Below are 205,431 nucleotides of genomic sequence, written 5' to 3'. Positions count from 1 at the left end.
CCCCCCCTGGGGGGGTGGCGGCCCACTTCTTTAGTATCGGTCGGTTTTATGCGCCTTATACGCCCTGTAGGGCGATGACTGCTGGGAGGGTTAGGATTAGCAGGGAGAAGGCCACTGCCCAGCCCCAGGTGCGGGCCAAGAGACTTAGCCCAAGGCCAAGAAGACCCAGCAGGGGTGCAAGAGCCCAGCTATAGCTGGTGGTAAGCCCTCCATAGGTAAAGGCAAGAGCACCTGCCAGAAATATAAAGGCAGCAAGCAGATTGAATTTTTGCCAGCGCGGGGAAGAGAATGTTCCCCACTGATTACCAGTCACGTAAGATACCATCTCTACCACCTTTTCTAAAAAATCGCATTAGGAGCAAAAACTTGCCTAATAGCAATTGCCTTAGCCTTCACCCAGCCTGAGTACTTATTCATCTGTAAGTCAACTGTAATCAAAGCAACTAGCTGACGGTCACAGGTTTTATTGAAATAACCCTTCTCTGCATAACACAGGTCATGAGTGCGACACCGCGTGTCGAGCAAATCAATCGGAGCGCCAGGGCCACTCACCCCTGGGCCGCACCAATTCCCATGAACTGGAAAGCCAATTTGAGGATCATGCCCAGCAAGAGCAGGAAAAGCTCCCCCTCCAAGACGATTTGATACCCCCTGATTGTACGAAATGGCTGACAGCAAAACAACTTCGCTTACATCGTCTGCCCGGGCTCCATCGACATCGAAGTAGTCAATATTGCCAGCTGAATCAAGGACAGCATACTCTAAAAGCTTCTCTGCCAGAATCTCGCTATTATGCGAGCCTCCAGGGGAAGTAATAGCATTTGCTGGCACCATTAGGCCAAACGAAATAGCAATTACTAGAGATACAAGAAAAACATAAAATCGCTTAAACATCGCGACTCCCTAAATTGAAAATTTTTCATTACAAATTGTGAACCTGTGAGCCGTATTACAAATACTTACATGATGAACATCACTTGTCAAGAATCTGTGAAAAATATTTTGGCAACAGAACCAAACCAGTTCCACCTACTACCAACGCTTGGTTCTACCGTCTAAGACCCAAGCAAGAATCCCCCTGCCTCCTTCAACTGACGACCAAGGCCCCTGCGCCCCAGAGAGCAACTCGTGATACGCAGCGGAGGTCACAGCAGAACAGCACTGCCTACCGTAAAAAGTCCCCCATGTTCCGGCGTCCTGCCACCTGGCCGGCGTCCGGAGCAACAATCACGGTCTGGGTGGCGGCGTACTGGCTGGTTGCGGGGTTGCCGTCGGCGTCCGTATCTCCCCCGTCCACCACGCGCAGGGTGGCGGCGGGGTCAACCGAGCGTTTCAGGACGGCCAGGGCGATAGGCCCAGCCTCGTGGTGCAGGGCCACCGAGGTCACGGTGCCCACCTTCTTCTCGCCGTTCATCACGGCAGAACCGGCAGCGGGCAGGGTGTGCTCGGAGCCGTCCAGGTCGAGGAAGGTCAGGCGGCGGGGCGGGTGCCCCAGATTATGCACGCGGGCCACGGTCTCCTGGCCCTTGTAGCAGCCCTTCTCCAGGTGCACGGCGGTACGGAGCAGGTCGAGCTCGTGGGGGATGGTCTTCTCATCGGAGTCCACGCCCACGCGCGGCCGCCAGGCCTCAATACGCAGGGCCTCAGCCGCCCATACCCCGGCTAGCTGGGCTCCTTCGACCGCATCGAGCAGGCGGTGGGCGGGCACGATGGTCAGGTAGCGGCGGTAGGCGGACGCCGGGTGCTCGTCTTCCCCAGCGGACGCGTAGGTGTAGCCCCCGGGGGCAATGCCGGCGCCCCAGGGGTCAGTCCAGACGATGCCGCCTGCCAGCACGGCATCCGCGCCCTCAGCCTCGCGCGGGTCAAGGGTGGACCCCAGCACCGCGTGGGTTTCGGTGCGGTCGGTAATCTCAACGCGCAGCATGAACTTCATGCGGTTCAAATACTCGGCCAGGGGCACGGCCTGGTCCCGTTCGGTGATCAGCCAGACCGCGCCGTCCTTCTCAACAGCGAAAGCAGAGAACTCGATACGGCCCTGCGGGGTCAGCAGAAGAAGCTCGGTGGAGCTCCCCTCCCCCAGCCCGGCTAGGACCTGGCTTGAGAGGGTGGTCAGCCAGCTCAGGCGGTCCTCGCCCGCAACCGTCACCACGCCCAGGTTGGAGTGGTCAACCAGGGCAAGCCGGGTACGGCGGGCCAGGGCCCGCTGCTCAGCAACCGGGTCGCCGTAGTGGGCAGCGACCCCGGCGTCCGCCCCGGACGCCGCAAAGGCGCCCGGGCGAGACAGCAGGGGGCTACGGTAGGCAGTCACTGCTGGTCACCTGTAAGGTTTTCGCCGCCGAACATGGTGGTGCCCAGATCTTCACCGGTCATGGACGAGGTCTTACGCAGCTCAGCCGAAGCGTGCTTCTCAAGCTTGCGGGTTTCGGGGTTAGCGGTTTCCCAGTCCCACATGAGGTTGCCGTTGACCAGGCCCCAGAGGCGTACGGAACCGGCATAGTCCTTAGTGATGTCGTCCTTGAGCATGTTGCCGGTCTGCATACGCACCACCGGGCCCTTAATCATGCCCACGTAGTTTTCGGTCAGACCGCCGGGGTGGGCGATGGTGGCCAGCAGGTTGAAGCCGCCGTCCTCGTTGCGCAGGGACTCAACGGACTCGGCGTCCTGGTGCACGGGGACCACGTCAGCAGGCACCAGGCCGGGGCCGACGTCGCCGTCCACCTGGGGGCGGTCAATCTGCCAGAAGCCGGTCTCAACGGTGATGGTGCGCAGCTTCTGTCCCTGGTCATCGAGCAGGAAGCTCTCGGCGCGGTATTCAATGAAGGGCAGACCGTCCTGGCTGAAGGTAATAATCTGCCCGAAGGGAGTTGATTCTGCCCCCTCGTACCAGAGGGAGCCGGTACCCTCCCAGGTGCCCAGCAGCCAGGAGAAGGGCACGAGTTCGGGGGTGAGGTTGGTGGGAATTTCAATAGCCATACATACCAGTGTAATCGGCAAACCAGTCCGAGGAGAGGGGCAGGTATAAGCAGCGAGGGGCGCCCCTCTGACGACTAACCTTCTTGCTGGTTCGCTCTGGCTCGCAAGCTCGCCAGATTCGCGCCGAGATTATTTTCCTCGCACGCTCGGAATCTCGACGCTCATCGACTGCAATTCATGCCAGCCCCAGCCAGTCGTCTGCCGGGACGCCCCTGCCGCCCGCTTTCCCTACTCCCCTGTTGGTCAGGCTTTAGGGCATAAAGAAAACCGGCCCTCGCGCAACAGTGCGCAGGGCCGGTGTTGATAAGCCCGTGGGTTGCTTACTTCTGGCCGCGGAAGAGGCCGGTGAGTACGAAACCGATGCAGGTGAAGATAGCCAGACCTGCCAGGCCCAGAAGGACGAGGAAGAAAATTTCAAGTGCAAGAATACTCATACCGCTACCCTACCACGCGAGTGAGGAAAGTCGCACACACATAGGCGATGACGCCGATAAATGCTACGGGTGTTACGCCCAGGGTGACAGCGCCGCGGCGGGGCCCTTCCTTGGGGCCTGCCGAGACAACCCGGATGCCGATAAGCCCCAGCAGCAGGCCGACGGCCAGGCCGATGGTGATGACGGGGTAGGCGGTTTCAACGTCCCTGGCTAGGATGGCTAGCCCCACCCAGCCTGCTACCGATACCGAGGCGAGCACACCCGAGACGCAGCTGATGACCGATTCCAGGCGCCCCACAGCGCCTTCGCCGCGGGCTAGTTCTGCCATGAAGCTTGCGACCACGCCCACCGCTGCGATAGCGGGCAGGAAGGCCAGGGGGGAACTGCCGGGGTTGAGCCAGGAGTAGAGCAAGGAGGCTACGCCCGATATCAGCACGATGACGGAGTGGGAGGTGATGCGGCGGCGTCCACGCAGTTCGGCGATGCCGGTGGCTGCGGGCCAGCCGCCGGCGATGAGAAGGACGGCGCCCAACCCGGCGAGTGCTGCGAGGTCGGGTGAGGTAGCTGCGGTGATGACCAAGGCTATGAGGGTGATGAGGGCTGAGAGTGCCACCAGTGTGTAGCGAGAACGGCGGGTTGCGCCGATACGCCCGATGGGCCCTTCGTAGACGGTTTTCTGCCGGGCTCGGCGGAGCTTGGTGAGCTCGGGGACGAAGGTGCGGATAGCTCGGGTGTGGGTGGGATCTTTAGTAGTCACTCTGGGGTTTCATCTCGGTGTGTGGTGGGCCGGTGGTGTGGGTGCCGGCGTCCTTCTTATCTTCCCGTATTACGAACCTGTTTATCAACGTCTGTTGCGTGCGTTTTATACTGGTGCTTGAGTTGACCTGTTCAAGGGAGTGTATGAGCGTGCTGCATATTGTCGTATTGAGTGATTCTGCGACCGATGGCGCTGATGTCACTCAGTCGCTGGGGTTGTTGGCTCATCAGCTGTCTATTCTGCCGTTGGGGGCTTCTGCTTCGATGGTGCAAGCTGCGGGGCCCGATGTGGTCTTGGTTGATGCCCGTGAGCAGTTGGTTGCGGCCCGTAACTGTGCCCAGTTGTTGAAGGGGTCTGGTTTTACTACGCCGCTGTTGATGGTGCTTACCGAGGGCGGTATGGCTGCGGTGGCGCCGCACTGGATGGTGGACGATATCGTGCTTGAGTCGGTGGGTCCGGCTGAGCTTGAGGCCCGTTTGAGGTTGTTGACGGCGCATGTGGCTGAGGAGGCTGAACCTGAGAGCACGGTCATTCGGGCCGGTGGTATCACGGTCGATGAGGCTTCGTATTCGGCTCGTTTGCAGGGGTCGCCCCTGAACCTGACCTACAAAGAGTTTGAGTTACTGAAGTTTTTGGTGCAGCACCCCGGGCGGGTTTTTACGCGTGCCCAGCTTCTCTCTGAGGTGTGGGGTTATGACTACTACGGTGGTACGCGCACGGTTGATGTGCATATTCGTCGTCTGCGGTCGAAGCTGGGCCCTGACAATGAGCAGTTGATTACGACGGTTCGCAATGTGGGGTATAGCTTTAACTCGGCGCGGTCGGATTCTAGGTAGGCTTAGAGGAGCTGCGATGTGTGTAGGAGGCGCGTGTGGTCTATGAAATTATTTCACCCAAGGTTTCGGGTGTTGTGCTAGCTGATTTTGAGCGGTTGGCTGAGCTGGCCCGGCGGCAGGACGGCGCCTCCCCCTTTTCTGAGCAGACCTTTGTTGAGCTGCGCAAGACAGCTGCGGGGGCGGACGCCGGTGTGCGGCTTTTTGAGGCCCGGCAGGCTGGTGCGCCCCTAGGTTTTGCGGCCCTGGTGAGAGAAGGTGAGCTCTGGGTGTTGGAGGCCGCTGTTGCCCCCGAGGCCCGTGGCCAGGGCCTTGGCTCGGCCCTAATAGGCGCGGCAGTTGAGGCTGCCGGTGATGAGCCGATTCGGGCCTGGGTGCACGGTGGGTCTGATGATTCTAGCCCTGCCCTGCAGTCGGCAACCCACCTGGCCGATAAGCTGGGCTGGCGCCCTACTCGCGAACTCTACAAGCTGGGTCTGACCCTGACCGACGAGGCGCGGGCGGGCGTCCACACCGATGCCCAGGCCCGCCCCCTCCCCGCTGACCTAGCGCTGACCACCTATACCCCCGACCGGGCTGAGGCCTGGGTGCAGGTCAATGCCCAGGCCTTTGCCCACCACCCCGAGCAGGGGCGGCTAACCCTCGATGACCTTGCGGCCCGCACCGACTCTGACTGGTTCCGGGCAGAAGGGTTCTTCCTGGCTGTAGAAAAGGACGGGCAGCTGGCAGGCTTCCATTGGACCAAGATTCCTACCGGCCAGGGCGAGCACCCCGAAGGGGAAGTCTATGCGGTAGGTATTGCCCCCACCTGGCAGGGTAAGGGGCTGGGTAAGGCCCTTACCCTAGCCGGCATGGCTTACCTAACTGATGCTAGCGACGAGTCCGGTGCTCCCCTTGAGCGCATCGTGCTCTACGTCGATGCCGATAACACCGCCGCTGTGGCTCTCTACCGCTCCCTGGGCTTTACCCCCTTGACCATCGACCGCCAATACGCCCCCGCTCACCCCTAAAGCTTTACCCCGCCCACCGCACTGAAAGGCACCCCATGACGACCACCCCGGCAGAGACCCCGGCCCACATCAACGGCGATATCAGCAAGCTCGAACGCGCCGAAACCCGCGTAGACCGCATCGATGTGGGCGAAAAAATCAAACAGCCCAACCTGGACGGTGACTTCGGCACCGACCGCTTTCTCGACCGCGAAATCAGCTGGCTCGACTTCAACACCCGCGTACTCGAACTGGCTGAAGACCCCAACCTCTACCTGCTAGAGCGCCTGAACTTCCTCTCTATCGTCACCAGCAACCTGGACGAATTCTTCATGGTGCGCGTAGCCGGCCTCAAGCGCCGTATCGCCACCGGTATCGCTGTACCTTCGGCTGCTGGGCTCTCCCCCGAAGAGCAGATGGAAGAAATCTCCGAAGCTGCCCACGCCCTGCAGGAGCGCCAGGCTAAAGTCTTCCACGAGCAGGTCTACCCCGAGCTCGAAAAAGAGAACATCCGTATCGTGGGCTGGGCTGACCTCTCAGACGCCGAACAAGACCGACTCTCCCGTTTCTTCCGAGCCGAGCTCTTCCCCGTACTCACTCCCTTGGCTGTTGACCCGGCTCACCCCTTCCCCTACATTTCTGGCCTGTCACTCAACCTGGCCGTCATCGTCCGCAACCCCCAGACCGGCAAGGAGCTCTTCGCCCGCCTCAAGGTGCCCGAAGCCATCGAGCGCATGGTGGCCGTTGACGGCGCCCGCGCGGTCAAGTCCTCCTCGGGCGAGGTCCGCTTCATCCCCCTTGAGGTCATTATCGCCGAGCATCTCGACATGCTCTTCCCCGGCATGGAGGTCGTGGAGCACCACGCCTTCCGCGTGACCCGCAACGAGGATCTTGAAGTTGAAGAAGACGACGCCGAGAACCTGCTCAAGGCCCTAGAAACCGAGCTGCTACGCCGCCGCTTCGGCCCCCCGGTGCGTCTGGAGGTTGAAGACACCATCAACCCCACCATCCTTGACCTGCTCGTTTCAGAGCTGCGCATCGACGAGCACGAGGTCTACAAGCTCCCCGCCCCCCTCGATTTGCGTGGCCTGTCTGATATCGCCAAGACCAACCGCCCGGCCCTGCACTACCCCAAGCACATCGCCCACACCTCCCGCTGGCTCAACGCCAACGAGACCTCCAAGGCAGCCGACGTCTTTACCGCAACCCGCGACCACGATGTGCTCCTGCACCACCCCTACGACTCCTTTGCCACCAGTGTGCAGGCCTTCCTGGAGCAGGCAGCTGCCGACCCCTCCGTCCTGGCTATTAAGCAGACCCTCTACCGCACCTCCGGCGATTCCCCCATCGTGGACGCCCTCATCGAGGCAGCAGAAGCCGGTAAGCAGGTGCTAGCCCTAGTTGAGATTAAGGCCCGTTTCGACGAGGCCGCCAACATCAACTGGGCCCGCAAACTGGAACGTGCGGGCGTGCACGTGGTCTACGGCATCGTGGGCCTCAAGACCCACTGCAAGCTCTCCCTGGTCGTGCGCAAAGAAGCGGACGGGCTGCGCCGCTACTGCCACATCGGCACCGGCAACTACCACCCCTCCACCGCCCGCTTCTACGAGGATCTCGGTCTCATCACCTGCGACCCGCAAATCGGTGAGGACGTCTCCCGTCTCTTCAACCAGCTCTCCGGCTACGCCCCGAAGACCACCTACAAGCAGCTACTGGTTGCCCCCCGCTCCCTGCGCTCGGGCCTGATTGACAACATCAACAAGGAAATCGAGCACAAGCGCGCGGGCCACGCCGCCAAGATTCAGATCAAGTGCAACTCCATGGTTGATGAGGCTATCATCGACTCCCTCTACCGCGCCTCCCAGGCAGGGGTTGAGGTCAACGTGGTCGTTCGCGGTATCTGTGCCCTGCGCCCCGGCGTCCCCGGTCTCTCCGAGAACATCAAGGTGCGTTCAGTCCTGGGCCGCTTCCTCGAGCACTCCCGCGTCTTCACCTTCGAAAACGCCGGGACCCCCAAGGTCTACATCGGTTCAGCAGACATGATGCACCGCAACCTCGATCGCCGTGTTGAAGCCCTGGTGCATGTGAAGGCAGAAGCCCATATCAAGTACCTGCTAGAGATGTTCGACAACTACCTCTCAGAGAAAACCAGCAACTGGCACCTGGGGTCAGATGGCACCTGGGAACGCCACCACCTGGCAGCCGACGGCTCACCCCTGCGCGATGTGCAGGCCTACTACCTGGCTAGCCGTGACCAGAAACGCAACAAGCGAGCCTAAGCCGGGCGCAGACGTCCGCGCCTTGTCCACCGCTCACAGCTAAGAGGCATAGAATGTCCTTGGGTTAACATTCGGTTAACTCAAGGACATTCTCAATGCCCGCCCCACCCCCACGGAGCTTCCCACATGCCGCACACCGAGACCTTCTACGCCGCCCACACCCACGACGGAGCGCTCTCGCTCAGCCGAGGCCCCCACAACCGGGCAGCTGTCAACGCAGCAGGCGCCATCATCTGGCGCTGGCACCACGACCAGGTGCAGGTCCTCATCATCCACCGCCCCCGCTACGATGACTGGTCCTGGCCCAAGGGCAAGCAGGACCCCGGCGAAACCCTGCCCGAAACCGCCATCCGGGAAATCCGCGAAGAGGTCGGGCTCAACGTCACCCTCGGCGCCCCTCTGGCGGTGACCGCCTACGAGGTCAAGGGCAAGCCCAAGGAGGTCTACTACTGGGCAGCCGAAGCACCCGCCGGGCAAAAAGCCGTTGCCGATGAGGGCGAAGTGGACGAGCTGCGCTGGGTCACTCCCAAACAGGCCCGCACCATGCTCACCAACGCCACCGACAAAGAGCCCCTCGACGCCCTGCTGGCCTTGGCTCATGCGCAGAACCTGCGCACCCGCCCGGTGATTATCGTCCGCCATGCCAAGGCCAAACCGCGCGCCAGCTGGGCCGGGGCCGAAGGCGAGCGCTCACTTGCGGCTACCGGCAAGCGCCAGGCCCTGGCGGTAGGACGCCTGCTGGAGGCCTGGCAGCCCGAACGCATCGTTTCCTCTCCCTGGGTGCGCTGCATGCAAACGGTCTACCCCTATTCGAAGGCCTCTGGTATTTCCATCAAGGAGAAGCGGGCTCTGACCGAAGCCCACCATGCCCGGGCGCCCAAGCACGCCCGTAAGGTGGTCGAGTCCCTCTTTGAGAAGCGGGATAAGTCGGTCATACTCTGCACCCACCGCCCGGTGCTGCCCACCGTCCTTGAGGTTCTGGGCGAGCACCTGAATAAGCAGCTACGCCCCCATCTGCCCGTGCATGACCCTTACCTCAAGCCCGGGGAGATGTGGGTCTTGCAGGTGTCTGTGGCCCACCCCAAGACCGTGGTGTCGCTGGAACAAATTAAGCCTTTTGACGATTAAAGAAGATATGACTGTTATTCCTACCCCCTACGAAGACCTGCTGCGCGAGATTATGGCGACCGGCGACGAGAAAGCCGACCGCACCGGCACCGGCACCAGAAGCGTCTTCGGCCGTCAGATGCGCTTTGACTTATCTGAGAGCTTTCCGCTGATCACCACCAAGAAGGTGCACTTCAAGTCGGTGGTTATTGAGCTTCTCTGGTTCCTGCGCGGGGAGTCAAACGTGCGCTGGTTGCAGGAGCGCGGCGTGACGATCTGGGATGAGTGGGCGGACGAGGACGGCGAACTGGGCCCGGTCTACGGGGTGCAGTGGCGCTCCTGGCCGGCCGGTGACGGGCAGACCATCGATCAGATTGCCAAGGTGCTTGACTCGCTCAAGAACAACCCCGATTCCCGCCGCCATATTGTCTCTGCCTGGAACCCGGCTGAGGTTGACGACATGGCGCTGCCGCCCTGCCATGCCCTCTTCCAGTTCTACGTGAAGACCCGGGAGGACGGCCAGAAGGAGCTCTCCTGCCAGCTCTACCAGCGGTCTGCCGATATGTTCCTGGGCGTGCCCTTCAACATTGCCTCCTATGCCCTGCTGACCCAGCTGATTGCTGAAGAGGTGGGTATGGTGCCCGGTGAGTTTGTCTGGACCGGCGGGGATTGCCACATCTACTCTAACCACTACGAGCAGGTTACCGAGCAGCTGTCGCGCGAGCCTTACCCCTACCCGCGCCTGCGCATTAAGAATAAGAAGCCCTCAATTTTTGACTACGAGTTTGAGGACTTTGAGCTGGTAGATTACCGCCACCACCCCCTCATTAAGGCCCCGATTGCGGTCTAGGGTCGAGGAGTTGAGCGTGAACGGTGAGCGGGTAAGCGACTCGGGTACCCTGCCCGAGCTAGCAGCTATCTGGGCGCAGGCGGGCAACGGGGTGATTGGTCGTAACGGCGATATGCCCTGGTATGCGCCCGAGGATCTAGCCCATCTCAAGGCCTTGACCCTGGGCGCCCCGGTCATTATGGGCCGCGTGACCTGGGAGTCCGTCCCTCCCCGCTTCCGCCCCCTGCCGGGGCGGCTCAATCTTGTGATTACGCGTTCTGTCTCGCAGGTTGAAGAGAAGGACGGCGCCGTCTGGGCGCCTTCTCTCGATGCGGCTTTGGGGGCGGCGCAGAGTTTAGCTCCGGACGCCCCCACCTACTGGGTCATTGGCGGCGGCTCCCTCTACGCCGAGGCCCTGAGCCGCACCGACCTACCCGGAGTAGCGGGTGGGCAGGTAACCCGGGTGGAGCGCACCCTCTTTGAGGCTGAGATTCCAGGGGATACCTACGCCCCCAAGCTGGGCGCCGACTGGGCACTAGTTGCTGATGGCGCACCCGTCCGCTCTGAAAAAGGCTATGCGCTGACCGCCACCGGCGAGAAGCTCCCTCTCACCATGCGGTTCCAGACCCTGCGCAAGACAAAGGCAGCAGGTCAGCGCCAATAGTTTGAAATAAAACGGGCAGGGGAAAGCCGCCCCAGACCGTCCACAATTTTGGCGGTTGCATCTTCCAAACCGTGCTCTTTACCTGTTTCCTCAAAAGCCTCTGGCAGGTAGCTAAGAATCTCTTCTACGAGCTCTTGGGCCCGTTGCCTCGGCAAGCCTAAACGCTGTCCCTCAAACACTAAACCTTCGTCAGAAATCTGAGTAAATCTATAGTTTTTCTTAATTCCCATAGGAAAATAAGCCAAGCTTTCATCCCCGATATGTGCAGCAGCAGAAATCAAATCGTACAACGGGGCAAGCTCACTCCCGCTCTCCCGATGCACCAAAGAATAGTTCTTGGCATGAGCATCTGTACCAACTACGCCTACGTTGAACACCAATGCCTTTAAAGAAGTCCTCTTGAAAAGGCCTTTAAGGAACGGTAGCGCTACTTTATTTTTATGCGTCCGGTTTCGTTCAGGCATAGACAGGGAAAGGGGCACCGAACTTTCATATCCTGGGGAATAGGCAAAAGTGATTTGCCCATTTTTCTCCATGAATGTGCCACACAGTTCACCATCTAGGTAGGCATTGAGTTCGCTCATGATGCGGCCTTTACTTGAAGCTCTAGGTTTAGAGCCCAAAAAGCATCTAGTACCTTATAGAGCTCAACCGTTGGCTTACCTTGTTCAAGGTCAATGTACCATTTGCGGGATACACCAATTTTGGCGGCTACTTCTTTTTGAGTAAGACCGAGCTCTTCTCGGCGGAGACGGACGACTTCCCCCACTTCTCCAGTGATGTGCAGGGTTCGTACACCGGTGGCATCTTGCTGTGTCATACCGCAAGTGTAACCGAACGACTACTTTTCCTAAAGTAATCGTACGGTTACTTTAAGTAAAGTCACCGTACGATTACACACCCTCTCACCATGCGGTTCCAGACCCTGCGCCGGGAGCCGGTAAAAGCTAGACTGAAACCATGACTTTTACATCTGGTGATTCCGTAGGCTTTGTTGGTTACCGTGGCATGGTCGGCTCCGTGCTCATGAAGCGCATGCTCGAAGAAGGTGACTTCGAGGGTATCAACCCGGTCTTCTTCTCCACCTCCCAGGCCGGTTCAGCAGCCCCCACCTTCTGCGGGGCGCTGGAAGAGTCCATGCTCAAGGACGCCCACGATATCGACGAGCTCGCCAAGCTGCCCGTCATCGTGACCGCCCAGGGTGGCGACTACACCAAGGCAGTCCACACCCAGCTGCGTGAGCGCGGCTGGAGCGGTCTCTGGATTGACGCCGCCTCAACCCTGCGCATGAACGATGATGCCGTCATCGTGCTTGACCCCATCAACCGCGACGTCATCGACCGCGGCCTGGAGTCAGGGGTTAAGGACTTCATCGGCGGTAACTGCACCGTCTCCTGCCTGCTCATGGGCCTGGGCGGCCTGTGGAAGCAGGGGCTGGTTGAGTGGGGCACCTCCATGACCTACCAGGCAGCCTCCGGTGGCGGCGCCCGCCACATGCGCGAGGTGCTCAAGCAGTTCGGCGATATCAACGGCTACGTAGCAACCGAGCTGGACGACCCCGCGTCCGCCATCCTTGAGATTGACCGCAAGGTGCTGGAACTCCAGCGCTCCGGCGACCTCGATACCACCCAGTTCGGTGTACCCCTGGCCGGTTCGCTGATTCCCTGGATTGATTCTGACCTGGGCAACGGCCAGTCTCGCGAAGAGTGGAAGGCCGAGGCTGAGTCCAACAAGATTCTGGGCCTTAAGGGTGATGACCGCGTGGTTCTTGACGGCCTGTGCGTGCGTATTGCGACCATGCGCTCCCACTCCCAGGCTCTGACCTTGAAGCTCAAGGAAGACCTGACCGTTGAGGAAATCGAGAAGATTATCGATGAGGACAACGAGTGGTCAAAGGTTATCCCCAACACTAAGGATGCCACCGTCGAGGGTCTGACCCCCGTTGCTGCGTCCGGTACCCTGGATATCCCGGTGGGCCGCATCCGCAAGCTCAACATGGGCCCCCAGTACATCTCTGCTTTCACCGTGGGTGACCAGCTGCTGTGGGGCGCCGCAGAACCCGTGCGCCGCATGCTGAAGATTGCGACCGGCACCCTTTAGACTGGTGCTATGACCAAGAACGAGATACCCCCGATTCACGACTCCCACGAGGAGCTGTGCGGGGGCATTCGTGCTTTAAATTTTAGGGTTGATAAGGGCTCGGACGTCCCGCCCTACTCCCAGCTGCGGCGGGCTATTATTGCGGCGCGAGCTTCCGGCACTCTGGCTGCCGGTGACCGGCTACCGCCCATGCGGGCGCTGGCTGCCGAAACAGGTCTGGCAGTAAACACGGTGGCTAAGGCCTACAAGGAGCTGGAAGCGGCCGGTGCCATTGAAACGCACGGCCGGGCCGGGTCCTTTATTACGGCCCTCGACTCAACCGCGCACAAGGCACAGACCCTAACCGAAAAGTACATTACAGCCATGCGTAAACTGGGCTTCGAAGACCAGCAGATCCACGAGACTCTGGATCATATGCTGGGGTTCGAAAGCTAGAACCCATTAGACTCAAGAGTCTCTGCAAACCTCACCAGCCCAATTTTTCTCAACCCCACCAGATACTCCGTGTGAGTTACCTCTGGGTTCTTCATGTCTCGCACGATGTCTTCAGCAATTTGTTTGATTCTCTGCGGATTCAGTGCAAACCGGTCGCACAGAAAATCATCTGGGTGAACGGCCCTCACATCAAATGGAGCTAAAGTCTCTTCAGGGAAGTCTTTCAGATTAAAAGTAACGATAAAGTCAGCACGAGCTCGAACTGCTGCTGCTAAAACATGGCGATCTTTAGGGTCGTTACCCATCTGATGTATCAGCGATTCATACTCACAAACTTCTGCATCTGGGAAGTATTTTTGCATATTTCTCACGCGCTTCTCAGCCTGCCCAGGCGTTCGCATGAACACTGTCTGCAAGTTACGTTCCACTTCCTCTAGAATCCCATGCGACCAGAGGGGCCTGTACTCTTTGGCATCTGCTAGGCGCAGAAGTAAGTCGCACGTTGGCATCGGTAGCAGTACACATGCATCGAGAACAGCAGATAGCCCAGACATTAAGATTTTCCTGACGGAATGCGAGTCTGCGCAAAGCTTGGAGGTAGGTCAAAGTAGCTACCGTCTGCTGATGATTCTTGCGTTTGTTCTTGGAGGAAAGCTTTACGCTCTCTTCGCTCTTTCTCTTCATACTGAATCAAGTCTGCGAGAAGCACACGGCGATGGCGGCCAACAGTAGTAAAGGGAATATCACCAGATTCGAGAATTTTTACGAGTGTTGGACGAGATATTTGGAGATAATCAGCAGCTTGCTGAGTGGTGAGCTTGGTATCGGTAGGGGTAATCGAAACAGCCTTGTTATGGGCTAAGGCATCAACGATGGTTATTAGTGTGTCATATATGGGGAAGGGAATGACCTGTTTTTTACCGTCTGGCGATAGCAGCGCAGGCTGAGCCCCCTCACCCTCAGTAGAAGCGCTGTGCAAAAAAGAAAAAAGTAGTTCTAAGTCTGCTTCATGGAAGGTGGAGGGTTCAAGAGTGGAACGCTGATTATGCTGGGTGACGGTCATACCACCACTATAGCACTATTCGAAATATTCGAAATATTATGATGTTTGCCTGTAGTGGCAGCCCGTTGGGCAGTAGTGGCTGCGGTTGCTGCGGCTAGCCCAGCGGGCGGCGGTGCGACGGCGGTGGGCTCGGTGCCGCTTAGCCTCTACCTGCCGCCAGATGTTCAGCACCTTAGCTTTCGCCCACACGTTCAGGCGGTGGGCCCAGTGGAATTCGGTGCCCCACAGGCTCATGCCCATGAAGATGAAAAGCCAGCCGGGGCCGGGCGTCACCAGCATGATAACACCGGCGACGATGCACAAAAAACCTAGCCCGATGATGAGCAGGCGGTAGAGCAGAAGCAGGGCGGCGTGGCGCCCCATGAAGGCGCGAAAGCGCTCCATACGCCGGTGTAGGCGTCCACCCTGCCCGCTCTCGATTTCTTTCTCTAGGCTCATGGCGCCCCTGCGTTAGAGAGTGAACCCAACGACCACAGGCTCAGGGACCAGGCGCACCCCGAAGCTTTCCTCGACCCCGGCTCGCACAGCGCGGGCGATAGCCGCGATATCGGCGGTCGAGGCGCCACCGCGGTTGGTGATAGCCAGGGTGTGCTTGGTAGAAAGCGACGCTCTGCCGCCGGCAAGCTCCGCGGCCTCGCCCTCAAGGCCGAAGCCCTTATCGAACCCGGCGTGCTGGATCAGCCAGGCGGCAGAGAGCTTGACCATGCCGTCCAGGGGTTCGCCGGCGGGGGTGGTTGCCGGGTAGCGGGGGGCGTCCTCGGGGAGCTGGGCTGCGACGTCCTGCCCCACGATGGGGTTGGTGAAGAAGGAGCCGGTGGAGTAGGTGTCGCGGTCGGTGGCGTCCAGCACCATGCCCTTGCCAGCGCGCAGGCGCAGCACGGTTTCGCGCACCAGGCGGGAGTCGGCGCGCTCCCCCACCTCAACGCCCAGCTGGCGGGCCAGCTCAGCGTAGCGGACGGGGGCGGACTGGGAGCCGTGGGGCAGCTGGAAGTCTACGGTTAGCACCACATAGCGGGGGGAGCCGTTGACGGTGGACTGCTTGAGAATCGAGTCCCGGTAGGCGAACTTGAGGTCGGCGTTAGCGAAGGTCTTGTAGCCGCCGGTTTGTCGGTCCCAGGTGCGCACCGAGGCGATGGTGTGGGCAACTTCAGAGCCGTAGGCTCCCACGTTCTGCACGGGGGTGGCGCCCACGGTGCCGGGAATACCCGAGAGAGCCTCAAGCCCGGAGAGTTCCTGTTCGACAGCGTAGGCTACCAGGTCATCCCAGGTATGACCGGCCTGCACGCGCAAGGTGGTGCCGCCGCAGGCATAGTCGCTGACGGTCTCGATACCGGTTGAAGCGATGTGTACCACTGCCCCGTCAAAGCCCTCATCGGCTACCAGCAGGTTTGAGCCCCCGCCGACTACCAGCAGGTCTTCTCCTGCCTGGTCGGCGGCGCTTACGGCGTCGATAATTTCCTGCTCGCTGGTGGCCTCAACAAAGAGGCGGGCGGGGCCACCCACAGCGGCAGTGGTCAGTTCACTTAAAAGCTTGTCAGTCACGGTGCCCATTCTACCGGCTCTGCCGGGGCGCCGCCTGCGAGCGTGCTCACCGGGCGCTGGGAGCTGGGCGCGGGCGTCCTGGCGGCTAACGCCCCTAGAGCTTTTCGGTGTGGACGGTGCTGCCAGGCTTCTTGGGTTCCAGCTGGCTGGTGAGCAGTAGGGACACAACCACAAAAACCAGCACGGCTAGCAGGCCGTTGCGGATGCCGAAGTGCTCCCCCAACAGGCCCAGCAGGGGCGGGCCGCCCAGGAAGGCCGCATAGCCGATGGTTGAGACAACGGAGACGCGGACGGCGGCCTTGAGCGGGTCGTCCGAGGCAGCTGACATGCCGGTCGGGAAGCCGAGGGAGGCGCCCAGGCCCCAGACCAGCAGGCCGACAAAGCCCAGGGGCACGGTAGGGGCGAAGATGAAGAGGGCCAGGCCGATAATGGCGAGCGAGCAGGTGGTGCGGAGCACCGGCACCCGGCCAAAGCGGTTGAGCAGGGCGGTGCCGCCAAAACGCCCCACCATCATGGCCACTACAAAGGTGAAGTAGCCGAGGGACCCGATGGTGTTGCTGGTGCCGTAGTCGTGGGTGAGGGCGAGCGCAACCCAGTCGTTGGCGGAGCCTTCGGCCAGTGCCATGCCCAGTACGAAGAGGCCGATGAGGATGGTGTGTTTATCGCGCCAGGCGTCGCGCACCCGGTAGGAGCCGACGGCGGCGATGGCCTGGGTGTCGTCCTGGCCGTAGTTTTCGCTGTGGCAGAACTTGAGGGAGATGAGGACGAGGGCAGCAACCGCTAACGCGAAATAGGCCATGTGGACGGCGAAGGGCACGCCCAGGCGGGTGTCGAGTGTGCCGATGGCGGCACCTGCTACGGTGCCGATCGAGAAGAAGCCGTGCATGATGGGGGTGACGTAGCGCCCCAGTGCCCGCTCGTTGGCTACGCCCTGCACGTTGGAGGCCACGTTGGAGACAGCGCTGCCCAAGCCCTGAAGCATGAGGCCGAGCAGGGTCACGGGCACGCTGGCGAGGTGCACGCCCAGGCCGATGAGGAGCATGCCGGTGACGGTGGTGGTGTAGGCTGCCGCGATACAGCGGATAGCGCCGTGGCGGGCGACGAGGGCACCTGAGAAGCTCACGGCGCAGAAGGAGCCAATGGTCATACCCAGCAGCAGCAAGCCCATGGGACCGGAGCTCAGCCCCAGCCCGTTAGCCACATCGGGCAGACGGGTGAGCAGGGCAGACACTACTAAACCGCTGGCAAAGAAAAGCCCCAGTACCGCCCTGTACCAGGTCTTAATCTGCCGGTCGGAAAGCTGGGTGCGGGGGTTATGTGCCATGGTGGGTAAGGTCGATTCTCTCGTAGTAAAGCTAAGAGGGCGCGTCAGTGTGTTTGTGTCCTGCTGTCTATTCTAGTGGTCGTGCACAACAAGGCGCCCGCTCAATCTCTGAACGGGCGCCTTTAGTGCGCAAGGTGGGGGCTATACTAGGCAAGCTTCACGAGTGCCTGGGCCTTCATCAGCACCTTCTGCTCTTTGCCCTCGGTGTCGGGGGCGGTGACGGTCAGGTCGATACGGGCGGTGCGGGCGTCCGTATCCAGGGCCCCGACCTTACCGGCAACCGAGATGACGTTTCCGCCGGTAGCCGGGGAGGCCGCGTCATCAGCATCGGGTACCGGAACCGGTTTGGAGAAGCGGGTCTGGTAGTCCACAATCGCACCGGCGTCGCCTACCCAGTCGGTCACCAGCTGCACGGCAGCGCCCATGGTGAACATGCCGTGGGCGATGACGCCGGGCAGGCCCACGGCGGTTGCAAAGCGCTCGTTCCAGTGGATGGGGTTGAAGTCGCCGGACGCACCCGCGTAGGCCACCAGGTCAGCGCGGGTGACAGGGATTTGACGGGTACCAATCTCGGTACCCTTTTCAAGGGAGTCAAAAGAGATAGCCATGGGTTAGTCCTCCGCCCGAACCAGCAGTGATGAGATGCAGGTGGCGACCTTTTCGCCCTCTACAGTGGTGATTTCTTCGCGGGTGGTCAGCATAGCGCCGGCTCCCATGACGCGCACGCTATCGACGTGCACCTCGGTGAGCAGCTCGTCCCCTGCCACGATTGGGCGGTGGTGGGTGAAGCGCTGGTCAGCGTGGACCACGCGGGAGAAGTCGATACCGGCTTCGGGGTCGCTAATCAGGGCGGCGTCTGCCTTCTGGGCCAGAATGATGGCGAAGGTGGGCGGGGCAATGAGGTCGCTGTAGCCTGCGCTCTGGGCGGCCTGCACGTCAAAGTGCAGGGGGCTGGTGGCCTTGACGGCAGCAGCGAATTCACGGATTTTCTCTCGCCCCACCGAATAGGGCTCTGTGGCCGGGTAAACGCGGCCCACAATCTCTTGGTTAATAGCCATAGAGACCACTCTACAAACAAAAAACCTGCCAAGCTAATGCTTGACAGGTTATCTGAGCCCCGACCGGGAATCGATCCCGGGACCTCCATCTTACCAAGATGGCGCTCTACCACTGAGCTATCGGGGCGTAGCGGTGGACGGGCTCGATCCGTCGACCTCACGATTATGAGTCGTGCGCTCTAACCAGCTGAGCTACACCGCCACGTATGAACTTTTGGGCTCATACAGAGCCCCGACCGGGAATCGATCCCGGGACCTCCATCTTACCAAGATGGCGCTCTACCACTGAGCTATCGGGGCAACAGATACTAGCTTACGGTACAACCTTTGGAAGACGCAAATCTAGAACCTGCTTTTTGGGGTGTTCTAGGGCACAACCCTTAGAACTTCTTGCGGCCCTTCTTCTTGCCGCCGAAGTCCTTCTTGCCGAAACGGTCGTCACGGTCAAACTTCTTCTTGCCACCGAAGCCACGGTCGTCACGGTCAAATTTCTTGCCGTCGAACTTCTTCTTGCCGCCGAAGTCCTTCTTACCGAAGCCGCGGTCGTCGCGGTCGAACTTGCGTCCGCCTCCGCCACCCTTGGGGCCGCGGTCGCGCTTGATGTTGATGAATTCGCCAGCTACCTGGGTGTCGCGCAGGCGGTCGAAGAAATCACCGGGCAGTTCTGCTTCGGGCAGGGAGACGATGGTGAAGTGCTGGCGGATATCGATTGCGCCGACCTGCTTGCCCTTGAGGCCGCCTTCGTTGGTGAGGGCACCGACGATAGCTGCGGGTGAGACGTGGGAGGAGCGGCCTACATTGAGCTTGTAGTCAACCATGCCTTCTTCGGAGTGGCGGCGGCCGCCGCGGGGCTTGTCGTCGCGGTCGAAGTCGCGGTCACGGTCGCGCTTCTTGTTCTTGGGTTCGGGCATTTCTTCGGCCAGGAAGGGGCGGCCCTGCTGGGCGATGACGGCCAGGGCTGCTGCGATTTCTTCGCCTTCGACGTCGTGTTCGTTGGCGTAGGCGTCGATGAGTTCGCGGAAGAAGCTGAGGTCTTCGGTTTCGATGGTGTCGGTGATCTGCTGGGCGAACTTCTGCTTGCGGTTGGCGTTGACGTCTTCGACGGTGGGCATGTGCATCTGTTCGACCTGCTGGCGGGTTGCCTTTTCGATCTGACGCAGCATGTACTTTTCGCGCGGGGTCATGAAGAGGATGGCTTCGCCTGCGCGGCCTGCGCGGCCGGTTCGGCCGATGCGGTGCACGTAGGATTCGGTGTCGTGGGGGATGTCGAAGTTGACGACCAGGGAGATGCGCTCGACGTCGAGGCCGCGGGCGGCGACGTCGGTGGCGACCAGGATGTCGATGCGGCCATCGCGCAGGGCTTCGACGGTGCGTTCGCGCTGGTTCTGGGGGATGTCGCCGTTGATGGCGGCAGCCTGGTAGCCGCGGGCCTTGAGCTTGTCGGCGACTTCTTCGGTTTCCTTCTTCGTGCGGACGAAGGCGATGATGCCGTCGTAGTCTTCAACCTCAAGCACGCGGGTCATGGCCTCGAGCTTGTGGGAGTGCATGACCTGCATATAACGCTGGCGGATGTTGGCGCTGGTGGTGGTCTTTGACTTGACGCGGACCTCTGCGGGGTCGTTGAGGTACTGCTCAGCGATTTTGCGGATGGTCTTGGGCATGGTTGCTGAGAAGAGGGCAACCTGCTTGGAGTCGGGGGTGTCTGCCAGGATCTGTTCTACGTCTTCGGCGAAGCCCATGCGGAGCATTTCGTCAGCTTCGTCCAGTACCAGGTACTGCAGGTTGGAGAGGTCCAGGGAGCCCTTTTTCAGGTGGTCAATGACGCGGCCGGGGGTACCGACGACGACCTGGGCGCCGCGCTTGAGGCCCGCCAGCTGGGGGCCGTAGGGTGAGCCGCCGTAGACGGGCAGCACGGTGAAGTCGGGCATTTCGGTTGCGTAGGACGAGAAGGCTTCGGCAACCTGCAGGGCCAGTTCGCGGGTGGGGGCCAGGACGAGCACCTGGGTATCTTTGGAGACGCCGTTGATGTCGGCCAGTTCTGCCAGGGTTGAGAGCGCGGGTAGGGCGAAGGCTGCGGTCTTGCCGGTGCCGGTCTGGGCTAGGCCGACGACGTCGCGGCCTTCAAGCAGCAGGGGGATGGTTTCAGCCTGGATGGGTGAGGGCTTTTCGTAGCCGACCTTTTCGAGGGCTGCCAGGACGCGGGCATCCAGGCCCAGGTCGGTGAAGCGGGTGCCGCCGTCCTCGTCCTTTTCTACCTGCTGGGTGGGGGCATCTACAACCGGTTCCTGGAAGATGGCGTCGGTTGCGGTTTCTGCGTTAACGGCAGTATTTTCAGTCAATGTTGTCCTCATCGAGTGGGGTTTCAGCACTCTCACTGAGGTGGAGGTGCTGTACGGGGTGTCCCCGTGGAATGCTCGCGAGGGGCCTCAAAGATCAGAGGTCTTCGGTTCGTGGGCGCTGGCTATCAGGGGTGCGCGCTTGGGCGAGCTGATTACACATCAGGTTCTCTAGTCGAAGGTTCAACGGTCTGCTTAGCCTAAGTATGTTCGTTGAACGCGCGTGGCCCTGTGGTTGTGTGCCAGTAGCGGGCGTGGGCGCTGAAGAGAAATGGTCGGGGGTTCCCGAGTCTTACGTTTTCAACTCTACCCTAGTTTGGGCGTTTTGGGCCCGGGTGGTGATAGAGGGTACAGCTAGCGGGTGCGGATGGCGATGTCGATGGTGCCAATGGTGCGGTAGTGAACGTAGGTAGCGGTACCGTAGCGGCCGGTGGCATAGGCGACAGCGCTGGTGGGTGGGTTGCCACCCCAGGCGCTGCCGAGTTTGTCGACGAGCACGTAGTCGGGGCCGGGTTCCCCTGAGTGGCCGATCCAGTAGGCGGTATGGTTGGGCACCAGGTAGGTGAGGACGGAGAGGTCGGCAGCTACGGTGGCACCTTCTGGGATAGCGGCGACAGCTTCGGCCTTCATCTGGTCAGCGGTGGAAAGCTCAGTGGTGGCAAAGTCCGGATCAGCCAGCTGGACCAGGGGCTGGTTGGGCAGGAATCCTAGGCTGACGATAAGGGCGAGCGCGGGCAGGGCTACCGGGGCGCGGTGGCGCAGGGTTGCAAGGATTGTGCGGACGGTGCGCCCGGCGGGTGTTGCCCCGAGCCGGTAGGCGGGGACGTGTGTGCGGGCGGTGGCGCGGGCGAGCACGTCGAGTAGGGCGGTGAAGACGATGGGCATGAGCACGAGGTTGTAGTGCCAGGTGGGTTCCCAGTAGCCCTCTTGGGGGGAGAGGAAGCGCCAGATGAGGGTGGGGGCTGCGATGAGGGCGAGGGGGCTGGCGGTCCAGGCCAGGACGCCGGTGAGTAGGAGCAGCCCGAGCGTGGCGGTTTTTTGCCAGGGGTAGAAGAGCTGGGCGAAGGCGCCAAGCGGGTCGCCGATAGCCGCTGCAATGTCGAGTTTGTCGGAGTAGTCGAAGACTCCCCCGGTGTTGAAGTGGGGCAGGATAAGGCCGATGGCGAGCAGGGGCCAGACTATTCCCCAGAGCATGAGCAGGCTGGCTTCGGCGACCGCGGGGGTATTGCCCCAGGAGCGCAGCAGGGTGCGGTAGCGTTCGCGGCGGGGGCGTACCGGGGCGGACGCCGAGGGAAAAGCAATGCTACTTGCGGTGGAGAACCAGCCGGTGCGGGCCAGGACTACCAGCCCGATGAGGAGAACCGTAATACCGACGTCCTCTTTGACGAAGACCAGGGGCGCTGCCCAATAGATAGAGCGGCGCAGGAGGGGGGCGGGAGCGTCCGTCAGGCGGGTGAGCGCCAGGTAGCCCAGACTCATGACCAGCAGGGGTAGGGCGAAGGCGACCTCATGGAACTGGACAGCAACGGCCTGCTGGATGCCGAAGCTCAGGGCATAGGCAGTTCCAAGAGCCAGGGCTGCCCAGAGTGCCAGGACGCGCTGGGCAAAGCGCACCAGCAGGTAGACCGACAGGGCAACCAGCCCGTTTTGCACGTAGAGCAGGGTGGCGGGGCTCGGCCAGAGCCAGTAGAAGGGGGTTAGGAGCACGGTGACGGGGTGGAAGTGATCCCCCAGCAGGTTGAACCCCTCCCCCTTGATGGGCACGATCGGGGTCTGCCCGGCGGCATAGGCCTTAGCCAGCTGAGAGAAGATACCCAGGTCCCAGGAAGGTATAACGTAGTGCCGCCACTGCAACCAGGAGTAGACGCTGTAGAGGGCGAATACAGCCAGGGCAAGAGCCGCTGCGCTGGTGCGGGCTCTACGGGGGTGGGCTTCTGCGGGCAGTAGGGAGGAGCTCATGCGCCTTCTTTATCAGGGGACGGGGCCTGCCACAGGCTGTGTGGCTCTTGTACGAGTATAGACAAGTGCAGGGCAGTTCTGCGGGGTAGGGTGGGCGGGTATGAGACGATGGGGAGCATGTTGCGAGCGCATTTTGTTCTGGATCCGACCCACCGGGTTCACCTGGGCCAGACCTTCGCCACCCTGCAACGAGGTACTTTTGATCCCCTGTTTCGGCAGGTTCAGGGCCCTGCAGGCCCAGTTTTTTGGGCAACGGCCCGCGAAGCCGGGGTAGGGCTGGCAGTCCGTTTTGCCAGGACGCACCCCGCCGACCTGCATGCCCCGATTGAGGTAACGATTTGGGCAGGTGACAGCTCCCCTAGCGGTACATCATCTGCGTCCGCCTTGGAAGCTTTTGCGGCTCGCGTGCCGGGCTGGGTGGGTGAGCAGGACCGGTGGGCCGGCTTCTACGCCTCAGAGGCCTGGGGGCAGCTGCCAGCTAGGCTGGTGCAGGCCCGGGCCGAGGCGCCGGGGCTGCGGCTATCCTCTATTGGCCTGCTCTCGCAGAACCTGCTACTGGCCATCACCGAACAGCGGGTCACCGGTATCGAGGCTATGGGAGGTATGCGGGCCCTGCTACGCCAGTACGGTGAACCAGCTCCTGCAACCGGGCTCCCCGACCAGCCGCCGGGGCTTGTTATCTTCCCGCAGGCGTCCGCCTTTGCCCAGATTCCTGACTGGGCCTACCACCGCGCTGGCTTTGACCGCTCCCGCTCATCTGCCATGGTGCACTATGCGAACCGGGCTGAGTCCTTCGAGCGGTTTGCCACCCAGCACAGCGTGAGCGAACTCGCTCGGGCACTGAACTCGGTTCCCGGTATTGGCCCCTGGACCATCGCAGAAACCCTGCAACGCTACTGCGGCCACCCCGACGCCGTCAGCGTGGGCGACTACCACCTTGCCCACCACGTCACCTACGCCTTCGATGGTACCCGCGGCGATGACGCCCGCATGGTAGAGCTACTTGCTCCCTATGCCGGGCACCGCCAGCGGGTCGTGGCCCTCATCAAGGCCGCCGGGATCAGCGAACCGCGCCGCGGCCCCAGATACGCCCCGCAGGATATGCGGTCCTTCTAAGACGAAGTCGCCCTCCCCCAATTAGGGGGAGGGCGACTTAATATAAAGAAAGTTAGTGGCTTTAGGCCTGCTCAGCCTGGGCTGCTTCAGCCTCGGCAACCTGCTTGTGTACCTCGGCCATATCCAGACCCTTGACCGCGTCGATAATCTGGTCGAGCTGCTGGGCATTCAGGGCGCCGGGCTGAGAGAAGACGAGAACGCCCTCGCGGAAGCCCATGATGGTGGGGATAGAGGTGATACCTGCTGCGGCGGCCAGCTGCTGCTGGTCTTCGGTGTCGACCTTGCCGAAGGTGATGTCGGCGTGCTTTTCAGATGCAGCTTCAAAGATGGGGCCGAACTGCTTGCAGGGGCCGCACCAATCGGCCCAGAAGTCGAGGAAGAGAATGTCTGAGTTTTCGACGTTCTGGGTCAGGTTTTCCTGGGTAATTTCAATGGTTGCCATGAGAAACACGCTACCGGTTTTATCGGGGCTTGTCTAAAGACTGTGGCCGGTTTCTCTGATAATGAAGCTAGCTCACCAGGGGAATAAAAAATCCCGCCTCGTGTGAGGCGGGATTTTCGCTGTGGCAGATGAGGGATTTGAACCCCCGTAGGCAATGCCAGCTGATTTACAGTCAGCCCCCTTTGGCCGCTCGGGTAATCTGCCGTATTCAATTTCTTGAATGTGTTCGTTTGAGCGAACAGTAGAATACTTTACACACTTTTAGACAGCTTGCCAAACCGAAAGTAGCTTTTGTTGCAAAGACCACTTAAGCGGGCCGACCGGCGCGCTGTGAGAGCGGGCGCCGGTCGGGGTAAGGCTAGTTGGATGCAGAGCTTGCCGCCAGGGCTTCTTGCTCTAGCAGGAGCGATATTTCAAGGTTTTCTAGGTAGGCATAAGCCTGGTCGGGGGTGCACATACCGCCACGAATTTCGCGGGAGAGGTTTTCTTTCACGCCCTCGAATCTAGCGACCAAATCAGCATCGTGCAGGGTTTGACCTAGCCCACGGGTAAAATCTGGGGCCTGTTCGACTTCAGGCGAGCCGCTGCCCGCCGGGGCAGTCGCATCGGCGGCAGTAAAGCCGTCTGCCACTAAATCTGCAAGGAGAGCCTCGTAGGCTCGCTGCATGGTCTCGTCAGTTACAGCTAGTACCTGGTGCGCTGCCGGAGTGGTTCCTGAGCCGGGCTGTATGCCGGCTGCAGCGTGGGCAGCTGTTTTCTTTTCAGCCATAGCTTCATCCTTCCAAACCAAGATGAACTTTAGCTGAGAATGGTGTCACAGTTTCATAACGATTGCGATAACCTGCATACCCTCCGAAAAACAGGGTACCTTTGTAGAGAAGCCCCTCCCCGCACCGTTATGTCAGGGGCATAAGTCACACCGTCTACAAGCAGAAGAGGTAAATACCCGTGGCAAGCGATTCATCATTCGACGTTGTTTCAAAGGTCGACAAGCAGGAAGTTTCTAACGCCCTCAACCAGGCCCAGAAGGAAGTAGCCCAGCGCTACGACTTCCGCGGTGTCGGCGCTGAAATTGATTTCTCCGGCGAAAAGATCCTGATTAAGGCCAACTCCGAGGAGCGCGCCCTGGCCGTGCTCGATGTCTTCCAGTCCAAGCTGGTCAAGCGCGGCATCTCACTCAAGTCCCTGGATTCCGGCGACCCCTACGCTTCTGGCAAGGAATACCGCATTGAGTCCTCTATCAAGGAGGGTATCGCCCAGGACCAGGCCAAGAAAATCTCTAAGCTCATTCGCGAAGAGGGCCCCAAGTCGGTCAAGGCTACCATTCAGGGCGATGAGCTGCGCGTAACCTCCAAGTCCCGCGATGACCTGCAGGACGTCATTGCCCTACTCAAGGGCGCCGACCTTGAGGTTGACCTGCAGTTCGTCAACTACCGCTAGGCACCTGCCCCATAGGGGCGTCCGCACCTAGATATAAGGCTCCCCACCTGCCCGGGCAGGTGGGGAGCTCTTCTTTAACCTGTTCAGATTTGTACGGTCAACTTTCAGTCAGCGTGACCTGAAGTCTAGAGCTGCCCATTCTGACGAGCCATATTTTCGAGGCGGGCGATACGGTCAGCCATGGGCGGGTGGGTGGCCATCAGGTTCTTAACCGAACCACCGCCTCGGAAGGGGTTAGCAATCATCATGGAGGCAGCGCCTGCGGTCTGGCGGTTCTCGGGGTTCATGGGGTAGCGTGACACCCCGTTTTCCAGCTTGTGCAGGGCGGACGCTAGCGCCAGCGGGTCGCCGGTGAGGCGGGCGCCGTCCTCGTCGGCATCATATTCGCGGGTGCGGCTAATAGCCATTTGCATAACGGCTGAGGCCAGGGGTGCGAGGAAGGCGATGAGCAGAGTAAAGACGAGGCCACCGCCGCGGTTCTCTTCGCGGTTACCTCCAAACATGGCGCCGAAGGTAGCAAACTGGGCGATAGTACCGATGACGGAGGCGATAGCGGCAGCAATTGAACCGGTCAGAATATCGCGGTTGTAGACGTGCATGAGCTCATGACCAATCACACCGCGCATCTCGCGCTCGTCGAGCAGCTGCAGAATACCCTCGGTGCAGCAGACCGCGGCGTTCTGGGGGTTACGGCCGGTAGCGAAGGCGTTAGGGGTCATGGTCGGGGCAACGTAGAGTTTGGGCATGGGCTGGTTGGCCTTAGCTGAGAGCTCTTCAACGATGGCGTAGAGGCCGGGAATCTGCTCGCGGGTAACCGGGTAGGCGTTCATGGAGCGGATGGCGAGCTTGTCAGAATTCCAGTAGGTGTAGGCGACGGTGCCGACGCCAATTAGGCCAAATATCAGGATGAAGATTGAGCTTCGGGTGAAGTAGGCCAGCCCCGCGCCGATAAGGAGTAGGAAACCTACCATCGACCCCAAGAGCAGGGCTGTTTTGAGGCCGTTGTTATGGCTGTGCATGAAAGTCCTTTCGTCGGGGTCTTGATTTCTAGGTTAGATGCCCAAGCTGAGATAGTGCCCGGTGTTCCGCTAGAGGCTTTAGAAAAACGCCCACCGAGTCCCCTTGTGCGGGGCCGGTAGGCGTTTCTTACCTAGTAGCAGGTGATGTCTTGAATTCGGCTGATGCCAAAGTAGCTCTCAAGCACGTAGGTGGCATAGGGCGATTCGATGATGATGGGGGGCAGGTAGGTTCCAAATCCTGAGGGGAATTCAGCACCTTCAGAGTCAGTGACCAGGAAGGTGATGATGCACATACGGTTGTCACCAACGGGGTGCCCAATGGTATCCCAGGGAGTATTAGCGATGAACTCGTAGTACTCCGGAGTACCCACCCAGTCCAGGGGCCCCAGAATCTCAGGGATTCCAGTATCGGGATCCACCGGATCGACAGGCTCAACCGGGTCGACAGGCTCAACAGGAACTTCTGGCTCAACAGGGTCTACGGGGACCTCAGGATCGACAGGTTCAACGGGAACTTCCGGGTCAACGGGCTCGACCGGAACTTCCGGGTCAACGGGCTCGACCGGAACTTCCGGATCGACAGGCTCAACGGGAACCTCCGGATCGACAGGCTCAACAGGGTCGACAGGATCAGTAGGATCAACCGGGTCCACGGGAACTTCTGGCTCAACCGGGTCCACGGGAACTTCTGGCTCAACCGGGTCCACGGGAACTTCTGGCTCAACCGGGTCCACGGGAACCTCAGGGTCGACCGGTTCAACGGGAACTTCGGGCTCAACCGGGTCCACAGGCTCGACCGGAACTTCCGGGTCAACGGGCTCAACGGGAACCTCAGGATCCACAGGTTCAACAGGAACTTCCGGGTCAACCGGGTCAACGGGAACTTCCGGATCGACAGGCTCAACAGGAACCTCGGGGTCAACTGGCTCGACCGGAACTTCCGGGTCCACGGGCTCAACAGGAACCTCAGGGTCCACAGGCTGCTCGGGAGCAATCGGGGTCTCAGGTTCTGCCGGAGGGGCTGGCTCAGAGGGAGTGACCGGCTCGGCAGGAGCTTCCGGCTGCGAGGGAACAGCAGGGGCTTCGGGAGCAGCAGGTAGCTCAGGGGTGACCGGGGCAGCCGAAGACTCAGGGGCAGGAGCCAGAGGAACCTGCGCAGAAACAGGCTCAGTCAGAGACGCTGTAGCATTTTCAGAAGTGGCAGGAGCACTCGCACTAGATGCAGCAGACTCAGCGGTCTTGTTCGTTGAAGCAGAGCTACCGTCGGACGAGGCAGCAGCAAGCGGCTGCGCAACAGGAGCTTCCGGCGCCACCGCATTGGCCAGAGAACTTGAAGAGGCAGCACTGCTAGAGCTGCTGCTGCCCTGGCCAGCTGAGGGCCCGTTAACGGCTACGGACGAGCGCAAGGTTTCGGCGGTCATGCCGCTAGAGACGCTCTGGGGCTCGTTCACCAGGCTATCGGTAACGCCTGAAGTATCGTCGCTCGGCTGGGCTTTAGGGGTCTGCAGCTGGGAGTCTGCGCTGATAACCGCTGAACCGGCCGAAGAATTATTGACCAGGGCCATACCACCGGCCACAGCACCGATAGCGGTCACGACCGCAGCGGCACCTGCCAGGGCCTGGCTGCCGGGCGTCCAGCGTCCGCCCCCAAAACCTGAGAAAAGGCCACCCTGGGCGCCGGCACCAGCGGCGGCGCTACCAGCCACACCACCGGCCAGGAAGGGCAGAAGCACCTTGGAACCGTCGGTGATAACGGGCACCAGGCCCGCCAGCACGGGGAAAACCCAAACACGCATGGACTTGTTGATACCGGCCAGGGTCAGGTATTCCGAGGTGCAGTAGGAGCACACCGACAGGTGCAGGCGCAGAGCTTCACTACGCTTCTTGGTCAGGGAGCCACGCACCATAGAGCTCAGGTGGGGTGAGTACTGGGCACACTCGTCGGTCTTCGGCGCGTTCTGGTGGGCCCGCAGGAAGCCTTCGCGCAGGCTCTCACGGGCACGGGTAGCCAGGGCCGAGACGGCGTTGGCAGAAAGATTCATGGTCTGGGCGACTTCGCGGGGCTTCTTATCTTCAACCTCGGTCATCCAGAGCACGGTCTGCCAGCGTTCCGGCAGGCCGGTGAAGGCGCTGATGAGCTCGTCTGATTCGTGTAATTTCAAGACGGTTTCGTCCAGCGAGCCCATGGATTCCAGGTGCTCTTCTTCGCTGGGCACTTCTTTTTGGGCAATCAGGCCATTTTCTGCCGCCAGGTGGGCAATGGTAGTAGCAAGGTAGCCCCCCATAAAGGTTCGGGGGCCCTTACCGTTCTTGAGGGCCTGAAGCACACGCACAAAGGCTTCGGAGACGATGTCTTCTGAGAGGGTGTTGTTAGAGGTGTGCTTATAAGCGATGGCGCGAGCCATCGACACGTAACGTTCATACAGAACGCCGAACGAATCAAGCTTGCCTTCGCGGACGTCCGAGAGCAGCAGCTCGTCGGTGGGGCCGCCAGTAGCTGGTTGCGCGGTGTTGTGTGATTGCATGAAAATCCCTGGGTTTATGCGAGTTACCCCTAGTTAGAGTGGTGGGGCATTCTATTAGTCTATCGGGATTATGCCCTGTGTGCAGTAGTTTGTGGAAAGAACAACAACGGCCCGACCCCTATGCGGTGACAGGGGCCGGGCCGTTGTTGTCCCTAGCGGTAAAGCGGTGCGAGCCTCTCTACCCTCTGTTGGTGGCAGCAGCTCCCCCTTCCCTGGAGGTGCCGCCTGCCGGTGGTGAGTGTGTAGCTTGTGTGCCACCACCCACGAACAGCGTTGGCACTTTGCGTTTCAGTGCCTGCGAAAGCATCTGAAGTGTATTGGGTTGTATGTATTTGCCCTGGCACAGAACCCGCGAACGGCCCTGTGCGGTGGCTATTTTCTGTGTGTGGTGGGCAGAGCCGCTCGATAAGTTCCAGCAGCGGCGGCTCTGCACCTTAACACATCACAGTGTTGGCTCCTTGGGCGCCGGGGTGTTTTCCCCTAGTCCCGGCGAGGTGCCGTTGTGCTCGTCGAATCCCCACGATTGACGGGCACGATTTATTCCCTTGTTCCCCGCCCTGCTTCCCATAGCAGTTTGGGGGTGGTGTGCCACCGAGCCGATCATGAAAACCGGTAGGCACACCCGACAGTTTTGCGCTGTCATAGATAAAGAGCCGTTTGAGCCCGTTTCATGACGCGAAAACGGGAAGTTTTTTAAAAAACTTTTTCAGACCCCCTTAAATGCACATCTGACAAGCATTTTTGCTTCTCAAAGTTTTTTAAAAGTTTGAAGCTCTACGCCGGGCAAAGCCGCCGCATCGCTCGCAACAGGTAGGTGCGGACGTCCGCCCTCCTTTCCACGCAGGGCCAACTGGGTGCTCCTACTGGACTACCTTACCCAAGGTTCAACCCAGGCATTCTTGAGGGGCTACCCAGCCTTACCTTATTGTGAAAGATTCAAAATAAGGATATTATGGTGACATGATGTCAACAATGAGCACCCTCGGAGCCAACGGCTGCAGCCACATCCCCGGCAGCACCGAGCCCCCTGCCAGTGCTTACCAAGAAGCCTGGTCGGCCCAACTCCGAGCCAAGGGACGCCGCGTCACCAAGCAACGCCTCGCCGTGCTTGCCGCTGTGCACGATAACCCCCACTCCACCGCAGACGCCGTTGTTACCGCCGTCCGCCAGGAACTACCGGGCATCACCGTACAGTCGGTGTACGTCGTCCTTGCCGACCTCACCGACATCAACATGCTCCGCAAGTTCGAACCACCGGGGTCAGCAGGGCTCTACGAGACCCGCACCGGCGACAACCACCACCACGCCTACTGCATCCGCTGCGGCAAGGTCGAAGACGTGGACTGCGCCATCGGGGCCGCCCCCTGCCTCACCCCCAGCGATTTTCACGGCATGGCACTTCTCAGCGCCGATGTGCTCTACCGAGGCATCTGCTCCGACTGCCAAAACGCCGACGAAAAAGAAGTGGCCCTCGCCCAGCAGGCAGCTGCCAACCAGGCACTGGCCAGCTAGGGCAGAGCGTCATCACCCTCTGCCTGCCTACTAGAACCGCCCCTAGAGACAAGCAGAAAGCAACCCCACACAGGAAAGTAGGAAAAATGAACAACCCGATTAAGCCCGGTTCATTTACCACCACCACCCAGGGTGCCCCCGTTGCCTCAGACAACGACTCCCTGACCGTAGGTGCCGACGGCCCCATCGTCCTGCACGACGCCTACACCGTCGAAAAGCTCGCCCAGTTCAACCGCGAGCGCGTCCCCGAGCGTGTCGTACACGCTAAGGGCACTGGCGCCTTCGGTGTCTTTGAGACCACCGAAGATGTCTCCAAGTACACCCGCGCAGCTCTCTTCCAGCCCGGTGTATCCACCGAGATGCTGATTCGTTTCTCCACCGTTGCCGGTGAGCAGGGTTCACCCGACACCTGGCGCGACCCCCGCGGTTTTGCGGTCAAGTTCTACACCACCGAGGGTAACTACGACCTGGTCGGTAACAACACCCCCATCTTCTTCATCCGCGACGCCATCAAGTTCCCCGACTTCATCCACTCCCAGAAGCGTCTACCCGGCAACGGCCTGCGCAACAACGACATGCAGTGGGACTTCTGGAGCCTTCGCACCGAGTCAGCCCACCAGGTAACCTGGCTCATGGGTGACCGCGGCATCCCCGCTACCCTGCGCCACATGGACGGCTTCGGTTCACACACCTACCAGTGGATCAACGCCGAAGGTGAGCGTTTCTGGGTCAAGTACCACTTCAAGACCGACCAGGGCAACGACTTCCTGACCGGTGCTGACGCTGAGCGTATCGCTGGCGAAAACGCTGACTACCACCGTCAGGACCTCTACGAGGCTATCGAGCGTGGCGAGTTCCCCTCATGGACTCTCTACGTTCAGGTCATGCCCTACGAGGACGCCAAGACCTACCGCTTCAACCCCTTCGACCTGACCAAGGTCTGGCCCCACGCTGACTACCCCCTGATCAAGGTGGGTAAGATGACCCTGAACAAGAACCCCGAGAACTTCTTCGCTCAGATTGAGCAGGCTACCTTCTCACCCTCCAACTTCGTTCCGGGTATCGCAGCCTCCCCCGACAAGATGCTGCTGGGCCGTATCTTCTCCTACCCCGATGCCCACCGCTACCGTGTGGGCACCAACTTCGCTGACCTGCCCGTCAACTACGCGAAGAACGCTGAAGTGAACAACTACAGCCAGGACGGCGCTATGCGCTACACCTTCAACAGCCCCGATACCCCCGTCTATGCCCCCAACACCTTCGGTGGCCCCCACGCTGACGCTGCCCGCGCCGGTGAGGGTTCTTGGGAAGCTGATGGCGCCCTGGTTCGCGCTGCTGCCACCCTGCACGCTGAAGACGATGACTTCGGCCAGGCCCGCACCCTCTACGCCGATGTCATGGACGATGCCGCTAAGGCTCGCCTGGTCGAGAACATCGCCGGTCACGTTGGTGCTGTTGTCTCTGACGAGATTCGTGAGCGTGCCTTCAAGTACTGGGATTCAGTCCACGAAGAGCTGGGCGCCCGCGTCCGTGAAGCTTACAAGCACAACAACGAGAAGAACGACGAGCCTACTCCCCAGACCACCTAAGGTCTGCGGTAAAGCCTAGCTTTTCGCAAGAAAGCCGCCCCCGGCGTCCTTTTGGGTAAGGACGTCGGGGGCGGCTTTGTGGTGCTGGTGCAAGCTGGCGGGGTTAGGCCTTGCTCTGTACCTTATTCGGCAATGTGTTTGGGGGCGTCTTCTTCGTCGCGTTCCTTCTTCTCGAAGGGCCACCACCAGGCAGCTTCACCCAGCATATACATGGTGGCGGGGATGAAGGTGGTGCGGATGAGGAAGGCATCCATGGCGACGCCCAGGGCTAGGGCAAAGCCGATGGGGCGCACTGCGGTGAGGTGGGAGAAGATGAAGCCGGCGAAAACAGCGACCATGATGACGCCGCAGGCGGTCACAACGGCGCCACCTTGCTTGTAGCCCAGTACAACAGCATCGCCTGCCGAGTGGCCCTTGCGGTGGGCGTCGCGCATGCCCGAGACGATGAAGATTTGGTAGTCGACCGAGAGGCCAAACAGGATGCCGATGAGCAGGATGGGCAGGAAGGCCAGGATAGGCCCGGGCTGGGTAACACCGAAGATGTCAGCTAGCCAGCCCCACTGGTAAACAGCGACGACGGCTCCGAACGATGCCAGGGTAGACAGCAGGAAGCCGATAGTGGCCATGACCGGCACGATGATGGAGCGGAATACAAAGGCCATCAGGACCAGGCAAAGGGCAATCACGACCCCGAGGTAGAGCGGGATAGAACTTGAGATACGTTCTGAAATCTCGATGTTGGCTACGGTGGAGCCGGTCAGGCCGATGGTGGTTGCGGTGGCTTTTTCGGTGGCCTCCAGTTTGTCGTTCATGGAATGAACGGTGGCGAGGGTGCTGTCTGCCGAGGGCCCTTCACTGGGGAAGAAGGCCAAAATGGCGGTGGCGTTGTCGTCACTGGTAGCGACGATGGCGACACTTTCGATTTTATTGTTTTTGAGGCGGTCTGCCACGTCGAGGGCTACGTCGCGCAGGCGGGCTTCGTCACCGGGGACGGTGAGGGTAACACCCGCGATGATAGGCCCGTTGACGCCTTCACCGAACTTTTCGGAGATGGTCTGGTATGCCTGGTAGGAGGTTGAGTCGGTGGCCTGGTAGGAGCCGTCGGGCAGGCCCAGTCGGAGGGAGGTGGTGGGGATAATCGCCAGTACCAGCACAGCTACCGAAACGAGGGTCATAGCAATGGGGTGGCGGGTCACGAAGCCTCCCCAGCCCTTGTAGGCGGCTTCGATTTCGGCGAAGGCTTCACGGCGGTTACGGGGTACCTGGATTTCCTGGGTGCGGGCCAGGTTGAGCTGCTTCAGTTCCTCCCGTTGGGCGCGGGTGAGGACGCGGGTGCCCAGCAGGCTCAGGACGGCCGGTACCAGGGTGAGCGAGGAAGCCACGACGAGGGCTACGGCAAAGGCACCGGCGAAGCCCATGATGGCGAGGAAGGGTAGGCCTGTCAGGCAAAGGGCAGACAGCGCGATGATGTTAGTCATTCCGGCAAAGAGCACGGAGTGACCTGCTGTTGAGTTAGCGGTGCCTACTGCGTCCAGCACGTCTTCTCCGTCGCGTAGTTCTTCGCGGAAGCGGTAGAGAATCAGCAGGGCGTAGTCGATACCGACGCCAAGACCCAGCATGAGGGCGAGAACGGGGTCGGTGGCGGTCATACCGATGAAGGCAGTACTGGTGTACACCAGGGCAACGGCGGTCCCGGCCCCGATGAGGGCGAGCACCAGGGGTAGACCGGCGGCTACGACCGCCCCCAGGGTAATCAGCAGGACGATAAAGGCTACGACCAGGCCAATAATTTCTGAGATACCGAAGACGTCGCTGACGTCCTGGTCGAGCTCGTAGCTGTAGTTGACGGTTAGGCCGGTGTCTTTGAGCGTGTCAAAGGTGCTAAAGACTTCTTCCCGCACCGAGGTGGGCAGGGAGTTAGTGTCCTGGTTGAAGGCGATATTGACGATTGCAGCGGTACCGTCTTCGCTCACCATGTTCGCGTCGGCCGCCGCATCTAGTTCGCGCTGGGCAGCATCGACCTTATCCTGGTTGGATCGCAGGGTGGTGCGGGCTTGCGCCAGGGCGGTTTCTTGAGCCGCCAGGTCGGGGGCTAGTGCCGCAATTTCTTCTGAGCTCAGCCCCTGAGGTAGGGCTGCTTTAGCGGCATCTAGCTGGGCCTGTCCCTCATCAATTTGCGCCTTGGCTTGGGCTAGCTGGGCTTTAGCGTCCTCAAGTTGCACGGATGCCTGGGTCACCGCATCTGCTGCCACGAAGGGGTCAAGGGAACCAGCAACCTCGGGCAGCTGGTCGATCGTAGTAACAGCCTGGGCGATTGCCTGCTTCTGGGTGTCATCGAAACCGTTGTCGGCTTCAAGAACCACGTAGCCGCTAGAGATACCGTTGTCGGGAATCTTGGCTTGAAGGTCTTCCCGCACAGCTTCAAAAGAAGCCCCCGGCATGGTGTAGTTAGCCGTTGCACCGCGTGCTAGGGTCAGTGCCCCAACGGCTGCAAGAATCAGAAGTACCAGCCATATCACGATGGTGGCTCGGGCATGACGAGCCGCGGTGAGGCCGAGCGTGCGCAGGGCGCCTGTCATGGGGGAACTCCTGAAGTAAGGGGGTGGGGGTTTACTGAGATTCTACTACTGAAATGAGCTGGCGCACCTGTTCCATGGGGAGAGTGGCGTGGGGTGCCAGGGCATTGATGCGTACAGCGCTACTTTCACCGGCGGCAAAGAGTTTGAGGGCCTCGAGTGCCGGGGCGCTACGTACCACCAGGGTCGGGTCAAGAGCAGCAACTTCGGCAGCTGTTGTAAAGACTAAGGCGACGTTTTCTTCGCTGTCATCGTCTTTCTTAAGCATGACAGGGTGGCCTACCGGATCATCTGCACGTACACCCAGCAGGAGCACAGATGCAGGGGCTGTGAGAGCCATCAGCAGGTCGTGCATATTTTCTTCAACGAGAGCTCGCTGGGCCGGCATGTTATGCGGGGACCCAATCACCCACTGGATCTGGGCTTTTTCAATAAAGCACTCGTGCTCGCTACCGGGGTCCAGCACCAGCACGTCTATTGTTTCGTCGTGGGCTACCTGCAGGAAAACCTTCATGGCGTGTTCTACCACCAGGCGGGGGTGAGGGGCGTTCAGCACCTGAGCTGAGTAGGTTTTAGCAGGTTCAGTTGCTGAGTAGGCGGTCAGTGCCCTCATGCCGTTAGCAAGGCGCAGCACCTGGTAGTTGAGCTGAGGGGTACCCTCAGGAGTCACCGTGCTCTGGGAGATATCCATGATGAGATTGCCGCCCTGGGCGGTACGGACGACGTTCGCTAAGGACTGCTCGCTCCTGGCGGTTGCGAAGCCCGCCAGGGCCTCAGTCAGATAGCGGTTGACGGGGCCTACAGGCAGGGCACCTTCCCCACCGGTTTCAGCGAAACCTGCGCCCCGGCGTCCTGCCAGACGCACGGCAGCCCAGTCAGGCACGTGCTCGGGGTCGCGGGGGAAAAGTTCAAAGTGGGCGCGGATATCGCGGGCACTCAGGCGGCCCTCGCCGTTCCAGTCCACCGGCTCGTGGGCACGGTCGTAGGACGCCCCAATCTGGTACTGGGGCTCAGGCCAGTTGCTGGCGGTAATCACCACAGATGCGGTGAACCAGGTGCCCTCCCCCTCAACAAAAGAGGCGTGCTGCAGCTGCTCAATAGCGGGAAGCACCGGGCTGTTAGATTTCACCGGCCCCACAGTGCCCACATAGTCCTGCTCATCGCGTGATTCAGTAATGCGCACAAATACAGTTTCAGATAGGGGCTTGATATCGAGTACCAGCTCATTCCAGCCGGGTTCAACCTTAACCGTGCCCAGCATCCAGCTACCAATAGCGTTCAAGGCATCTTGCACCATAGCGGGGCGTTCAATCTCGGTGTAACGGGGCGAAGAAGGCGACATACTGTTCCTGAAGGTTTGGGCGAAGCAAAGCCCTATCGGCGCTACCGGAGGTAAAGCCAAGGGGCGCGAGTTATCTACCCCATTAAACCAAGAAACTACCCGCCTCGGGGCAGAGCACACCCGCCTTCTTCCTGAGTGATTCTCCCCTAGTTTCAAGGAGGGTGCTGAATATGTCAGAAATTCAAGCTCTTACCGCGGCAAAAAGGTGCGGGAGCCCCATAAGAGTTGCTAGCCTTGACCGTATGACTACTACACTGCAGGATCTGATTGACGATTCAATCTTTATCTCCACCGAGTACCAGGCCCGTCTTGCTGAAATCAGCGGCGGCGCAGAATGGACGGTGGATTTCTCTGCACCGTCATTCACCCTCCAGTCTGATGCTTCCGTAAGCCTCACCCCCTACCTGCTGGGTACTGAATCCGAGAACCGCGGTTCCTGGATTTGGTCGTGGCAGGAGCTCGGTCACTTCCCCGACCGCGTCGTTTCGGCAGCAATCCAGGCGCGTGAAGGCGGAGCGAAGCACAGCATCTCTGAGCTCACCACCGATGAGCTCCCCCTCGACTCGGGTCTGGCCCGCAAACTGACCCTGGCCTCCAAGGCGCTGACCGGCGTCTACGCCCACTACCCCGTGACTGCCGGGGCAGGCGTCCGTGCCTGGATTCTGCTCGATGGCAGCCAGCTTGAACTTGAGGCTCCCACCGTCAACCGTATGGGCCAGGTGATGGCGCAGGCCCTGCAGACCGGCACCGCCGTGAACCACCTGCGCGCCGTAGATTCCTACGCCAAGCTGCGCGGTGCCCACATTGCCTGGGACACCGAGGCAACCGCCGTCATCACCGCTTCGGACGGCGCCCTGCGCCTCTGGTTCGATAACGGCAAGATTTCGGGTATCGAGGCTGCTGAGCCCCAGGCTGGGGCCGACGAGCTGGCTCGCCTGGCTCAGAGCGCCCGCGACCTGCGCGAACAGCTTGCTGCTGAGCGTCAGGGCATCGAAGCAGTAGCAGCCCAGGAGGCCGCTGCCCAGGTCGCAGCCCGCGAAGAGGCTAACCGCCTGGCGGCTGAAGAAGCTGCCCGTGAGGACGAGGCTCGCGCCGAAGCCGCTCGCGCAGCCGAGGCTGAAGCTCTGGCCGCTGAACAGGCCGCCATCGAAGCTCGCGAGGCTGAAATTGCTGCCGCTGAAGAGCGCGCTGCAGCTGAAGCAGCTGAGGCCGAGCGTCTCGAGAAGGAACGCGCCGAAGAGGCTGCCCGTGAGGAAGAGGTCGAAGGTACCATCACCACCGACCGGGTTTACCCCAACGCCGAGCAGCCCTACGACCGCGAACCTGCTGAGGACGCCCGCCCCGGCCGTGTCACCACCAGCGCTATCGCCGATGAAGATATCGTGCGCGATGAGCCTGTTCAGGTAGAGGAGCCCCAGACCGGTTCCGTTGCTGCGGAGCAGGTTATCGAAGAAGCTGAGCAGACTGAGCAGGCCCCCGCCGGCTACGAGCAGGTTGATGAACCTGCCCGCCCTGCCTCAGACATCCGTCTGGCTGGCCAGGCACCCGATCTTGAGGCTGAACGCGCAGAAGCTGCGACTAAGCCTAAGCCCAAGGAAGAAAAGAAGGGCTTCTTCAGCCGCTTCTTCGGCCTCTAGGCTTCATCCCGAGCACCTGTCAGTGGCTACCCGGTATGCACCGGGTAGCCACTTTCTCGTAGCGCCGCTGACTCACATTCCCCGTGAGCGATAGAAGTCCCTACCTAACGCAGAACCCACACACCACCGAGAGAAGCACGAGGAACACAACGGTGAGCACAGCCAAAAATGAGCAGGTAGTGGGCGGTCTCTACGCCTTTTTCTGCTACCTGATCTGGGGGCTCTTCCCCCTCTACTTCATGCTGACAGCCCCAGCCACTCCCCTAGAGATCGTGGCGGGCCGCGTGCTGTTTTCGCTGGTCTTCTGTTTAGCCCTGCTCCCGCTCACCCGGCAGGTCAAAAATCTGCTGACGGTGCTGGGCAATCTGCGCCAGGTAGGCCTTCTGCTAGTTGCTAGCCTACTCATTTTCGGCAACTGGCTGCTCTACGTCATTGCCACCACCAGTAACAACGTCATGGAAGCCTCCCTGGGCTACTACATCAACCCCATTGTCTCGGTCGCCCTAGGCGTCGTCTTCCTGGGTGAGCGCCTGCGCCCCCTCCAGTGGGCCGGTATCGGTGTTGCTGCGCTCGCGGTGCTGGTGATGGTGGTCTTTTACGGCTCAATCCCTTGGCTGGGCCTGGGGTTGGCTTTCACTTTCGGCTTCTACGGGCTGGTCAAGAAACGGATTGGGGCGGTGCCGGCCCTGGTATCTCTGACCATGGAGACCCTGCTCCTGACCCCTCTGGCAGCTGTACTGATGTGGTACTTTGCGCACAGCGGTCAGCTTACCCTGCTGACAGAAGGCCCAGCCCATTTCTGGATTCTGGTAGCCAGCGGCGTGCTCACGGCGGTGCCCCTGCTTCTCTTTGCGGGAGCCGCTGCCCGCGTCCCGCTCTCTGTGCTGGGAATGGTGCAGTACGTTGGCCCTACCTTGCAGTTCCTCGTTGCCCTGTTCGTAACCCAGGAACACCTCTCAGCGGGCCGCTGGGCAGGTTTTATGCTGGTGTGGGTAGCTGCGGCCTTCTTCATCACCGACTCCCTGCTCACCCAGCGCAGGGCACGTGCCCAGCAGCCGTCCGCCGAGGTCCCCTCCCCCGATACCAACACAGGTATGCTGCCCCAGATCAAGAACGACTAGGCAAGATCAAAGCCGGCTGAGACAGCCCCACAGAAAAACAAGCACAAAAAAGCAGCCCAGGTCCGCAATCAAGGGGCCTGGGCTGCTTTTATGCTCTGGCAGCGCTGAACCTACCGGGCTGAATCTACTGGGCTAAATCTACTGGGCGGTGGGGTTGAGCACGCGGGAGAGGAAGAGCTGGGTGCGCTCGTGCTGGGGGTTGCCGATGACGGCGTCGGAGGGGCCCTCCTCGACCACCACGCCGCCGTCCATGAAGACCACGCGGTCAGCTACATCGCGGGCGAAAGCCATCTCGTGGGTTACCACAATCATGGTCATACCCTCGGCGGCGAGCTGGCGCATGATAGAGAGCACGTCACCCACGGTCTCGGGGTCAAGAGCGCTGGTGGGCTCGTCAAAGAGCATGAGGGCGGGGTTCATGGAGAGGGCACGGGCGATAGCGACGCGCTGCTGCTGGCCGCCGGAGAGCTGGTCGGGGTGGCGGGCCGCCTTATCGGCCAGGCCTACCTTTTCGAGGTTGGCCAGGGCGATTTCTTTGGCTTCGGCTTTAGAGCGCTTGAGCACCTTGACCTGAGCGACGGTGCAGTTTTCGAGCACGGTCAGGTGGGGAAAGAGGTTGAACTGCTGAAAAACCATACCCACGGAGCGGCGCATGGCGTCGATATCAACATCGGGGTCGGTCACCGAATGACCGGCCACCTCGATACTGCCGGAGTTAGGGGTTTCGAGCAGGTTGACGCAGCGGAGCAGGGTGGACTTACCCGAGCCGGAGGGGCCGATCAGGCAGACGACCTCGCCGGGGGCTACCGACATGTCGATGCCCTTGAGCACTTCGACGTCGCCGTAGGACTTATGCAGGTTGGTGATGGTGACGGACGCTGGTGCGGTCTGAAGAGTCATGGCTGGTTCTTCCTGGGGTAGGTGGGTGCTTTACTTGCGGGAGCGGGCCTTGGCGCGCTTTTCGAAGTGGCGGGCAAGGAAGCCCAGCGGGACGGTGATAATCAGGTAGCAGGCGCCTGCCAGGACGAGCGGGGTGAGGCCCGCACCGGAACCCGAGATGCCTTCACGGCCGAACTTGGTCAGTTCGTACTGGGCTACCGACATACCGAGTAGGTAGACCAGGGAGGAGTCCTTGGTGAGCAGGATAATCTCGTTGGTGAGCGGGGGCAGGACGATGCGGAAGGCCTGGGGGATGATGACGGTGACCATGGCGCGGGTGTGGCTCATGCCCAGGGAGCGGGCTGCCTCGTACTGGCCCTTGGGTACAGCTTCCAGGCCGGCGCGCAGTACCTCACCGATGTAGGCGGCCGACACCATACCCAGAGCCAGCATGACGGTGACGTAGTTGTTCAGGCGCAGGCCGAAGGCCAGGGGGATGCCGTAACCGAAGGCAATAAAGACCAGCAGCGCGGGCAGACCGCGGAAGAGCTCGATGTAGAGCGAGGCTAGCCAGCGGTAGGGGGCAACCGATGAAATCTTCATCAGGGCCAGCAGAACACCGCCAGCCAGGCCCACCACGAAGCCTAGGGCCGTGTAAATCAGGGTGTTCTTGAGGGCAACGGTGATGATGTTGGGGAACTGCTGGGCAATAATCTCGGGGTTGAAGGCCTTATCGCGCAGGGTTCCCCAGTCAGCGACGAGAATAACAACGAGTGCGATGATGGCCAGCAGGGCGTACTGGGCGTAGCGGGCGTAGGTTTGTTTCTGCCGGGTCGACAGTGCCATGGGTGGTCTTTTCCTTTTGTTTCCCCGGTTGCCCGGGCTTGTATCGGCGTAGAAGAAGGGGTATACGGGTGAGGGGTAGGCTGCGCCTGCGCTAGCCTACCCCCGTTGGTGAGCTTGGGTTTATGCTACTACCCGTTATCCGCGATTACTGGGATACGCCCAGGTACTTTTCGCGCAGGTCTGCCATGCGGCCGTCCTCTTCCATCTTCTTGAGGGTGGCGTTAGCAGAGTCAAGCATGGCGGTGTTCTCGGTCGCTACGGCACCGGCAATCTGCTCGCCGGTCTCGATTTCCTGGACTACAGAGAGGGATGAGTCAGAGGTCAGCATTTCAGACAGCACGGTGATGTTACCGACGATGGCATCGACCTGGCCGGTCTGTAGTGCCTGCAGGAGCAGGCCGTTGTCTTCGTACTGGACGGTGTTAGCGCCAGCTTCCTGGGCGTACTTTTCACCGCTGGTAGCCTGCTGCACACCGATGTTGCGGCCGGAGAGGTCAGCGTCGCCCTTGATGTCGGAGCCAGCGGGAACCAGGATCGCCAGGTTGTCGTCGACGTAGGAGTCGGTGAAGTTCATGACGGTCTTGCGCTCATCGGTGATGGTGATGCCAGACAGGGCAATGTCGCACTGCTTGGAAGAAAGGGCTACACCGGACTGGATGCCCTCGAAGCTGGTGGTGAACATTTCGGCTTCGACGCCCAGGTCTGAGGCGATAGCTGCTGCGATATCGGCGTCCAAACCAACGATCTTGCCGTTTTCTTCGTATTCGAAAGGAGCGTAAGGAGGGTTGGTGCAGACGGTCAGCTTGCCCTCTGAAATCAGGGAAACGCCTGACTCGGTGGTGGTGCCGGTGCTAGAGGAGCCACAGGCAGTGAGCATCAGGGCGGCTGCTGCGAGAGCGAAGGGGGCCTTCTTCATGGTGTACCTCGTATCTAAAACTGTGTAGGTGCGATGTGCTTTGAGCTTTATTCTGCCCCGCTATGCGTAAAAATGCAAACCTATGCATGAATATTCATTATGAATTTTTTACATACCTCCAAGGTGAGCTTTAGGCACAAACATGACAAAATAGGCAGGGTGAACCGAGCAGACCTTAACAAAAAGACCACCGACATCTCCTCCATGTTCGATCAGGTAGCCGAGCGCTACGACCTGATGAACGGCATCATGTCGCTGGGCCAGCACATCTACTGGCGCAAGCAGACCGTTGCTGCGGTCGACGCCCACCCCGGCCAGAAGGTCCTTGACGTCGCCGCCGGAACCGGCACCTCGTCCGAGCCCTTCGCCGATGCCGGTGTTAAGGTCATCGCCGCCGACCTCTCCGAGGGCATGCTGGCCGTAGGCCGCCGCCGTCGCCCCGACATCGAGTTCGTGCAGGCGGACGTCACTGCCCTCCCCTTTGCCGACGAAGAGTTTGACGCCGTCACCATGAGCTACGGCCTGCGCAACGTCGCCGACTACCCCCAGGCCCTGCGCGAGCTCTACCGCGTGACCAAGCCCGGCGGACGCATCGTCATCAACGAGTTCTCCACCCCCACCTTCGCGCCCTTCCGCGCCATCTACCGCAACTACATCATGAAGCTGATTCCGCCGGTTGCGCGCAAGGTCTCATCTAACCCCGAAAGCTACGAGTACCTGGCCGAATCCATCCTGGCCTGGCCCGCCCAAGACGAGCTAGCCCGCCACTTCACCGAAGCAGGCTGGCAGAACGTTCAGTACAAGAACCTGACCGGCGGCATTGTAGCCCTGCACCGCGCTTATAAACCCGCGCAGTAAACCCGGTAGACTTACACCAGCAGCTTGCCGCGGCTCTGGGCCGCAGCCACCCACCGAAGAAATGTGAAAGACACCGTGACTGAACCCACCAGCTCCCCTATGAGCGTTGAAGCGCTCATACCCGAAGCTGACTTCAACCTGCCCAAGGGGTTTGAACTCATTGCGCAGGACGCTGAACTCGGCCCCAAGATTCTTGAGGCCCTTTCTGAGGTTGAGCAGCGCCTAGAACGTGCGGTTGCCCAGACCAACCACCTGGCAGATGTGGCATCCCGCCACCTGCTTTCTGCTGGTGGCAAGCGGGTACGCCCCCTGCTTACCCTGCTGGCAGCAGAGGCCGGTGGCGGCATCAACGACCGGGTCATTGACGCGGCTGTTGTCGTTGAGCTGACTCACCTGGCCACCCTCTACCACGACGACGTTATGGACGACGCCCCCAAGCGCCGCGGTGTAGATACCGCCCAGAACATCTGGGGCAACTCGGTCGCTATTCTGACCGGCGACCTCATCTTCTCCCGCGCCTCCCTGATTGTTTCCGAACTGGGTGGCCGCGCTCTAGCCGTTCAGGCCCAGACCTTTGAACGCCTGGTACTCGGTCAGCTCTTCGAGACCACCGGCCCCGAGAAAAACGAAGACATTCTCAGCCACTACATTAAGGTCATCGAGGGCAAGACCGGCTCCCTCATCGCAGCAGCAGGTTCCTACGGCACTATCCTGTCGGACTCCCCCGAGGCAACCGTGCAGATGCTGGCCCGCTACGGCGAATTGGTAGGCGTAGCCTTCCAGCTGGCCGACGACGTCATCGACGTCACCAGCTCGGGGGCGGCGTCCGGCAAGACCCCCGGCACCGACCTGCGCGAGGGCGTCCCCACCCTGCCCACCATCCTGCTCGACCGGGCTGCCGCAACCGGCGACCTTGAAGCCCAGCACGTCCAGCAGCTGATTCAGGGCGATCTCACCAGCGACGAGGCTCTAGCCGAAGCCGTTACAGCGCTCTCAGCCCACCCGGTCACCGCAGAAGCCTGGGAAATTGCCTACCAGTGGGCTGATGACGCTATCGCAGCCATCGAGCCCCTACCCGACTCAGTCGTCAAAGAAGCGCTCAAATCTTTCGCTCACGCCGTCGTCCACCGCGACGCCTAGAGCCAATCCCCGGCGGGAAACCGCCGGGATTTTTTTACCCAATTTTCTATCCACTATTTGAGATTTATTTATCACTTGCTAGTCTGAACCCACATACTACAAAAGATTCATTCACACGTTAGCCCGCGGAGGACTGCTCACATGAGTTCAAACCCCACCTCAGCGCCCAAGAAACGAGAAGGCTTCTCAAGCCGCAAGGTCTTCATCTTTGCAGCTATCGGTTCAGCCGTTGGTCTCGGTAACATCTGGCGCTTCCCCTACGTCGCCTACGATAACGGCGGCGGCGCCTTCATGATCCCCTACCTGGTCGCCCTGCTCACCGCGGGTCTGCCCTTCCTCTTCTTTGACTACGTCATCGGTCACCGCGCCCGCGCATCCTCTCCCCTGGCCTTCCGCCGCCTGAACCGCAAGACCGAGTTCATCGGCTGGTGGCATATGGGCATCAACTTCATCATCGCTATCTACTACGCAGCGATCCTCGCCTGGGCTGCCCGCTACTTCATCTACTCCTTCACCCACGCCTGGGGTGACGACCCGCAGACCTTCTTCTTCGCGGACGTCCTGCAGCTGGCTGACCCCGTAGCCCTCACCTTCGATTTCGTGCCCGGCATCCTCTACCCCCTCATCGGCATCTGGGTACTGCTGGCCCTCATCATGTCCCTGGGTGTACAGAAGGGCGTGGGCCTGGCTAACGTCTTCTTCATCCCCGTGCTGGTCATCATGTTCCTGGTCATGGTCGGCTACTCCCTGACCCTGGACGGCGCAATGACCGGCCTCGACGCCCTCTTCACCCCCGACTGGGCCGCTCTGACCGAGCCCGGCGTCTGGGTTGCAGCCTACGGCCAGATCTTCTTCTCCCTGTCCATCGGCTTCGGCATCATGATCACCTACGCCTCCTACCTGAAGAACAAGACCAACCTGACCGGATCCGGCGCGGTTGTGGGCTTCGCTAACTCCTCCTTCGAGCTGCTGGCCGGTATCGGCGTCTTCGCAGCCCTGGGCTTCATGGCAACCGCCGCTGGCACCCAGGTCTCCGAGGTAGCAACCTCAGGTATTGGCCTGGCCTTCATCGCCTTCCCCACCATCATCTCCCAGGCCCCCGGCGGCACCCTGATCGGTGTGCTCTTCTTCGGCTCCCTGCTCTTTGCAGGCTTCACCTCCATGATCTCCATCGTCGAGGTTATCGTTGCCGGTGTTGAAGACAAGTTCAACCTGGGCCGTGTGCGCTCCACCCTGCTGGTCATCGCCCCCATCGCGGTAATCTCAACCCTGCTCATGGCCACCACCTCCGGCCTCTACGTCCTGGATATCCTGGATAACTTCGTCAACCAGTTCGGCATCCTCGCCGCAGGCCTGGTCTCCATCTTCGTAGTTGCCTACCTGTTGCGTGCCCTGCCGATCTTCCGCGACCACCTCAACGAGCGTTCGTCCTGGAAGATGGGCAAGCTCTGGATGTTCCTGCTGGCAGGCATCACCCCCGTCATCCTGGGCTACTCCCTGATCAACACCTTCATCGACCTGATCAACGAACCCTACGAGGGCTACCCCGACCAGATGCTCAACATCTTCGGCTGGGGCATGGTCATCGCCCTGCTGGTCGTAGCTATCATCATCTCCATGCTGCCCTGGTCTAAGACCTCCCGTGCAGCGCTGACTCCCCCGGCTCCCCCGGTTGCAGGCGGCAAGGTCGTCCACGGCCACGTAGACGCTACCGCCCAGTCGACAGCCCAGTCAGCCACCGAAAAGGAAGGTGCCTAGCATGAGCTCCATCGCCATCGTTATGCTGATTGTCTCCATCGCCCTCATCTGGGGCGGCCTGGGCCTGGCCCTGGTTCACCTCTCCCGCAACCCCGACGAATCGGGTAGCGAGGTAGAGACCGACGAGACCGCAGTTCCCTGGGCCACCGAAACCACCCAGAAGTAACCGGCCCTCCACAGAGAAAAGCCCCTCCACACGCAGGTGTGGAGGGGCTTTTGCGTTAAGATTCAGCGCAGACGGGCGCCCACAGGCTCGTAGCGAAGCTGCTGGCACCGGGGCTGGCGTGAATCGCTTGTGAGCGTCAGCGAACCAGCGAGAGGGTCGGCAGCGAGCATGAGCCTGCGGGCACCCGAGCCACGCCACTGCTAGAAGACCCTACGGCCGCACCACTCTGACGCTGATTCCGTTCTCGCCCCAGGCTGCTGCGAGTTCTTCGAGCTGGGCGGTGTGCGGGGTGGTGAAGAAGCGGCGGACGGCCGGGGCAAATTTCTCGTGCTGGGCTAGGTGGCCGTGCTCCAGGGTGGAGAAGATACCTCCTCCGCGGTCATCGTACACCCATACCTCGACCTGGGGTTTGCGCTCTAGCGGGCCGATGTTGAGAGATCCGGTGTCGTGGAGGAAAGTCAGGTCGCCTAGGAGTACTCGGACTGGGCGGTTGAGGGCCAGGGAGATGCCGGATGCGGTAGCGATGGTTCCGTCGATACCGGCGAGCCCGCGGTTGGCAAAGACCAGGGGGGAAGCTGCCAGGGAGGGGGCGATAAGGTCTAGATCGCGGATGAGATTAGATGACCCTACGACCAGTACCGAGTCATCATCAAGACATTCGTTCCAGGCTCTTTCGGCAAGGGCATAGCCTGCAGTGCGGTCGGCAGATTCAGCCCCGGGGTGATCGCCGGTTGTGTAGGTTCCTGCGTTGTAATCAGCTACTTGCTGGTTCAGGGCATGGGCCAGTTCTTGCCCGGCGTCGTTCCAGGAGCCTGCCCAGTCGTTCCCCTCTCGGGTGGTGGCTCTCTGGCTGGTGCCTGCGAAGTCGGCCAGTTCAACCAGGGTCGCAATCTCCCGCAGGTCAAGGGCCCCGGGCTCATACCAGGGGGCAGGTGAGGGGGCATAGAGGGCGCGTTCTACCGCGGAGTTGGCCAGCAGGGTGGCAACCGGCCGGGAGAGGGTGGGGTGACCGAAGATAACGGCCCGCTCAACCTGCTGCCCCAGGTGCCCTGCCAACACCTGCCGGTAGGCGGGCACGGCCAGGGGTGAGAAGCGTGCGTTCGATGAGGGTTCGGCCAGCAGGGGCAGTCCCTGCTGCTGGGCAAAGGCCTGGGCGATAGGCCCTGCTCCGTCACCGGCCACCACGACGGTACGGCGGGCGGTACCGGCGCCGTCCGTCCGCCAAGCCCCCTCGGTGGTGCCTGCGCGTAGCCAGCTAGCTGCGCTGGGGTCGGCCGGGGGTAGTGGGGTGGCAGGCGCCGGTGGGTTCTCAGCCAGCGAGCGCGCCCAGCGCTCTAGAATCTGCTGGTCAAGGGGGTTGGGGGTGAGCGGGGTGTCAAGGGCCAGGTTGATCTGGACGGGGCCCCGCGGGGTGGTTGAGGGGGCGTCCCAGTTATCTGCTGAACGCCCGGTCAGGGCAGCGAGCGCCGCGTTGAGCTGGGCGCTCTGGGGGTCGGCGGGGTCGGCCGTGTAGTTTTCAAGGGTGCAGGACGCCCGGGTGTGGGCGGGAGCAATCACTTGCTGGTCGGTGGTTTGGTTGGCGCCGGTGCCCTGGAGCCGGGCAGGGCGGTCAGCCGAGAGCAGGGCCAGGGGTGCGCCAGCGTGGTAGGCCTCCATGAGGGCCGGGAGGCACTCGCCCACGGCGGTGCCGCTGGTAGTGACGATACCTACCGGTTGGCCGCTGGCCTTGGCCATTCCCAAAGCTGTGAAGGCGGCGCTGCGCTCGTCGATGCGCACGTGGGCTTCGATGACCCCGGCCTGGTCTAGGGCGGCGAGGGCGTAGGCTAGGGGGGCTGAGCGTGAGCCCGGAGCGATGAGAACATGCCGCATTCCTGCCCGCACGAGGGTGTCGAGCACAGAAATTGCGGTCATAAAGGAGGTTGAGGGTGCATCAGTCACCCCACCAGTTTACTCGCTGCCCTCTTCAACACTCAGCCGGGTTCTGCTGCTGCCCAGCTGCCCCTGTTCAAGTAGGCGGTAGCAGGCTTCGATTCGGCGGTGCCACCAGGCGGTGCGTTCGGGGCTGGTAGCTACCTCTTCAAGCAGCCGGGGCTCGGGGGTGATGTCCCGCAGGGGTAGCTCCCCATCCCGGGCCACAAGCGGGTGGGCTGTGACGTCCCTGGCCATCAGTGATACCGTGCCCAGGCCGCACCCGTAGGGCAGCTGCGGCAGGGCGGCGGCCAGCGCTGCCCCGGTACGGATGCCGACCGAACTTTCAAGGGCAGATGAAACAACCGCAGGCAGACCCGCCTGCTCTACGATGTGCAGGGCCCGCCTTACCCCGCCCAGGGGGGCAGCCTTAATAATGAGCACATCGGCAGCACCCAGACGGGCAACCCGCAGCGGGTCATCAGCCTTACGGACGGCCTCATCAGCGGCAATCAGCAGGGGGTTGCCGTGCGCCCGCAGCTGATCGCGAACCCGCGCCAGCCCCTCAATACCCGGGACCGGCTGCTCAGCGTAGAGCAGGTCGTAGTCAGCTAGCTCATTGAGGGCGCGGACGGCCTGGGCCTCAGTCCAGCCGCCGTTCGCATCAATCTTCAGTCTGGCGTCTGGGCAGGCGTCGCGCACCGCGGCTACCCGGGCTAGGTCTTGGGTTAGAGATTCTTCAAAAGGCAGCCCAGCTTCAGCCACCTTGATTTTGACTTCCCGCACCTGCCCCTCGTAGCGGCCCAGCACCTCCTCAACCTCGCTAGCGGCCACCGCCGGAACCGTAGCGTTAAGGGGAATACTGGTGCGCAGCGGCTGCGGGTAGGGCAGCCAGGCCGCCTCGATAGCGCAGGCCAGCCAGGCGGACGCCTCCACCGGCTCGTATTCGATAAAAGGGGCAAACTCGCCCCACCCTTCCGGCCCCTGAATCAGAGCGGTTTCACGTAGGCTGACGCCGCGGAACTTTACCCGCATGGGCAGAGCCGCTACACGGGTCGCCGACAAGATTTCTTCAAGCGGAGGCAGGGAAATATTAAGGGGCAGGGTGCTAGCTGTCATACCTTCTAATTTACTCTTCTACCGCTTCTGCAGGGCAGCTTAGGGGCGCTCGCGCAACATTAGGGGTTCTCTCAGGAAAGTCCCATGTGAGTTTGCCACAATAGCACTACAGGCTGAGCCTGTTAGCTCTTAGCAGGGTCTAGGGCTGAAATAGCAGGTACAGCTTGGTAGGCTCGTTGAGGTGTCTACACGCAGCAGAAAGGTCTTTGGGGATAACTGTGAGTTTTGAGAAGCGCGATTCTAACGCTGTTTCTGGCACACCCGACGATGCCACCGAGGTGCTAACGCCCCAGACCTATACCGACCGCACGGTTGCCCTGCCGACCAGCCCCGGTGACGACGCCACCGAGGTGCTTCCCGCTTCACGGGCACGGGCTACTTTTACAGATGATGACGCCACCGTGGTACTCCCTGCCGCGCCTTCTGCTCCCCAGGGCGAGGCCATCAAAGCTAAGCTCCAGGCCGGTACCGCCAGTGGCCTGGCGGCAGCTAAAACCGGTTTTGCCGCCGCGCAAGCAGCGGCCCAGGAGGCAGCGCACCGGGTCAAGAAGGAACGTGCCGCACGCGCAGCGAGCAAGGCCCGCACCCAGGCGGCAGCCCCGCGTCCGGACGCAGTCAGCGCCCACCGGGCGCCGCAGGCTAGCTACGGGGCCCCTGCCGCTGCTCCACAAGGACGCCCCCGCCCCGGCCACCCGGCGCAGGGCTACGGCCAGGCACCCTACAGCAGCCAGGCTCACTCAGGGGAATACTCCCCCTCGGGCCGGCTGCATATGCTCACTCCCTCGCATATTCGGCAGACTCGCCCCTCGCTCTGGACGCTGATCCAGCACTTCTTTGCGGCAGGAACCCTCTTCTGCCTTCTGGTGGCAGCCTTTGTTTTCTTTATTACAACGCCAACCGGCCAGGAGCTCGACGAGATTTCCTTCCAGGAGTTCTCCTACCAGTTCATGACCTACACCGAGCAGACCTCTACCCTGCTCGACTTCATTCCCACCGCCGCCGGTATTACCGCGGCTATCGGCATTCTCTTTGTGCTGCTGTGGAAGCACCGCTTTGTGCCAGCCCTGGTCGGTGTGGCCATTGCCGCCGGTGCTAATCTCACCACCCAGCTGCTGAAGAACTACATCATCGTCAAGCCCAACCTGGGTATTCAGGAGGCCCTGGGTAACTCGGCACCGTCCGGCCACACGACCTTCGCAGCCGCTGCGGGCCTGGCCCTCTTCCTGGCCTCCCCCAAGCGCTTCCGCCCCACCGTAGCGCTCATCAGCATGGTCTTTACGGTAGCAGCAGGCTATTCCACCGTGGTCAACGGCTGGCACAGGCCCGCCGATGTGGTCACAGCCATTCTGGTCACCGGTCTTTGGGGCGTATTAGGGCTCGTGATTCTGCGTTTCATGCGCTCAGAGGAACTTGATATGAGCGACACCCAGCGCTCCGGCCTAATCCTGGTACCTCTGCTTTCTATCTCGGGATTCTTCTCGGGCTTCTGCGCTCTGGCCCTCTACTGGGTGACCTACACCAACCCGATTCCCGGTTCTGCCTTTATGGCAGCCATCTGCCTCATCGGGGCGGTAGCGGCGCTGACCACCAGCACCCAGGTGGCCCTCCTGCGCCCCCAAAATAAGAAGCGCAGCGCCTACCGCAGGGTCTGGGCTTACTAGGCCCTCAGGGCTTTAGCCTTGCCCCAGGGTAATGGGGCCGGTCAGGCCAGAGGCGGCGTCCCCCTCAAACGTGACGGTCGAGAGCCCCTGTCCCTCAGCCTCACGGGCTTCAAGCTTCGTGAGGCGGTCAAGCAGTATACGGGTGGATCCACCCGAATAGGGTAGCTGGTACATCGAAGCTGTCGTTGCCCCCTTGACCTTCTTCAGTGCGGAGTCAGCGATTTTCTGTACGGCGTCTTCCATGGTGTCGGCCATACGCTCGATGAAAGAACTCTCCACCGGGGTGCCGTGCCCGGGAACGAAGATGCGGTAGCGGTCGAGCCCTGCCAGGGTGCGTAGGGTGCTGACCCACAGTTCGGGGTAGGAGTCGTCGAAGGCGGGGTCTGAGCCCTGCTCGATGATGTCACCGGCGAACAGGACGTCGTCTACGCCTACCAGCACGTCACCGTCAGTGTGGGCCAGGCCCAGGTACATGAGGGTAACGGCCCGCTGGCCCAGTTCTACCCGGGTAAAGGCCGGACGGGTACCGTCGCCGGGCAAGAACCGGGTGGGTACGACAAGCTGGGTGTTGGGGCCAGCCTGGTGGGCCATCTCGGGTTCTAGCACCTCAACGTAAAGACGCTGGCGGTCGCCGTAGCTTTCGATAGCGCGGGCGGCGCGGGGGTGGGCCCAGATGTCGGTGACTCCGTCGGCTGCGAACACGGCGTTGCCCATGAAGCGGTCGAAGTGCGCGTGGGTGTTGACCGCAACCAGAGGAAGCTCGGTGACCCGTCGCACGGCTCTCAGGATCTCGGCTCCCTGACGGGGCCCGGCGCCGGTGTCAACCACCATAGCCTTCTCTGCGCCCACAATCAGACCGGAGTTAAGACGGTAGTTATCCGTTGAGATCTGATAGATACCATCGGCAATTTCAAGAGTTCTAGCCATACTCTCTAAGGTACTTGAAATAAAAGGTGCCTACCGTGTTTACGAGTGGCTGGGCAGTTATTTCTCACCACACTGCCCTTCTTTAACGGTGTTACGCAGGTTAGGCGCAATCTTATGTCATAAAAAGATGTATCACCTTAGCTAACCAGCTCATCAGGGCTAGCTGCCCTCAGCCCGCTTGCTTCCCCTGGGCACTAGACTAGTGGGGTGATGTCTATCAAAACCGCTCCTGTTCCCGTTCCCTGCGGCCGTTACGCGCCTTCCCCTTCCGGTGACCTGCACCTGGGTAACCTGCGCACCGCCCTACTAGCCTGGATGATGGCCCGTACCGCGGGAGGCCGTTTTGTGATGCGGGTGGAGGATTTAGACCGGGTCAAGAAGGGGGCAGCAGAGCGGCAGCTGGCCGACCTTGCCGCCCTGGGCATCGACTGGGACGGGCCGGTACTCTACCAGTCCACCCGCCTAGATGCCTACGCGGACGCCCTTAACCGCCTGCGCGAGGCCGGGCTAGTTTACGAGTGCTACTGCACCCGCAAAGAAATTCAGGAGGCCTCCAGCGCCCCGCACGGCGCCCCCGGCGCCTACCCCGGCACCTGCCGCAACCTCACCGAGGCAGAAAGGGCTGAGCGCAGGCAGCTGCGGCCGGCGTCCTTGCGCCTGAAAGCCCAGGTGAGCGAATGGACTGTCACCGACCGTTTCGCCGGGGAATACACCGACGCGGTCGACGACTTTGTACTGGTGCGGGCCGACGGGGTCTACGCCTACAACCTGGTGTGCGTGGTTGATGACGATTACCAGGGGGTCACCGAGGTGGTGCGCGGCGACGATCTGCTGCCCTCTGCCCCCCGCCAGGCCTATCTAGCTCACCTGCTGGGGTTGCAGGTGCCCACCTATGCCCATGTCCCCCTAGCCCTCAACACCGAGGGCAAGCGCCTGGCTAAACGGGACGGGGCCGTGACCCTTGCCGAGCTCACCGCCGCCGGGGTTAGCACCGACCACATCATGCGCATGATTGCTGCCTCTATTCCCCTGCCCCCGCTCACCGGGGCGAGCGCGGGTGACAGCGGCCCCCACCTACCCGAAACTGCCGCCGAAATGCTCTCTGTCTTCGCCCCTGAGCGCATCCGCCAGGCCCCATGGACGGTAGTGGACCCGCTCTTAGAGAGTACCTGCGGGCTCTAGGTGGCAGCTATGAATCTCACCGATCGTATACCGGACGAGCACCGGGGCACCGCCGCTCTGCTCCTGATTTTGGCCGGTTCACTGGGTATTCAGATTTCAGCGGCTATCGTTTCGGTACTTTTTGCCAGTGTCGGCCCCACCCAGGTGGCCGCTCTGCGCGCCCTCATTGCCGCTGTGGTGCTCTGGGCCCTGGTGCGCCCCAACCCCTTTGCCCTGCGGCGGCAAGACCTGCCACAGGTGCTGGTGTACGGGCTGGTGCTGACCCTCATGAGCATCTGCTTCTATAACGCGGTCCACCATATCCCCCTGGGTGTGGCAGTGACCTTTGAATACCTGGGTGCCTTTGTTGTGGCCCTACTGGGCGTGCGCCGCTTGCGTGATGGACTCATGGCCTTCTTCGCCCTGGCCGGGGTCGTCATGATCGCTGGGCCTACACTCGCTGGAGACGCCCACCCTATCGGCTTTATCTGGGCCCTAGGCTCGGCGGCCTCGATGGCGGGCTACACCATCTACTCAGCCCGCATGGGCTCAGCCTCACCGGCTACCAGCGGCTTACGCGGCACCACCATGTCGCTGGCTTTTTCAGCCCTCATACAGCTGCCCCTGTCGGTGCCTGCTATGGCGGGGCTGGACGCGGACGCCTGGTTCAAGCTGGCTCTCTCCGCTATCGTGGGCGTGGCCCTGGCCTACTCCGCTGATAACATTGCCGGTCAGCTCACCAGCGCCGCCGTGATTGGAGTGCTCTTCTCCATCGACCCGGTGGTCGGGGCTATCGTGGGCACCTTCATGCTAGGCGAGGTGCTCTCAGCCTGGTCCTATCTGGGCATTGTATTGATTGCCGCCTCGGGTGCCTATATCGTCTGGCGCACCAACAGGTCAGCCATCGCGGTAACCCTGCATACATCAGCCCTACCCGTGATAGATCCGCGCTCGCAGAAGCACCCTTAAGAAAAGCTCACCGGTTTTACACACCGATTCTAAATAGCTTCAGGCGGCGAGATAGTGTCAAGCAGACCCTCAGGGTGTAAGCTAACGCACAGACCAAAACCTGCATGCGGGAAGATGCCTCAAGTAATCTAAACAAGATACTTTAGGGAAACTGCACATAAGGGAAGGTGCGCCGACGCACCCACCCCAGCCCGCACGTCCTCGCCTACAACCCAAGGGGAGCTCATGAGCAACACCACCTACCAGCTGATAGCCCTGGCTATCTACTTCGCCGCCATGGTCGGCATCGGCATCTGGGCCAAGTCCAAGAACAACAACCTCGACGACTACGTGCTCGGCGGGCGCTCCCTCTCCCCCACCGCAGCGGCTCTCTCAGCGGGTGCCTCGGACATGTCGGGCTGGCTCCTCATGGGTCTACCCGGTGCCCTCTACATCACCGGCCTGGCTGAAGCCTGGATTGCCATCGGCCTAACTGCCGGTGCCTGGCTCAACTGGAAGTTCGTGGCCCCCCGCCTGCGCGCCTACACCGAGGTCTCCCGCAACTCGGTCACCGTTCCCTCCTTCTTCCACAACCGCCTGCGCGACCCCCGCGGCATCATCCGCGTCTTCGCCGCCCTAGTCATCCTGATTTTCTTCACCTTCTACGTCTCTTCCGGCATGGTCGCCGGCGGTGTCTTCTTCCAGTCCTCATTCGGCGGTAACTACCACACCGGCATGCTGCTGGTCGCCGGCATCACCGTTGCCTACACCCTCTTCGGCGGCTTCCTGGGTGCAACCTACACGGACGTTGTACAGGGCCTGCTCATGCTCACCGCCCTCATCGTCCTGCCGATCATGGCCCTGGTTTACGTCGGCGGCTTCTCGGGCCTTGAAACCACCATCGAGTCCGTTAACCCCACCGCCCTCTCCTTCTTTGCGGGCACCACCGTGTTGGGCATTCTTTCCTCAGCTGCCTGGGGTCTGGGCTACTTCGGCCAGCCCCACATCATCGTGCGCTTCATGGGCCTGCGTTCTGCCCAGGACGCCACCGCCGGCCGCCGCATCGGCATCACTTGGATGGTTGCCACCCTGGTCGGCGCCATGAGCGCCGGTCTCATCGGCATCGCCTACTTTGCCCGCCACCCCGAAGCGACCCTGACCGACACCACCAATGCTGAGTCAGTCTTCCTGGATATGTCCCAGATTCTGCTCCACCCCCTGCTGGCCGGGTTCGTACTGGCAGCGGTACTGGCAGCTATTATGTCAACCCTTTCCTCCCAGCTGATTGTCTGCTCATCTGCCCTGGCTGAAGACCTCTACAAGCTCACCAGCGGCGGCAAGGAACTCTCAGATGCCAAGGGCCTCTGGCTAGGCCGCGCGGGCGTGCTGATTGTCTCTGTCATCGCAGGTCTGCTGGCCTGGAACCCCGACTCATCCGTGCTCTCCCTGGTCTCCTTCGCCTGGGCTGGCTTCGGTGCCGCATTTGGCCCGATCGTGATTCTCTCCCTCTACTGGCGCAAGCTCACCGCCGCCGGTGCTGTAGCGGGCATGGTTGCGGGTACCATCACTGTCTTTGTCTGGGGCTACAACGAGGTTCTCTCGGGCTACATGTACGAGATCGTGCCCGGCTTCCTGGTCAATCTGCTCTTTGCCTACGTCGTATCCATTGCCACCTACAAGGGTGACTCCGCCGCTACCCGCGAGATCAACGAAGAATTCGACCGCGCTGTGGAGCTCTCCCGCTAAGCCAGCTTCCACTAGAACCACCAGCTAAGGTTCTTCTTTTATCAGGACGCCGCACCCCGCCCCCCTGCCCTTCAGGCAGGAAGCTGGGGGCGGCGTCCGTCCTTTCCCATTCTTCCGCTGAATGGCGGCAAATCTCTGCTGAATGTAACCGAAAGCTTCATGTGCGTGTTCTTTGAACGCGCAGATGAAGCTTTCGGTTACCCACAAGGAGCCAACGGCGGGGACGCCCTGGGTAGACTGGTGGCTATGACTAACGAACTTCCTGCCAAGGTTTCTGACATTTTCGACCCCCACCAGTGGCGCCTGGTTGAGGGCTTTGAAGACCTGACCGACATCACCTATCACCGTCAGGTAGAACGCAACGAGGCCGGTGAGATCCTGCGGGATCTGCCGACCGTCCGCATCGCCTTTGACCGACCCGAGGTACGCAACGCCTTCCGCCCCCACACCGTCGATGAGCTCTACCGGGTGCTGGACCACGCCCGCATGACCTCCAACGTGGGTACCGTACTGCTGACCGGCAACGGCCCCTCAGCTAAGGACGGCGGCTGGGCCTTCTGCTCCGGCGGCGACCAGCGTATTCGCGGCCGCGACGGCTACCGCTACGCCGAGGGTGAGACCCGCGATTCCATCGACCCGGCCCGCGCAGGCCGCCTGCACATCCTGGAGGTTCAGCGCCTGATTCGCACCATGCCCAAGGTGGTTATCGCCCTGGTATCGGGCTGGGCAGCCGGTGGCGGCCACTCCCTGCATGTGGTTGCTGACCTGACTATTGCGTCAGAAGAGTACGGCAAGTTTAAGCAGACTGATGCGACCGTTGGCTCCTTTGACGCCGGCTACGGCTCTGCCCTGCTGGCCCGCCAGGTGGGTCAGAAGTTTGCCCGCGAGATTTTCTTCCTGGCTAAGGAGTACGATGCTCAGCGCATGTACGAGATGGGCGCTGTGAATGACGTGGTGCCCCACGCCGAGCTGGAGGCTAAGGGCCTGGAGTACGCGGCCCACATTGCCCGCCAGTCACCACAGGCGATTCGTATGCTCAAGTTCGCTTTCAACCTTCCGGACGACGGCATGGTCGGCCAGCAGGTCTTTGCCGGTGAGGCCACCCGCATGGCCTACATGACCGACGAAGCCGTCGAAGGCCGCGACGCCTTCCTTGAGAAGCGCGACCCCAACTGGGAGAACTACCCCTACTACTTCTAGCCGCCTACCGGCGTCCGCGCGCCCGAATCAGAGCCGCGCAAGCTAAGCGCCCACCAGACTCTCGCACTGCCCATCTTCTCTGTGGGCAGTACGAGAGTCTGGTGGGCTTTCGCTGTCTGAGCAAAAGAATAAGACGATACCTCCCCTGCTGTGTGCGGTATTCCAAAGGAAAAACCTTAGCTCTTGAAGATACCGCCTCTCAAGCGTACAGTTTTCTGTACAGGAGGTTCTGATGAAAACTATGACCTACACCGAGTCCCGCGCCAACTACGCCCAGGTACTCGATATCGCGGTAGAAGACCTTGAAGAAGTCGTCATCACCAGGGCAGGGCGCGAACCTGCCGTCATTCTTTCACTTGCCGAATACGAATCGCTCAAAGAGACCGCTCACCTCTTACGTTCGCCTGCCAATGCCCGTAAGCTACTCGATGCAATCGACGAACTTGAAGCAGGCGGAGGCTCCAGTCAGGCACTTCTCGAAGATTAGGCAGCAGCGTGGAACTTATCTGGAGCAGTCAGGCCTGGGAAGATTACCTGTGGTGGCAAAAGCAAGATCGCAAGGTTCTCAAAAGAATCAATACCCTACTCAAAGATATTCAGCGTAACGGTAACGAAGGCATTGGCAAGCCAGAGGCCCTGCGCAACAACCTCTCCGGCTACTGGTCCCGCAGAATTACCGAAGAACACCGACTGGTCTACAAAATCGTGGGCAACTCTGTGCGCATTGCTGCGGTGAGGTACCACTACGAGTAGACGCCGCAGCGAGAAGAAAATAACTGAGGGGCCACCAGACTCGCGTACTACCCACCCCGCTCGTGGACAGTGCGCGAGTCTGGTGGGCTTTCGCCGTCTGGGCACAAAAATAGGACGCCCCGCCCCACCTTCTTCGCGGAAGGTGGGGCGGGACGTCCTTGCGTTCAGCGCCCGGGGCTAGACTCCCCAGCTAAGCCTCAGGGTCTGCCATACGGCGGGCAGCCTTGCGCTTGTCGATGGCGCGTTCTTCAAACTCCAGCTCGATAATACGCAGCTTGTTCTTGCGGTGCCAGGTCAGCAGCACGTTAACCAGAAAGACCAGGAAAACCAGCATGAAGACCAGGTAGGCCAGGCCAATCACAGAAAGAACGGCCTCCCCAGTAGTGGGCACCAGCGGATTAGTAGCAAGTACAGTCATGGTTAGGCTCCCTTATCGATGTTACCTGCGGCCTTCTCGCCCAAGCCCAGGCGCTTACGAATCACCCGAATCTCGGTCTTATTTTTCTTATGAAACCCCAGGAGCACTACAAAAAAGAGCACCAGCAGGGCCAGATAAAGTAGCAGAATCGCGATTTCTGCACCGGTTACTTCAAGCATGGGTTGGCTCCTATCTCGACCTTGAGAAGCAGAAGGTGTTACCTACAAGATTACCAAGTAGGCATACTATCTGGCAATAATCACCAGGCGTAGACTAAAAAGAGCCATGACACTAGATTCCCTTACCCCACTCCCCGCGCCTGCCCTGCCCGGGCCGGGCAGCGTCGTCCGCGTCGGAGCAGATCAGCCCACCAGCCCCACCCAGCAGGTCACCGAAGCCCTGTACACCTTCAGCACCTGCTTTACAGAGCTAGAGAGAGGGCAGGACGCCCCCGCCCTGGTGGTCACAACCAGCGGCTCCACCGGTGCCCCCAAACAGACGGTGCTTTCCACCTCAGCTTTACGTGCTTCGGCTCAGGGAACAGAAACAGCTACTGGGACAAGCAGCGCCCAGTGGCTCCTGGCTCTGCCCCTGCAGTACGTTGCCGGGGCACAGGTGGTGGCGAGGTCTGCCCTGGCAGGTACCGTCCCCGTCCTGACCGGCTCAGTCAGCGAGGGCACCCGCTTCACGGCCCAGGATTTTGTCAGCTCCGCCGAAAAGCTCTCAGCCCCGCAACGGCTAGTCTCCCTGGTACCCACCCAGCTACACCGCCTGCTCGAGACTCCGGAGGGCGCCCTCCGCGAAGAAACCCTCGCGGCCCTGCGCTCTTTCTCCGCAATTCTGTTGGGCGGGGCGCCGGCCAGCGCCGACCTCATCGCAAGCGCCCACGATCTGGCACTCCCCGTAGTGCGTACCTACGGGTCGGCCGAAACCGCCGGGGGCTGCGTCTACGAGGGCAAGCCGCTGGCGGGCGTCCGTGTGCAGATAGAAGCCGATACCGCCGACCCACAAGCTCCCGGGCGCATCTGGCTGGGCGGGCCGACCATTGCCAGCGGCTACGCCAATGACCTTCAACGCACCGCCGCCCACTTCTTTGTAGACGGTCAGGGAACCCGCTGGTACCGCACCGACGATCTGGGCACCCAAGACCTGCGCACCGGAGCCCTCACTGTAGCGGGTCGCGCCGACGACGTGCTCATTTCTGGCGGTATCAAAACCAGCGCGGCAGCCGTAGCTACCGCCCTCGAAAGCCATCCGGCCGTGCGCGAAGCCCTGGTGGCCGGGGTTCCGGACGCCCGCTGGGGCACCGCCATCACCGCAGCTATCACCCCGGTAGCCGGCAGAAACATCCAGCCCGGCGAGCTTGCGGACGCCCTCCCCCGCCTGGTAGCAGAAAAGCTGGGGGCAGCGTCCGCACCTAAACTCATTGAGGTGCTACCGGAGTTCCCCACCCTGCCCACGGGCAAGCCCGACCGGCGGGCGGTACAGGCCCTCCTAACAGCGGCCTGGCAGGCCCAGCAGGGCGGCCGGGGCACATCACGCGGCAGCTAGCGGGCACCGACCGCTAAAAAGTGAGAGAATGGTGTGTATTTGTGGCGGCACAACGCCAGGTAAACATTTGGGCTGATAAGGAGCAAGGCAGTGGCAACGGTTGCACAGTGGATTGAGGGGGCGCGCCTGCGCACGCTCCCCCTGGCGGCAGCTCCTATTATTGCGGGGTCTGCGGCGGCCTACGAGGTGCACCAGTTCAAGCCCGTCCGCGCCCTATTGGCTTTCTTGGTGGCCTTCTTCTTGCAGGTGGGTGTCAACTACGCCAACGACTACTCCGACGGCATTAAGGGCACGGATGAGGTGCGCGTAGGGCCCCTGCGTCTGGTCGGCTCGGGCGTCGCCAAGCCCTCCCACGTGAAGATGGCGGCCTTTATCTGCTTTGGTATGGCGGGGGTCAGCGGACTGGCCCTGATTATGCTCTCGCAGCAGTGGTGGTTCCTGGCCATCGGTGCCTCGGCGGTGCTGGCTGCCTGGGGCTATACCGGCGGCAAACACCCCTACGGCTACATGGGCTTGGGCGACATCTTCGTCTTCATCTACTTCGGCCTGGTCGCAACCCTGGGCACCATGTTTACCCAGAGCAACCAGCTGACCCTAGCTTCCTGGGTCTTTGCGGTTGCTCTCGGACTGTTCTCCTGCGCCCTGCTCATGGCTAACAACGTGCGCGATATTCCCACCGATATTGAGGCGGGTAAGAAAACCCTGGCAGTGCGCCTAGGCGACCGGGCATCGCGCATCACCTACGCCGCCGAGATGGGCCTGGGCCTGGCACTGACCGCCCTGCTGGTACCCCATAACCCCTGGTACGCCCTGGCCTTTATTCTGATTGGGCCGGTCGTTCATTCAGCCCTGGTGGTGCTCTCAGGGGCTCTGGGCCGCGACCTCATTCCGGTGCTCAAGCAGGCGGGCATTATTGCGCTGATTTACTCGCTTCTGGTGGCTCTTGCCGTGGTCCTGCACCCGCTCGAAATCTTTGCGGAGCGGGCTACCGTCTTTACCGGCTACTAAAGACCCTGGCTACGTCGGGCCGCTTCGTCCAGCTCGTCTTCAAACGCCTGATTTTCATCTTCAACCCTTGTTTTCTTGGGCTTGTTCTTGCGGCGGATCATGCGGTTAAAGTCGGCTGCTGCGGCATCGTGCAGGCGGGGAAAGGCCAGGTAGCAGATGGCGAAGCCGATGAGCGCGCCGAAGATGATGGCCAGAATGAAGCCCACGCCAAAGTAGTAGGAGGCGAAGAAGGCGGCAGCTGAGAACAGCAGGCGGAGCAGGGAGTACTTCAGAAAATTCACCCCTTCATTCTACCCAACCCGCTGCGGGCAGGGTCTGCGCGGTGGGCGTCTGCTCAGCTGGCACGCTGTGAGCGCACAAAGCGGGGTGGGCGGGCCTGTTCATGGAAAAATGGGGGTATGGGTAGAGCTATTTTGATTATTGGCGGCGCCGCTCTTCTGCTGGGCGTGTGGATTTATTCGATTCTGGATGCCGCCCAGACCGACCGTTTGCGCGTTCGCACCCTGCCCAAGGGGGCCTGGCTTGCTGTGCTGGTGCTCTTTCCGTTGCTGGGGTCGGTGCTGTGGTTCTGGTTGGGGCGGCCGCGTGGGTCGCTCCACGGGTCTTTTGGGGCGCCTGTTGCTAAGCCGCCGGTGGCTCCCGATGATGACCCTGAGTTTTTGAAGTTCCTTGAAGCCCGGGCCCGGCGCGAGCGCCAGGACGCCGAGTGGCAGCAGCGCAAGAACCGTAAGGACGCCGGTGGGCAGGGCCCTGCCCCTGGCAAGCAGGCCAGCGAGCAGGGAGACGAGGCTACCGGCCCCACGGACGATAAGGATCACCCAGCGTCAGAATGAGCTGGCCTGCGCTTTGGCCTGGCGGTAGGCCCGGTAGTGCCTTCTGGTTTCAAGTACACCCCCGATGACAATGACAACTAGGAGTGGCAGGCGCCAGGTCAAGCTAGCGTAGTCATCGGTCGTGTAAAGTCCGTAGCCCCATATACCGAATATTGCGAGCATGAGTAGGGAGTGCAGATAGAGCCGGTAGGGCTTGACCTTCTTTTGTTCTGAGAGGGAACGGGCATAGGCTACCGGGTGGCCAAATTCTTCGAGGTAGCTACTACCGCTTTCATATGCATGCTCTTTGACCCTGGAAACTTCTTCCCGCACGCGGGCATCTGAGATATCGCCGCGCCCCCTCAACTCCTGCTTGAATCGAGCAAGCCAGGTTTCATCACTCTGGTAATCTTCTTCCTCATCTAGGCCTGTAACCTGCGGGGGTGAGGGCAGCAGAAAGCCCGCAGCTGTTCCCAAAACACCCAGCCCCAGGGCAGCCACTAGGTGGGCCCAGTTGGGCAGGCGCTGGGTGAAAACCTCGTAGGAGGCAAATAGACCAAGGCCGATAGCTGCTGAGCCGGCCAGAATAACGAGCGCTGTCAGAAGTACGGCAGCGGTAAAGCCAAATTTTTTACGGCTATGTTGGAAGGTAACGAGCTGAGCAAGAAAAAGCATGCCCAAGGCCCCGGGAAGAAGATAGAAGCCCAGCGGCTGGGAGCTCGGCCTATCGCTGGGTAGTACACTGACCACCCAGAAAAGGATGCTAAAGAATGCCCCGGTGAAGAAACCTGCCACCATTACTTCTTTGAGGGCCCATGGCTCGTCTTTGGAAAATACCTGGGTTCCTTTTTCCCGCCAGGTGGTAATTTTTTCTGCGGCCCATTCATGAGGGCTACCGTAGAGTTCGGTGGCGCTTTCGCCGCTTTCTGCGACCTGTCTAATGACACGGTTGATGGCGCTTTCGCTGGTGACTGCTTTGACACCGTTTGTAGCGAGGGTCGCAAAGGCAGTTTGTACCCAGTCTTTGTCTGCCGGGTTGTCGCTGGCTTCTTCGATTGCGGCGGTCAGGCGTTCGTAGGGGTTGTTTGCCATGTCTCCTCCTTGAGTCATATAGAAACGTCTGGTGGGTTTAGGCTCCAAGGGCGCTAGTGAGCCGGGCCAGGGTAGCTCGTTCGTCGGCGAGCTGGCGGGCGCCTGCGTCCGTCAGCCGGTACTGGCGGCGGGCGGGGCCGCTCTCCCCTTCCGTCCAGCTGGTGGTGACGTACCCGGCTTCTTCGAGTTTGGAGAGGGCCGGGTAGAGGGATCCTCCGCGCAGGCGTCCGTAGCCCATCTCTTCCAGGCAGGTGGCCAGGCCATAGCCGTGCAGGTTTTCTTGAGCCAGGCAGGCCAGGACGGCGGTGGGCAGGGTTGCCCGTACCAGGGCCGGCGGGTAGGTGGTGGGGTTCATGAGCACCTCCTTCTGTACCTAAGTACAACATCTACCTAGATAGGTTTCAAGACTTTTGTCAATTATTACCAAACAGCACCTACGCAGAAGCCCCCGCACACAAGGTGCGGGGGCTTTCTAAACCTGTGGGAGAACGCTTTGTAGAAAGCTGGTTAACCAAAGCAATTAGGCGACCCAGGCTCGCAGCGAAGCTGTTGGCACGGGGCTGGCGTGAATCGCTGGTGATGAGCACCGAGATTCCGAGCGCGCGAGGAAAACAAATCTCGGTGCGAATCTGGCGAGCTTGCGAGCCAGCTCGTGAACCAGCGAGAGGGTCGGCAGCGAGCGCGAGCCTGGGGAGCCGTAATGTGGGATATAAATCCTAGAGACCCGAGTAGGAGTGCAGACCCGAGAAGTAGACGTTGACCACGGTGAAGTTGAAGATGATGCAGAGGTAGCCTGCGATGGAGAGCCAGGCTGAAGGCGGGCCTGACCAGCCGCGGGTGGCGCGGGCATGCAGGTAGGCGGCATAGACCACCCAGATGATGAAGGTCCAGACTTCCTTGGTGTCCCAGCCCCAGTAGCGGCCCCAGGCTTTCTCGGCCCAGATGGCGCCGGCGCCCAGGGTGAAGGTCCACATGGCGAAGCCTACGGTGTTGAGGCGGAAGGAGAAGTTTTCGAGGGCGGTGGATGAGGGGATGAGGCGCATGAAGCCGAGACGGGCCAGGGAGCTGTCATTACCTTCGATGATGTGGCGTTCGCGGGAGGTTTGTACCAGCTGCAGGATTGCCATGGCGAAGGTGATGGTGAAGATGGCTGAAGCGAGTACGGCAATGGATACGTGGATGACCAGCCAGTAGGACTGTAGGGCGGGCACCAGCTGACCTACGGGGGTGGGGTAGGCGATGGTGGCTGCGGTCATCATGGTCAGGGCGAGACCAGAGACCAGGGTGCCTACAAAGCGCAGGTCGCGGAAGATGAGGAAGCCCAGGTAGACCACGACTACGAGCAGGGCGCCGGTGGTGCAGAACTCGTACATGTTGCCCCAGGGCACGCGGTTAGCGGCGAAGGCGCGGGAGAGCACACCGGCCAGGTGAATCAGGCAGCCCAGGGCCAGAATGACCACACCGGCGCGGGCGGCAGGTCGGCGTTCGCCGCTACCGTAGCGCATCTCTGAGTCGGCGACGTGACCGGCGATCTTTGCGGCTGCTGATTTCTTGTAGCCCATGCCGCGTTCGCCGGTGCCCTGCTCGGTGCCGCTAATGCGAGCTGAGCGGGCATTTTTGACGCGGGCACCGGCACCCACGAGTTCCTTTTCAGCTTCGGGGACCGTGGCGGCTTCAAGGCGCTTGGTGGTGCGGGAGTGGGCAGCGACGTCCCAGGCAAAGGCTACGAAGGCCACCATGTAGGTGATCGCCGCAAGGTACATAAAGAGTTCGCTCCAGCGGGCGAGCTCTATATTGACTTCTGACATGGTGTTCTCACTTCACAGGTTGAGGTAGGGCGCGGACGCCGGTGCCCGGCCGGGTTGCCCCGGAGTAGGCGGTGGGTAGGTTAGGCTTCATCAAATTCTAGTCCCCATTGCTCGGCAAAGAGGTCGGTGAGTCTATCGGCTTCGGTTGCGAGCCTGGGGTCTTCGCCGCGGGCCAGTAGGCCGTATTCGACGGTGAGCAGGCGGTTAGCGCCGGTGCCGCTTTCGGTGGCCCGTACCCAGACGCGGCGGCGGGCAACGAAGACCGAGATCAGCAGGCCACCAAAGAGCAGGGTTGCTGAGACCAGGGCGATCGGGCGACCGGGGTCTGACCTGATCTCAATGCCAGCGTAGCGCTTAACACCCAGGAATTCGATAGTTCCGTGACCATCGGGCAGGGTGGCGGTGTTGTTGCTGGCATCGAGCACAATGCCGTTACCGGCGGCCATGGTGTTGAGCGGGGCCAGGCTATCAACGTCGAGTACGTACACGTTTTGGGGCACGCCGTTATCAAGCCCGAGGTCGCCCGCGTAGCTTTGGAGCACCAGCATAGGGTTGAGCAGGTCTGAGTCGATAGAGGTGGGGGCGCTACCGGTGGTGCGTTCGCCGGTGGGCAGGAACATGCCGACGAAGCCCAGCTGGTCGGGGTGGGCGTCCGGAACCTTCAGCACGATAGATGAGAGGTAGCTACGGCCCGAGGGTAGGCCCACCACGGGCCCCTCGTAGGCAACAGAGCCGTCAGTGTTGGTGATACGGACGACCGGTGAGTAGCCGTTACCCAGCAGGTAGATAGAGGTTCCCTCAAAGTAGATGGGTTCATTGACTCTGAGGGTCTGCTCACGCTGTTCACCGTCTGCACTGGTGAGGGTGAAGTCAGCTTCGTAGTTGATATCTGAGCCGTAGGTGGGTGAGCCTTCCTGACGGTCGTACTCGACAGTGAGGTTCTGGAGGGTAGCTGAGTAGGGTGCTAACCAGTCGGGGTTGTAGTTGGTGCCGGGGCTGAAGGAGTCATAGGCGACCAGGGAGTTGACGAAGGTTTCGTCCTCGGTCACCACTCGCTGGCCGCTGTAGCCAAAGAGGGAGCCAAGCGCTACCGCAATCAGCACACCGATCATGGCCAGGTGGAAGAGGATGTTGCCCAGTTCGCGCAGGTAGCCGCGTTCGGCGGCAACGTTTACAACACCCGGGGCTTCTTCGCGCACCTCAATACGGTAGCGGCGCTTTTTCAGCACGGCGGCAGCGTCCTCGATAGCGCGCGCAGCTGTTAGTTCCCCGGCACCGGCGTCCACGGGGATGGTGAGGGTACGGTGCTGGGGTAGGCGGGAGAAGTTCTTGGGGGTGCGGGCGGGCCCTGACCGCATGGCCTGGTAGTGCTTGGTAGCGCGGGGAATGACGCAGCCAATCAGGGACACAAAAAGCAGAATATAGATAGCCGCAAACCAGACCGACGAGAAGACATCAAAGAGCTGGAGCTTATCAGCGATAGGGCCCCAGGTGGGGTGCACCTCGATGTAGTCAGCTACAGCAGCGGGGTCCTGAATACGCTGGGGAAAGACCGAACCGGGCACAGCGGCGACCGCCAGCATAAGCAGCAGGAAGAGGGCGGTGTTCATCTTGGTCAGCTGCGTCCATGCCCAGCGGAGCATTTCCAGCGGGCCTAGGGCCGGGGCGTCCTGATTCTCTGCCATGTTGTCCTTGCTGTTTTCGGTTCGGTGCGTATGTGTTGTGTGGTGTGTTAGATGGGAAGTTCGTAGACCGGCATGGTGGCCTGGAACCAGGACATCATGTGGGTCCAGACGCCGGTGGCCAGTAGCAGCCCGATGATAATCAGCATGATGCCGCCCAGCCGCTGAAGGAGTAGCCTGTGTCGGCGCGCCCAGCCCATGGTGTTCACTCCGCGGGCTACGCCCAGGGCTACCAGCAGGAAGGGAATCCCTAACCCCAAGCAGTAGGCCAGGGTCAGAAGCACCGCTTTGGTGTTATCGGAGCCTCCGGTATAGACCAGGGTCTGCACGGCCGCGAAGGTCGGGCCGATACAGGGGGCCCAGCCCAGGCCAAAGGTAATCCCCAGAATGGGGGCACCCCAGAGACCGGCCGGGGGTTTGGCTTCAATTTTGCGGTCGCGCTGGAAGAAATCAAAGCGACCCATGAAGACCAGACCCATGAGAATTACTAGCAGACCCAGCACCAGGTCTACCCATCCCTGGCCGCGGAGCCAGGGAGCCGCCCCCAGCTGGGCTAAGACCACAGACATGAGCACGAAGATAAAGGAGAAGCCCAGCACGAACAGGCCGATACCGGTGACCATGCGCAGGTTGCGGCGGCGGGGGCTCATCTCTCCCCCCGATAGGCCGGTCACGTAGCCCAGGTAGCCCGGCACCAGCGGTAGCACGCAGGGGGAGGCAAACGAGACCAGGCCCGCCAGTGCCGCAAGGGGCAGGGCGAGCCAGAGGGAGCCATCGAGAACGATATTGCCGAAACTAGGCACTGACCTGGTCTTCGAGTAGGGTGCCCAGCACAGACTTGTCGATTTGCCCCAGAATACGGGCCGCTACGCGCCCTTCAGCGTCGAGGACGACCGTGGTCGGCACCGCCTGGGCAGGCACGTACTTGCTCATGGCAAGCAGCACCTTGCCGGTCACGTCGCGGAAAGAGGGGTAGGGCACGGAGAAGTTCTTCTCAAAAGCCTCAGCGGTACCTTTTTCGTCACGCACGTTGGCCCCGTAGAAGGCAACCTTCTCGCCGTAGGCTTCGTGCAGTTCGTTGAGCCAGGGAGCTTCAACGCGGCAGGGGGCACACCCGGCGTACCAGAAGTTCAGCAGCACGGGCTTACCGCGCAGGTCTGCGGCTGAGACGACGGTACCGTCAAAAAGTTCGCTTTCGAAGTCAACGGGTTCGCCGCGCTCACCAGCGGCGTATTCGGTGACGCTACCATCACCGGCGATGTAGCCCTTGGAGTCTCCGGCATCTGCTTGAGCAGCCAGGGAGTCCTGGCTTGGTGAGCAGGCAGAGAGCAGGCCAACAGTTCCCAGAGCGGCGATGCTCAGGGCCTGCTTACGGCTGACGCGGGCAGGGAAAGAGGTAGACATGAATTACAGGTCTTTCAGGTCAGTGTGGTGTGCGCTTGCAATCGGTGCCATTATGACCCCGGTAACTGAATAACACCTGAATAGAGCTCGGCAGCAGGCTCAACATAGGAGAGTTTTGGCTTGCCAGGGGCAAAAATATTGGGGAAGGTAAAACTTGTAATGGAAGCTAAATTGCACTGGCGGCTGCGCGGATCATGCGGTAGCGCCCCACCCTCCACAGAGGTGCGGGCCATCCAGATAGGTAGCTGGTGCGAGACGATAATTGCCTCAGCGCCATCCCCGCCCTTCTCGTAGGCGGTGCGGGCGGCGTCCTTAATAGCCTCAGCCATGCGGGCCACCTGGTCGCGGTAGGGTTCCCCCCAGGACGGACGCAGGGGGTTGAGCAGGTGCTTCCAGTGACGGGGATTTTTCAGCAGCTCGTCCTTATTCACGTGCAGGCCCTCAAAGTAGTTGCCGGCCTCAATCACGCGCTCATCGGGCTGGGCGCTTAGACCCAGCAGCTCTTCGATGGGAGCAGCAGATTCGCGGGTGCGGGTCAGCGGGGAGCAGACCAGGTGCACAATGTTGGCGCCGGCGTCAGCACGGCGCTTGAACTCTTCAGCTGAAAGGCGCACCATCTTCTGCCCGGTCTCAGACAGGTGGTAGTTGGGCAGACGCCCATAGACGATACGGTCGGGGTTGTGCACCTCGCCGTGGCGCATCAGGTGAACGGTGACAGTTGCCGAAGAAGTGTTCATACCTCTAGTCTCTCAAACCTAGTCAGTAAGCGCTAACCAGCCTACCGTATCTCCTTTATTCGGCTAGTTTCTTCTCAAGAATCTTGGCCAGACGTTTGGCGTTGACCTGCCAGAAGTCCTTGACCTCACCGTCCACCCGCAGCACCGGAATTTCGGTGCGGTGGCGATCCAGCAGGTCAGGGCGCTCTTCAACATTGATCTCTGTGTAGGTCAGCCCGTAGCGGGCAGCGACCTGGCCGGTGGTTTCCCGAGCTGCCTCGCAGAGGTGGCATCCGGGTTTGGTCAGCAATTCAATCAGTGGTGTAGCCATTGCTCCACTCTAACCCGCCGCTCCCCCGCGAGGCGAGCGGACCCGTCCGCCCCGAAAGTCCGGTGATACAGCGCGAGCCCCGCACCGAAACAGGTGCGGGGCTCGCGGTGAAGAATTTACTTCTTGTTGCGGCGCTGGTGGCGAGTCTTGCGAAGAAGCTTACGGTGCTTCTTCTTAGACATACGCTTGCGGCGCTTCTTGATAACTGAACCCATTGGATTCACCTCACTTATTAAATAGTGGTCGATACCCGGCCGACAGCAACCACCCGGGGGCGGTAGGTCGGTAGCTATCCGGGCGCTATACCGGTATAAACGCTCCAAAGCACGCATAAAGGGCATAGCAATACCCTCGGCGTGAAAAAACGCTCTCTCCCAAGCCTACAGGCAAACAGGGCTTTTCGCCGACTGTTCACCGGCAAGTGAGAGCATTTTCTCGTTTTATCTACCCTCTAGCGGTCACTGGTGGCGTATTCGTAGCCCTCGCGCAGGGCCGCTGCGGCATCTTCACCCGAATCTTCTTCCACTGCCCTGGCAGGTTCTGCAGCGTGGGGGTCGCGAACCCTTCCAGCCTCCTGCTGGGCAGGGGCGCTTTTGCGGAAGCCAAAGTAGCCAGCCACGTCAAAACGCTTTTTAGCGGGCTGGTTCCTTGCACTCTGCGGGGCTACAGCTTCACCGGCGTCACTGGCATTTTCTTCCCTTGTACCCTCCAACTGGGGAGCCTCGCTGGCCGCGGGCCCCTCGGGCTTCTTGGGGGCTGCTGCCCCGGGGTCAGCGCTGGCGGTAGCGCTAGCGGCGCGGACGACCGGGCTCACCGTCCCCCGCCTGCGGCGGGTTGCGCTCCCGGTAGGGGGCTGAGCGCTTGCAGGGGCGGCGTCCATAGGCTGGATGCTGGTGAGGGCTTCAAACAGATCAGGCTCAATGGGCCCGCCCCAGGTATCGGGCACCAGCTCCTGGGTCTCAACCTCGATGGGTTCAAGGTTGATGCTGCCCGCTTCCCTAGTCGGGGTCTCAAAATCGACCGGGTGGCCCGCTTCAGCAAAACGCTCCTGCAGGTTAGCCTTGAGCAGGGTCTGGGCTAGCACCGCGTCACCGGAGCGGGCAGCATCGACAATAGCCCGGTACTCCATACGCAGGCGAGACGACGTAGCGCTCCACAGCGGCACCTGGCTGACAAGCTCAAAGCGGGCCTCAATCATGGCATCACGCAGGGTGGCCAAGAGGGCAGAAATCAGGGCATTACCGGAGAGCCTTCCGAGTTGGATGTGGAAATCCGCTTCAAGCTCGTGGAAATCACTCAGGCTAGTAGCATCGTCCTGCATAACCTCAACGATACGGTCAAGCTCTTCAAAGGCGGTCTGGTCGAAGGCAGGCCCGGCCAGCGCATGGCTTTCAAGAAGTAGGCAGGTCGATAGGAGGTCTTGCCGAGGAGAACGAGAGCTCGCCAAATAAAGGCTGACGGCTGGCCCGGCAGAAGCTGCCGGTTCCCGCACCAGCTGGGCGATAATGCTTTTCTTGCGCCCCTCATAGAGCCTCAGCACTCCGATTTCTTCGCAGTGCTTAAGGCTCTCCCGCATATGGTTCTGGCTGATCCCCACTTCGTGGGCCAGTACCCTGTCATCGGGCAAACTATCGCCCAGGTGCAGGGTCTGGTTAATCAGTTCATTCTCGATCCAGTCGAGAAGCTGCTGATGGTGTGCCATACAGTCTTGTGATGTCCTTTGAAACTAGCGGTTGGTGGGCAAGGGCCTAGCGGGAGCTGCGGCGACCCCAGCGGGTGAGCTTGGCCAGCAGGCCACGGTCGTCGCCCTCTTCACCACCGGCCTGCTTGTTGTGGGCCTGCTCGTGGGCCTGTTCATCACTTGCCTTGGCCGCTGCCTCTTGGGCAATGACCTGCTCAGGGGTGGGCACCTTGAAGCTAATGGGCCCCTCATCTTTGGCGCCCAAGCTCAGGCTCTGTGCGAGCTGACGCACCTGGTCGCTGACGGCGTCCTGCTCCATCTCGGCAGGCGTCTGGTTCTCCACAGCCTCTTCGTCCACCCGGTTATCGAGCACAGGGGTAAAGGGGGTCAGGGGGGTGAAGGTAATACCCGCGGTGTTGGGGTGGGGCACGTCGACGGCCGGGGCGGACGCTTCCTCCTGCTCCTCGGGAACAGAGGCGGTTTCAGGCACAGCAGGGTTTGCCTCAGGAGCAGGCTCGGGGCTCTCGTTAGCAACAGGGGCAGGCTCGGCGGCAGGTACCGCTTCGAGGGTGGGGACGGTCTCGGCTGCGGGGGCAGCGAGCAGGCCGTCGACCCAGTCGGTGACGGTAGCTAGAGGCGCGGGGGTAAGGGAGTAGAAACGCTTCTGGCCTACGGCTTCGGTTTCGACCAGACCGGCGGTGCGTAGTACCTTGAGGTGCTTAGATACGGTGGGCTGGCTGACGCCCAGTTCCTCGACCAGTTCGCCAACGGCTAGTCGTTCGACGGCTAGTGCCTGGAGGATGTGTCGCCGCGTGGGGTCGGCGATAACAGCAAATACGTCGTCTTTCATACTGACATCTTTACACATATATACCCACAATTGCATGTTTGACCAGCAGAAATGGGGACACTCTTCGTCTATGCCCAGCTAGCACTCAGGCTGAAAGCCAACGTACAGGGCCATCTGCCGGGCCCGGTGACCCGCCCCTATACCGGCCTAGTCATACCAGGGGTCAAGCCCCCAGAGCGGGAATACTTCCTTGCGAGTAGCCATAATACTGCGATCAACGCTACTGGCCGGGTCGTAGCCCACCTCCCAGGAGTACCACCAGAGGTCGACAGGGTCCCCCATCATGGTGGGCACCTTAGCACCGTACTTTTGGAGCATATAAGTCTGCCATGATTCCGGAGTTGGCATATTTATATCCAGGGGCTGCCCAGCTGCCACGGCAATGAGGTGGCTCCAGGAGCGAGGCACAGCGTTATAGATGGAGTATCCCCCTCCCCCGGTTGCGATCCAACGCCCCTCACACAGTTCGTCCGCCAGTAAGGAAATATGGGCGGCAATCTCCCGTTGCCCGTTAATGCTGATATTTAAGTGCGACATATCATCGGCCAGATGGGAGTCGCAGCCATGCTGACTGACGATAACCTCGGGCTGAAACTGCCGCAGCAGGCTGGGAACCACAGCGTCGAAGGCCCTCAACCAACCAGAATCGGTGGTACTTTCAGGCATGGCGATATTAACCGAGGTTCCAGCCGCCAACCCCTCAGGCCCTACTTCGTTAGCAAAGCCGGTTCCGGGGAAAAGGGTCATGCCGCTCTCGTGCAGGGAAATCGTCATAACCCTGGGGTCATCCCAGAAGATGCTTTGTGTGCCGTCCCCGTGGTGAGCGTCCACGTCAATGTAGACAACCCGCTGCACCCCCGCTTCGAGCAGGCGGGCAATGCCGACGGCGCAGTCGTTATAAATACAAAAGCCGCTGGCGTGATCGCGTGAGGCGTGGTGCATGCCCCCACCGAAGTTAACGGCGTGCTTGACCTTACCGCTCAAGATAGCTTCGGCAGCCTGGTAGGTGCCCCCGGCGAGTCGGGCGGACGCCTCGTGCACCCCCTCAAACCCGGGGGTATCTTCGGTACCCAGCCCACAGCTGGCGATGGTCAGTGTGGGGTCGGCACTGATTTTTTGCACCGCGTCAATATAGGGGTAGTCATGGGCCAGCATGAGCTGGTGCACGGTGGCGATTTCAGGTTCTTCAAGCTCTACCTGCGGGAGGTCAAAAATCCCAAGGTCCCGCGCTAGGGAGGCTGTTGCGTCCAACCGCGAGGGGTGCATGGGGTGGTAGTCGCCAAAATAGTAGTTGGCCATGGCAGGGGTCCAGAGCACACGCACATCGGTGGGCGTCAGGCTGTCGATGATAGCCACCAGCACTACCTCCTTTGGTAAGTTGAGTCACACTTACCATTAAACACATAAAAACTCTGCGGGCACCACACCCCGCTTGTATGACACGCAGACTACGCTAGAGACGGCAGAAGAAAGCGAGGTGAAGAACATGGGCAAAATTGTGCGCAAGGTCCAGGAGCGCAAGCGAGTTCTGGACGCCATGGAACAGGGGCAGCTGGAATACCAGCAGCTCCTTCAAATTGTTAAGTTTTCGGCAACCTTCCAGGCCCGCATGGCCCACCTGCGCGACCTGGTAGACCGCCTCTTTGGATCGTCATCCTCGCGTATTGCTATTGCGGCCTTCTTGCTGGTCATTATTTTCTTCTCGCTTATGCTCTATACCCCCTGGGCCTCACGCGATGGCCAGCAGGTGGAGTTTCACCACGCTGTTTTTACGGCGACTAGCGCCGTGACTGTCACCGGTCTCACCACGGTTTCCACCGCCGAACAGTGGACTTTCTTTGGCCAGCTCATGATTCTCTTAGGTTCGCAGATTGGTGGCCTCGGCACGCTCACCCTCACCTCCATCCTGGCGCTGGCGGTGGGGCGCAAGCTGGGGTTGCGCTCCAAAATTATCGCCCAGGAATCCCTCAATATCGGACGCCTGGGTGAGGTTGGCTCAGTGCTCCGCACCGTGGCCTTCACCTCCATCGCCATTGAGGCCCTGATCGCCTTCACGCTTATCCCCCGCTTCCTGGTGCTGGGGGAGCCCCTCTGGCAGGCAGTCTGGCACGGCGTCTTCTATGCGGTCTCATCCTTCAACAACGCGGGCTTCACCCCCCACTCAGACGGCATTGTGCCCTACGGCCACGACCTCTGGATTCTCTTCCCCATCGCCCTGGGCGTCATGGTGGGCTCGCTCGGCTTCCCCGTCATTCTGGTGCTGCGCAACAACCTGCGCTTTAGCAAGTGGAACCTCAACGCCAAGCTCACCATCATCGGCACGCTGGTACTCTTCTTCCTGGGCTCCTTTGCCTGGGGCGCCCTAGAGTGGGGCAACGACCGCACCATCGGCACCATGGGCGCAGACGATAAAATCCTCAACGCCGCCTTTGCCTCGATTATGACGCGCTCGGGCGGCTTCAACCTGGTCGATATGGCAGATATTCACCCGGTCACCATGCTGCTGACCGACGTGCTCATGTTCATCGGCGGCGGCTCGGCGTCCACCGCAGGCGGTATCAAAATCACCACCATCACTGTGGTCTTCCTGGCGATTCTGGCAGAAGCACGCGGCGACCAGTTCGTCGTGGCTTTCAACCGCACCATTCCCGATGCTGTACTCCGTATCGCTATCTCCGTGATTATGATGAGCTTCGTATTTGTACTGGCAGGCACCACCGCTATTATGCTCATCAGCCAGGTCGGCCTCGACAGGGCTCTCTTTGAAGTCATCTCGGCCTATGCCACCTGCGGCCTGTCTACCGGGCTCTCGGCCGAGCTGCCACCGTCCGGAACCTATATTCTCTCCACCCTCATGCTGATCGGCCGTATCGGCACCATTACCATAGCTACCGGCCTGGCCATGCGCTCCCGCCGCCGCCTCTACAAGTTCCCCGAAGAAAGGCCCATCATTGGCTAGAAAAGACTTCCGCCCAGCCCACAGCGCCCCCGTGCTGGTGATTGGCCTAGGACGCTTTGGGTCGGCTACCGCTGCCCAGCTCGTCCGCCAGAATAAAGAGGTTCTTGCTGTTGAGAAAGACCCCGTCCTGGTGCAGAAATGGTCGGACGATCTCACCTACGTGGTGGAGGCCGACGCCACCGATATGAATGCCCTGCGTCAGCTGGGGGCCCAGGACTTTACCGCCGCCGTAGTGGGTGTGGGCACCTCTGTGGAGGCCTCGGTGCTGATTACCGCCAACCTGGTGGACCTGGGCATTGAGCGCATTTGGGCTAAAGCTATCACCCCTTCTCATGGCAAGATTCTCTCCCGTATTGGAGCACACCGGGTTGTTTACCCGGAGTCGGACGCCGGGGTACGAGCAGCCCACCTGGTCTCCGGGCGCCTACTGGACTTTATCGAGTTCGATGACGATTTCGCCATCGTCAAGATGTACCCGCCCAAGGAGACCCACGGCTTCACCCTGGCAGAGTCTGATGTGCGGTCTAAATACGGGGTGACCATTGTGGGGGTAAAATCACCGGGTGAAGAAATTACCTACGCAACCCCCGACACCCGGGTTTCTTCACGCGATTTATTAATCGTTTCAGGCCAGGTAGACCTTATTGAAAGGTTTGCTGCCCGACCCTAACAGGTTTATACCTACAAGAAACGCTTGACTATACCCTATACCGACCTGAGCATAGAAACCACCCAGGTGTCTTCCGAAATAATTCGGCTTTTTTCAGATTTCAGGGTGCATAAACTCAAAAATTGGCATATAGTTATAACTACCTCTAAAGGTGCGAGTGATTACTGAACGGTCCGCGAACCCGTTCAAGTAGCTCAAGACCTGAAGATTCCTCAGATGGTTCCCCCTAATCCCATCTGCTTCAGGTGGCGAGCATTCTCTTGAAACCGGATCCCTACCGGCGAAAGAGAAAGCTAAAGGCCAGTCCGATTCCCTACGGACTGGCCTTTAGTGTATCTAGACTACTTTCACAGACAAAAGACAGCAGGCTGCCCTACCTCGCTCCATAAGGAGTTTTGGTAGCACAGCCTGCTGTCATAGGGCCTTTTTGCTTAGGCTATCTCTATACTATTTTTCGGAGCTGAACTCCTCGGTCATCTCGTCATTCCGAGCGACACAGGCCCGCATAGCAGTCTCGGTCAGCTCGAAAAGACCACCATCAATGTAGGCGGTAATCGCCTTATCTGTGGTTCCCTTGGGGCTGGTAACAGCCTTGCGGAGATTCTGGGGGTTGGGGTCAGCATCCAACAGGTAGCCCGCACCGGCTACCGTAGCGGCTGCTAGCTCGGTAGCAGTTTTTTCATCAAGACCCAGTTTTACACCCGCAGCAGCCATGGTTTCTGCAAGCAAGAAGGCGTAGGCAGGGCCCGAACCAGATACGGCGGTCACCGCCCCCATCTGCTCTTCCTCAACCTCAATCACCCGGCCTGCTGCCCCCAGAACCGAAGCAGCAGCGTCCTTCAGATCCTCGGTCACGGTCTGCCCCACCGAGATAGCAAGCACGCCCTTGCCCACCCGCGAAGGAGTATTGGGCATGCAGCGGATTGCAGGCTGCCCATCGGGCAGAGCCCGCTGCAGGGCTTCCAGGGTGATACCGGCAGCAACCGACACCACTACAGTATTCTCGCCCAGAGCCGGTGAAATTTCGCGGGCAAGATCAAGGATCGCGTAGGGCTTGACGCCTAGAAGCACCACGTCGGCCCCTTCAGCGGCTTTGAGGTTAGCCTGCGCATCGTCCTCACCGGCAAGGATGGTTACGCCCTGAGCCCCCTCCCCCAGCTTTTCACGCAGGGTAGAGATGCTAGCGTGGGAGCCAACGGTCGCGCGCACAGAGGTAGGGTCGGTACCCGCAGCAAGCAGGCCAGAGGCGATCGCTCCGTTCATGGAGCCGGTTCCGATAAAAGCAACGGTAGTCATGATGTTCTCCTTCGAATATGACGTATATCTGAAGGCGCTGTCGGACTCGCAGCGAAGCTGCTGGCTCGGGGCTGGCGTGAATCACATGTGAGCGCTAGCGAACCTGTGAGAGGGTCGGCAGCGAGCGCGAGTCCGAAGCGCATTTTTGGTGAAGATTTTTCACCTAGATAGGTGGGTGCGAGCGAACTGCAGGGTCTCGTAGAGCATGTCGTCGCGGGCCCCTGCGCCCTTTGCCTTACGGGTTGACACTTCAGCGCAGACAACGCCGTCGAAATCGCTGGCTGCGATGTACTGTAGGGTCTCGGCGACGGGCTGGGTGCCGTGGCCGGGTACTAGGTGTTCGTCCATGACCTTATCACCGGATCCGTCGGTTAGGTGCACGTGCCCCAGGCGGGAACCGATGCGTTTGACAGCCTCGAGGGAGTCGTCCCCGGCTGCGGCTGCGTGGGAGAAGTCCCAGGTCATCCAGTCGTAGTCGAAGCGGGAGGGGTCCCAGTGGGGGGCGTACATCTCTACCGCGTGGCCTTTGATGGACCAGGGGTACATGTTTTCCACGGCGATTTTGACGTTTTCGAGCTCTGATATTTCGCGCACGCCCGCAACGAAGTTCTTGGCATAGAGCTTCTGCCAGCGGAAGGGTGGGTGGGCGACGATGACGTCCGCCCCTACCGCCTTGGTCATTTTGGCTGCCATCTGCATTTTGTTCCAGGCCCGGCCCCAGACCTGCTGGGTTAGGAGCAGGGTGGGGGCGTGAATGGCGGAGATGGGAATCTGGTATTTCTGGATCAGGTCGAGCAGGTCGTGGGGCTCTTGGGAGAGGGCCGAGTGGGTGATCATGACTTCCACGCTGTCGTAGCCCAGGTCTACGGCGGTTGAGAAGGTTTCGGGTACGCCGAGCGGGAAGAGGCAGGAGGTAGAAAGTGCCACTGGCACGGGTTTGCGGGTGGACGGGCTCTTGGGTGCGTCGGTGCTCATGGCTAGTCCTGCACGAATTCGGCGAGGGAGCGGGGGTCAATCATGGCTTCGGGCCCCTGCTGGGAGAGGTAGTTCATACGTCGTAGTACCAGGCCCTCGCGCAGGGCCCAGGGGGAAACGCGCATGCGGTCTACGCCGAAGACGGCCATGGCGGTTTCTGCCGCGATAGCCCCGGCTAGCATCTGTTCGGCACGGACGTCTGAGACTCCGGGCAGGCCGGCACGTTCTTCGGGGGGCATAGCTTCCAGGCGGCGGGTCCAGAGTTTGAGGTCTTCGAGTGACATTTCGCGCTTGACGAAGGGGCCTGCCGAGTAGGGGGCTGCCCCGCAGATACGGGCGAGGGAGCGGAAGGTTTTGGAGGTGCCCACGACCATGTGGGGCTGCCCGTAGGCCAGCAGGGTCTCGGCAACGGGTTCTAGGGTTTCGCGCACGTACTTGCGGAGTTTTTTGATTTCCTTGGGGGACGGCACGGGGGCGCTGAACCAGTCGCCGGTCAGACGGGTGGCACCCAGCGGCACGGAGATTGCGTCGTCGGGGTAGGCGTCCATGCCGGTGGAGAACTCGAAGGAGCCGCCGCCGATATCGAAGTTGAGAATGCGGCCGGCGCCCCAGCCCTGCCAGTGGCGCACGGCGTGGTAGGTGATGGCGGCTTCCTGGTCGCCGGTGATTTCGGTGAGGTTGACACCGGTCTGATTCTGCACGTGCTGCAATACCTCGGGGCCGTTCTTGGATTCGCGAATGGCGCTGGTGGCAAAGGCCAAGAGGTCTTCCGCCCCGTGCTCAATCGCGTAGAGTACCGCGGACTTCACGAAGGCGGTGAGGCGGTCACGCCCCTCGTCGGTGATGTTGCCGTCTGTGTCGATGTAGCGGACCAGCTGTAGGGGCTCCTTGTGGGCTGCGGTGTAGGCTTCGGGGCGGGAGCCTAGCTGCCCCTCAATCAGAAGCAGGTGGCCGGTATTTGAGCCAATATCGAGCACGCCTAGACGCATGGGTCCCCCTTGAGTGGTGACAAAAAGTTTTCCTGCCTACCAGTGTACAAGGACGGGACCCATGCGATAACCGACTACTCGCCCGCTTTCTGAGCGGTGCTCTTCTTGGTCGCGGTCTTCTTGGCTGTGGTTTTTTTAGCCGTGGTTTTTTTAGCCGTGGTTTTCTTGGCCGCCGGCTTCTTGGCGGCGGTCTTGCGCTTGACCGGGCCCTTAGCTCGTTTCTCAGCGAGCAGCTCAACCGCGCGGGTGTGGGTCAGGGACTCGATGGTTTCGCTGCGGGGCACCGTAATGTTGGTGACGCCGTCGGTGATGTAGGGGCCGAAACGGCCGTCCTTCACCACGATTTTCTTTTCAGAGACCGGGTCTACGCCGAGCTCAGCCAGCGGGGGCTTGGCGGCGCCGCGTCCGCGCTGCTTGGGCTGGGAGTAAATCTCCAGGGCCTGCTCCAGGGTGATAGAGAAAATCTGGTCCTCGGTCTCCAGGGAGCGGGAGTCGGTGCCCTTCTTCAGGTAGGGGCCGAAACGACCGTTCTGGGCGGTAATTTCGGTGCCCTCGGCATCGGTACCGACCACGCGGGGCAGGGCCATAATCTTGAGGGCGTCATCCAGGGTAACGGTTGCCAGGTCCATGGACTTGAAGAGGGAGCCGGTGCGGGGTTTTTCAGCCTTGGGCTTCTTCTTGGGCTTGGGCTTGCCGTTCTTGTAGTACTCGGTGGGCTGGGCGTCCATCCAGGCGGCGATTTCTTCCTCGGTCATCTCGGGGATAACCTCGGTGACGTAGGGGCCAAAACGTCCGTCACGGGCCACAATGGTGCGGCCGGTGGCCGGGTCAACGCCGAGTTCACGGCCGTCGTTCTTACCGGCTTCCAGCAGTTCAGCGACCTTTTCTTCGGTCAGCTCATCGGGTGCCAGGTCTGCCGGTACATTGGCGCGGATGGGGTCCTTGATTTCGCCGGTTTCGGTGTCGATCTCGCCGCCGGTCTCAAGGTAGGGGCCGAACTTGCCCACGCGCAGGTTGACCCCGGGGGCGACCTCTACAGAGTTGATCGCGCGGGCGTCGATGTCGCCCAGGTTGTCAACGATGGGCTTGAGGCCTCGCTTGTCTCCCCCACCGAAGTAGAAGTGAGACAGCCACTCGGGGCGGGCCTCTTCACCGCGGGCAATGCGGTCGAGGTCTTCTTCCATTTCGGCGGTGAACTCGTAGTCCACGTACTTGGCGAAGTGCTCTTCGAGCAGGCGGACGACCGAGAAAGCGGTCCAGGAGGGCACCAGGGAGCCGGAGCGATTGTTGACGTAGCCGCGGTCCATGATGGTGGAGATGACGGCTGCGTAGGTGGAGGGGCGGCCGATGCCGAGTTCGTCCATGGCCTTGACCAGGGAGGCTTCGGTGTAGCGGGGCGGGGGTGAGGTTTCGTGGCGGGCAGCTTCGATATCGCTACCGCGCAGGGAATCGCCTTCTGCCAGGTTGGGTAGGCGCTTGTCGTCCTTACCGTCCTTGGCCTCGCCCTTGCCCTCTTCGCCGCGCAGGACGTCCTTGCCTTCTTCGTAGGCTGCGAGGAAGCCGCGGAAGGTAATGACAGTGCCAGACGCTGCGAACTCGGCATCCCGGCCGTCGGCGGCGGTTGCCCCCAGGCGGACAGAGGCGGTGGAACCCTTGGCGTCAGCCATCTGGGAGGCGACGGTGCGCTTCCAAATCAGCTCGTAGAGGCGGAATTCATCGATGCTCAGCGCATTCTTGACCTCGGCGGGGGTACGGAAGGAATCCCCCGCAGGGCGGATTGCTTCGTGAGCCTCCTGGGCGTTCTTTGACTTGGAGGTATAGACGCGAGGGGAGGCTGGTACGTAGTCGGCGCCGTAGAGCTCGGAGGCCTGCTTGCGGGCTGCCTGGGTTGCCTGGTCAGACAGGGCAACCGAGTCGGTTCGCATGTAGGTGATGTAGCCGTTCTCGTAGAGGCGCTGGGCTACCTGCATGGTGGAGCGGGATGAGAAGCGGAGCTTGCGGGCGGCCTCCTGCTGCAGGGTGGAGGTGGTGAAGGGAGCCGCAGGGCGGCGGGTGTAGGGCTTGGTGTCGACCGAGCGGACGGCGAACTCGGCGGACGCCAGCGCGCTCGCCAGGGAGCTGGCGGCGGCTTCGTCCAGGTGGGCAACCTTGCCGCGGGCGCTGGTCTTGAGGGTGCCGTCGTCGGCAAAGTCCTTGCCGGTGGCCACGCGGGCACCGTCAACGGCAGAAAGCTTGGCGGTGAAAGATTCGGAGGCGGAGGTGGTGAAGGTACCGGTGAGGTCCCAGTAGGTGGCTGAGCGGAAGGCCATGCGTTCGCGCTCACGCTCTACGACCAGGCGGGTGGCAACGGACTGGACGCGACCGGCTGACAGGCCGCGGGAGACCTTGCGCCAGAGGACCGGTGAGAGCTCGTAACCGTAGATACGGTCGAGCACACGGCGGGTTTCCTGGGCATCCACCAGGTTGTTATCGATATCGCGCAGTTCATTGAAGCCGCGCTGGATCGCTTCTTTGGTGATTTCGGGGAAGGTCAGACGGTAGACGGGCACCTTGGGCTTGAGCACCTGCAGCAGGTGCCAGGCAATGGCTTCACCTTCGCGGTCACCATCGGTTGCCAGGTAGAGGGCATCGGACTCTTTGAGCAGGCGCTTGAGCTCGGTGACCTTCTTTTTCTTATCGGGGTTGACCACGTAGTAGGGCTCGAAGCCTTCTTCTACGTTGACCGCGAACTTGCCGACGGGGCTCTTTTTGAGCTCATCGGGCAGCTCGGAGGGCTGGGGAAGGTCGCGGATATGCCCCATGGAGGATTCAACGATGAAGGCATCGCCCAGGTACCCGCTGATGGTTTTTACCTTCGAGGGGGATTCCACGATCAGCAGTGACTTGCCGTGCTCGGTGGTTGCCTTAGTGGGCACTGAGGGCTCCTTGGGGTCGGTTTTTCGCGTGTATGCACAACAATAGCCGACTTACGGGGCTTCGTGTCTACTTAGACCGATGTGACCTTAGAGCGCGGGCGTGCGGGGGCCAGTACCGGTGCTGGCCCCCCTTAGCCCCTTAAAGCTCGTCGGCAGGTTCTGCCCCGATTTCGAACTCGCGCCCGCTGACGCTCACCGGCTCTACCTCAACCCAGTTGGTCTTGTAGGTCGGTGAGTAGGTGCGCAGGCCCAGGGCTTCAACCGCGTCGAGGTCGGCTTCGCTGGTGAGCCAGTGGGCGTTGCCGTGCACGACAACGGAGCGGGCAGTACCGTCGATGACCTCGTCAATTTCGAAGGCGGCCTTGCGGCTGATGACGACTTCTGAGAGCTTCTGGCCGGCTGCGGTGCGGAAGTAGATTTTCTTCTCGTGCACCACAAAGTTGACGGGGTAGATATCTACCTCCCCGCCAACAGCCAGGGCCAGGCGGCCGAACTCGTGGGCAGCTAGCAGCTCCCAGCAGCGGTCTTCAGACAGGGTTTTAATAGGATTCTCTACCATGGCCCCAGTCTAGTCGCCCTGGTCAATCCGCAAAAAGCCCTTTTCGAGCAGTTCGCGCATGTTACTGATTAATACTTGTCTGGGTTCTTCGGTCTCCCAGCCCAGCAGGGCAGCTAGGGCACCGACGATTTGGCCGGCGGTCAGTTCCCCGTCGCAGGCGGAGACGAAGCCGGAGGTCTCTGTGGTTTCTAGGATGGTGCGGCGCAGCCCGGCACCTGCACGCAGCAGAATCACGGAGGGGTGCTCGGAGCCGGGGGTAGCGTGGCGTTCTTCGGTCACGTCCCCGGCAACAACCAGGTGCTTCTCTAGCAGCTCGGCATCGCTCAAGGCGGTGACCTGATCAAAGTGCTCCACCGCCTCGGTGATGAAGGGGGCAATGGGCTGCTGGATGGGGTAGGTGATTTCTTCGAAGCGGTGTAGGCGTTCCCCTGCGGACGCCGGGTTCGGCTTACGCAGCCAAATCATGCCAAACCCGATGGAGCCAACGCCACGGGAGGCGAAGTCGCGCAGGTAGGCGGTGTAGGCGGCTTCAAAGTGGGCGGGGTCGCGGTTTTCGCTGGCATCGCGTAGCCAGGTTTCGGCGTACTGTTCGGGTTCAAGAACCTCGCGCTGGATGAACCAGGCTTCGGTCTCCTCCCCCACCCAGGCGCGGGGGCGGTCTGCCCAGTCGATGGGGCCGTCCTGGCCGTCCACGGGGATTTCCCAGTTACCCAGCATCTGGGCGCGCCCGCCGGGGGCGAGCACGGTGGGTAGCTGCTGCACCAGGGTTGAGACGATACCGTCCCCTGCCATGCCGCCATCGCGGTAGGTGAACTGGTCTTCGGGGCTCTCGTGGTCGCTGCGCGGGGTGATAACAAAGGGCGGGTTAGAGACCACCAGGTCGAAGGTTTCACCGGCGACCGGTTCGAGCAGGGAACCTAAGCGCAGGCTCACGCGCTCTTCGAGGTTGGTCGCATCAAGGTTCAGGGCGGACGCGTTGAGCAGCAGGTTAAAGCGGGTAAAGGCCAGGGCACGCTCGGAAATGTCGGTAGCGGTCACGTGGCGGGTGTGGGCCAGCAGGTGGAAGACCTGGATGCCGCATCCGGTGCCCAGATCGAGGGCCCGGTCTACGGGGGTTCGCTCGGTGAGCTGGGCCAGGGTAAGGGAGGCATGGCCGATACCCAGCACGTGGTCCTTACGCAGGACGCCGGGGCGCTGGTGGGCGCCCAAGTCGCTGGCCACAAAGAGTTCGGTTCCGTCGTCTGCGGCGTGCGGCCGCAGGTCTACGGCAGCCTGTACCAGGCCGTCCTCGGTGGGCTCCGCCAGCCCCAGATCCAGCAGCAGGTCCAGGCTACCTGCCCCCAGTGCGTCCTCAAGGTCCCCACCGGGCAGAGCGGTGCCAAAGAGGAAGAAGCGCACCAGCTGGGCCAGATTCCGCTGGGCGGTGGTAAAGGTTTCTGATGTCGCCTCCTGCCCCAGAATCTGGCTCACCCGGTAGAGACCGGGCACCACCTGGTCGCGGGTCATCGCCTCAAAAGCGCGAGACCCCAGCAACTCCTCGATACCGTCGTAGGTGTAGTTGAGCTCGGTCAGGGCAGCGTGCAGACGGGTGAGGGCGGCAGTATCGGCGCTAACGGGGGCACCGGGAACACGAGAAAAATCAGAAGTCATCACGCTCTCTATTTAACCGTATGAGCGGTACGGTAGAGACATGTTATTTGCATTCTCTGTAGCCCCCACTGGCGGCGGCGACCCGTCCGGGTCCGTGCACGACGCCGTTGCAGAAGCCGTCCAGATTGTCCGCGATTCGGGCCTGCCCCACCGCACCGACGCCATGTTTACCACCATCGAAGGTGACTGGGATGAGTGCATGGCCGTCATCAAAGCCGCCACCGAAGCCGTTGGAAAGTACGGCAACAGGGTCTCCCTCGTGCTCAAAGCCGACATTCGCCCAGGTCACGACTCAGGAGAACTCACCGGCAAACTCGACCGCCTCGAAGAAGCCATCGCCCGCAGAGCTGAGGGCTAGTGCGCATCTGGTCTGTTCATCCCTCCCTGCTCGACGCTAAGGGGCTAGTGGCCTGCTGGCGTGAGACCCTGCTTGCCCAGAAAGTGCTCCAGGGGCTCACCCAGGGCTACACCAACCACCCCCAGCTGAACCGTTTCAAAGCCTCTAGTGACCCCCTGGCCTACATCTGCACCTACCTGCACGGGCTGGCTGATGAGGCTGATAGACGGGGCTATAACTTCAACCGCAGTTTGCTGGTGCTCCCTGCTCAACCTGAGTTGTCACCGCTACCGGTTACCGACGGCCAGCTAGACTACGAAATCTCATTTTTGGCAGAAAAAGTAAAAGCCCGCTCCCCACAGTGGTATGACCAGTATTTTTCCACGTCACCCACTAAAGTCACCCACCCGCTCTTCACCGTCGTACCCGGCCCCATCGAAAACTGGGAAAAGGTCAAATAGTAATCAAGGTGATTTTTTCTAGAGGTCTGGGTTATATTTACCTTATGGCAAATGCAGAAAAAATTGCCGAACTGGAAAAGTCCATCGCTGACTGGAAGGAAAAGGCCGCTAACGGTGGCCCCGCCTTCATCGCAGAGATTATCGAGAAGCTTGAGGCCGAACTGGCCGTAGAGCAGAACTCCTAAAGATTTTTCCCTTCGGTATTACCACACCAGTTCAACCGTTATCCAGGGGCGCGCAAGCGCACATACTTTAGAGAGAAATACCTCCCGCATATCGCACTGCGGGAGGTATTTTATTGTTTCTTTACGCGGCCTGCGGGCTCGTTACAGCCTGCCAGAGATACATACGGTAGTTCTCGTCGGTGATTTCGCCGGGCCCGTACACTTCTAGGCAGACGCCGGTAGGCTCCAGCCCCTTCGAGGGGATAAAGGTGCTGGCCAGGTGGTTGAAGCCCGCCTTGATATGGGCAGGGGGGACGCCCGGGGTAATGGCCCCCTGCACCAGGACGGTAGCGTACATAGCAGCCGGTACCATCACGCCGGTCAGCCCAAGGGCCGCAACGTCCTTAATACCGCCGGGCACAATGAAACCCGCCGTGTAGGTAAAACCGGTATCGTCGGCGTCCGGCATTACGACGCCCACCTTCTGCAGCTTTTCTACCGCAGCCAGACGCTGGGCGGCCAGGTCGCCCCCGCCCGACTCAAGCGTGCTGTAGAGGCGCTCCCACCAGGATCCAAAGTCGCTCTCTTCTGTCGCCGGGTCGGTGACACCGGCGACCATAAAGGTACCGTATTCAATCAGAGTTGTCTCGTAAGCCGGGGTTTTCTGCTCACTCATGCTGACGCTGCCGCAGCCTCGCGCTCGGCCTCTGCTTTAGCCTGGCAGTCGGGGCACAGGAGCACTAGGTCGCGCACGCCGTCGACATCTAGGTTGACGAAGGTATTTGCCTTAGCACCGCAGTGTTCGCACTCGCCGATTGTGACGGTGTCGGGTGAGAAGTTCATGTGCTGGCGTTTGTCGAAGATGTAGAGTGAACCCTCCCAGAGGCCGGAGTCGCCGTACTTTTCGCCGTAGCGCACGATGCCGCCGTCAATCTGGTAAATCTCTTTGAAGCCGCGGTTCCTCATCAGTGCCGAAAGAATTTCGCAGCGGATACCGCCGGTACAGTAGGTGATGACGGGCTTGTCTTTGAGGTCATCGTACTTGCCCGATTCGATTTCTTGAATGAAATCGTGGGTGGTGCGCACATCGGGCACAATAGCGTTCTTGAACTTGCCGATTTTTGCTTCGAAGGCATTGCGGCCGTCGAAGAAGACGACCTCGTCGCCGCGCTCTTCAACCAGCTTGTTGACTTCTTCGGGCTTCAGGTGCACGCCGCCGCCCACCACACCGTTTTCATCGACGATGAGTTCATCGGGGGTACCGAAGGCGACAATCTCGTCGCGGGCCTTTACCGAGAGGCGGGGGAAGTCGCTAGCGCTGCCGTCAGACCACTTGAGTTCGAGCTTTTCGAAGCCCGGGTACTGGCGGGTAGTTTTGCCGTACTGTTTCAGGGCGTTGATGTCGCCGCCCAGGGTACCGTTGATGCCGTGCTTAGAGATCAGGATGCGGCCGGTCAGGCCCAGCTTCTCGCAGAGAGCACGCTGCCACAGCATCACAGCCTTGGGGTCGGTCACAGGGGCAAAGCAGTAGTAGAGGATAATTTTTTCTTGAGACACACCCCTATTTTAGACCTTATGCCCCTCGGTGGGGCGGCGACTGGCGTTCCTAGCCCAGGCGGAAGCGGCGCCCGGTCATTTTCTGCGGGGTCAGCTCCACAAACTCCAGCTTCTCGGTATCGAGCCAGGGCTCAAGGTTGAGCTTGCCAACGTAGTCAATGTCGCGGGTTTCGGTCAGCAGGCGGGCTGTGGCAAAGACATTGACCGAGTAGGCGTGACTGCCCTCTGCCCGGTCGAACTGCACGGTTACTTTCTCGTTCATCAAAAGCTGGGTAAGTTTGCTGCCGGAGGCGGTGCGGAAGAAGATGCGAACCCCGTCGGTCACAATGTTGAGCGGGGTGATGTGCACGTAGCCGTCCTCGCCTACCGTGCCCAGACGGGCAAACCGGGTGCCCTCAATCAGCTCCCAAATCTGCTCTTCGGTGAGGACCGTGACCACAGGCTCCTGCTCGGTGGCCTTCTTACCCTGAATGTTCATTGGAATACTCATACAGCCCATTATCCCACCCCTTATAGTGCAGGTCACAGATAACAGGATAGAAAGAGCAAATATTTACGCGCGCTCTCGCGGTGCCATAATAGACGGGTGCCTACCGATGCCCTTCCCTCGTGCTCACACCCAGCCGGAGCCCCGTCCACTCGCGCTCCCCAGCCCGGTGAGCTGGCCGTGGTGCTCGACCAGTTGGGGCTGGCGTCCTTACCTGAGCAGGTCACCCATGTGCGTACCCTGCCTGCCCGGCGCGCTGAAACTGCCCCCTGGCCGTCCTGGGCCCACCCGCGGGTGGTTGAGGCCTACCAGAACCTAGGGGTCGCCGAGCCCTATCTACACCAGGTGCAGGCGGCAACGGCCGCGCACGACTCCCCCGGCAACCGGCACGTCATTCTGGCAACGGGAACCGCCTCGGGTAAGTCCCTGGCCTACCAGCTACCCGCCCTTGACGCTATCTACCGGGGCGAATTCGAGGCCCAGGCTAGCGGCTTTGATTCTGGGCGGGCAACGGCCCTCTATCTCTCCCCCACCAAGGCCCTGGCGGCAGACCAGCTGGCCTCCCTGCGCAACTTAGGACTACCCGGGCTCGTGGCCGAAAGCTACGACGGCGATACCCCGCAGGCCGACCGCCGCTTTATTCGCGAGCGCGCCAACTTCATTCTGGCCAACCCGGATATGCTGCACCACGCTATCTTGCCCAACCATGCCCGGTGGGCTGGTTTTTTGCGCAAGCTCAAGTATGTGATTGTGGATGAGGCCCACGGCTACCGGGGCGTCTTTGGGGCCCATGTTTCTCTGCTGATGAGGCGCTTGCGACGGGTATGCCGCTACTACGGTGCTACCCCGGTGTTTATCGGGGCATCTGCTACCAGCGCGGAGCCTGCTGAGTCTTTTGCCCGGCTGATTGGGTCGCGGCCCACCGCGGTTACCGCGGTAACTGAGAGTACCGCCCCGCGCGGTGCTACCCATGTACTGCTGTGGGAGCCGGAGTTTACCGATGCGGCTGCGGTCAATGACAAGCTTTCTGCCCACGCCAACGGGGTGAGCGTCCGCCCCGGTGCCCAGGGCAGTGGTGCGGGTGAGAACGGGGCGCCGGTGCGTAAGTCGGTCATTACCCAGAGCGCTGAGCTGCTCACTGACCTGGTGGTGAACCGTACCCGCACGATTTCCTTTATCAAGTCCCGTCGCGGGGCTGAGGCTATCGCGCAGACCGCTGGCCGCTATCTCGATGAGGTTGAGCCCGGCCTTTCTGCCCGTATCGCAGCCTACCGGGCGGGCTACCTGCCCGAGGAGCGGCGGGCCCTTGAGGCCAGCCTGCGCCGGGGTGAGATTCTGGGCGTAGCCTCGACCAACGCCCTGGAGCTGGGTATTGATATTGCGGGGCTGGATGCCGTGCTGGTGGGCGGATGGCCTGGCACGCGGGCGTCCTTCTACCAGCAGATAGGACGAGCGGGCAGGGCAGGGCAGGACGCTTTTGCCGTCCTGATTGCCAGCGAAGACCCCCTCGATACCTACCTGGTGCACCACCCCGAAGATATTTTTGACCGGCCGGTTGAAAAAACCGTTTTCGACCCTGAGAACCCCTATGTGCTTAGCCCGCATCTGTGTGCTGCGGCAGCTGAGATTCCCCTGCGCCGGGAGGAGCTCATGGTCTTTGGACGCACCACCGAGGCGCTGTTGAGCCGCCTGGTGGAGCAGGGCTACCTGCGGCAGCGGGCCACCGGCTGGTTCTGGACCCACCCCGAGTCTGCCAGTGACTTTGTGAACCTGCGCGGGGGTGGTTCTCCCCTGCAGATTATTGACTGTGAAACGGGTGCCGTGATTGGCAGTATGGACGACGGCCACGCCCACTCCCAGGGGCACCCCGGCGCTATTTACACTCACCAGGGCAAGACCTATGTGGTGGAAGACCTTGATGAGGACAACAAGGTTATTGCGGTCTCTGCGGTGAGCCCCGATTATTACACCCAGTCCCGTGATATCACCGAAGTGACCGTGCTGGGTGCTGAAGAAACGCAGCAGCAGGGGCAGGTGTCGTTGAACTACGGCAGGGTGCGGGTTCGTTCCCAGGTGGTGGGCTACCAGCGGAAGTCCCTGGTGGGCCAGCAGGTTCTGGGTGATGAGCCGCTTGACCTTGCCCCGCAAGAGCTTCAGACCAGGGCTATCTGGTGGGCTATGCCCGCTACCCTGTTGCACGCTGCTGGGATTCATGAGCGGGATATCCCCGGGGCCCTGCATGCCGCTGAGCACGCCGCTATCGGTCTGCTCCCCCTGGTAGCCACCTGCGACCGGTGGGATATCGGTGGTTTATCGACCGCCTTTCATATCGATACCGAACAGCCCACGATTTTCGTCTACGACGGCCACCCTGGCGGGGCTGGCTTTGCCGAACGGGGCTTTGAGCAGGTGGGTCACTGGCTGCGGGCCACTCTCGATACGATTTTGGCCTGCGAGTGCGAGCTGGGCTGCCCCTCGTGTGTGCAGTCCCCCAAGTGCGGTAACCGGAACGAGCCCCTGCATAAGGCGGGCGCCGCACGGCTTTTAGCTGCCCTGCTCGTTGAGGCCGATGAACTCACCGATGAAGAGCGCAGAAAACTGCTCAAGCCTTTAGGCCCGGCGGCTGAAAGCTCGGTAGCTGGGGAAACAGGAGCTGAGAGTTACACGGTGGGGCACCGGGTGGAGGTAGAAGCCGCCCCGGTGGATGTAGCTGAGTCTTTGACCGGCTTCGCCGCTGCCGACGACCCCTTCTAGCCTTGATATAGCGAGCGGGGCTAGCCTCGGTTATCAGGAAACAGGCGGCCCAGCCCGGGATAGGCCCTCAGCGGGGCCAAGGAAAGCGAAGGGACCGGTAATATCGACGAGGGTGCGGACGTCCACCGTCCCGCCCAACCCGGCGGGCTGGCCGCAGCCACCCAACCGAGCCCCGTTAGAGTGGGCAACGTGCTCGGCGACCGCGCAGGGCTCCCCGGGAGCAAGGCCACGGGCTGCGTCCGCTGCGGCAAGGGCGGCTAGATCTGCTGCTGCCGCTGCCCGGTGCTGCGCGGTGATGACCCCAATGAGTCCGGCGCAGGTAGCCCCGAGAATAAGAAGAGCGCAGACCAGGCCCACCGTGGCAACGGTGCCGCTTCCTCGTTCCCGCTCGACTTCGCGATTCATGGGTCAGCGCTCCCGGTGGTAGCGCTGTATTCGGTGAGGGCCCGGGCATCGGCGGTAAGCGTCCAGCCGCTGACCTTTCCCACAACTCCCGGAGCCTGCCTGCTCACCGTTACGACCGTCATGTCGTCATCATGAACCAGGGTGACGGTAGCTGCGGGGTCTATCTCCTGCACGATGCGGGTTACGGTCTCGGCTGTTTCCCCGCGGGCTGCTGCCCGGGCTCCCAGGCGAGCGCCCTCTTCCAGCTTGAGCTGCACGATACCGGTTGCAGCAGCTCCCAGCACCAGGGCCAGAACAAACACAAGAGCTGGGAGTATCACCGCAAACTCGGCAGTGCTTGACCCTCTCTCATCTTCTGGTGCAGCTAGGGTCTGCACGGTATCACCACCTTAATCTTGGGCTGAGGGTTCCAGGGTTTTCAGGTATCGATTACGGATTTTCTTGTCTCTGTGCCCGGGCGGTTTAGCCCGGGTACAGAGACAGAAGGCGGTCTACGCACCGGTTGAGAGAGCTGTTTGCACCAGCCCCAGCAACATCTGGCGGACTTCTTCAGATTTGAGAATGACCACGAGCAGACCCGCAAAGCCTACGGCCGCCAGCATGACGATTCCGTATTCGGCGGTCGTAGCGCCCGCTTCGGGATCGTCGAGACCGGCCTGAAAGACCTGGCCTTCTACAGGTGATGTGGGGTGAGTGTTCGACACGGTTTCCTCCTTGATGTGGTGCTCCTCGGCGGCCTTGCCGAGGCGCTGTGTTCTTTCGGGTTTTCTCGGGCGAAGACGGGGTAAGGGGCGGGTTGAGGTGGTGAGAAAGACGCCGGGGCCTTCACCCGAGGTACCTGTAGCTTTCCAGTTGCCCGAGATAGCGTAAAGAGTAGTGTTACCTGTGGATAAGGGCAGCGGGCCTGCTCTCCTGTCTTTTCAGGGAGCAAAGCTCCCAACACCTTCTACAGCAGTGCAGCCGTGACGCCTTTATGACGCCCCTGCGCCCTCCACCGGAGGCCTGTGGATAACCTGTCCGTACCGCCTGCCCGCTTCTAAAAAAGCGCCGGAAACAGGGCGATGAGAACGGGCACCACCCCGAGGCAGATAAAGGACGGTAGCGAGCAGGCCCCCAGAGGCACCACCAGTTTGACGCTCAGCCGGGCAGCTGCCTTCTCGTAGGCCCGTTGCCGGTGGCGGCGCTGCCGCTGGGCCAGTACCCTCACCAGCTGGGCACTCGGTGCACCCGTGCTCAGCGTCAGCCCCAGCGCCTCATACAGGCCTACGAGCCCCGGGGCAACCGGCTGCTCCCAGGCGTCCGCCCAGCTCTGCCCCTGATAGAGGCGCTCCACCACAGCGGTCAGTTCCGCCTCGTACCTTCCCTCTTCAAGCTGACCCAGCTGGTGCAGCACCGCAGGGATCGAAAGCCCTGCCGCGAGCATGGTCGCCGCCATATCCAGGTAGAAGGCAGCATCTAGTTCAGGAGCGGACGCCCGAGGCTGCTTCCCCGCTCTCGGTAAAGCCAGCATCACTGCCCCTCTTCCGCGCGACGAATCAGGCGGGCCGTCCAGCGGTTGCCGCACCAGGCCAGCGCCAGCCCCAGGCACCCAACAAGAGCCCCGGGAACTGACCCTAGAAGCACCCCTAAGGGATCCGTACCCATCAGGATTCCCAGCCCCAACCCCACAAAAGGCAGCCAGGAAAGGATTCGACCGGTAGCCCGCGGCCCGCTCAAAGCCGTCTCCCGCTGCTGGCGCAGGTCAATTTCCGTCTCCAGGTAGCGGGCTAGGCGCTCAAACACCTGGGCTAGTGAGGCGCCCGTCCGCTCCCCCACCTGCCAGCAGGCTGCCACCCTGGCAGCTCCCTGCCTCACGCTCTCGCGCAGCTCAGCCTGCCCGGCAGCCTGCAGATACACACCGGCTAGGGGCAGCCCCTTCTGGGCTTGGGCGCTCGCGGTCTCAAAAAGCTGGGCCATCTGGGCCCGGGCACCTTCGAGGCCCTGCTGCTGGCGCGTGGACGGCCGCAGCTTTCCCACAACTGCGAGCAGGCCGGATTTCTGTTCGGTGCGCCCCTCGTGTTCTAGGTCCACCAGATAGGCCGCCACGTGGGTGCATGCCTGTGCCGGTGAGCACCCCGCGCGTAGCAGGGCGGCAAGACGCCAGATGGCATCGGGCCATAGCTCCAGCTCTTCTAAGCCCGCAGAATCGCTGCGAACCCCAAGACTTTTCAGACCATTGACCGGCATCAGGCACCCACCCCCGTGCTCTGAGGTAGCCCGGCTGCCTGCTGGAGCTCTTCACCACCGGGGTGCCAGCGCAGGTAGGTGCCGCGACGGCGCGGCTCCACGGTGCAGACCGGCTCAACGGCAAGGTTGTGCCCGCCTACCAGCCGGTAAACCCCGCGTACTATACGGTGCTTACCCTCGCGTTCAAGGTGCACAATATAATCCAGCGCCGTCGCAGCCTGCAGGGCCACAGCCTGGCTACTCACCCCCGCGAGAGCCCCCATGGCATAGAGCCGGGCTGGCACAGACCCTGCGGAGTTAGCGTGCACCGTGGTGCCGCTCCCGGAGTGGCCGGTGTTCATGGCCGTCAGCATATCCATGACCTCAGCTCCGCGGCACTCCCCCACCACCAGCCGACTCGGTCTCATACGAAGGGCCTGCCGAATCAACTCGGCCAGCCCCACCTCGCCCTGCCCCTCGGCGTTAGCAGCCCGGGCCTGCAGGCTCACGGTGTGCGGGTGGTCTAGCTGCAGTTCAGAGGTATCTTCTACCAGCAGTAGCCGCTCACCGGCGTCCGCCTCCTGCAACAGGGCACCCAGCAGGGTGGTCTTGCCGGTCCCAGTTCCCCCGCTGACCAGCAGATTAGCCCGCGAGCGCACCAGCTGCCGCAGCACCTGTTCCAGGTCGCGCCCCATCATGCCGCGCTCTTGTAGTTGCCGTAAGGACGGGCGCTGGGCCGGTTGAAGGCGCAGGGACAGCAGGGTGCCGGAGCGGCTCAGGGGTGGGAGCAGGGCGTGGATACGGATTCCCTGCTGGGTTTGGACGTCGGCAGCCGGGTAGGCGTCGTCCAGACGGCCACCTGCCGATAGGATCAGCCGGGTGGCAAGTGCCCGGACGGCTTCATCGTCGGGGAAGGTAATAGCAGCCCGGTGCAGGGTACCTGCGGCCTCGTACCAGACATCCTGGGGGCCGTTGACGAAAATATCGGTCAGCCCTTCTCGGCTCACCAGGGGTGTGAGCGGGCCCAGGTCGGTCTCGGCAGGTTCTACCGCTAAGAGCGGCACATCATCGGGTAGGTCTGTGGGGGTCGGCTCAAAGAAACGGCGCCGCGATCGGCGCACACGCATCTCAGTATCGGGCATGGCTACCTTTCAGGGTAGGCCCCTGCCCCGGCATCTTTCTCTTGTCTCTCTTTATGCCACAGAAGAAGTGCCGTGTCTAGCCCTGTGAACAGCGCAAACGGCATAATAGAAAGATGTACATCGTGCTTGGCCCAGCAACCTCCCCCGGCGATACGCCCCTGTGGGAGGCTATTACGCTGAACGACACCGGCTCAGGCACCCACCGCACTTTCCCTTTCGCTAAGCTCCCCGACTTTGTGCGCGCGGTAGAGGCCCAAAACCCGCACCGGGTGATCCGCTGGGCCTGGGCGGACGCCCGCGAGCTCATGCCCGCCCTGCTGGCAGCTGGCGTCTCACCGGCGTCCTGCCACGATCTGCGCCTTGCCCAGCGAATCCTGCTCACCGCCGCCACCCGCGCCCAAAACCGGCTGCCCTACACGCCCACCATCGACCTCACCCCCGAAGCCGCGCCCCCGGCAGGAGTGCTACCGGCCAGACGACAAATCGAGGGGCAAACCGCCCTCTTTGACGACCTTGGCCCAGCCTCCCCCGAACAGCACGAGGCAGCCGGGCCAACCGCGTCCGCCCTGCTCACCGAACTCCGCACCCAGCTAGAGGCCGTCGCCGCCTGCCCAGCCCCAGCCCGGCTCTCCCTCCTACTCGCCGCAGAATCCCAGGGCGCCCTCATCGCAGCCGAAATGAAGCACCACGGCATGCCCTGGAACCGCGCCATCCACGAAAAAATCCTCGAACATGCCCTCGGCCCCCGCCCCGCAGGCTACGACCGGCCCTATAAGATGGAGCGCCTCGCCGCCCGCATCCGCGAAGAACTCGGCGCCCCCAACCTCAACCCCGACTCACCCCAAGAAGTCCTCAAAGCCCTCCAGGCAGCCGGCCATTCGGTCACCTCCACCCGCAAGTGGGAACTCACCGAATGGGCCAACGCCGTCCCCCACCTTCGCGAAGAACGCTGGCAACTCGTCCGCCCCCTGCTCGACTACAAACACCTCGCCCGCCTCTACACCGCCAACGGCTGGAACTGGCTCGACACCTGGGTAACCAACAACCGCTTCCACCCCACCTACGAAGTCGGCTCCGCCGCCACCGGCCGCTGGGGCGGGCACGGCGGCGGCGCCATGCAAATCCCCAAGGACGTCCGCCCCGCCATCCGCGCCGAAGAAGGCATGATGCTCACCGTCGCAGACGCCGCCCAAATCGAACCCCGCATCCTCGCCGTCATGAGCGGCGACCGTGCCCTCGCCGTCGCCGGACGCGGCACCGACCTCTACCTCGGCATCGCCCACGTCGGCGAACGCACCGGCAGCGTGCTCAACGACCGCTCCCACGCCAAAATCGCCCTACTGGCTGCCATGTACGGAGCCACCACCGGCGAAGGCGGGCAGCTCATGCCCCACCTCAAAAAAATGTTCCCAGCCGCCATCGGCCTCACCGAACACGCCGCCGACGTAGGCCTCCGCGGCGGGCAGGTCACCACCTACCTGGGGCGCACCTCCCCAGCACCCTCCCACGCCTGGTTCCAAGCCCAACGCAACCAGGTCACCGCAGCCGACGAACGCGCCGCCCGCTCAGCCGCCCGCACCCACAGCCGCTTCACCCGCAACTTCGTCATCCAGGGAACAGCCGCCGAATGGGCCATCATCTGGATGGCCCAAATCCGCAAACGCCTCCGCACCGAACGCCGCTTCGGCAAACGTATGCAAACCCGCCTGGTCTACTTCCTCCACGACGAAATCATGCTCTACGGGCCCATCGGCGAATCAGCCCGCGCCGCCGAAATTGTGCGCGAATCAGCGCAAGCCGCCGCCGAACTCATCTTCGGCCCCACCGACGTCGAATTCCCCGTCACCGTGGTCACTACCGACGACTACTCGCAGGCTAAGTAGGCTAAGTCCCAGCTTCCCGGGTGCGCTTCTTATCCCAGGGTTCTTCCCAGCCCAGCTCTTCAAAGACTCGGGAAAGCAGGTTGCCGGTAAATCCCCAGATGGTAAAGGGGGCGAAGTCACCGGTCACCTCAAAAGCCGGGGACTTATGCCTGGTCCGGCCGCGAGTCACCGTCACGGTCAGCCGGTTAGCCGGGTTCAGCAGGTCTGCCACCGGTACGCGCACCACCAGGGTTGACTCGTTCCGGTCTACTGCCTCCACCGGGGTCGGTAGGTCCCACCAGCCCAGTACGGGAGTCACCCGGTAGTTACTCACCGGCAAATCGACCGCCGGGAGCTGACCCAGCAGTCGCACCCCCTCAGCCTGCAGGCCGGTCTCTTCTACAGCCTCCCGCAGGGCAGCTACCTGCTGGACGGTTCGGCCGGTACGGGCTGCCTCGTCGTAGTCCTCAGGGTCAATCCGTCCGCCGGGCAGGGCAGGCTGACCAGCGTGATGGCGCAGGGCATCCGACCGAACCAACACCAAGAGGTCAAGGTCCGAAGCAACCGTGCCGCACCCGGTATTCTGCGCCGGAGCCTCATCAAGCACCCCCATCAGCACCAGCACAGCGGCCTCTTTAACGGTGTCCGGGTCCATCTGCCCAATCGGCCACGAATCCTCGGGGCGCACAACACTCGGGGCCCGCTCCGCCAACTCCTGCAGGGCCGCTAGGGCAGGGTGCTGCCCCGCTATCTCTTCCCCTGGCATCTCTTTGCTAAGCACTGAGCGTCCACCCCTCTTCCCGCAGCTGGCGACGGGTAGCACCCTGCACAAAACGCAGGTGCAGGCGCTCACGCCCCGGAGCCATCTCGTACTTGAGCAGTTTCTCTGCCGCCACCGGGTCGGTTTCACCGGCACCGTAAGCCGGGCAAAGATCGGCAATGGGGCAAGCCCCGCAGGCCGGTTTTTGGGCGTGACAGATGCGGCGGCCGTGGTAGACCAGGCGGTGGGAAAGCTGCGTCCAGTCCTTAGGTTCAAAAAGCTCAGCGACGTCGCGTTCGACCTTAACGGGGTCCTCTTCAGTGGTAAAGCCAAAGCGGCGGGCGAGTCGGCCGAAGTGGGTATCGACGGTAATGCCCGGCTTGCCAAAGGCGTTACCCAGCACCACGAAAGCGGTTTTTCGCCCCACGCCGGGGAGCTTCACCAGTTCCTCAAGCCTGCCCGGTACCTGCCCACGGTGATCTGCCACCAGCTGGGCAGCCAGATTCACGATTGCTTTGGCCTTGGAGCGGTAGAAGCCCAGGGGCCGCACAATGTCTTCCACGTCTTCGATTCGGGCGGACGCCAACGCCGCCGCATCGGGGTAGCGGGCAAAAAGTTCGGGGGTGGTGGCATTCACGCGCACATCGGTGGTTTGGGCTGAGAGCACGGTAGCTACCAGGAGCTCAAAGGGGTTATCAAAATCGAGTTCGGCAACCGCATAGGGGTAGGTCTCCCCCAAAATACGGTTGATTTTGCGGGCACGACGGGTGAGCGCTAGGGGGCTTTCGGCCTCACCGCGAGCTGCCGCGCGGGCGTGCTTTCGGGCGGACGCTCGCGCCTTGGGCTCGGGTACAGAGCGGGTTTCAAGCTGGGCGAGCTCGTCAGGGCTAAGAGGTACATCGGCATGTAGGGGCATATACCCAAGCCTACCGCCGCCCGTCCTTGCGGTACCCGGGTTAGCTGCCACCGGCGTCCTGATTTCGCGTAACACGAACGCACAAATTTGTGACTAGCGCTACATGGTGCGCTAAGGTGAGAAAAAGTCCGTTTGTGGCGCACATCAATGACGCGCCCCACAGAACAGGAAGGCACACCATGACCGACACCCAGGACGTCTTCGCCCCCAGCGCCGAATTCTCAGCCCAGGCCAACGCTCAGCCCGGCATCTACGAAGAAGCCAAAGAAAAAGGCACCGAATTTTGGGCAGAACAGGCCCGCAACCTGCTCACCTGGTACAAGCCCTTCACCGAAACCCTCGACTGGTCCAACCCGCCCTTCGCCAAGTGGTTCGCAGACGGTGAGCTCAACGCCTGCTACAACGCCGTAGACCGCCATGTTGAAGCAGGTAACGGCGACCGCACCGCCATCCTTTTTGAGGGCGAGCCCGGCGATACCAAGTCCTACACCTACGCAGAACTCAAGGACGAGGTCTCCCGCGTAGCCAACGGCATCGAATCCCTGGGTGTTTCTAAGGGCGACCGCGTTGCTATCTACATGCCCATGATTGCCGAAGCTGTTATCGCCATGCTGGCTTGCGCCCGCATCGGCGCTGTGCACTCCGTCGTCTTCGGCGGCTTCTCAGCCGATGCCCTGCTCTCCCGCATCGAGGACGGCGAGGCCAAGCTGGTTATCACCGCCGACGGCTCCTTCCGCCGTGGCAAGCCCTCCATGCTCAAGCCCGCCGTCGACACTGCCCTGGCCAAGGGTGGCTCTTCGGTCGAAAAGGTTCTGGTCGTCAAGCGCAACGGCGAAGATATCAACTGGGTTGAGGGCCGCGACGTCTGGTGGCACGAGCTGGTTGCCGAGCAGTCCACCGAGCACGAGCCCTCCCATCAGAACGCCGAAGACCCCCTCTTCATCCTCTACACCTCCGGCACCACCGGTAAGCCCAAGGGTATTCTGCACACCACCGGCGGCTACCTCACCCAGGGCGCTTTCACCCACAAGAACATCTTCGACCTCAAGCCCGAAACCGACATCTACTGGTGCACCGCAGACGTCGGCTGGGTCACCGGCCACTCCTACGTCGCCTACGGCCCCCTGGTCAACGGCTCCACCCAGGTCATCTACGAAGGCACCCCCGATGCCCCGCACCGCGGCCGCTTCTGGGAAATCGTGCAGAAGTACGGGGTGACCATCATGTACACCTCCCCCACCGCTATCCGCACCATGATGAAGTGGGGCGAGGACATCCCCGCCCAGTACGACCTGTCCACCCTGCGCGTGCTCGGCACCGTGGGCGAAGCCATCAACCCCGAAGCCTGGCGCTGGTTCCACCGCGTCATCGGCGGCGGCAAGTGCCCCATCGTCGATACCTGGTGGCAGACCGAGACCGGCGCGATCATGGTCTCCCAGCTGCCCGGCATCACCGCAGCCAAGCCCGGCAGCGCCCAGCAGCCCATCCCCGGCATCACCATCGACGTGGTGGACGACCTGGGCGAGTCCCTGCCCAACGAGCAGTCCGGCTTCCTGACCATCCGCGAGCCCTGGCCCTCCATGCTCCGCACCATCTGGGGCGACGACGACCGCTTCGTCGACACCTACTGGTCCCGCTTCGAAAACATGTACTTCGCCGGTGACGGCGCCAAGCGCGACGCCGACGGCGACCTCTGGGTCCTGGGCCGCGTGGACGACGTCATGAATGTCTCCGGCCACCGTCTCTCCACCCCCGAAATCGAATCCGCCCTGGTCTCCCACCCCGCCGTCGCCGAGGCAGCGGTTGTCGGTGCAGCGGACGAAACCACCGGCCAGGCCGTCATGGCCTTCGTCATCCTCAACGACGAAGCCAAGGCAGCAGGGCACGACGAGACCGAGCTGGCAGAGCAGATTCGTGCTCACGTGGGCGTCGAAATCTCCCCGATTGCTAAGCCCAAGCGTGTGCTCATTGTTGATGATCTACCCAAGACCCGCTCCGGTAAGATCATGCGCCGCCTACTCAAGGATGTGGCCGAAGACCGCCCGGTCGGTGACACAACCACCCTGGCAGACCCCACCGTCATGGAAGCTATCGAGGCTAACTTCAAGAAGGGTTAGAACGCACGGCATAACAGGATGTGGGGCATGCGTGCCCGCCGACTAACCTTCTTGCTGGCTCGCAAGCTCGCAAGCAATTCATGCCAGCCCCAGCCAGTCGGCTTTAGCACGCATGCCCCACATCAGTCGAAGCTCGTGTTTTTGACTAAACGCCCGCCCCATTCTGCTCCATCTATGGCAGCAAGCTGGAGGCGGGCGTTTTCGTGTGAAAAACTAGGAACTATGGCAACACCACAGACTGCACCCCGACGTATCTCCGTGATTAACGGCCCCAACCTCAACCTGCTCGGCGTACGCAAACCCGAGATTTACGGGCGTACCACCCTGGCCGATATCGAAGCCACCCTCCGCGCCCAGGCCGCCGAGCTGGGCTATGAGATTACCTTCATGCAGTCCAACCACGAGGGCGATCTTATCGATGCCATCCAGGCCGCCCGTACCGCGTCCGCCGGTATCATCATCAACCCGGCAGCCTACACCCACACCTCTGTGGCCCTGCACGACGCCCTCGAAGCGGCCGAATTGCCGGTTGTCGAAGTGCACCTCTCTAACGTGCACAGGCGGGAGCCCTTCCGCCACCACTCCTACGTCTCGCCCCAGGCGACCGCCGTCATTGCAGGTGCCGGTGCCCAGGGCTACGAACTAGCCCTAGCCTTCCTAGCCCGTCACCTAGGCTAACCCGGTACGATGGCCACCCAACCTCAGGCGAAGCTCTCCCTGACCGACGCCGTCTATATCGGTGCCGGATCCATGATTGGGGCAGGCCTCTTTGCCGCTTTCGCTCCGGCAACAGCGGCAGCGGGCAACTGGCTACTGCTCTCTCTTGCTCTGGCTGCTTTTCTCGCTTTCGCCAATGCCACCTCTTCGGCCCAGCTGGCCGCCCAGCACCCCGAATCAGGCGGTACCTACATCTACGGCAGCCGCCAGCTCGGCCATGCCTGGGGCTTTGCAGCGGGGTGGTGCTTCGTCATCGGTAAAACGGCCAGCTGCGCCGCTATGGCTATGACCTTTGCCGCTTATCTGGCACCGGGCTATGAAAAGCTCCTGGCTATCGCCGCAGTTGCTGCCCTCACCGCCGTCAACTACAGGGGTATCACCCGTACCGCAGCCCTCACTAAAATCCTGGTCACTGTGGTGCTCCTAGCCTTGGCCGTCTTTTTCGGTGCGGTTCTCCTCGGGGTAGCTCCGGACCCCGCAGCGATTGCTGCCAGCGCAGGCAGCGGGGCGGGAGCGTCCGCCGCGCCCACTAGCCCGGCGGCAACTATCTACGGGGTGATGCAGGGCGCTGGCCTGCTCTTCTTTGCATTCGCCGGCTACGCCCGTATTGCCACCATGGGGTCAGAGGTCAAAGACCCCGCCCGCACCATTCCGCGGGCTATCATCATTGCCCTGACGCTGGTGGGCACCCTGTACCTGCTAGTTGCCCTCGCGCTCATCCACCAGCTGGGTTATGCGGGCTTGGCGAGAACGTCCGCCCCGCTGGCTGCGGCGGTAGGGTCGTCCGCACCCCTGAGCGCCCTCCTGGGTGTCGCGGCTTCCATCGGTGCGCTCGGGGCATTGCTGGCCCTCATCACCGGCATCGGCCGCACAGGTCACGCCATGGCTATCCACCGCGACCTGCCCGCCTACTTTGCGCACCTGCACCCGGTCTACGGGGTGCCCTACCGGCTAGAAATCGCCGTAGCGGTGGCCGTGACCGCCCTGATTCTGTTCTTTGATGTGCGCGGCGCTATCGGCTTTTCGTCCTTCGGCGTGTTGCTCTACTACTGCGTGGCGAACCTGGCAGCCTTCACGCAAACCGTCCCCTACCGCCGCTACCCGCGCGCCCTGCAGGTTGCCGGGGCAGCGGGCTGTTGCTTGGTGGTGGGGACGTTGCCGCCCGCCTCTATAGCAGGCGGGCTACTTCTGCTGGGGATGGGGCTAGCGGTTTATCTTCTGTATGCCCGCCCCACCCAGGCCGCGAAGCCCTAGTTAGGTACGCACTGGCCGGTGGCAACCGCTGAGGACGAGGCGTTTACCTGGGTTAGAACCTCAATAATCTGCGAGGCCGGAACAGCGTAGCCGGTCTGGCTCTGGGTCGACTTGGCAAAGACCATAGCCATGACCTGCCCGTCCTCGGTGAGCACGGGGCCGCCCGAGTTGCCCTGCTGGACCTGGGCAGCTAGCTGGTAGACCAGGCGGGAGGGGTTGGTTTCCCCGGTCTGCGCGTTGATGGTTTGGGTGTAGCCGAGCCCCTGGACGATCGCTGCCCGACTGGCGAAGGGGCCGCCGCCCGGGTAGCCCATAAAGGCAACTTCAGTGTCTGAAGCGACCTCGGCTTCGTTCAGGGTCAGGGGGGCTAGGGCTAGGTCGGGAGCACTGATAATCGCGATATCGCGTTCAGTATCGTAGTAGACCACATCGCCCGTTGCAGCCTGACCGTCGCGGCTCAGCAGGGTAGGGGTGCTCACGCCCGCAACCACGTGCGCGTTGGTGACGACCAGGCCGCCGTCCACCACGAAACCCGAACCCTCAGATGTGTAATTACAAGCCTGGGCTGCACCCACAACCTGCACCACCGACCAGCCAGCTTCTTCCAGCGCAGCTGTTTCAAGGGTGCCGAGCGGAGCGGACTGCTCGGGGTAAAGCAGCTGAGAAATCTCGGGCAGACCGGTGGCCTGCACAATCTGGCCCCGAACCTCGGTTACTTTTTCCTGCACGGACGCCGGGGTCACCTGCATCATCCAGGTCACCACCTTAGATTCCGCGGTGAGGGCAGTAACCGCTGGGATACCCAGGGGGCGGACGACCAGCACCACGGTCACGATGACCAGCGAGGCCAGCACCATATTGAGCAGGCCACCGGCAAGGCGCTCTAGACCGCGCAGGGGCGTACGATCGCTTGCCCTGCGGATTGCACTGCCCAGGGTCATACCCAGGGTCTGCCCTAGCACCAGGCAGGCGAGCACTGTACCCAGTCCGGCAAGAAGGTACCACCGAGAACTGACCTGGTTAATCACCCAGGGGGTTGCGTAGATAGCTGCAACTGCACCCAGCACAAACCCAACAAAGGTACCCAGGGTGACAAAGAGCCCCTGCCGTACACCGGCCAAGAAGTAGAGGGCAATGATAGCAATAATGACCCAGTCAAGAACGGTCATGACTCTCCATTCAACGGGGAAGGCTGAGCAGGCCGGGTTCCGGTACCTATCGCTACAGCAAGACACACCGCAGCAGATAGTGCAGCCCCTGTCGACGTTCAGCCCTCACAGGAATACCACAGCCTACACTCCCAACCTGAAAAAATAGGCGGAAACTAGGGAAAAATTCTCGGTGAAGCGCCCTATCCCTGCGGTCTTTGGGTATCGAAAGCACCAAATATCCTGTAGGCTCGTAATAGTTGAATAAGTCACAGATAAAAGTGCTGTGTGATGAACTAGGCAAAGACTATGCTTAGAAGTCTGCCCGCCCTGTACGTACAGGGCACCGCACTCGAATCGCCCTTTAGATCCATTATCAGGAGTAAAAGAGAACCATGGATATTGAAGTACTACGCCGTGCTCCGCTGTTCGCTTCACTCGACGACGAAGCCTTTGCAGCACTGACCGAAGACATCACCGAAGTTGACCTTTCACGCGGTGCTACCCTCTTCTACGAAGGCGACCAGGGCGACCAGCTCTACTTTGTTATCTCAGGCAAGATGAAGCTGGGCCGCACCGCTTCCGACGGCCGTGAGAACCTGGTAGCTATCATGGGCCCCGGCGAAATCTTCGGCGAGATGGCCCTGTTTGACCCCTCACCCCGTTCAACCAGCGCAACCGCTGTTTCTGAGACCCGCCTGGCCGGTGTGAAGCACGAGTCCCTGCGCAAGGCTATGGAGAAGTCCCCCAATATCTCCGCTCAGGTTCTGCAGGCTCTGGCCCGCCGTCTGCGCCGCACCAACGAGAACCTAGCCGACCTGGTCTTCTCAGACGTACCCGGTCGCGTTGCCAAGGCTCTGCTTGACCTGGCTGACCGCTTCGGCCGTCCTGCTACCGACGGTGTGCTGGTTGCCCACGAACTGACCCAGGAAGAGCTGGCCCAGCTGGTCGGCGCTTCCCGTGAGACCGTCAACAAGGCTCTGGCCGAGTTCGTTTCCCGCGGCTGGATCCGTCTGGAAGCTCGCGCTGTGGTCATCCTCGACCTGCAGCGTCTGCGCCAGCGCTCCCGCTAAGGTGGGGCGGGCGTCCGGCCTGCTCTCAACACTCTAAAACCGGGTGGTCAGCTAGAGCTGACCACCCGGTTTTTTGCACCTGCCGAAGAGGCAGGGGGCGGACGCCGGTGGTTAGCGGGTCTGCCAGGTGAGGCCGTCGAGTGAGGTGATGAGGGTGGTGCTGCTTGAGGGAACCCAGGCCGGGTAGCCAACTTCGAGGGTGTAGGTGCCTTTGTCGTAGCGAGCCTCTAGCAGGTAGGAAGCTGCCGGGTCTAGATCGTGGGTAGTCCAGGTGAGCCCGTTATCTGCGCTGGTCAGCAGTGTGGCTCCTTCGGCACGGGCTTGGCAGTAGACCAGGACTGTCTCGCTGAGGCGCTGGTGGCCGCAAAGCTCTAGGGATTTGGCTCCAACCGTAGAGATTTTTCCGCCCATGAGCCAGTGGCCCTGGTCTGGGCTGTAGGTTGCGGCGTAGATGTCGTTACTGTTGGCCAGAACCAGGCCGAAGGTTCCGCTCTCGTCGATGTCGGTGACGTTTTCAGCCTCAACCGGGGTAAGCGGAGCGGGAGTGTAGGGCTGGCCGATGGACTCGGGGGCAGACGTGGGGGCCTCCGCGGGCACCTGGACGTCGCCCAGGTTGCCCGGTGGGGTTGAGGTACCCCCGGGGTCGTGGCTTTTGGGCCAGCAGTCAGAGGTTCCCCCAAGGTCACGAGCAAAGATGAGGTTGACCTGTTGCGCCTCCCTGCAATAGTCACGGTCTAGCCCTACGGGGAACTGGTAGTAGGTTTTCCCCTCATCTTCATAGCGAATCCAACCGGTACTGAAGACCAGAACGATGAAGAAAAGAAAAGTCATCATCAGGGCAAAAGCGCTTACCAGCAAGAGCAGAAGTCCTTGGGCGAACCAGGTGGTTAGCAAGACCAGGGTGCTGCTTCTGGCCCCGTCTGGCTGGGGGATTTTTCCCAGGCTCTTGAGGATATAGGCGGTTCCACACACCAGTAAAGTAAGGGCCGCCAGGTAAGAGAGCCCCAGGCAGACCAAGCCTAGCCCTGGGATAAGTTGTAGCCCCAAGGCGCCCAGCCCCAAGCGTCCACCGATAATAGTAACCAGTAGCAGACAAGCCCCCAGGGCTGCCCATCTGATAAGTCTCTGTGTGAACGAGATGGGTACTGGGCTGGGGGCCTGATGCTTGAGGGGCACGACTAGACCTTTTTCTCCTGCACCGCCAGGTAGCAGGTGCCAGCGGCGTCCTGCTTAACCTCGGGCAGGTAGAGGGAAACCTGGCGTCGCTTGGCCAGGAAGGCAACCGCCCCGGAGGCGGCAGCGAGCTGTTCCAGCAGGTACATGACGCCGGGGGTCACCAGCTCCTGGAAGGGCACCCCAACGGTGTCGTCCTGCCCGATTTCGTTACCGAGTTCCATACTCATGGGGTGGGCAACCAGCTCACGCACGCTGACCCAGCGCCCCCAAATTCCCTTCCCGGCGAGCAGGGAGGGGTTCTGCCCCACCGGCACCGCGCAGGTGAAATAGTGAATGTCGTAGCGCTTGTGGAAGAAGCCCGGGGACTGCCAGCGGGCTAGGGGCTTGAGCAGGTCGGCGCGGATTTTGAGGTCGCGGCGTTCCAGGTAGTCAGCAAAGGTTTTATCCTGCTGGGCTACGGCCAGGCGGGAGGCCATGCACTCGTGCCCGCTGGTGAGCTCGATGGTCGAGAGCTCGCCGCTGCCAGCTAAGAGCACGCCGGTCTCTTCAAAGAGCTCACGCACCGCAGTGACCACGGCAGCGTTAGCTGCTCCCAGGTCGTCCTCGCTGAAGGCCTTGGCCCAGTAGTCGCCGCTGGGGCCCACCCAGCCGATGGGGGCGGCGTCCTCGGGCACGCCCAGGCCGCCGGGGAAGGCAACCCGGCCCATAGGGGATTTCACCCGGTAGGTCATAAAGGTTTCAGGACCCGAAGCGCCGTCGCGCACAAAAACGACCGCGGCGGCAGGCTTAGCCGCGCACGGTGTACAGTCCCCCTCATTGAGCCAGGTACGGGCGGATTCCTGCTGGCTTGACGGGATGGGGTGGGTTTTGGGGGCCGGAGCCGCCGCCGAGACATAGGGGGCGGACGCCGGCGGCGGCACCCGCTTGAGGGCGCCGGTATACATGGGTTGGCTAGGCATATTCCACGATGATTTCAACTTCTACCGGGGAGTCCAGCGGTAGTACCGGCACGCCAACGGCTGAGCGGGCGTGCACGCCTGCCTCGCCAAAGACCTCGCCCAGAAGCAGGGAGGCTCCGTTGATGACGGCGGGCTGGCCGGTGAAGGAGGGATCTGATGAAACGAAGCCGACCACCTTGACCACGCGGGTAACGCGGTCAAGATCGCCGATAACGGACTTGACGGCAGCCAGGGCGTTCAGAGCTGAGAGGCTAGCCAGCTTCTGGGCGGTCTCGGGGTCTACAAAGCCTTCGGCACCGGAGTCTGATACCTTACCGGTGGCGGGCAGCTCGCCCTTAACGAAAGGCAGCTGGCCCGAGGTGTAGACGTAGTTACCGCTGGTGACGGCAGGAACATAGGCGGCTACCGGGGCTGCCAGATCGGGCAGGTCGTAGCCAAGTTCTTTGAGGCGGTCTTCAATCTTTGACACGGTATACCTTCTTGAAAAGCAATGTTTTAGGGGCAAAAACCGGGCTCAAGGCCTAAGCCTGAACCCGGTTCTGGTCTGATTATTTAGTTGCTAGCCTTCTTGCGCTTGAAGTAGGCGATTGGATTGCCCTGAGTGGGAGCAACCATGTTCCCAGCGGGGGTAGCACCGCTGGGAGCGGGGGCACCGGGGAGCACGGTAACGAGCTCCCAGCCGTCTTCACCCCAGTTATCGAGGATCTGCTTGGTTGCGTGAATCATCAGGGGCACTGTTGCGTATTCCCATTTTTCCATAGCACCAAGCCTAGACCACCGGGGCTAAAAAGACGACTCCCACACCGCTCACAGGTTTTTCATGGGCTGCTGTGACATGCGCGCCGGTGCATTTTCCGCCCTGAGCCGATAAACTGATGCAATGGCTTCTTCAAAGAATGTGCGAAAGAGGCGCCGCAGCCCCGGCGACCTTGTTCAGTTTATTGCGCTGAGCATCATTGCCGGTTTTATTGCGGCGCTGATTATGGTGCCGCCCGCTACAGCTCTCAGTGCATCTATCAATGCATCAATGAACTGGTTTAAGAGTCTGCCCGCCTCCCTGAGTGACGGACCGCTCTCTCAGCCGTCCGTCATCTACGCAAATGACGGAAAAACTGAGCTGGCATCCTACTACGCTCAGAACCGCACCGATGTGGCGCTGGATGACATCTCCCAGCACATGAAAGACGCAATTCTTTCGTCCGAAGACCGCAACTTCTACGACCACGGCGCGGTTTCCCCCATGGGTATTGCCCGCGCCTTGGTCAACAATGTCATTAACCCCGAAGCTCGTCAGGGTGCTTCTACTCTGACCCAGCAGTACGTCAATAACCTTCTGATTGATGCCGCTGAGCAGGCAGGCACCGAGGCAAGTACCCTGGGTGCTAATAAGGACTACCTTGATAAGATCAAGGAAATTAAGCTGGCCATCTCGATGGAGCAGAATCTCTCTAAAGACCAGATTCTTGAGGGCTACCTCAACATCATCAACCTGGGCGGTTCCAACTACGGTGTAGAGGCCGCAGCCTACTACTACTGGGGCATTTCAGCATCAGAGCTCAGCATCTCCCAATCGGCGATTCTGGCAGGCATGGTGGTTTCACCTAACGTCTACCGCCCCGATGTTAACCCCGAACTGTCCAAGGAACGTCGCGATGTAGTTCTGGGCACCATGCTCCGCGACGGTAAGATTACCGAAGATGAATACTCTGATGCTCTAAATGAGGAAATTACTCTCGATATTCACACCACCCCCATGGGCTGCTCCACCGCCGGTGACTTTGCACATTTCTGCTACTACGCTGTTACGGACTTCCTGAACGACGAAACCTACGGCGCAACCGAGGACGATCGCACCAACGCCCTCTACCGCGGCGGCTACAAGATCATTACCACCATTGACCCTGACGCCCAGAAGGACGCCAAGACCCAGGTTGAAGCCACTCAGCCTTCCACCAACAACCCCGATCGCGTCAGCGCCGCTCTCGTTTCTGTTGCCCCCGGTAGTGGCAAGATCATTGCCATGGCCCAGAACTCTGGCTACGGAAACTCTGAAGAAACCGACTTCGCCGATAACTTCTACAACTACAACGTGGGTGTGTCCCACGGTGGTACAGCAGGCTTCCAGCCGGGTTCTACCTTCAAGGCCGTGATTCTGGCCCAGTGGATTAAGGACGGTAAGGGTGTCAACCCTACTATTGACGGCACCTCACTGAGCTATCCCAAGGACTTCCGCTGGCCCGCTACCTGTGAAAAAAACGGCTACGTTACCTCTGAGGATGAGGAAGGGTACGTCTTTACCAATTTTGATGGCGGTAACCAGAGCTGGGGCACTGTAGCCTACGGTCTGAAGAACTCCATTAACTCCTACGCCGTTAAGATGGCTTCGGTTACTGATGCCTGTGCCATCAACGATTTGCGAGCCAAGCTCCGCATCACCGACGGCACCGGTTCAGACCCCTACACTATTACCCGCCCCGCCTATCTTCTGGGTGGTTGGGAACGCGGTACCACTCCGCTGATTATGGCTTCGGCTTATGCAGCCTTTGCCAGTGGTGGCACCTACTGCGAGCCCATGTCGCTGGAAAAGGTCAGCAAGGGCGATACCGAGGTCAAGACCTATGAGTCCACCTGCGAACGCGTACTTGAAGAGGACGTTGCCAACGGTGTGACCTACGTGCTCAAGCAGGTTCTGGTGGACGGTTCAGGTTACCAGCGCGGTATTGGCCTGACCGATGCGTCCGCTGCTAAAACCGGTACCACCGATAACTCTACCCAGACCTGGACCGTTGGGTACACGCGCGGCCTTTCCACCGCGTCATGGGTGGGCAGCATAGAAAACACCTCTCGCCCCCTCAACGGCCTTTCCATCAACGGTAGGGTTCTGAGCTACGTGGACGGTGCCACCTACGCAGGTGCCCAGTGGCAGAAGTTCATGCAGGCCCAGGCTAAGAACTACAACACCGATGCCTTCGACCTCCCCTCGAACTCGGTTCTTGGTACTAACCAGTAAGGACTCCCTTGAATTCTCAGAATTCTCGTGGCGTGGCGGCTTCAGCTGGCACCCTGGCTCAGACCCTTTCAGGGGTTCTGGCAGCGGGTGCTGTAGCTGGGGCCGCCACGGCCGCTTATGCCCACTTTATTGAGCTCAATAACTTCCAGGTACGTAGGGAAACCCTGCCGATTCTGCCGGCAAGTAGCCCCGATTTTAAGATTCTGCATATCTCGGATATGCATATGATTCCGGGGCAGGCTCGGAAAACCGCCTTTATGCATTCTCTGGCCGAGCTAGAGCCTGACCTGGTCATCAATACCGGCGATAACCTCTCCCATCTGGACGGTCTTCCCGCCCTGCTAGAGGCCTTGGATCCCCTGCTGGATTTCCCGGGCGTCTATGTGCCGGGTTCCAACTGCTACTTTGCCCCAGTACCCAAGAACCCGGCCCGCTACCTCTGGAAGAAGAACACCGGGGACGAGGCCAACGACCAAACCCGCGCGGTACTCCCCACCCAGGTGATGCACGATGCCTTCGATGCCCGCGGCTGGATAGGGCTGATCAACCGCTACGAGACGCTCACCCTTGGAGGGCTGCGCCTAGAGTTTTCTGGGGTGGACGACCCTCACCTGGAGTACGACCGCCACCCCGGCTTCTCCCCCACCGCTTTCGATGCGGAGCCGGGGCCGAGCGTCCGCCTGGGTGTCTGCCATGCCCCCTACCTGCGCACCCTGGACCGCTTCGCGGACGACGGCGCCCAGGCTATCTTCGCGGGCCACACCCACGGTGGGCAGGTATGCCTCCCGGGTGGGCGGGCCCTGGTGTCCAACTGCGACCTACCCCCGGCCCGGGCCAAGGGGCTCTCCTACCAGGGGGACGTGCCCGTGCAGGTAACGGCTGGCCTGGGCACCTCACGCTATGCCCAGGTGCGCCTCTTCTGCCCGCCCGAGGCTGTGCTGGTGACGCTGACGGCCCGGTAACCTATCTGGTTTTTGCAGGAATGCAAATGTAAGATAGATTACTATGGCTTCTCGACTACTGCGCGTCTCCCCCATACCCACGCCTCCCCCTGTGCCCTACGGTGCCCGCACAGAGCAGGACATCACCCTCTGGCAGTACTCCCGTCCTATTCGCGCGCGCTGGGTCTGCGGGCTTTTCGTAGCACTCACCGCAGCCATTATCGCTATCTCCATCCCCCAGGTGCTGGGCTGGATTGTCGATGCCATGCTGACCGACCAGCCCACCGTAGGAGCGGTCTGGGCAGGCGGCGCCCTGGTCTTTGCGCTGGGTCTAGCCCAATCTGCCCTTTTCTTCCTGCGTAGGCAGCTGGTTATTGAACCCGCCAGCACGGTAGAAAACACCATGCGCATCGACCTCTTCGACCGTCTACTGCGCTCCCCCGTGGCCTTCCACGACCGCTGGCCCTCGGGCCAACTCCTGACCCGTGCCATGAGTGATTTGGGCACTATCCGCCGCTGGACCGCCTTCGGCCTGATCCAAATCATTACCGTAGCCGTCCAGGTAACCGTCGGTAGTTTCTACATGTTTACCGGCTCCTGGCAGCTGGGGCTGGTCTTCCTGGCCAGCATGCCGCTGACCCTCTTCTGCGTCTGGCGGTTTGTACTGACCTTCCGCACCCTGACCCGCAAGGCCCAAGAACGTACCGGTGACCTGGCAACAACCGTCGAAGAATCGGTGCAGGGCTTACGCGTGCTCAAGGCGCTAGGGCGAGGCCCGCATGCCCTGGCCGGGTTCCGCCAAGAAGCCCAAGAACTACTAGACCTTGAAGTTGCGCGAGGCCGGGCCATGGGGCGGGTCCGTATGCAGACCACCCTCATTAGCGGAGCCTCCCTCTGCCTGGCTCTGCTCTGGGGGCTGCACCTGGTCAGTACGGACGTCATGACCGTCGGTGCCCTCACCAGCTATTTCGCAACCGCCACCATCCTGTTTACCCAGGTGGAGCGCTCGGGCATGCTGATTTCCATGTATCTGGCATCGAGTGTTTCGATGGACCGCCACCGCCAGGTCATGGTGGGCGAGGCCGGTGAAGATATCGACATTCTGCCTGCCCACCGCGAGCGCCCCAACGCAGCTGCTGCCCGCCTCGATTTTAAGGACGTCACCTTCAGCTACGGGGAGCAGGAGCAGCAGGTGCTCACCGGCTTTACTCTGCAGGTGCGCCCGGGAGAGATTATTGCCCTGGTCGGTTCGACCGGGTCGGGTAAATCTACCGTCCTTCAGCTGGTACAGAGGCTCTATGAGCCGACTGCGGGCAGCATCAGCCTGAACGGTCGCGATATCGCCTCCCTTCCCCTACCTGATCTCCGTTCCCAGGTGGCAATTGCCTTTGAAGACCCCCTGCTGTTTTCGGCGAGCGTGCGGGAGAACGTCCTGCTGGGGGTTGACCGCAGCGAGCTCAGCCTGGCTGAGGAAGAAGCCATTCTGACCCGCGCCCTGACCGTGGCTGCCGCTGACTATGTGTACCAGCTCCCTGATGGAATCGATACCGTCATCGGCGAAGAAGGCATGAGCCTATCAGGCGGCCAGCGCCAGCGTCTCTCGCTAGCGCGCGCTATCGCTGCAAGCCCGGCTGTCCTCTTGCTCGATGATCCGCTCTCTGCCCTCGATGTGACGACAGAAGAAAAGGTGGTGGGTCTGCTCAAGCAGGAGCTGACCGAGACCACCACTCTGCTCACGGCCCACCGGCCCTCTACAGTGGCCCTGGCAGACCGGGTCGTACTTCTACACCGGGGGCAGGTAGCTGCGGTAGGTACCCACACCGAGCTGCTCGGCAACCCCGTCTACCGCGACCTCATGAGCACCGACACCCAGCTCACCCCCACAAGGCCGGCGGACGCCGGTGAGGTTGAGAGCGAGATACAGGAGGGCGGACGATGAGCCAGAGAATTACCGATTCAGAAGATAAGATTCAGCTCTCTAAGAGCGAGGCTAAGGCTGTTCGCCGCCGGTCGGTAGCCCTCTTATTCGATGTGCTGCGCCCGGTGCGGGGCCACCTGCTCTTCACCCTTTTCCTGGTGATCCTGGCAACGGCCCTGACCACAGCGATGCCCTGGCTCATTTCTACGGCCATCAACGACGCCCTAGAACCCCTGCTGGCGGGAGACAGCAGTTACGCGCTTACCTTGGCAGCCCTCTATGTAGGGGCAGCGGTCGTGGCCGGTTTAGCGACCTACACCAACATTCTGCTCACCTACAAAATTTCCCAGAAGGTGCTCTTTGACCTGCGCCAGCGCATGTTTGAGCACGCCCAAAAACTCTCGGTAGGCTTCCACGACACCTACACCTCGGGCCGCGTAATCTCCCGCCTCACCAGTGACCTCGATACGATTCGGCAGTTCCTCGACTCGGGGCTTTCTGAGCTTGCAGCCATGCTGCTCTCCATCTCCTTTACCATCGTGGCCCTCTGCCTCATGGACTGGCGGGCTGGCCTCGCCCTGCTGGTGATGATGCTGCCCGTCGCCTGGCTGACCGCCTGGTTCCGCCGCGAATCTGAACTGGCCTACCGGGCCCAGCGGGTGGCGTCCGCCCGCATCATCTCCCGCTTTGCCGAAACCTTCACCGGCCTGGCCGCCGTCAAGGCCTTCCGTGCCGAGGCAAGCTCGCGCGCAGCCTACGCGGACGCCGCCGAGGACTACCGAGTGCGCGTCATGCAGTCCATCAAGGTGCACGGCACCTACATGCCAGCCCTACAGGCCCTGGGTAACACCTTCGTGGCCATTGTGCTGGTCATTGGCGGTTACTCCATTCTGGGCGGCTCCATGCAGGCCGGAACCCTGTTAGCCCTGGTCATCTACGCCAACCGGGTCTTTGAACCCATCTTCATGCTCTCGGACTACTACAACATGTTCCAGTCAGCGGTCTCTGCCCTCGAAAAAGTCTCAGGCTTTCTCGCTGAAGAGCCCGAGGTTGCCGAGCCCGAGCGTCCGGCCCAGCGCAAGACCCCAGCAACGGGGCACCTGGTCTTTGATGAGGTTGAGTTCGAGTACGTCAGTGGCCGCCCCGCCCTGCACCGCCTGAATCTCGATATTCCTGCGGGTCAGCGCCTAGCCCTAGTGGGTGAAACAGGTGCTGGTAAGTCAACCATTGCCAAGCTCATCGCCCGCTTCTACGACGTCACCCACGGCCAACTGACCCTCGACGGGGTAGACCTGCGGGACCTCTCCGATGAGCAACTGCGCCGGGAGGTCGTCATGGTCACCCAGGAGGCCTATCTCTTCAAGGGCACCGTGGCCGACAACATCCGCCTGGGCAACCCCGCCGCCAGCGACGAAGAGGTCTTTGAGGCAGCCCGAAAGGTCGGGGCTTACGACTTCATCATGAGCCTACCCCAGGGCTTTGACACCAACCTGTCAAAGCGCGGCGGGCGGGTTTCTGCCGGGCAGCGTCAGCTCATCTCTTTTGCCCGTGCTTTCCTGGCCGACCCGGCCGTCCTTATTCTCGATGAAGCTACCGCTTCTCTCGATATTCCCACCGAAAAACTGGTTCAGCGGGGTCTGGAGTCCCTGCTGGCCGGGCGCACCTCCGTGGTGATTGCCCACCGCCTCTCGACGGTGCTTACCGCCGACCGGGTGCTGGTGGTGTCGGACGGGCGCGTGGTAGAGGACGGCTCCCCCGCGGCTCTGGTGGAGGCCGGCGGACGCTTTGCCGCCATGGCCCGGGCCTGGGAAGAGAACAACAGCACCGAGGGCTAGAAGCCCGGTGATTTGGCAGGCTTAAGACCGCCGCGCTATACTTGAGAGGTTGTTATACGCAACAATCGGGATGTGGCGCAGCTTGGTAGCGCGCGTCGTTCGGGACGACGAGGCCGCAGGTTCAAATCCTGTCATCCCGACCATGCACAACCGCCCCTGACTCTAGTCGGGGGCGGTTTTTCATATCTCTCTTGTCTTCTGCACGTCACACCGCGTCACAAATACTTGCATTGTAAAGTTTATAGGGTGTAGTCTAAAGAAAAATGCAAATGTGAAAGGAAAACCAGTGTCACAGAAAGTTCTCGTTATCTCAGGCTCTGACCGCGACGGCTCCTTCAACACCCAGCTGGCAGAGCAGCTCGTTGAAGCCCTTGAAAACGAAGGGCAGAGCGCCGAGGTCTACGACTTCTCAGCCATCCCCCTACTCAGCCAGAACTCCGAGTTCCCCGCCCCCGCTTCCGTCGAGAAGCTGCGCGCCGACATCGCTAACGCGGCCGGCCTGATTCTGGTCTCCCCCGAGTACAACGGCTCCTACCCCGCCCGTCTCAAGAACCTGATTGACTGGGCCTCACGCGCCGTCATCGCGGGTGACAACACCACCCCCACCGTTCTCAACGGCAAGAAGGTCGGTGTAGCTTCGGTTGCTAACTCAACCTACGGCAAGTTTGTGCGCGAGAACCTGCGCAACCTGGTTCCCTACGTCCGCGCTGACCTGATGGAGGGCGAGGGCCTGGGCATCCGTATCCCCGGTGAAGCCTGGGGCACCGGCAAGCTGGAGCTAGAAGAAGAGCAGCAGAAGAACGTTGATCAGTTCGTGGCTGACTACCTCAAGTTCCTGGCCGCCTAAGCCAGCTCAACTCAAGACATTGGGGCCTCCCTGTAGAACAGGGAGGCCCCTTCTATATGGGTCTGGCAGATGGCGTCACCCGGCCAGATAGGCTCTGTGCTAAGGCCTTAGCGGGAGAGCCGTGAAGGCCACCAGATTTTCTTGCCGATATCTTCAACGAGTGCCGGTATGAGCAGAGCTCGCACTACAGTGGCATCGAGTAGTACGCCGAAGGCAACGATGAAGGCAAGCTGGGCGAGGAAAATCAGCGGGATAACGCCCAGGGCTGCGAAGGTTGCAGCCAGTACGATACCGGCTGAGGTAATTACACCACCGGTTGCTACTAGAGCTGTGCGCAGGCCACTCTTGGTTCCCTGATGCAGGGCTTCTTCTCTCACGCGGGTCATCAGGAAGATGGTGTAGTCAATACCCAGAGCGACGAGGAAGACGAACCCGTAGAGGGGCACGGTGGGGTCGGCTCCTGGGAAATTGAAAACGTGGTTGAAGACCAGGGCTGAGACGCCAAGGGCGGTGAGATAAGACAGCACCGTGGCAGCCACCAGAATCAGCGGTGCCAGAATTGAGCGCAGCAGAACCATCAGAATCAGGGTGATAACGACCAGCACTACCGGGATAATCAGGGCCCGGTCGCGCTGGGCGCTGTCGATGGTATCGAGGTCAGACGCGGTGGTTCCGCCCACCAGGGATCTGGGAGCTGCGTTGGCCAGGCTCTCACGCATCTGGCGCACGGTTTCTTCTGCCTGCGGTGAGTCGGCGGGGTCGGCCAGGGTCACCTGGAGCATGATTCGCCCCTCAACTTCAGTGGGGGCAATACCGGCAAAAATCGGCGGAACTGACTCAGCGGACGCTCCCACCGGCACGGTGCCAGCAGGCGAGTCTTGGGCAACCGCGGCAATGGAGCTCACCCCGTCGAGCCCGTCGAGGGCAGCCACCGCAGCGTCTTGCTCGGCAGCAGGCACAATCACGTTTGCCGGGGAGCCTGAGCCACCGGGGAAGTGTTCAGCTAGCACATTCTGGCCGTCCCGTGCCTGGGACTGCCCCAGCACCAGGTCAGATTGGCGCACCCCGTTGGCCTGGAAAGTCGCAGAAAAGCCGGCGAAGATAGCCAGCACCAGAGCCGTGACCAGCCAGACTGCGCGGGGCTTGCCCGACACGAAAGCCGCAATTTTTGCCCAGAAGCCGGCTGAGGCGTCCTTAACCTCAGCGGAATAGCGGGGGCGGGCAGGCCAGAAGGCTACCCTGCCCAGCAGAGCTAGGACGGCGGGCAGGAAGGTCAGCGAGGCCAGCATGGATAGCACAATGCCGGTAGCCGCCACAGGCCCCAGGGCCTTGTTCGACGACAGCTCAGAGAGTAGCAGGCACAGCAGACCCGCAATCACCGTGCCGCCGGAGGCCAGAATCGGTTCGAGGGACCCGCGCCAGGCAACCCGGGTTGCCTCCCAGCGCGAGAGGTGCTGGGTCAGGGCCTCACGGTAGCGGGCTACGTAGAGCAGGGAGTAGTCCGTTGCAGCACCGACTACCAGAATCAGCAGGATTCCCTGCACCTGGCCATTGATCATCATCCAGCCGGTATTCGCCATGTGCCAAATGACGAAGATAGCGCCAGAGAGAGCAACCATGGAGCTCAACAGCACGATGATGGGCAGCAGGGGTGAGCGGTAGACCACCAGCAGAATCACAAAGACCACAATGAGGGCCACCGCTAGCAGGATGCCATCGATGCCACCAAAGGCTTCGACCAGGTCAGCAGAGAAACCAGCCGGACCGGTCACGTAGCCGGTCAGACCGTCGGGGGCCTGGGCTATCTCTGCCCGGATAGCGTCAACGACCTCTCGGGTTTCGAGCTCAGTGGAGATAGGGAGAATGAGTTCGGCCGCCCGGCCGTCCTCAGAGTAAATCACGGGTGAGCTTTCACCGGTGAAGGTTCCGGACGCCGCCAGCTGGTCGGTCAGGCCCTCCAGGTAGGTCTGGTGGGAGTCAGTGAGGGATCCGTCGGCTTCAAAGACGAGAATGGCGGGCACCGCGTCGGTACCCAGGAAATCGCCCTGTTGCTCTACCACCTGGGTAGATTCGGCGGAAGCGGGCAAAAAGTCAGTCTGGGAATTGGTCGAGACCTCGGAGATTTTGCCGAAGTAGGGCCCGCCGATACCTGCCACGGCGAGCCAGGCCAGGGTCAGCAGGGCAGCCAGAACTACCCGAACCCAGGTGTGGGAAGAGGAGCCGGCCCTGGTGGAGCCGGCTTCCGAAGAAAAAGTATGTATGCTGAGAGTCTAGCCTCTTCCGGAGATCCAAGCTAGCGGAGTTTCCAGCGGGCCACGCCGCAGGAAGGTCTGGCCCAGCAGCCGCTGCCAGACCCAGGCAAAGAGCAGGGCACCCAGAATCAGCCCGAACATCATAGGATAAGAATCATCGGCTACTGGTAAGCCATAGTGTGGTGCGTAGTGTGCATATATCGCCAACACGCCTATATGTAGCGTATAGAGGGTTAAAGTCATTCGCCCGGCGTAAATGAGCGGAGCCAGAATCACTTCTCGGGTAGCAAAAAGTCGAGCTACCAAGCAACAAAAACCTAGAACCGCTAGAGCAGACACTAGGCTGAAGCCGATTTCTAGCGGGGTTGAGGTATTGGGCAAAAACTCATCAACAGCGCTGCGTGAATACCAAAACAAACCCGCAGTGGCTACCGCTGAAACAACAAAGAGACCTACATCGCCCCATACACCCCAGCGGTCAAGCAAGGCACCGACCACGACTCCCGCGCATGCAGCGGGGAGGAGAGCCACCACAGGATAATTAGTACCCGTAAAAACCCATTGGTAGAAGTAAGCTAAGTAGCTCTCTTCCATAACAGCCTGAATATAGTGAGGTGAGAAGTACTCTTGAGCCGGTAGCGCAGCCCAGGTAGCTGCCACCCCTATTGTTAGCACTAGCCACCATGGGATAAACACTATTAACGGCAGAACGAAGTTCAAAACTCCTAGATACTGGAAAACAATGTCTACTTGGGCTCCCCAACTAGTGAGGTACATACCCAGAACAATCAAAAATATTCCTCGCACCACGCAACTAGCGAATAGGGTAGAGAAATTCATTGATCGTGCTGAAAGCATCGTTGAGGTGCCTACCAGCAGCGCGAAGAGAGCACCTGTATAAAATTCGCTGAAATTGAAGATACCTGCAGGACCTCTACTCGGTGCTGTATGAGCTACAAACATACCGGCAAGGGCAGCAAACCGTGCCACGTCAACACCAATAATTCGCCCGTTTGGTTTCACCTCAATCAGTGCCTTCCATTTATTTTAATTACCTGCTTTAGCCTAACACTGCCCAGCTGCCTGCACGGGGTGCCTAAGACATGGCACACTAGAGGGGTTGCTTCCCACCTGACGAAAGCTACTATGAGCACCTCCCCTACCGACGTCGTCCTTCTGGCCGCCGGTTCATCGGCGACCAGCGAGTATATTTCTATCTTCTGGATTACCGCTGCGGCGCTTTTAGCACCCCTGGCATCAGCCCTGGTGAAGAAGAAAATCCCTGATGTTGTCTTCCTGATTATCTTCGGCGTTCTGATCGGGCCGCAGGTTCTAGGGCTTGCCAGCACCGACGGTGGGGTGGCCCTGGTCAAAGACCTGGGTCTGGGGTTGCTCTTTTTGCTGGCTGGTTACGAAATTAACGCCGGAGCCCTGCGCGGACGCCAGGGGGCTTTCGCTGCGGGGTCCTGGCTGGTGAGCTTCACCCTCGGCCTGGTTCTGGCCATGAGCCTCTCCCAGTTTTCGGGGTCTTTCTCTACCTACGCGGTCGTCGGCATTGCCCTGAGTTCTACCGCCCTGGGCACCCTGCTGCCCCTGCTCAAAAGCCACGGTAAGGCGGGCACGAAAGTCGGCGACGGGGTGATGGTGCACGGGGCTATCGGCGAGGTGCTCCCTATCTTTGCAATGTCCCTGCTGCTCTCATCGCATGCCCCCTGGGTTGCGGTGCTGATTCTGCTGGCCTTTATGGTCATCGCGGTTATTTCAGCGGTTGTGCCCCACCGCCTCTTCGAGCATATTCCTGGCCTGCGCCGCACCATGGCAGCTGAGGCTAACACCACCAGCCAGACCATGCTCCGCCTGGCCATGTTCCTTCTGGCTACCCTCATGATGGTCGCCGCGGTCTTTGAGCTCGATGTGGTGCTCGGCGCTTTTGCCGCCGGCATTATCCTGCGCTCCCTTACCCCCGAGGGCGCCTTTGAGCCCTTCTCCAAGCGTCTTGAGGCCCTGGGCTTTTCCTTCCTCATTCCCCTCTTCTTCGTGAGCTCGGGTATGGGCATTAAGGTGTCTGTCATCTGGGAGCAGCCGCTGCTTCTTGCCGGTATTGTGCTCGGTATTCTTGTGGTGCGCGGCCTGCCAGTTTTTGCCGCTGAAAAGTTCTTCGATACCGGTTCGGGGCTCACCACCGTGCAGGAAAAGCTCCAGCTGGGGCTCTACTCTGCTGCGGGCCTGCCCATCATTGTTGCTGTCACCGAGGTGGCACTGGCCAACGACCTGCTTAGCGAACAAAACGCTTCCCTGTTGGTGGCAGGTGGGGCACTGACCGTCCTTCTCTTCCCCCTGTGGGCCTCGGCCATCGGGGCGGTGGGGCGTAAGGACGCCGATTCCCACCCGGGTGCCTCTGGCCGCTCAAGCTCACGGCAGCGCCGTAGCGCTAAGAAACTAGAGCGGGCCGCCGCGGTGCGGGCGGCAACGGGCGCTCTTCCCGTCATCAAGCGTCCGAATTCCTAGCTCCCCCTTGGAGTACCCAGCAAAAGGGCCCCCTTGCCTGAGCAAGGGGGCCCTTTCTATCACAGAGCGGGTGCCAGCCTACTTGAGGATGATGACGTCCAGGGTACGGGGACCGTGCACGCCTTCAACGCGGATCAGCTCGATATCTGAGGTCGCTGAGGGGCCTGAGATCCAGGTGATGGGCTTGTCGAAGTTCAGACGGGCCACGGTCTCGGGGATCAGCTCAACGATGGTATCGACGGGAACCACGCAGATGTGGTGGTCGGGTACCAGGGTGATGGCGCGGCGGCCTTCGGTCTCGGTGCTGTTCAGGGCGATGGTGCCGGTCTCAGCGCAGGAGACGGTTGAAGAGGTGACAACCGCGTCGATGGCGTCAAGTTCGCGCACGGAGAGGGCTCCGGGCTTGTTGGCGTTGCCGGAGTCAACCACGCGGGAGCGGGCTGCGGTGTCTTCGGGCAGCCACTCGGTCTTGAGACCGGTGGGCACCACGTAGCGGGAGGACTTGCCGAGCAGCTCGCCCACGCGGGCGGCGATGGTCTCTTCGGTCTCGTGGTAGACGTTAGCCTTGTAGTCGATCAGGCGGTCGACCAGCATCTCGATGATTTCCTCGGCGCCCTTGTCGCTTTCGCGGCGGTAGGAGCGGACGGGCTCAGCCGGCTGGGGGTTGCCCCAGAGGGAGGCGCGGATGCGGCCCAGGATTTCTGCTTTTGCATCAGACATTAGTTGGCCTCCTTGGGGGCGATGGGGTTAGCGGTCTCAGCGTTGGCGTGGGCCTCGGCAATCTTGGCCTGGTTAGCGGCAATGATGGCCTGCAGGTCAACGCGTTCGCCGCCTACACGCTTGGGGGCAGAGCCGCGCTCCTTCTTCCACTCGTTGCGGAAGGAGGTCTTGGGGGGTGCCGGGATATCGCGGTATTCGGTCCAGCCGCCGACGATACCGGGCAGCTTGGTGATCTTCCCCTTCTTGCCGGTAATCAGCTTGGAGGCGGGCAGGCCCTTGGTGGCCAGGGCCATGAGGGCACCTGAGCTGAAGAGCTTCTTGGCGCCGAACATCATGGCGTCCATCTGCACGTGGCGTTCCTTCTTGCCACCTTCGAACTCGCCCTGGGCCTTTTCGTGGTCAACGGCCTTGCCGCGCAGGTGAACCAGCACGTCGGGGATGTTGATCTTGACGGGGCAGGCCTCGTAGCAGGCGCCGCAGAGGGAGGATGCGTAGGGCAGGGTGGAGTTGTACTGGTTCTCGATACCGCCCAGCTGGGGGGAGAGAATTGCGCCGATGGGGCCGGGGTAGGTGGAGCCGTAGGCGTGGCCACCTGCGCGTTCGTAGACGGGGCAGACGTTCATGCAGGCTGAACAGCGGATGCAGTGCAGGGCCTGGCGACCAACCTGGTCGGCCAGGGCTGCGGTGCGGCCGTTATCCATCAGGATGACGTGCAGGTTCTGGGGGCCGTCGCCGGGGGTCACACCGGTCCACATGGAGGTGTAGGGGTTCATGCGCTCACCGGTGGACGAGCGGGGCAGCAGCTGGGTGAAGACCTCGAGGTCCTGCAGGGTCGGCAGCAGCTTTTCGATGCCCATGAAGGTAATCAGGGTATCGGGCAGGGTCAGGCACATACGGCCGTTACCCTCAGATTCAACGATGGTCATGGTGCCGGTTTCGGCGATGCCGAAGTTGACGCCTGAGATGGCGACCTTGTTGGTCAGGAACTTCTCACGCAGGCGGAAGCGGGAGGCTTCTGCCAGCTCTGCCGGGTCGTTGGTGAGGTTGGGGTTGACGCCCTCAATCTTCTTAAGGAAGATGTCGCGGATCTCGGTACGGTTGCGGTGAATTGCGGGCACCAGGATGTGGGAGGGGCGGTCGTTGTCGCCCAGCTGGACGATTTCTTCTGCCAGGTCGGTTTCAATAGCGTGGATACCGTGCTCTTCAAGGAACTCGTTGAGGCCGGTTTCGGCGGTGGCCATTGACTTAATCTTGTTGACCTCGGTGACGCCTTCAGCCTGAATCAGCTTGAGGGCGATTTCGTTGGCCTCGTGGGCGTCGCGGGCCCAGTGTACGTGGCCGCCGCGGGCGGTGAAGTTCTTTTCGAACTCTTCGAGGTAGGTGTCAAGGTTGGCCATGACCTTCTGCTTGATCATGGAACCTGCGGTGCGCAGATCCTGCCAGTCGGGCAGTTCTGAGATAACGGCGGCGCGCTTGTTACGAATCTTGTGGGTAGCAAAGCCCAGGTTGGCGCGCAACTGCTCGTTCTGGAGTTCCTTCTCTGCGTATTCGGGGAAGGGCTCGAATTCGAAGATATTGCCGACGCCGTGGCGGACCTTGGGCATGCCGAGTGCGGTGGTTGACATGGCTTTACTTACCTCCTGCGGTAACGGCTACGGGGCCGGTGACCTTGAGCGGGTTTTCCTTAGTGGATGCAAGAATCTCGGCGAAGTGTACGGTCTGTACGGGTGAGTTCTTGCGGGAGAGAGCGCCGCCGATGTTCATCAGGCAGGATGAGTCGCCGCCGGTGCAGACCGATGCACCGGTTGCTTCAATGTTCTCTACCTTGTCGGCAACCATGGCGCCGGAGGTGTCTGCGTTCTTAAAGGAGAAGGTTCCACCGAAGCCGCAGCACTGGTCAAGGCCGTCAATCTGGGTGTATTCCAGACCCTCAACGGTGCGGATCAGGTCTTCCTGGCGGGTGCCCAGACCCAGCAGGCGCATACCGTGGCAGGATGAGTGGTAGGTGACCTTCTCGGGGAAGTAGGAGCCCAGCTGTTCTGCTGCGTTGGTGATGCCGCAGACGTCGATGAGGAACTGGGAGAGCTCGAAGGAGCGGGCAGCCAGTGAGGCGGCAGCGCGGGCAGTGGCGTCGTCGCCTGCTCGCTCTGCAATCATGGGCTGCTGGTGACCGAGGGAGGCGACGCAGGAGCCTGAGGGCGCAACGATTGCGTCGAAGTCCCATTCTTCAAAGGCCTGTACGTGGGTTTTGACGATGGGGTAGGCGTCGTCGAAGTAGCCCGAGTTGACGTGCATCTGGGAGCAGCAGGTCTGGCCCTGCGGGAAGACGACCTCGTGGCCGAGACGCTCCAGGATGTCAACGGTAGCCTTAGCTACCTTGGGGTACATTGCGTCGACGATGCACGTTGAAAACAGTGCGACACGCATGTTGGTTCTCTCTTCTTCTGTGCGGCATGGGTAGCCCGCGTTTTCCTCACCGGTTCAGGGGCGCGGACGCCGGTGGCCGGGTGGGAGAGGAAGGGCGGGCGGGGTGCCTGTTAGATTCTTTTCCTACTCCCTCATTTAACACGATGGGGTCGGCATTTCGATACTTTAAATAGGGCATATTTTCTTATGCAAATAACCTAACGGTCTGACCACACAAAGAAAGCTGAAAGAACCCCGCTCCCCCACCGCGGGCGTCCGCACACCCCAAGAACCACACAAGCAGGCGCATGCCAACACAAGAGCGCACCCAAAAACCCCGAAAAACCCACAAAACCACAGGGGCGAAAAAAATACCGCAAATAGATGCGGCCACAGCTTGGCGAAAGTGAACTGCCTCATGTAACGTAGACCTCGAAAAGCAATGGTCTGACCACAGGAGGTTAGGCCTCATATTTTTTGGCTCAGCGCCCCACAGATGTGACGCCCAGCCATACCACACATCACTAAGGAGAATACGGTGGAAAATACCTATACCGCTGTAACCGACGCCGTAGGAGGAAGCCTCGCGCTCAGCGCCCTGGTCTCCACCCTGCCGCTGTTGGCATTCTTTATCATGCTGCTCGGCTTCAAAGCCCGCGCACACGTCGCCGGTCTCGTATCGCTGATCGTTGCAATCCTCGTCGCCATCTTCGGCTTCGGCATGCCCTGGGACCTCGCCGGCATGTCAGCCTTCCGCGGCGGCATCTACGGCCTCTTCCCCATCGTCTGGGTCATCCTCATGGCCATCTGGTTCTACGAAGTCACCGTCCTCTCAGGCCGCTTCGAAGACCTGCGCCGCACCTTCGACCTCATCGGCGGCGGTGACCTGCGCATCCAGGCCATCCTCATCGCCTTCTGCTTCGGCGGTCTGCTCGAAGCCCTGGCAGGTTTCGGTGCCCCCGTTGCTATTACCGCAACCATGATCCTGGCCCTCGGCGTCAAGCCCCTCAAGGCTGCCACCACCGTCCTCATCGCCAACACCGCACCCGTTGCCTTCGGCGCTGTCGCTATCCCCATCACCACCGCCGGTGAAGTGGGCGGCAAGGACGCCACCGTCATCGCAGCCCTCGTTGGTCACCAGGCCCCCTTCATCGCCTTCTTCGTGCCCTTCATCCTGCTCTGGATCCTCGACGGCGTCAAGGGCCTCAAGGACGCCTGGATGCACGCAGCCGTCATCGGTGCCTCCTTCTCTATCGCCCAGTGGTGGGCCTCTGCGCACTTCGTCTACCAGCTCACCGACGTCGTAGCCTGCATCGTCTCCATCGCAGCAGCCGTTGTCTTCATGCGCTTCGTCAAGCCCCGCGGTGTTGAAGGCGTCCGCGAACGCTACGGCATCACCGCCCCCCTCGAAGTTGAGCACCTGCCCGGCCGCCGCATCTGGATGGCCCTTATGCCCTACCTGGTCGTTGTCATCATCTTCGGTGTCGCAAACCTCTATACCCCGCTCGTCAACTGGCTCAAGACCACCGTCGCCGAGTTCGATATGCCTCTGCTCTCTGAACGTCTGCTCAAGGCGGACGGCACCGCAGTAGACACCGTCTACAAGTGGGCATGGCTCGGCAACCCCGGCACCTACCTGCTGATCTCCGGCATCCTGGTCGCCATCCTCTACGCCATCTTCAACGAAAACGGCAAGTACAAGCTCTCCATGGTCGACGCCTTCAAGGAAATCGGTGCCGTAGCCTACAAGATGCGCTGGTCAGCTGTCACCATCGCCCTGGTTCTGGCCCTGGCCTTCGTCATGAACTACTCCGGCCAGACCGTTGCCATCGGTGAATACGTCGCCTCCCTCGGCGTAGCCTACGCCTTCCTGGCACCCGTCCTCGGCTGGGTCGGCACCGCCGTCACCGGCTCCGACACCTCAGCCAACGCCCTCTTCTCCAAGCTCCAGGTCACCGCCGCTGAGCACCTGCAGGAAGGCGGCATGACCGGTGCCCACCCCGAACTCATGCTGGCAGCTAACACCACCGGTGGTGTGGTCGGCAAGATGATTTCACCCCAGTCCCTCGCCATCGCGGCCACCTCGGTCAACATGGAAGGCAAGGAGTCCGAAATCTTCAAGGCAGTTCTCGGCTGGTCCTTCATCCTGCTGCTGGCCGTCTGTGCCTTGGTCTTCCTCCAGGCCACCGTCCTCTCCGGCCTGCTGGTTGAGCCCTACCTCACCGGCCACTAATCACAGGTTCACACCTATGAGCTAGGCACACAAAGGGCGGTGCAGTCCCACGTAACATACGTTGGAACTGCACCGCCCTTACCTATACCTTGTCTATGTACCTACCCCATCTGAAAGACAGCGCGTGAAAGAAAAAGAGCCCACCTACACCGCCCTGCTCGAGTCCATCGAACACCGGTTGCGCCACGGCCAGCTGCGCATCGGCGACCGCCTGCCCGGTGAGCGCTCCCTGGCAGAGGAATACGGCATCTCACGGGCCTCGGTGCGCGAAGCCCTGCGCATTCTCTCCGCGGTGGGCCTCATTCGGTCGGGGGTGGGCTCAGGCCCCAAGGCCGGCGCTGTCGTAGTCTCGGAACCCTCAGACGCCCTCGGCTGGGCCCTGCGCATGCACATCGCCACCCGCACCCTGCCGGTAGCAGATATCGTAAGCACCCGCGTCCTGCTCGAAGGTGAAGCCGCCGCCCGGGCAGCCGATGTAGCCCAGAAACCCGAACACGCCGCGTCCCTAGCAACCGCCCGGCAGTACCTCGACGAAATGGACCACGCAGATATTAGCGACGACCGCTTCCACTTCTGCGACACCCGCTTCCACTACGAAATATCGTCCCTCGGCGGGAACATCGTGATGGACACCGTCATCGACTCCCTGCACCTAGCCACCGTAGGCTACGTACAGGAAGCCGTGCCCTACCTCGACAACTGGGAAGCAACCAAACGGGAACTCCAGGACCAGCACCGGGCCATCTACGCGGCAGTTATTGCCGGAGATGCAGAACGTGCCCAGCGAACAGTCGCTGAGCACATTCGATGGTTCTACGCCCTCTCAGAAATTGGTGCTGCCCATTATGAGTACCACCAGAAGGTGCGCGATGGGCAAGTCTAGGCCTCGAACTTCTGACCGGTTAGACGCTCGTAGGCCTCAACGTAGCGGGCACGGGTCTTCTCTACGACCTCGGCAGGGAGCTCAGGCACAGGGCCGGTGCCGTCCCAGCCCGACTCCTCGCTCTTGAGCCAGTCACGCACGTACTGCTTATCGAAAGAAGCCTGGGCACGGCCGGGCTCGTAGTCGTTGGCATCCCAGAAACGCGATGAATCGGGGGTCAGAACCTCGTCGCCCAGGGTAATTTCACCGCGGTAGGAGTCGGTGCCGAACTCAATCTTGGTGTCGGCCAGAATGATGCCGCGCTCACGCGCAATCTTCTCAGCGGTCTCGTAGACATAGAGAGTCAGTTCCTGCAGACGGTCGGCGATAGCCTCCCCCACCTCAGCGTCGAGCTCTTCACGGGTGATGGGCTCGTCGTGCTCCCCCACCTCTGCCTTGCCGGTGGGTGTGAAGAGGGCAGGCTCCAGGCGGGAGCCATCTACCAGACCGGCGGGTAGCTCAAACTCATTGACCTTACCGGTCTTGCGGTAAGAAGCCAGGCCGGAGCCGGTCAGGTAGCCGCGCACGATGCACTCAACCGGGAACATGTTCAGAGACTTACAGATCATGGCGCGGCCAGCCACCACCTCGGGCACGTCGGTAGACAGCACATGGTTGGGCACACCCTTGAGCTGTTCAAACCACCAGAGGGACATCTGGGTCAGAATCTTGCCCTTATCGGGAATCTCGGTGGGAAGCACCTGGTCGAAGGCGCTGATACGGTCGGTGGCAACCACCATCACGGAGCCGGCACGCAGTTCGGCGTCGTCCTTCACGTTCAGGCCGGTGACGTCCTGGGTGTCCTCGTCGGGGATGTAGAGATCACGGACCTTGCCGGAATACACGTGCTTCCAGCCGGGAATGTCTACGGGGGTATGGCTCATGATTTTCTCCTGGGGGTGTGCAGGTGGGCTGTGAGGTGATAGAAAAGTGACTGCCCACGCGGGTGCGGTGGGCAGTCACAGGAGGTTAGTTCTGGGTGGGAATCTGAATGCGATTCTCGGCGGCAGCGAGCGCAATGTCTGAACGGTACTGGGCACCCTTCCAGGCAATGTCGCGCACGCCGGCGTAGGCAGCCTCGCGGGCTTCAGTGAGGTTCTCGCCCAGGGCGACGACAGCCAGCACACGGCCACCGGCGGTGACAATCTCTTCACCGTCGAGGGCGGTACCTGCGTGGTCAACGTGCACGTTCTCGCGCTGGTTGGCGGCGTCCAGGCCGGTGATGGCATCGCCCTTGCGGGGAGTGTCGGGGTAATTCTCTGCAGCCATGACCACGTCGACGGCGGTGCGGGGGTCCCAGTCAAGAGCAAGGTCGGCGGGCAGTTCGCCCTTGGCCGCTGCCAGAAGGACGCCGCCGAGCGGGGTGCGCAGGCGGGCCAGAACGGCCTGGGTTTCGGGGTCACCAAAGCGGGCGTTGAATTCGATCACGCGGATGCCGCGGGAGGTAGCTGCCAGACCACAGTAGAGCACGCCCACAAAGGGGGTACCGCGGCGCGCCATTTCGTCAACGGTGGGCTGAGCTACGCGCTCAATGACCTCTTCGACGAAGCCTTCGGGCAGCCAGGGCAGGGGGGTGTAGGCGCCCATGCCACCGGTGTTGGGGCCTTCATCATTATCGAAGATACGCTTGAAGTCCTGGGCGGGCGAGAGGGGCAGGCAGGTGCTACCGTCTGAGATAACGAAGAGGGAGACCTCGGGGCCATCGAGGTATTCTTCGATGACCACGGTGCCACCGGCGGCGAAGCAGGCTTCGGCGTGGGCCAGGGCAGCGTCGAAGTCTTCGGTGACCACAACACCCTTACCGGCGGCCAGGCCGTCGTCCTTAACCACGTAGGGGGCGCCAAAGGTAGCAAGGGCGGCTTCTGCTTCTTCACGGTTAGTGGCAACCTTGGCCATGGCGGTGGGTACATTGGCGCTGGCCATGACCTCCTTGGCAAAAGCCTTGGAGCCTTCGAGTAGGGCCGCAGGCTTAGAGGGGCCAAAGACAGGGAAACCTGCATCGCGCAGGGTATCTGAAACACCGGCAACGAGGGGCGCTTCGGGCCCGATGACGACCAGGTCAGCAGCCAGTTCGGTAGCTAGTGCCAGGGCCGCTTCGGGGTTATTCGCGTCAATAGCGTGGACGGGCACGTCTTGAGCAATACCCGCGTTGCCGGGGGCTGAATGCACCTCGGTAACGGCTGGATCTTTCAGGAGTGCTCGGATAATTGCGTGTTCACGACCGCCGGGGCCCAGTACCAAAACCTTCATTCTTTTAGGCTACCGGCAAGGTCACGATTTGATGAAGTTTTTACCGCAGTTTGAGCGGTTTTTGCCGATTGATTTTTGCGGACGCCCGCCCCGGCACGCCCGCTCGGGGCTGGTAGGCGCGTATCGGCGTCCGCCCATCTAACCTTCTACGCTGTGCCCGCCCGCCACCCCACTCAACTCACGTCACCCATCACCTTTCCGCACTTATTCTGATTTACCCGCAACTAGTTGCGGTGTTTTCAGAATAAATGCGGAGGGGTCTCGATAATCACCGTCCCAACTTCCGCACTCCGCCCCGCATGAGACGCTGGATCACGACCTGCGGCCTGTGCATGAGGTCGTCCCAGGTGGCTCGAACGACCGTCCACCCCATAAGTTCAAGCGAACGTTGGCGCAGAGCATCCCTGCGTAGCTGCTCCTCTGTCGGGCGGTAGGCACCGTAGTACTTATGCAGACCGTCGACCTCTAACAGGAGTTTCAGCGCTTCCCAGGCAAAATCTGAACGATGAAGCCTGCCATCATGCGCTCTAATCTCCAGCTGCTGACGAGGACGTTCGAGGTTAGACTGCACGATTCTGAGCATTGCCAGCGATTCGAGAGGGGACTCGGTCAAAGCGCTCATCGACTCAGCAATCAGGGAAAAGCTGCTCGTCCCGTAACCGCTAGCGCCCATGAGCCGGGCATGGACATCGCGATAACCTACATGGGCGCGGTGCAGAAAATAGTCTGTAACTGCCAGGGCCTGAACTACAGGTAAGGTTCGAGCACAGTCGAGAATCGTGGTCAGTGGGTCTGTGACTGAAAAACCAGCTACCGTACGAGCCAGCTCGCACACGTCCGAACGGGAGCTGTGGTACCTAGCCTGGCTATGGTGCCGGTGGTTAGAGCGGGGAAGAGACAGCTCAACCTTGGCGGGCAGCCCGAAGAGCGGAGCACCCCACATCAGCGCAGCAGATGCGTGACTGAGTACCGCCTGCCGATGAGACATCGCGAGCGCTATTGTCACAGCGATACACCGCTCTTCGGGCGTGAACTGCCGACCTTCTGCAGCTAAAACGTAGACGCCCCGCGTCAGCCTAATAAGTTCACCCCGCCGGTGCATAGCGCCGATGAGGTTTTTACTCAGCCCTTCAAAGTTGAGCTGTTGAGATGTTTTGACTTTTGAGGCAACCCGTTCAATTCTGTCGTGCATGGGACTACTGTCGCAGAGCGGCGGTGGGCACTCAAGCACTATTTTCGAACCTGTGGAAAACTGAAGTTCACCCTTGTCAAGGCGTGTACCGAACCTGTGGAAAAAACTGCAACAGAAGGTCACAGTCGAAACCGCTCAACTTCTATATCCCACTATCTCCCCGCATTTATTCTGATTTACCCGCAACTAGTTGCGGTGTTTTCAGAATAAATGCGGAAGGCTTGCGCCAGTCACGCCCAGCACCCAACGCCCCACGTCCGCGCCAGCCACGCCCAGCAACCCGCAACCGTGCCCAACCCCACACCCCAACTATTTGCAGTTCCTGCAATATTGCAGTTACTGTAAATACATGCTGAAACACATCCCTCCTCTCGACCGGCGCAGGGCCCGCTCGACGGCGTCCAAACAAAAAATTGCCGCAGCCGCCGAACACCTTGTGCTCACCAGCGGGCGAGCAGGCCTGACAGCCTCGGCCCTCGCAGAGCAGGCAGGGGTCTCTGAACGCACCGTCTTCAACCACTTCAAAAAACTCGAAGACGCCCTAACCTACCAGCTCTCAACTCACCTCGAACCCTGTATCGACGAGCCTCCCTTTCCCCGGGGAGTCGCCATCGAAGACCTCCCACAGGCCCTGGTGCAGCACTTCCACGAGGCAGTAGAAACCGAACGGGTGCAGCAGGATCTCGTCCGCTTTGTCACCCTGGGCGCAGCACTGGTTGAGGAAGAGTTTGACCTGGTAGCCCGCGAAGTCACCCTCACCCTGGGCGATATCTGCAACGCCCTCTGTAGCGAAATTGATCAGCTCTACCCCGACCTATCACTCGACCAGTCATTAGCCCTTGGTCTCTTCGCCTACAACCTGCTGATGGGTTACGTCTTCGGTTTTGTTCGCTTCGCCCAGGGGCTTGACGAGAACATTTTTGAAGAACCCGCCAAGCAGCTGGTTATCGAACCCCAGATGTTCGTGCCCCATATCCACGCTTATATCAACCAGGTAGCAGCCGGAACCCCGGTATTTGCCGCTGACGGCAGCGTTACCTCCCACCAGACCGTTTAGAGAAAACACAACCACACGAAAGGGAAACCGGCAGGCCATGTCTGAGTTCCTCTATAAAGTCGGTAGCTTTGCAGCTCGCCGCGCCTGGACCGTTATCGGCATCTGGGCGCTGGTGATTGCTCTAGCTGGCGGCGCCTACGCCTCTTTTAAGGGCGATTTGACCGATTCCATCACTATTCCTGGCACCGAGGCGCAGCTGGTTCAGGAAGAGCTGACCGATACCTTCAACCTGAATCTCAATGCCGGTACCGGTTCTGCCATTGTGCAGACCGAGGACGGCTCACCCTTCACCGATGAGCAGAAGGCTGCTGTGGCGAGCGCCGTTGCTGAGACCGAGACCGTTGAGGGCGTTGATAGCGTCACCGACCCCTTTGCTGTGGCCCAGCAGCTTGCGGACGGCCAGGCGCAGCTTGAGGCGGGTCAGGCTGAGTTGAGCGGGGGCGAGCAGCAGCTTGCGGACGGCCAGGCGCAGCTTGATGCCGCTAAGGCCCAGTTGGATTCGGGGCAGGCTGAGCTTGATTCCCGCAAGGGTGAGCTTGAGTCTGGTCAGCAGCAGCTCGATGAGGGCTATGCCCAGCTTGAGGACACCCAGAATCAGCTGAACGAGGCCCGTAGCCGTCTTGAGGGTGAGGGTGCTCCGCCGGAAGCTTTTGGTGAGCTCAACAGCCAGCAGGCTCAGCTGGATGCCCAGCGGGCTCAGCTGGACGCCACTGCCGAACAGCTCAATCAGGGCCGCACCCAGCTGGAAGAGGCCCAGGCCCAGCTCGATCAGGGTCGCGCCGACTATGAAGCCGGTCTTGCCCAGCTTGAAGATTCCCGTTCTCAGTTAGAGAGCGGTAAGGGCACTATCGAGCAGAACGCTGCTCTGCTGCAGATGTCTGAGAGCGGTGTTGCGATTTCTGAGGATAACTCCACCGCCATTATCTCTGTTACTTTCGATGCTGAGACCGGTTCTATCCCTGTAGAAACTCTCGAAGAAACCCAGCAGAAGCTCAACGTGCTGTCCGATAACGGCCTGACCGTCACCTACGACCAGTACATGCAGGGTATCGAAACAGAGATGAACGCGACCGCTGAGGCTATCGGTATCGGCATTGCCTTTATCGTCCTCTTCCTGATGCTGGGCACCCTGGTCGCTGCCGGGCTGCCGATTATCATGGCGATTATTGGCGTGGGCACCTCGGCCCTGGCCGTCCTGTCGCTTTCGAGCATCGTCGAGATGACCTCCACTACCCCCACCCTGGGCACCATGCTGGGCCTGGCTGTGGGTATCGACTACACCCTCTTCATTCTGAACCGCCACCGCACCAACCTGGCTAAGGGAATGAACGTGAAGGAGTCTATCGCCTTGGCCACCGGCACCTCCGGCGGCGCGGTCTTCTTCGCCGGCGCTACCGTTATCATCGCCCTGCTGGGTCTGAACGTCGTGGGCATCCCCTTCCTGGGCGTGATGGGTAACGCCGGTGCCTTTGCGGTTGCTGTTGCCGTGGCGGTAGCCACCACTCTCTCCCCCGCCGTAATGTCTCTGCTGGGTGAGCGCATCCTGAGTAAAAAGCAGCGGGCGAAAATTGCGGCTGGCGCGCAGGCTGCCAGCGAGGACGACGCCCAGGCGGCTTCCATTCGGGCAGAAGCTAAGCAGGCGGCGGCTGCCCATGAGGAGGCCCACCGCGGCTGGATTGGTCTGGTTCTCAAGAAGCCGATCGCTACCGTCGCGGCTGTAGTGCTTGCCCTGGGGGCTGTGGCTCTGCCGGTGGCAGATATGCGTCTGGGTCTGCCAGCGGGCGACTCTCAGACTACTGATTCAGCGGCCTATATTTCCTACACTACCGTTGCTGACAAGTTTGGTGAGGGCCAGAACGGCCCCATCGTGGTAGCTGCCCGCCTGCCCGAGGACACTACCGAGGAAGATGCTCAGGCTCTGCAGGTTGAAGTGGGCCAGGACCTTCTGGATCAGAGCGACGTTTCAGCCGTCATTCCCGCCATGATCTCTGACGATAACTCCGCCCTGCTCTACCAGGTGATTCCCGACGAAGGCCCCAACACGGAGTCGACCACCAACCTGGTGCATACCCTGCGTGAGGACACCGTCTCGACCGATAACGGTGAGGTGACTTTTGGTGTGACCGGCCAGACCGCTATGGCCGTTGATATCGCCCAGAACCTGGCAGATGTTCTGCCCCTCTACGTTGCCCTGGTCATGGGCCTGTCGCTGCTGGTTCTGATTCTGGTTTTCCGCTCCATTCTGGTGCCGGTCACCGCAACCTTGGGATTCCTCTTCTCCCTGCTGGCAGCCCTCGGTGCGACCACGGCTGTGTTCCAGTGGGGTTGGGCATCCGAGCTCTTCAATGTCTCAACCCCCGGCCCGCTGCTTGCCTTCCTGCCAATTCTGGCTGTGGGTATTCTCTTCGGCTTGGCCATGGACTACCAGCTCTTCCTGGTCTCGGGCATGCGAGAGGCCTACTCGCACGGTCGCGGGGCTAAGACCTCGGTTGTGGTGGGCTACCATCACGGCGCCCGCGTGGTCACCGCTGCGGCGCTGATTATGGCCGGTGTCTTTATCGGCTTCGTCTTCTCCGGCGACCCCATGATTGCCTCCATCGGCTTCGTGCTGGCGGTCGGCGTTCTGCTGGACGCCTTCGTCGTGCGCATGACCCTGATTCCGGCGCTCATGTACCTGCTGGGTGAAAAGGCATGGTGGCTCCCCGCCTGGCTCGACCGCCTGCTCCCTGACCTGGACGTTGAAGGCACCAAGCTCGAAGCTCAGGCCCACGAGGAAGAGGCTGCCCCGGCACCTACTGCAACCCCCGCACCTACTGAAGCGCGGACGTCCGCCCCGGTGGAAGACGCTCGGCACGAAGATGCGACCCCGGCACCCGCTCAGCAACCGGCGTCCGCGCCGGAGCGTCCGGTCAGCCCCACCCAGGTTGTGGCGGTTGAGTCCACGCGTGCTCTGGCCCAGGCTGCTGTGGTTGCTGCCGACCAGGCTCTAGCAGCGGCAGACGAGGCCCAGGTTGAGGCGCAGCGAGCTGCCCGCGCGGCCCGCGAGGCGCTCAAGGCTCTTTCTGAGCAGCAGAAAGAGCAGTAGCGAGGACGCCGCACTCGGCTCATCTCGCAAGGCCAGTCGGTAGATGCCCGCATTTATTCTGAAAAACCCGCAACTAGTTGCGGATGAATCAGAATAAGTGCGGGCATCGCTCGTTTCAGCGCTAGTGGCTACCCAGTAGACTGGTGGGCATGCAGACTTTTACCGCGCAGCAGGCAGCAGAGCTGGCAGTCGTCACCCGTGGTGACTTTATCGAGTCCCGCCATGTGGGGTCGCTGGTCGTACTGGTGCCCGACGGCTCTACCGCCCTGAGCCTGGGAACCCCCGAGGCTCTGGTCTATGCCCGTTCGGCGCTCAAACCCTTGCAGGCTATTGCGTCGATGAACGCGGGGGCTGAGCTACAGGGGGCCCAGATTGCGCTAGCTGCTGGTTCCCATACCGGTTCTTTTGAGCATATGAAGGTTGCCCAGTCGGTGCTGGCTGAGGCCGGGCTGACCGCCGATGCCCTGCTCTGCCCGCCGGCCTGGCCTGCTGATGAGCCCAGTTACCACGCCCTGGTAAGGGCCGGCCACGACAAGCAGCGTCTGGCTTGTAACTGTTCCGGTAAGCACGCGGCCTTTCTGTGGGGCTGTGTGAAGTCGGGGTGGTCGACAGATAACTACACCGACCCGCACCACCCCCTGCAGGAGTTGGTACTTCAGACTATTGAGGAGTTCACGGGTGAAACTCCCCAGTATGTGACCGTGGACGGGTGCGGTGCGCCTGTTGCTGCTACCTCGCTGGTGGGCCTTGCCCGGGCCTATTCCACTCTGGGCTCGGCGGTTGAGAACATCAGAGCTGATGCCCGCGCAGCCACCGTCGCAACGGCTATGGTGGATTACCCCGAGTACGTCCACGCCACCGGCGGCTCCGATACGGTGCTGGCTGAGACTCTTGACGCTGTGGTTAAGCGCGGGGCTGAGGGTGTGCTGGCTATTGGGTTGCGTTCTGGCGCATCGGTGGCGCTGAAGATGCTTGACGGCTCTAACCGGGCTGCTTCTCTGGTCGCTGTGCGTGCGCTCCAGGCGGCAGGTTATGTAGAGGCTGAGGTGGCTGACCGGGCGATTGCTGGAACCACCCTACCCATCACCGGCGGCGGGCAGCCCGTTGGTTCTCTTGAGCCTGGTGCTGCATTTGAGGGGCTCCTCTAATGGCGATTCGCCGCAAGATTTCCGAGGCGGACGGCCTCGCCGCCCTTGCCCAGGTACGGCAGGTTTTTGAGGGGGCAGAGGGTGAGGACGCCCGCGCGGCGGCTTTTGCTGCCCTGCCCCGGGGCGTGCGGGCGGCGTCCGTCCGTTTTCTACTCGAGGAGCTGGCGACCCTTGCCCCGGGGAATTCTGTGGAGGTGCGGGTACCGCCCATGGGGGTGACCCAGTGTATTGCCGGGCCGCGGCATACCCGCGGCACCCCGCCCAACGTTGTTGAAACCGATCCGCTGACCTGGTGCGCCATTGCGCTGGGTTATGCCAGCTGGCAGAGTGCTGCCCCCGCGATTTCGGCGTCCGGGCTAAGGGCAGATCTGAGCGATTATCTGCCGCTACTCTAGCCCCAGTGCTCGTTTACGCCTCACTGCCTGCGGCTTCTTGATAAGGTTGATAGCTATGAGCATCCTGTCGAGATTCCGTCACCCTACCGAACCTGCTGCTCCTCTCACCGAGGCAGACAAGCAGGCAGCCCCCGGCCAGCATTTTGCACCGGCGTCCGCCCCCGACCGCGCCAACCTTACCGTGCGCCGTGCCCCCTCTCTCCCGGCCTTCGCTATCACCGGCCTGCTCATCGGTCTCGTGGTGGCCTTCGTGGTCACTGCCTTAGGCCCGGAGAACCCCAACTACACCTTCGGTGCAATTTACGGCGTGATGGCGGTTCTCTTTGGCACCCTGTGCACCGCTGCTGCCATCGTGGTAGCTCTGATTCTCGATAAGCGCTCCACCAAGCACACCACCACCTACCAAGCCGTCAGCAGCCAAGACTAGCCAAAGCCCACCCGTGAGAAAAATGCTCACACGGTGGGCTTTACTTATCAGTAGCGTATCGGGCAGGTACACTTGATATGTTCGCTCGCTCACGTGCGCCACCCCACGCTGCACGGCGAGATAACCACCCCACAACAAGAGACGGAAAACCACCTTGGCTCGTCCTGACGGAAAACTATCCTTCGACCTTGACCCCGTTGATCACGGCCCTAAAGACGAATGCGGCGTCTTTGGCGTATGGGCCCCCGGCGAAGATATCGCTAAGCTCACCTACTACGGTCTCTACGCTCTGCAGCACCGTGGCCAAGAGTCAGCCGGTATCGCCACCAGCGACGGCAAACACCTGAACGTCTACAAAGATATCGGCCTGGTATCCCAGGTGTTTGACGAGGCCACCCTCAACTCAATGACCGGCCACATGGCAGTAGGCCACTGCCGCTACTCCACCACCGGCGGCAACATTTGGCAGAACGCGCAGCCGACCCTGGGCGACACCCCCCACGGCACGCTCGCCCTAGCCCATAACGGCAACCTGGTTAACTCGGCTGACCTCTACGACCGCCTGCTAGCTAAGAACGGCGGCAAGCGCCCCGAACGCGGCGAGCTGGCTCAGGGTAATACGACCGATACCGCCCTGGTCACTGCCCTACTGAAAGACCACGACTTTGACAGCCTGGAAGAGGCTGCCCTCGATTTGCTCCCCACCCTTTCAGGTGCCTTCTGCCTGGTTTTCATGGACGAGCACACCCTGTACGCCGCGCGTGACCCCCAGGGCGTGCGTCCGCTGGTGCTGGGTCGCCTGGATCGCGGCTGGGTCATCGCCTCAGAAACCGCAGCCCTCGACATCGTCGGCGCATCATTCGTGCGCGAGGTTGAGCCCGGTGAGTTCATCACCATTGACGAGGACGGACTGCGCTCCCAGCGCTTTGCCGAAGCCAAACCCGCCGGTTGCGTCTTTGAGTACGTGTACCTGGCCCGCCCCGATACCACGATTTCGGGCCGCAGTGTCTACGAGTCCCGTGTTGAGATGGGGCGTCAGCTGGCCCGTGAACACCATGTAGAAGCTGACCTGGTCATGCCAACGCCCGAGTCCGGTACCCCGGCGGCGATTGGTTACGCCGAGGAATCCGGCATTCCCTTCGGCAACGGCCTGGTGAAGAACGCCTATGTGGGCCGCACCTTCATTCAGCCCTCGCAGACCATCCGCCAGCTGGGCATTAGGCTCAAGCTCAACCCCCTGCGCTCCGTAGTAGAGGGTAAGCGCCTGGTCGTGATTGACGATTCTATCGTTCGCGGTAACACCCAGCGGGCCCTGGTACGCATGTTGCGAGAGGCAGGTGCGAAAGAGGTACACGTGCGGATTTCGTCCCCGCCGGTCAAGTGGCCCTGCTTCTACGGCATCGACTTTGCCTCGCGCTCCGAGCTGATCGCTAACGGGCTGACCATTGAAGAGATTGGTAAGTCGCTGGGTGCAGATTCCCTGGGATTCATCTCAGAAGAGGGCATGATTGCCGCTACCGAGCAGCCCCGCGAGCGCCTGTGCACCGCCTGTTTTACCGGTAAGTACCCCGTCGAGCTGCCCAGCGAAGACCGCCGTGGCAAGTCCATCTTTGATGATTCCAAGGGGGGCCCGCTGGCTGGTACCGCGGCTGAGGTGACGGTGGAGCGTCCTGTTGCCCATAAGCCTTCTAAGGCCAAGGCGGTGTCTATCGAAACCCGCCCCGGCACCGAGGCGCTGGAGCACAAGTTTGATGGTGCCCCGGCGGCGTCATCGGGTACCGGCTCCTGTGAGCCTGGCCCTGATTCAGACCTTGAAGATTTAGTCCTTCCCCAAGATACGATTCCTGCCGATTCTACCGGCACTGACCGAGAGGCCCGCTAAATGAGCGAGAACCAGAACGCAGTTACCTACGCTTCGGCTGGTGTAGATGTTGAGGCGGGCGACCGCGCTGTTGAGCTGATGAAGGACGCCGTCAAGGCAACTCACGGGGCCGGTGTGGTTGGCGGTGTGGGCGGCTTTGCTGGCCTGTTTGACCTATCTGTGCTCAAGGATTACCGCAAGCCCTACCTGGCGACGTCCACTGACGGTGTGGGCACCAAGGTAGCGATTGCCCAGAAGCTCGATATCCACCACACGATCGGCCATGACCTGGTGGGTATGGTGGTGGATGACATCGTGGTGACCGGTGCCCGCCCCCTCTTTATGACCGACTACATCGCTACCGGCAAGGTGGTGCCTGAGCGTATCGCCGATATTGTGCGAGGCGTGGCTAAGGGTTGCTCCCTGGCCGGTACTGCCCTGGTGGGCGGCGAGACCGCTGAGCACCCCGGTCTGCTGGCTGAGGACGAGTACGACGTCGCCGGTGCTGCTACCGGCATCGTTGAGGCGGACGAGCTGCTGGGCCCCGACCGCGTGCGCGAGGGCGATGTGCTGATTGCTATGGCTTCAAGCGGTATTCACTCTAATGGCTACTCCCTGGTGCGCAAGGTGCTCTCGGTTGCTGGCTGGGAGTATGAGCGTGAGGTCGCCGAGCTGGGCCGTACCCTGGGTGAGGAGCTGCTGGAGCCGACCCGCATTTACACCGCTGACTGCCTGGATTTGATTGAAGCTTTCCCGGTCAACGGTGAGGACGGGCAGACCGGTTCGGGTGTGCGCGGCTTCTCGCATGTGACCGGTGGCGGTCTGGCCGCTAACCTGGCCCGTGTGCTGCCCGTGGGCACTGTGGGTGTGGTGGAGCGTTCCACCTGGGAGATTCCCGCTATCTTCAAGCTGATCGGTGAGCTGGGTTCTGTTCCCCAGGCTGATCTGGAACGTACCCTGAACCTGGGTGTGGGCATGATTGCTGTGGTTGACCCGTCTGTTGCCGATGCGGCTGTTGAGCGCCTGAACAAGCGCGGCCTGCCCTCGTGGGTGCTGGGTACCGTGCAGAAGGATTCTGGTGAGCACAAGAGCAACCCCGACTACGTGCAGGGTGCTAAGGGCGTGGACGGCGGCGCGGCGGTGCTGCTGGGCTCCTACAAGTAGGCCCTACAGGAACATATACAAGGGTGGTGGGCCCGGTCTTTTTTACCGGCCCACCCCCCATTTACGCCACACTTAGGGGTTAGGCAACCTTGAGCAGGGCTTGCTGCTCACGTGCCTGCTCGCCCGGCGCAGGCGCGGGGAGGGCGGCGTCCGCGCTCTTTGCCTGTGTGCCCTGCCCTTGATCGGCAAACACCCAGCGGCGCTGCGCCGCAAAACTGACCGGGATGAGCACCAGCTCGACCAGCACCTTAGCTGCCAGCAGCGGCAGCCCTATCCAGGTGAGGGCCTCCAGCAGAGCGGTGTTAGTCGCCAGAATCGCCACAGCCAGTACCGCATAGCGTCCCAGGGAGTGGTGGGTCTGCGGGCGGGGCCCACCATCGTGCATGACGATACGGTTAAGAGCGAAGTTACACAGGGCCGAGGTCACGCGAGCCCCCACCACCGCCAGGAGCAGGGGCGCACCCAGGGCAACCAGCACCATCAGGGCCACCGTATCAATGATGAAGCCCGAGAAGCTTGCCGCCAGGAAGGCCAGCAGCGGCGCGTAAATCCGCAGGGAGTCCCGGACCGGGTTGAAGTGGCTGGTGGGGTTACCCGGCTCGTAAACCTTAGTAATCGGCACCTGGGTCAGTTGAACCCCAAAGCGCGAGGCCCGCAGCAGCATATTGAACTCATACTCGTAGCGGTCACCGGGCAGATCGAGCGCCCAGGGCAGAATCTGCGGGGTCAGCCCGCGCAGGCCGGTCTGGGTATCAGCCAGTTTCTGCCCGGTCGACAAGCCAAACAGGGCGGCGGTCAGGGCGTTGCCCACCCGGGAGCGCAGCGGCACCCGGGTCTCGGGGACGGTGGGGTCGGCAATGGTTCGCACGCCCATCACCAGGGTTTTTTGCCCGGCGGACGCCTGCGCCGCCGCTTCCCTACCCACGGCCAGGATATCGGCGGGCAGGTGCTGGCCGTCAGCGTCCGCGGTCACGATAACCTCACCGGGTGCCTCAGCCTGAGCCCAGGTGATTCCCGCCCGCAGCGCTGCACCCTTACCACCGTTAGCGGGCAGGTGCAGCACAGTCACCGATACCAGCCCAGACCGGGCAAAACAACGCTCGACCGAAGGCGCAGGGGCTAGCCGGGCACCCAGCTGTTCGACCTGCTCAAAGATAGGAGCGAAGTCTGAGCCGGAGCCGTCGTTGACCACCAGCACGCGGGCGCTGGTGCTCTCGGCGTGGGCGCGGGCGTCTATATCGTCGATAAGACGCACCAGGGAGGTATCGGGCTTGTAGGCGGGAATCAGAATCAGCATGGCGTTTAGGCTCCTGCGATGTAGAGAATGTCGCTGGTTTCGCGTTCTTCGCCCTTACCGAGCGGGTTGTTGACCAGTGAGTCGTTGAAAATCATGACCGATGAGCCGCCACCGTCGATGTTGTAGGCGGTGGTACAGCCGGCGTCAATCATTATCTGGGCCAGTTCGGTCATGGTGGCACCGCGGGAGTAGCCTTCTGAGCGGCCGTCGACCACCATGAAGAGCAGGTGGTTGGTGCCAATGACGCCCACCGCGGTGCGGGGCTGCTCGCCCTGGATAGAGTGGTTACCGAAGTTGGTGTCGACTTCGACGTCCTCGATGCCGTCGAGGATCGCGCCGTTCTCCACCAGTGCCGGGCCGAAGGAAAGGGTGTTGAGCACGCCCTCATCAACGAGTGCCTGGGCGGTGGTGGCGGTTTCGTCGTAGATTTTGACGCTGCCGTCAGCGTAGAAGGCTAGACCGGTGCGGGCAGGAGAGTCGCGGTAAACCACGCCGTTACGCACCACAATGCCGGTTTCGCGGAAGCCGTAGTAGTCGCCGTTGATAGCCCAGATAGCATTGTGAGCCGCTGCCATTTCGCTGGGGTTCTGCACGATGTTCAGGCCGAACTGGTTGTTGGCGAAGGCCGAGCGCAGGATGCTCGCCGACCCCAGCTTAACCTCCGCGGTATAGGCAGTGATTTGGTCGCTGGTGCCCTCGTTGAGCACGATGGTATTCAGGGCGATAGAGCCGTTATCTGCGGTGACGCCGGTGTCGGTCACCTGCATGTTGGTCAGTTCGGTGTCGGACGCCGCGGCGCTCGTGGTGCTGTTAGAAGCAGCCTGGGCCTCGTAGGCGGCTACGTCTGCGATTTCGGTGTGGTCACGCAGGTAGCGGTTGTAGGCCCATCCGCTACCCAGACCTGCGGTGCCCAAAAGGCCCAGACCGCCGATGAGGGCGGTACGTCGAGTGGTTTTGGATTTGACCCAGCTGGTCTTCTGCTCTGCCTGGGTCTGCTGCGGGTTCTGTTCGATGTTCTGGTCTGCGCTGTTGTTCATACCTTCAACTATGGGCGGCTAACCCATGACGAAGGCTTGTCTAACCTATGCCCCAGCTGTGACTGCAACCGAGCGCACCTAGCCGAGCGCGGACGTCCGCGCCTACACCGCTAACCCTTTTCTAACTGTGGCGCTGACCGCCAAATGTGGCAACGCCACCGCCACATTTGGCGGTAGCCACAACATGTTGCGCTCACGCCCTTCAGCGGACGCCCTTGTCCACCAGGTTCTTTCGCACAAGCTCAGGGTTATTCATCAGGTCGCTCCACCTAACACGCACAAAACGATAGCCTCGTAGCTCAAGGTCACGCTGACGAATAACCTCCTTCTGAAGCACATGATCCGGCTGCCCATAAGCTCCCGAGTACTTCACGTCTCCATCGACCTCCAGGATGACCTTGGCATCCTCCCACAAAAAATCAGGACGATAGTACCGCTGCCCCACCCAAATAACTTTCTGTTCCTCAGGCCGAGACAGGCCCCACGACATCACCAGATACCGTGCAACCGTCTCTGCAGGCGACTCAGATTTTTCGCTCATATACTCAGCTATCTTTTGACGCTGTTTCGAATACCTACCGCTGCTTTTGAGCAGGGCACTCCGCAGCTCGGCAGCTGGCACCAAACGGTGGTGCAGAAAATAGTCCGCAACGCACAAAGCACTCAAAAAAGGAAGACTCTGACAGCAGTCAAGTATCGTCTGAAGAGGCGTAGTCACAGCTAGCCCCTGATTCAGTACTGCCTGGTCACAGATTTCTTTGCGCGACCTACTCACATGTACACCCGGTTTTGACCGCACAGCAGAAGAAGCGCTGCTCACCCATATCTTTGCGGGTGCTTCCAATAAAGGCGCTCCCCACCAAAGAGCTGCAGATGAATGACTCAGCACATACTGAGGGTGCGTCTTCATAAACGCCACATGCTGGGCTATAAACCGGTGACGGCCGTCCCAACTTTGCCATGTCTGCACCGGCGTATAGGCATTGGTCGCGATCTTATACAGTAGACCCCGTCGACACCGCCGAGAAATTTCGGACGAGCTGATACCTTCGTCTTTCAGCTCCGATGAGGTTTTGATCTGATCGTATATCCTGCTCATACCCACTACCTTGACCACCAGACCTCGCGTTTTCTAGAGGGGGCGGTGAATCTGTGGATAACTTCAGCTATTTTTTGCTCTTATCAGCCTGTATGTCGTAGCGGCCTCGCTATGTGTTAAGAATCGTCCACAGGGCTTGACAGCTTTGCAAGTATCGGCGCTGCTCCAGGAGCCGCGAAGACGGACGACTCTGCGCGACGCGCCTAGCCGAGCACGGACGTCCGCGCCTACACCGCTAACCCTTTTCTAACTGTGGCACTGACCGCCAAATGTGGCGACGCCACTGCCACATTTGGCGGTAGCCACAACATGTTGCGCCCCCGCCCATACAAAAGCCCGCCACCGGCAGGCGGTGGCGGGCTAGAAAAAGAGACGGGAAGAACCCGCGTGGTACTACGCGGGTTACTTCTCCTGATAATCGTCGGCGTACTTATCTGCGTATTCTGCGTAGTCGTCCTCGTCATCGTACTGATAACCAGACGACTTAGACTGAGAACCAGCATTCTTGCTGAGCTCCCGCTCAAGTGCAGTGTAGTCGGTGTCGGGGCTGAAGTACTTCATCTCCCGAGCCTGCCGAGTTGCTTTAGCCTTCTGACGGCCGCGCCCCATGGCGAGACCCCCTCTTTATCGCTCGTATCTGGCCACCCGCGTGCGCGCAGGGGCGTGCCAGAAAAACTTTCAGTCTTTTCTGTATCTAAGGGTACATGTTTTTGCGCATCTTTGCTTGCCTGTTCGCCACATGAGATGTAAGAAACTGCTAAAAACCACAAAAATATAGAGAACGGTCGTTTTATTTCACTTAGCTCCCTTCCTGGCAAAGAGAAGCTCCGCGTCACCCGACCAGAAAGAGGTGACGCGGAGCGGTAGGGCAGCCGGCGAAGTTCTAGGCTGCGAGTGTCGTTATCGCCGGCTGAGTCTATGGGGCTTTAGGGGCGGCCGCCGAAGCCACCCATGCCACCTGCGGCAGCACCGGAGGTTGCGGTAGCGGTACCAGCCTCTGAGCCGTTGACGCTGATGGTGAGGCCGTCGCCGCTGGCGATGCCGTCGCCGTAGTTACCGGTGACATTCAGGGTACCTTCACCGGCCAGGGTTAGGTCGGTGCGGGCGTAGAGGCCGTCGACGATGCACTTGCGGTCAACGCGGGTCTGCATGGCTGCTTTGGCGTTCAGCTCGTCCAGGCTGATGCCGGGCCAGTGGGCCGGGACCAGGGTGGCGGTGTTCTGGGTGAAGGCTGTAGCAGTCATGGCGGTCTTTCTGTCGTGCTCTGTTCGGGCTGTTGTTAACAGTCTGGTGGGCGAAGCTATGTTTAAGCTGTGGTGAACTTAGCTTGAACTTATGCATGCCAAACTTTTTTATTTCCCCTTATCAAAAGGTAAAAATAAGGACGCCCGCCCCGGCTTTCTTGCCCCTGGCAAGTAAAGCGGGTGCGGGCGTCCTGCTCGCTCACTGACCCCTAGCGCACGCTGGTAAGGGAGCCGGTGGCGAGTGACGTACATGCCGCACAGAATCAGGATGGCGACGAGGTCGAGGGCGGCTGCTGTGATGATGGTGTTCACGGGGTTCTCCGAGGGGTGTATCTGGTCTTGCTTTGCTTGATAACCAGTGTTCTCTCAGAGTCTGTGTTTAGCCTGTGTTGTACTTAGCCTTCACTTATGAGCGCCTACAGATATCCCCTTTAGTGCCTTTGACCTGGTGAAACTCACAGAAGAAAAAGTTTTAGATGCCTTCATGCGGGGCTGTAACGGCATAAAGGGCGTCGGTGACGTCGGCGCGCCAGAGGTAGGTGGCACGCGCGTCCGCCCGGCCAGGGCCCTGGTTGATGACGGCGATGGGCTTGCCCGCGCGGGCGAAGTCAAGGGCGATTTTGTAGGAGCTCATCACCGCCAGGGAGGAGCCAAGCACCAGCAGGGAGCGCGCCCGCTCCCCCAGTTCTTTGACGGCCTGCTTGCGGGCAGGTGGAACGGGTTCGCCGAAGTAGACCACAGCGGGTTTGAGCTTGGTTGAGCCGCAGGCCAGGCAGCCGACCATCTGAAAATCCTGGATAAAGCGGGCGTCGATGTCAGCGTCGCCATCGGGGTTGACCTGCAAGGTGGTGCTGGCAAGGCGTTCGAGGTAGCCGGGGTTGGCGGCCTCAATGCGGGCGTCCAGGGAGGTGCGCCCCTCGTCCGCCCCGCAGTCTAGGCACTCGATGCGGGAAAGATCCCCGTGCAGGGTAACGACCTTACGGGAGCCGGCTGCGGTGTGCAGGCCATCCACGTTTTGGGTAATCAGCCCGGCAAGGCGCCCCTGGGCTTCGAGGTCTGCGAGCAGGTAGTGGGCGGTATTGGGGCGGGCCCGGTTCATCTGCCGCCAGCCCACAAAAGATCGGGCCCAGTAGCGCTGCCGCGCCACCTCGTCGAAACGGAATTCCTGGTAGGTCATGGGCCGGTGGTTACGCAGGGACCCGGCGGGGCCGCGGTAGTCGGGGATCCCTGAGCCTGTGGAGATTCCTGCCCCTGTGAGCACCAGAACCTGCCCGTCGTGCAGGAGTTGCCGGATGCCGTCCGCCGCTACCTGCGGGTCGGTGGGCTGGGCTGTTTCAGCCACCACCCGGTCGATGGAGCGCAGGGCGGCCGCGTGGGTGGCGGCGATATCGGCGTGTGCGGTGATGGACGCGGACGCCCCGGCAAAGCGGGTATCGAGCGTATTGGGTACGGGGCGGGGCTGGGACTGGTTCACTCTTCCAGTTTAAAAGACAAAGACCCTATCGCTTCTCTCTTGACCCCGAGATAATCCGCAGGGTCAAGAGAGAAGCAATAGGGTTATTCCCGGCTTTTACTCGGCGGTGACGACCAGCCCGTCGACGGTGACATCGGGGTTGACGTCCACGCGTACGGTGTCGCCGTCCTTGATGGAACCGGCTAGGATTCCCTTGGCTAGGCGGTCGCCGATTTCGCGCTGCACGAGGCGGCGGAGCGGACGGGCGCCGTAGGCCGGGTCATAGCCGGCAAGTCCCAGCCACTCGGTGGCGGCAGGCGTGACGTCCAGGGTCAGGCGGCGGTCTTCCAGGCGGCGGGCCATCGAAGCGATCTGTAGACCCACAATGGAGGCCAGGTCATCGGCTGAGAGGGGCTCAAACATGATGACCTCATCCAGGCGGTTGAGGAACTCCGGCTTGAAGCTGGCATTCACGGTGTTCATGACCGCGCTCTTGCGGGCTTCATCGTCGAGACTCTGGTCAATCAGGAACTGGGAGCCCAGGTTAGAGGTCAGAATCAGGATGACATTGCGGAAGTCCACGGTGCGGCCCTGACCGTCGGTCAGACGTCCATCATCGAGCACCTGGAGCAGGATGTCGAAGACCTCAGGGTGGGCCTTTTCGACCTCATCGAGCAGCACGACCGAGTAGGGGCGGCGGCGTACAGCTTCGGTAAGCTGGCCACCCTCTTCGTAGCCAACGTAGCCGGGAGGGGCACCAACCAGGCGGGCGACGGCGTGCTTTTCGGCGTATTCGCTCATGTCGATACGCACCAGGGCGCGTTCGTCGTCGAACTGGAACTCGGCCAGGGCCTTGGCCAGCTCGGTTTTACCGACGCCGGTGGGGCCCAGGAACAGGAAGGAGCCGATGGGGCGGTCGGGGTCAGAGATTCCGGCGCGGGAGCGACGCACGGCATCGGCCACGGCGGTGACGGCCTTCTTCTGGCCGATCAGGCGCTTGCCCAGTTCGTCTTCCATGTGCAGCAGCTTCTCGGATTCGCCCTGGAGCATACGGCCGGCGGGGATGCCGGTCCAGGAGGAGATCACCTCGGCGATATCGTCGGCGGTAACCTCTTCAGAGACCATGGACTCTTCGGACGCGGTGTTCTCAGCCTGCTGGGCTGCAGCAAGTTCGGCTTCGAGGGCGGGGATTTCGCCGTAGAGCACGCGGGAGGCTTCAGCCAGGTTGCCTTCGCGCTGGGCGACTTCTGCCTTGGAACGCAGCTCGTCGATCTGGGTTTTGAGGTCGCCGACGCGGTTGAGACCGGCCTTTTCAGCTTCCCAGCGGGCGTTGAGGGCGTCCAGCTCTTCCTTCTTGTCGGCCATATCTGCGCGCAGGGCGGCCAGACGTTCGACGGAGGCCGGGTCGGTCTCGTCGGCCAGGGCCAGTTCTTCCATGGTCAGGCGGTCAACGGCACGGCGCAGGGCGTCAATCTCTTCGGGGGCCGAGTCAATTTCCATGCGCAGGCGGGAGGCTGCCTCGTCGATCAGGTCGATGGCCTTGTCGGGCAGCTGACGTGAGGGGATGTAGCGGTTGGACAGATTGGCGGCAGCCACCAGGGCGGAGTCAGCGATAGCGACCTTGTGGTGGGCCTCGTAGCGCTCTTTCAGACCGCGCAGAATACCGATGGTGTCTTCAACGCTTGGCTCACCCACATAGACCTGCTGGAAGCGGCGCTCTAGGGCGGCGTCCTTTTCGATGTTTTCGCGGTACTCATCCAGGGTGGTTGCACCGATCAGGCGCAGCTCGCCGCGGGCCAGCATGGGCTTGAGCATGTTACCGGCATCCATGGACCCCTCAGAGGCACCGGCTCCCACAACCGTGTGGATCTCATCGATGAAGGTGACGATTTGCCCCTCGGACTTCTTGATGTCTTCCAGCACGGCCTTGAGGCGTTCTTCGAACTCGCCGCGGTACTTGGCACCGGCGACCATTGCACCCAGGTCGAGGGAAATCAGGGTCTTACCGCGCAGGGATTCGGGTACGTCGCCCGAGACCATGCGCTGGGCCAGGCCCTCAACGACGGCGGTTTTACCGACGCCGGGTTCGCCGATGAGCACGGGGTTGTTCTTGGTGCGGCGGGAGAGCACCTGGATGACGCGGCGGATTTCGCTATCTCGCCCAATAACGGGGTCAAGTTTGCCTTCGCGGGCAACGGCGGTCAGGTCGGTGCCGTACTGTTCTAGGGCGCCGAAGGTGCCTTCGGGGTCGGGGGTGGTCACGGTGCGGTCTCCTCTCACGGTCGGAATGGTGTTTTCAATGGTCTTTTCGGTGGCCCCGGCCTGCTGCAGGGCGCGGGCGGTAGCGTCGTCCCCCGCTGCGAGCGCCAGCAGCAGGATTTCGGTAGAGATGTAGGTGTCCCCGAACTGGGCTGCCTTGGCTTGGGCGGTTTGAATGGCGGTCAGGACGGCGCGGCTCGGCTGGGCCTGGGCGGCTGAGGCGCCCTGCACCTTAGGGAGTTTAGAAATCTCGGTGGACGCTGCCAGCGAGATGGCATCGACGTCGAGACCGGCGGTTTTGAGGACAGCTACAGCGACTCCCCCGCGCTGGTCCATGAGGGCCTTGAGCAGGTGGGGTGTATCGAGGGTGGGGTTACCCGCGGTTTGGGCGTTCATATTGGCTGCCGAGAGCGCTTCTTGGCTCTTGGTCGTAAATTGTGCGTTCATTGTTCTCCTTTACCTTTTGCGTAGGTAGTTCGTTCATACTTGAGTGTACTCCACTCAGCTTTAACTTGAGTCTACTACACTCAATTTATTTGCACTAGATGTTTACAAGAACTTTTTCACACCCAGCATTGGCCAACCATTGACCTGCCTAATATTTCTGAACTAGATTTAAACAGGAAGTCCGCTTCACGTCGCTAGCCACCAGCCCATGGAGGACTCCCATGTTTTCTTCACATCCGCCGTCCTACCTCTACGCCCCGCACCGACTCTATTGGGGCACCCTCCTCTTCACTGCCATCGCCACCCTGGCAGCGCCCCTCTACCTCCTCTTTTCTCCGGCCTATCTCACGATTATCGGCCCTATCTTTGCGGGCCTTGTGGCCCTACAGCTACCCGCTGCCCTCATCTTCTACCTCATTGCCAGTCGGGTACTACGAACACTCACCCCATCAACCGAAGCCGGGGAAGACCGTCCTATCAGATCCGCCTACGGCTGGGTAGCCCTCGCTACATCCGCCTTACTCGGCCTCCTTGCCGTCGCCTATACCCTCCCCGCCCTAGCCGAACAGCATCTCGGCTGGACATTTTCAGCCCCCTTCTACGGCATCACCGAACACTTCGTCGACCACTATGCCCTCTGGCTAGGGCTATTCTCGCTTAGCCTGACGCTCACACCGCTCATCATGCTCACAGCCCTGGCCCGCTCTCTGCCTCAGGTTCTCGGCATGAAAGCCCTTACCCCGCTCTTTCTAGTCTTCTTTGCTCCGCTCTATTTCCTCCAGTGGGGCCTGAGCGGGGTCGCCATGAGCTGGGTTATCGCAGCCACCCTGCTGGTTCTAGCCCGCTACCCGATGGGGCTACCACTACTCCTAGCAGTGGGTGCCTACGCTGCCACCCACATAGCCCTGCTAGTAGCCTCCCCATCCAGCGAAGCCGCCCTTACTTTCGGGGTAGAGCTCCCCTTCATGCCCCTTCTCATGGCGGCCTTACTGGTCGCCCTTCTCTTGGCAGGCGGGCAGAGTCTTGCGTCCAGCGGTTATAAGGTAGGCCCCTCCCTCGGGTAAGCTATCTGTCAATCGCTTCACATACAGGGAGAACCATGACCCGCACCGCCTACGCTATTCGCCACGTTGCCTTTGAAAATCTGGGTATCTTTGAAGATTTATTGACCGAACGCGGTTTTACCGTCGAATACCGTGACGCCGGTATTGACGCCCTCAACACCCCCGAGGTGCGCGAGGCGGATTTGCTGGTTATTCTGGGCGCTCCCATCAGCGTGAACGACACCCAGGACTACCCCTTCCTCTTTGAAGAAGTAGAACTCATCAAGGCGCGTATCGCCGCACAGAAACCAGTCCTGGGCATCTGCCTGGGCGCCCAGCAGATTGCTCTAGCTGCAGGAGCCCAGGTTGACCCCACCGGCGCCATCGAGCTGGGTTATTCCCCGGTGGAACTTACCGAAGCCGGGAAAGAATCTGTTCTCGCGCCACTGGGCAACACCCCCGTCCTCCACTGGCACGGAGACGCCTTCACCCTACCCGAGGGCACCTCAAGCCTAGCCCGCACCCAGATGTGCGAAAATCAGGCCTTTACCCTAGAGGACGCCGCGGGGCGCCCCTACGCACTGGCTCTCCAGTTCCACCTTGAGGTCAACCCCCGCCACATCGAGCAGTGGCTCATCGCCTATGCCGACTACATCAGGACCTCAGAGCAGGATGTAGCGGTCATTCGCCGCGAAGCCTCCCTCTACGCTGAAAAACTCACTGCGGCCGCCACCGAGGTACTCAACGGCTGGCTGAAGAAACTAGGGCTCTAAGGGTCTGTGGTACTTTTCTAGTCGAGAAAGTCGTACATAGACTCTTCTCGTTCGAGGCGTTCGCGGGTTGCTTCGTCCAGCCCACGCGTGAGAGCCCGCGCTTTTCGGTAGTCACTCATGGCCAGAAGTAGGGTGGCAATGGCGAATGAGAAGGTCAGGATTCCACTGGTATTCCCGAAGGCCGCAGAGAGGCCAATGACGTCGGGCCCCAGCAGGGCTGCCGCCGCCGAGATATTCTGCCCCTCTAGCCGGTCGGGAGCAACCATGCCGAAGAACCCGGCTAACACCCATGTAGACGCCGCCACAAGGGCGGTGACAGGTGGCAACCCCGCCCGCTTTCCGGCGCCCTGCAGCCCCATCTCTTTATAAGAAAACAGTGCAGCCACCAGCAGAATGATGAGTAAGGCGGGCCCGAACGATATCGCATAGATAGGCACAAGCTCTCCCCCGGCGCCAAAGAGGGCGCGCCCGGCAGTAATCCAGGTGGCCGAGATAAAAGCCATAGGTACCAGCAAGTAGGCTAGGGCCTGACGCACAAGGCCCGGCTGCCGCTGTAGACGCGGGTGGGCAGAAGCAGAGTCAGGGCTAGATGTAGAGTGCTCTTGGTTCACCCCACCTATCTTAACCGGGCAGAGCTCTGCGGACGGGTAGGGTGGTATATATGAGCAGACTTGAAGCTATTTTCTTTGACCACGACGGAACCCTTGTAGACACCGAGCCCCTCTGGGCAGAGGCTAAAACCGCACTGACTGCCGAGTTCGGAGCTACCTGGACCGAACAGGATACGCTCATGGCCCTGGGCAAACCTGCCGCAGTCACCTTTGCCCGCATGCAGGAGCTGGGTGCAGATGTTTCTACTGACGAACTCTACGAACGCCTTAAGGCTAAGATGTCGGTTCTCTTGAAGGACGCCCGTGTGGAGCTCCTGCCCGGCATTGAGGCGCTCTTGGCGCAGGTGGCTGAGGCGGGCGTCCCCGCAGGAATTGTCACCAACGCGACCACCGAGGTTGCCGCCAACACCGCCAAGCTGGCGCCGGAGGGACTTTTCAAAACCCTGGTCACCGATGAGCAGGTCACCCACGCTAAGCCCGACCCCGAGCCCTACCTGCTCGCAGCTCAGAATCTAGGGGTAGATCCCGCAAACTGTGTTGCCGTAGAGGACTCTGCTTCTGGCACTCAGAGCGCCACGGCTGCAGGCATGAAAGTGGTCGTAGTGCCTGGCATGACCGAGGTGCCCGAGCACCTGGGCCACGCCCGCTACGCCCACACAGAACTCACCCTCGATAAGATTCGGGCATTGATCGAGGGCTAAGAGCTACATTGCCACATAGAAAGGCGGGTCTATCGCATGATAGACCCGCCTCTAGTGCGTGGTTCGAGTTTTGAAGCTCTGAGGCTTACTTGAGGTTACCCTGGCCGTCTTCCAGGTGGCCGCGCAGGAACCACTGGAAGAGCTCCAGTTCAGCGGTCTGGCCAATCAGCAGATCCTCGGTAATGGGGTCAATGTCGCCCACCTTTGCAATAGCTGCACGGTGGTCTTCAACTACAACGTTGTAGACCTCGTTCAGGGCACGGATGTGAGTCATAGCATCCGCGCGGTCAACATCGTATTCAGCCCAGGTGCGCTTTTCGACCAGGTCGCCAGAGAGGCCGTTGGGAGCTACGCCCATGGTGGCCATGCGCTCTGCAATGGCATCGACGAAGCCACGTACCAGGTCGACCTGGGGGTCGAGCATTTCGTGAACAGCGATGAAGTTGGGGCCAACGACGTTCCAGTGGGCGTGCTTAAGCACCAGGTGCAGGTCGTTCAGGGCGTGCAGGCGAAGCTGCAGAACGTCGGCTACGTGGTGGCCTGATTCTTCGGTGAGACCGGGGACGGTGAATGATGCGTACTTGCTCATGGCCGGCTTTCCTTTCGTGAGTGTACCGGGCTATTCGGGAGAGCCCGGTGACTTGTCTACACCTAACCTTACGCATCTCGTTGCAGCTTTTCAAGGCTTATTGTGAATAAATCATAATAAGTAAAACCTGGCATGACTAGGTAATATACCTACATTTCAGCTTATGCAAGCCTAACCTCAGCGGTATTGACCAGCACAAACACAGCCACAAACGCTACACATCTGAATTAGCGAAAAAGAACCGGCGCTAATTAAAATCTTCAAAAAAATTTCCTATCCTACCCGTTTCTCCCGCCCATAAGCGTCCGCGCAGAGCTGCATATCACTTTGCATAGAAAGTACTTGAGTAGATAGAGTAGTAGGCGACGAAGGGGAGTAGTTCCCACAGGCGTCCAGCGCCAAAGCGGTTTATCGACACACTGGCTCGCCCACCCCCTAGGTGCGGCACCCGGTAAACCACCGCTTCTCACAAGCGGCGAGCGAGACCTTCGGCTAAGAAAACTACAGTTTCTTTAGCCGAAGTGTATGCAATTTTCGTCCCGCTTCGGCTCCTGACCAAAGGTAAACACCATGCCAGCAGCCGCCCCGCACGCCCCCTCCACCCAGCCAAGCCGCGCCCAGATTCGCCGCTGGCGCCGCTATCTCGCCGAAGAAATCTCAGAAGCCCGCATCTATGCCGCCCTAGCCGACCGAGCTGAGGGAAAAGAAGCAGAAATCCTCAGAGAAGTCGCCCAGGCAGAACTCCGCCACCAGGAGCACTGGCGCACCCTGCTAGGCGAACACGCCACGCCTGAGCCGCGCCCGTCCGTCTCCGCCCGCTTTCTAGAGCTTCTTGCCAAGAACTTCGGCTCAGTCTTCGTACTCGCCCTAGCCCAGCGCGCCGAGGGCCGCTCCCCCTACGCGGAAGACCCCGACGCCACCGAAGCCATGGCCGCCGACGAGGCAATCCATGAAGAAATCATTCGAGCGCTCTCCACCTCTGGCCGCGAAAAGCTCTCGGGCAACTTCCGCGCCGCCGTCTTTGGCGCTAACGACGGCCTGGTCTCAAACGCTGCCCTCATCATGGGTGTGGGCGCGACCGGCGTCAGCAGCTCCATGGTGCTTCTCTCCGGCGTTGCCGGCCTACTTGCAGGCGCTCTCTCCATGGCCGCCGGCGAGTTCGTTTCGGTGCGCTCCCAGCGCGAACTCCTGGACGCTTCCCGCCCCACCCAGGTCACCCTCGACGTGGCCCACCAGCTGGACATCAACCAGAACGAGCTCGAACTAATCTATAAGGCCCGCGGCATGAGCGAGGAGGCCGCCCGCCACCGCGCCATGGAACGCTTCGGCTACTTCACCTGCGACTGCGACCCCTCGCTCTCCTTCCGCGACGATATTGAAGGGGCGGACGCCGAGGACGCCCACGGTGCGCTCGGCAGCGATGTGGGGGCTGCCGCCTCAAGCTTCTGTTTCTTTGCATCCGGAGCCCTCATCCCGACCCTGCCCTACATTTTCGGCATGTCGGGCGGGGCAGCCATGCTGATTTCCATGCTGCTGGTGGGCTTTGCCCTGATGGGCACCGGCGGCGTAGTGGGCCTACTCTCAGGTGCCTCACCTCTCAAGCGCGGCCTGCGCCAGCTAGCGATCGGCTACGGCGCAGCTCTGGCCACCTACCTACTGGGCCTGCTGTTCAATACGGCGGTGCTGTAAATAGCCCGTCCCGAAAAAGTTAGGGGTGGGCGTTTCAAGGGCCCACCCCAACAGCGTCTTACCTAGCCCCACCGAAGAACAGTCGTTGTATGCAGCTCATTTGAGAACACTCGACTGCCGGTGACCCCGTTAGAAGAGTAGGTAATCGTACCTGACTGAATATACGAAGTAAATTGCAGGCGACTCTGAGCGGTGTAGTAGGCGCTTTGAATCGTTACCGGGCTTGGCATAATAACGACCTGAGCATATAGGCGCCCCTTAGAGTCGTAAGTAACGGTGAGAGGCTTAGCTGTGGTGACGGTAATTCGGCCGCGGAAGGTGCCAGACCCGTCAGGATTGAGGGTGACAGTTGGGGCATCAGCAACCCAGTTGGACTGCACACCGGCCTGAGCCAGGTAGGTCGCACCGGTATTGAGCACGTCTGAGAGCGTGCCCGTGCGCCGCTGGTTCCATTTGGTGCGGCTACCAATCTGCATACCCGTATTCAGCTGAGGGTTCCCATTAAAAAGAAAGTTAGCCTGCTGGGGAACGTAAAACTCAACGTCCGTTACGAAGACAGCACCCGCCGCCAAGGTAGCACTACCCCCTGCGACATAGTCGGTTCCGGTTCCGACATTGGTCGTGGGGACGGAAAACCAGAAGCCACTAGAGTTTGCATAGGCACCGGGCTTTCCAGACCCGCTGTTGGTAACCGGGGTGAACGAACCTTCCCCGTTCGCGATCCAGCTGCTCGACAGGTCTTGGGCGCGTTCACGCGAATCGTCCCAGTTGAAGTCAGATTCGGGGTTGGTACCAGCAGCTTTTGCTTCAAAGTAGCTCTGAGGGGTTGTCGGCCAGCCGGTTGACTCCTGGCTTTGCACATATCCCACGTTGCCCCCGTTCAGGGCCGCCGAGACAAATAAGCCAGCCTGAATACCGCTTTGGCGCGACATAGACGCCGCATAGGCTGGCACCGCTGTACCAGCAAGAACTATAGGGGTTGACCAGGCGCCAGCTTGAACGAGTGAACGACGTGACAGCTCTAAGCCCATCACTTATCTCCCTAAAATTTATTCATATAAAAAACAAGTCCATAGTTAATGTACAAGAAAAGCCAGGCTTTCCAGGTGAAGCGCAAGATTCACGGAACCCTGCAGAGACACCGCTACAACAAAAATCAAGTATGGAAAAAGTCAATTTACCTGGGCAAACAATTTAGATATGAAACAGATTCTGGGTAAAGTATTCCAAATTTGTCCCCACAAGAGTGGTCAATTAGATACAAGCGTGTCGAAACAAGACTTCATACAGCCACCCTGGGGCACACCGAAAATCATCTAGTAAAAAATTTGCCCCTAATCAAACTAAAGAGTATAAATACACAAAAACCTGACTATTTATTTACAACAAATTAGAAAACAGGGTTCGATACACCTGAAAATTTATATGTTTTTTATAGACATAAAATCCCAAAAGCCTACACTTGTCCACATAAGAGTACCTATCCAGCACAAAAGTATCAGATAAATCCCAGACTTTTTAAGCTAAATCCTATATTTATGGGGGACAAACCACGACTTAGCGCCCAAATCACACTATTTTCAAGGCTTCCGCCACCTTCTAAACAGCACACCCCTGCTACTATGTTTTAAAACCTAAATTTTCCAGATACTTTTTGATAGCAGTGTGAAATTTTTGGCTTTCTCGCGCATTATTAGAGGTCGCCTAAAACTCTTTCAAGCCGTATCACCACTGGAATCACTCGCAATTACTGGGGCCTTCATTCACTCGCTTGGCCCCGCTTTAGAAGGAAAACAATGAACAACGTTTCACGCCGCACCCTGGCAAAGGGCGCCGCTTGGGCAGCTCCCGTCGTTATCTCCACCGCTGCTATTCCTGCCTATGCAGCAAGCTCATCAGTTTGCTCAAGCACCTCACCTGCTACCAGCATCACCTGGGCAGACTTTGTACGCGATACCGCTGTCTCTGCACAGGGCAGCACCAGCCACTCAGGCTCCGTTACCACCAACGATGGTAAAGCAGTTCTTACCATCACTCACGTCTCTTCAACCGGTCCTTCCCTCTCAAACTCTCAGGACCTCATCACCAACAAAAACTCATCCGGTTCAGTCGCTTTTGCCTCCTACTCAGGTCTGTCTGACTACCTCTTCTTCCAGACCCTGCAGAGCGGCACCAACGGCTACACCGGTGGTACCCAGCAGTCAACCGTTACCATGAGCTTCTCAACCCCTGTTACCGGTTTCTCCTTCATCATCGGTGACGTTGACCAGGGCTCCAACTGGCAGGATGTTTTCACCGTTAGCTCTTCCCTGCAGGGTGTAGCCACTTCTGCCCCCGGTGTCACCGGTGGAGCCACCATCTCCACCAGCGGCAACACCACCACCTTCACTGCAACTAAGGCCAACACCAACCTGAGCTACACCTCTTCAGCAGGTAATGTTACCCTGACCTTCCCCGAGCCTATCGATACCATCACCCTTACCTGGGCCAACGGTGGTAACCGTATCGGCGCCCAGAACTTCGTTATCGGTGGCAACACCACTCTGAACGTCTGCTCAACCGGCACCTCATCTAACTAATCTGCCCGGCAGAACAGGGGCTCTGACCAGCTTGCTCTGGTCAGAGCCCCTTCCTATGCCTACTCCCCTACCCCAGGAATACGGGGCAGGGCGGTTCCCTTCCCCCATATGAACAAGGACGCCGGTGGTCACGCACTGCGCAACCACCGGCGTCCTACCGGCTAGGGGACACTAGCTTACTTGTTAGCGAAAATTTCGCGCATGAGCTGGGCAGCCTCTGAGGGAGTCTTACCCACCTTCACGCCAGCGGCTTCCAGGGCCTCCTTCTTAGCCTGGGCGGTGCCAGATGAACCGGAGACAATCGCACCCGCGTGGCCCATGGTCTTACCCTCGGGAGCGGTGAAGCCCGCCACGTAGCCAACAACGGGCTTGGTGACGTTAGCCTTGATGAACTCAGCAGCGCGCTCCTCAGCGTCACCACCGATCTCACCGATCATGACGATAGCTTCGGTCTCGGGGTCAGCCTCGAATGCCTCGAGGGCATCGATGTGGGTGGTGCCGATGATGGGGTCGCCGCCGATGCCGATAGCGGTGGTAAAGCCGATGTCGCGCAGCTCGAACATCATCTGGTAGGTCAGGGTACCTGACTTAGAAACCAGACCGATCTTGCCCTTACCGGTGATGTTGGCGGGGGTAATACCGACCAGGGACTCACCGGGGGTGATGATGCCGGGGCAGTTGGGGCCGATGATGCGGGTAATCTGCTTTCCATCAGCATCAACCTTGCTCTTGGCGTAGGCCCAGAACTCAGCGGTATCGCCTACGGGCACACCCTCGGTAATAACGACAACCAGGGGAACCTCAGCGTCGATAGCCTCGATGACGGCGTCCTTGGTGAAGGCCGGGGGAACGAAGACGATAGAGACGTCTGCGCCGGTCTCCTTGACGGCTTCAGCAACGGAGCCGTAGACGTTCAGCTCAACATCGTTGCCGGCTGCGTCCTTGTGGGAAACGGTGGTGCCAGCCTTGCGGGCATTCACGCCGCCCACAATCTGGGTGCCAGCTGCGAGCATGCGGGCGGTATGCTTGGTGCCTTCACCGCCGGTGATGCCCTGAACGATGACCTTGGAGTCCTTGTTCAAAAAGATAGACATTGTAAAAACCTTCTAGTAATAATCAGCGGTGATTTATGCGGTGTGGGCCAGCTCGGCTGCCTTGTCTGCGCCGGAATCCATGGTCTCTGCCTGGTGAACCAGCGGATGGTTAGCCTCAGAGAGAATACGGCGGCCCTCATCAACGTTGTTACCGTCCAGGCGGACGACCAGGGGCTTGGTTGCCTTATCACCCAGGATTTCCAGGGCCTTGACGATGCCGTTAGCCACAGCGTCGCAGGACGTGATGCCACCGAAGACGTTGACGAAAACAGACTTGACCTGCTCGTCGTTGAGAATAATGTCGAGGCCAGCTGCCATCACCTCAGCGGACGCACCGCCACCAATATCGAGGAAGTTAGCAGGCTTGACGTTGCCGTGGTTTTCGCCAGCATAGGCAACGACGTCGAGGGTAGACATGACCAGGCCTGCACCGTTACCGATGATGCCGACTTCACCGTCGAGCTTGACGTAGTTGAGGTCGTTTTCCTTGGCCTTAGCTTCGAGGGGGTTCTCGGCTGACTTATCAACCAGGGCCTCGTGCTCGCGCTGGCGGAACTCAGCGTTATCGTCGAGGGAGACCTTGCCGTCCAGGGCCAGAATCTTGCCGTCGCCGGTCTTGACCAGCGGGTTGACCTCAACCAGGGTAGCGTCTTCCTTCTTGTAGACCTCGCCCAGCTTGACCAGCACGGCGGCGACGTCCTCGCGTACGTCCTCAGCGAAGCCAGCGGCCTCCACAATCTCGGCGGCCTTTTCGGCGGTGATGCCGTCCATGGGGTTGACCTCAACCTTGGCCAGGGCCTCGGGGCGCTCGGCAGCCAGGGTCTCAATGTCCATGCCACCTTCAACGGAGCACATGGCCAGGTAGGAGCGGTTAGCGCGGTCAAGCAGCATGGAGAAGTAGTACTCTTCAGCGATGTCTGCGCCCTGGGCAATCATCACGCGGTGGACGGTGTGGCCCTTGATGTCCATGCCCAGAATCTGCTGGGCGTACTCGTAAGCCTCGTCAGCGGTCTTGGCGACCTTCACGCCACCGGCCTTACCGCGTCCGCCCACCTTAACCTGGGCCTTGACTACGGTGACGCCACCGATCTTCTCAGCTGCTGCCTTTGCTTCTTCAGGGGTGGTAGCTACGATGCCCTGGAGCACGGGGACGCCGTGCTTCTCAAAGAGATCGCGTGCCTGGTATTCAAACAGGTCCACAGGGATTCCTTCTTCGTCGAAGTCATGCCAGAAAGCGGTGCTCCCGGCGTTTACATGTACGAAGTTCGGTGCCCGCCCCATTGCGAGAGCTGGAGCACACAAAGCTTCTCCACAAAGAAACTTTAGCGCACTTGCCTATAGGGGTGCGAACTTATTTCCCTCTGAATGAAACAAACCTGTCAGTTACCACCGGTGCTCCCCCACCGGGACTATTTGACCTTCTCGCAGGCGTCCAAAATATTGACCAGGAAGGGGGCTGTATCGGAGGCGCGGGGCACCATCAGATACTCCAGCTCGTCAATGCGCCAGAGCATAATGCGGGCCTCGGCTACGGTACAGGACAGGGCCTTGCCCGGGTCGAAGAAGTCCGGCGGGAAGTCAAAGTGGACGACCTCATCGATGACGTCCGCCGCCGCTACTCCGCTCAGATTCAGCACGGTTCGGTTGACCGACACATCAAGTACCAGCCCCTCATCGCGCCCCAGGGCGGCAGCAAGAGCCCGGCCCAGCTTGACCGCGTCCACCCTGGTCACTACCAGGTAGACGCCCTCTTCAACGTAGAGGCAGGCAACCACCTGGCGGGTGCCGTAGAGCAGGTGCAGGGCGGTTGCATCGCCTGTTACCTGCCCGCGGGTGGTCGGTAGAGCTGCGCCCAGCACCTTTTCGATGCGGCGCGCAGCGGGAGTTGTGGGGTCAATTTCAATGCGAAAGAGAAAGAGGTCAGAAATCTCCTGAAGCTGCACGCGGGTATCGGTCACCTCATCCATTGCCTCTACGAATTCTTCGGCGATAGAGGGAAGGTTAGAGTCGTGATGATCCATGGTCGTCCTTGAGTGAATCGAGCAGAAAGTAGCCCGGCACCACGGGGCGGTGCCGGGCTACTTTTATTTTAGTCGGTCTTCTTTGTCAGCGGGGCGTAGCGCAGCAGGAGCCGTTTCTCTTCTTTCGCGAAGCGTACCTTAGCCACGGTTTTATCGCCAGACCCTTCAACCGCAGTCACCCGGCCCTCACCAAAACTGGTGTGCTCAACCCGGTCACCAACCGCGAGCGCCGGGATTTCCTTGTTCTGCTGCACGCGGGAAACCTGGCGGGCTGCTGCTTTGAGCCCGTAGGTAGCTGAGCCGTTGATTTCACTGGTAGATGGTTCGGAAGGACGCCGCCGCTCAGCAGGTTCGTCAAAGCGGCTGGAGTAGGTGGAAGACCCGTAAGAGGACCCGTACCCGCTAGCTGAGCCGCCGCGGTTACCAGCCCAGCCGCCGCGTCCGCCCGCGTAAGCGCCCCCATAGCCACTACCGGAGTAGCCGCCGAAGGACGAGCCGGTACGCTTCCAGTCAATGAGTTCCTCGGGGATCTCTTCGAGGAAGGGAGAGGGCGGGTTGAATTGGCTCTGGCCCCACATGGAGCGGTTCTCAGCGCGAGTGAGGTAGAGCCGTTCCATGGCGCGGGTCAGACCCACGTAGGCCAGGCGGCGTTCCTCACTCATTTCTGAGTCGTCGGTGAGGGCTCGCTGGTGGGGGAAGAGGCCGTGTTCCATGCCGGTTAGAAAGACCACGGGGAATTCCAGGCCCTTGGCGGTGTGCAGGGTCATGAGGGTAATGACGCCCTGGGAGCGGGCTTCGGCCACCTCTGCGGCAATCTGGGCGGCGGACGGTCCGCCCTCCTGCTCGGCCTTGGGCTTGTTGGGGATCTGGTCGGCGTCAGCGACCAGGGCAACGTGTTCGAGGAAGTCTTCCAGGGTGGCACCTGCGTTGTCGATTTCGAACTCGCGCACGGCGTCCACCAGCTCTGAGAGGTTTTCCACGCGGGATTCGTCCTGAATATCCTTGGACTCGCGTAGGGCCGCCAGGTAGCCGGTCTGCTCCAGTACTGCCTCTAGGCAGGTGGCTGCCGACTCCGTGGCAGCTAGCTGAGCGAGGTCGTCGATCATCTGGGCAAAAGCGGCCATTTTCTTCACGGCGGCAGCTCCCAGGCCGGGCACTTCACTGCCCTGGCGCAGGGCGGCCATGAAGGAGATACCGGTAGCGCGCGCGTGATCGGCGACCACACTTTCAGACTTAGCCCCGATTCCGCGCTTGGGTTCATTGAGCACGCGGCGCACGTTGATGTCGTCGTCGGGGTTGACCAGCACGCGCAGGTAGGCCAGGGCGTCCTTGATTTCCTTGCGCTCGTAGAAGCGGGTGCCACCGACCACGCGGTAGGGCAGACCCACGCGCATGAGCATCTCTTCAAGGGTGCGAGACTGGGCATTCGTACGATAGAAGATAGCCACATCGCCGGGGGCGGTACCGTGCTCATCACGCAGGCGGTCAATTTCCTGGGCAATGTAGCGGGCCTCGGCATGCTCGGACTCTGCCACGTAGCCGGTGATTTTGGCGCCGTCGCCGCTGGCCGTCCAGAGCTTCTTGGGGCGGCGGCCCTTGTTGCGCTCAATCACAGCGTTGGCTGCCGAGAGGATGTTCTGGGTGGAGCGGTAGTTCTGCTCCAGCAGAATGGTGCGGGCAGTCGGGTAGTCTTGCTCAAAGTCGGTGATGTTACGGATGTCAGCCCCGCGGAAGGCATAAATCGACTGGTCAGAGTCACCCACCACGGTCAGCTCAGCAGGCGGGTAGGCGTCGGGGTAGGGTCCGTTATCGGCCGGGCCGGTCTCAGCGCGCAAGGACGCCGCGCCCCCCACCAGCTGTCGCACCAGCTGGTACTGGGCGTGGTTGGTGTCCTGGTATTCGTCCACCAGGATATGGCGGAAGCGACGGCGGTAGTACTCGGCTACCTGGGGGTGGTTCTTCAGAAGGTTGACGGTTTCAAAGATGAGGTCGTCGAAGTCCAGGGAGTTAGCGGCCCGTAGACGCTCGGTGTAGGCCGTATAGACCTTCGAAATCACGCCTTCCCAGGGGTCGGTGGGGCTGGTTTCAGCTGCGAACTGTTTGGCGCTGACCAGTTCGTTCTTGAGGTTAGAGATACGGTTGCCCACGACCTTGGCGGTGAACTTCTTGGTATCGAGATCCATCTGCTTGATAATCAGGGTCAGCAGGCGCTGGGAGTCAGCCGAATCGTAGATGGAGAAGGTTGACTTGAGGCCCAGGGCTTTTGCCTCGCGGCGCAGTACGCGCACACAGAAGGAGTGGAAGGTTGAAATCCACATGCTCTGCGCCCGCGGCCCCACCAGGGCGGTGATGCGCTCTCTCATCTCGGCGGCAGCTTTATTGGTGAAGGTAATCGCCAGAATCTGCCCCTGGTGGGCGCGCCCCGTTGCCAGCAGGTAAGCGATACGGTGAGTCAGCACGCGGGTCTTACCCGACCCGGCACCCGCCACAATCAGCAGGGGGCTACCGGCATGCTTTACCGCCTCAGCCTGGTGCTCGTTCAGGCCCGCCACCAGCGTCTCGGGATTGACGCTGGGAGCGGGGCGGACGTCCTCAAACTCAGGCATAAACCCACCCACCTGATAGGCAGGCGGCACAAAATCATCAGCCGGAGGAGCCGCGTCGTAGAAAGGATCAAAGGGAGGTTCGTCAAAGAAGGGATCGCCCTCAGGTTCTGCTGACCGTTTGGGGGCAGGGGCGGGCATAAAATCGTCGTCATCAAACATAAGAGAACCTTCCAGAAATCAACCGTCAACTCCCCATTTTAGGCGAGCGGGCACCTGCCTACACCCGATTGAGCTGACAGATAAGATAGACAGCATGGGTCTTTCAAAAGGTCAGAAGAAACGCCTCTACGGCGAGAATACGCAAGCGCACTCCCCCGCACCCTCAGCAGCCAAGGCGGGGCGGACGTCCGCGCCCCCTCGCAGTCAGGGGGCAGGGCCGCGCGTGGTCACCGACTACAGCCGGGCAGAACTCGCCGCCCAGCCGGAAAAGGGCGGGGGCTCCTACATTTTCTTGGGTGTTGCCTTTGTCGTGACCGTCCTGTTCTTGCTCTACTACTACCTCATGTTGCTGCCGGGGGTGTCGGCAGCTGCCGGTGCTACCGCCCCGGAACTCATGCTGCGCTTCGATGCCCAGCACCTACAGACTGTAGCGGCGGGCCTGGGCGTAGAGGGCTTGCAGGCCTACCAGGTGCTCCACCGCTCAACGGGCCTGATTCTGCCCCTCATTTTTGCTTTCACCTGGTGGAATATGGTGCGGGCTTCGAAGTTTGAGCTCCTGGTCGGCAGGCTCATGCTGACCTTGCCAGTGGCCTACGCCCTGGTCTTTATCGCCGGTGGTTTTGCGGTCGACTCGGCCCTCGCTGACCCGCTGGGCGGCACTACGGCTCTTGCCTCCCTTCTGATGACCGCTCGCTGGGCCCTGTTCGTGCTCTGCCTGGTTCAGCTAGGCTACCTGGCGCTGCGCCTGGTCAGAAGCAAGATGGACGCCTTCGCCCGTGGCGAGCTGCCCGGGCAGTGATGTTAGGCTAGCGTCCCGCCCGTCCGCGTCCGCCCCCCGAAAAGTGCAAGTGCCTGTGCAAAAGTGACAGGCACTTGCACTTTTTAAGCGGCAGCTAGTCGCCGCACCCCGTGCCGTAGCAACAGACAAACCACGTGCTGCGGGCGGTGGGTGAGGTCTTCATAGGTGATTCGCAAAACCTTCCAGCCCTCGTTCTCTAACTCGCGCTGCCGGAAGAGATCTTGTTGCCGCTGTTCGTCAAAAGACCGATAAGCCCCGGTGTACTTGATACGGCCGTCGACCTCGAGGATAAGCCTGAGGCGCCGCCACATAAAATCAGGACGATAGCGGCGGCTACTGCTCGTAACCACCCACCGCTGCACAGCGGGTAGCTCAAGATTTTCAAGCACCATCAGAAAATACGCCTGAGATTCTAGCGGTGATTCGAGCTCGGTCGTCAGGCTCCGTGCCAGGGTACGAGCTTGCTTCGCACCACGGTCGGAGACGGCTAGTAGCGCATCGTGCAGCAGGTACTGGTTGCAAAGGTTCTGGTGGAGAAAATAGTGTGCAACCGTCACCGTGGTGAGCGCCCGCTGGTGACCGATACAGCTCAGGACAGTGTCTATAGGTGAGAGAACCATAAGGCCCTGGTACTCCTGTGCCCTATTTATTGCTTCAGCAGGAGTGACGCAGCGGCGAATGCCCTGCTGTTTGCCGCGATCGCGCCAGGAACTCGCGAGGTAGATATGAGAGGGGAGTTCAAGGAGGGGCGCTCCCCAGGCAAGAGCAGCGGACGTGCGTGTAAGGACGGCGTGTGAGCGGGTTTTGCTCACCGCTATGTGGTGTATCAGGGCACGCTCGGTAGGGGTTGCCTGGGCGAGAGTCTGGGTTTTGATGTAGGCTCCCTGTCTGAGTCGGACGAGCTCTTTGGACCGCACTGCGTCACTAATTTTGCGACTGGTCAGTCCCTGTAGTCGTAGGTCACCGGTAAGAAGTACTGAGTTATATAGGTGCTGGCTCATGGTGTATAGGGTGACTGAATCAGGGGTGTTGACGCTAGCCCTGTGGACTCAGGGGCCGGTTAGCGCGTCTTAACGCCGCAGGAAAAGTGCATATGCCGTCGACTTATCCACAGGCGTTTGCATTTTTCGGGTGGCGTACAGGTTTTCGTGTAAACTGGTGGGGTTGCGCCCTCGTAGCTCAGGGGATAGAGCACCGCTCTCCTAAAGCGGGTGTCGGACGTTCGAATCGTCTCGGGGGCACAAAAAGAGAGGGTATGCCATACTGCGCGGAGCGCTGGCATACCCTCTCTTTTTGTGCCCGGCGTTAAAAATAAGGCCCCCAGGCCGGATTTAGCCGGTTTTAGAGCTAGCTTTGCTGATGCCATACTGCGCGGAGCGCTGGCATACCCTCTCTTTTTGTGCCCGCCTGGGGGCGTTAGTTGCGGGTTTTCTTTTTTCGGTAGGCTAGCCGAGAGATGACAAGCCCGAGGACGATGCCGATGCCGCCGGTGATGGAGACCCACATGGCTGCGTGCCCGACGAAGATGGCGATGATGAGGCCGAGGACGATGCCGGGTATGGCGCCGGCTACCATTCCGATGGCCATGTAGGTGAATTCTTGGTCGGATGAGCCGGCTGGGCTTTCGAATTGGGGGCTGTTTAACTTCTGCGACATAGTTCCAATCCTAGCTGTGCCTTCTACCGGAGTCGAAAAGTGGGTATAAAAAATGCGCCCCAGCTGGTCGTCTGGTGCGCATATGCAAACCTGTGTTTGCGGGGGATCCTTACCGTGTGATGTGTGGTAGGAATTCTTGTGTTCGTTTTCAGTAGGAAAGTGACCAGCTACTGAATGAACGTCACCGACTGGGGCAGTTTTGGCTGCCCCGTACCGTGTGAGAAGTCTTAGATGCCAGCGGTGTAGTAACCGTCAACGGGCATGAAGCCGCCACCGTCAACTGAGGTTAGCATGGTGCCCTGTGAGGGGTTGAGAGCTGAGATCATCTGGCCGTTGCCGACGTAGATGCCAACGTGTGCGTAGCCGTTGGTGAAGACGATGTCACCGGGCTGGGGGTTTGAGGTGGGGGTCAGCTCGGTTGCCATGGTGTAGGTGTAGGCGGTCAGGTTGATGCCAGCCTGTGCGTAAACGTAGGATACGAAGCCTGAGCAGTCCCAAGCCTTGTAGGACTTGCCGCCCCAAACGTAGGAGCCGCCGATGCCGTCGTAGGCAGCGGCCAGAACGGTCTCACGAGCGTTTGAGAGGTCAACGTTGCTGGAAACCTCGGTGGTGGTGGTTGCCTGGGGAGCAACGGTTGAGGGGGTCTCAACGACGGTGTTTTCAACTACAGTGGTGGTAGCTTCGTAGCCCCAGGTGTTGTAGTTGTAAGAGTGTGAAGCCAGTGAGGGGGCTGAGTGTGCGGGTGCTGAAACTTCAGCTACTGCGAATGCGTTTGCGGGTGCAACGGTTGCGGCGAGCATAGCGCCTGATGCTGCAACGATACCTGCGGTACGTACGACGGTTGACTTAGCCATTTTGTTTTCCTCCATTGCCGAACGAGGTGAGCTGTCGGGTTCGAGCATGAAGTTCGCTCGGCCGCAGAGTCTGCGACTTAACCCCTAGGGTTCTCGGTGGAGATCCCAAAAAGTGGGTCCCCCGCTTCTGCCGTGATGTTATTTTGCTTGTTGTCCTGTGAACAGTGGCAGAACTAGGCGGTGCTGTTCGTAGGGTGCTAATCCGACCAGTGATGAGCACGAAATAGAACATTACACAGCCTGGGCTGGTTTGTCACGCTTTGGTCACGATTTTGTTGCAAGACCCCCGGAATGCAAAGCAGGGTGATTGATTTTTTGGCTTTCAGGACGTGTCCAGCTGGGGCTTATGGGGCACATAGAGTTAGTTTTGACAAGGGAAAATAAAAGGATTTTAAGGCAGCCCCACAACACCCTCCCGCCGGCCCCCTATCAGGGTTTTGCCAGTCTTAATTTAACTGAGAAGCCGACCACTTAAGGCCCCGCACCCTCTCTACAGCCCTCCGCAGCCCCTCAGCCAGCCCCCCCCATCAGCACCTTACGCAACACCAAAAACAGCTTTTCACCCTCAGAACATCACAATTTGATAACAAAAAAGGTGCCTACCAGCCGGGTGGGCACCTTTTTCGTTATCAAACTGTTATCTTTTGACGATAATCGCTTCTGCTACTTCAGCGCTGAGCGTCAGCGCTTCGTCCTCGCCGTCCGCGTGAACCAGCACGGAGCCGTCCTTATTACCCAGAATCGACACCGTTGCACCATAGACGATGCCCGCATCGCCCAGACGCTTCAGCAGCTGCACGTCGGTCTGAATAAACTCGGGCAGACGAGACACAGTAAAGCGGTCATCTTCAGATGAGTCGCGGCCCGCAATCGACATGGTAACGGTGCGTCCGTCGTTCTCCTCGCTCTCGGCACCCAGCTCTTCCAGACCGGGAATCGCGTTGCCGTAGGGGGAGAACTTAGGCTCGTTGAGCAGCTCTAGAAGACGGCGCTCCACGCGTTCACTCATGACGTGTTCCCAGCGGCAGGCCTCTTCGTGTATATATTCCAGGTCAAGACCAATGACGTCGGCAAGCAGGCGCTCAGCCAGGCGATGCTTGCGCATCACCTCCACTGCCTTCTGACGCCCTTCTTCGGTGAGCTGGAGGGAGCGGTCGCTAGCGACGGTGAGCAGACCGTGGCGTTCCATGCGGGCAACGGTCTGAGAAACGGTGGGGCCGGAGTGCTCAAGGCGCTCTGCAATACGGGCGCGCATGGGGGTGATGCCCTCTTCCTCAAGCTCCAGCACGGTGCGCAGATACATTTCAGTGGTATCAATGAGGTCTGTCATGCCTTCTCGAATCTCCTTGGGCCAGCCCGCACGGTGCACGGGTTGTTAGGTGCAGTGGTTTTGACCTTAATTGTATGCGCTACTAGGTCAGGGAAGCGTTTACTCTCTTCAAGAGCTGAAATTGTTGCGCCCGCACCGCGCACCTTCGGTTTGCAGCGCCGTCCACCACCAAGCCCTACACCGAGGCTATCTCACTATATAAATTTATTCCCCACATTTTGGGCCGGTACGGGGTGCTTGAGGGCTGCGGGGCCCGCGCAGGTTGCACAATAGAAACAGCAGGACGCCGGCGGCACCCCCTCCCTCACATCAACGCATAGCCGCCACGGCACATGTGCTGCTCATGTCTAGGAGATATTCAGTGACCACTTTTCCCGTGATTCCCACCGAGATGCTACCTGCCGACGGCCGTTTCGGTGCTGGCCCCTCTAAGGTACGCCCCGAGCAGGTTGCCGCCGTATCAGCTGCTGCCACTACCCTGCTAGGTACCTCCCACCGCCAGGCCCCGGTCAAGAACCTGGTCGGTGAGATTCGCGAGGGCCTGCGCGCTTTCTACTCTGCACCCGATGGCTACGAGGTGATCCTGGGCAACGGTGGCGCCACCGCGTTCTGGGATGCCGCAACCTTCGGCCTGGTTGAGAACAAGGCTCAGCACCTGACCTTCGGTGAGTTTGGCTCTAAGTTTGCTTCAGCCACCAAGGCAGCCCCTTTCCTGGCTGATTCCACCGTTATTTCTTCTGAAGCCGGCACCCGCCCCGAGGCCCGTGCTGAAGAGGGCGTAGACGTTTATGCTTGGCCCCACAACGAAACCTCAACCGGTGTTTTTGCCCCGGTAGCCCGCCCTGCCGGTATCGCCGATGATGCCCTGGTGCTGATTGACGCTACCAGTGCCGCTGGCGGCCTGGATGTTAACGTGGCCGAGTCCGACGTCTACTACTTCTCACCCCAGAAGAACTTTGCCTCCGACGGCGGCCTGTGGCTGGGGCTCTGGTCACCGGCAGCGGTTGAGCGCGCTGAGCGTATCGCCGCTTCTGACCGCTGGATCCCCGATTCCCTGAACCTGGTTACTGCTATTAGCAACTCCCGTCTCAACCAGACCTACAACACCCCGGCTCTGGCCACCATGATTATGCTCAATGAGCAGATTAAGTGGATGAACGAGCAGGGCGGCCTGGCTTTTGCAGCAGCCCGTACCGCTGATTCTGCAGGCCGTGTCTACGCCTGGGCCGAGGCTAGCGAGTACGCCTCTCCCTTTGTGGCTAACCCGGCTGAGCGCTCCAACGTCATCGCTACCGTTGATTTCGATGAGAGCATCGATGCCGCTGCTATTGCTAAGGCCCTGCGCGCTAACGGCATCGTCGATACCGAGCCCTACCGCAAGCTGGGCCGCAACCAGCTGCGTATTGCCACCTTCACCGCTATTGACCCCGAGGACGTCTCGGCTCTGCTTACCTGCATCGACTACGTGGTCGAAAAGCTCAAGTAGTTTTTAGCTAGGCAAAGATAAGGACGCCGCTCCCCGCTCACCTGCCACCGGGCAGGAAGGCGGGGGCGGCGTCCTTCTTTTCTTAATCTTTAGCGGGGTTCTTGCAGGTCGATTGCTGCTGTGACCGGGGGCGGCTCCCGGTCAGGGCTCTCAGCGGTTTCAGGGCGCGGACGCAGCACCAGGCGGGTGCGGGCCTGCCTGTCGTAGTGCAAGTGCAGGTGCTTATATTTCATAATCCAGATCAGCCCAATCAGGGCCGCCAGAAAACCGGAGGCAGAAGCAACCCCCAGCCCCCAGCGGGCGCCCCAGAGGTCATTGACCAGACCGACCAGGGGTGAGCCAATGGGGGTACCCCCGATGAAAACCGCCATATACACGCTCATAACCCGCCCCCGCATAGCAGGCTCGGTTGTTACCTGCACGTAGGCGTTTGCTGAGGTGATGATGGTCAGTGCCATGAGCCCGAGCGGAATCAGGGCCAGGGCAAACAGCCAGAGGGTGGGGGCGAGTGCCGCCAGTAGGGTTGCCATGCCGAACCCTAGGCAGGAGGCAAACATGAACCGCATGCGTGGGGTATCCCGCCGAGCAGCTAGCAGGGTGCCTGTCACCGAGCCGATGGCAACAACGGAGTTCAGCAGCCCGAATTCACCCGCGCCCTGCCCGAATTCGGTGGTGGCCATAGCAGCAATATTGAGGGCTGTATTTAGGCCGAAAGTACCAATGAGGAAGGCTGCCACCATCACCACGATGATGTCGGGGCGATGTTTGAGGTAGGTAAGGCCGTCGCGCACCCGGTTGTGAGCGGCGGACGACCGCGGCAACTGCCGTAATTCATTCTCACGGATAGCGACGATTGCCAGGATCATAGCGATGAAGGTCAGGGTGTTCAGCAGGAAGACCGGCCCGGTTCCCACCGCAACAACCAGCAGGCCAGCAACCGCCGGCCCGATCATGCGGGCGACGTTGAAGGACATGGAGTTGAGCGCTACAGCATTAGGCAGGTCCGCGTCTGAGACAAGTTCTGAGACGAAGGTTGACCGCACCGGGGAGTCAAGGGCTGAGACGATGCCCAAGGCTAGCGCGAAGAGGTAGACGTGCCAGATAGCGACATGACCCGATAGCACCAAGAGGCCCAGCCCGAGAGCCAGCAAGCCCATGGTGCTCTGGGTCCATAGGAGAATTTTTCGCCGATCGCCCCTATCGGCAAGCGCACCGGCATAGGGGGCGAGGAAGAGGGGCGGGGCGAACTGCAGAGCGATGACGATACCCATCTGGGTAGAGTCGTGGCTTGAGAGGTCGTTGAAAACCAGCCAGTCCTGGGCGGTGCGCTGCATCCAGGTACCGATGTTAGAGACAAGGGCACCAATGAACCAGAGACGGTAGTTAAAAATCCACAGTGAGCGGAAGGTTTTGTTCCTCCCGTTCATGGGCTGGGGTTCTCGTCTCTGGGTGGAGGTCATTCAGCGCTGGCACCGTCCTGGGTTTCTTCGGCTAAGTCATCATTGGCAGCTTCAGTGCTGTCTTCGCTCTCTGCGGGGGCGTCACTGTAGTCTGCGCCGTCGTGGTCGTAGTCTTCTTCCTCCCGGTCTTCGGGGAGCAGGCGGTCGGCCCAGGGTACCCAGGCTGGGGCCAGTAGGGCGTCGTCGCCGGGCAGCAGACCGACTTCACAGACGGTTGCAACCTTCGAGCGGGGGGCACGCGAGAGGGTGGCAAACCAGAACCAGCCGCGGTAGCCCGGTAGAGTGCACTCAAAGAGGTGGGTAGTCAGGCGCTCTTCTTCACCGCGCAGGTGGTGGACGGGGCCGATAGCGTTTTCCGGGGCGATATCGGCTAGGCCTGCGAGGGCTACATCTTTAGCCGCGGCAAGGACGGCATCGACCTTGCTGGTACGGCGACGGCGGGTGGGTTCACCCAGGGTTGGTTCAGGGGCGGACGCCGGTGCCTGCTCAGCAGCTTCGGGGCCGGGCTGCTCGTAGCTTTCTGCGCTCGAAGCGCCGGGGGCTGTTAGCTCGTCTTTTACCTCTTCAGTCATACTCCTATTAAAGCAGGCCGGTAGAGGCTGTGGCCGTTGCTCTTCCTCCCGGCGTAATACCCGTGCTTCTTTAGGCAGCTATAGCGGGCCTTGATAGCTTAGAGATATGTCTTCTGAACACACTGAAATTCCTGAGCTACCCTACGGCGGTGCTATCCGGGCGCTGGGGCTTGCCGCCGGCGTCCTCATGCTGGTGGGCACCCTCTCCGGTGTCACTATGCTGTTGCTGAAGTGGGCTACCGGAACTGCTCCCGAGATCTTGAGCATTACACCGCTGCTGACTCTACCGCTAGCTTTTTTGGCCTTGTTAGGAGCCCTGTTTCTCACTCTGCTTCGCCGCCGAGCTAGCTAGAGACTGGGCTCTGCCCTTTTGCTCACGGCGTACTTACCGCATTTTCCCAGCAGGGCTAAGGCAAACTCAGCAGAACATACAGCTGCACACAGCTAGTGCACAGGTAGTAAGCGCACAATTAAAAGCGTGAATACCAAAGAACCTGAAGCAAAACTGCTGGTCGTCGACGACGAACCCAACATTCTAGAGCTCCTCGCAACCTCCCTGCGTTTTGCGGGCTTTGAGGTTGTCACCGCAGCCAACGGCCGTGAAGCCCTTGAGAAGGCTGAAACCGAGTCACCCGACCTGGCTGTACTCGATGTCATGCTGCCCGATATGGACGGCTTCACCGTAACCCGCAAGCTGCGTAGCTCCGGCCGTCTCTTCCCCGTCCTCTTCCTCACCGCTAAGGACGACACCGAAGACAAGGTCACCGGCCTGACCGTCGGCGGCGATGACTACGTCACCAAGCCCTTCAGCCTCGATGAAGTTGTGGCCCGCATCCGCGCCGTCCTGCGCCGTACCCAGCCCCACATTGAAGAAGATTCCCGCCTACGCGTGGACGACTTGGTGCTGGACGACGACGCCCACGAAGTCTTCCGCGGCGACCGCGAAATCGACCTCTCACCCACCGAGTTCAAGCTCCTGCGCTACCTGATGCTCAACCCCAACCGTGTGCTGTCTAAAGCCCAGATTCTGGACCATGTGTGGGAATACGACTTCAATGGCGACGCCTCTATCGTGGAGTCCTACATCTCCTACCTGCGTCGCAAGATCGATAACGACCAGAACCTGCCCCCGCTGATTCACACCAAGCGCGGCGTCGGCTACCTGCTTCGTACCGCCAACAAAAACTAAGGGGTTACGAGTTTGCGCTCTCGTCTCTCTGTGCACCGGCTGGGTTCGCTGTCCTTGCGAACCCAGCTCGTGCTTTTAACATCTATGCTGCTGGCTCTGGCCATCTCTGTGATGTCTCTGGTCGCTATTTCAGCGATTCGAGCCAAGATGATGGACCAGCTCGACGATGAGATTAGTGCCAGCTACAGCTACCTGGTGACTGCGGTCTATGCTGATCAACAGCTATCGCAAACCCAGGGAACTTTTATTCCCTACGAAGCATATTTGCTAGACAGCGACGGGAATATCGTACGGCCAGTGGCGACTCTGGCTGATGAATCCTCCTCCCCCGTCATTTCGGGTCTCACCGCCGATAACGTCAAGCGATACAACAAGGCTGCCCTGACGGTGCGTTCAGCCAGCGGCCACACTGAATGGCGCCTGATCGCTTTCCCGGTTGAGGACACCAATCAGACCCTGGTCATCGCTGCCCCCCTGACCCAGATTAACCAGACGGTAGCTATCGTGGGGGGCTTGACCATGCTCTTTGGTGTGGCTACCCTTCTTGCCTCCATCGCGCTGACCTGGGTAATTGTAACCAGGGCCTTTGAGCCTCTCGCCCGCGTGGAGCAGACCGCAGCCCAGATTGCCGCGGGTGACCTCTCCCAGCGTATTGAGAACTACAGCCCCTACAACGAGATTGGCCACCTCACCACCTCTTTGAACACCATGCTCTCGCACATTGAAGAGGCCTTTGACGCCCAAAAGCGGTCCGAGGTGAAGATGCGGCGCTTCGTGGGCGACGCCTCCCATGAGCTTCGCACCCCGCTAGTATCGATTCGGGGCTATTCTGAGCTCTACCGTATGGGCGGCCTGCCCAACGATGAGGCCGTGGCAATGGCTATGGACCGCATTGAGTCAGAGTCGAAGCGCATGGGCCAGCTGGTAGAAGACCTCTTGACCCTGGCTCGTCTCGACGAGCGCCGGGTTGCCGAGAACGCCCGGGTAGACCTGCTGAAGCTGGCTACGGACGCCGCTAATGACGCCTTCGCTTCGGCCCCCGACCGCACCATCGAGGTGGTGGGGCTAGAGGGTGCAGAAGCCCTCACGTCCCTGGTCTGGGGCGATGAGCAACGCCTGCGCCAGGTTATCGCCAACCTGATGACCAACGCCCTGCGCTACACCCCGGCGGGCTCCCCGATTGAAATTGCGGTCGGGTCAGTGCCGGGTGTTGATGGAACCTGGACGTCCGTGCTCCAGGTTCGCGACCATGGCCCGGGTATTCACGGTGAGGACGCCGAGCGCGTCTTTGAGCGTTTCTACCGGGCTGATACTTCACGCACCCGTGAGACGGGTGGAACCGGTCTGGGGCTAGCAATCGTCGCTGCGATTGTAGGCCAGCATGACGGAACGGTGCGGGTTGAAGAGACAGAAGGCGGCGGGGCTACCTTCACTATTCGCATTCCCCAGTACAGTGACCACACCGGCCCTATTCCGCTTGCAGCGGGTGAGCAGGTCTAGACCAGGCCTTATTCTGACGCTCTAGAAGTTTGGTCGGGGCTTTCTTGCCCTCGGCAGCTTGCTGCGCCCCTGGTGCAGACCGCTGGTGCAGAGCCCCTGTGGATAGCCGCTAGAAGCCGTCATAGAGACGTCATCACTGCACCATATTTTCTTCTAGAGGTATGCAAAACCCCGCCCTGGCAGCTCGACTGCCGGGGCGGGGTTTTCCACAGGTGCTCTTTTTCTTCCGGCCAGAGATAGCTCCCCCGTAGGCTCAAAGGCATCAGGCAGCCCACCCTATCGGCACCTGATACCCCCCCCCTTACATACCCCCTGTTCAAAGGAGAGCCCCATGGCCCAGTTCAATGTCGATGCAGACCTCATTGCCAGCAAATCAGCCCAGGCCCGCGCCCAGGTAGAGACCATCGTTTCAGAGGTCAATGCCCTCACCACCTCGCTCCAGGACCTTCAGGGGTCGTGGACGGGCTCGGCGTCCGCCAATTTCCAGGGCGTGCTCGCCCACTGGCGGGCTACCCAGCACCAGGTGGAAGAGTCGATTGCCCAGATTAACGAAGCGCTCTCACGAGCAGGCGTGAACTATTCAGAAACCGAAATGGCGAACGCTGCCATGTTTGTGGGTTAGTCTCTCGTCGCGGTGTCCTGGCGGTAGCGGAGCTTCCAGCTGCCGCCGGTGAGCACCCAGGTGCTTGAACGTAGCAGGGTTCCTCGTGCCGTAGGTACCTTCGATACCAGTAGGGTAGCATTCTGCCCCAGGGCAACCGAGGAAAGAATCTCAGGTGTTCCTGTTGCCGCGCAGGCCCGCTCCCGGTAGGCCAGGACGGTTGCCCGATCTGTTACCTGGCCGGTCGGGACGACCCAGGTAAGCTCAGGGTGCATCAGAGCCCCCACAAGCTTTTCTGACCCGTAGATAGAGGGCTTGAGCATCTGCTCTTCGTGAGCCAGGGCCTCGGCTACGGGGTCTAAATCGCTCTCGGAAGCCTGTGGCGCCAGACTTTGTTCTACACTCGCACCGTTCTGCTCAAGGCTTGCACTGTTCGCAGAGCTAAGACCACGCTTAGATCCCAAGCCTGGCCCGGTCTCTACCGGAGTGCCGTCGCGGTAGGCTTGGGCTGCCCGGTTAGCCCGTTCATCAGCGGCCTCGTTCAGAGGGTGGCCGGTATGCCCTTTCACCCACTCAAAGGAATAGCTCCGCCCCTGAATAGCCCGGTCGAGGGCCTGCATCAAATCGACGTTGAGCACAGGCTTACCGTCGCTTTTCTTCCAGCCCTTTTTCTTCCACCCGGGCATCCATTTGGTGATGGAGTTGATGGTGTACTGACTATCGCAGATAACGTGCAGGTGCTCATCTGCCCGGTCTGCGGTTGTTTCAAAGAGGTCAAGCACCGCTTTGAGCTCACCCATATTATTGGTACCGTGCTCCCACCCGCCAGCTGCCCAGTTATCTTCATTGATGTACCAGGCCCAGCCAGCAGGCCCGGGGTTACCCAGGGCAGAGCCATCTGCGGCAGCGATGATTTTTTCGGTCATAGTCCTCGAACTTTCAGGTTGCAGGCGCCTTTTATTCTACGCGCCGCCCCACCTGGAGCGTCACCGCTAGAATGGTCATCATGGTTCACCCTTCAGCTACCGCCGAGGCAGCGAGCGCCCAGCTCACTCTTTTTTGTATGCCTGCAGAAACCCTGCGGACGGGCCACGGCGTCAGCTGGCTGGCCTATGTTGGTCTAGCAGAACAGGCGCGGGCCGCTGAATTTAAAAATCCGGACGAGGCACTCGCCTTTGCCGCCCAACACACCCTCATGCGGTGTATGGCGGCCAGCCATTTAGGTGTTAAAGCTACTTCAGCTTCCGAGATACCCGTGGACCGCACCTGCCTCTTATGCGTTAGCAGCCAGCCACACGGTAAGCCCCGTATCGAGGGGGTCAACCTCAGCATGGCAAGAGCCCTAGGGCTGGCGGCCGGGGTAACTGGCCCGGCAGGGCTCAGTATAGGGCTCGATCTCATTACTGTGCGTGGCAGCTATTACGATAGCTTCGACCGCATCGCCCTCGCCGACTACGAAAAGCGGGTGGTGGCGTCCTTACCTACCGCGGAGGCAGCCCTGGCAAGACACCTGCTCTGGAGTGCTAAAGAAGCGGTACTCAAGGCTACCGGCTACGGCCTGGCATTAGCGCCCAGCACCGTTATGCTGGCGCTGCCGCCCCTGCCCGCCGCTCTGGAAGATGCCCACGGGCTTACGGCTAGGGCCTCGGTACAGCTACCCGGTGAGGCCCAGCCCCGCACCTACTGGGTGACCTGGCAGGTCCACGAAGGCACCTACCTACTAGCTATTGCCAGTGACCAGCCCCATGCCCTCACGAGCCACAGGGTTACGGCGCCGCTCATGGTGCGCCGGGCGCTAGAGCAAGAAATGCACTAGCGCTCTAGGGAGCCCAGATTAAGCCCCAGGGCCCGGGCGAAGGTCCCCAGCTTGGTTGCGGTCTCAGCGTGCTCACCGGCCGGGGTTGAATCCTTCACAATACCGGCGCCAGCAAAAAGAGTAGCCTGTAGCGGAGCAACCTCGGCACAGCGCAAAACCAGGTACCAGCTCCCCTGCCCGTGGGCGTCCATGTACCCCACCAGACCGCCGAAGAAGCCCCGGTCGAAAGGCTCTAGCTCTTCAATCAGCCCCCGAGCCACCTCTGTAGGTGTGCCGCAAATAGCCGGGGTGGGGTGAATAGCACGGGCAGCCTGCAGCGACGAGACACCGGGCAGCAGTTGGCCGGTGACCGGCGTACTGAGGTGCCAGAGCTGGGGTGTAGAAATAAGTGAAGGTACGGCGGGCACATCCATCTGCACGGTAAGGGCCTCTAGCCGCTGGCGGATGTCATTGACCACCGTTGCGTGTTCGGCTCTGTCCTTAGCGGACCGCATGAGGGCCTCACCGATTTGGGCGTCGTCGGTGCTCCCCGGGGTGGCAGTTCGAGCAGCGGAGCCAGCCAGGGGGACAGTTCGAAACGCGCTCCCCGCCGTCTGAAACACCAGCTCGGGCGAGGCACCCATGAGGTAGTTTCCGTTGGGTAGTTGGGCGCTAAAAACGGTAGCCCGCTGCTGCTGAGCACGCAGGGTATCAAAGAGACGGGGCAGGTTCAGTTCTTGCTCATACCGCACCCGTAGCAGGCGGGCCAGGACGACCTTATCAAGCTGACCCCGGTTCATCAGCTCCACGGCATGGGCAACGGCTGCCCGGTACACGTCGCTGTCAATTCCCTCAACCAGGGCAGGAGCCGGCTGATCCACCGTATCGTCATCGGGTAGGGGGATATCTTCTCGCACCCAGCGGTCAGGGACAGCAAGCTGGGCCGGAGCGTCCGGGTCAAAAGGTATCAGCCCCACGACCACTGATCCGCGGAGCTGGGCCAGGCTCAGGGCGTCTGCCTCGCTCACCGGAGTCAGGGCACCTTCAGCCCGCACTACGGTAGTGCCTTCAGCCAGCATAAAAGGCGAAGGCAGGGCAGGGAACTGAGGCATTTTACTTTCTTTCACACTTATTCGGGGAGCGGAGTTGGGCTCCTTTCACCCTAGTACACAGGCCTGATGAGAACCTAAAAATGGTGGCGCGCTAGCGGCTACGCTTAAGCAGCATAATCGTCTCGTAGTGGTTGCTGTGCGGGAACATATCCATCACTTGCCCCTGCGCGGGCTCCATCGACGGCATGCTTTTGAGATCTTTGACGAGAGAGCGCAGGTTGCAGCTCGAATAAATCACCTGGTCGATACCGCTGCCCTCGATCCAGTGAGAAAGCTGCGACCCCAGCCCCCGGCGGGGCGGGTTCACAATCAGCATATCGGGCACCTGGCCGCTACTGGTGGCGTAGTCGGGCGCATCCTGGGCAATGAAGTGTAGGCCCGTTAGACCGCGTTCAGCGACGGTGCGCTGGGCAGAGGCAATAGCTTCGCTACTAATTTCAATACCGGTTACGGTAGCCCCCGTCGGCATGACCGCTGCAGCATGCAGGGCGAAGCCCCCTACCCCGCAGTAGAGGTCCCAGAGGGTGGCCGGCGCTGCTTCGCTGACCCAAGCTTGGGCCTGACGGTACAGGGAAGCTGCGATGGGGGTGTTGGTCTGGAAGAAGCTCTGGGGGCGCAGATGCAGGGTCATATCGTTAACCTGCATGGGCAGGGTAGTGCGCTCGGTCAGAATAATTTCTTCGCTCCCCTCAACCAGGGCAACGTGTTCACGCAGCAGGTTGACACTCACCACCGCAAGCCGAGGTAACTGTTCGTGGAGCCAGGGCAGTTCCCGTTTGAGCGCAACAATGAGCTTTTTGGAACGCAGAACGAAGCGGACCATCAGTTCGCCACTATCGGAAGCGGTCACCAGAATGTTTTTCAGTTCCCCTTTGCGCTTCTGAACGCTGTAGGGGGTAAGGTCAGCCCGCTGGATCAGGTCAGCAAGGACGGGTATGGCCCGACTAATTGCGGGCAGGTAAAGCTGGCAGTCGGTGAGGTCAATGCCCTGCCCCTGCCTGTCGAGAATACCGAGGGTGGGCTGCTGGGAAGTCCCGCCGACGACCAGCTTGGCCTTGTTGCGGAAGGCTTGGTCTGCACTTGCTACGGGTGGGAGCCAGCTGAGACTCTCCCAGGGTTCGAGCAGGGTCTGGGCATCATGCTGTTTACCCGCTAACTGATCGGTGTAGGGGGTTTCAAGTAGAGAGCATGAGCGGCAGAGGCCGGCATCGAAGTAGTGGCAACGCATAGCTTCACTATTTTACAGCTCCCTGCCACCGGTCGTATAGGCGGAGCTTTGGGTATAGAGAAACCGGCGCCTCGTTGCCGAGACGCCGGTTCCAGGAAAACACAATCACTATTAACTCTTAGCCACCTGCACCAAATGCAAGATCGCGATGGAGAGCCTCAGCGCTCTTCTTCTCGAGCTTGGTCCAGCCGTCAGATGCGTAGGCAACAAGCAATATTGCCAGGAGCCCCACGATGATTGCGTAGAGAACAAGATCGACAATGGTAACCATATGCCTCACACCTTTCAGTTTCGCCTTTGATACTGATGAATAAAAGCAAGAGAAGACCTCTTTAGTGATTTAAAGCATACCCACAGATTGGTGTGAAGTGCAATACTATTATCTAAAATTTTTAGTCATATTTTCAGAAGGGTGCAAAAAAGCTCCGCCGCTCCTTGCCAGGGGGCAAGAAGCGGCGGAGCTTACAGCACATGAGAAACCGGACGTGAACCGGTTTTCAGGCGGGCGCGATTACATCATGCCGCCCATGCCACCCATGTCGGGGGCGGCAGCTGCTGCTGCGGGTTCGGGCTTGTCAGCAACGACGGCCTCGGTGGTCAGGAAGAGACCAGCGATGGAGGCGGCGTTCTGCAGGGCAGAGCGGGTTACCTTCACGGGGTCGTTGATGCCTGCTGCCATGAGGTCTTCGTACTCACCGGTTGCAGCATTCAGGCCGGCACCTGCGGGCAGGTTGCGGACCTTGTCGACAACAACGCCGGGCTCCAGGCCTGCGTTGAAGGCAATCTGCTTGAGGGGAGCATCGATAGCGACGCGGACGATGTTGGCACCGGTTGCTTCGTCGCCGGAAAGTTCCAGCTTCTCGAAGGCCTTAACGCCGGCCTGAATCAGGGCTACGCCACCGCCAGGGACGATGCCCTCTTCAACAGCTGCCTTAGCGTTGCGGACGGCGTCCTCGATGCGGTGCTTGCGTTCCTTGAGTTCGACCTCGGTAGCGGCACCGGCCTTGAGAACTGCAACGCCGCCAGCCAGCTTGGCCAGGCGCTCCTGCAGCTTCTCGCGGTCGTAGTCAGAATCGGAGTTAGCGATTTCGCCACGGATCTGGGCTACGCGACCCTCGATAGCGTCGGCATCGCCGGCGCCCTCGATGATGGTGGTCTCGTCCTTGGTGACAACAACCTTGCGGGCCTGGCCGAGCAGGTCGATGGTTGCGGTGTCGAGGGAGAGGCCAACCTCTTCGGTGATGACCTGGCCGCCGGTGAGAATAGCGATGTCAGCCAGCTGGGCCTTACGGCGGTCGCCGAAGCCGGGAGCCTTAACAGCTACAGACTTGATGGAACCGCGCATCTTGTTGAGTACCAGCAGGGCAAGAGCTTCACCCTCGACGTCCTCAGCGACGATCAGCAGGGGCTTGCCGGACTGCATGACCTTTTCGAGAACAGGGACGAGGTCCTTGACGTTAGAAATCTTGGAGCTAACGATCAGGATGTAGGGGTCTTCAAGAACAGCTTCCTGGCGGTCTGCGTCGGTGACGAAGTAGCCGGAGAGGAAGCCCTTGTCGAAGCGCATACCCTCGGTCAGTTCCAGGGTCAGGCCGAAGGTGTTGGACTCTTCGACGGTGATGACACCTTCCTTGCCGACCTTTTCCATGGCCTGGGCAATCAGCTTACCGATTTCGGGGTCGCCGGCTGAGATAGATGCGGTTGCAGCGATCTCTTCTTCGGTTTCAACTTCCTTAGCTGACTCCAGCAGTTCGGCGGTGACGGCTTCTACAGCCTTTTCGATGCCGCGCTTGAGGGAGAGGGGGTCGGCGCCAGCGGCGACGTTGCGCAGGCCTTCGCGGACGAGAGCCTGAGCCAGGACGGTTGCGGTGGTGGTACCGTCACCGGCGATGTCGTCGGTCTTCTTGGCGACTTCCTTGACCAGCTCTGCGCCGATCTTTTCGTAGGGGTCTTCGAGTTCGATTTCCTTGGCGATGGAAACACCGTCGTTGGTGATGGTGGGTGCGCCCCAGGCCTTCTCCAGTACAACGTTGCGACCGCGGGGGCCGAGGGTTACCTTCACTGCGTCTGCCAGGGTGTTCAGACCCTTTTCAAGACCGCGGCGTGCCTCTTCATCAAAAGCAATCAGCTTTGCCATATGGCTTTCGCTCCTTCTGGAACATTCGGGGTGAGCGCGATTCTTCGGTGCCCGCGACGGACGGCGCAGCCCATCTCTCGCCGTCGGGGCGGGTAGGGTGCGCCTCACCAGAGCATCGCTTCAGGTGTTTTACTCAAGAGCGGTTCGGCGGCTAAACCTAGCACATGATTTAGCAGTCGAAGCCTCTGAGTGCTAATACCAATCTTGGCACTTGAGCTCTAGGGGCGCAAACCTATTGATCCCCCAGCTGAGCCTTAATCGCCCACAGCGCACAAGAGGTGCCGGGCAGGCGGTAGGCGGACGTCCGCTGGCCGCGAGTAAGCGGCCCTAGCCTAGCTGGTAGGTGCCGGTTGCCGAGTCGTAGATGTAGTTACCGGTGGGGTCTAGGTAGAAGGTAGCGGTGGCCGGGTCATAGCTATAGCGATCAACGGAGGTGGGTATACCGGGATTAGGCCCTATCTCTGCCACTCCGGTGCCGCTATCGGCAGTTTCTTGGGCAGTAGCTGAAGGTGAGGACGATGCCCCGGGCAGGCTGGTGGGGTCAAAGTCGGCTCCGAGCACCACGTAGACAAGGCCGGTCTCAGCCTGGTAGTCCTGGGCGATGGTGGGCAGGCCCAGGGTGTCAGCTATTTCGTTAGCTTCTGAGGACGCCCCTGTGGCGAAGTACACCAAAGACTCCGCTGTGTAGGCCCCTGCCCAGTTAGCGGTGGAGGTAACGGTGTAGCCGGCCTCTTCGAGGGCTGCGGTAGCCTGGGCAGCAGCGCCAGCAGGCGCACTGGAGTTATACACCTCAACGGTCACGATAGAAGGGTTAGTGGTGGGAGTGGCTTCAGCGCTCGGGCTTGCCGATGCGGTAGCGGTGGCACTGGTTGAGCCGGACGCCTCGGGGGCAGCGGTGCGCGGAGAGATCACGTACATGGTGCCACCCACGATGAGGGCCAGCACGCCGCTAACAATAATAGCGAGCAGACCAGCGCGGGACGTCGCAGTATCGTTAACAGCACCGCGATAGGCGCCGCGGCGGGCGTTATTCTCATCGATGTCATCAAACTCATCGCGGGGGTAGCTGTTCACGGGCGTCCTCATGATCGTGCGCGGTGGCGGGCTTTTAGTTACTAGGGTACACGCTAGGTGCCGGTGAAGCGGGCTCACGCTCCCTACCGGCTAAGAGGCTTAGGTTAGAGCATCGCGCTTGAGGCGTAGGCGGCGGGTGAGAGCAGGTTCGGCGGCAATTGCTCTGGGGTTGTCGATGAGGGCGTTGAGCTGCTGGTAGTAGGCCACCGGGGTGAGCCCCAGAGTACGGGTAATAGCCTGTTCTTTGCTGCCCTGGTATTTGAAGCGTTTTTTCTCGAGATTGAGAATAGCTACCTCAAGCTCGCTCAAGCCCTCTGCGGGTTCGGTGGTCTCGCTGCTCATCTCTTAACTTTCAGTGGTCTAGTCTTAGTAGGGAGAATACCGCATCCCTTTCAAGGAGTACTGTGCCTGCCCGTCCCCTGCATGAGATTATGTCCCCTGACTGGGCTCAAGCCCTCGCCCCGGTGGAGCCTCAGATTCGAGCTATGGGGAACTTCCTGCGCGCAGAGCACGAGGCCGGGCGGGCAACCCTTCCCCCTGGAACCGATATTTTTCGGGCCTTTACCTACCCCATGAACGAGGTGAAGGTGCTGGTGATTGGGCAGGACCCCTACCCTACCCCCGGTCACGCGATGGGTCTGAGTTTTTCGGTGCGCCCCGAGGTGCGCCCGATTCCCCGGTCGCTGCAGAACATTTATAAGGAGCTCCAGGCCGACACCGGGCTGGTGCCCCCGCCCCACGGGGATCTTACGGCGTGGAGTGCTCAGGGGGTTATGCTCATGAACCGGGTTCTTTCGGTAGGGGCAGGCCAGGCAGGCTCGCACCGCAATCTGGGCTGGGAGCAGGTCACGACCGCCGCCATCGAGGCTCTGGCGCAGCGGGGCACGCCCCTGGTGGGGCTGCTCTGGGGTGCGGACGCCCGCAAATGCAGGCCCCTGCTCGGCGGCTACCCCTGTGTTGAGTCCCCGCACCCGTCACCGCTGTCGGCCTCGCGGGGTTTCTTCGGTTCCCGTCCTTTTAGCCGGGTCAACGAACTTCTGGTTCAGCAGGGGGCAGAGCCCGTTAACTGGCAGCTCCCCCAATAGCCACAAACGCAGTATCCGCTTGTCAGAAGCCTATCAGTTCATAGCTATGAAGGCATATACCTAATTTTTTGCCAAGGTGCGCAGCCGCTCTGTCAGAGCGTCCCATAGATAGGTGCCGCACACAATACCTGTTGCCATCAGCAAAACAGTCACACCAGCAAGAGTGAGCCCCTGCAACCCCATCAGCGTATCCTGCCCGTTCAAGATGAGGTAGGAAGAGCGGAAGATAGTGAGACCGGGCAGCATAAACATCATGCCCGGAACATAATAAATCGACGCTGGACTATGGAGAAGATACCCGAGGAAGCCAGCACTCAGCCCTACGGCTGTTGCCCCTGCCAGCACCTGCAGACGGGCGCCGTCCTCACCGGCGACCGCCCCTATCCCGTAATAGGCTAGCTGCCCCACCAAAGACACCAGTCCAGACAGCACAATAGTGCGCGCTGACCCCTGCCAGGCAGCTGCAGACATAGCGCTACCCACGACCATACCGGCGATAGAAACCCACAGGGGCGGGGGGCTAAAGACCGACTGCTGCACGTCAAGACTGGTGGCATCAAAATAGTTCATGAGGGTTACCGCTACCGAGATCCCGGCAATCAAACCGGTAAAGTTTGCTCCCGTCACCACGAATTTACCGGCGGCGGTCAGCGGGAAGCCGTGAAGGGCGTCCTGCACCGCTGAAACCAGGCGGAAGGTGGGAAGGAACATCATCAGCCCGGCTGCCACGATGTGCGGGGCAGAAACGTAAAACCCTCTACTGTACAGCCACCCTAAGGGATCTGATACGAGTAGGGCCAGCACCGTAATCGTTGCAGCACCCAGGGCCATCATGAAGTAGCTGGGCAGGCGCAAACGCCCCGCCCACACCAGAACGAAGTTCACCACGGTAAACACCGCAAGAGAAGTAACCGCAGCCCGCCAAGACCCTCCCACACCCAGGGTAAATGCCCCCGCGATCAGCAGGTTCCACGCCAATAAAACGGCCGGTGAATAGGGTTTCTTTTGAGCGTTGACCCGAGCTAGGCGGCGTTCGGCCCGGGCCCGGCTCACGGTCCCCTGAGCGATATCGTGCACCAGTCGGTAGAGCTGGTGCAGAGCCCAGTAGTTCTCGGAGGTAGAGCGAACGACCCGCACCAGGGTCAAGCCCAGTTTTTCGTTCTCCAGCCCTCCGGCTTCGGGCAGCTGCCCGCGACTAGCCGCTTCGTCGAACTCAGAGACGTAGTTAATCACGATGGACTGATAGGTGATATCAACTTCTACATCGTGAATACCGTACATGGCGCATACGGTCACTACCGCAGTATCTACATCTGCTGCGTCGGCGCCATAGTGGAAGAGGGTCTCAGCCAGGCGCAGGGCGAAAGCCAGGATTTCGCGGGTTTCTTCCTTCTGTCTGATCCGCTGGCGGTAACGGGCTAAGGCAACCTGCGCAACCTGACGCTGGGCAACGCGGGCGATCCCGCGGATAGGTACGGTTAGAGCCTGCTGGGGCTGAGCAAAAGACCGCAGACTACTAGCGCCCCGGCGGCGGGGACGCACCGGAGGTTGAGGCAGGGTAGCGGGGTAGGACGCCTGGGGAAGCTCTGCGCGCACCGGCAGCTGGCCGGTCGTCGGGTTGGCGGCCTGGCCAGCAGACTGGCCCTGATTAGGGGTGCGGGAGCTGCGGGCACCCTGGGAGCTACCGCTAGCGGTCACGCTTTTCTTTCTGCTCACTACCGTCAAGGGCCGGGCTGAGGTAGCGCTGAATAATGTACTGCATGAGGTAGCTACCCAGCACCACACCCGAAGCCATGGACAGAATAATGGCGATAGCTGCCACCATACCTGGCACGCCAGCATCGGAATTAGCCTCGACCGTGAAAAGGTAAAGGCCGCGGAATACTGAGAGACCGGGGAGCAGGAAGGTCAGGGCAGGAACATAGAAAATAGAGGCCGGGGCGTGCAGGCGGTAGGCCAAAAAGGTGCTCATCAGGCCGATAACAAGAGCTGCAAAGGCTGTGTTGGCTCGGCCCGCACCGGCACCGAACAGGAGCGTGTAGCCCTGGTAGACCCAGAACCCGCAGGTAGCTATCAGCAGGATCCATAGCAGGGTACGCCAGCGGGCGTGAGTGGTCACGGCAAAAGCCAGGGAGGCCAGCATGAAGAAGGTATAGCTGACCCCTAAGCTTGCTCCCACAAACCGCGTTTCGGTGATATCGAGTTCACTCACGCCCAGTACCGACAGCACCGCTACCGCCGAGGCCAGCCCCACCACGATACCCAGGAAGGACATGCCCGTTGACACGAACTTACCCGCCGCCGTGAGCGGGAAGCCGTTGAGGGCGTCCTGCACCGTCGAGACCAGCCGGGCGGTGGGCAGGAGCATGATGAGCCCGGCCGCCACAATGTGGGGCGCTGAGACGTGAAAGCCCACTTGAGAGAAGATAGATGCCTCATCCGATATATAAATAGCGGCGAAGGTAACCACACCGGCACCCGCTGCCATGTTAAAGAAGCCGGGCATCTTGAGCTTAGAAATCAGGCTGTTAACGAAGTGAATCGCAAGGAAGACGATACCGCCCACAGCTCCCGCCGCCAGAGACCCACCCAGGGCCAGGACCAGGGAGAAAGCCGCCACGATGTTGGCCAGCATAATGACCATGGGTGAGTAGGGCTTTTTAGCGGTATTGATTTTGTGTAGGCGACGCTCGGCCCGGTGGCGGGGTAAGCCACCAGCGGTGATGTCGTTAATGAGCTTGTAGATGTCGTCCAGGGCAGCGTAGTTCTCTGACCAGGAGCGCACCACACGCATAACCGTATGGCTAAAGCGTTCTTTACCGGGTGCTGAGTTTTCGGGCTCGCTCAGGTTAATAGCCCGGGTGCGGTCATCGACCTCGTCAATATCGGAGACGTAGTTGATAATCACCGACTGGTTGGTGATATCAATTTCAACATCGTCCAGCCCGTAGGCTGCACACACGGCCACAATCGCCGAGTCCACATCGACGGTATCTGCCCCGTAGTGGAACATAGTCTCGGCTAGACGCAGGGAGAAGTTGAGGACCTCACGGGCCTCTTCCTTCTCACGCACATATTCGGCGCGGTGGGCAGCAGCGATGTTGAAGGGACGCTGGGCCAGGCGAGCGATACCCCGCATGGGCTTGGTCAGCGACTGGTCGGTGCTCACAAAAGATTTCAGGGATGAGCGCACCCGCGAGGGGCGCTTACTCGCCCGGCGAGGGGCTGTGGGGAGTGCAACGGTATGAGGCCCAGCCGCTGAGGGGTAGGAGGCCTGTTGCAGGCCGGTAGCCTCATCCACGGTGGGAGTACCCGCTGTGACCGGACTGGTCTCTTCGTCAGGTTCAGCCGTCTGCAGGCTCAGGTCGGTAGCCGGGCCGAAGGCAGAGGGCACCTTGTAGCTGGTGGGGGCCGCTAAATCAAAAGCGGAGGCCGGTGGGTCAGCGGCCCCGCTTACCGCAGGCCCTGTAGCTTCTGCGGGAGTATCAAAAGCGCTGGCAGGCTCCCCCTGCCCCAGGTGGGCCAGGCGGTTACGCAGCTGGGGGTCGCGCACCTCATCAAGCGACACAACCGGCAAGGGCCCCCAGGCCTGCGCGGACGAGGGGGCGGGGGCGTCCTGCCCACCGGCGTCCGCTCCCTGTGCTTGCTTCGCGGCACTCCCCTGCCCAGTCGCGGGGCTTTCGCCCGATGCCATGCGCGGCAGCAGAGCCGTCTGCCCAAAGGCCCCGGCCCCGGTGCCCTCATCAGAGGGAGCCATATCAAAAGCAGAGGCGGAAGGGTAAGCCTTTTGCTGCAAGGGAGTCTTGCTGGGGGTCAAAGGGATTACTCCTTCCGCCTCTTACGGTGAAAGTTGTTCAGGCACAGCGTCCGCTGTACCCAGATTGAACCGGGGTCGGTTTAGTAGAAAGGCTGGCCGGTCTTACGGACCCAGAGCTGGCGCATAACCTTCTCAACAGCCTGGTTCCAGGCCTTGTACTTGACCGGTGAAAGCACCTGGTCCCAGACGCCAACGTAGTCGATGACGTCCTTGGTGAAGGAGGTCTTGAAGAGACCCAGGCCGTAGTGGTGGTGCTCCTTGTTCTTGAGCTCGCTCTTGGGCGGGGTGCCGCAGAAATCGTAGCTCTTAATCTCGAATTCCTTCATCAGGTCGGTCAGTGCTGTCCACTGTACCTGGTGGGAGTCGCCGTACTGCTTGCGGCGGGGCTTGGAACCGCCGTCCTTGTAGGTGCCCTTCTCGCCGTAGCGAATCACGTAGGCACCTACTGAGGGTTCACCGTCCTCGTAGGTGAAGTAGAGGCGGCCCTGGCCAGCCTTTTCAAAGGTGGTCCAAAAGTCGCGGTAGTAGTCGTAGGAACGCAGGTGCACGTTGGCGTTGCCCTGACCCACGGTATCCATGAGGGCGTACATCTTCTTCATGTTCTCTTCGGTCAGCGGCACGCGCTCAACTTCGCAGCCCTCGCGCAGGGAGCGGCGTACGGCGTTGCGTCCGCGGGATGAGAGAGACTTGAGGACGTCTTCTTCGCTCTTGTCGGTATCGAGAATTGCGGTGGAGTCGTTGGGCTGGATGTTCCAGCTCTTGACCAGGCCGGTCTTGGCCATAAAGGCGTTGATGGAGTCGTCTGCAATGATATCGGGCTCAATCTTGACCGCGAAGACGCCCAGTTTTTCGCGCTTGATGAAGTCCTTGTTGGCATCGAGAATCGCGGGAATCTCTTCAACGGAGTTCACGCCGGGGCCCTTGATCATGTACCAGATTTTGCCGAGGGCAGGTACGGACTTTTCGAGCACCAGGTTGTAGCTGGCAAAAGGGGCCTCTGCGCCGTCAAGGACGGTGGTGCCTTCGTAGACCAGGTAGAGAGGCTTCCAGCCGTACTTGGCTTTGACGGAAGCGAAGGACGCTGACTGCAGCAGGTTGCCGCCACCGGGGCTGGCGATGACGTGGTCATCCCAGGAGGCGATTTCGGCGTCGGTAGCGAAGCGGGCTGTGAACTGTCGCAAGGTCCCTCTTTTTCTTTTCGTGCGCGCGTGGGCGCGGGAAAGGTTTCAGCTTCCCAGTCTATCGAGAGTGGGCGGGCTATGCACCCTGTGGGCGCCGTGAGTTTCGTCTGGTGTAGCTGGGCGTCTGCTCTACCGCCCCTAGCCCGGGTGCAGCGAAGCCCCCGCTTGCAGTAAGCGGGGGCTTCACGTTTAAACCGTTAGGCTGAAATTACTCGGCGTCGTGGTCGGTCTCGAGGATCTTGACCAGGGTGTCGAGTGCTTCTTCAGCGCCTTCGCCCTCTGCGCGCAGAACGACCTTGTCGCCGTGCTTAGCGCCGAGTGACATCAGGGACAGGATGGATGCTGCGTCCATTGCCTCGTCTGCGGGCTCGCCTTCAGCTGCGATGGTGACTTCAACGGGGAGGTCGCCTGCTGCTTCAGCGAAGATCGCTGCGGGGCGGGCGTGCAGGCCAACACGGCTTGCGATGGTGGCAATACGTTCTGCCATGGTGTTCTCCTTATAAAGGGGGTGCGGATTTGTTGTCCACTACTGAGTCTAAATCAGGTGCGTATGTTTCGCGCGTGTTAACCGCTTATTTTGGTGTGATTTATTCAGTAGTGGACGGTGGAGGTTAGAGACCGAGCTCGTCCAGGATCGGCAGGTGCTTGCGCGCTGCTTCCTTAGCTTCTGCTGAGGAGATCTGGTCGAGGGCGTCGTTGGCGATCTGCTGGGCCTTTTCGGGGGTGACCGACTTGAGCACGGCGGAGACAGCTGCCATGGCGCCAGCGTTCATGGAGAGGGTGTCAACGCCCAGGCCGACGAGAACGACGGCCAGTGCGGGGTCGGCTGCTGCTTCACCACAGACGGAGACGTACTTCTTGACACCGGCCTTGGCGGATGCTCGCTTGGCGCCTTCGACGGTCAGCTTGATCATCTTGAGGACGGCGGGCTGCCAGGGGTTATTGAGGTGGGCCAGGTCGCCGAGCAGGCGGTCTGCTGCCATGGTGTACTGTGTGAGGTCGTTGGTGCCGATGGAGACGAAGTCGACTTCACCGAGGATCGCTTCAGCGTTGACGGCTGCTGCGGGGGTTTCGACCATGACGCCGCGGGTTGCCAAGCCTACTTCATCAACCATTTCCTTGAAGCGGCGGGCTTCTGAGGTGGTTGAGATCATGGGGGCCATGACCCAGATGTCGGCGTCGGAGCCGTCGGCTGCTGCCTTGATAGCTTCGAGCTGGCGTTCGAGGACGCCGGGCACGGTCCAGTCAGTGCGGTAGCCGCGGACGCCGAGGGCGGGGTTCTCTTCTTCCTTGACGTTGAGGAAGGGCAGGGGCTTGTCGGCGCCTGCGTCGAGGGTGCGGACGACGATGTGCTGGCCGGGGAAGGCGTCGAAGACGGCCTTGTAGCTGGCAGTCTGGGTTTCTACTGAGGGTTCAGCGTCGTGGCCCAGGAAGCCGAATTCGGTGCGGAGCAGGCCCACGCCTTCGGCCTTGAGTCCTGCTGCCTTTTCTGCGCTCTTGCCGTCGCCGACGTTGGCGTAGAGGGGCACGAGAGTGCCGTCTGCCATGACGCCGGTACCGTCGAAGTCGGGCAGTTCCTTGCGGTTGGCGTACTTTTCGGCCAGGTCGCGGTGCTCATCGGTGACCTCGGTGTTGACGGTGCCTTCGTTGGAGTCAATGTAGACTTCGGTGCCGTTTTCGATGTCGGTGACGCCCTTGGCGGCAACGATGGCGGGCAGGCCGAGGCCGCGAGCAAGAATCGCGGTGTGGGCCTGGGGGCCGCCGTCGGAGGTGATAAGGGCGACGACCTGCTTGGGGTCAAGGGTGGCGGTGTCTGCCGGTGCCAGGTCGATAGCTGCCAGGATGAAGGGCTCAGCAGAGACGGGGATGCCGGGGGCCTGCTGGCCGGTCAGTTCGGCGACGATGCGGGCGCGGACGTCGTGAATGTCGGTGACACGCTCGGCCATGTAGCCACCCAGGGCTGCCATCTGGTCAGCGAAGGCTGATGCGGCTTCCCAGACTGCCAGCTCGGGGGCCTTGCCCTGCTTCTCAACAATCTTGATAGCGCTCTTGAGCAGGGCGCGGTCGGTTGCCATCTGGGAGGTGGACTTGAGCACGGCCTTGCCGTCACGGCTGGCGTGCTCGGCGCGTTCCAACAGGCCGTTCTTGACGGTCTCGGCAGCTGCCTTGATACGCTCGGCGGCCTGCTCGGGGGTTTCGTCGGCGGAGAGCTTCAGGGATGATGAGGGAGCCTTGATGGGCTCGGGCATCTGAAGGACTTTGCCGATAACGCGGCCGGCGTAGACGCCGACACCCTTGTAGATAGTCATAGTGTTTTCCTTCTAAGAGGTTGAAGTGATTTAGGCAGTTGCCTCGACCTTACGGCCTGCAAGTGACTTGAGAACAATATACATGAGTGCACCCACTACGGTACCTGCGATAGCGGCCACAAGGAACATGAGGGGGTTCTCAACCAGGGCGATGATCCAGACACCACCGTGGGGTGCGGGTGAGGCGACGCCTGCGCCCATGGAGATAGCACCGGCAACGGCTGCACCAACAACGGAGGACGGAATCACGCGCAGGGGGTCGGCGGTAGCGAAGGGGATGGCACCTTCGGAGATGAAGGAGGCACCCAGCAGCCAGGCTGCCTTGCCGTTTTCGCGTTCGGGGGCGCTAAAGAGCTTGGGGCGGACGGCGGTGGCTAGGGCCATGGCCAGCGGGGGTACCATACCGGAGATGATGACGGCCGCCATGACCTGCTGGGAGGCCAGGGTACCGGCGGAAAGACCGGCGGTGGCGAAGAGGTAGGCTGCCTTGTTGACGGGGCCGCCGAGGTCGAAGCCCATCATGGCACCCAGGATGATGCCCAGCAGGATAGCTGAGGCACCGGTCATGGAGTTGAGCCAGTTCTCAAGGGAGGTGGTAACCCAAGCCAGGGGGCCACCGAGCAGGAAGAACATGAGGCCACCGGCGAAGAGGGTGGCAACCAGCGGGGTAATGACCACGGGCATCATGGACGCGAGCCAGCGGGGCAGCTTGAGCAGGGAGAGCCAGTAGGCGCAGAGACCTGCGAGCAGACCGGCGACGATACCGCCGAGGAAGCCACCGCCGACCATGACGGCAACAGAACCGGCGATGAAGCCGGGGGCGATGCCGGGGCGCTGGGCCAGGCCGTAGGCGATGTAGGCTGCCAGAATCGGAACCATGGCTCCCAGGCCGAAGGCACCGATGGTGTGCAGGGCAGCACCCAGGTAGAGGGAGAGGGGGGTGTCGCCCAGGTTGGTCAGGGAGGCACCGGAGAGGATGGCTTCGGTGTCAACGTCCCCCAGGTTGGGCATGGTGATGGCTTCGAGCATGAAGCCGATAGCCAGGATGATACCGCCCGCTGCCACGAAGGGAATCATGTAGGAGACGCCGGTCATCAGGGCCTTGTAGATGCGGGTACCCCAGGAGCCGCCCTCTTCTGCAGTTTCAGCGGAGTCGGCTGCACCTGCGGCAACGCGCTTGCCGTTGGGCTTCTCAGCTTCGGCAAGGGCTTCTTCAATCATGGCCTTGGGCTCGTCGATACCGCGCTTGACGGGGGCTTCAACGTAGGGCTTACCGGCGAAGCGTTCGCGGCCGCGAACAGGCAGGGCAACGGCGAAGACGACGGCGTCAGCTTCGTCAATCTCGGCCTGGGTGAGCTTGTCGCCACCGGACGAACCCTGAGGCTCAACCTTGAAGTCGTAGCCCAGCTCTTCGGCGGCGTACTTGAGACCGTCGGCTGCCATGTAGGTGTGGGCAATGCCTGTGGGGCAGTTGGTCACAGCTACAATCTTCTTGCGGCGGGCGGGGGCTTCTGCTTCAGCAGCAGCGGCTACGGAGCCGGACGCGGCGTCCGCAGCGGGTGCCTCAGCTGCCTTTTCGCGCAGGCCCAGGGCCTCTTCAACAAGAACGACGACCTCGTCGGCGGTCTTGGCTTCGCGCAGGGCTGCGGTGAAGGACTTCTTCATGAGGGAGCGAGCCATCTGAGAAAGAATCTTCAGGTGGGCTTCGTCGCCGTCTGCGGGAGCCGCGATGAAGAAGATGAGGTCGGCGGGGCCGTCCTTAGCGCCGAAGTCGACGGCGGGGTTGGGGCGGGCCATAGCCAGGGTGGGCTCGGTGACTGCTTCACTGCGGCAGTGGGGAATAGCGATACCACCGGGGATGCCGGTGTCGGTCTTTTCCTCGCGGGCACGCGCAGCGGCGTAGAGGGTCTCAAAGTCGGTGGCGCGGCCAGCACCTACGACGGCACCAGCTAGATGCTCGATGACATCGAAGCGGGTCTCGCCGAGGTTCTCATCGAGGCTGATGAGATCCGCAGTGATGAGAGCAGACATGTGCTCCTCCTCGGATTGTGTTTTAGGGTTTTGAGAATGTGGTTCGGTTGGGGTTTAGAGGGCCAGCTCGCGCAGGGTGACTGCTTCGGGCGTGGTTGATTCTAGGGTGGGCACCTGGGTGCCGGGGAGGGAGGCTGCGGCTGAGCCGTGGGCTACCGCCTGCACCAGGCATTCGGGCAGGGTTTTGCCCTGCTCGTGGGCAATCAGGAAGCCGGCCAGGGAGCAGTCGCCTGCGCCCACGGTGGAGCGCACCTTGATGGGGGCGTGGACGGCGTGCCAGGCACCTTCTGCTGTCACCAGCACGGCTCCTCCCCCACCGAGGGTAGCAAGGACCATTTCGACACCTCGGTCGACCAGTTCCTTGGCGGTAGCTGCGGTGAGTTCGGGGCTGGCTTCAAGCTCGTCCGCCATCTCGATTTTGCCGACCAGCTCAGCGAGTTCTTCGGAGTTGGGCTTGATGAGGTTGGGCATGCCGTCCAGGCCAACGAGGGCGTCGCGCAGGGCTGCACCGGAGGTGTCAACGGCGATGCGGGGGGCTTTCTCGCCCAGGGACTCGCGGATTGAGCGGCCCACAACGGCGTAGTAGTCGGAGGGGACGCCGGCGGGCAGGGACCCTGCCAGCACTAGCCAGGAGGCCTCGATGGTTTCCTTGATCATGAGGCGGGTTAGCTGCTGCTGGGCCACATCGTTCAGGGGCTCACCGGGGGCGTTGATCTTGGTGGTGGTGCCGTCGGGCTCAACGATGGTGATGTTGGAGCGGATCGGGGCGCCGATGGGCATGTTGACGAAGGGCACCTCTGCCTCTTTGAGGCTGGCCAGTACGGGGTCTTCGTTGTCGCCGGGCAGCACCGCTACGGTTTCGAAGCCGGAGATGTTGAGGGCGCGGGCAATGTTCACGCCCTTGCCACCGGGGTCGGACACCGCCGCGACGGCGCGCTGAACGGCACCGCGCTTGATTTCGTGGTTCAGTTCCACGGTGCGGTCCATGCTGGGGTTAGCGGTTAGGGTAACGATCATGCGATGAGCACCTCTACGTTGGATTCTTCAAGCGCTGCGGCGAGTTCGCCTTCGGGCGCTTTATCGGTAATGAGAGTATCGATGTCTTCAAGCCCGGCAAAACGCACCAGGGACTCCTGGCCGAACTTGGCGGAGTCGCACAGGAGCACCACGCGGCGGGCTGACTTGACGATGGCGGTCTTGACGATGGCTTCGTTCAGACCGGGGGTGGAGAGCCCAAATTCGGCGTCCAGGCCGTTCACGCCGATAAAGGCGATGTCGGGTCGGATGGTTTCGAAGTGGGCAGCGGCGCGGGTACCAACAGCGGCCCAGGTCATCTTGCGCAGCTGGCCGCCCACCATATCGAGCACCACGCCATCGGCTTCAGCCAGTTTCACGGCGATGTGAAGGGCGTGGGTGATGATGAGGCGGTCGGCGCCTGACTTGAGGGAGAAATCTGCGGCAGCAATGCGGTCGGCGAGGATTTCGATGGTGGTACCGGCGTCGAGAACTACCGCACCGGCGTCCGAGTCGCGCAGCAGCTCGTAGGCACGCAGGGCGATTTTCTGTTTTTCGGGGGTGTTCATGTTTTGACGTAGGGCGATAGACGACTCTACAGAGGTCGACTGCTCTACGGTTACGGCACCGCCGTGCACACGGCGCAGCTTACCGTCAGCTTCGAGGGCTGCTAGGTCACGGCGGACGGTTTCCATCGTGACTTCGTAGCGTCTAGCCAGGTCTGCGCCGTTGACACGGCGTGCAGAAGCTACAAGCTTCGCTATTTCGGCACGTCGTTCTTCAGCGAACATGTGTTTATCACCTTATACAACTGGAAGGTGGGTCGGGTGACCCTATCTACAGTTGATTTTATGTGGGTTTCTGTGGGCACGTCAATGTAAAACCCACGGTTACCGGTGTATTTCGGTGTTTTGGTTGGGTTTTTCGGTCACTTTCACTAGGGCCAGTGCCAAAACCCAACCGATAGCACACCCTAGGGTGTTGGCGAGGACGTCCAGGGGTGAGCTGGTACGCCCGGGCATGAAGTGCTGGGTGGTTTCGATCGCCAAGGTACAGGCCAGACCGCCCAGGGGCACGAGCCAGGTGCGGGCCGGGCGCAGCAACCAGGTGAAGAGCAGGCCACCGGGCACAAACATGACCACGTTTGACAGCCATTCCACCTGCCCGTAGCCAAACCAGCTGGGCAGCCAGCCGCGGGCGTGGCCGTCCGCAAGTATCTGGGCTAGGGTTTCGCCCGATTCTCCGGAGTCAACGTGGGTGGGCCAGAGGACGATGAAGGCAACGGCAGCTACGTACAGGCAGGTGATGCCCCAGAGAAAGATACGCCCCACTAGGGCTTACCTACCAGCAGGGGTTCCTTGGCCTCTAGCCAGTGGGCCAAACCGGGCAGGTCAACTTCGAAGGGTTCGGCGTTGGCGATAGTGCCGAATTCGCGGCCGTAGGTGGCAGAGAGGGCGCGGCGAATCAGGGAGCCGTGGGAGACGGCGATGACGCGCTGGCCCGGGTAGTCGCGGGCAATCTGGCGCAGCACCTTGATGCCGCGCAGGTAGACGGAGCGTTCGCTTTCAACGCCGCTGTAGTAGGCGTCGGGTTCCTTGCGGGCCTCGGCTGAAATGTCGAGCCCTTCGGCTTCGCCGTAGCCGCGTTCGACCAGGTCGTCGTAGGTGCGGTCGACGGTCAGACCGAAGGCTGCGCCGATAATTTCTGCGGTCTCGTGGGCGCGGGAGAGCGGGGACGACACCACCACATCGAACTCGAAACCCCGAGCCCTAAGAGAGGCAGCGGTCTCGTGGGCCTGGGCGCGGCCGGTGTCGTTGAGGGGAATATCGCTGGAGCCCTGCATGAGATGGGCCTTGTTCCAGTCGGTCTGGCCGTGGCGGATCAGCATGATAGAGGACGCCCGGCGGGCAGGTGCCAGGGGCACCACCTCACCGTTGTGGGGCACCAGCACTTTCTGGCCGGTGCGGGCGGTTTGCAGGCGGGAAATCAGCATGCCGTGCACCACGATAATCAGGTTCTGACCCGGGTAGTCGGCTTCAACCTGGTCGAGGGCGTCTTCAACGCGGGCAAGGAAGTCGGTAAGGGGTTCGATATCTGCGGTTTCGTTTTCTACCGTCTCCCAGAGGGCGGGGTTGTTCTGCACGCCTTCGAGGTCTTTGAAGGAGCGTTCTGCTAGACCCGGGTAGGAGCCGAGGACGGGTAGGCCCAGCTCGTCGGCGATAATGGCACCGGTTTCTGCGGCGCGGGAGAGGGGGGAAGTGACGACGCCGTGCCAGGTGAAGCCGGGGTGGGCGTCCGCTTGGGCCTTGGCGTATTCAAGCACGTTGTGGGCGGCGGCAAGCGCCTGGGCGCGGCCGGTGTCGTTGAGGGGGATGTCGCTGGACCCCTGGAGCTTGTGAACGAGGTTCCAGTCTGTTTGTCCGTGTCTGATGAGTACGCTAGGCATGGGGTCTATTATCCCACCCGGTAGTGCCCGTTTCTCTACCTACTAGAGTATTTAGTGAGCTATACGACACATAGCTATTTCGGCATACACAACTTCTAAGTAGGACATCATGAAAAAGCTCCCTGTCGCTTTTGCGGCACTTTCCCTGTTAGCGTTCACAGCATGCGGTAATAGCACCGATTCAGCTACTTCTTCTAACACCGCAAGCCCATCAGCAGTAGCGAGCTCTTCCGTCTCAGAGTCCCCTACTCCTTCACCCACCGAGACCGAAGACACGATTACCCATATTCAGGATATCCCTGAAGGCTCAAATATTACGGCCAGGGTCACCGCTAACGGAGCCTACCGCGTAGCCTACGATGATGCAGACGGGAATATGGTTACTGAGAAATTCGCTGAAGCTACCCCTTTCGAGGTGACGATACCCAACGTCACTAGCAGGTGGAGTATCCAGGCAGATAATCCTTCAAACGGCGGTGCCACCGAAATTAAGTGTGAAATTCTTGTTGACGGTGAAGTTGTAGCCTGGCAGACTCAGGCAGAAAATGAAAACCAAAGTTACCCGACCACATACTGTGCGGTAACCGTAGGAATGAGTAGATAGCAATTAGGGCTACAGGTGCAACACCTGTAGCCCTAATTCTTTATGTTAGGGATGCACACCCTGAACTAGCTTTACGTTCCCATTCGAAACCGAGTAACCACGCCCTTGTGTCAGTTCAACCGGTGACTTTCGGGGGATTTTAGCGCCCAGTAGATCTCCATCCATATCTACGTTAGGCTGTAGCAAAATGCCACATTTTGCCTTTCGTAGATTCTTTGTCCAGTGGTTATAGAGGGTTCGCAATTCGTCAGACCTCCCTGCCGCAATAATGCAAAGCCCTGCTGGTGGATTATCTACGAGATTTCCGATAGATCTGTCTCCATCTGCAAAGTTCTCTGCATCGTCAATGAGCAAGACGGTAGGCCGGGTGATGAGACGCAGTTGTGCTGTGAGCGCTGGAATTTCAGTTTCGCCCACCGCCAGATGGTCAAAGTCTGCTGACGCCAGCGGGGACCGGCGGGAACAGATAGCCCATATATCAGGCACTTCACTGCCCTCTGCTGTATGCGCTTGTTCTAGGATTTTCTTGAAGGCAAGGAGCATAGTTGATTTGCCCGAGCGGGCAGAGCCTGCCACAAGGATATGCTCCCCTTCATAGACGTCCAAGAACACAGGGCGGAGGTCTTGCTCCCCCAAGCCAACCGGTATACGCCACGGTTCCTGTGAAAGATCTGCGTGGGCTCCTAATTCATCTACGCTAATGGAATCAGGGAGCTGGCCAATAACTTCAGGTTTAGGCTCAGCCATATGCCACATTTGCTGAACCTTGCTCACCGCTTCACCAAGTGAGGTGTCGGGGGTAGCAACATGCATTTGGAGTAGTACTTCACTGTTAACGCAGCGCCCAGGAACCGGGGCAGGTATGTTCTTTCCCTTGACACCCTGACCTGAGTAGTCATACATGTCAGCAAGCCTAAAGAGCCACTTCTGGGTTGTTACCTCATCCATGGCAATAGGGATAGTTTTGATACGAGGGGTTGCTACGGCAAAGTGCATACCGAGAGCAGGGCCCTCGGTGTAGGCTCGGTAAAGTAGGTTGAGCAGTACCTGACCGTCATAGTCATCGTACTCATCTCGCAAGCTAGCTAATCCGTCAATAAGGATCAGCATGGGCTTGCTGGTCTCTGCACTTGCTCTGCGCCGCTCCAGTTCTTCTTGAAGAAAGCGCATAAAGCGAACCCGTTGTTCTTTTGCTCGGACGCCGTGCCCTACGTATGCGACGGTATGCGGTAACAGTTTCAGGTCTGAGAGTCCCCCATGCCCCAGGTCGAGAATAAGAAGGTCAAGCTCAGAGGGCGACCGATGGCGTGTAGAGGTCAGGGCAAGAGAAGCAAGGGTGGTGGTTGTTCCGCTGCCGGGGATACCAATCAGTAAGAGGTTTCCCTGAGACAGGTCCCAGCCAGCAGGGACCTGGCGTTGTAAATGTGGCTGGTCAGCCAGAGCTATATGTAGTTGAGTTCCGGTAAAGGAACCCACTGTTTGTTGTGTTTTGCCGAGACCTGTGGTGATGGGAGCGGAGAAGCCATCTAATGCAACTCGACGATCCAATGCTTCTGGCCAAACCTGGCGAGGTTCTTTAATGGCAAGTTCTTCGTGTGCTTGGCAGATGGCATCGATAAGAAGGTCAAGGTCATTTTCTTCAGAGAGAATCTTGGGTTTTTCGATGAGGGGTTTAAGGGGTATGCCAAAGATGCTGGATTCACGGATTTCTAGCTGGCTGGTGCCTTCTAAGGGGGTTTGCCCTGTCACGAGGGCCGTTTGTACAGCACTGATATCTTCTTGCCCCAGTTTGACGTAGGCACGGCCCATTTGGCTTCGTTCAATAGCTGAAGCATCAGGTACCCCGATAACGTTGGATGAGTCTTCTTTGCTCTGCACGCGCAGGGCTACTCGGAGGTTTGTGTTGGCGAGGATATCGTCGTTGACTACGCCGGCAGGTCGCTGGGTCGCAAGAATCATATGGACGCCCAGGGTGCGCCCGACTGCCGCAACGTTAACCAAGGATTGGAGGACGTCGGGAAAATCTTTAGCGAGCATGGCGAACTCATCAATGACGAGGAGGATGCGAGGCATAGGTTCTGGCGGGTTGGTTGCCATGTAATCCTTGATATTGTCGACACCTTCACCTGCCTGTGAGAAGAGTACCTGGCGGCGGTGCATTTCAGCGTCCAAAGCCCGTAGAGCGCGGTCTGCAAGCTGTTCATCAAGGTTGCTGATGGTGCCGATAGTATGTGGGAGCCGTTCGCAGGCTTTGAAGGCAGCCCCACCTTTAAAGTCAATCAAGATAAAGTTCAACTCTTCAGGCGAGTTGCGGGCAGCTAAACCTGCCACGAAGGTGCGCAGAAATTCACTCTTGCCTGATCCAGTGGTTCCTCCCACGAGGCCGTGCGGACCATCCTTCACAATATCGAGTATGACTTCCCCATCATCGCCTATGCCGATAGGGGCGGAGACTCCAGTTTTAGCCTTCCAGAGCTTTTGGACTTTCTCGGAAGTTGCTGGAGCTAAGTTGAAGAGTTCAGGTGCTCTGACCAGGCGGGGTAGCGCAGCGCCCGGAATGATGAGTTCGGGATCTTCAAAGTGTGCTAGACGCATTGCTGCGGCACGAGCTTCTGTTAGCTCAAGCCCAGCTAGAACAATGTCTTCAAGCAGAGTTCGGGTTGCAGGCTCAAAGATATCAGCTTCAGCGTCTTTTCGTACCCGTACGATACTGGTGCATGATGCAGGTAGCTGTTGTTCAGAGTGCGCAAGTACAATCCCAGAGACAATATGATCTGCTTGTTGAGTTCCCTGCCCCAAAGCTTTGGTGGGTGTCTGACGCCCGTACCCTAGCAGGTCGCGGGCAGGGGCGTCGCGGCCTTCTGTAAGTACTTCAGAATCTAAGACGAGAACTACGGCAGGGGTTATGAAACCTTCGATGGTTTGGTGGATGCCGCGAAGCATCTCGGTACTTTGTTGCCGTCCCGAAGCCATCCATCGGCCGCCAGATACGTTGCCTGCCTGACGGGTATGGGGTAGCCATGAGGCCCATCCCCAGTCGTCTTCTTTACCTTTATCGCAGAAAATTCCCAGGGTGAGGTCTGCGGGACCGATATGGGTTGCTAGCTGGGTGACGAGGCTGCGCGCTAGAGCCAGGCTTCCTTCTCTATCGCCTACGATACCTACAACTCCTCCCCTATTGAGGTTCGCCATAAGGGGTGCACCTTTAAGTTCAAAGGCGTCATAAATTTCTTTGACTTCGTCCTCTAGATCAGGGTTAGCGCGTGATTCAAGCTCAGGTTTCCACGGCTTATTGCCGGTTCCGATACGTGTAAGTAAGAAGTCTGCGGAGTCAAAGCGCCGCTGCCATAGCTGGGTGGTGGGCACCGAGCTGCGACGTAGGATAGACGCGTTATCGGGGGTAAGCTCTTCACGCCGTGTGCGTTCAGCGTCAGCGGCCTCTTCTAAGTTTTGTTTAAATTTTTCGAGAGCTTGGGTGAAGCGTTCTTCTTCAGCCGCTAGTTCTTTTTTGTATCGGTGTTTTCCTTCAAACCAGGTACCGATCATAACGAGAGGACTCAGCAGCGCAAATACTGCGAATTTGATGTTGCCCATGATGGCGACGAGCGCAATTGCCATGACGATAGGGGCCAGCACCATTGCGACATTGAAACGAGTATTTTCAGTGACGCTCTGGCGTTGGGGGGCAGCTACTTGCGGGGGCAGTTCAGGCAGAGCAGGTCTTGGTGGGCGGTTGAAGGGGGCAGTTCTCGCCGGTGTCAGGTTATTGAGACTACCTGGTATAGGCGCCTTAGACTCGTGGTCTTGCGCGTTGGGTTGGAAGAAGAGAGTTGTTCCTCCAGCTTGCACCTCGGCGGCTTTGCTGAGAGTAATCGTTTTGTAGGCCGGGAGCTTTTCACCGTTGAGATAGGTTCCGTTGGTTGAGCCACTATCTTTAATTTCTAAGCCAGCCTGGGTAAGAACCACGGTGAAGTGCTCCCACGATGCGCTTTCGGTTGGCAGGGTGATATCTGCTTGGTTTGAGCGCCCAAAAACCATAGGTCGGGTACGGGTGACAGGTTTTACGACTCCGGTATGGGTGCCACCGCTGACACTCACAATCCAACCAGAAAGATCTGCTGCTTTGGGTATGGGAGAGCGCGAAATACGCGACCCTTCAAGCAGGGGTAATTTATCGAGTGTCTCTGAAAGTATAGCTGCGTGCGTATCGATAAAGAGACTCTCAGAATCAGCTAGCTGCGGGCCTCCTACAGCTTCGACAAGTTCTTTGAGAGTTGTACTACTGCGCCAGCTATCTATTTCTACCGAGATGTTAAGAGAATCAATATTAATGTGAATGCGCATGCAGGTTGTTTACCTTGAGCTTGAGAGTGATAGGGATAGCAGAAACGATTGTTTTTTATTCGGTCATATCAAACCAGATAATTGGGGTATAGCTGTTTTCACCCGGAATTCGCAGGTTCACATCACCTACGGTTGGTGAGAGAATTAGCGGATCGGCTGTTACTGCATATGGTTGGACGAAGCTAAGGCTGGGGCCTGTGATTCCGTCTGATGCCATTAGTTCAAGGTCCGTCATTGCTTTTTTTACAGCCTTAGCTTCAGTGGTACCAGCATGTTCTACAGCTCGAATTAGCGCAACCGTTGCATCGTGGCTTCGCGAATCTGCTGCTATAGCAGTTTCACTGAATGCTTGGTCGCCTAAGGCATTTGTTGTTTCGGGGGACTCCGCTAAGATTTTCACCATCTGAAGGTAGGCTGACATAGAACGCCCTTGGCCGTCTGCTTGTAGGGCAACGGAGTCGCCCGTATTGTAGCCAAGGCTTAAGGCGTTGATAACGGTTGAGTCGTTATCCTTCATGAAGGCTTCGTTGAATGCTGGGCTGGTGGCTTCATAGCCTAGGATAACTTCAGCGCGGGTACCTGCTTCTTGGAGGGCTCGCAGAACTCGTGCCTGCATATACGAATCTGTGTTGATAAAGATACTGGCGGCGTCACCAAGCTCCGCAGTTTGTTCTGTGATGTCTCGAGCCAGCTGAGCTATGTCTGTGGAGCTGTCCACGGTGATGGTTTCTTCAGCTGGTATCTCAAGGCCTACAAAGTTTTGTTGGTCTATACGGATTATTTTTTGGGCTGAGGCGGTGTGAGTCTTCATCAAGGTGTGTAGAGCATCGTCGGCTGGTTGCAACGACCAGGCTTCATGAGCACTTGGGGCGTAAGGGAGAATAACGGCAATGCCTAGCTCCTGTGCCTTTTGGAGTGCAGGTTCTATATGCTGGCCGCGTGAAGCGATGATAATGCCTGAAACGCCTTGGTGAGCTAGCGTCTCTACAGCCTGAGTAGCGCCGTCAGCGGTGCCCCGATCGTCCTCGGTTATAAGTGAGATGTGTGCGCCCGATCTGTTGAAACGTTCAACGGCGACTTTCGCGCCAGAAGCCGCATCGTTCCATTCTGATCCTTCAGCATTTTCATTGCCGATGGTGACGATAAGGCCGATAGAGGCTTGGCGGGCTTGTTCCGAGGTGGTGAGGGTAACGGGAACGGTAACTGCGACAGCCTCATCTTGTTCGATGGAGCTCTGTTTAATGATGGCGGCAGCGACAATGCTTGCGATAAGAACGATGAGAGCGAGCGGGATGCCGATGTTGGTAATTTTCTCTTTCACTTTTAGTCCTCAGAACCAATAGTAAAAGTGTAGATAGTTTTTACGGTGGCTCCTGCAGGCGCTGAAAGGTTGAGATTAGGTAGATGAGACAGCTTCTGGAGCGAAGCTGTGTACTGCGCTTGTTTAAGGCGGATAGCGCCCATGTCTTCTTGTCTGATGACTGCGTATTTTTCAGCGTTTTGGGTTGCAAGCGAGAGCTGGTAGTCAGCGTTGCCCGCTGTGCTTGCGTTATTCTCGAGTGAGCCGAGTAACCCTGAGCCTGTGAGAGTCGTATCTCCGATATCTAGCATGATGTTTTCGAGTTCGCCGGTCAGGATGGTTGAGGCAGCGGCAACGTCTTGGGTTGCGGCGTTGTGGCTTTCTTGGATGCGCTGAAGCGCTGACTGAGTACGCGCATCTGCTTGTTCAGCTTGACGCTGGGCGGCATCGTTCAGGCGAGTTCCTTGCTCTTGAAGGAGAGTATCAGCACGGGTGCTGAGAGTACTTGCGGTACCTGTTAAGTTGGTGACCTGTTGATTGAAGAGGTCGGTGATAGCCTGATTTCCTTCGTTTCGCTGAGAATCGATAGTGCGTGCTTGGGCGCTTAGAAGTTCTGTGATTTCTTCTACGTTTTGGGCAGGAAGCTCAGCGAAGATTGTCTGTAGTGCTAGGTTGAGTGCCTCTTGCTGGGCAGTGAGTTCGTCAAGGCTGGAGTTAAGCGTGTCAAAGTTTGCTTGGAGTTCGGGCATAGCATCTTTGACTGCTTGTATATCGCTGCTGGGTGTTTCGCTAGGTGCTGGGGTGGCGGATTCGCTGGGCGTTGGGGTATCCGGGGTAGCGGTTTCTGAAGGCGAACTGGTAGGAGCAGGGTGCTGGTTGAGAGCAGCTAGCAGCGCGCTGACGCGGTCTTTTACCTGCTGGTTTGAATTTTTGAGGGAGCTCATAGTTTGTGCGGTGGCAGATTCTTCGGATGAAGTATCGGTTGCTACGCGTACTTTGTTCCAGAGGTCGACTTGGTGTTCAAGTCGGGTTTTCATGGGCGCTGCGTACCCTTCAGGTGCTTCAAGTAGGTGAGCGGTCTCAGTCGGGTCGCTACCTGCTGTAGGGCTAGGTGAAGGTTCTGAGGAAGATGACGGGGTGGGGGTTGCTTCAGGAGTGGCAGATGCTGTTGCTTGAGGAGTTTCCGTAGGTAGTAGGACGGACTCATCAGAGGTATCGCAGGGGGTATTCGTTAGGTAGCTGCGAAGTTTGTTGGCTTCTTCGAGGGTAAGTTTGCTGCTTTGAGCGCTGTTCTGATCTGCAAGCGCGCACAACTGATCTGCTAGTTGTTGGTTTTGGTCTAGCATTGAGCCGGTTTCTGAGGTGGTTTCGGTGAGCTCTTTGAGGGCGTCGTTAGAGGTGGTGTTGATTTCGCTCAGCGTATCTTCAAGTGTTGCGAGGTGGGTGTCGGATGACTGAATCTGAGCATTGATTTCTTCTAGTTTTTGTACGAGTTCTTCTCGTGTGGGAGCGCTAGTGCTGTCGCTTGGCGAGGGGCTTGGCTCAGGGTTTTCGGCAGGTTCGCTAGGAGCCGGTGTGGGTTCGGTGGGAAGGGCGTCTATTTGTGCTTGTAAGTTATCTAGCGCTGCGTTTGCTGCTTCGTAATCACTTCGCACTTGAGTCAGGGCGCCAGGCATGAGATTTTCAAGCTGTTCGTTGGTCTCTTGGGCGTAACGTATCAGGTTAGCGTTGAGGACTGCTTTGGAGTTGTAGACCGAGCAGGATGCAGACGAGGCAGCTTCTCCCTGGCAGGTTTCTGCGGTGGGGTTTTCGGGTCCAAGCATAGTGTTGACAACATTGAGCACTTGGTCTCGGCAGTCAACGTTGGCTTCACTGTAGGCTCCGAGCGCATTGGAGAGCTGAACCATGTTGGAGTATACGGTGGAGCCGTTTTCTGGTTGGGCGATGCTGATGTGGCAGGTTTGTGCGTCAAATACCGGGGCAGGTATTTCTTCGCCTTGTCTGCCGAGGAAGTTTTCAAGGGATTCTAGGGTTTGCTGCATCTGGCTGATGAGCTCGTCTTGAGACCCTTGGGCGCTTTCGTCAAGGTTGGTACGTAGGTTTGCAAGTTTTTCTTGCAGGTCGCTGAGCTGGCCGGTGAGCCTGGTGGAACTTTGTTGGAGTTCTTGGATAGTGGATGTTTTGAGGGAGTCTGCGGAACTGTTGAGGCTGCTGCGAATTTCTGAAATTGTTGCGCCTGCGTCTGCTAGGGCTTGGTTGGCTTCAGTGACGATTTCGACAGTCTGTTGCATGAGCTCCATGGTGGAGTTCTGGCTGTCGCTGAAGGATGAGTTAATTGCTCCGGCGGCTGTGAGATCGTTGGTGAATCCGGGGTGTACGGCTATGGCGAATTCAGGTACTTGGAGGTTTTCTGCTTTGAGGTTGACGGTAAAGGTTGTGGTAGAGCTGTTACCGGGGCCTGCAAGGATTTTAGCCCATTGTAGTATGGCGTCACCGTCTTTGTTGGTGCTGATAATTCCGTTGGTTGAGCCGTTGTCAACAGTTGCTTCAGAGACTACTTCGTGCGGTTTAACCCCGGTGAGGGTGGTTGAGGCAGCGACTGAGAGTGGAGCTCCTACGAGGGTGCTTTTACGTTTTTGTGTTCCTGCGACGTCGTAGGTGAGGGTTTCGGGTTGAACGGTGAGGTTTTCGACGGTGATGTTGATGCTGACGTCGCCGGTGTAGCCTTCGAGGTCGTTGAGGTTATTACCTGATGTTTTTTCGGTGGTGTAGCGGGTGGTGATGCGTACGGGGAGTTCGTTAACGACGTCTCGGAGTGTGTAGGTTTGGTTTTCGGTGGACGATTGGCCGTTAGCTGCGTTGAATGAGATAACGGTGGAGTCGATGCTTGAGACTTCTGCTGCATCGGTGAGGGCAACGTTGACGTTTTGTAGGACGTTTGTGGCGTTGGTGGTGCCGGTGTTTTGGGCGGTGCAAGCTGAAAGTACTAGGGCTGTACTGAAGATGATTGCTGGTATCGTCTTTTTGAGGCCGGTTGCGATGCGGCGGTTTGTGGTGGAGTCGGTGCGAGTTGGCATGGTGTTCTCACTTAACGTCAGTGGTGTGTGTAGCGCAAGCTTCACCCCATTATACGAATTTCTGAGCTATTTCACCGCGTAACACCAGCTATTGAAAACTGCCTAATCAGCATCATATACGGGGCTTGTTGAAAAAAGGTTTTGCAAGCCCGTGCTAGCTACGGCCTTCTCGGAGAGAGCCGGCTGGATGTTGAAAAACCAGAAGATGAGGTAAGTAATTCCTGCCGCGAGGAGTGCACCTACGAGCCCGGGGGGGGGTAGTACAGCCCTTTCGCGGCGGCTGGATCTTCGGTGACAACCGCGACGGAGATCACTGCGATGAGTGCGCAGATGACGATGGTGAGGAACATACTGGTGAGGACGATGAGCATGGGTGTCCTTTATGGGGTGAGAGAGTAGGGGGTAAGGCGATAGTTAGGCGTTATTCGGGGAGGATGATGCTTTCGGCACTTCTGTTATTTGGATCCCATTGGATTGGGCCGATCATAAAAGTTAGTTTCTTGCCGACTTTTTGCTCGATTAAATTCGCAAGCTTCTGTATATCTTGGTTCCCATCCGAATCTTTCGCTACTCTGATGGTGCCGCAATCTGATGTGTCTACGTATATAGACATCTTGCTTGAAGCAACTCTTCTTCCAGAACCAGACTTCACAGTTTTGATATGTACTGGGTTTCGGTCACACTCACCACCCAAGAAAATCACATACTTTACGCAACATCGACTAACGCATCCTCAACCACCTCCTGCGGAGTCCGATAACCAAGAGACGCATGCAACCGCCGCTGATTCCACCAGTACACCCAACCCGCCGTAGTAGCCTCCAACTGAGCAACCGAACCAAAGAACCGGCCACGCACCAGCTCAGCTTTATAAGCCCCATTCACCGACTCAGCCAAAGCATTATCGTATGAATCTCCAGTAGATCCTACAGACAACTGAACACCCAGCCGCCTCAACTTACGCGTGTAATCCTCAGCAAGATACTGCGAACCACGGTCCGAGTGATGCACCACCTGCGTCAAATCAGACCCTGACCGCCTGGCTTCAAACAAAGCCTGCTTCAAAGCCATCAGCGGCATCCCCAGCGTATGCATACTCGAGGAAACACCCCAACCCACAATCTTTCGACTGAACACATCAGTGATGAAGGCCGTGTAGCAGAAGCCACTGGCAGTACGGACATAGGTGAAGTCCGCAACCCACAAGCGGTTCGGCGCTTTAGCGGTGAACTGGCGGTTGACCAGATCAGGGCGGTGATCAGGAGCCTTGGTAGCCCTGGTGGTCACAGGCTTACGGCCCCGATGCACACCCTGAATACCAGCTGCACGCATGAGCCGGTAGGTTTGGTCCCGGCCAATAGCCCAGCCTGCCCGTTTCATGGCCTGCCACATTTTGCGCACGCCATAGACTCCATAGTTCTCCTGGTAGATTCTTACCAGTTCGGGGATGAGCAGCTGGTCGGAGAGTGACCTGGCTGAAGCGACACGGCTCATTGCGCGGTAATAGCCGCTAGCCGTCATGAAGCCACCGTCAAGGTGCTCGGATAGGACTCGGCAAATGGGCTCGACCCCGAAAAGATCCTTATAAGTGTTGATGTAGCGGATCATCATCGGGCCGGTCGGTCGAGCTCTGCTGCGAAAAAAGCTGAGGCTGTCTTCAGGATTTCGTTGGCCCTGCGTAGTTCCGCGTTTTCTCGTTTTAGGCGTCTGATTTCGGCCGCCGCGTCACTCGTAGTAGTGATTTCTTTGCCGGTGTCGAGGGCGGCGTTGTTGCACCAGCGGGCCAGAGTGTTGTGGGAAATTCCTAGCCGAGGGGCGATGTCTTTGATTGCTGCGGTTATGGACGGGGCGTCGGGGTGGTTCAGTCGGTCACCGACGAGTCGTACCGCTCGTTCTTTGAATTCTTGGGGGTATTTGTTGGGCATGGTTTTATTATTCCTTCCGGTGGGGTGTGGGTGGAAGGTGTGGACTGAACCCAGTACATATCAGTAAGCCTCTAGTCACAGGCTAGGACGACGCCGACCCAGTCACCGCGGGGATGAAAGAAGGAAGGGATGCTGGTACCCCAATAAGACACCAAGCACCCTGTAACCAGTAACAATCCAAAAACGATAACCGTCAGACCTCTACCTACCGGGACGCAAAATCCACCGGTGAACCATCCACAGCCTTAATATCCTGAACATTGGGGTACCTATGCATAAAATCAAAGCGATTAACTACGAACCTATACCTCTCACCTGGCACTAAGCGATCCGTCGCTTCCCTCATACCCAAACCATCAACCACCGGAGAATAAAACCTCAGTTCCCCACATTCCTCAGTCTCAATGATAGAAGTGGCCGAGGAGGAAGGCTTACCAGCTGAACCGGTTGAACGCACAACGGTCTCAGCAGAAACCACCGTACAGTCAATATCCTTGGTGTAATGAGAATCCACGTATTTTTGCACCGGCCAGGAAATAACTCCTATAATGACGAAACCCAGAAAATACCAAATCCAATTGTCCTTGATGTACCTATATACCTTTTTCATGAACCACACCTACTTCTCAGGAACAAAATTCTGACGCCGAACACTCTCAACACCACCTACATCCTCAGTCACCACACGATACTCACCCTTCACACCGTTGAGCTCACCACCCAAGGTATAAATCTTCTGCCCCTTCACAGGGGATAACCGCACATCACCATTAGTAATCACATGAGCATTAAAAGACGAAGGAGAAACTACAGACCCTTCAGTATGCGTTCCCAAGTTCACACCCTCCATCACCGGAACACTGCGCACCGGGGAATAATGACTAGGACTATAGCTAGCCAGACCACTTTGCAGACCGCCCTTTAGAGCTTCATTATGCAGTTTTAAAGGATCCATATCGTTGAGAGAAGTGCCGTTGCTCATCTCCTGCCCTACATAGTTAAGCCCACCACCTGCATATCCACCAGAAAACTCACTAACAGCAGCTGTCACCGGCAAATGCACAGCACGCTGACCAGGCTGAACATTCCCACCAAAACGAGCATTCAAACCCAACTGCATCTTAGAAGCAACACCCCCCTGCAAACCACCAGAGACAACACCAGAGCCCGTATGCCCCAAAAGCCCACCCAGACTCTTATTCGAAATAGAAGAATCAGTCATATATGTCATCGCATTCGAAGCACCGCCAATAGATGAATTCATAACAACACTCTGGCCCACCATGCCCACTCCACGGCTAGCAACTATCCCAGCAGCACCAAAACCCACAGGAGTAGCAAGTCCGGCAATAGAAGTGTTCAAAGAAGTCCTTTTATAGTCAACCTGAGAAAAATCCCAATCTGCTTCATATGCTTGCATCCCTACGTCTATCACACCAGTGGCAGTCATAGTCAACAGCATGGCAGCACCCAAAGGAGCAAGCGGGGTAAAAAGAAGAACCACACCAACAGCAGCTGTAGCCCCAGCCACCCAATACTGCCAATTATCCTTAAAAGACTCCCAACTAGCAGAAACCTGATGCTTCATCTGTTGCCACACCACAGGAGCAAGAACTTCTGCTTTTTGCAAAGCACTATTTGTCCACTGGGTAGCTGCCTGCGCCCATTCTTGAACTGTCTTAGATAGCCCAGTAAGAGCATTCTGGCCAAGGCGCAAGATGCTAGAAGCCTGAGAGAAAATATCTCCTATATCAAATCCTGCTCCTGGCAGGATAGAACTAGACTGCCTCCCCATAGCACCGAACAAACCCCACGGACCCAGCCCCAGCGCCATAGCACCCAAGCCCCAACCACCCCGAGCCGAACCTGCACCAGCAGAAGCATACTCCCGAAACTCCCCCGCCGTCATCGGAGACAAACCCCACGGATCCACCAAACCCACCGGAGCAAAACCCACAAACGCATACACATTCGCAGACCAACCAGCACCCACCGGCGACACCAACGGATCAGGAGAAATAAACCCACGCACCTGCCGGTCATACACACGAGCACCCAGAATCTCCAGGTCCCCCACGCCCAAGGAACCAGAGGCAGTCACACCCACACCAGCAGTACCAGCAGAACCAGCACCCACAACCAACGGCGAAACACCAAAAGGGGGCCTGACCCCTGGAAAGTAGACACGTCGGGGGTTAGCTATGCTGCTTGGGTCAGTGTAGCTGATGTGAGTGCTTCGAAGTCATCGGGGGCTAGAAGGTTGCACCAGGAGTGTCGTCTGCGTGTGTTGTAGCGCATGCACCATCGGAAGACTTCCTGCCGGCAGATAATGGGATTATCAAAGACTTTCCGATCACGTAGCACTTCACGTTTTAAGGTGGCGTTAAATGACTCTGCCAGGGCATTATCGGCACTAGTTCCCACCGCGCCCATGGATTGGCGCACACCAAGTTGGGCGCAGTGGTCCCTAAACGCCTGTGAGGTGTACACACTTCCATGATCAGAATGGAAAATAGCCCCGTCAAGGCTTCCGCGGACTGTGCTGGCATGGGACAAAGCCTCGATGACCAGTGAGACACGCATGTGGTCTGCGAGTGCATAACCTGCAAGTTTTCGTGAATAGGTGTCAATGACCGTGGCAAGGTACATGTTCTTACCGCCCTTACACGGCAGGTAGGTAATGTCGCCGACATACACACGGTTCGGCTCGTCAGCGGTGAATGTACGGCCTACTAAATCTGGCATGACACGGTGACCAGGCTTACGCCTAGTGGTGATGCATCGAC

At 60.3% G+C, this 205,431-nt stretch carries 186 protein-coding genes, 6 tRNA genes and 1 riboswitch; of the genes, 70 read left to right on the top strand and 122 right to left on the bottom strand.

The annotated features are described in order from the left end of the window. Positions 1-55: 55 nt before the first annotated feature. The 5 genes from L6963_RS07260 to L6963_RS07240 all read right to left on the bottom strand — a co-directional run bounded on the left by L6963_RS07260 (position 56) and on the right by L6963_RS07240 (position 4,164). Entirely contained in the window at positions 56-313 is a 258-nt protein-coding gene (locus L6963_RS07260) for a hypothetical protein (RefSeq protein ID WP_237194777.1), read from the bottom strand. 26 nt (positions 314-339) lie between these two features. Then, complete coding sequence (locus L6963_RS07255) at positions 340-894, bottom strand: hypothetical protein (protein ID WP_237194778.1); 555 nt, start codon at positions 892-894, stop codon at positions 340-342. 271 nt (positions 895-1,165) lie between these two features. Beyond that, positions 1,166-2,308, bottom strand: coding sequence for a YgfZ/GcvT domain-containing protein (locus tag L6963_RS07250; protein WP_237206182.1), 1,143 nt, complete (start codon positions 2,306-2,308; stop codon positions 1,166-1,168). Further along, the gene (locus L6963_RS07245) at positions 2,305-2,973 is read right to left on the bottom strand and encodes an FABP family protein (protein WP_237206181.1); all 669 of its coding nucleotides are present in this window, start codon (positions 2,971-2,973) and stop codon (positions 2,305-2,307) included. The genes L6963_RS07250 and L6963_RS07245 overlap by 4 nt, the downstream gene beginning before the upstream one ends. A 438-nt stretch (positions 2,974-3,411) precedes the next feature. Beyond that, positions 3,412-4,164, bottom strand: a complete 753-nt coding sequence (locus tag L6963_RS07240) for a hypothetical protein (RefSeq protein ID WP_237206180.1) — start codon at positions 4,162-4,164, stop codon at positions 3,412-3,414. A gap of 149 nt (positions 4,165-4,313) precedes the next feature. Here L6963_RS07240 and L6963_RS07235 point away from each other — a divergent pair, with 149 nt between their 5' ends. From L6963_RS07235 to L6963_RS07210, 6 genes are all read left to right on the top strand, one after another. Beyond that, positions 4,314-5,000: a response regulator transcription factor gene (locus L6963_RS07235; RefSeq protein WP_237194785.1), complete on the top strand. Its 687-nt coding sequence runs from the start codon at positions 4,314-4,316 to the stop codon at positions 4,998-5,000. 35 nt (positions 5,001-5,035) lie between these two features. Continuing rightward, positions 5,036-6,007 (top strand): mycothiol synthase, encoded by a 972-nt coding sequence (gene mshD, locus L6963_RS07230; RefSeq protein ID WP_237206179.1) that lies wholly within the window; start codon positions 5,036-5,038, stop codon positions 6,005-6,007. A 35-nt stretch (positions 6,008-6,042) separates the two neighbouring features. Next, a complete protein-coding gene (locus L6963_RS07225) occupies positions 6,043-8,265 on the top strand; it encodes an RNA degradosome polyphosphate kinase (protein WP_237206178.1) in 2,223 nt (740 codons plus the stop codon). A 126-nt stretch (positions 8,266-8,391) separates the two neighbouring features. Next, positions 8,392-9,393, top strand: a complete 1,002-nt coding sequence (locus L6963_RS07220; protein WP_237199094.1) for an NUDIX hydrolase — start codon at positions 8,392-8,394, stop codon at positions 9,391-9,393. A 7-nt stretch (positions 9,394-9,400) separates the two neighbouring features. Further along, complete coding sequence (locus L6963_RS07215; protein WP_237184908.1) at positions 9,401-10,222, top strand: thymidylate synthase; 822 nt, start codon at positions 9,401-9,403, stop codon at positions 10,220-10,222. A gap of 16 nt (positions 10,223-10,238) precedes the next feature. Continuing rightward, positions 10,239-10,865, top strand: a complete 627-nt coding sequence (locus tag L6963_RS07210) for a dihydrofolate reductase (RefSeq protein ID WP_237206177.1) — start codon at positions 10,239-10,241, stop codon at positions 10,863-10,865. Here L6963_RS07210 and L6963_RS07205 read toward each other — a convergent pair. Together L6963_RS07205 and L6963_RS07200 are read right to left on the bottom strand one after the other, a co-directional pair. Next, complete coding sequence (locus tag L6963_RS07205; RefSeq protein WP_237206176.1) at positions 10,853-11,449, bottom strand: HipA domain-containing protein; 597 nt, start codon at positions 11,447-11,449, stop codon at positions 10,853-10,855. The genes L6963_RS07210 and L6963_RS07205 overlap by 13 nt on opposite strands. Further along, complete coding sequence (locus L6963_RS07200; RefSeq protein ID WP_237199098.1) at positions 11,446-11,685, bottom strand: helix-turn-helix domain-containing protein; 240 nt, start codon at positions 11,683-11,685, stop codon at positions 11,446-11,448. Before L6963_RS07200 ends, L6963_RS07205 begins: the two co-directional genes overlap by 4 nt. A gap of 140 nt (positions 11,686-11,825) precedes the next feature. Here L6963_RS07200 and asd point away from each other — a divergent pair, with 140 nt between their 5' ends. Further along, entirely contained in the window at positions 11,826-12,965 is a 1,140-nt protein-coding gene (gene asd / locus L6963_RS07195) for an aspartate-semialdehyde dehydrogenase (protein ID WP_237206175.1), read from the top strand. Between the two features lie 9 nt (positions 12,966-12,974). Beyond that, positions 12,975-13,400 (top strand): GntR family transcriptional regulator, encoded by a 426-nt coding sequence (locus tag L6963_RS07190; protein ID WP_237206174.1) that lies wholly within the window; start codon positions 12,975-12,977, stop codon positions 13,398-13,400. Here the strand turns inward: L6963_RS07190 and L6963_RS07185 are convergent. The 12 genes from L6963_RS07185 to L6963_RS07130 form a co-directional block, all read right to left on the bottom strand. Continuing rightward, positions 13,397-13,954, bottom strand: a complete 558-nt coding sequence (locus L6963_RS07185) for a PIN domain-containing protein (RefSeq protein WP_272878442.1) — start codon at positions 13,952-13,954, stop codon at positions 13,397-13,399. The two genes, L6963_RS07190 and L6963_RS07185, sit on opposite strands and share 4 nt — an antisense overlap. Further along, complete coding sequence (locus L6963_RS07180) at positions 13,954-14,463, bottom strand: helix-turn-helix domain-containing protein (protein ID WP_237206173.1); 510 nt, start codon at positions 14,461-14,463, stop codon at positions 13,954-13,956. Before L6963_RS07180 ends, L6963_RS07185 begins: the two co-directional genes overlap by 1 nt. A 36-nt stretch (positions 14,464-14,499) precedes the next feature. After that, complete coding sequence (locus L6963_RS07175) at positions 14,500-14,901, bottom strand: PGPGW domain-containing protein (protein ID WP_237206172.1); 402 nt, start codon at positions 14,899-14,901, stop codon at positions 14,500-14,502. 12 nt (positions 14,902-14,913) lie between these two features. Beyond that, entirely contained in the window at positions 14,914-16,005 is a 1,092-nt protein-coding gene (locus L6963_RS07170; RefSeq protein ID WP_237206171.1) for a UDP-N-acetylmuramate dehydrogenase, read from the bottom strand. A gap of 94 nt (positions 16,006-16,099) precedes the next feature. Beyond that, positions 16,100-17,329 (bottom strand): MFS transporter, encoded by a 1,230-nt coding sequence (locus L6963_RS07165; RefSeq protein ID WP_237206170.1) that lies wholly within the window; start codon positions 17,327-17,329, stop codon positions 16,100-16,102. 146 nt (positions 17,330-17,475) lie between these two features. After that, the gene (locus L6963_RS07160; protein ID WP_237206169.1) at positions 17,476-17,937 is read right to left on the bottom strand and encodes a MaoC family dehydratase; all 462 of its coding nucleotides are present in this window, start codon (positions 17,935-17,937) and stop codon (positions 17,476-17,478) included. Positions 17,938-17,940: 3 nt separating this feature from the next. After that, positions 17,941-18,387: a MaoC family dehydratase N-terminal domain-containing protein gene (locus tag L6963_RS07155; protein WP_237206168.1), complete on the bottom strand. Its 447-nt coding sequence runs from the start codon at positions 18,385-18,387 to the stop codon at positions 17,941-17,943. A 55-nt stretch (positions 18,388-18,442) separates the two neighbouring features. After that, a tRNA-Thr gene (locus tag L6963_RS07150) sits at positions 18,443-18,514 on the bottom strand. A gap of 1 nt (position 18,515) precedes the next feature. Beyond that, a tRNA-Met gene (locus L6963_RS07145) sits at positions 18,516-18,589 on the bottom strand. 26 nt (positions 18,590-18,615) lie between these two features. Next, a tRNA-Thr gene (locus L6963_RS07140) sits at positions 18,616-18,687 on the bottom strand. An 80-nt stretch (positions 18,688-18,767) separates the two neighbouring features. Next, a complete protein-coding gene (locus L6963_RS07135) occupies positions 18,768-20,738 on the bottom strand; it encodes a DEAD/DEAH box helicase (RefSeq protein WP_423816787.1) in 1,971 nt (656 codons plus the stop codon). A 339-nt stretch (positions 20,739-21,077) separates the two neighbouring features. Then, positions 21,078-22,682: a DUF2079 domain-containing protein gene (locus L6963_RS07130; RefSeq protein ID WP_237206167.1), complete on the bottom strand. Its 1,605-nt coding sequence runs from the start codon at positions 22,680-22,682 to the stop codon at positions 21,078-21,080. A 117-nt stretch (positions 22,683-22,799) separates the two neighbouring features. Between L6963_RS07130 and L6963_RS07125 the strand changes: the two genes are divergently transcribed. Next, complete coding sequence (locus L6963_RS07125) at positions 22,800-23,798, top strand: DNA-3-methyladenine glycosylase family protein (RefSeq protein ID WP_237206166.1); 999 nt, start codon at positions 22,800-22,802, stop codon at positions 23,796-23,798. A gap of 61 nt (positions 23,799-23,859) precedes the next feature. On the opposite strand, the gene trxA is transcribed toward L6963_RS07125, so the two are convergent. The 3 genes from trxA to L6963_RS07110 form a co-directional block, all read right to left on the bottom strand. Beyond that, positions 23,860-24,240: a thioredoxin gene (trxA, locus tag L6963_RS07120; protein WP_237184939.1), complete on the bottom strand. Its 381-nt coding sequence runs from the start codon at positions 24,238-24,240 to the stop codon at positions 23,860-23,862. Positions 24,241-24,362: 122 nt separating this feature from the next. Continuing rightward, positions 24,363-24,444, bottom strand: a tRNA-Tyr gene (locus tag L6963_RS07115). A gap of 154 nt (positions 24,445-24,598) precedes the next feature. Continuing rightward, the gene (locus L6963_RS07110; RefSeq protein WP_237199107.1) at positions 24,599-25,009 is read right to left on the bottom strand and encodes a hypothetical protein; all 411 of its coding nucleotides are present in this window, start codon (positions 25,007-25,009) and stop codon (positions 24,599-24,601) included. Positions 25,010-25,188: 179 nt separating this feature from the next. On the opposite strand from L6963_RS07110, the gene L6963_RS07105 reads away from it, so the two are divergent. Next, a complete protein-coding gene (locus L6963_RS07105; RefSeq protein ID WP_237184942.1) occupies positions 25,189-25,680 on the top strand; it encodes a YajQ family cyclic di-GMP-binding protein in 492 nt (163 codons plus the stop codon). Positions 25,681-25,805: 125 nt separating this feature from the next. Here L6963_RS07105 and htpX read toward each other — a convergent pair whose 3' ends face one another. Both htpX and L6963_RS07095 read right to left on the bottom strand, forming a co-directional pair. Further along, positions 25,806-26,699, bottom strand: a complete 894-nt coding sequence (gene htpX, locus L6963_RS07100; RefSeq protein ID WP_237206165.1) for a zinc metalloprotease HtpX — start codon at positions 26,697-26,699, stop codon at positions 25,806-25,808. A gap of 131 nt (positions 26,700-26,830) precedes the next feature. Next, positions 26,831-29,224, bottom strand: a complete 2,394-nt coding sequence (locus L6963_RS07095; RefSeq protein ID WP_237206164.1) for an RNA polymerase sigma factor — start codon at positions 29,222-29,224, stop codon at positions 26,831-26,833. 960 nt (positions 29,225-30,184) lie between these two features. On the opposite strand from L6963_RS07095, the gene L6963_RS07090 reads away from it, so the two are divergent. After that, on the top strand, positions 30,185-30,736 hold the full coding sequence (locus L6963_RS07090) for a Fur family transcriptional regulator (protein ID WP_237199109.1): 552 nt from the start codon (positions 30,185-30,187) through the stop codon (positions 30,734-30,736). An 86-nt stretch (positions 30,737-30,822) separates the two neighbouring features. Further along, a complete protein-coding gene (locus L6963_RS07085) occupies positions 30,823-32,325 on the top strand; it encodes a catalase (RefSeq protein ID WP_237194843.1) in 1,503 nt (500 codons plus the stop codon). A 122-nt stretch (positions 32,326-32,447) separates the two neighbouring features. Here L6963_RS07085 and L6963_RS07080 read toward each other — a convergent pair whose 3' ends face one another. Together L6963_RS07080 and L6963_RS07075 are read right to left on the bottom strand one after the other, a co-directional pair. Continuing rightward, positions 32,448-34,904 (bottom strand): MMPL family transporter, encoded by a 2,457-nt coding sequence (locus tag L6963_RS07080; RefSeq protein ID WP_237206163.1) that lies wholly within the window; start codon positions 34,902-34,904, stop codon positions 32,448-32,450. A gap of 31 nt (positions 34,905-34,935) precedes the next feature. Next, positions 34,936-36,243, bottom strand: a complete 1,308-nt coding sequence (locus L6963_RS07075) for an SseB family protein (protein WP_237194848.1) — start codon at positions 36,241-36,243, stop codon at positions 34,936-34,938. Between the two features lie 242 nt (positions 36,244-36,485). Between L6963_RS07075 and L6963_RS07070 the strand changes: the two genes are divergently transcribed. After that, positions 36,486-37,880, top strand: coding sequence for a DUF6882 domain-containing protein (locus tag L6963_RS07070; protein WP_237199112.1), 1,395 nt, complete (start codon positions 36,486-36,488; stop codon positions 37,878-37,880). A 152-nt stretch (positions 37,881-38,032) separates the two neighbouring features. Then, positions 38,033-39,001, top strand: coding sequence for an EamA family transporter RarD (gene rarD / locus L6963_RS07065; protein WP_237199113.1), 969 nt, complete (start codon positions 38,033-38,035; stop codon positions 38,999-39,001). Between the two features lie 138 nt (positions 39,002-39,139). Here the strand turns inward: rarD and L6963_RS07060 are convergent, their stop codons facing one another. From L6963_RS07060 to L6963_RS07050, 3 genes are all read right to left on the bottom strand, one after another. Beyond that, the gene (locus tag L6963_RS07060; RefSeq protein ID WP_237199114.1) at positions 39,140-39,901 is read right to left on the bottom strand and encodes an amino acid ABC transporter ATP-binding protein; all 762 of its coding nucleotides are present in this window, start codon (positions 39,899-39,901) and stop codon (positions 39,140-39,142) included. Between the two features lie 30 nt (positions 39,902-39,931). Next, positions 39,932-40,726 carry an amino acid ABC transporter permease gene (locus tag L6963_RS07055; RefSeq protein ID WP_237184958.1) on the bottom strand — a complete coding sequence of 265 codons (795 nt, stop codon included), beginning with the start codon at positions 40,724-40,726 and terminating at the stop codon, positions 39,932-39,934. Between the two features lie 145 nt (positions 40,727-40,871). Beyond that, the gene (locus tag L6963_RS07050; RefSeq protein WP_237199115.1) at positions 40,872-41,642 is read right to left on the bottom strand and encodes an ABC transporter substrate-binding protein; all 771 of its coding nucleotides are present in this window, start codon (positions 41,640-41,642) and stop codon (positions 40,872-40,874) included. Between the two features lie 99 nt (positions 41,643-41,741). Between L6963_RS07050 and L6963_RS07045 the strand changes: the two genes are divergently transcribed. From L6963_RS07045 to L6963_RS07030, 4 genes are all read left to right on the top strand, one after another. Continuing rightward, entirely contained in the window at positions 41,742-42,500 is a 759-nt protein-coding gene (locus tag L6963_RS07045; protein WP_423816788.1) for a demethylmenaquinone methyltransferase, read from the top strand. A 99-nt stretch (positions 42,501-42,599) separates the two neighbouring features. After that, positions 42,600-43,640: a polyprenyl synthetase family protein gene (locus tag L6963_RS07040; RefSeq protein WP_237195187.1), complete on the top strand. Its 1,041-nt coding sequence runs from the start codon at positions 42,600-42,602 to the stop codon at positions 43,638-43,640. Between the two features lie 141 nt (positions 43,641-43,781). After that, the gene (locus L6963_RS07035) at positions 43,782-45,398 is read left to right on the top strand and encodes a sodium-dependent transporter (protein WP_237206162.1); all 1,617 of its coding nucleotides are present in this window, start codon (positions 43,782-43,784) and stop codon (positions 45,396-45,398) included. Position 45,399: 1 nt separating this feature from the next. Then, complete coding sequence (locus L6963_RS07030; RefSeq protein WP_237184963.1) at positions 45,400-45,564, top strand: methionine/alanine import family NSS transporter small subunit; 165 nt, start codon at positions 45,400-45,402, stop codon at positions 45,562-45,564. Between the two features lie 210 nt (positions 45,565-45,774). Here L6963_RS07030 and menD read toward each other — a convergent pair whose 3' ends face one another. Then, positions 45,775-47,502: a 2-succinyl-5-enolpyruvyl-6-hydroxy-3-cyclohexene-1-carboxylic-acid synthase gene (menD, locus tag L6963_RS07025; RefSeq protein ID WP_237206161.1), complete on the bottom strand. Its 1,728-nt coding sequence runs from the start codon at positions 47,500-47,502 to the stop codon at positions 45,775-45,777. A gap of 9 nt (positions 47,503-47,511) precedes the next feature. Beyond that, entirely contained in the window at positions 47,512-48,591 is a 1,080-nt protein-coding gene (locus L6963_RS07020; RefSeq protein WP_237206160.1) for an o-succinylbenzoate synthase, read from the bottom strand. Between the two features lie 218 nt (positions 48,592-48,809). Here L6963_RS07020 and L6963_RS07015 point away from each other — a divergent pair, with 218 nt between their 5' ends. After that, positions 48,810-50,252, top strand: coding sequence for a phosphatase PAP2 family protein (locus tag L6963_RS07015; RefSeq protein ID WP_237206159.1), 1,443 nt, complete (start codon positions 48,810-48,812; stop codon positions 50,250-50,252). Between the two features lie 12 nt (positions 50,253-50,264). Here L6963_RS07015 and L6963_RS07010 read toward each other — a convergent pair whose 3' ends face one another. Further along, positions 50,265-51,179: an MBL fold metallo-hydrolase gene (locus L6963_RS07010; protein WP_237199588.1), complete on the bottom strand. Its 915-nt coding sequence runs from the start codon at positions 51,177-51,179 to the stop codon at positions 50,265-50,267. A 210-nt stretch (positions 51,180-51,389) separates the two neighbouring features. Between L6963_RS07010 and gluQRS the strand changes: the two genes are divergently transcribed. The 6 genes from gluQRS to L6963_RS06980 all read left to right on the top strand — a co-directional run bounded on the left by gluQRS (position 51,390) and on the right by L6963_RS06980 (position 56,987). After that, the gene (gluQRS, locus tag L6963_RS07005) at positions 51,390-52,361 is read left to right on the top strand and encodes a tRNA glutamyl-Q(34) synthetase GluQRS (protein ID WP_237206158.1); all 972 of its coding nucleotides are present in this window, start codon (positions 51,390-51,392) and stop codon (positions 52,359-52,361) included. A gap of 9 nt (positions 52,362-52,370) precedes the next feature. After that, a complete protein-coding gene (locus L6963_RS07000) occupies positions 52,371-53,309 on the top strand; it encodes an EamA family transporter (protein ID WP_237206157.1) in 939 nt (312 codons plus the stop codon). Positions 53,310-53,534: 225 nt separating this feature from the next. Next, positions 53,535-55,034, top strand: a complete 1,500-nt coding sequence (gene putP / locus L6963_RS06995) for a sodium/proline symporter PutP (RefSeq protein WP_237206156.1) — start codon at positions 53,535-53,537, stop codon at positions 55,032-55,034. A gap of 246 nt (positions 55,035-55,280) precedes the next feature. Next, a complete protein-coding gene (locus tag L6963_RS06990) occupies positions 55,281-56,234 on the top strand; it encodes a 1,4-dihydroxy-2-naphthoyl-CoA synthase (RefSeq protein ID WP_237206155.1) in 954 nt (317 codons plus the stop codon). Positions 56,235-56,466: 232 nt separating this feature from the next. Beyond that, a complete protein-coding gene (locus L6963_RS06985; protein WP_185174196.1) occupies positions 56,467-56,721 on the top strand; it encodes a type II toxin-antitoxin system Phd/YefM family antitoxin in 255 nt (84 codons plus the stop codon). Positions 56,722-56,729: 8 nt separating this feature from the next. Beyond that, positions 56,730-56,987, top strand: coding sequence for a Txe/YoeB family addiction module toxin (locus tag L6963_RS06980; RefSeq protein ID WP_237206154.1), 258 nt, complete (start codon positions 56,730-56,732; stop codon positions 56,985-56,987). Positions 56,988-57,177: 190 nt separating this feature from the next. Here the strand turns inward: L6963_RS06980 and L6963_RS06975 are convergent, their stop codons facing one another. Continuing rightward, positions 57,178-57,405, bottom strand: a complete 228-nt coding sequence (locus L6963_RS06975) for a hypothetical protein (protein ID WP_237206153.1) — start codon at positions 57,403-57,405, stop codon at positions 57,178-57,180. Positions 57,406-57,407: 2 nt separating this feature from the next. After that, a complete protein-coding gene (locus L6963_RS06970; protein ID WP_237206152.1) occupies positions 57,408-57,584 on the bottom strand; it encodes a hypothetical protein in 177 nt (58 codons plus the stop codon). A gap of 106 nt (positions 57,585-57,690) precedes the next feature. Here L6963_RS06970 and L6963_RS06965 point away from each other — a divergent pair, with 106 nt between their 5' ends. Then, entirely contained in the window at positions 57,691-58,956 is a 1,266-nt protein-coding gene (locus tag L6963_RS06965) for an AMP-binding protein (RefSeq protein ID WP_237206151.1), read from the top strand. A 90-nt stretch (positions 58,957-59,046) separates the two neighbouring features. After that, the gene (locus tag L6963_RS06960; protein WP_237206150.1) at positions 59,047-59,964 is read left to right on the top strand and encodes a 1,4-dihydroxy-2-naphthoate polyprenyltransferase; all 918 of its coding nucleotides are present in this window, start codon (positions 59,047-59,049) and stop codon (positions 59,962-59,964) included. On the opposite strand, the gene L6963_RS06955 is transcribed toward L6963_RS06960, so the two are convergent. Further along, on the bottom strand, positions 59,961-60,245 hold the full coding sequence (locus L6963_RS06955; RefSeq protein WP_237194902.1) for a DUF4229 domain-containing protein: 285 nt from the start codon (positions 60,243-60,245) through the stop codon (positions 59,961-59,963). The two genes, L6963_RS06960 and L6963_RS06955, sit on opposite strands and share 4 nt — an antisense overlap. 117 nt (positions 60,246-60,362) lie before the next feature. Here L6963_RS06955 and L6963_RS06950 point away from each other — a divergent pair, with 117 nt between their 5' ends. Further along, positions 60,363-60,797: a PLD nuclease N-terminal domain-containing protein gene (locus L6963_RS06950; protein WP_237206149.1), complete on the top strand. Its 435-nt coding sequence runs from the start codon at positions 60,363-60,365 to the stop codon at positions 60,795-60,797. On the opposite strand, the gene L6963_RS06945 is transcribed toward L6963_RS06950, so the two are convergent. The 12 genes from L6963_RS06945 to L6963_RS06890 form a co-directional block, all read right to left on the bottom strand. Continuing rightward, positions 60,789-61,868 carry a hypothetical protein gene (locus tag L6963_RS06945; protein WP_237206148.1) on the bottom strand — a complete coding sequence of 360 codons (1,080 nt, stop codon included), beginning with the start codon at positions 61,866-61,868 and terminating at the stop codon, positions 60,789-60,791. The genes L6963_RS06950 and L6963_RS06945 overlap by 9 nt on opposite strands. 37 nt (positions 61,869-61,905) lie before the next feature. Next, the gene (locus L6963_RS06940) at positions 61,906-62,223 is read right to left on the bottom strand and encodes a PadR family transcriptional regulator (RefSeq protein WP_237206147.1); all 318 of its coding nucleotides are present in this window, start codon (positions 62,221-62,223) and stop codon (positions 61,906-61,908) included. A 361-nt stretch (positions 62,224-62,584) separates the two neighbouring features. Continuing rightward, a complete protein-coding gene (gene ccsB, locus L6963_RS06935) occupies positions 62,585-63,676 on the bottom strand; it encodes a c-type cytochrome biogenesis protein CcsB (protein ID WP_237204712.1) in 1,092 nt (363 codons plus the stop codon). A gap of 80 nt (positions 63,677-63,756) precedes the next feature. Next, positions 63,757-65,361 carry a cytochrome c biogenesis protein ResB gene (gene resB / locus L6963_RS06930; RefSeq protein ID WP_237206146.1) on the bottom strand — a complete coding sequence of 535 codons (1,605 nt, stop codon included), beginning with the start codon at positions 65,359-65,361 and terminating at the stop codon, positions 63,757-63,759. A gap of 47 nt (positions 65,362-65,408) precedes the next feature. Continuing rightward, positions 65,409-66,161, bottom strand: coding sequence for a cytochrome c biogenesis CcdA family protein (locus L6963_RS06925; RefSeq protein WP_237206145.1), 753 nt, complete (start codon positions 66,159-66,161; stop codon positions 65,409-65,411). Then, positions 66,154-66,762: a TlpA family protein disulfide reductase gene (locus tag L6963_RS06920; protein ID WP_237206144.1), complete on the bottom strand. Its 609-nt coding sequence runs from the start codon at positions 66,760-66,762 to the stop codon at positions 66,154-66,156. The genes L6963_RS06925 and L6963_RS06920 overlap by 8 nt, the downstream gene beginning before the upstream one ends. 50 nt (positions 66,763-66,812) lie before the next feature. Beyond that, positions 66,813-67,499, bottom strand: a complete 687-nt coding sequence (locus L6963_RS06915) for a histidine phosphatase family protein (protein WP_237206143.1) — start codon at positions 67,497-67,499, stop codon at positions 66,813-66,815. Between the two features lie 55 nt (positions 67,500-67,554). Beyond that, a complete protein-coding gene (locus tag L6963_RS06910; protein ID WP_237206142.1) occupies positions 67,555-67,809 on the bottom strand; it encodes a glutaredoxin family protein in 255 nt (84 codons plus the stop codon). A gap of 116 nt (positions 67,810-67,925) precedes the next feature. Next, positions 67,926-68,024: a 30S ribosomal protein bS22 gene (locus L6963_RS06905; RefSeq protein WP_005504750.1), complete on the bottom strand. Its 99-nt coding sequence runs from the start codon at positions 68,022-68,024 to the stop codon at positions 67,926-67,928. A 236-nt stretch (positions 68,025-68,260) separates the two neighbouring features. Next, positions 68,261-69,511 carry an FCD domain-containing protein gene (locus tag L6963_RS06900; RefSeq protein WP_237206141.1) on the bottom strand — a complete coding sequence of 417 codons (1,251 nt, stop codon included), beginning with the start codon at positions 69,509-69,511 and terminating at the stop codon, positions 68,261-68,263. 46 nt (positions 69,512-69,557) lie between these two features. After that, the gene (locus tag L6963_RS06895) at positions 69,558-70,340 is read right to left on the bottom strand and encodes an ArsR/SmtB family transcription factor (protein ID WP_237206140.1); all 783 of its coding nucleotides are present in this window, start codon (positions 70,338-70,340) and stop codon (positions 69,558-69,560) included. A 147-nt stretch (positions 70,341-70,487) separates the two neighbouring features. Next, on the bottom strand, positions 70,488-71,639 hold the full coding sequence (locus L6963_RS06890) for an acetoin utilization protein AcuC (protein WP_237206374.1): 1,152 nt from the start codon (positions 71,637-71,639) through the stop codon (positions 70,488-70,490). A 310-nt stretch (positions 71,640-71,949) separates the two neighbouring features. On the opposite strand from L6963_RS06890, the gene L6963_RS06885 reads away from it, so the two are divergent. Together L6963_RS06885 and L6963_RS06880 are read left to right on the top strand one after the other, a co-directional pair. Further along, a complete protein-coding gene (locus tag L6963_RS06885) occupies positions 71,950-73,299 on the top strand; it encodes a TrkH family potassium uptake protein (protein WP_237206373.1) in 1,350 nt (449 codons plus the stop codon). Beyond that, a complete protein-coding gene (locus tag L6963_RS06880) occupies positions 73,292-73,969 on the top strand; it encodes a potassium channel family protein (protein WP_237206139.1) in 678 nt (225 codons plus the stop codon). Before L6963_RS06885 ends, L6963_RS06880 begins: the two co-directional genes overlap by 8 nt. A 447-nt stretch (positions 73,970-74,416) precedes the next feature. Here L6963_RS06880 and proC read toward each other — a convergent pair whose 3' ends face one another. The 6 genes from proC to L6963_RS06850 form a co-directional block, all read right to left on the bottom strand. Further along, a complete protein-coding gene (proC, locus tag L6963_RS06875; protein WP_423816789.1) occupies positions 74,417-75,268 on the bottom strand; it encodes a pyrroline-5-carboxylate reductase in 852 nt (283 codons plus the stop codon). Positions 75,269-75,424: 156 nt separating this feature from the next. Continuing rightward, entirely contained in the window at positions 75,425-76,240 is an 816-nt protein-coding gene (locus tag L6963_RS06870) for a sugar phosphate isomerase/epimerase family protein (protein ID WP_237206137.1), read from the bottom strand. A gap of 2 nt (positions 76,241-76,242) precedes the next feature. Beyond that, complete coding sequence (locus L6963_RS06865) at positions 76,243-77,229, bottom strand: Ppx/GppA phosphatase family protein (protein ID WP_237206136.1); 987 nt, start codon at positions 77,227-77,229, stop codon at positions 76,243-76,245. A gap of 74 nt (positions 77,230-77,303) precedes the next feature. Then, positions 77,304-80,144: a type I DNA topoisomerase gene (topA, locus tag L6963_RS06860; protein ID WP_237206135.1), complete on the bottom strand. Its 2,841-nt coding sequence runs from the start codon at positions 80,142-80,144 to the stop codon at positions 77,304-77,306. A 139-nt stretch (positions 80,145-80,283) separates the two neighbouring features. After that, positions 80,284-80,703, bottom strand: a complete 420-nt coding sequence (locus tag L6963_RS06855; protein WP_237185028.1) for a pyridoxamine 5'-phosphate oxidase family protein — start codon at positions 80,701-80,703, stop codon at positions 80,284-80,286. Positions 80,704-80,712: 9 nt separating this feature from the next. After that, on the bottom strand, positions 80,713-82,353 hold the full coding sequence (locus L6963_RS06850) for a DUF7059 domain-containing protein (RefSeq protein WP_237206134.1): 1,641 nt from the start codon (positions 82,351-82,353) through the stop codon (positions 80,713-80,715). Positions 82,354-82,393: 40 nt separating this feature from the next. Here L6963_RS06850 and L6963_RS06845 point away from each other — a divergent pair, with 40 nt between their 5' ends. Genes L6963_RS06845 through L6963_RS06835 form a run of 3 tightly spaced genes read left to right on the top strand, consistent with a single transcriptional unit; the run spans position 82,394 to position 83,336 of the window. Continuing rightward, positions 82,394-82,711: a thiamine-binding protein gene (locus tag L6963_RS06845; RefSeq protein WP_185174173.1), complete on the top strand. Its 318-nt coding sequence runs from the start codon at positions 82,394-82,396 to the stop codon at positions 82,709-82,711. Next, on the top strand, positions 82,711-83,151 hold the full coding sequence (locus L6963_RS06840; protein ID WP_237185033.1) for a pyrimidine dimer DNA glycosylase/endonuclease V: 441 nt from the start codon (positions 82,711-82,713) through the stop codon (positions 83,149-83,151). The genes L6963_RS06845 and L6963_RS06840 overlap by 1 nt, the downstream gene beginning before the upstream one ends. Positions 83,152-83,195: 44 nt before the next feature. Then, positions 83,196-83,336: a hypothetical protein gene (locus L6963_RS06835; protein ID WP_237185034.1), complete on the top strand. Its 141-nt coding sequence runs from the start codon at positions 83,196-83,198 to the stop codon at positions 83,334-83,336. A 121-nt stretch (positions 83,337-83,457) separates the two neighbouring features. On the opposite strand, the gene L6963_RS06830 is transcribed toward L6963_RS06835, so the two are convergent. Genes L6963_RS06830 through L6963_RS06820 form a run of 3 tightly spaced genes read right to left on the bottom strand, consistent with a single transcriptional unit; the run spans position 83,458 to position 85,362 of the window. Beyond that, positions 83,458-83,991, bottom strand: a complete 534-nt coding sequence (locus L6963_RS06830; protein WP_237206133.1) for a GyrI-like domain-containing protein — start codon at positions 83,989-83,991, stop codon at positions 83,458-83,460. Further along, positions 83,988-84,872 carry a rhodanese-related sulfurtransferase gene (locus tag L6963_RS06825; protein WP_237206132.1) on the bottom strand — a complete coding sequence of 295 codons (885 nt, stop codon included), beginning with the start codon at positions 84,870-84,872 and terminating at the stop codon, positions 83,988-83,990. The genes L6963_RS06830 and L6963_RS06825 overlap by 4 nt, the downstream gene beginning before the upstream one ends. Before the next feature lie 49 nt (positions 84,873-84,921). Next, positions 84,922-85,362: a pyridoxamine 5'-phosphate oxidase family protein gene (locus L6963_RS06820; protein WP_237206131.1), complete on the bottom strand. Its 441-nt coding sequence runs from the start codon at positions 85,360-85,362 to the stop codon at positions 84,922-84,924. 177 nt (positions 85,363-85,539) lie between these two features. Between L6963_RS06820 and L6963_RS06815 the strand changes: the two genes are divergently transcribed. Next, positions 85,540-88,113, top strand: a complete 2,574-nt coding sequence (locus L6963_RS06815; RefSeq protein WP_423816790.1) for a DEAD/DEAH box helicase — start codon at positions 85,540-85,542, stop codon at positions 88,111-88,113. A gap of 33 nt (positions 88,114-88,146) precedes the next feature. Here L6963_RS06815 and L6963_RS06810 read toward each other — a convergent pair whose 3' ends face one another. From L6963_RS06810 to L6963_RS06785, 6 genes are all read right to left on the bottom strand, one after another. Then, positions 88,147-88,518 (bottom strand): Rv3654c family TadE-like protein, encoded by a 372-nt coding sequence (locus L6963_RS06810; protein WP_237194933.1) that lies wholly within the window; start codon positions 88,516-88,518, stop codon positions 88,147-88,149. Next, the gene (locus L6963_RS06805; protein ID WP_237206130.1) at positions 88,515-88,895 is read right to left on the bottom strand and encodes a TadE family type IV pilus minor pilin; all 381 of its coding nucleotides are present in this window, start codon (positions 88,893-88,895) and stop codon (positions 88,515-88,517) included. The genes L6963_RS06810 and L6963_RS06805 overlap by 4 nt, the downstream gene beginning before the upstream one ends. Positions 88,896-89,009: 114 nt before the next feature. Beyond that, positions 89,010-89,222: a DUF4244 domain-containing protein gene (locus tag L6963_RS06800; RefSeq protein WP_237194936.1), complete on the bottom strand. Its 213-nt coding sequence runs from the start codon at positions 89,220-89,222 to the stop codon at positions 89,010-89,012. Positions 89,223-89,554: 332 nt separating this feature from the next. Then, positions 89,555-90,028, bottom strand: coding sequence for a type II secretion system F family protein (locus L6963_RS06795; RefSeq protein ID WP_237206129.1), 474 nt, complete (start codon positions 90,026-90,028; stop codon positions 89,555-89,557). After that, positions 90,028-90,744 carry a type II secretion system F family protein gene (locus tag L6963_RS06790; RefSeq protein WP_237206128.1) on the bottom strand — a complete coding sequence of 239 codons (717 nt, stop codon included), beginning with the start codon at positions 90,742-90,744 and terminating at the stop codon, positions 90,028-90,030. The genes L6963_RS06795 and L6963_RS06790 overlap by 1 nt, the downstream gene beginning before the upstream one ends. Further along, positions 90,744-91,865, bottom strand: a complete 1,122-nt coding sequence (locus L6963_RS06785; RefSeq protein ID WP_237206127.1) for a TadA family conjugal transfer-associated ATPase — start codon at positions 91,863-91,865, stop codon at positions 90,744-90,746. Before L6963_RS06785 ends, L6963_RS06790 begins: the two co-directional genes overlap by 1 nt. A gap of 113 nt (positions 91,866-91,978) precedes the next feature. Between L6963_RS06785 and L6963_RS06780 the strand changes: the two genes are divergently transcribed. After that, positions 91,979-93,748, top strand: coding sequence for a bifunctional 3'-5' exonuclease/DNA polymerase (locus L6963_RS06780; RefSeq protein ID WP_237206126.1), 1,770 nt, complete (start codon positions 91,979-91,981; stop codon positions 93,746-93,748). Position 93,749: 1 nt separating this feature from the next. Here the strand turns inward: L6963_RS06780 and L6963_RS06775 are convergent, their stop codons facing one another. Both L6963_RS06775 and nth read right to left on the bottom strand, forming a co-directional pair. After that, on the bottom strand, positions 93,750-94,508 hold the full coding sequence (locus L6963_RS06775) for an NUDIX hydrolase (RefSeq protein WP_237206125.1): 759 nt from the start codon (positions 94,506-94,508) through the stop codon (positions 93,750-93,752). Continuing rightward, complete coding sequence (gene nth, locus L6963_RS06770) at positions 94,501-95,403, bottom strand: endonuclease III (protein ID WP_237206124.1); 903 nt, start codon at positions 95,401-95,403, stop codon at positions 94,501-94,503. Before nth ends, L6963_RS06775 begins: the two co-directional genes overlap by 8 nt. Before the next feature lie 179 nt (positions 95,404-95,582). Here nth and acs point away from each other — a divergent pair, with 179 nt between their 5' ends. The 3 genes from acs (at position 95,583) to L6963_RS06755 (ending at position 99,491) form a co-directional block, all read left to right on the top strand. Further along, positions 95,583-97,520, top strand: a complete 1,938-nt coding sequence (gene acs / locus L6963_RS06765) for an acetate--CoA ligase (RefSeq protein WP_237206123.1) — start codon at positions 95,583-95,585, stop codon at positions 97,518-97,520. Between the two features lie 222 nt (positions 97,521-97,742). Next, positions 97,743-98,198, top strand: a complete 456-nt coding sequence (gene aroQ / locus L6963_RS06760) for a type II 3-dehydroquinate dehydratase (protein WP_237206122.1) — start codon at positions 97,743-97,745, stop codon at positions 98,196-98,198. 9 nt (positions 98,199-98,207) lie between these two features. Beyond that, positions 98,208-99,491 (top strand): APC family permease, encoded by a 1,284-nt coding sequence (locus L6963_RS06755; RefSeq protein ID WP_237206121.1) that lies wholly within the window; start codon positions 98,208-98,210, stop codon positions 99,489-99,491. Here the strand turns inward: L6963_RS06755 and L6963_RS06750 are convergent. Then, positions 99,488-100,660 carry a MarP family serine protease gene (locus L6963_RS06750; protein ID WP_237194954.1) on the bottom strand — a complete coding sequence of 391 codons (1,173 nt, stop codon included), beginning with the start codon at positions 100,658-100,660 and terminating at the stop codon, positions 99,488-99,490. The two genes, L6963_RS06755 and L6963_RS06750, sit on opposite strands and share 4 nt — an antisense overlap. Before the next feature lie 374 nt (positions 100,661-101,034). Between L6963_RS06750 and L6963_RS06745 the strand changes: the two genes are divergently transcribed. After that, the gene (locus tag L6963_RS06745; protein WP_083091991.1) at positions 101,035-101,712 is read left to right on the top strand and encodes a Crp/Fnr family transcriptional regulator; all 678 of its coding nucleotides are present in this window, start codon (positions 101,035-101,037) and stop codon (positions 101,710-101,712) included. Positions 101,713-101,823: 111 nt separating this feature from the next. Here L6963_RS06745 and L6963_RS06740 read toward each other — a convergent pair whose 3' ends face one another. The 4 genes from L6963_RS06740 to L6963_RS06725 form a co-directional block, all read right to left on the bottom strand. Beyond that, positions 101,824-102,546: a hypothetical protein gene (locus L6963_RS06740; RefSeq protein ID WP_237225456.1), complete on the bottom strand. Its 723-nt coding sequence runs from the start codon at positions 102,544-102,546 to the stop codon at positions 101,824-101,826. Between the two features lie 344 nt (positions 102,547-102,890). Next, complete coding sequence (locus L6963_RS06735; RefSeq protein WP_237206119.1) at positions 102,891-103,847, bottom strand: NUDIX hydrolase; 957 nt, start codon at positions 103,845-103,847, stop codon at positions 102,891-102,893. Next, positions 103,840-104,316: a RidA family protein gene (locus tag L6963_RS06730; protein ID WP_237194960.1), complete on the bottom strand. Its 477-nt coding sequence runs from the start codon at positions 104,314-104,316 to the stop codon at positions 103,840-103,842. Before L6963_RS06730 ends, L6963_RS06735 begins: the two co-directional genes overlap by 8 nt. Positions 104,317-104,399: 83 nt before the next feature. After that, positions 104,400-104,606: a DUF4177 domain-containing protein gene (locus L6963_RS06725; protein WP_185174154.1), complete on the bottom strand. Its 207-nt coding sequence runs from the start codon at positions 104,604-104,606 to the stop codon at positions 104,400-104,402. Between the two features lie 121 nt (positions 104,607-104,727). On the opposite strand from L6963_RS06725, the gene L6963_RS06720 reads away from it, so the two are divergent. The 6 genes from L6963_RS06720 (at position 104,728) to L6963_RS06695 (ending at position 112,398) form a co-directional block, all read left to right on the top strand. Continuing rightward, a complete protein-coding gene (locus L6963_RS06720; RefSeq protein WP_237206118.1) occupies positions 104,728-106,857 on the top strand; it encodes a transglycosylase domain-containing protein in 2,130 nt (709 codons plus the stop codon). Positions 106,858-106,889: 32 nt separating this feature from the next. After that, positions 106,890-107,819: a metallophosphoesterase gene (locus L6963_RS06715; protein WP_423816791.1), complete on the top strand. Its 930-nt coding sequence runs from the start codon at positions 106,890-106,892 to the stop codon at positions 107,817-107,819. Positions 107,820-107,862: 43 nt separating this feature from the next. Then, positions 107,863-109,737 (top strand): ABC transporter ATP-binding protein, encoded by a 1,875-nt coding sequence (locus tag L6963_RS06710; protein WP_237206117.1) that lies wholly within the window; start codon positions 107,863-107,865, stop codon positions 109,735-109,737. Further along, entirely contained in the window at positions 109,734-111,551 is a 1,818-nt protein-coding gene (locus L6963_RS06705; RefSeq protein ID WP_237206116.1) for an ABC transporter ATP-binding protein, read from the top strand. The genes L6963_RS06710 and L6963_RS06705 overlap by 4 nt, the downstream gene beginning before the upstream one ends. Before the next feature lie 66 nt (positions 111,552-111,617). Beyond that, positions 111,618-111,694 (top strand) — tRNA-Pro (locus L6963_RS06700). Positions 111,695-111,837: 143 nt separating this feature from the next. Next, positions 111,838-112,398, top strand: coding sequence for an NADPH-dependent FMN reductase (locus L6963_RS06695; RefSeq protein WP_237206115.1), 561 nt, complete (start codon positions 111,838-111,840; stop codon positions 112,396-112,398). A gap of 107 nt (positions 112,399-112,505) precedes the next feature. Here the strand turns inward: L6963_RS06695 and L6963_RS06690 are convergent, their stop codons facing one another. Together L6963_RS06690 and L6963_RS06685 are read right to left on the bottom strand one after the other, a co-directional pair. Continuing rightward, entirely contained in the window at positions 112,506-114,554 is a 2,049-nt protein-coding gene (locus tag L6963_RS06690) for an MMPL family transporter (RefSeq protein WP_237206114.1), read from the bottom strand. Between the two features lie 114 nt (positions 114,555-114,668). After that, complete coding sequence (locus L6963_RS06685) at positions 114,669-115,673, bottom strand: DUF418 domain-containing protein (protein ID WP_237209126.1); 1,005 nt, start codon at positions 115,671-115,673, stop codon at positions 114,669-114,671. Positions 115,674-115,796: 123 nt separating this feature from the next. Here L6963_RS06685 and L6963_RS06680 point away from each other — a divergent pair, with 123 nt between their 5' ends. After that, positions 115,797-117,158, top strand: coding sequence for a cation:proton antiporter (locus tag L6963_RS06680; RefSeq protein ID WP_237206113.1), 1,362 nt, complete (start codon positions 115,797-115,799; stop codon positions 117,156-117,158). A gap of 78 nt (positions 117,159-117,236) precedes the next feature. Here the strand turns inward: L6963_RS06680 and L6963_RS06675 are convergent, their stop codons facing one another. The 3 genes from L6963_RS06675 to L6963_RS06665 are packed head-to-tail and all read right to left on the bottom strand — an operon-like array spanning position 117,237 to position 120,305. Further along, positions 117,237-117,878, bottom strand: coding sequence for a LutC/YkgG family protein (locus L6963_RS06675; RefSeq protein ID WP_237206112.1), 642 nt, complete (start codon positions 117,876-117,878; stop codon positions 117,237-117,239). Further along, positions 117,878-119,503, bottom strand: coding sequence for a LutB/LldF family L-lactate oxidation iron-sulfur protein (locus L6963_RS06670; RefSeq protein WP_237206111.1), 1,626 nt, complete (start codon positions 119,501-119,503; stop codon positions 117,878-117,880). Before L6963_RS06670 ends, L6963_RS06675 begins: the two co-directional genes overlap by 1 nt. Positions 119,504-119,507: 4 nt before the next feature. Then, a complete protein-coding gene (locus tag L6963_RS06665; protein WP_135012547.1) occupies positions 119,508-120,305 on the bottom strand; it encodes a (Fe-S)-binding protein in 798 nt (265 codons plus the stop codon). A gap of 517 nt (positions 120,306-120,822) precedes the next feature. Between L6963_RS06665 and L6963_RS06660 the strand changes: the two genes are divergently transcribed. After that, entirely contained in the window at positions 120,823-122,517 is a 1,695-nt protein-coding gene (locus L6963_RS06660) for an L-lactate permease (RefSeq protein ID WP_237206110.1), read from the top strand. Positions 122,518-122,641: 124 nt separating this feature from the next. Further along, positions 122,642-123,400: a FadR/GntR family transcriptional regulator gene (locus L6963_RS06655; protein WP_237206109.1), complete on the top strand. Its 759-nt coding sequence runs from the start codon at positions 122,642-122,644 to the stop codon at positions 123,398-123,400. Here L6963_RS06655 and L6963_RS06650 read toward each other — a convergent pair. The 3 genes from L6963_RS06650 to L6963_RS06640 all read right to left on the bottom strand — a co-directional run bounded on the left by L6963_RS06650 (position 123,397) and on the right by L6963_RS06640 (position 126,881). Then, positions 123,397-124,323, bottom strand: a complete 927-nt coding sequence (locus tag L6963_RS06650; protein ID WP_135012541.1) for a phosphoribosylaminoimidazolesuccinocarboxamide synthase — start codon at positions 124,321-124,323, stop codon at positions 123,397-123,399. The two genes, L6963_RS06655 and L6963_RS06650, sit on opposite strands and share 4 nt — an antisense overlap. Before the next feature lie 85 nt (positions 124,324-124,408). Next, entirely contained in the window at positions 124,409-125,689 is a 1,281-nt protein-coding gene (gene purD, locus L6963_RS06645) for a phosphoribosylamine--glycine ligase (protein ID WP_237206108.1), read from the bottom strand. Between the two features lie 268 nt (positions 125,690-125,957). Continuing rightward, on the bottom strand, positions 125,958-126,881 hold the full coding sequence (locus L6963_RS06640) for a type IV toxin-antitoxin system AbiEi family antitoxin domain-containing protein (RefSeq protein ID WP_237206107.1): 924 nt from the start codon (positions 126,879-126,881) through the stop codon (positions 125,958-125,960). Between the two features lie 349 nt (positions 126,882-127,230). Here L6963_RS06640 and L6963_RS06635 point away from each other — a divergent pair, with 349 nt between their 5' ends. From L6963_RS06635 to purM, 7 genes are all read left to right on the top strand, one after another. Next, a complete protein-coding gene (locus tag L6963_RS06635) occupies positions 127,231-127,938 on the top strand; it encodes a TetR/AcrR family transcriptional regulator (RefSeq protein ID WP_237206106.1) in 708 nt (235 codons plus the stop codon). A 37-nt stretch (positions 127,939-127,975) separates the two neighbouring features. Continuing rightward, on the top strand, positions 127,976-131,023 hold the full coding sequence (locus L6963_RS06630; RefSeq protein ID WP_237206105.1) for an MMPL family transporter: 3,048 nt from the start codon (positions 127,976-127,978) through the stop codon (positions 131,021-131,023). A 149-nt stretch (positions 131,024-131,172) separates the two neighbouring features. Then, positions 131,173-132,171 carry an asparaginase gene (locus L6963_RS06625; protein ID WP_237206104.1) on the top strand — a complete coding sequence of 333 codons (999 nt, stop codon included), beginning with the start codon at positions 131,173-131,175 and terminating at the stop codon, positions 132,169-132,171. Further along, positions 132,171-132,566, top strand: a complete 396-nt coding sequence (locus L6963_RS06620; RefSeq protein ID WP_237206103.1) for a sterol carrier family protein — start codon at positions 132,171-132,173, stop codon at positions 132,564-132,566. Before L6963_RS06625 ends, L6963_RS06620 begins: the two co-directional genes overlap by 1 nt. A 55-nt stretch (positions 132,567-132,621) precedes the next feature. Next, positions 132,622-132,993, top strand: coding sequence for a hypothetical protein (locus L6963_RS06615; RefSeq protein WP_237206102.1), 372 nt, complete (start codon positions 132,622-132,624; stop codon positions 132,991-132,993). 154 nt (positions 132,994-133,147) lie between these two features. After that, a complete protein-coding gene (gene purF, locus L6963_RS06610) occupies positions 133,148-134,875 on the top strand; it encodes an amidophosphoribosyltransferase (protein WP_237206101.1) in 1,728 nt (575 codons plus the stop codon). Continuing rightward, a complete protein-coding gene (gene purM / locus L6963_RS06605; RefSeq protein WP_237206100.1) occupies positions 134,876-136,018 on the top strand; it encodes a phosphoribosylformylglycinamidine cyclo-ligase in 1,143 nt (380 codons plus the stop codon). 79 nt (positions 136,019-136,097) lie between these two features. Here purM and L6963_RS06600 read toward each other — a convergent pair whose 3' ends face one another. From L6963_RS06600 to clpB, 7 genes are all read right to left on the bottom strand, one after another. Then, a complete protein-coding gene (locus L6963_RS06600) occupies positions 136,098-137,315 on the bottom strand; it encodes a bifunctional glycosyltransferase family 2/GtrA family protein (protein ID WP_237207620.1) in 1,218 nt (405 codons plus the stop codon). 5 nt (positions 137,316-137,320) lie between these two features. Beyond that, positions 137,321-138,352: a phosphodiester glycosidase family protein gene (locus L6963_RS06595; RefSeq protein ID WP_237207619.1), complete on the bottom strand. Its 1,032-nt coding sequence runs from the start codon at positions 138,350-138,352 to the stop codon at positions 137,321-137,323. Between the two features lie 202 nt (positions 138,353-138,554). Beyond that, positions 138,555-138,893 (bottom strand): endonuclease domain-containing protein, encoded by a 339-nt coding sequence (locus L6963_RS06590; protein WP_237185106.1) that lies wholly within the window; start codon positions 138,891-138,893, stop codon positions 138,555-138,557. A 960-nt stretch (positions 138,894-139,853) separates the two neighbouring features. After that, entirely contained in the window at positions 139,854-140,060 is a 207-nt protein-coding gene (locus L6963_RS06585) for a DUF3073 domain-containing protein (RefSeq protein WP_135012516.1), read from the bottom strand. A 317-nt stretch (positions 140,061-140,377) separates the two neighbouring features. Next, positions 140,378-140,695 (bottom strand): carbohydrate-binding domain-containing protein, encoded by a 318-nt coding sequence (locus L6963_RS06580; RefSeq protein ID WP_237207617.1) that lies wholly within the window; start codon positions 140,693-140,695, stop codon positions 140,378-140,380. Positions 140,696-141,167: 472 nt separating this feature from the next. Beyond that, positions 141,168-142,100: a Sir2 family NAD-dependent protein deacetylase gene (locus L6963_RS06575; protein ID WP_237207624.1), complete on the bottom strand. Its 933-nt coding sequence runs from the start codon at positions 142,098-142,100 to the stop codon at positions 141,168-141,170. 165 nt (positions 142,101-142,265) lie between these two features. Next, positions 142,266-144,854: an ATP-dependent chaperone ClpB gene (gene clpB / locus L6963_RS06570; RefSeq protein ID WP_237207616.1), complete on the bottom strand. Its 2,589-nt coding sequence runs from the start codon at positions 144,852-144,854 to the stop codon at positions 142,266-142,268. Between the two features lie 221 nt (positions 144,855-145,075). Here clpB and L6963_RS06565 point away from each other — a divergent pair, with 221 nt between their 5' ends. Further along, the gene (locus tag L6963_RS06565; RefSeq protein ID WP_237207615.1) at positions 145,076-145,918 is read left to right on the top strand and encodes a hypothetical protein; all 843 of its coding nucleotides are present in this window, start codon (positions 145,076-145,078) and stop codon (positions 145,916-145,918) included. Positions 145,919-145,953: 35 nt separating this feature from the next. After that, complete coding sequence (locus L6963_RS06560) at positions 145,954-146,670, top strand: glutamine amidotransferase (RefSeq protein WP_237207614.1); 717 nt, start codon at positions 145,954-145,956, stop codon at positions 146,668-146,670. Between the two features lie 17 nt (positions 146,671-146,687). Here the strand turns inward: L6963_RS06560 and L6963_RS06555 are convergent, their stop codons facing one another. Next, positions 146,688-147,281 (bottom strand): hypothetical protein, encoded by a 594-nt coding sequence (locus tag L6963_RS06555; protein ID WP_237206013.1) that lies wholly within the window; start codon positions 147,279-147,281, stop codon positions 146,688-146,690. A 50-nt stretch (positions 147,282-147,331) separates the two neighbouring features. On the opposite strand from L6963_RS06555, the gene L6963_RS06550 reads away from it, so the two are divergent. Beyond that, complete coding sequence (locus L6963_RS06550) at positions 147,332-147,982, top strand: HAD family hydrolase (RefSeq protein WP_237207612.1); 651 nt, start codon at positions 147,332-147,334, stop codon at positions 147,980-147,982. A gap of 85 nt (positions 147,983-148,067) precedes the next feature. Here the strand turns inward: L6963_RS06550 and L6963_RS06545 are convergent, their stop codons facing one another. Further along, a complete protein-coding gene (locus L6963_RS06545; RefSeq protein ID WP_135012503.1) occupies positions 148,068-148,571 on the bottom strand; it encodes a Dps family protein in 504 nt (167 codons plus the stop codon). A gap of 570 nt (positions 148,572-149,141) precedes the next feature. On the opposite strand from L6963_RS06545, the gene L6963_RS06540 reads away from it, so the two are divergent. Then, positions 149,142-150,260, top strand: a complete 1,119-nt coding sequence (locus L6963_RS06540; RefSeq protein WP_237207611.1) for a VIT1/CCC1 transporter family protein — start codon at positions 149,142-149,144, stop codon at positions 150,258-150,260. A 62-nt stretch (positions 150,261-150,322) separates the two neighbouring features. On the opposite strand, the gene L6963_RS06535 is transcribed toward L6963_RS06540, so the two are convergent. Next, positions 150,323-151,291 (bottom strand): amino acid oxidase, encoded by a 969-nt coding sequence (locus tag L6963_RS06535; protein ID WP_237209153.1) that lies wholly within the window; start codon positions 151,289-151,291, stop codon positions 150,323-150,325. 765 nt (positions 151,292-152,056) lie between these two features. Between L6963_RS06535 and L6963_RS06530 the strand changes: the two genes are divergently transcribed. Next, on the top strand, positions 152,057-152,839 hold the full coding sequence (locus L6963_RS06530; RefSeq protein WP_237207609.1) for a hypothetical protein: 783 nt from the start codon (positions 152,057-152,059) through the stop codon (positions 152,837-152,839). Positions 152,840-153,015: 176 nt separating this feature from the next. On the opposite strand, the gene sucD is transcribed toward L6963_RS06530, so the two are convergent. From sucD to pcrA, 4 genes are all read right to left on the bottom strand, one after another. Beyond that, the gene (gene sucD / locus L6963_RS06525; RefSeq protein ID WP_237207608.1) at positions 153,016-153,933 is read right to left on the bottom strand and encodes a succinate--CoA ligase subunit alpha; all 918 of its coding nucleotides are present in this window, start codon (positions 153,931-153,933) and stop codon (positions 153,016-153,018) included. A 33-nt stretch (positions 153,934-153,966) separates the two neighbouring features. Next, a complete protein-coding gene (sucC, locus tag L6963_RS06520) occupies positions 153,967-155,133 on the bottom strand; it encodes an ADP-forming succinate--CoA ligase subunit beta (protein ID WP_237207607.1) in 1,167 nt (388 codons plus the stop codon). Between the two features lie 209 nt (positions 155,134-155,342). Next, positions 155,343-155,954 (bottom strand): sarcosine oxidase subunit gamma family protein, encoded by a 612-nt coding sequence (locus L6963_RS06515; protein ID WP_237195060.1) that lies wholly within the window; start codon positions 155,952-155,954, stop codon positions 155,343-155,345. A gap of 68 nt (positions 155,955-156,022) precedes the next feature. After that, positions 156,023-158,719, bottom strand: coding sequence for a DNA helicase PcrA (gene pcrA, locus L6963_RS06510; RefSeq protein WP_423816800.1), 2,697 nt, complete (start codon positions 158,717-158,719; stop codon positions 156,023-156,025). A 94-nt stretch (positions 158,720-158,813) separates the two neighbouring features. On the opposite strand from pcrA, the gene L6963_RS06505 reads away from it, so the two are divergent. Beyond that, positions 158,814-159,518: a hypothetical protein gene (locus L6963_RS06505; RefSeq protein WP_237207606.1), complete on the top strand. Its 705-nt coding sequence runs from the start codon at positions 158,814-158,816 to the stop codon at positions 159,516-159,518. Positions 159,519-159,601: 83 nt separating this feature from the next. Here the strand turns inward: L6963_RS06505 and L6963_RS06500 are convergent, their stop codons facing one another. After that, positions 159,602-160,435, bottom strand: coding sequence for an endonuclease domain-containing protein (locus tag L6963_RS06500; protein ID WP_237209152.1), 834 nt, complete (start codon positions 160,433-160,435; stop codon positions 159,602-159,604). Between the two features lie 251 nt (positions 160,436-160,686). Between L6963_RS06500 and L6963_RS06495 the strand changes: the two genes are divergently transcribed. Beyond that, a tRNA-Arg gene (locus L6963_RS06495) sits at positions 160,687-160,759 on the top strand. 175 nt (positions 160,760-160,934) lie between these two features. Here L6963_RS06495 and L6963_RS06490 read toward each other — a convergent pair. The 3 genes from L6963_RS06490 to L6963_RS06480 all read right to left on the bottom strand — a co-directional run bounded on the left by L6963_RS06490 (position 160,935) and on the right by L6963_RS06480 (position 163,358). Further along, entirely contained in the window at positions 160,935-161,174 is a 240-nt protein-coding gene (locus L6963_RS06490; RefSeq protein WP_237207604.1) for a hypothetical protein, read from the bottom strand. A gap of 227 nt (positions 161,175-161,401) precedes the next feature. Continuing rightward, on the bottom strand, positions 161,402-162,028 hold the full coding sequence (locus L6963_RS06485) for a C40 family peptidase (RefSeq protein ID WP_237195068.1): 627 nt from the start codon (positions 162,026-162,028) through the stop codon (positions 161,402-161,404). Positions 162,029-162,032: 4 nt separating this feature from the next. Beyond that, positions 162,033-162,177: riboswitch (cyclic di-AMP (ydaO/yuaA leader) on the bottom strand. 488 nt (positions 162,178-162,665) lie between these two features. Further along, a complete protein-coding gene (locus L6963_RS06480) occupies positions 162,666-163,358 on the bottom strand; it encodes a metal-dependent transcriptional regulator (protein ID WP_237207603.1) in 693 nt (230 codons plus the stop codon). A gap of 343 nt (positions 163,359-163,701) precedes the next feature. Between L6963_RS06480 and serC the strand changes: the two genes are divergently transcribed. Next, positions 163,702-164,844: a phosphoserine transaminase gene (serC, locus tag L6963_RS06475; protein ID WP_237207602.1), complete on the top strand. Its 1,143-nt coding sequence runs from the start codon at positions 163,702-163,704 to the stop codon at positions 164,842-164,844. A gap of 89 nt (positions 164,845-164,933) precedes the next feature. Here serC and L6963_RS06470 read toward each other — a convergent pair whose 3' ends face one another. Together L6963_RS06470 and L6963_RS06465 are read right to left on the bottom strand one after the other, a co-directional pair. Then, positions 164,934-166,271, bottom strand: a complete 1,338-nt coding sequence (locus L6963_RS06470; protein WP_237209151.1) for an MFS transporter — start codon at positions 166,269-166,271, stop codon at positions 164,934-164,936. 29 nt (positions 166,272-166,300) lie between these two features. Further along, positions 166,301-166,876: a DUF3027 domain-containing protein gene (locus tag L6963_RS06465; RefSeq protein WP_237207600.1), complete on the bottom strand. Its 576-nt coding sequence runs from the start codon at positions 166,874-166,876 to the stop codon at positions 166,301-166,303. Positions 166,877-166,982: 106 nt separating this feature from the next. Here L6963_RS06465 and L6963_RS06460 point away from each other — a divergent pair, with 106 nt between their 5' ends. From L6963_RS06460 to L6963_RS06445, 4 genes are all read left to right on the top strand, one after another. Further along, on the top strand, positions 166,983-167,228 hold the full coding sequence (locus L6963_RS06460; RefSeq protein WP_237207599.1) for a hypothetical protein: 246 nt from the start codon (positions 166,983-166,985) through the stop codon (positions 167,226-167,228). Between the two features lie 126 nt (positions 167,229-167,354). Further along, positions 167,355-168,065 (top strand): response regulator transcription factor, encoded by a 711-nt coding sequence (locus tag L6963_RS06455; RefSeq protein ID WP_185174100.1) that lies wholly within the window; start codon positions 167,355-167,357, stop codon positions 168,063-168,065. A gap of 84 nt (positions 168,066-168,149) precedes the next feature. Then, positions 168,150-169,565: a sensor histidine kinase gene (locus L6963_RS06450; RefSeq protein WP_237207622.1), complete on the top strand. Its 1,416-nt coding sequence runs from the start codon at positions 168,150-168,152 to the stop codon at positions 169,563-169,565. A 331-nt stretch (positions 169,566-169,896) separates the two neighbouring features. Next, entirely contained in the window at positions 169,897-170,187 is a 291-nt protein-coding gene (locus L6963_RS06445) for a WXG100 family type VII secretion target (protein WP_185174099.1), read from the top strand. On the opposite strand, the gene L6963_RS06440 is transcribed toward L6963_RS06445, so the two are convergent. Then, the gene (locus tag L6963_RS06440) at positions 170,184-171,092 is read right to left on the bottom strand and encodes a ribonuclease HI family protein (RefSeq protein WP_237207598.1); all 909 of its coding nucleotides are present in this window, start codon (positions 171,090-171,092) and stop codon (positions 170,184-170,186) included. The two genes, L6963_RS06445 and L6963_RS06440, sit on opposite strands and share 4 nt — an antisense overlap. 80 nt (positions 171,093-171,172) lie before the next feature. Between L6963_RS06440 and L6963_RS06435 the strand changes: the two genes are divergently transcribed. After that, positions 171,173-171,982: a 4'-phosphopantetheinyl transferase family protein gene (locus tag L6963_RS06435; RefSeq protein ID WP_237207597.1), complete on the top strand. Its 810-nt coding sequence runs from the start codon at positions 171,173-171,175 to the stop codon at positions 171,980-171,982. On the opposite strand, the gene L6963_RS06430 is transcribed toward L6963_RS06435, so the two are convergent. The 6 genes from L6963_RS06430 to L6963_RS06405 form a co-directional block, all read right to left on the bottom strand. Next, positions 171,979-173,073, bottom strand: a complete 1,095-nt coding sequence (locus L6963_RS06430; RefSeq protein WP_237207596.1) for an isochorismate synthase — start codon at positions 173,071-173,073, stop codon at positions 171,979-171,981. The genes L6963_RS06435 and L6963_RS06430 overlap by 4 nt on opposite strands. A 91-nt stretch (positions 173,074-173,164) precedes the next feature. Then, on the bottom strand, positions 173,165-174,301 hold the full coding sequence (rlmC, locus tag L6963_RS06425) for a 23S rRNA (uracil(747)-C(5))-methyltransferase RlmC (protein WP_237207595.1): 1,137 nt from the start codon (positions 174,299-174,301) through the stop codon (positions 173,165-173,167). Positions 174,302-174,419: 118 nt separating this feature from the next. After that, positions 174,420-174,572 carry a hypothetical protein gene (locus L6963_RS06420; RefSeq protein ID WP_237195102.1) on the bottom strand — a complete coding sequence of 51 codons (153 nt, stop codon included), beginning with the start codon at positions 174,570-174,572 and terminating at the stop codon, positions 174,420-174,422. Between the two features lie 240 nt (positions 174,573-174,812). After that, on the bottom strand, positions 174,813-176,438 hold the full coding sequence (gene groL, locus L6963_RS06415) for a chaperonin GroEL (protein ID WP_237207594.1): 1,626 nt from the start codon (positions 176,436-176,438) through the stop codon (positions 174,813-174,815). A 327-nt stretch (positions 176,439-176,765) separates the two neighbouring features. After that, complete coding sequence (locus tag L6963_RS06410; protein ID WP_237207593.1) at positions 176,766-177,512, bottom strand: LytR C-terminal domain-containing protein; 747 nt, start codon at positions 177,510-177,512, stop codon at positions 176,766-176,768. A gap of 99 nt (positions 177,513-177,611) precedes the next feature. Continuing rightward, the gene (locus tag L6963_RS06405; RefSeq protein ID WP_237207592.1) at positions 177,612-177,854 is read right to left on the bottom strand and encodes a DUF3263 domain-containing protein; all 243 of its coding nucleotides are present in this window, start codon (positions 177,852-177,854) and stop codon (positions 177,612-177,614) included. 62 nt (positions 177,855-177,916) lie between these two features. Between L6963_RS06405 and L6963_RS06400 the strand changes: the two genes are divergently transcribed. Further along, on the top strand, positions 177,917-178,597 hold the full coding sequence (locus L6963_RS06400) for a uracil-DNA glycosylase (protein ID WP_272878949.1): 681 nt from the start codon (positions 177,917-177,919) through the stop codon (positions 178,595-178,597). A gap of 60 nt (positions 178,598-178,657) precedes the next feature. On the opposite strand, the gene L6963_RS06395 is transcribed toward L6963_RS06400, so the two are convergent. From L6963_RS06395 to L6963_RS06350, 10 genes are all read right to left on the bottom strand, one after another. Next, a complete protein-coding gene (locus L6963_RS06395; protein ID WP_237207591.1) occupies positions 178,658-180,295 on the bottom strand; it encodes a threonine/serine ThrE exporter family protein in 1,638 nt (545 codons plus the stop codon). Beyond that, positions 180,285-182,414, bottom strand: a complete 2,130-nt coding sequence (locus L6963_RS06390) for a threonine/serine exporter family protein (RefSeq protein WP_237207590.1) — start codon at positions 182,412-182,414, stop codon at positions 180,285-180,287. The genes L6963_RS06395 and L6963_RS06390 overlap by 11 nt, the downstream gene beginning before the upstream one ends. An 80-nt stretch (positions 182,415-182,494) precedes the next feature. Then, a complete protein-coding gene (locus tag L6963_RS06385; RefSeq protein WP_237207589.1) occupies positions 182,495-183,595 on the bottom strand; it encodes a lipid II:glycine glycyltransferase FemX in 1,101 nt (366 codons plus the stop codon). 208 nt (positions 183,596-183,803) lie between these two features. Further along, on the bottom strand, positions 183,804-184,082 hold the full coding sequence (locus L6963_RS06380; protein ID WP_135013272.1) for an HPr family phosphocarrier protein: 279 nt from the start codon (positions 184,080-184,082) through the stop codon (positions 183,804-183,806). Between the two features lie 124 nt (positions 184,083-184,206). Next, positions 184,207-185,904 (bottom strand): phosphoenolpyruvate--protein phosphotransferase, encoded by a 1,698-nt coding sequence (gene ptsP / locus L6963_RS06375; RefSeq protein ID WP_237195118.1) that lies wholly within the window; start codon positions 185,902-185,904, stop codon positions 184,207-184,209. A gap of 30 nt (positions 185,905-185,934) precedes the next feature. Continuing rightward, positions 185,935-187,935: a PTS fructose transporter subunit IIABC gene (locus tag L6963_RS06370; RefSeq protein ID WP_237207588.1), complete on the bottom strand. Its 2,001-nt coding sequence runs from the start codon at positions 187,933-187,935 to the stop codon at positions 185,935-185,937. 54 nt (positions 187,936-187,989) lie between these two features. Then, positions 187,990-188,952 carry a 1-phosphofructokinase family hexose kinase gene (locus L6963_RS06365; protein ID WP_237207587.1) on the bottom strand — a complete coding sequence of 321 codons (963 nt, stop codon included), beginning with the start codon at positions 188,950-188,952 and terminating at the stop codon, positions 187,990-187,992. Then, on the bottom strand, positions 188,949-189,740 hold the full coding sequence (locus L6963_RS06360; protein WP_185174084.1) for a DeoR/GlpR family DNA-binding transcription regulator: 792 nt from the start codon (positions 189,738-189,740) through the stop codon (positions 188,949-188,951). Before L6963_RS06360 ends, L6963_RS06365 begins: the two co-directional genes overlap by 4 nt. Positions 189,741-189,839: 99 nt before the next feature. Beyond that, positions 189,840-190,280, bottom strand: coding sequence for a VanZ family protein (locus L6963_RS06355; RefSeq protein WP_237207586.1), 441 nt, complete (start codon positions 190,278-190,280; stop codon positions 189,840-189,842). Then, positions 190,280-191,395 (bottom strand): histidine phosphatase family protein, encoded by a 1,116-nt coding sequence (locus L6963_RS06350; RefSeq protein WP_237207585.1) that lies wholly within the window; start codon positions 191,393-191,395, stop codon positions 190,280-190,282. The genes L6963_RS06355 and L6963_RS06350 overlap by 1 nt, the downstream gene beginning before the upstream one ends. A gap of 109 nt (positions 191,396-191,504) precedes the next feature. On the opposite strand from L6963_RS06350, the gene L6963_RS06345 reads away from it, so the two are divergent. Beyond that, positions 191,505-191,999, top strand: coding sequence for a hypothetical protein (locus tag L6963_RS06345; protein ID WP_237207584.1), 495 nt, complete (start codon positions 191,505-191,507; stop codon positions 191,997-191,999). 45 nt (positions 192,000-192,044) lie between these two features. Here the strand turns inward: L6963_RS06345 and L6963_RS06340 are convergent, their stop codons facing one another. The 8 genes from L6963_RS06340 to L6963_RS06310 all read right to left on the bottom strand — a co-directional run. Beyond that, positions 192,045-196,343, bottom strand: a complete 4,299-nt coding sequence (locus L6963_RS06340) for an FtsK/SpoIIIE domain-containing protein (protein ID WP_237207583.1) — start codon at positions 196,341-196,343, stop codon at positions 192,045-192,047. Between the two features lie 55 nt (positions 196,344-196,398). Then, the gene (locus L6963_RS06335) at positions 196,399-197,664 is read right to left on the bottom strand and encodes an ABC transporter substrate-binding protein (protein WP_237207582.1); all 1,266 of its coding nucleotides are present in this window, start codon (positions 197,662-197,664) and stop codon (positions 196,399-196,401) included. A gap of 2 nt (positions 197,665-197,666) precedes the next feature. Continuing rightward, positions 197,667-200,720, bottom strand: coding sequence for a hypothetical protein (locus L6963_RS06330; RefSeq protein WP_237207580.1), 3,054 nt, complete (start codon positions 200,718-200,720; stop codon positions 197,667-197,669). 239 nt (positions 200,721-200,959) lie between these two features. Then, positions 200,960-201,091: a hypothetical protein gene (locus tag L6963_RS11805; protein ID WP_272878948.1), complete on the bottom strand. Its 132-nt coding sequence runs from the start codon at positions 201,089-201,091 to the stop codon at positions 200,960-200,962. Between the two features lie 337 nt (positions 201,092-201,428). Next, positions 201,429-202,645 (bottom strand): IS3 family transposase gene (locus L6963_RS06325; RefSeq protein WP_237207579.1). Its coding sequence is split into 2 segments (ribosomal slippage): positions 201,429-202,366 and positions 202,366-202,645, totalling 1,218 coding nucleotides; the frame shifts between segments, so codons are not numbered across the junction. 205 nt (positions 202,646-202,850) lie between these two features. Further along, entirely contained in the window at positions 202,851-203,255 is a 405-nt protein-coding gene (locus tag L6963_RS06320; protein WP_237207578.1) for a hypothetical protein, read from the bottom strand. Between the two features lie 9 nt (positions 203,256-203,264). After that, a complete protein-coding gene (locus tag L6963_RS06315; protein ID WP_237225455.1) occupies positions 203,265-204,746 on the bottom strand; it encodes a hypothetical protein in 1,482 nt (493 codons plus the stop codon). Between the two features lie 98 nt (positions 204,747-204,844). Beyond that, positions 204,845-205,431 (bottom strand): IS3 family transposase (locus L6963_RS06310; RefSeq protein ID WP_237225454.1); only part of this gene is annotated, 587 nt, incomplete at its 5' end.

Source organism: Rothia nasimurium, assembly GCF_928392795.1.
Taxonomy (GTDB): Bacteria; Actinomycetota; Actinomycetes; order Actinomycetales; family Micrococcaceae; genus Rothia; species Rothia nasimurium_F.
Note: the sequence above shows the minus strand (reverse complement) of the source record. Positions and strands in the feature narration are given on the sequence as shown.

Excerpts from the sequence above, each read along its gene's own strand:
- L6963_RS07255 (WP_237194778.1), bottom strand. The coding sequence starts at position 894 with ATGTTTAAGCGATTTTATGTTTTTCTTGTATCTCTAGTAATTGCTATT.
- L6963_RS07245 (WP_237206181.1), bottom strand. The coding sequence starts at position 2,973 with ATGGCTATTGAAATTCCCACCAACCTCACCCCCGAACTCGTGCCCTTC.
- L6963_RS07225 (WP_237206178.1), top strand. The coding sequence starts at position 6,043 with ATGACGACCACCCCGGCAGAGACCCCGGCCCACATCAACGGCGATATC.
- L6963_RS07220 (WP_237199094.1), top strand. The coding sequence starts at position 8,392 with ATGCCGCACACCGAGACCTTCTACGCCGCCCACACCCACGACGGAGCG.
- L6963_RS07215 (WP_237184908.1), top strand. The coding sequence starts at position 9,401 with ATGACTGTTATTCCTACCCCCTACGAAGACCTGCTGCGCGAGATTATG.
- L6963_RS07205 (WP_237206176.1), bottom strand. The coding sequence starts at position 11,449 with ATGAGCGAACTCAATGCCTACCTAGATGGTGAACTGTGTGGCACATTC.
- L6963_RS07200 (WP_237199098.1), bottom strand. The coding sequence starts at position 11,685 with ATGACACAGCAAGATGCCACCGGTGTACGAACCCTGCACATCACTGGA.
- asd (WP_237206175.1), top strand. The coding sequence starts at position 11,826 with ATGACTTTTACATCTGGTGATTCCGTAGGCTTTGTTGGTTACCGTGGC.
- L6963_RS07190 (WP_237206174.1), top strand. The coding sequence starts at position 12,975 with ATGACCAAGAACGAGATACCCCCGATTCACGACTCCCACGAGGAGCTG.
- L6963_RS07185 (WP_272878442.1), bottom strand. The coding sequence starts at position 13,954 with ATGTCTGGGCTATCTGCTGTTCTCGATGCATGTGTACTGCTACCGATG.
- L6963_RS07180 (WP_237206173.1), bottom strand. The coding sequence starts at position 14,463 with ATGACCGTCACCCAGCATAATCAGCGTTCCACTCTTGAACCCTCCACC.
- L6963_RS07175 (WP_237206172.1), bottom strand. The coding sequence starts at position 14,901 with ATGAGCCTAGAGAAAGAAATCGAGAGCGGGCAGGGTGGACGCCTACAC.
- L6963_RS07165 (WP_237206170.1), bottom strand. The coding sequence starts at position 17,329 with ATGGCACATAACCCCCGCACCCAGCTTTCCGACCGGCAGATTAAGACC.
- L6963_RS07160 (WP_237206169.1), bottom strand. The coding sequence starts at position 17,937 with ATGGCTATCTCTTTTGACTCCCTTGAAAAGGGTACCGAGATTGGTACC.
- L6963_RS07155 (WP_237206168.1), bottom strand. The coding sequence starts at position 18,387 with ATGGCTATTAACCAAGAGATTGTGGGCCGCGTTTACCCGGCCACAGAG.
- L6963_RS07135 (WP_423816787.1), bottom strand. The coding sequence starts at position 20,738 with ATGAGGACAACATTGACTGAAAATACTGCCGTTAACGCAGAAACCGCA.
- L6963_RS07130 (WP_237206167.1), bottom strand. The coding sequence starts at position 22,682 with ATGAGCTCCTCCCTACTGCCCGCAGAAGCCCACCCCCGTAGAGCCCGC.
- L6963_RS07125 (WP_237206166.1), top strand. The coding sequence starts at position 22,800 with ATGTTGCGAGCGCATTTTGTTCTGGATCCGACCCACCGGGTTCACCTG.
- trxA (WP_237184939.1), bottom strand. The coding sequence starts at position 24,240 with ATGGCAACCATTGAAATTACCCAGGAAAACCTGACCCAGAACGTCGAA.
- L6963_RS07110 (WP_237199107.1), bottom strand. The coding sequence starts at position 25,009 with ATGGCTGAAAAGAAAACAGCTGCCCACGCTGCAGCCGGCATACAGCCC.
- htpX (WP_237206165.1), bottom strand. The coding sequence starts at position 26,699 with ATGCACAGCCATAACAACGGCCTCAAAACAGCCCTGCTCTTGGGGTCG.
- L6963_RS07095 (WP_237206164.1), bottom strand. The coding sequence starts at position 29,224 with ATGCAATCACACAACACCGCGCAACCAGCTACTGGCGGCCCCACCGAC.
- L6963_RS07090 (WP_237199109.1), top strand. The coding sequence starts at position 30,185 with ATGATGTCAACAATGAGCACCCTCGGAGCCAACGGCTGCAGCCACATC.
- L6963_RS07085 (WP_237194843.1), top strand. The coding sequence starts at position 30,823 with ATGAACAACCCGATTAAGCCCGGTTCATTTACCACCACCACCCAGGGT.
- L6963_RS07080 (WP_237206163.1), bottom strand. The coding sequence starts at position 34,904 with ATGACAGGCGCCCTGCGCACGCTCGGCCTCACCGCGGCTCGTCATGCC.
- L6963_RS07075 (WP_237194848.1), bottom strand. The coding sequence starts at position 36,243 with ATGTCGCCTTCTTCGCCCCGTTACACCGAGATTGAACGCCCCGCTATG.
- L6963_RS07070 (WP_237199112.1), top strand. The coding sequence starts at position 36,486 with ATGACTACTACACTGCAGGATCTGATTGACGATTCAATCTTTATCTCC.
- L6963_RS07060 (WP_237199114.1), bottom strand. The coding sequence starts at position 39,901 with ATGACTCTTCAGACCGCACCAGCGTCCGTCACCATCACCAACCTGCAT.
- L6963_RS07055 (WP_237184958.1), bottom strand. The coding sequence starts at position 40,726 with ATGGCACTGTCGACCCGGCAGAAACAAACCTACGCCCGCTACGCCCAG.
- L6963_RS07050 (WP_237199115.1), bottom strand. The coding sequence starts at position 41,642 with ATGAAGAAGGCCCCCTTCGCTCTCGCAGCAGCCGCCCTGATGCTCACT.
- L6963_RS07045 (WP_423816788.1), top strand. The coding sequence starts at position 41,742 with ATGAATTTTTTACATACCTCCAAGGTGAGCTTTAGGCACAAACATGAC.
- L6963_RS07040 (WP_237195187.1), top strand. The coding sequence starts at position 42,600 with ATGAGCGTTGAAGCGCTCATACCCGAAGCTGACTTCAACCTGCCCAAG.
- L6963_RS07035 (WP_237206162.1), top strand. The coding sequence starts at position 43,782 with ATGAGTTCAAACCCCACCTCAGCGCCCAAGAAACGAGAAGGCTTCTCA.
- L6963_RS07030 (WP_237184963.1), top strand. The coding sequence starts at position 45,400 with ATGAGCTCCATCGCCATCGTTATGCTGATTGTCTCCATCGCCCTCATC.
- L6963_RS07020 (WP_237206160.1), bottom strand. The coding sequence starts at position 48,591 with ATGACAGCTAGCACCCTGCCCCTTAATATTTCCCTGCCTCCGCTTGAA.
- L6963_RS07010 (WP_237199588.1), bottom strand. The coding sequence starts at position 51,179 with ATGGCTAGAACTCTTGAAATTGCCGATGGTATCTATCAGATCTCAACG.
- gluQRS (WP_237206158.1), top strand. The coding sequence starts at position 51,390 with ATGTCTATCAAAACCGCTCCTGTTCCCGTTCCCTGCGGCCGTTACGCG.
- L6963_RS07000 (WP_237206157.1), top strand. The coding sequence starts at position 52,371 with ATGAATCTCACCGATCGTATACCGGACGAGCACCGGGGCACCGCCGCT.
- putP (WP_237206156.1), top strand. The coding sequence starts at position 53,535 with ATGAGCAACACCACCTACCAGCTGATAGCCCTGGCTATCTACTTCGCC.
- L6963_RS06990 (WP_237206155.1), top strand. The coding sequence starts at position 55,281 with ATGACTAACGAACTTCCTGCCAAGGTTTCTGACATTTTCGACCCCCAC.
- L6963_RS06985 (WP_185174196.1), top strand. The coding sequence starts at position 56,467 with ATGAAAACTATGACCTACACCGAGTCCCGCGCCAACTACGCCCAGGTA.
- L6963_RS06975 (WP_237206153.1), bottom strand. The coding sequence starts at position 57,405 with ATGACTGTACTTGCTACTAATCCGCTGGTGCCCACTACTGGGGAGGCC.
- L6963_RS06970 (WP_237206152.1), bottom strand. The coding sequence starts at position 57,584 with ATGCTTGAAGTAACCGGTGCAGAAATCGCGATTCTGCTACTTTATCTG.
- L6963_RS06965 (WP_237206151.1), top strand. The coding sequence starts at position 57,691 with ATGACACTAGATTCCCTTACCCCACTCCCCGCGCCTGCCCTGCCCGGG.
- L6963_RS06950 (WP_237206149.1), top strand. The coding sequence starts at position 60,363 with ATGGGTAGAGCTATTTTGATTATTGGCGGCGCCGCTCTTCTGCTGGGC.
- L6963_RS06945 (WP_237206148.1), bottom strand. The coding sequence starts at position 61,868 with ATGGCAAACAACCCCTACGAACGCCTGACCGCCGCAATCGAAGAAGCC.
- L6963_RS06940 (WP_237206147.1), bottom strand. The coding sequence starts at position 62,223 with ATGAACCCCACCACCTACCCGCCGGCCCTGGTACGGGCAACCCTGCCC.
- ccsB (WP_237204712.1), bottom strand. The coding sequence starts at position 63,676 with ATGTCAGAAGTCAATATAGAGCTCGCCCGCTGGAGCGAACTCTTTATG.
- resB (WP_237206146.1), bottom strand. The coding sequence starts at position 65,361 with ATGGCAGAGAATCAGGACGCCCCGGCCCTAGGCCCGCTGGAAATGCTC.
- L6963_RS06920 (WP_237206144.1), bottom strand. The coding sequence starts at position 66,762 with ATGTCTACCTCTTTCCCTGCCCGCGTCAGCCGTAAGCAGGCCCTGAGC.
- L6963_RS06915 (WP_237206143.1), bottom strand. The coding sequence starts at position 67,499 with ATGAACACTTCTTCGGCAACTGTCACCGTTCACCTGATGCGCCACGGC.
- L6963_RS06910 (WP_237206142.1), bottom strand. The coding sequence starts at position 67,809 with ATGGCTACACCACTGATTGAATTGCTGACCAAACCCGGATGCCACCTC.
- L6963_RS06905 (WP_005504750.1), bottom strand. The coding sequence starts at position 68,024 with ATGGGTTCAGTTATCAAGAAGCGCCGCAAGCGTATGTCTAAGAAGAAG.
- L6963_RS06900 (WP_237206141.1), bottom strand. The coding sequence starts at position 69,511 with ATGGCACACCATCAGCAGCTTCTCGACTGGATCGAGAATGAACTGATT.
- L6963_RS06895 (WP_237206140.1), bottom strand. The coding sequence starts at position 70,340 with ATGAAAGACGACGTATTTGCTGTTATCGCCGACCCCACGCGGCGACAC.
- L6963_RS06890 (WP_237206374.1), bottom strand. The coding sequence starts at position 71,639 with ATGGCCAACTACTATTTTGGCGACTACCACCCCATGCACCCCTCGCGG.
- L6963_RS06885 (WP_237206373.1), top strand. The coding sequence starts at position 71,950 with ATGGCCCACCTGCGCGACCTGGTAGACCGCCTCTTTGGATCGTCATCC.
- L6963_RS06870 (WP_237206137.1), bottom strand. The coding sequence starts at position 76,240 with ATGAGCACCGACGCACCCAAGAGCCCGTCCACCCGCAAACCCGTGCCA.
- L6963_RS06865 (WP_237206136.1), bottom strand. The coding sequence starts at position 77,229 with ATGCGTCTAGGCGTGCTCGATATTGGCTCAAATACCGGCCACCTGCTT.
- L6963_RS06855 (WP_237185028.1), bottom strand. The coding sequence starts at position 80,703 with ATGGTAGAGAATCCTATTAAAACCCTGTCTGAAGACCGCTGCTGGGAG.
- L6963_RS06850 (WP_237206134.1), bottom strand. The coding sequence starts at position 82,353 with ATGACTTCTGATTTTTCTCGTGTTCCCGGTGCCCCCGTTAGCGCCGAT.
- L6963_RS06845 (WP_185174173.1), top strand. The coding sequence starts at position 82,394 with ATGTTATTTGCATTCTCTGTAGCCCCCACTGGCGGCGGCGACCCGTCC.
- L6963_RS06835 (WP_237185034.1), top strand. The coding sequence starts at position 83,196 with ATGGCAAATGCAGAAAAAATTGCCGAACTGGAAAAGTCCATCGCTGAC.
- L6963_RS06830 (WP_237206133.1), bottom strand. The coding sequence starts at position 83,991 with ATGAGTGAGCAGAAAACCCCGGCTTACGAGACAACTCTGATTGAATAC.
- L6963_RS06820 (WP_237206131.1), bottom strand. The coding sequence starts at position 85,362 with ATGAGTATTCCAATGAACATTCAGGGTAAGAAGGCCACCGAGCAGGAG.
- L6963_RS06810 (WP_237194933.1), bottom strand. The coding sequence starts at position 88,518 with ATGAATCGCGAAGTCGAGCGGGAACGAGGAAGCGGCACCGTTGCCACG.
- L6963_RS06795 (WP_237206129.1), bottom strand. The coding sequence starts at position 90,028 with ATGCTGGCTTTACCGAGAGCGGGGAAGCAGCCTCGGGCGTCCGCTCCT.
- L6963_RS06790 (WP_237206128.1), bottom strand. The coding sequence starts at position 90,744 with ATGCCGGTCAATGGTCTGAAAAGTCTTGGGGTTCGCAGCGATTCTGCG.
- L6963_RS06785 (WP_237206127.1), bottom strand. The coding sequence starts at position 91,865 with ATGCCCGATACTGAGATGCGTGTGCGCCGATCGCGGCGCCGTTTCTTT.
- L6963_RS06780 (WP_237206126.1), top strand. The coding sequence starts at position 91,979 with ATGTACATCGTGCTTGGCCCAGCAACCTCCCCCGGCGATACGCCCCTG.
- nth (WP_237206124.1), bottom strand. The coding sequence starts at position 95,403 with ATGCCCCTACATGCCGATGTACCTCTTAGCCCTGACGAGCTCGCCCAG.
- acs (WP_237206123.1), top strand. The coding sequence starts at position 95,583 with ATGACCGACACCCAGGACGTCTTCGCCCCCAGCGCCGAATTCTCAGCC.
- aroQ (WP_237206122.1), top strand. The coding sequence starts at position 97,743 with ATGGCAACACCACAGACTGCACCCCGACGTATCTCCGTGATTAACGGC.
- L6963_RS06755 (WP_237206121.1), top strand. The coding sequence starts at position 98,208 with ATGGCCACCCAACCTCAGGCGAAGCTCTCCCTGACCGACGCCGTCTAT.
- L6963_RS06750 (WP_237194954.1), bottom strand. The coding sequence starts at position 100,660 with ATGACCGTTCTTGACTGGGTCATTATTGCTATCATTGCCCTCTACTTC.
- L6963_RS06745 (WP_083091991.1), top strand. The coding sequence starts at position 101,035 with ATGGATATTGAAGTACTACGCCGTGCTCCGCTGTTCGCTTCACTCGAC.
- L6963_RS06740 (WP_237225456.1), bottom strand. The coding sequence starts at position 102,546 with ATGATGACTTTTCTTTTCTTCATCGTTCTGGTCTTCAGTACCGGTTGG.
- L6963_RS06735 (WP_237206119.1), bottom strand. The coding sequence starts at position 103,847 with ATGCCTAGCCAACCCATGTATACCGGCGCCCTCAAGCGGGTGCCGCCG.
- L6963_RS06725 (WP_185174154.1), bottom strand. The coding sequence starts at position 104,606 with ATGGAAAAATGGGAATACGCAACAGTGCCCCTGATGATTCACGCAACC.
- L6963_RS06720 (WP_237206118.1), top strand. The coding sequence starts at position 104,728 with ATGGCTTCTTCAAAGAATGTGCGAAAGAGGCGCCGCAGCCCCGGCGAC.
- L6963_RS06710 (WP_237206117.1), top strand. The coding sequence starts at position 107,863 with ATGGCTTCTCGACTACTGCGCGTCTCCCCCATACCCACGCCTCCCCCT.
- L6963_RS06705 (WP_237206116.1), top strand. The coding sequence starts at position 109,734 with ATGAGCCAGAGAATTACCGATTCAGAAGATAAGATTCAGCTCTCTAAG.
- L6963_RS06680 (WP_237206113.1), top strand. The coding sequence starts at position 115,797 with ATGAGCACCTCCCCTACCGACGTCGTCCTTCTGGCCGCCGGTTCATCG.
- L6963_RS06675 (WP_237206112.1), bottom strand. The coding sequence starts at position 117,878 with ATGTCTGATGCAAAAGCAGAAATCCTGGGCCGCATCCGCGCCTCCCTC.
- L6963_RS06670 (WP_237206111.1), bottom strand. The coding sequence starts at position 119,503 with ATGTCAACCACCGCACTCGGCATGCCCAAGGTCCGCCACGGCGTCGGC.
- L6963_RS06665 (WP_135012547.1), bottom strand. The coding sequence starts at position 120,305 with ATGCGTGTCGCACTGTTTTCAACGTGCATCGTCGACGCAATGTACCCC.
- L6963_RS06650 (WP_135012541.1), bottom strand. The coding sequence starts at position 124,323 with ATGAGCCATACCCCCGTAGACATTCCCGGCTGGAAGCACGTGTATTCC.
- purD (WP_237206108.1), bottom strand. The coding sequence starts at position 125,689 with ATGAAGGTTTTGGTACTGGGCCCCGGCGGTCGTGAACACGCAATTATC.
- L6963_RS06640 (WP_237206107.1), bottom strand. The coding sequence starts at position 126,881 with ATGCACGACAGAATTGAACGGGTTGCCTCAAAAGTCAAAACATCTCAA.
- L6963_RS06635 (WP_237206106.1), top strand. The coding sequence starts at position 127,231 with ATGCTGAAACACATCCCTCCTCTCGACCGGCGCAGGGCCCGCTCGACG.
- L6963_RS06630 (WP_237206105.1), top strand. The coding sequence starts at position 127,976 with ATGTCTGAGTTCCTCTATAAAGTCGGTAGCTTTGCAGCTCGCCGCGCC.
- L6963_RS06625 (WP_237206104.1), top strand. The coding sequence starts at position 131,173 with ATGCAGACTTTTACCGCGCAGCAGGCAGCAGAGCTGGCAGTCGTCACC.
- L6963_RS06620 (WP_237206103.1), top strand. The coding sequence starts at position 132,171 with ATGGCGATTCGCCGCAAGATTTCCGAGGCGGACGGCCTCGCCGCCCTT.
- L6963_RS06615 (WP_237206102.1), top strand. The coding sequence starts at position 132,622 with ATGAGCATCCTGTCGAGATTCCGTCACCCTACCGAACCTGCTGCTCCT.
- purM (WP_237206100.1), top strand. The coding sequence starts at position 134,876 with ATGAGCGAGAACCAGAACGCAGTTACCTACGCTTCGGCTGGTGTAGAT.
- L6963_RS06600 (WP_237207620.1), bottom strand. The coding sequence starts at position 137,315 with ATGCTGATTCTGATTCCCGCCTACAAGCCCGATACCTCCCTGGTGCGT.
- L6963_RS06595 (WP_237207619.1), bottom strand. The coding sequence starts at position 138,352 with ATGAACAACAGCGCAGACCAGAACATCGAACAGAACCCGCAGCAGACC.
- L6963_RS06590 (WP_237185106.1), bottom strand. The coding sequence starts at position 138,893 with ATGAGCGAAAAATCTGAGTCGCCTGCAGAGACGGTTGCACGGTATCTG.
- L6963_RS06585 (WP_135012516.1), bottom strand. The coding sequence starts at position 140,060 with ATGGGGCGCGGCCGTCAGAAGGCTAAAGCAACTCGGCAGGCTCGGGAG.
- L6963_RS06580 (WP_237207617.1), bottom strand. The coding sequence starts at position 140,695 with ATGACTGCTACAGCCTTCACCCAGAACACCGCCACCCTGGTCCCGGCC.
- clpB (WP_237207616.1), bottom strand. The coding sequence starts at position 144,854 with ATGAACGCACAATTTACGACCAAGAGCCAAGAAGCGCTCTCGGCAGCC.
- L6963_RS06565 (WP_237207615.1), top strand. The coding sequence starts at position 145,076 with ATGTTTTCTTCACATCCGCCGTCCTACCTCTACGCCCCGCACCGACTC.
- L6963_RS06560 (WP_237207614.1), top strand. The coding sequence starts at position 145,954 with ATGACCCGCACCGCCTACGCTATTCGCCACGTTGCCTTTGAAAATCTG.
- L6963_RS06550 (WP_237207612.1), top strand. The coding sequence starts at position 147,332 with ATGAGCAGACTTGAAGCTATTTTCTTTGACCACGACGGAACCCTTGTA.
- L6963_RS06545 (WP_135012503.1), bottom strand. The coding sequence starts at position 148,571 with ATGAGCAAGTACGCATCATTCACCGTCCCCGGTCTCACCGAAGAATCA.
- L6963_RS06540 (WP_237207611.1), top strand. The coding sequence starts at position 149,142 with ATGCCAGCAGCCGCCCCGCACGCCCCCTCCACCCAGCCAAGCCGCGCC.
- L6963_RS06535 (WP_237209153.1), bottom strand. The coding sequence starts at position 151,291 with ATGGGCTTAGAGCTGTCACGTCGTTCACTCGTTCAAGCTGGCGCCTGG.
- L6963_RS06530 (WP_237207609.1), top strand. The coding sequence starts at position 152,057 with ATGAACAACGTTTCACGCCGCACCCTGGCAAAGGGCGCCGCTTGGGCA.
- sucD (WP_237207608.1), bottom strand. The coding sequence starts at position 153,933 with ATGTCTATCTTTTTGAACAAGGACTCCAAGGTCATCGTTCAGGGCATC.
- L6963_RS06515 (WP_237195060.1), bottom strand. The coding sequence starts at position 155,954 with ATGGATCATCACGACTCTAACCTTCCCTCTATCGCCGAAGAATTCGTA.
- pcrA (WP_423816800.1), bottom strand. The coding sequence starts at position 158,719 with ATGTTTGATGACGACGATTTTATGCCCGCCCCTGCCCCCAAACGGTCA.
- L6963_RS06505 (WP_237207606.1), top strand. The coding sequence starts at position 158,814 with ATGGGTCTTTCAAAAGGTCAGAAGAAACGCCTCTACGGCGAGAATACG.
- L6963_RS06490 (WP_237207604.1), bottom strand. The coding sequence starts at position 161,174 with ATGTCGCAGAAGTTAAACAGCCCCCAATTCGAAAGCCCAGCCGGCTCA.
- L6963_RS06485 (WP_237195068.1), bottom strand. The coding sequence starts at position 162,028 with ATGGCTAAGTCAACCGTCGTACGTACCGCAGGTATCGTTGCAGCATCA.
- L6963_RS06480 (WP_237207603.1), bottom strand. The coding sequence starts at position 163,358 with ATGACAGACCTCATTGATACCACTGAAATGTATCTGCGCACCGTGCTG.
- serC (WP_237207602.1), top strand. The coding sequence starts at position 163,702 with ATGTCTAGGAGATATTCAGTGACCACTTTTCCCGTGATTCCCACCGAG.
- L6963_RS06470 (WP_237209151.1), bottom strand. The coding sequence starts at position 166,271 with ATGAACGGGAGGAACAAAACCTTCCGCTCACTGTGGATTTTTAACTAC.
- L6963_RS06465 (WP_237207600.1), bottom strand. The coding sequence starts at position 166,876 with ATGACTGAAGAGGTAAAAGACGAGCTAACAGCCCCCGGCGCTTCGAGC.
- L6963_RS06460 (WP_237207599.1), top strand. The coding sequence starts at position 166,983 with ATGTCTTCTGAACACACTGAAATTCCTGAGCTACCCTACGGCGGTGCT.
- L6963_RS06450 (WP_237207622.1), top strand. The coding sequence starts at position 168,150 with ATGCTGCTGGCTCTGGCCATCTCTGTGATGTCTCTGGTCGCTATTTCA.
- L6963_RS06445 (WP_185174099.1), top strand. The coding sequence starts at position 169,897 with ATGGCCCAGTTCAATGTCGATGCAGACCTCATTGCCAGCAAATCAGCC.
- L6963_RS06440 (WP_237207598.1), bottom strand. The coding sequence starts at position 171,092 with ATGACCGAAAAAATCATCGCTGCCGCAGATGGCTCTGCCCTGGGTAAC.
- L6963_RS06435 (WP_237207597.1), top strand. The coding sequence starts at position 171,173 with ATGGTTCACCCTTCAGCTACCGCCGAGGCAGCGAGCGCCCAGCTCACT.
- L6963_RS06430 (WP_237207596.1), bottom strand. The coding sequence starts at position 173,073 with ATGCCTCAGTTCCCTGCCCTGCCTTCGCCTTTTATGCTGGCTGAAGGC.
- rlmC (WP_237207595.1), bottom strand. The coding sequence starts at position 174,301 with ATGCGTTGCCACTACTTCGATGCCGGCCTCTGCCGCTCATGCTCTCTA.
- L6963_RS06420 (WP_237195102.1), bottom strand. The coding sequence starts at position 174,572 with ATGGTTACCATTGTCGATCTTGTTCTCTACGCAATCATCGTGGGGCTC.
- groL (WP_237207594.1), bottom strand. The coding sequence starts at position 176,438 with ATGGCAAAGCTGATTGCTTTTGATGAAGAGGCACGCCGCGGTCTTGAA.
- L6963_RS06405 (WP_237207592.1), bottom strand. The coding sequence starts at position 177,854 with ATGAGCAGCGAGACCACCGAACCCGCAGAGGGCTTGAGCGAGCTTGAG.
- L6963_RS06380 (WP_135013272.1), bottom strand. The coding sequence starts at position 184,082 with ATGGCAGAACGTATTGCCACCATCGCAAGCCGTGTTGGCCTGCACGCC.
- ptsP (WP_237195118.1), bottom strand. The coding sequence starts at position 185,904 with ATGACTATCTACAAGGGTGTCGGCGTCTACGCCGGCCGCGTTATCGGC.
- L6963_RS06370 (WP_237207588.1), bottom strand. The coding sequence starts at position 187,935 with ATGTCTGCTCTCATCACTGCGGATCTCATCAGCCTCGATGAGAACCTC.
- L6963_RS06365 (WP_237207587.1), bottom strand. The coding sequence starts at position 188,952 with ATGATCGTTACCCTAACCGCTAACCCCAGCATGGACCGCACCGTGGAA.
- L6963_RS06360 (WP_185174084.1), bottom strand. The coding sequence starts at position 189,740 with ATGTTCGCTGAAGAACGACGTGCCGAAATAGCGAAGCTTGTAGCTTCT.
- L6963_RS06350 (WP_237207585.1), bottom strand. The coding sequence starts at position 191,395 with ATGCCTAGCGTACTCATCAGACACGGACAAACAGACTGGAACCTCGTT.
- L6963_RS06345 (WP_237207584.1), top strand. The coding sequence starts at position 191,505 with ATGAAAAAGCTCCCTGTCGCTTTTGCGGCACTTTCCCTGTTAGCGTTC.
- L6963_RS06340 (WP_237207583.1), bottom strand. The coding sequence starts at position 196,343 with ATGCGCATTCACATTAATATTGATTCTCTTAACATCTCGGTAGAAATA.
- L6963_RS06330 (WP_237207580.1), bottom strand. The coding sequence starts at position 200,720 with ATGCCAACTCGCACCGACTCCACCACAAACCGCCGCATCGCAACCGGC.
- L6963_RS11805 (WP_272878948.1), bottom strand. The coding sequence starts at position 201,091 with ATGCTCATCGTCCTCACCAGTATGTTCCTCACCATCGTCATCTGCGCA.
- L6963_RS06320 (WP_237207578.1), bottom strand. The coding sequence starts at position 203,255 with ATGAAAAAGGTATATAGGTACATCAAGGACAATTGGATTTGGTATTTT.